Source organism: Maritalea porphyrae (genome assembly GCF_027213965.1).
GTDB lineage: Bacteria > Pseudomonadota > Alphaproteobacteria > Rhizobiales > Devosiaceae > Maritalea > Maritalea porphyrae_A.
On sequence record NZ_JAPWGX010000002.1, the window covers coordinates 343,642 to 574,327 of the forward strand.

A 230,686-nucleotide genomic window follows, 5' to 3' on the forward strand; every position below is an offset into this window, starting at 1 on the left:
TTCTTGATCTTGGGTGCCGGGTATTTTTATTCCCTTGTGACTTCCGCCAGCGTTAAAACTGAAGAGCAGCGCTACGCACAAGTGGATCGATCAGCGAACCAGCTCAAAGCCATGGTGCTGGAAATGCAATCCGTGGAAAAGAACTTTCTTTTGAACCCCACGTTGGAAATGATTGACCAAATTGTTGTTCAAGAAGCTTTGGTTGGCGAAAAGCTTGCCGAATTGCGTTCCCTTGTTGATGACCCGCAGTTCGTGACCTTGGCCGACACCATCGAAGGCCAACTCGAGGAACGTCAGACCCTGTTCAAGGCGATAGGCGATACAAGTGTAGCGTTGGGATTATCGGCGGAAGAAGGCATCCGCGGAAGCCTTCGCTCTGCAGTGAAAGCGGCAGAGGCCGAGCTTCAACGCGCGAACTTGGAAGTACTGACCATTAAAGTACTTATGATGCGTCGGCACGAAAAGGACTTTATTATCCGCGGCGACGCCAAATATGTTGGTGAACTGGATGCGCGGGTAAGCGAATTCCAAATGCAAATAAACTGGACACCGCTTGACGAAGACAAGAAAAAAGAAATCTCAGGCCTGATTTCCGATTATCAGACTGAATTTAAGATCTTCGCTGAAAAGTCCGGCGAATTGAACGGCATCGTTGCGAACCTGCAAACGCTTTATGGCTTGATGCTACCAAATATCGATATGATGCTGAGCGAAGCGGACTTGGGCGTAACAACTGCGATTGACAACTTAAATGCAGTGGAGCGCAATTCGACCATCATCTTCTCATCAGTTATTGGCTTTGCACTATTGTTCATGATTGCTGCGGGCACCATTATCGGCCGCTCAATTTCAGGTCCACTAAACAAATTGGCAAATGTTGCCGAAGAGTTGGGCCAAGACAAACTTGATGTCGACATTGAAGCGGATGACGCCCATACGGAAATCGGCACCCTCACCCGTGCCCTGATGATCTTTAAAGAAAATGCCATAAAGGTCGCAGAACTGGGCGTGGAAGAAGCCGCCCGCCAACAACAAATTGCGAAACGCGCCAAAATGATGGAAGATTTGCAGGCATCCTTTGGCGAAGTTGTGGGTGCTGCGGCAGCTGGTGACTTCTCAAAGCGCGTCAATGAAGACATCGCCGACGAAGAAATGGTTAAACTTTCTCGCAGCGTAAACCATTTGATTACGACGGTGGACAGCGGCCTTAAGCAAACCGGCGAAGTCTTAGCCGCCTTGGCCAACACCGATTTGACCAAGCGTGTTGAAGGGCAATTTGAAGGCGCATTTGCACAATTGAAAAACGACACCAACCGCGTTGCCGATCGATTGAACGAGGTTGTTGGTCAACTCAGAGGCACCTCCCGCGCACTAAAGAGCGCCACAAGCGAGATTTTGGCTGGTGCAAATGACTTGTCTGAACGCACCACGCGCCAGGCGGCTACCATTGAACAGACATCGGCGGCCATGGAGTCATTGGCTGAAACGGTTCTTGAAAACGCAAAAGAAGCTGATCACGCCAGCGAAAACGCAACACGCGTAAAAACGACCGCTGAGGAAGGCGGTGAAGTGATGCGTAAAGCAACAACGGCCATGGAGCGCATTACCGAAAGCTCAGGCAAGATTTCAAATATTATCGGCATGATTGACGATATCGCCTTCCAAACCAATTTGTTGGCCCTAAACGCCTCTGTGGAGGCCGCACGTGCAGGGGAAGCGGGTAAAGGCTTTGCGGTTGTGGCGGTAGAAGTGCGCCGTCTTGCCCAGTCTGCTGCCCAAGCTTCATCTGAAGTGAAGGTGCTGATTGAACAGTCGGGTAACGAAGTTGACGGTGGAACAAAGCTGGTGGCGCAAGCTGCTGCGAGCCTTGAGCAAATGCTTGAAGCAGCCAATTCAAACAATGAGGCCATGGTTGCTATCGCTCAAAAGAGCAAGTCGCAGTCCAACTCGATCGAAGAGATCAATATGGCCGTGCGTGAAATGGATGAAACAACCCAGCATAACGCTGCATTGGTGGAAGAGACTAATGCCGCAATTGAACAAACCGAAGCTCAAGCCAACGAGCTGGACCGCATTGTTGATGTGTTTGTGACCGAAAATGGCGGCACGCCGCGCCTGCCTGTTGGCGCAAACAATCAGGTGCCCGATGAATTGCCCGTACAAACCGGCATTAAGGCGCTGCAAGAAAAAGCGATGAATGTGGCCAAGAGCTTCATTTCCAACGGCAATGCAGCGGTTAAAGCGGATGAAGACTGGCAAGAATTCTAAGTCGCTTAAAACCTCACCTACCTTAAAAGGACGCCTCTGATCATTCAGGGGCGTTTTTTCTTGGGCGAAGCGAATGCAGCGATCTTAATTCTTTTCATTCAACTACATTTCACAAGGTCTTGCCTTTGCGGCCCAGTTGAGCCCTGCAAAGCGCGCCAAATGGCGTTCTATTATAGACGGATGTGATGAAAGAAAATTGGTGGAGCCAGACGGGATCGAACCGACGACCTCTTCACTGCCAGCGAAGCGCTCTCCCAGCTGAGCTATGGCCCCACAAAAGGTGATCAATCAGGTCAAATCACCTTGGGTTTATGGAAGCGCAAACTAGTCACAACATTTGATCGTTGCAAGAGGGAAATTGCGCCCCCATGAATTTTTATATGTCTTCGTTTTTCTTCACAGGAACGTCGAAGCCAATCTCGTCATCATCGTCATCAGTTTCAAGGAATGTATTGTCGTCTTCTGAGGCGATTGGGTCCTCGTCATCGTCCAGATCAACATCCGGCAGATTTTCGATTACATCTTCGTCATCATCATCATCATCGTCGTCATCGTCTTCCACATCGTCCAGGGAAATGACTTCGGCGCCAACAACAACCGCTGCTGCATCTGTGTCTACAACTTCGGTTTTGACTTCTTCTACAACTTTTTCTTTTTCGACGGGCACTTCAGCGACCACCAACTTGAATTCTGCGCCACAGCTTGGGCACAAAACCGGTTCTCTGTTCAAATCGTAAAATTTAGTCGCACAGCTTTGACACTGGCGCTTGGTTCCGCGGTCTGCTTTGGCCACAATTCTTACCTCTTTGAAAACTTCTTTTGTTGGCAGGTTGGGTACGTAACCCTGTGGGTTCTGTCAAATGCAAAATTGCAAAAAAACGTCAATCAAGTCGATCCAACCATTGTCGCGCCGATATTTTGCGTGTTAGATGCCGCCGCGCAACATCAAAAACTCAAAGAAAAACTTTTACATGTCTGATCATTCTTCTAGCCCCACCCCATTGGCAGCAATGCGGTCGAGCGGGCTTAAGGGTTCTATTGCCATGCCTGGCGATAAGTCCATCTCTCACCGCGCCCTGATGTTTGGCGCAATGGCGCTGGGAGAAACCGTTGTTTCCGGCCTTTTGGAAGGCGAAGACGTTCTGGCCACGGGCCGAGCGATGACCCAACTTGGGGCAAAAATTGAAAAACGGGGCGAACATTGGCACATCAATGGCGTCGGTGTTGGCGGGTTCTTGGAACCAGACGCGCCGCTTGACTTTGGCAATGCTGGCACTGGTGTGCGCTTGGCCATGGGCCTTGTGGGCACTTATGATTTTGTTTCACGCTATACGGGAGACGCATCGCTTTGCTCGCGCCCGATGGGTCGTGTACTGAACCCGCTTAAATCTATCGGTGTTGAAGTGCTTGAGCATAATGATGGCAAGTTGCCGATTGCCTTGCGCGGCCCATCAATGCCCGTGCCGATCACTTATCATACCCCTGTTGCTTCAGCACAGGTGAAAAGCTGCATCATGCTGGCTGGACTGATTATTCCGGGCATCACCACCGTGATCGAAGATGTGTTTACCCGCGACCATACGGAAAAAATGCTGACGGGCTTTGGTGCCAATGTTCAGGTAAAAACAGCCGCCAATGGCCAGCGCACCATCGAAGTTGAAGGTTTACCTGATCTACGCGGTCAAGAGGTGCAAGTGCCCGGCGATCCAAGCTCTGCCGCCTTCCCAATGGTTGCGGCGCTTATTGTGCCCGGCTCTGACGTAACGATTGAAAATGTTTTGATGAACCCAACCCGCACTGGGCTTTTGATCACCTTGCAAGAAATGGGTGCTGACATTGAGGTTTTGAATGAACGTGTATCTGGTGGCGAAGACATTGCTGATATTCGGGTGAAATACTCAGATCTCAAAGGTGTAACGGTGCCCGCAGAACGTGCAGCATCGATGATCGATGAATATCCGGTTTTGGCGGTGGCGGCTGCCTTTGCCGAGGGTGCAACCCATATGCCAGGTATTGATGAATTGCGGGTGAAGGAAAGCGACCGACTTTCAGCGGTGGCAGATGGGCTGAAAGCCAACGGCGTTGAGTGTATTGAAGGCGAAGACTTTTTGACCGTTGAAGGCGGTTCTGGCAAAGTGGCCGGCGGGGGACGGGTGAAGACCCATTTGGACCACCGTATTGCCATGTGCTTTTTGGTGATGGGCATGGCATCGCAAAAAGACGTGAGCATTGACGACAGCAATATGATTGCGACGAGCTTCCCCACTTTTACGCCTGAAATGACCCGTTTGGGCGCTGAGTTTGGTCGTCCGAACAACTAAGGATCGTTGCGAGATGTTGATAGCCGTTGATGGACCCGCTGCTTCAGGAAAAGGCACAATTGCCAAACGTTTGGCGGCCCATTTCGGCTTGGCTCATCTTGATACTGGGCTGCTTTATCGCGCTGTGGGCCTAAAGACGATGGGCAAAGAAACCCATGCTGAATTTGAGTCCATGGCGATTGATGCGGCGATGGGGTTGGATACTTCAACTCTTGATGAAGAAGTGCTTTCCACCGCCGAAGTGGGCATTGCCGCCTCTAGAGTTGCGCAAATTCCTGAAGTGCGCAAAGCGCTCAACCGGCTGCAACGCAAGTTCATGGAACAGCCTTCAGGAGCGATTCTCGATGGGCGCGATATTGGATCGAGAATTTGCCCGCAGGCGGACGTAAAATTGTTTATTACCGCCAATCCGGAAACCCGGGCCCGGCGGCGCACAGAACAGCTTTTGACTCGTGGGCTGGATGTGACATATGTTGAAATTCTTAAACAGATTGAGAAACGCGATAAAGATGACCGGGAAAACCCGGCAGGCGCGTTTTATCAGGCGGCCGATGCCCACTTGCTAGATACGTCAAAATTGAGTATAGAAGCGGCGTTCCAAGCAGCTCTTGGCATTGTTGAGCGCGCTACTGGGTGAAAGATGAGCATCATTTGGTGCTAAATCCAATCTTTGATCCTTTGAGCGCCAGTGACGGTCAAGGATGAGGCATACTGGCTCAACTGTTTGAGATAAATCGATGTATCACGTTGAATGCGGACCCTTTACGTGCCGGATTTGTTGGTTTCAACAATCGGGGTTAAGCGCATTTGGCATTGATACTTTTTTGAAACGCTAAACATATTCGGCACACCGATCGGAGTACGCATGACAGACACTGCTGTCACGATGGAAGATTTTGAAGCTCTCTTGTTTGAAAGCTTTGAGGTTAATGAACCTGCAGAAGGCAATGTTGTAAAAGGCAAGATTGTTGCGATTGAAAAAGATCTCGCAGTAATCGATGTGGGTCTTAAAACCGAAGGCCGCGTGCCTTTGAAAGAATTTGGCGCAGCGGGCCGCGATGGCACGCTTAAAGTCGGTTCTGAAGTAGAAGTTTATGTTGATCGCGTTGAAAACGCGATGGGCGAAGCCGTTCTTTCACGCGAGAAAGCTCGCCGTGAAGAAAGCTGGGTTCGTCTTGAAGAACTCTTCAATGCAAACACACGTGTTGATGGCATCATCTTTAACCAAGTTAAAGGTGGTTTCACTGTTGACCTTGATGGCGCAACAGCGTTCTTGCCACGTTCTCAGGTAGATATTCGCCCAATCCGCGATATCGCACCTTTGATGAACATCTCACAGCCATTCCAAATCCTGAAAATGGACAAGCGTCGCGGAAACATCGTTGTTTCTCGTCGTGCTGTATTGGAAGAGAGCCGTGCAGAGCAACGTTCTGAAATCGTTGGTAAGCTTGAAGAAGGCCAAGTTGTTGATGGTGTTGTTAAAAACATCACTGACTACGGTGCATTCGTTGACCTTGGTGGCATTGACGGCTTGTTGCACGTCACTGACATCGCATGGCGTCGTGTGAACCATCCTTCAGAAGTTCTTACAATTGGTGAGACCATCAAGGTTCAAATCATCCGCGTGAATATGGAAACACACCGTATTTCACTTGGCATGAAACAACTTGAAGCTGATCCTTGGGAAACAATTGGTCAGAAGTATCCTCTTGATAGCCGCTTCACTGGTCGCATCACAAACATCACTGATTACGGTGCGTTTGTTGAACTTGAGCCAGGTATTGAAGGCTTGATCCACGTTTCAGAAATGAGCTGGACCAAGAAGAACGTACACCCAGGCAAAATCGTTTCAACATCTCAAGAAGTTGAAGTTAAGGTTCTTGAAGTTGATCCAGAGAAACGTCGTATTTCTCTTGGTCTTAAGCAGTGCCTTGATAATCCTTGGGAAGCATTTGCAGCTCGGTTCCCACAAGGCACTGAAGTTGAAGGCGAAGTTAAGAACAAAACTGAATTTGGTTTGTTCATTGGCCTTGAAGATGATGTTGACGGCATGGTTCACTTGTCTGACCTTGATTGGAACCGCCAGGGCGAAGAAGCTTTGGAAGATTACAATCGCGGCGACATGGTGAAAGCAGTTGTTTTGGATGTTGATATCGACAAAGAACGTGTTTCTTTGGGTATTAAACAACTTTCAAACGACCCATTCACTGAAGCAACTGACGGCATGCGCAAAGGTTCAATCGTTACAACAACTGTAACGCAAGTGAACGATGGCGGCATTGAAGTTCAAATCGCTGATGGCGACCAAATCGCCTTCATCAAGCGTAATGACCTTAGCCGTGAGCGTTCTGAGCAACGTCCAGAGCGTTTTGCAGTTGGTGACAAAGTGGACGCACGTGTGATCCAGTTCGACAAGAAAACACGTCGCATCTCATTGTCTATTAAAGCTCTTGAAATCGCAGAAGAAAAAGAAGCTGTGGCCCAGTATGGTTCAACAGATTCAGGCGCTTCACTTGGCGATATTCTTGGTGCAGCTTTGCAGCAGAACACACCAAACGACTAAGCGTTTTTAGCTTAAATGTTTGAGTTGAATTCATCCCGGCGCGTCTTAGTTGATGCGCCGGGATTTTTTGTTTTTCGCCGGCAGCGACATTTGAGCGACTTGCAAAATTGCGGGCAAGGCAATAGGACTTCTCAGGTCCTTTTTTTGCCACGCTCAGCCTTTTTCTGAGTCAAACACGTTAAGCGGAGCCCAATCGGTGAGCAACACATCCCAAACTGAGCAAATCGACAATGTGATGGCGCAACGCGCTATGCGTAAATCACGGCGCAATTGGCGGTTTATCGCTTTTGTAGCGCTAGGCATTGCAGTGATTGCTATTTTGGGTAGAGCTTTGGGTGGCTTTTCTGAACCAATCAAAGCGGCGCATGTTGCTCGGGTGGTGATTGATGGCACGATTGCTTCTGATCCTGTTCGGCGCACCATTTTGAACGATTTAGCAGATGACGAAACCGTTTCAGCGGTAATTGTGCAGATCAATAGTCCTGGTGGCACAACAGCGGGTGGTGAAGAGCTCTACGAGGGGCTGTCGCGCATTCGGGCGAACAAGCCTGTTGTCTCGGTAATTAATGAACTTGGCGCCTCTGCGGCCTATATGACCGCTGTGGGTTCTGATCGCATTATTGCGCGGCGCTTGTCGATTGTGGGCTCAATCGGCGTATTGGTGATGCATTTGGATGCCTCTAAGCTTTTCCAAACTATCGGGCTTGATTACGACAAGGTTTCAACTGGCCCCCTAAAAGCCGAGCCGGACATTGACGAGCCAATGGCGGATGATGTGCGCGCTGCCTATCAGTCCTTGGTGGATGATTCTTACGATTGGTTTGTGGATATTGTGGCTGATCGTCGCCAGCTCGAGCGCCATGATGTGTTGCGCCTTGCGGATGGCCGTGTGCTCACGGGCCGCCAAGCGCTCAAAGAGCAGTTGATTGATGCGATTGGTGATGAGACAAGCGCACTTGATTGGCTCAAAGAAAACCACGATATTGATGATCAAGACGTAAGCACATATTTTCCCCTTCCTGAAAGCGAATGGCAAAAAGCTGTCGACTTGCTTGGTTCCACAGCCAAGAATTTTGTCGGTTCGAGCCTAAAAAGCGTAACAAAGCTTGACGGTCTCGTGTCAGTTTGGCAACCTACCAAATAGCTAATTCCCGTGGTGTAACAGTGAATTAGTGATTTTTGGGAGGCCCAAGTGATTAAATCGGAACTTATTCAACAACTGGCAGATGAGAATCCGCACCTGTTTCAACGGGACGTTGAGAATATTGTAAATACGATTATTGACGAAATCGGGGATGCATTGGCCGAAGGTGGCCGCGCTGAATTGCGTGGCTTTGGCGCATTTTCCGTAAAGAACCGTCCAGCCCGTGTGGGACGCAACCCACGCACCGGCGAGAAGGTGGAAGTTGAAGAGAAATTTGTGCCCCAATTTAAGGCGGGCAAAGAAATCCGAGAGCGACTGAACAAATAGTTCTGCCGCTCTTTGCGCCACATTTTGGCGCGTTATCGCTGGGAAAATAAGATGATCAAACGCGTGGTGATGTGGCTTGTGCTGGTGCCGTTTGGCCTGTTGCTGGCCATATTTGCATTGGCCAACAGACATATTGTGCAAATTGGAATTGACCCAATATCGCCGCAAACCCCGTTCTGGGGGCCAATGGAGCTGCCGCTTTTTGTGGTGATCTACGCTGCTTTGCTGCTCGGCGTTATACTTGGTGGCGTTGGCTCTTGGCTAGAGCAAGGCAAACACCGCAGAGCCGAAAGGCAATTGCGCCGCGACCTAAATAAGGCGCAAAGAGAAGCTGCACCCGAAAAGGCCGCAAAAGCAGAAGACCCCTTGGCACTGCTTGAGAACGACAACCGCTAGCCGCCGATTATATAGATGCCCCAGAGACAGGCTTTGATGCTGACTCAGCGCGACAGTAGGATTTCACATGCAACTTCAAATCAAGATCTGCGGGCTTAAATCGAAGGAATTGGTGGATGTGGCCGTTAATGCGGGCGCTGACCTGATTGGTTTTGTGCATTTTGCCAAAAGTCCGCGCCATCTGGAGTTGGAACAGATTGGCGAGTTGATCAACTATATTGGTGCGCGTGCGCAATCTGTGGTGTTAACCGTCAACCCAAGCGATCAACTGATTGAACAGATCAACCAGTTGCGCCCGCACTATATACAACTACACGGCAATGAAAGCCTTGAGCGGATCCAAGAGGTTAAGGCCAAAAGCCATGCCAAGCTGATCAAGGCATTGCCGGTGGCTGATGTTGAAGATCTAGAGCAGATTGGCCAATATCACCCGCTTGTCGATTGGGTCTTATTGGATGCAAAACCCCCAAAAGATGCGACACGACCAGGGGGAAATGGCGAGGTATTTGATTGGTCAATTCTTAAAGCCCTTGACCCAACGATCCCGTTCATGCTTTCGGGGGGACTAAATGTTGAAAATGTGGCGGATGCTGTAAAACAGATCCAGCCAGCGGCCATTGACGTTTCATCAGGTGTGGAGCGCACAAAAGGCGAAAAAGATGCGGAGAAAATCCGCCGGTTCATCTCGCAAGCAACCATTGCAAGCGTTTGAGCGCAAAAATTAGGGAAACGAAGTATGTCTGGTGAGAATAGTTTGCGCATGGGCCCTGATGAGAGGGGCCGGTTTGGTCACTTCGGCGGTCGGTTTGTTGCTGAAACCTTGATGCCACTTATCCTTGAATTGGATCAGGCCTATAAGGACGCTAAGGCCGACCCAACATTTAAGGAAGAGTTTGACTATTTGCTCAAACACTATGTGGGTCGCCCGTCGCCCATGTATTTTGCCGAGCGGATGACAGAGCATTTGGGTGGCGCGAAGATTTACTTCAAACGCGACGAGCTTAACCACACCGGTTCGCACAAAATAAACAATTGCATTGGCCAAATTTTGTTGGCCAAACGTATGGGCAAACCCCGCATTATTGCTGAAACCGGCGCGGGACAACATGGTGTTGCCACAGCGACAGTTTGTGCGCGCTTTGGTTTCCCCTGTACCATTTATATGGGCGCAAAAGACGTGGAGCGCCAAGCGCCGAACGTGTTCCGCATGAAACTTTTGGGCGCTGAGATTGTTCCTGTGACCGCAGGCAAAGGCACATTGAAAGATTCAATGAACGAAGCGCTGCGCGATTGGGTGACCAATGTTGAAGACACCTATTATTTGATTGGCACAGCCGCAGGCCCGCACCCTTACCCTGAGATGGTGCGCGATTTTCAATCGATCATTGGCCAAGAAGCCAAAGAACAAATGCAAGAAGCTGAGGGCCGGTTGCCCGATATGTTGATCGCAGCTGTTGGTGGCGGATCGAACGCAATTGGTTTGTTCCATCCATTCCTTGATGATCGCGAAGTGAAAATTGTTGGCGTTGAGGCCGGTGGCAAAGGGCTAGACACAGACGAGCATTGCGCGTCTTTGACCGCTGGATCGCCTGGCGTGTTGCACGGCAACCGCACCTATTTGCTGCAAAACTATGATGGCCAAATTGATGAAGGCGCATCAATTTCAGCCGGTCTTGATTATCCAGGCATTGGCCCTGAGCATTCTTTTCTAAAAGACAGTGGCCGGGTTGAATATGTGCCGATTGATGATGATGAAGCCTTGGCAGCATTTCAGCTTTTGACCCGCCTTGAAGGCATCATCCCAGCGCTTGAGCCAAGCCATGCCTTGGCGGAAGTGGTGAAACGCGCGCCAACAATGGATAAAGATCAAATCATCATTATGAACCTATGTGGGCGCGGCGACAAAGACGTCTTTACCGCTGCTAAACATCTGGGTGTTGACCTTAATAGCGACTAATCGCCAACAATTTTGGCGCGTGTTCGCCGCCTGAGGAACAAATCTATGACACAACGTATGGACGCCCGGTTTGCCGCTCTAAAGGCTGAAAATCGCCCAGCCTTTGTTACTTTTGTGATGGCCGGTGATCCGGACCCCATTACCGCTCAGCAAATTGTTGATGGCTTGCCAGCAGCGGGCGCTGACGTGATAGAAATTGGCATGCCATTTTCTGATCCGATGGCGGATGGTCCTGCTATTCAGGCTGCGGGTCAACGGGCACTTGAGGCTGGCCAAGACATGGTCAAAACCCTGCAGTTGGTGACCAACTTCCGGCAAAAAGACGATGCAACGCCAATCGTTTTGATGGGCTATTATAACCCGATCTATATTTATGGTGTAGATAAATTCATCCAAGATGCGATCGAAGCTGGTGTTGATGGGTTCATCATTGTTGATCTGCCGCCGGAAGAAGATGAAGAGTTTTGCCTGCCCGCAATCAAAAAGGGTTTGAACTTCATCCGGTTGGCCGCCCCAACAACTGACGACAAACGCTTGCCCATGGTGATGAGCAATACATCGGGCTTTGTTTATTATGTGTCGATGACCGGGGTAACCGGATCGGCATTGTCCAACCCAACCGACATTGCTGAGCAAGTAAATCGACTAAAAGCGCACACAGATCTGCCGATTTGCGTTGGGTTTGGCATTAAGACCGCTGACGACGCGAAGCGCATTGGCGCGGACGCAGATGGGGTTGTTGTTGGTTCAGCACTTGTTAAAGCAGTTGAAGATAGCCTTGAGAACGGCAAGGCAACCGCCAAAACGCCAAGCGCTGTGCACGATTTGGTTGCCGATATTTCAAAGGGTGTTCGCGCGGCTCGATCTTAAATTTGGCATCATAACCCCCTATATTGGTTTGAAAGAGGTGAGAACCCTCACAAACCTTGACCAAAAGCTGTCTCGCCAACAAAGTTGAGTTGCAGTATAATGGGGAAAAGACTATGTCTGCTGCGATCAAAATTGCGCAGCTAAAAGACTATAAGCAACACAGGAAGGCCTGATAGCTTCATGAACTGGATCAATTCAGTTGTTCGCCCAAAAATCCGCTCGTTTTTGAACAAGCGTGAGAGCCCTGAAAACCTTTGGGTAAAATGTCCGCAGAGCGGCGAGATGGTGTTCTATCGCGATTTGGAAGCCAACCAATGGGTGGTGCCAAATTCTGGTTTTCATATGAAAATCAAAGCGCGTGATCGCATGAAAGCGTTCTTGGACAAAGGTGAGTACACCGAGCATGAAGTGCCCGATGTAGCCCATGATCCGCTAAAATTCCGCGCGACCAAAAAATACGCTGACCAATTGCGCGACTATCGCGCCAAAACAGACATGAAAGATTGTGTGTTGTTGGCAAGCGGCAAGCTGATTGGCCGTGATGTGACGGTTGGTGTGCAAGATTTTGACTTTGGTGGCGGATCGCTGGGTATGGCGGCTGGTGCGACCATTGTTAAGGGTCTTGAAATGGCGGTTAAAAACAAAACCCCATTTATTCTGTTCACCGCTTCTGGCGGCGCGCGCATGCAAGAGGGTATGCTTTCTTTGATGCAAATGCCGCGCACAACCGTTGCTGTGGCGCGGCTTCGTGAAGCTGGGTTGCCTTACATTGTTGTGTTTACTGACCCAACAACCGGCGGCGTTACCGCATCTTATGCGATGCTTGGGGACGTACAAATTGCTGAACCAAACGCCTTGATCGGTTTTGCTGGTCAACGGGTGATTGAACAAACCATCCGCGAGAGCTTGCCAAAGGGCTTCCAACGTTCTGAGTATTTGCTGGAACATGGGATGATCGACATGGTTGTGCATCGCCACAATCTGCGCCCAACCATTGGTAAATTGGTGGGCATGTTTATGAAATCTCCACTCAACGATATGGAACTTGAGGCGCCTAAAAAGCAAACTGTTCGCGATGCGATTGTTGCAGCTGAAGGCGCGGGCGATGATGCTGATAACGCCCCGGCGGAAAACAGCGAAGATATCGCTCCACCCCCTGTTGCGCACGCTGAATAGACACAAACGTGACCCGCACCGAGGAAATTACGCAGCGCCTGTTGGCGCTGCATCCCAAAAAGATGGATCTTTCTTTGGAGCGGCTTAATCGTTTGCTTGCCCAATTGGATCATCCTGAAAACCAGTTGCCGCCGGTCATTCACGTGGCGGGGACCAATGGCAAAGGCTCAACCATTGCCTTTATGCGCGCCATGCTGGAAGCAGCGGGCAAGCGGGTGCATGTTTATGCCAGCCCCCACCTAACCCATTTCAATGAGCGGTTTCGCCTGGCGGGCACATTTGTTGACGACAAGCGGTTAAACGAAACGCTGGAGCGGATCGAAAAGATCAACGCTGGGCAAACCATTACTTTTTTTGAGATCACCACGGCGGTTGCCTTTGATCTGTTCTGCCAGGTTGAAGCGGACTATGTGTTGCTTGAAACAGGGCTTGGTGGGCGCCTTGATAGCACAAATGTAGTGCCCAACCCGCTTGGATGCGTGATCACCCCCATTTCCATCGACCATGTGCAGTTTTTGGGCAATACGATTGAAAAAATCGCGTTTGAAAAGGCCGGGATTTTGAAGTCTGGCGCAAAGGCAGTGTTCTCGCGCCAAACCCATGATGCAATGGATGTGCTGGAAAAGCGCGCCGCTGAATTGGGCATTACCCCTTTCATTTGCGGGCAAGAATTTGATGGATATCCAGAGCGTGACCGCTTCGTTTATCAAGACCTTGATGGCTTAGAGGATTTGCCGCCGCCGCGCCTAAAAGGCATTCATCAATTTGAGAACGCCTCAACGGCCATTGCGGCGCTCAAGCATTTTGGAACCGGCATTAGCTCTGAAGCTATAGCAAAGGGCATGGAAACGGTTACATGGCCCGCACGGATGCAGCCTTTACCCGGTCTATTGCAGGATATGCTGATTAAAGGCAGCGACCTGTGGCTTGATGGCGGGCACAATGTGGCCGGCGCACAAGTTTTGGCCCAAGCATTGGGTGACCTGAACGACAAACAGTCCAAACCGCTTACGCTTATTCTTGGTATGTTGGGCAATAAAGACGTCGAAGGCTATCTAAGCTGCTTTGAGGGCCTGGCCAAACGGGTGATCACAGTGCCGGTGCCAGCGGATGATCTGACCACCAATGCGGGCACTTCGCCTCAGGACTTGGCGGATCTGGCGATCAAGCACGGCTTTGCGGCAACGCACACCCAGTCCGTGCAAGAAGCGCTGAAACTTGTGGCGCGTGATGAGGGCCAACGGGTTGTGATTTGCGGTTCGCTCTATTTGGCCGGAGATGTCTTAGGGCAAAACAAAACGCCGCCCCAATAGTTGGCGCGGCGTCTTTCATTTTTTTAGAACCATTCGATGCTTTAAGCGGCGTAGCCTTCAAGCCATTTTACCAGCCCCACATGGGACAGCGTTGCGCCCACTTTCATGTCGACAACCTCTCCGCCTTTGAACAGCAAATAGGTGGGCATGTTGCGCACACCATATTGGCTCATGGTCGATGGGTTATCAGCGCCATTGAGCTTAACAAGCTTCACTCTACCTGTAAGGTCGCCAGCGGCTTTTTCCAAAATCGGGTCCATCGCTTTGCACGGTGCGCACCAATCTGCCCAAAAGTCGACCAGCACGGGCTGGTCGCTTTGCAAAACTTCGGCGGCAAAATTGGTGTCGTCAACGTCTTTTAGCATCAAGTTCGTTCCTATTAAGCCGCGTGTCCTTCAAGCCATTTCACAAGGCCCGCTTTTGGCTCGCCCGCGCCCACTTTCATGTCCGCAGCTTCGCCGCCTTTGAACAAGATCATGGTTGGAATGGAGCGAATGCCATATTGCGCTGCAATGTTTGGATTTTCATCAACATTGACTTTGACAATTTTCACTTTGCCAGCCAACTCAGTTGAGATCTCTTCCAAAACAGGTGCGATCGCCTTACATGGGCCACACCATTCGGCCCAAAAATCGACCAATACGGGAACTTTTGCGCTTAGAACTTCTTCTGAGAATTGTGCTTCTGATACTTGGGTGGTCATAGCCTGCCCCTTTCTTAAACTAGGTTGTTGCCCAGAACGTAAGAAGAGTCGCGCTCCGGTTCAAGCAAATCACGACGAGGTGAACGATTTTGTGGTCTATTGGAAATCTGAATCTAACAATTTTGAGATTTTTGCATTTTCAGTCCACAAAATAGCACAGTTGATGGGGCGATTTGGAAACTGATTGCGCAGGGCTGCCCGATAGCGGGTGAGCTGTGTGTGATAGTTTTTCGGGATATCGCTGGCATCATCGGGCGGATTTGCATCCGATTTAAAGTCGACAATCAACACTTCCTCATCTTGCACCAAAAGTCGATCGATCCGGCCCGTGATCCGGGATGGTTTGCCCTCAAACTCGATATCGGCTGCAACAGCAACTTCGCCACGTGAATTGGGACCAAACAGGTCAGCAAACTCTTGTTTGTTCAAGATGGCATTTGCTTCACCAACCATGTCGCCATGCAATTTGGGATGATTGGGCATAAGAGACAGCAGTGCTTGCGCCGCCATTTTGTCGCGTTCGCTAGCGTCAAAGCGCGGCATGAATTGCAATAGTGCATGCAAAGCTGTGCCTCGCAATCGCGCGGTTTCTCGATCAAGCCCAACGCCTCGACCAGCGCTTTGTGTTTCATCGTGCTTAGAGGGTTCAACAATGCGGCGTGTTAGTGGAACAGGTGCTGGGGCGTCGATCCAATCTGGTAACGGTGAGGGTGGAACTGCATCGCCCTCTGCACGCGCTAAAAAGCGGTGTTCAGCATCCGCTGGATATCGCCAAGCTATGGTTTGCTGATGCTCATCTTTGATCTCAGCACAATGGGCAGACAGGCCATCATAGACCATTTGGTACCAGCTGTTTTCTTGTCCGCGTTTAGCAACGCCAGTGACGTAAAGCTCGTCCTCGGCCCGGGTGAGCGCCACATAGAGTTTGCGGCGATATTCGGCTTGGTCTTTTTCTTTTTCGCGCTCAATTAGCTCCTGCACGTTTGCCGCTTGGCTTTTTGACGAGCCTTGCGCCCAAAGCAAAAATGCGTTTTGCGGCGCGTCATGGTCCGCTTCAAGCAAAATGGATTTGGCGTTCTGTTTGCCCGCCGGCGAAGAAGTCGCATCAATGCAAAAGACAATCGGGGCCTCTAAGCCTTTTGCGCCATGCACCGTCATCACCCGGATGGAACCGCCCGCTTCGCTTAACTCGCGTTTAATCTGGCTTTCGCTCTGGCGCATGGCGGTCACGAACCCCAGCATTGAGGGTTGATCGGTTTGTTCGTGCGCCAATGCCATATTGAGGAATTCATTGATCACATCATCAATTTCGGGGCCCAAACGGGCATGCATTTTTTTAAGCCCCTGCTCTTTGAATAGGATGTGGGCGAAAAACTCGTAAGGGCGATCAAGATCGATACGATTGCGCCACTGTCGGATCACTTCCACGGCCTCATTCGCATCAGCTTGCGTTTTTGCGTCGGCCTGCAATTGCACCCATAGGGGCCAAACAGGGTTTTGTTCCTGCATCCGGCATTTGCCGCCACGCATGCCCCGCGCAAGGGCAAATAATTGATCTTCATTCCATCCAAAAAGCGGCGAGCGCAGCAAAGTGGCTAAACCCAAATCATCTGCCGGGTTCATCATAACATCGGCCAACACCAGCAGGTCTTCCACCGCGATGTGGGTTGAAACGGTCAATTTGTCTTCGCCCAGGTTGGGCAGACCTTTTTGCTTCAGTGCGCGGATCATGGCCTTAAACATGGCACCGCGCGACTGCACCAAAATCAAAATGTCGCCCGGGGTCACCGCCACATCACGATTACCCAATTGACGGCCTGTGGTGACCCACTGATCAATTGTTGAAGCGATTTTGTCGGCCAAAATGTCTTCTGGCCGGGCACGCGGATCACTTGCGGCGGTTTTATAAATTTGGTCGTTTGCGGGCTCTTCTGGCTTTTCAACCGGGTGCCAAAGTTCAACCAGACCGCCGCCCATTGTGCGTGCTGCTTCGTGCACCGTTTTCTCATCATCGCCCGTTAGGCCCTCATGGGCGAACGGTCGCTCAAAAACATGGTCTACAGCGGCAAGGATGGTTTCAACAGTGCGGAAGCTGGTTTTGAGCGTAAGGCTCTCCCAGGTGCGTTGCGCGGTCATGGCTTGCAAGCCAAGTTTGCGGCCTGTTTCGCCAAATAGGCGCGGCTCTGCCCCTTGGAAGCTAAAAATCGATTGTTTTTCATCCCCTACAGCAAAGACCGAGCGAGGACGTTCAATGGCACTGTCCCCATCAAAGAAGTCTGCCAATAAGGCTTCCACAATCCGCCATTGTTCGGGGTTGGTGTCTTGGCTTTCGTCGACCAAAATGTGGGTGATGCCCGCATCCAATTTATAAGCGATCCAATGTTTAAACTCAGATTGCTCCAAAAGTTGGCGCAGATGGATTATCAGATCATCAAAATCAAGCAGTGAGCGCGCACGTTTTTGCGCATCATATTGGTGAAAGATCGCTTCGATCGTGGCCAATAGAGCAAGCGACTGGTCCAATGTTTTGGCGGCCAAATAGGTCTGGCATAAAGCTTCTAGCCGCTCGGTTTCATTTTCGAGCTGTTCGGCAAGCAATGGATTGTTTTTTGCAACGCCCGAATGCGCTTCATGGCCTTTGCCCGGGCGGGTGCCATCTGGTTTTAGGAAAGTAGCAAAAACCAGTTCTGGTGTGACCGGTTGCCCAACTGCTTTTGTCAATTTTTTATTGAAGTTCTTCGCCACACCAAGATGCGTAAGCTCGGCTGAAACAGCGCCATATTCGCTTGGCTTCAAAATAGCTTCTGCCAACACCTGCGCCGCGACACTGGCCAACGTCTGGTCTTGCGTAAGCCCCAGTAGAGTTTGCAGGTTGGCTTGACAGCGCGCTTTATTGGCAAGCACCAAACGCAATTTTGCACCAAACGACAATGCGCCAGAAATGGCATCTTCAAGTCCAGTATCGGATGCAATATTGAACAGTTTGATGACGGCTTTTCCCAACTCTTCGTCGTCAAATCGTTGTGCCAGCACTTTTTCGCGAGCAGCGCGGAGCAATTCAAATTGTTCGGCGTCGTCGATGACTTGAAAATCAAATGGCACCCCAGCTTCCAGTGGAAAGCGGTGAAGTACGCTTTCGGAAAATGCGTGAATGGTGTTGATCTTAAGCCCACCCGGGGTTTCGAGTGCTTGGGCAAAAAGTTGTCGGGCGCGGTTGAGGCGCGTTTCATCGGGCCGCTTGTGTTCAAGCTCGATGATCGCTTCACTTAGTGCTTCATCATCCATTACCGCCCATTGACCCAGCTCTTTGGTCACCCGGGCGCGCATTTCAGCGGCGGCGGCCTTTGTGTAAGTCAAACACAGCACTTGTTCGGGCGGCACGCCATCAATCAACAAACGCAATACGCGGCGGCTCAATACATAGGTTTTGCCGGACCCTGCGTTGGCTTTCACCCAAACGTTTGCGCTTGGATCAGCGGCTTTTGCTTGATTGGATTTTGTTTCGTCAGAGATTGAAAGTGGGCCCCTCATTCATCATCTCCTTGATCGATCATCCATTCTTTTTGCCGCGCAAACTGATCATAGTCCCCAGCGAACTGCTGGTTTTCTTTGGGCATTAATTTGGCCACCATCGCCGTTTCATCGCGCATCAGCATGATGTCCGCATAAGCAGAGAAATGTCGCCAATAGTCATCAATCAACCCATCTAAGCTTTGTTTTCCGGTGGCGAAATTGGTCACTTCAAATGGATTTGGGCCGTGGGATAGTTTTATATAGGTCAGCGCATCCGCATCGGCTTTTGGCACGTCTTTGAACCCCGCATGGCACAAGATCATGGCCTCCATGGGCAATTGCGGGCTCATGTAGTTTTGCATGTCCTTGGCGGCAGGGACGGAGCCGGTCTTAAAATCGATCAGCTCCGCAGCCCCATCATGTTGAAGGTCAATGCGATCGGCATAGCCGTAAATCTCAAACTGTTGATCGCCCACCGGAAGCTGGCTCACCCCAAGTTTTTCCGCATGGCGCTGTTTGATTTCAGGGTCACGCGCCACCTCATAGGTGATCACTTTGTCGGCAATGGCTGAGAAGCGCTTAAGCCAAATGTCGCGGCGGTCCGCAACATCATCAAGCCGAGCATAGATACGATTAGCGATCTGCATCAGCTTGTCATGGGCATCTGGGGCGGTGAAATCAAACCCCTGCTCTACAAAATCGCTGAGCACATCATGGATCAAATTGCCCCGTTCTGCGCTGTCTGGAGCAGCACCGAGTGGACGCCATTTCTTAAGGCCCAAAACATGCTTTGCATAGATCGCATAGGGGTCTCGGATGAGGGTTTCAATTTCGGTGATCGACAAACGCCGCGGGCGGATGTTGGCCGGTGGCGTAGGTGCAGGTCTGGCGCTAAGCTTTGGGGTTTCAACCGCATCTAGTTTTGCCAACATGTCTTTGAGATAGGCGGTTTTTTCGTAAAGCTGTTCGGAGCGTTTCTCACCCAAAAAGGCCTGCAGCCTTTGGATGAACCGCGAAGGGTCAGACGGCGAGGTTCCGCGCCGCTTGGCGTAGGTGATCAGCAGGTTTTCGCCCCCCATGCCCATCAAGAAATCATGGGCGGCGAGGCCAACTTTGCGTTCTGGTGGGTCAAGCGATAATGCCAGCTTCATGCCGCGCGATAACCAGGGTCCAGGCTCTGCGATTTCTGGCCACACACCTTCGTTTAACCCGGCGAGTATCATCATGTCTGCACTGAGCAAACGGGCTTCGATGCGGCCCCAAATCTGGACGTCTTGGCGGGTTGTTTCGGGCGGGCGCACACTGATGCTTTGCATCAACAAATTGATCGACGCGATAATATCGAGCGGGCGCGAGGTGGGTGAAAAATGGGTGCAACGTGCCAGATCGTCGGCCCATTGCAATAGTTCTGTGCCCCCCTGAAACATTCCGCTTTGTGCCGCGTCTGTGCCGCAAATGTTTTGCACAAGTGCCGGGACCGCGCGGGCCAAACTGGCCAAGTTCCACGCCACTGTGCCATCCTTTTGCGCTGGCGCAATTGCGGCCTGAAGATCGTCGAGCAGTTGTGTCAGATGAACGGCTTCTTGTGGCTTTAGTCGTTTGGTGACGCGCTTGGTTTTTTTGGACACATTGTCCGCGATCAATTGTTTGATGCCCTCAAGACCATTGATGCCGCGCGCGCCGCGTAGAACGCTGAGATCGAGAAGTTCGCGCAGTTTGGAGATTTCAGCCCGGTCGCGGCCCAAGCGCACATTGCGGTTCGCTAATAGGGCCACCAAATCCACGGGATTAAAATCAGAATGCAGCGCGGCCAACAGTTGACGCAGCCAACGCCCGGCTGGGGACTGGCCAAGGGGCATGCCAGCGCTGTCGTCGATCACAATGTCAAAGCGTTCAAGTTCAACTTTGATGCGGCGTGCCAAATCGCGGTCTGGAGAAATAATGCCCACCTGTTGACCTTTTTCCACCGCTTCACGGGCGGCAAGCGCGATGGCGCGGGCTTCTTGGTCTAGGTTTTCAACCGCCAACACCCCCACCTGTTCAAGCGCTTTGCAAAAGGCTGTTGGGTCAATGTTTTGACGATCGCTATGCCAATTTGACGTTTGTTCGGGCCGGGCCAAGGTTGCATTGAGAATAGTGGGGCGGGCGTTGATCTTGTGGCCAAGTTCTTGCACCGCTGCGGGGCCTTCGCCAATTTCGCGCAATAGTTTGGCCATACCAAATTGGGGATGTGCGTGGCATTGGTTGTTGTCTTCGATGAGATGGGCGTGCTCGTCTGGTGACATTGTGGTGTCAAAACCGGGCAGTACAATTGCCGCGTTCTCCAATTTAGCGATGCTTGAGAGAAAACGCCGGGTGGCGGGCACAGACCCGGTAGAACCAGCAGCGATCACCGGGCGCGCTCCATAGCGCAGCGCCAGCGACTCCGCGGCAAACTTGAACCGTTGGCGGCGCAACAGGGCAGCATCGATTTGGCCGATTTCTTTGAGGTGCGCGGGCCAAGCTTCAAAAGCAATGTTGAGGAACTGTAGTGTTTCTTGCCAGTTTTGCGCCAGCTCTTCGGGCACCAAATCTTTGATGCGTTCAAAGCCAATTTCTTCGGTCAAAAAGTCGTCGATCAATCCGCCAAGACTTTGCGCCATGGCCAGAATTTCGGTGGTGGATGGGGGAGAAGAGAAACCGGGCTGGCCATTTTGAACCGCGATTTGCGCCCATTTTTGGATCAATTGGCTCAAAACTGTGGTGCGATAAAGCTTTGAGGTGACGTTAAAGCTTTCAACGTCCGGGTCGGTGAAGAATGCGTTCTCCGCATCATCCCCCTCACCCAGCGTAAAAATGTTTGGCAGCAATTGGCTGCCGTCGTTCAGTTTGAGCAATTGATCAATCAGCGCTAGCCGCGCCCGTTTGGTGGGCACATAGATGGTGATATCGGACAGCCAAAATGGTCCCGTGCGCGGCCAATTGGGCAGCAAAGTGCCATCCATCAAGCCTTGAGCGAGCGTGCGCAAAAAAGGCGCATCGGGCGCGATGGTGAAAAGCTTTTGATGCTGCATGATACAAAGACCTAGCGGACAAACGGATTACGTGAACGGAATAATATCTGAACTGGATTCGAGCAAAGCGGCAAGTTTATTTAGGTCTTTTGTTTGGCCGGTTACAGTGAGATCACGCCCTTGAGCTTCGCCTACTATGTTTTTGATGGTCAATGAAAAGCGAGCTTTCTCACTAAATTCGGGCAAGCGATCCGGCCATTCAATCAACATGAGATTGTCGCCGTCAAAAAGCCCAAGTTCTTCGGCTTCACTTTCATCCGATAAGCGATAAAGGTCTGCATGTAGGCAGCTGATGTTGGCGAATTGATAAGGCTGGACGAGGGCAAACGTCGGACTTGGCACTTCCAAATCCTCATCTTGTGCGAGTTTACGGATTAAGCTGCGCGCAAAGAAAGATTTGCCAGCACCAAGGTCGCCCGAAAGCAGAATAATGTCGCCAGCTTCAACAAGTTGCGCGAAGGCATTGGCAAGTTGTTTGGTGCCTTGTTCACTGATGATTTTGAGCCGGGTTTGGTCCGCCATGTTTGGGTCCAAACTACTCCGCCGCACCTTGGCTGACCTGTTCAGCAGGCAGATTGACAATTACGCGTGTGCCCTTTGGTTCACGCTGTTCAATGCTGACCGTACCCCCATGCATATGCGCAAAGGTTTTTACGATTGATAGGCCCAAGCCCGCGCCGCGTTGACGCCCCGCCACTGCGCGTCCTTCAAACCGGTCAAAAATCGAAGAGATCATATCTTCGGGTATGCCTTCGCCTTCATCTTCAACAACAAACAAAATGCGCCCGGCGCGCTCTGTAACGTCGAGAGAGACTTTGGAACCCGGTTCTGAATAACGCACGGCGTTGGAAAGAAGATTATAAAGAACTTGCACAATGCGGGCGCCATCCGCAACGAATGTGGGTAGGTTTTTGGAAACACTAATGCTCAAGTTTACCGGCACGTCATCTTGGGCCACTTGCAAGGTCGCCACCACGCCCGCAGCTGCTTTTTCCACGAGCTCTGCCACATCAAGCACTTCAGTATTTAATTCGGCAATTCCGGCGTCGATGGTGGTTAGGTCCAAAATATTGTCGATCAACAGACCAAGTGTGGCACTTGATGCCCGGATGTAGTCGGCATAGCTTTTTTGCTTTTCATTGAGTTGACCCGCTTCTCCTGCGGTGAGCAGATCGGCAAATCCAATGATATTAGTGAGCGGCGAGCGGAACTCATAAGAAACATTTTGCACAAAGGCATCTTTGAGCTTATCGGCGGTTTCAAGCGCTTCATTGCGCTCTTTGAGCACACGCTCGTAAGCCGCGCTTTCTGTAACATCCACAAAGGTCACAAGCGTTTGACCATCGGGCAAGCGCACCACCGCATAATCGATTAGTCGGCCATCTGCCCGTGATATGCGGCCGGTTTTGTTTGACCGTTCGGGGCTAATGTCAATGATGAACGATTTCAGGTCTGCCCAAATCTCGCGCCCGTCTTTAGGCAATGATCTGTCGCACATTTCAACAATATCTGAAATGTGGGTTTGCTTGTTCAACAGATTAAGTGGGACTTTCCAAATGCCAGACAATTGAGTGTTGTGCAGCTTCAAGCGCCCGTCTGTTCCAAACACGGCCACGGCTTCGCGCAAGGAGTTCAAGGTTTCTTCTTGCACGTGAATGAGCGCGTTATACCTGCTTTCAAGAGCCAGCTTTTCGGTGACATTGTGATAAACATAAATCACACCGCGCGCGTTTGGCGCTGGCGAAGCAATTACGTTCAGCACTTGACCAGAAGGCAAATGCCACATGTCTTCGCGGGTTTTCTTTAATCCATAGCTAGAAAGATGGGTTGAGCGCCATTTTTTATAGTCTGGCTCAAGCGGCAAATGGCCCTGCGTCCGCAATCGATCCAAAATTGCTTTTTCATTTGGGTGGGTATCTAGCCAATTGGTATCAAGTTCCCAAAAGTCCGCAAAACTCTTGTTGTAATGGGTCAGTTGCGCGCTGCCATCAAATACGGCAACAGGGGTACGCAATTCGTTGATTGCGGCGGTGAGAAAACTTGCGCGAGGATCGTTTTTCTCTTCATTTGAGGCCAGCCCCTGCACCGCGTACCCTGCAGTACCATTGATCAATTTGAATTTGGTCACATCAAGCGTGCCAAATTTTTGATGTTGCTCGGTTACAGAATGTGAGCCCTCGACCTGGCCGACTTCTCGCAAGCGCAATAGGGCTGCACTGTCAAAAAGCTCCGGGATTGTTCCCGTCCGGTTTTCTTGGGGGATACCCAAGAGTTCAAAATAGGCTTGATTGACTTTGACCAATTTGCCACGCACATCGCGGACCCAAGCTGGGTGGTTCAGCTTATCAAACAGCCTTGCACAGGTTTCAATGTCCAGTTGGCTCTTGCTGGCGCTTGGCAGAACATAGGGGGTTTCTTCTTCAGCAATCCGGCGGGCGATGCGCAAGACCGGGCTTCCTGCCACCAATTTGCCGCATACACGAAATCGCTGATCGGCACTGCCATTGGCACCAAATTCAAATTCCGTTCCCTGCGCCAGTAGGTCGGCAAGTTTAAATTTGACCTCAATAGCGCTTTGCGCGGTGAGCCAGCTTTCAAAGTCAAGCACCATTTGATCGCTGATATGAGTTTCGATTACCTGACGCACAGGCCCGACAATCGAAGGGGTTGCTGCTGGGTCGCGCCAGATAACGGTTATTTCTGACATGCCGTTGAGAATGTTTTCTTTCTCATCCAGCGCAGCGCTTAGCTCCATCACTTGTATATTGGCAGAACGCGCTGCACGCTGGCTCGCTTGGCGTTGCATGATGGCCAAAAAAGTGGTGGCGGCGCCAAACAACACAGCCCCAACCGCAATTGCATAAGGCGTTGTGGCCAACAGCTGTGAATTTGTGAGTTGGTCTGCCTGGGCAAATACCGGGCTCGTCAGCATGAGCGCGATGGGCGCGCTCGTGAATCTTGCGACTCCTCTACTGATCGGGAAAGTTCCCGGCACCATATTTTTGCCCCTCTAAACAATAAATTAACGAATTCGCCGCCAAACCGAATCACCTAACCATACCCCTACGGCGAATCCGCCAACAAGAGTCAAAATGCAGCCATGAACAAAAAAGGGTGGCACGAGGCCACCCTGATCTTGAAATGTTCTGCGAATGAATCGCAGTCGCAAATTTAAAGGCAAAACCTAGTAGCGATATTGTTCTGGTTTGAACGGGCCGTCTTTTGGCACGCCAATATAGTCGGCTTGTTCTTGGCTGAGTTTTGTCAGCTTTGCGCCCAATTTTTCCAAGTGCAATTCTGCAACTTTTTCGTCCAGATGTTTCGGCAACACATGAACCGCGTTCTCATATTGCTCGGCCTTGGTCCACAATTCAATTTGCGCCAATGTTTGGTTGGCAAAAGAGGCGCTCATCACAAAGCTTGGGTGACCGGTTGCGTTGCCCAAGTTCACCAAGCGTCCTTCAGACAATAGGATGATCCGGCTGTCGTCGCTTAGGTGCACAATGTCCACTTGCGGTTTCACATTGGTCCATTTGAAGTTCTGCAATTCTGCCACTTCAATCTCATTATCGAAGTGACCAATATTGCAAACGATGGCCATGTCTTTGAGCTTGCGCATTGCGTCAAGAGTCACGATACCTTTGTTGCCCGTACAAGACACAACGATATCAGCGCGATGGGCTGCGTCGTCTAGCGTGACAACTTCAAAGCCGTCCATTGCCGCTTGCAATGCACAGATGGGATCAACCTCGGTCACCAATACGCGCGCACCAGCGCCCGCCAAAGACTGGGCAGAACCTTTACCCACATCGCCATAACCACAAACAATGGCGACTTTACCCGCCATCATTACGTCAGTACCGCGACGGATGGCATCGACCAAGCTTTCGCGGCAGCCATATTTATTGTCGAACTTTGATTTGGTGACGCTGTCGTTCACATTGATCGCTGGGAATGGCAATTCACCGCGCTCGGCCAATTGATACAAACGCATCACACCGGTTGTTGTTTCTTCTGAAACACCGCGCAGATTTTCACGCACTTTGGCGTAGAAACCGGGGTTCGCCGCAATACGTTTCTTGGCTTGCGCGGCGAAATATTCTTCTTCTTCGCTTTTTGGGTGATCAAGCACTGTTGGGTCAATTTCGGCTTTTGCACCGGTGAGCACCAACATGGTCGCATCGCCACCATCATCAAGGATCATATTGGCGGTTTCGCCATTGCCCCAATCAAGAATGCGGTCTGCAAAGTCCCAATATTCTTCAAGCGTTTCGCCTTTATGGGCGAACACTGGAATGCCTGCAGCAGCAATTGCGGCGGCGGCGTGGTCTTGAGTTGAAAAGATGTTGCATGACGCCCAGCGCACATCGGCACCCAAAGCCACCAATGTTTCAATCAAAACAGCTGTTTGAATGGTCATATGCAAAGAACCCGCGATGCGCGCGCCTTTTAAGGGCTGTGCTGCGGCGAACTCGCGGCGAATGGCCATAAGGCCGGGCATTTCAATTTCGGCCATTTCAATTTCAGTCCGACCCCATTGAGCCAGTGAAAGATCTTTTACCGCATATTCTTGTGTTAAGGCGCTCATGCTGCGTCTCCTATTGAACCCGTTTGGCGCTATTCATACGCGCTCATCCTTTACCATTCAATAAAGATATAAAGAATTACTTATATCCCGAACAGAGCGTTAACGCGAAATCCGAACACGGCGACGAAATGGCCAAGCAAATATGCCCCACACGAGCCTGAAGAGACCCAACCCAATCAGCAAGCCAATGCCCGCAAACGTGAGGCCCGATGCCGTTACAGGAACAGCGGGCTTATAGGCGTTCAATGTGTCAGAGAGCAATTTGGGATCGAGATGAGAGGTGAAAGCGGTGAGCTCTTGTACCGGCCCCGCATTAATCAGAGCTTGCTGATGGGCTTTCAGGTTTTCAAATCTGGCAATCGATTGGCCAATCGATGTGCCGCGCTCAACCAAAAACTGATCGTTGGACGCACTATAGCGGGCCAGCGCTTGTTCTCGACTGAGTCCTTGATTTGCTGCATCAATATCAAAATTTTCAATCACGACGCCAAGTTCGGCCACTGCGCCGCCAAGTCGCTGATGATATTGTTGCGCGTATTCGGGGTATTGGGAGGCAGTTATGCCGCCCGCCAAGGCCCCCACTAGCAAAAATGGTGTTCGCATTTTCGCCTCCCACCTTTGCGGCTGTAACGACAAAACCCACTGCGAGATTTGATCGTTTGGCCCAACCTAAGCCTGTTTTTCTTTGACACCGTCGGTGTCTTCGTCAAAACCCGATTCAATCAAAGCCGCGATCGCCTCTAGCGCCTCGCGTGCCTGTACGCCTTTGGCGCGGACCAAAACGGTTGAGCCTGGCCCTGCGCCCAACATCATCAACCCCATGATCGAGGATGCGCCTACCGTCACCCCATCGCGTGTCACTGAAATTTCAGCGTTGAAGCATTCGGCCGTGCGCGCAAATCGAGCAGAGGCCCGCGCATGCAGACCTCGCTGGTTTACAATTGTTAGGCGCTGTCCTAGTTCTTTTTCAGGATGACAGGAGTGCGGCATGGTAAGGTCCTAAACGCCGCCCAACACATCATTGGCCACATTTATGTATTTGCGGCCAGCATCTTGAGCTTCGTGCACTGCGTCGCGCATTTTCATGTCGGGGCGCACGCGGGCCAGTTTAACCAGCATGGGCAAGTTTACCCCTGCAATAACGTCCACTTCACGATTTTCCATTACTGAAATGGCAAGATTTGACGGTGTACCGCCAAACATGTCGGTGAGAATAACCACACCTTCGCCACTGTCCACACTGTGTACCGCGTCCAAAATATCTTGCCGGCGCATTTCCATGTCATCATCGGGCCCAATGCTTACAGCCTCGCATTGTTCTTGGGGCCCAACCACATGCTCAAGCGCGGAACGAAACTCATCCGCAAGTTTGCCATGTGTCACCAAAACCATGCCAATCATATATGACGCTCCTCAATAGGCGAGTTTTTCGCCTTTATTGTTCTTTGCTATTTTTTACGGCGATCGAAGCCACATGCAAGTCTAAAGTGAAAGACCTGCATTAGTGCGGGCCCAACTCCAACTAACTTGCGTCCGCTTTCATCACACGTTTGATCGCCTCTGTGACCAGCAACCTTTGGTGAACACTGTCAATGAGGGAGCGAACAGGCACGGGACACCGTGCAACCTTCACGCCTAAGAGTTCTGTTTCAAACTCTTCATTTTCAGGCATACGGTCCAATTCACCCACAAGATCTATCACCAGGTGAATTTTGGTTTGATCTGTTGTTGGCCGCTCAATGACCCCACACCCACGCAATTCAATTTGGCCTGCAATTTGGGGAGGCGAGCTGCACATGACATCATCACCATCCACATGCAGCAGCACGCGATCATCGGAAATCAAAAATGCTTCTTTGTTAAAGTTCTCCGCGCGATCCAACAGATCAAGCGCCAACAAAGATTTTCCCGCCCCGGACTGACCACGTAACAATATACCGTATCCATCATATGTGATGCCGGTTCCGAAGACGTTTTCTGGTTCTTTTGACATAATTGGCCTCTAAGTCGTTGTTGGGAGACGAACGATAAATTCCGCCCCTGATCGATCGGTTCTGTTTTGAGCCTGTATTGTACCGCGGTGAGCCTCAACAATTTGTTGCGAAATTGACAGGCCCAATCCAGAATGATTGCCAAAGCCATCACTGGTGGGGCGATCAGTGTAAAACCGCTTGAAGATTTGCTCTGCCTCGCCGCGAATGCCGCGCCCTTGGTCTTTCACAATAATGTTCACCACTTTGCCCGCGCGCTCTAGCGCAATTTCAACAATAGCGCCTTCGGGGGAAAAGGAAACAGCATTGTCGATGAGATTTGTGACGACCTGCGCCAAACGCCCCTCGTGTCCTGGAACAATTTGCTGATTTTCTTTTAGGTGGTCTGTGAGTTCAATTGTCACCGAGCGCTTGGCTGCGGTTTCAGATTGAATTTCAGCGATTGTTGCCACCAAACCAGAAATATTGACTTTGCCAATTTCTTCTCGCGCCAACTCAGCATCCAAACGCGAGGCTTTGGAAATATCCGTTATCAACCGATCAAGGCGCCGAACGTCATGCTGAATGATTGAAGTGAGCCTTAAACGGTCTTCATCATTTTTGACGACGGGCAAGGTTTCCACCGCGCTGCGTAAGGACGTTAGCGGGTTCTTGAGTTCGTGCGCCACGTCCGCGGCAAAACTTTCAATGGCTTCAATCCGATTGTAAAGCGCGTTGGTCATATCACGCAAAGAGCCAGACAAATGCCCAATCTCGTCTGGCCGGTCTGTATAGTCCGGAATTTCCTCACGCGCGGTCATTGAAGAGCGCACCCGCTGCGCGGCGGCGGACAGGCGGCGCATGGGACCAGCGATTGTGCCCGCCAACAATAATGACATGATGGTGGTCACCGAGGCAGCGATCAAAAAGATCTTAAATACATTCCAACGCTCTTTTTCCACCACATGGTCAATGTCGCCGGGTGCTGTTGAAAGCAAGAGCACCCCCACATTGGTTTTTAATCGCCGCACGGGCACAGCAACTGATACCAACAACCTATCGTTCACATCAACGCGCACAATGGATGCGGTAGCGCCTGACAAGGCGGTTCTCACTTCGGGGTATTTTGCCCCGTCTGCGCCCGAGTATTCTTGGTAGCGTGGGAACTCACCGGCCCTTAGCCTGCGGAAAAACCTGTTCCACCAGTCAACAAAAAACAATGATTCTGTGTCAGTTGCTGGCGAAATTTGCCGCAAAACTTCCCCGCGAGCGTAGATATTATCACTATCAAGGATCAACAATCCTGATCGATCATAAATGCGCGCGCGCGTTCCAGTTGGCGTGATGAGATTGCGCAACAAGGGGGCGACGCGCTCAGGGTTGATGGGGAACTCTAGCGACTGGTCAAAGAAGCTAAGTGTCGAATTGGGGTCTTCGCCTTGCAACTGTAAGAACTTATCGGGATCAACAGTGATCACATCCGAATCTACTGTTGCGGAGGCAGCGATGGCGCCGGCGATAATTTCGCCTTGTACACGCAGACTGACCACGCGCGCATCGATAAGCCCAGCGCGCCATTGGTTCAAATATAAAATGGCGATAACGAGCGCGGCGAGGGCGGCAAGGTTAAGCACCACAATGCGTCGCGTCAGGGAAGAGAATACTGTGTACCCAAACACACGTTGAATTGAACGCACAAAAGCTGAGATTTTGGAACGGGGTCGCCCAGACACACGTTCACCGTTGGCCGCGCCTTGCGGCTTTTGGTGCTTGTTGGTTTTGGAATGCGAAGATGCACTCTCTGGGGTCAAAACGCTTATTGCTCCTTAAAGCGATAACCAACACCATACAATGTTTCGATCATGTCAAATTCCTTGTCAACAACACGGAACTTTTTGCGCAATCGCTTGATATGGCTATCGATCGTGCGATCATCGACGTACACCTGATCATCATATGCCGCATCCATTAAGCTGTCGCGGCTCTTAACGACGCCAGGACGTTGCGCAAGGGCGAAGAGGATCAAAAACTCGGTCACTGTCAATGTGACGTTTTTTGCGTCCCAGGTGCTGGTGTGTCGCTCTTGGTCCATTGTCAAACGCCCACGCTCAAGCACGGACTTGGATGGTGTGCCATCCGTTGATTGTGCGCTACCTTCGGGCCGCGCTTGGGCGCGCCGCAAAATGGCTTTGACCCGCTCAACAAGCAGTCGCTGAGAGAAGGGCTTGGTGATAAAATCGTCTGCGCCCATTTTTAAGCCAAAAAGCTCGTCAATTTCATCATCTTTTGAGGTGAGGAAAATGACCGGGATATCGGATTTTTGACGCAGTCGACGCAACAGCTCCATACCATCCATGCGCGGCATCTTAATATCCAAGATGGCCAAGTCTGGCATATCAGAAGTTAGCCCTTCAAGACCTGAGGCCCCGTCGGTGTAGGTGCTGACGTGATAGCCTTCTGCCTGCAAGGTCATTGAAACCGAGGCGAGAATATTCTGGTCATCATCTACAAGCGCGATCTTTGGCATATTTATTCCTTTCGGCCTCACCTTATATGATTGGTACAGGGTGAAAATCAATATTGCCCGTCTCATTGCTCAAAGAATTGCGCACAAATTGTGTCCGCCAAGGAAACTAGTTGAGAAAACCAAACATTGCTTAGTGGGTTTGTGCACAAGCTCTATAAATCGATCAGGAAGGAAAAATGCTAAAATTTACCATATATTTTAGCTATTTAACCGGATTAGACAAAGGTCGTACGACCTATCGCCAGATGGAAAAACCGCATCCAAGAGCTTAGGTTCTTTTGACCGAAAGAGGGAAATTACTCCTTCTGGCGGCATTTTTCACTAAAGACAGCAGGATCAGCCCGATGAGCACCATCACACGGCGGGAAATTAATCAGACCATACAAGCGAACGCAAAGTCGCTTTCTTACAATGATAAGGCACCTGTTTTGGCGTCTCATGCAATTAAGCGCGAAGAAGTTATCTTTAGCGCTGACGGCGCATTGGTTGCTGACACAGGTCAGCATACTGGTCGTTCTGCCCAAGACAAATTTATTGTTGATGATGCGCTAACCCATGACACCGTTTGGTGGGACAATGCAAAAGCGACCTCAACTGAAAAGTTTGACCTGCTGCTTTCAGACCTGCTTGCTGCAACAAAAGACAAAGATTTGTTTGTGCAGCAGTTGTATGCTGGGGCTGACGTGTCACAACAATTGAATGTTGAAGTGTTCACCGAGAACGCTTGGCATGCATTGTTCATTCGCAACTTGTTGATCCGCCCTGCGCTTAATGCCTTGGGCAATTTCGACGCAAGTGTGACCATTGTTCATTTGCCAAGTTTTAAAGCGGATCCTGAACGGCATGGCACACGCTCAGAGACAGCAATTCTGTTGGATTTCAGCCGCAATATGGTGCTCATTTGCGGTACAGCTTATGCTGGCGAAATCAAAAAATCTGTTTTCTCATTGTTCAACTTTCATGCGCCGCAAAATGGCGTTCTGCCGATGCACTGCTCTGCAAACATTGGTAAAGATGGCGATACGGCTTTGTTCTTTGGGCTTTCAGGCACTGGTAAAACAACTTTGTCCACTGACCCAGAACGCACATTGATTGGCGATGATGAGCACGGCTGGCACAAAGATGGCGTTTTCAACCTTGAAGGCGGTTGCTATGCAAAAACCATCAAATTGTCTCGCGAAGCTGAGCCAGAGATTTTTGGCGCGACAGAACGTTTCGGCACTGTGCTTGAAAATGTTGTTCTGGACGAAGAAACGCTTAAGCCCGATTTCAACGATGGTTCTAAGACCGAGAACACCCGCGCTGCATATCCATTGACCGCTTTGGACAATGTGAGCCGCACAGGCATGGGCCCAACACCCAAATCAGTGATCTTGTTGACCGCAGATGCATTTGGCGTTTTGCCACCAATTGCGCGTTTGACCCCAGATCAGGCCATCTACCACTTCTTGTCTGGCTATACTGCAAAAGTGGCTGGCACAGAGCGCGGTGTAACAGAACCTCAGGCAACATTTTCAGCCTGCTTTGGCGCGCCGTTCATGTCATTACACCCAAGCGTTTACGGCAAAATGCTGAAAAAGCAATTGGGTGAAAGCCTTGCAGAATGCTGGTTGCTGAACACAGGTTGGACCGGTGGTCCTTATGGAGTTGGCGAGCGTATTTCAATTAAAGATACACGCACATTGTTGACCAGCGCCCTATCGGGTGAATTGGTGAACACACCGATGCGCACCGATGAGATCTTTGGTTTTGAAGTCCCAACCGTTGTGGAAGGTATTGATCCAAGCTTGCTTGAACCACGCACCACTTGGGAAGACGGCAAGGCATACGATGCACAGGCAGAAAAGCTGGTCAAATTGTTCGAAGAGAACTTCGTTAAATTTGGCTCAAGCGCAGAAGAACTGGCCAATGCTGGCCCAAGTCTGAGCAGCGCAGCTTAAGCTCGCCTCAATGTTTTAAACGATCCAGAGCCTGGGGGTACGCCCCCGGGTTCGTTGCTGTTTGGCTAGACACTGCCCGTTCAAACTGATAATTTTCAGCGATAAAACTCACCGCAGCGCACAAGATTGCGGAACAAAGACATATTTTATTGGGTGGTTTATGAGTATTTTGCAGCGTGCAGATTGGGCGTTCGGTGCCTTTTGGGCCGTGATCACCGGAACAATGTTCGGGGTGGCAAGTGTATTTGTCTTGGAAAAGAAAATCGACCTTGAGTTCATCCTTCAAAATATCGCGCTTTGGACATTTGCGGGCATTGTGATGGCAATCGTGATTGGTCTAAAGCGCCGCTAGACACTCCCATTGAAACGCTCCAAATTTTGTTGAAAATTGTGGCTTGACCCTGACGCTACGTCACGGACTATTTCTCTTTTCAGCGGAAGGAAAAGGGTTATGCAAAGCTACAGGGTCAAACAGGTTGCACAGATGGCGGGCGTTTCGGTACGCACGTTGCACCATTATGACAAAATTGGCTTGCTTGAACCCGCCTATATTGGCGCGAACAACTACCGGTATTACACGCGAGATGAATTGGTGAAGCTTCAACAAATCCTGTTCTTTAAGGACATGGGACTAAGTTTGCACCAAATCGCCAAGGCGCTGAAAAATACCAATGCAGATCGTGCGCGATTGCTGATTGAACACAAGAAACAATTACAATTGCAGGCGCGTCGCCAAAACCAACTCATAAGAACGATTGACCGCACAATCGATGAGCTATTGGGAAATGAAAAAATGAAAGTGGACGATCTATACAAAGGCTTTTCAACAAAAAAGCAACGCGAACATGAGCAATGGTTGGTTGATCACCATGGACCGCACATGACGCCAGATATCGATTTGGCGCGCAATAAACTGGAAAAAGACGCGGATGGCAAAAAGGACCAACTGATCGCCCAGCGCATGGGAGAACTTAAAGAGATTGAAGGAGAAATTATCCTTGCGTTTCAAAGTGGGATCACAAGCGAAGATGAGGCATTGAATGTGGCCATGAAGCGGCACCACCAGTGGGTGGGGCAATGGTGGGGCAAAAAACCTGACCAATCTGCCTACATTGGACTTGCACAATTGTACCAAAGCCATCCAGATTTTGTTGCGCGCTATGAGGCGTTGGCGACAGGGTTTACCCCTTATTTATCTCAGGCGATGGTGGCATTTGCCAAACGCTGTTTGGACTAAGGCTCACGTTAGCGGCTTGGTTCGATAATGATAATCATAAAGCTCGACAGTAAAGCCGAGCTTTTCATATAAGGCGCGCGCTGCGGTGTTTTCGGCAACAACTTGCAGCGCCGCTTTGGTTGCGCCCAAGCTCCGACATTTTGCAAGCAAACTCGACAAAAGCATTGCCGCACGACCTTGGCGTCTAAATTTGGGTGCTGTTTCCACGGACTCGATGATGGCCACATCTTCAACAACCACAGCATAGGCAATGGCCGCTATTTCCTGGTCTTCTTCAATGTGAGCGAATAAAATTGGGAAACCAATATTGAGCAGTGCCTGGCGAAACTTGATGCGATGATCAGGTTGAAAATGCGCCCGGTCTGATGCAAATTGCAGCCATCTATCGTCGGCATGCGTGGTCAGTTGTACATCTTGTTGCCATTCAAAGCCGAACATATTTGGGGCCAATAGGGTTTTTGTGCGGGCTTCTGGCGGCGCGAAATTTTGGCCATCCAAGAAACGCTCTAGTTCGGGCACCATATCAGGCACTCGAAAAATCGTGCTTTGGTTCTGCTGCTTATAAAATTCATCGGCGGTATTGAGCAAATGTTGGTCAATAAGCCCATATGCGGCCGTGGGGTTTACCGAATTGATGCGACGCGAGGGTGTGCCATCGGTCTGCCGCAACTCAAATCCTTGGCACTGCACTGTCTGGCCTGCCGGCCACGCAGCAGCACACGCTTCTTCCACCTGCCAACAGAGTTCAAGGTTTTGAAGTGAAGACATCAATGCGCCCTTTCAACAGATCATGTTGAAAAGTTAGCAGCCGATTAGAGCGGTGTATAGAAGATATGCGCGCCAATTTGTTTTACTGGCTGGTAGGCTGACGCCCATTTGGGCTGCACACGTTTGGCGTGATAGAAAAGCGCGGTTTCAGGCAGAATTTTTGAAGGTTTGCGCTGCTGGTATTGCTTATAGGCATAATTGGCGATCAGACCTGCCTTGACCCAACTCACCCGGACAATGCGGTTGCCGTTGCCGCCACTATCGGACTTGCCGTCACAAGCAAATGAGAACTGACATCGGTTGGCCTTATGGGCATTTTGGTAGACAACGCCACACACCGTATTTGGATATTTGCGGCTTTTCACTCGATTAAGGATGACTTGCGCAACCGCCCATTGACCGGCTTCTGGTTCGCCACGCGCTTCGTGGTAGACCGCTTTGGTAAGGCAGTCTTTTTCGGCTTGCACGTTTTTGAGTTTATCAGCGGTCGGGGTGAATTTGGTTTTTGCATAGGCCGCAAGCAATTGCGGTGTGAGGTGGGTTGTTTGCTGCTGCGCAGCAGCAGGCAGTGCAGCAAGGAGCACAAGTGCACAAGCCAACCCGAATTGCTTTAAAAAACGTACCACAAGCAAAAGTCCCAAATTCCCCAACCCGACCGGCTGGATGCACCATAGGTTTAGTTTTAGCGCGAAGCCAGCACGTTGTTAAGTCATAGTTAACCACATTTTTTTACATTTCGTTAATTGATAGGAATTCGTGGCTTTTGTGCACCAAAATACCTCATTTCTCCTAGCTGAAGTAAGTCTAGGGCTTGGCAGAAACACAAATTGGACGTACCAATTTAATACTTTACAGCCTATTGCCCGCTCTTTTCCTGCACGCTGATTCCAATCACGTTCAGCCCCCACAGTCTAAACCAAGGTTCACCATGTCGCTTGTTTCGCCAAGTCCGCCGCTTTCTGAATTGACGTCTCGCCAATGGCAGTGGATTGGCGCGGGGTTTATGATGACCTTCGCCTCAATGGGCGGACAAACGCTATTCATCGCCCAGTTCAACAGCGACATTCGGGCCTTTTTTGACCTGACAGATGGCCAGTTTGCGGGTTTGTACACGCTTGCGACGATCTTTAGTGCAATATTGATCGCCGCTGTTGGGCAGGTAACTGACAAGCTGGGGCCACGATTTTTGGCCATTGTGTGCACGATCGGTTTGGCGCTGATGGCGCTGGCCATGTCGATGGTCAACCATTGGATTGTTTTGTGCCTGATCTTGTTTGGCTTGCGGTTTTTCGGCCAAGGGATGCTGCCCCATATCGCCCAAACCGCAATGGCAAGATGGTTCAATCGTTTTCGTGGCCGCGCGCTTGCTTTTTCACAAATGGGCTATACGGCGGGGGAAGCGCTTTTGCCTTTCATCATCACCCTTGCTATTGCCAGCATGAGTTGGCGCGACATTTGGGCAATTGGTGCTGGGTTTTTAATGTTGGTGATGCTGCCGCTGATTGTGTTTTTGTTGCGTGATCCACCCGATGGAAAACGCGCAAAGGCGCGGGGTGACATAAACCCAGATGCCGATCAAAATGACATGCTGTCGGGCACCGAATGGCGGCGGCGTAAGGTTTTGCGCGACCCTTTGTTTTATGCGCTGGCTTTTGGGGCAATGACCCTGCCCGCACTCGCCACCATCTATTTTTTCCATCAGGCGCATCTGGTCGGCATTAAGGGTTGGTCGGTGGCCACTTATACCGCCTGGTTCCCCATTATGTCGGTCACTGGTGTTTCGGTTTCCATTCTTACGGGCTTTTTGGTGGATCGTTTTGGCGCATTTCGGCTGTTGCCTTTTATGTATATCCCCATCGGCATTGCCTGTTTGATTATGGCGAACCTGAGTGAAGTCTGGTCAATTCCCTTGTTCTTGATGGTCTTGGCAATGGGCGGGGGCATGGCGCCGTCTGTTTTTGGTGCGTTATGGGCAGAAATGTATGGCACTGCCCATATTGGAGCGGTTCGTTCATTGGCCATCGCCGTGATGGTATTTGCTTCTGCTGCGGGTCCGGGCATTGCGGGTGGGCTAATTGATTTGGGTATTAATCTGGTTAGCCAAAGCTGGTTCAATGCGGTTTATTGCTTGGCCATCACGTGCCTCTATTTGTTGCTCCAGCCCAGAATGCGTGCTCGCAAAGAACAATTGACGGCGCGATAGGACAAGACATGAATGAAAACTATCAACTTATAAATTAAAGTATTACTTTCATAAAATATATTTTTGATTGATATTGAACTCACACGATGTTGTGCCATATAAGGCGTTCAACATTCGTGGAGAGAAACATGAAATCAATAATTGGCGCAGGCCTTATTTTGGCTGCGATGATGCAGCCAGCCCTTGCACAAACCAAATTGGAAACCTTTAAAGCCGAAGCACAAGCGGCCTTTGAAGACCAAAACATCGCTGGCGCCGCGCTGGCATTGGTTGGCCCTGAGGGCGCTATTGGGCAAATGTGCTTTGGATTGGCCGACAAAGACAAAGGTGACCGCATTAATGGGGAAACCGCGTTCACTTTGGGCTCAACGTCCAAGATGTTTATTGGCGTTGCTTTGGCGCAAGCGGTCGAAAAGGGGCAAATCAGATTAGATCAACCGATCGCTCATTTTCTTGATTTTGAAATCGGTTCAAAAAATGCTCACCGGATAACATTTAAGGATTTGGCGCGACATCGCAGTGGCATTATTGATCGACCCGATCATTATTTTTCAACAGCAACTTATCACCAAGGCGCTGACCACCCAACTTCGTTGGGCCAATATCTAAAAGACTATTTGGCACAAGACGGCAAGCACTTTGATCAGCGTGCAAATTTTGCGGCATATGGGGAATACAACTATTCCAACATTGGCTCAGCCCTTGCCGCTTACGCGTTGGAAAAAGCAACGGGCACGCCATTTGACGCACAAGTCCGATCCCAAATTCTTACGCCATTGGGTATGGATCATACCTTTTGGCACCTCAGTGACTATCCAGCTGGGGGGCTCGCTCGGCCCTATTATGATGTGCCTTTGGACGGTTTTGCGCCCAACGCATTCTACAGCCTAGCCTCATGGCCAGATGGAGGATTGCGCTCATCGATTACCGATCTTTCCAAATTCATGGCCATGTTGATGAAGGAGGGCGAGTTGAATGGGGACCGCATTATCACCAAAGAAGGATTTCAGCCGCTTTACGCGGACTTGTTGGCGGGTGACCAAAAAGGCTATGGACTATTCTTCGAAAAATTCCGCCTCAAAGGCCCCTTACCTGAACGTACAACATTTTGGGGACACACAGGTGGGGACCCCGGTGCGGTGAGTTTTGCAGTTTTCAACAAGGACATGCAGCGGGGCGTGATCTTGTTGATGAACGCAGAACCGGATGACGAGGCGATAAATCAGTTCTTCGCTTTTACCTTCAACCTATTTTCGCTTGAGCAAGACTTAAGGTCGATCCCCTCCACGTGTGAGTAGTAATTGCACCCATTGATCGGCCAAGCTAGGTTTTACACTGGAGGTGTTGCATGGCTTGGTCGATCAAAATTCTCTCACATGAAAACTTAGGTTTGCTCGAGCATGTGGCTGAAGATGTATTCGACTATGAAATTTGCAGCGAATATGCTGCCGCCTACCTAAAACAGCCCAACCACCAATTGATTGTTGCTCTGAGTGACGATCAGGTGGTCGGCCAAATCCGCGCTATGGTGCATTTTCAGCCTGATGAGGCGCCGACGCTTTATATCGATAATTTAGGCGTTGCCATTAATTACCAGCGCCTTGGCATAGCAACGGCTTTGTTCGAGCAGATTGTGCAATGGGGAAAGTCACTAGGGTGCACAACCTATTGGGTGGCAACCGAATGCGACAATGATGAAGGCAATCATTTTTACAAAGCGCTCGGGTTAGCGCCAGAAAAAATGTAATACTATGAGGGGAAGACCTGAGCCAACTGCTATTTTTTGAAGAGCTTGCGCAGGCCAAATATGGCCAGAAAAACGATGCCACCAGCCGCAAAAATGAAGGTTAGGGGCAAGAACAAACCTTCTTGTAGCACACCATTTTCATCGATACCGCCATAAAAGGTGCTTTCTGCAAAGATACATATTGCGGCAAGACCAAAGAGTATGAAGCTGGTGAGTAAAAGCGGATGTCGCATTGGGTTTCCAATTGGGGTGAGGCGTAGAGTTGAATTACTCGATAGCGGGCCAATTAGACAAAACGACGTCGTTATTTAGGCAAGTTTGAGGCAACTATGAAACAGCCTTGGCAATTTCGCGCATGTGCCGCATGTCTGTGCCACAACAACCGCCGAAAATGTGCATATGCGGATAGGTGTTTTTGATCAGCCCGAGATATGTGCCAAGTTCTTGAGGATCTCCCTCATCCAATTCAGTCGCATTGTCCAATTCAGCATGCGAACAGCGTGATGCATTGACCACCACGCCGGCCAACCGCTCAATCCAAGGCTCATCATTTAGGTTGGGCAAAAAATGCTCAGGGTGTGCACAATTTATCAGGAAATACTCAGCGTATTGATCCGTCGCTGCATCTACTGCATCCAGGGCTTCACCCAAAGGCATGCCGGTGGGCAATAGGCCGTCGGTTTCCACTGTGAATGAAATCGCGACAGGCAATTTGCTATGCTCTGCGGCACGAACGATGCCGATGGCTTCTTCTGGATAGGAAATGGTGAAGGCGCTCACAATGTCCGGCTTTGCTTTGGCCAAATGCGCCATTTGTACGCTGTGATAAAGCTGCGCTTCTTCATCGTCCATATGGTGGTCTGGCTTATATCCGTCCCCACGCGGCCCGACCTGTGCGCTCAACACAATTGGCACGTCGCCCACATTATCGCTCAACTCGCGGATGAATTGAATGGCATCAATATTGATCTGCTCAAGCTGGTTCGGCCCATAGCCAAGTTTTGCTGCCCGATCCCGATTGGCGACCCAGGTGGCGCTTTCAAACATCACTCCGCAGCCCATTTCTCGCGCCAATGTCACCAGCGCCACATAGGATTTTTTAAGCAGTGAGCGACCCTCTTCTGTTTCAAGCAACGGAAAAGTGGCAAAGCCGGGCAGCTCGATCCCTTGATTGAAAATCAGATCGGTTTCAATGCCTGTGTAGCAAAGGAAGGGTCGGTTGAGTTTTTCAGGGATGGACCTCAATGCGCATCATTCCAATTGTCAGCCGAACGGGCATCGACTTGCAAAGGAACCGACATGGAAATGGCGGGCATTGGGGCGTTGATCATCACTTGCGAAATGACCGGGATCGCCGCGTCTGCTTCACCTTCGGGCACTTCAAAGATCAATTCATCATGCACTTGCAGCAGCATTTCGGCGGGCACTTTTTTGGCGTCCAGCACCCCTTCCATGTGGATCATGGCGCGACGGATAATATCCGCTGCTGTGCCTTGGATGGGGGCGTTGATGGCGGCGCGTTCATAAAAGGCGCGGTGGCCGGCGTTCTTGGTGTTGATCTCTGGAAAAAAAGCTTTGCGGCCAAAAACGGTTTCAACATAGCCCTTGTCGTGCACGAACTTTTTGACATCTTCCATATAGTCTTTGATGCCGGGAAACCGTTCGAAATAGGTTTTGATATAGTCGCCAGCTTCGGTGCGCGAAATGCCCAATTGGTTGGCTAAACCGAAAGCTGAAATGCCATAAATGATACCGAAGTTAATGGCTTTTGCACGACGGCGCACCGAAGAATCCATCCCCTCAATTGGCACACCAAACATTTCCGATGCGGTCATGGCGTGAATATCTAGCCCGTCAGCAAAGGCTTTTTTAAGTGCTGGAATATCCGCAATATGCGCCAAAACCCGCAGTTCGATTTGGCTGTAGTCTGCAGAGATGAGTTTTTTGCCCGGCTCTGCCACAAAGGCTGTGCGGATTTTGCGTCCGTCTTCGGTGCGCACCGGAATATTTTGCAAGTTCGGATCTGACGAAGACAAGCGCCCCGTCGCAACAGCCGCTTGCGCGTATGAGGTATGTACCCGCCCCGTGCTTGGATTGACGAATGTGGGTAGCGCATCGGTGTAAGTGGATTTGAGTTTTGAAAGACCGCGCCATTCCAAAATGCTTTTGGCGAGCTCGTTGCCTTCTGCAGCCATATCTTCAAGCACACCAGCGCCGGTTTGCCATGCGCCAGTTTTGGTTTTTTTGCCACCAGGCAGACCCATTTTATCAAACAGGATTTCACCCAATTGTTTGGGCGATCCCACATTGAACCGTTCGCCAGCAAGTTCGTGGATTTGTGCTTCCAACCCTGCCGCCCGCTGCGCAAAATCGCCCGAGAGGCGCGCAAGAATTTGCCGATCCACATGGATACCGCGGGCTTCCATACGCGCAAGAACAGGGACCAGAGGACGCTCTGTCGTTTCATAAAGCGTAACCGCTTTTTGCGCCACCAATCGGGCTTTCAATACTTTCCACAACCGCAGCGTAATGTCAGCATCTTCAGCCGCATATTTGGCTGCTTCTTCGATTGGAATTTGGTCGAATGTCTTTTGTTTTTTGCCTGTACCCACCAAATCGGTGAATTTGATCGGCTTATGGTCAAGCCATTTTTCGCTTAGGGCATCCATGCCATTATTGCGCGCGCCATCGGCGGAATAAGACATGAGCATTGTATCATCGATCGGGGTCATATTGATGCCATAGCGCATCAAAAGGCCCATATCGTATTTCATGTTTTGCCCGATTTTTAAGATCGATTGATCTTCAAAAACTGGCTTGAGCTTTTCGATTACCGCTTTGGTTGGCAACTGATCTGGCGCCATGCCGCCACCCAATAAATCATCTTCACCTGACTTGTGGATGAGCGGGATATAACAACCATTGCCCACTTCTGTGGAAAGGCAAATGCCCACCAAATCGGCTTGCTGATTGTCCAGACCCGTGGTTTCCGTATCCACGGCGACATGGCCCTTGTCGATGATCCGTTCAACCCATTTGTCCAACGCATCCATTGTGCGCACGATCTCATATTTATCGTGTTCAACGGGCAGGCCCAAAAGCTCATGCGCCACCTTGTCGGCCAGAGCAAGTGGCGTGTTATCCCCTTCGACTGATAAGGGTGCAGCGATCGTTTGGGTTGTTGGATCTGGTGCGAGCGACGCATCAGCGTCAATCGCATCTGCGTCCGCATCAATGGCGGCGGCGACCCGTTTGGTGATCGTTGAAAATTCCATCGCTTTTAAAAACGGAATGATAAGGCTGGCATCAAGTGGCTGGCGGGCGAACTCTTCCATTTCAACTTCAACAGGCACGTCAGTTTTCAGCGTTACCAAGTCGCGTGAAACCCTTGCTTGATCAGCAAACTCGATCAAGTTTTCGCGGCGCTTGTTTTGTTTAATTTCGCTTGCACGTTCTAGCAAATTGTCTAGGTCACCATATTCGCCGATCAGTTGAGCGGCGGTTTTGATGCCGATGCCGGGCACGCCGGGCACATTGTCTACGCTGTCGCCGGCAAGCGATTGTACATCGATCACCTTATCTGGGCCTACGCCAAACTTCTCAAAGACTTCCTCAGCGCCAATCCACTTGTTTTTCATGGTGTCAAGCATCGAAATCTTGTCTGAAACCAATTGCATCAAATCTTTGTCTGACGAGACAATGGTCACATTCATGCCCTTGGCTTCAGCCTGGCGCGCATAAGTGGCAATCAAATCGTCCGCTTCAAAGCCTTCTTGTTCCACCGAGGAAATCGAAAATGCGCGAGTGGCATGTCTGGTTAGGGGAAATTGGGGGACCAAATCTTCAGGTGCAGGCGGGCGATGGGCTTTATACTCTGGGTAAAAATCATTGCGGAATGTTTTACCAGAATGATCAAATATCACCGCCATATGGGTTGGAGACTCCAATTCCTCCGCTTCAAAATCCAGCGTCAACTTATAGAGCATGTTGCAAAAACCGGACACGGCACCGACTGGCAACCCATCCGACTTACGCGTAAGCGGTGGCAAACCGTGATATGCGCGAAAAATATAGGTCGAGCCATCCACCAGCAACAAATGCATGTTTTTCCCCTTGGAACACACGTGAATCAAAAACGAATTGAATGTTCAATCTAATCGGATCAACAAGTTGGGTCTATGGGTGATTATTATTGTATCGCTTCGCCAGCGTTTGCGAAATTTGCGGCGACCTGCACAATAGTTAAAACGGGCAAAGTACCATCAATGGTTATAACGTCAGTTTCCAATGCTGTGGGTGCTTGCAAGGTTTGCAACTGGCTCTCCAACAGACTGACTGGCATAAAATGCCCGGGCCTGTTCGATATCCGATGTTCTAGAATGTCGCGACCAACTTGCAAAAAGACGAACTGACAATTCTCAACATGCTTGCGAATAGCGTCGCGATAGGCTTGTTTTAGTGCAGAACAAGCAACAACAACACTACCGGCTTGGGCATTTGTCTCCGCGCAAACAATGTCCAACCAACTTTTACGCATTTCATCAGTTAGTGGCACACCGTTGGCCATCGATGCTTTGTTCTGACTCGAATGAAAATCGTCTGCATCAAGAAAACGTGCGCCCAACGCCGTTGCAAGGGCGTCAGAAATGGTGGATTTTCCCGTCCCACTCACGCCAATTACAAATATTACTTTCTTAAAGCTGTCCATTTCTCGCCCCCAAATAGATTAATAGCCTACTCGGCATTGCTTCTGACCCGAGCCTATTGCTGACACCGCCATCGATTGAAAGTGAAGCTAGTCTAACAGGCATGCCGGTGCGAGTTGTTCGAACAACAATTCGTTCCCAGGAGAGAAACATTTTTGCGCAAAAAGCCATTGTGATGCGCGAACTCTTCAGATAAGTTCGCGCCAGTTTCGCCAAGCACAACAATGTGCAACGCAGAAGCACCCGTAGCTCAGCTGGATAGAGCGCTGCCCTCCGAAGGCAGAGGTCATGAGTTCGAATCTCGTCGGGTGCACCAATAAATCCTTTGTTTACAGCTAGTTATAAACACTCTTCGTAGTTTTGCATGTGAGTTTTCGTAAATATACGTATTTACAAAAGGTTCACATTTAGCGTTCTCAATTTGTCAATTACTCACTATGTTAAGGGAATGGGTATTGATGATAGCACTGACGCAAACAAGCAATGGGACGTTTTGGGGAATGGAAGACTGATTCTTCAACTTCGTCCCGATGTTAAGAAGAAGATTTATCAAGTTAGAATTAGGGTGCCAAATGCATCAGGTTACAAGCATTTGTCTACCAAAACTGAAGACAAGGGCGAGGCGGAGAGATTTGCAAGGGCGAAATACGAAGAGCTCTACATGCATATTCTGGCAGGAGGATCAATTAAATCTAGATCGTTCTTGCAAGTTTTTAACGAATGGGAAAAGCACACCCAAACTGCTGGACCGAACAGACAGGGCGGGAGTTGGAATGAAACTCTTGAGCGAGTTCGAAAATATGCGCTGCCCTACTTTGGAAACAAAAAAATACAGGCAATCACCAGCGCAGATTTTATCGAATTCTGGGACTGGCGCAAAGCTAATTACGCCAAAATAAAACCTTCGAATGCTACTTTGCGACGAGAGAACACTTGCATCCTTCCTTTATTCAAATTTGCTTTGAATAGAGGCTATGTGAAGGCAATCCCTCCAACTAATCCTCCAAAAGCAGCTCAAAAACGCCGCCCAACGTTCAATTTAGTTGAGTGGAAGAAAATTACTGCTGCGATGATGAAATGGGGGAAAGCACCAAAATCACCAAGAATAGTGAGATATCGGTTCGTAGCGCATCAGTTCTTTTTGTTGATGGCGAATTCTGGCTTAAGGGTTGGCGAGGCTAGGGATCTGAAATGGCAACACATCCGCTCAACTGGCGACGGTGTCGACAAACGAATTGTTGCAGAAGTTGCAGGAAAAACAGGATTTAGAGAAGTTGTATTTCAACCAGGGTCCGAAGTGTTTTTCCGCAGACTATATGATTTAGAGACTGAAGAAACCGATGCCGCTCCTAACATAGATAGGTACATATTTAGTCACAGCGACGGCAAACAAATTGAAAGTTTTAGAAAATCTTTCCAATCATTGTTGACGTTTGCTGATGTACCTATCGAAAAACAAGGGAACAACAGAACCATTTATTCACTGCGGCATTTTTATGCAACTCAACGGCTCACCAATGGACTAAATCCGTTTCTGCTCGCAAAGCAAATGGGCACATCTGTTGAGATGTTGGAAAAGCATTATGGACAAATTGTGAATTCGGAACTTGCAAGCCAAATCTCTAAGGGAAACCAAACAACTTCCTTAACTGCGACTTCGACCAAATATCCATTTGACTAGTGCATATTGCACCATCACCGACCAGAACCTTCAAAGGTACCTAGACCAAAACAACTTGATCTTTAAGATTATGGAACAAGCCTTTCAGTGCAATTTCATTCTGCTATGTTTCTACCGTAGCAAACTGGGCCCCATCACACAGTGGCGTATCATATCGGACAAATTCTAATATCCTCCTGAAAGAACTGACTACTTTCGTTGTGGGGTAGGAACTTCGTAATGTAATTTGTTACTCTATTCATTTCAGTTTTCGTAGCAGTTTCGATCTTTTCGAAATTGAATTTATAAACGTTGTTATGCCCGTTCTTTGAAAACTCGATAACCGGCTTTTTACATAGATCTTCTAAGGTCAACTGCTGACTTTCTGGGATAGCCCATATGGCATGAATGTGCGGATTGCGATACTCTCTTGAGATCCAACCATATTTGGATCCTTCAACATCAATGCAGGCGATGGCTAGTGATAGACCACTTCTGTGTGAAGCTCTGTGATAATTTCGACCAAGAGTCTTGTGAGAGAACTTATTGTAAAGCAACTGAAAGTGGCGAAAAAGACCACTTGAGTGCTCACCATCTTCAACAAAAGGTGTTTTTCTGAAGGAACATTCAATTGTGACAAGGCATAAAACCTTCTTATTAGAAGTGTCTTCTTCAAGGTGTTTCGTTAGGATATCTTGAATCCATTTTGAATAATTATTTATTGATCTCATAATTTAATCTTTTGCATTACTAAAAATTCCTCACAAATATCATGAGAAATTTTTTATTTTCAAACACACCAAATACATACCGAGGTTATCCGTCAAATATAGAATTTAATATACTATATCTATACAAAATTTACTTACTTCTACGAAATTATTTGAAATAAAATCTCCGAAATACAGTATTGGTGCGAACATAACTTCGTTTAAATTGTTCCACTTGAATTTGGTGATGACTGAGCACTCGCCCTGAGAATTCTGTAGATACTGGAAACTGATATTCGCAGCTTTTTAGAGATTTCCCCAACCTTCATTCCTTGATGGGAAAGCAGCCTGACTTCCTCTGACTTCACTCTGGCAGTCGGCGCTCTTCCTTTATACTTACCTTGTTGTTTGGCAATCTGAATTCCTTCCCGCTGACGCTCTAACATCATTTCCCTTTCAAACTGAGCCACACCACCGAGCAATGTGAGAATGAGAGTTCCAGTTGGAGTTGATGTATCAATACCAAGATCCAATACCCGAAAAGAAACACCTTTTCGCTGAAGATTTTCAATGGTCGCCCAAAGATGGCTAATAGAACGAGCCAAACGATCGAGCTTAGTAACAACGATCATGTCGCCATCCCGACAAAACTCGAGCATCTCATTTAACTTTACTCGATCGCCAATCGAAGAAACTTGTTCTGAGAACACTTTTTCGCAGCCGTTTGTTGTCAACAATCGTTGCTGAGTTTCAAGACTTGATTTTTGCTCCAAAGTGGATGTTCTAGAATATCCAATTATCATTACGACCTCACAACTCTAAGACTTAGTGACAATGTCGCAATCGGAATCCAAAACGAACCCTGTGACGCAGTTTTTCTTGTTAAAACAATGTGTCATAAGGCCATGGCTCTATGAACTATGCTAGCATCTACACCTACGTATTCGATGAAGCCTTGGCTGACCGATTTATCTCTCGCAGAATTTTGGACTTGTCCAGCGATCCCATTAACGGCTTCATTATCTGTTCTGCAGAATCTAACAACGCCAACCTATCCAGTTTGTCCGAGTGGCTCCAATGCACCCGACTCATCAAATGGGTGACCAAGTTTGTACGCAAGAATGTACTTAGGGGAAGTTCTTTGGCAGCGGCATTCAAAATATCACTACCCTTTTTAGTTTCGATATCTGCCAACCAAATGCCATGCAGAACCCCGTCAAACTTGTCGCTAAAACGAGAATTTTCAACGCTCTTTGCCAGCACTCGGTGACGAGCATGTTCACAAAGGTATCCGGACAGCTTCATAAATGGAGTTGCAAGACTTGAATACTCCATCGCATCGACTAGCAAAGCAACAAATTTTCGGGTTTCTTCGTCATCCTCACCCAATTGTTTTGCGATTTCGGAAATGCTTTCGGGGTTGAGCATTGGCCCTTTGATTTGTTCAAAATCGATTGATAAATTCAAGACAGTCCAATGATGTACAATCAATGAACCGAGCCTTACCAACATGTCAGCGAGATTTCTCTTAGTATCCGCTGTTAAGTGCTCGGCACCACAACCAAGAAGAACAACTGCTTGTGTCCAGTAAGCGATGGCTTCTTCAAATTGAATTGATTGGCCAACCAACGAACTGGACTCATTTTCATCTAGTTTTTTTCTTGTATCAGCGTTGGTCTCAATTCTAACTCGTTCGGCCACATCTAAGATTTGCTGTTTTGATTTGGAATTTTTTGTGTCAGAACGGACGTTCTCTACGGCCCTCCTAATTCTTTTCTGGAGTCCATCCAGTTTACCCTGTTGCCTAGTGATTGCTGGACGCACTCGATCCGAAACTAGGATGTGTTCTTCATCTCCATGCTGTAGTTCTTCGATTGAACTCTCGAGCAATAAATTGAGTTCTCTCACAATTTCATCAGACGCACCAATTTCACAATAGATGTCAAACGTTGCCCCATCAAATTCCTCGTTAGAAAATTGAAAGTACCTACTCGCCAACGCCGAAGATTCCGCCAAAGCTTTTGCCAACAGATAACTCTCGATAAAGGGCAAGCTAAAAGCGATATTCTCATTTTGATCAAAATGCAGTATGCCATTGTCAATGAAGGCGTTTATGAAATCGAGTGGCCGAATATCATAATCAAATTCTTTAGCGATGCTTTCGGTTAACCCAATAAGCTCTTTGGTATTAAAGTTCTTCTTTTCGATATTCATTTCTTTTGCAAGAATCTGTAAAAATCGAGCCCTAGTAGTTCTACTTAATGTGACGTCTGCTCGATCCCCGGCGACGAGGAAAGTCAAAAAACCGTCTACGCCCAATTGAATCAGTTCGGACCGCCGATTGGCCTGCAATAGTGCTGTCAAAGTTTCAATTGGAATACCCGCAAAATATGTAGGGTGCGCTCGAAGATTAAATCTATCAAAAGTCCTCTCCAATCTTAAAGCTACAACTTCCGCTGCTGCTGTTTCCATCTCAAAGTTCTTCTCAAGGAAATGGACCAACTCGGAGAATGATATATTTCCCAGGTTAAAGCTGGCAGATCCAGTCTGTTGAATGAATTCTGATATCTCAAGCATTTTTCCTTGAGATTTGCTGATGAATACGAATTTTGCATCAGGAAACTTAGATATTTCATTGTTTAGAAAATCCATTCTTGACTTCGAATGAACTGGTAGTTTGTCGACTACAAAAACAAGCTGCATTTCCTCCGAAGAATGAATCTGCATCAAGTCCAAATCGGTCAAAGCCTCAAATCCTGATTTCGGCGGTGATACTTTTCCAGCATCGATCACACAAGGTATAATCTCCCGCTCATCTAAAACTTTTGCCAACAAATTTGCTGCAATAACATGCGGTAAACTGTCATCGGGATAGGTATGATTAAGCTTAATGAAGAGCGAGTCATTGCCACCCAGAGCGTCAAGAACCTCTGTTGGCGAATCCTCCCGACTTCCAGCTAGCACATCGTTTTCAGTTGAGTTGATAATTCGAGGAATCGGTAGTTGATAGCCTTTCGGTTGAAGCTTGTACTCTGGACAAAGTTCTCGCAACTTTTCGTCGATCAACCTAGCTGCGTCTCCAACATGTTGGGTCGGCGTTCTTGGTGTCGCCAACTTTTCAAGTTTGTGTCTGTTTTCTACTGGAGTTTTCAACCGTTGTATGAAGCCGAGAAATTCTGAATTTGAAAGCTGGCACTTTAAAAACGAAACCGCATTTGCCGCTGCAAGTGTGCGCACCATTCCGCCGGTATCATTTTCGAGCTTGTTCTTCTCTCCATCAGCATGATCAGATATTCCCCTGATCGTCAGAGCCGGTATTTGGTGCTTGGATGCGCTTGCGAATACCCCTCCACTTTCTGTTTCGACCACCAATGTTTTTCTATCCACCTCTAGAAGTTTCTCGTTGTATTCCTTGTTCTTACTCACCGAGGCGCATGCAATTGTTCCAGAAATTGCTTTTGGAATACCAACTTTCTTGAGCCTTCCACCATGACTAGGCAATTCTTCGGGTAAGTGTTGTTCAGCCTCAACCCCTCTAGTCAATTGCCAGTTCTCATATAGCGGTTTGAGGTTCTTCTTAATCCTGACAAAATCTAAAGCTGCAGTAATTTCAATGTGAGTCGCATAGTGATTTGGCGAGAAGCTCAGTTCCAACCCACCCTCTTTGTTGCTATCAGCCTTTGAATTCTCCAGAACATCGAACACTTTGCTGCTGTAACAAACATCCGCAAGTTCTAGATCTGAAGAGAGCGAACCGCCAATTCCTAAACAGATCAGCATCCCGACATTATATGACTCAGTAAAAAATTCGGCCGAATTCAGCGCCGCTGCCTTCCCCATTTCTTGCTGTTTTGTTACAAGAATGGTAACGTCCGTTGCACCAGAATCCACTTCAAAGACGACCCGGTCGAGTGTAGATAAATCTTCTTTTTCCTCAAATATGTTCAGGAACTGCTGCAGTTCTTCCTCAAGTGGGATGACAACGGCAATATCGAAGTAGCGCTTATCTGTGCTCATAATATACTTTAACTTTTCCAACCTGAAACAATTTGTCTATAGTTAATATCACTTCAAACATGTGTGTTAAAGAGACAGATTCTAGTAACTTACAATTGAAAATCTCGACTTCAATTAACAGTGCAGAATCAACGTCAAAGTGACAACCACTGCGGCATGCATTCTACGTTCGTTCCCTAACTAATCTTTAGTCAAGTATGCATGCACAAAAAGACATCGACCTACACATTAAGTACACATTCATTTTGAACGTCACCTAAGCAATTGAAATATAAGGTATAAAATGTTCGACTTTTGCCCTCTGAAGGCAGAGGTCATGAGTTCGAATCTCGTCGGGTGCACCAATATTATCAAAATGTAATCAGCACCTTGCGTATCTAGGTCATCGCGCCGAGATTTGTCAGGATCGCGTTGGATTTGCGGCGTCTCTTTAAATTCGTATTTCCGACATCGGGACGCCTGAGCATGTCATCATGTCATTTGCCGTTGTTTGCCGACTATGGTTTGGCGATTAGATCCATTATCGAAATTGAAAGCCGCGTTAGTCTTCACAGGGCGCAGGGCAGCCTGCTTTGGGGCACAAGCGGACGCCATTCCATCCAGCGCCCCAAGAAAGACTATGTGGCTCATTGTGCAACAAAAGAATTCGCGGCCGTGTTGAGCGTTAGGCGACCTCGAAATCATTTGAATTGAAGTTCAATACTTCATCATTTGCGTCGAATATAACCTGCTGAAGCATGGCGGCTTTTGGGTAGACCTGTGCGTTATAGAAGGCGACGGTTTTTAGTTTTGTCCGCACAAATTTGTTGTCCTTATCGATCATCAATTGATCTGATGCTGCAATTGCTGCGTCGGCCATTGCCCATGCGCCAAGCGCAATACCGAAGAGCTCGAGAACGTTGGCGGCTGCGGCTTGTGGTGAATGGTCGTTACGTTGCACCAGCCATCTGGTTACATCTTCCACTGCTTGGGCCGCACTTTGTGCAACATGTTCGACCTGTGACCAATCAACATGAGCATCGGTGCGTTGGGAAGCTTTTTGCGCCGTTTCGCGCATATCATGGACCAATTCCATAGCAGCAGCCCCTTGATCCCGTTTAATTTTTCGGCCAACCAGATCCAGTGCCTGAATGCCCGTTGTGCCTTCATAGATTGTGGTGATCCGAGCGTCGCGGAAGTGCTGGGCGGCACCAGTTTCTTCAATGAAACCCATCCCCCCATGAATTTGCACGCCCAAGGATGCGATATCCACGCAGAGCTCGGTTGACCAGCCTTTAACCACTGGGATCAACAAATCCAATCGACGTTGAAAAAAGGCACGCTGCTCCGCATCCATAGCTTTATGTGCCATATCTTCAGCGGCGGCCGCACGATAGGCGAGCACTCGCGCCGCTTCGGTCCGCGATTTCATCAAGCCCAACATGCGCCGAATATCCGGATGGCCCATAATGCTTGGAGCGGTCCCTTGTGGCGTTTGCCCTTGTTTGCGCTCCATTGCGTAGTCAATGGCGTGCTGCGTTGCGTGCTCGGCGATCCCCACCCCTTGCAGACCAACGCCTAGACGTGCCGCATTCATCATGGTGAACATATATTTGAGCCCCTCATGTGGCTCACCAACCAGATAACCAATCGCGCCGTTTGCTGTGCCATATGCCATTGTGCACGTCGGGCTGGCATGAATGCCAAGTTTGTGCTCAATCGAAATGCACTCCACATCATTGCGATCTCCAAGTGTCCCGTTCTCATTGACCATGAATTTTGGCACAATGAACAGGGATATCCCCTTCACCCCAGCTGGCGCGTTTGGCAAGCGGGCTAGGACCAAGTGAATGATGTTCTCACTCATATCGTGCTCACCATAGGTGATGAATATCTTTTGACCCGAAATCAAATAGTGGTCGCCTTGCGGTACTGCCTTGGAGGTTATTGCCGCGAGATCAGAACCTGCTTGAGGCTCAGTGAGATTCATGGTGCCGGTCCACTCGCCGGTTACCAATTTGGGCAAATAGACTTCTTGCAACTGCGGCGAAGCAAATCCGGCGATCGATTCAATTGCGCCTTGGGTTAAGAGTGGGGCTAGCATAAATGAGGTATTGGCCGAAGTGAACATTTCTTGAATGCTGGCATTAACCACCGACGGCAGGCCCATGCCGCCATGCTCTGCACCGGTTTTTGGGCTGTTCCAACCCATTTCCACCAACTGTTGATAGGCCTCACGCCAGCCTTCTGGTGTGGCAACTTCGCCTTTGGCAAATGTTGAGCCCTGTTGATCGCCCTTCTTATTAAGTGGAGCCAATACTTCTTGCGAGAATTTCGCCGCTTCACCCAAAATCGCTTCCACCATGTCAGGCTGCGCGTCTTCATAGCCGGGCATTTGCGAAATCTGATCGAGATCACAAAGGTTGTTCAACACAAACAACATGTCCTCAACTGGAGCTTTAAACGGCATTCTTGGTTCTCCTTGGAATATTTATTGGCAGCGAGATAGCTTCACGCGCTTTAGGCATGCTCTTGATATAGCGCGTCTATTTCAACAGCGTAAGCCTCATTGATCTTTGCACGCCGCACTTTGAGTGTTGCCGTGACTTCGCCATCATCATGATCAAGTTCCTTGGTCAAAAGCTTGACCTTTTTAATCTGTTCGACCCGCGCCAGTCGCTGGTTGAGGCGCTCAATTTCCTGGTCAATTAGTTTCACGACCGCCGGGTTTTCCGCCAGAGAACGAAAGGTCGTATATGTGATCCCCGCTTTTTCCGCCCAAACACGCATCGTTTCAAAGTCAATTTGCACAAGCGCAGTTGGATAGGGTCGCCGGTCCGCAAACACAATGCATTCTTTGATGAAATGGGACGCTTTCATAGTGTTTTCAATCAACGAAGGCGTTAGGTTTTTGCCCGCCGAGGTGATCATCACATCTTTCTTGCGGTCAACAATTGAAAAAGAGCCATCTGGATGGTGTGCGGCGATATCACCGGTGTGCAACCAGCCATCAACTAGGGTTGATGCAGTGGCCTCTGGATTGCGATAATAGCCCTTGAATACAATATCGCCTTTTACCAGCAACTCGCCGTCATTGGCGATTTTGGCCACGACGCCATCAGGAAAGAAACCGACCCGACCTTCGCACTCTCCCCAGTCAGGCTGCATACATGCTGCACCCGTGGTTTCGGTCATGCCCCATATTTCACAAATATTGACCCCAATCCCGCGAAAGAAGGTCAACAAATCAAGTGATATTGGAGCGGCGGCTGTGATCGCTATTTTGACATGTCCAAGTCCCAAGAAACTGCGCAAGTGTCTATAGATCAACACGTCCCAAAATTGGTTACGCGCTCTTTGCCAAAACGACCATTTTGACCGTGGTGTTTGTGCGCGCTTTTCAGCTGAATTGAGGGCCATTTCTGTGACCCAAGTTTGGATTGGGTGGGCTGTTTTGACCTGCACCATCAACCCAGCATGCATTTTCTCCCAAATGCGCGGCACACCAAAAAACAGATCCGGTGCTGCATCACGCAAATCTAAGGTGATCGTGCGTAAACTCTCGCCAAAATTCATGATGTGATTGGCCGCCAAAGCGTTGACCACTGTCATGTCCTGCTCAGCGATATGGCAAAGTGGCAAATAACTTAGAATATTCGAGCCTTGCAACACATGACCGCCAAAGAAGTCGTCGATCAGTTTACCAGCCGCAAAATAATTGCCATGTGAAATCTGTGCAGGCTTTGGCGCCCCCGTACTACCGGACGTGAATACCATGAGGGCGGTATCCTTAGCCTTTGTGGCCCCAATTCTCTCTTCAATCTCGGCAGCGTGAATTGGAAAAAGTTCTCGGCCCTTTTTGGCAAGATCTGCATAGCTTTGAAGCTCAAGAAAGCTTTCGCCCTGCAAGCCCTTTGGATCAAAGACAACTAGCTTTTTCAAAATTGGCAGTTGCCCGTCCAGCGCAACAATTTTGTCAAACTGCTCTTGGTCTTCAATAAACAAGAATTCTGTATCGGACGCACCGACCAAATGCTCAATCTCAACCGAAGGGCTGGTTGGATACATGCCCACCACTGTTGCGCCAGCGGCCTGAATGGCAAATTGGGACATCACCCATTCGCAACGGTTTTCAGACAAAATGCCAACTTTGGATCCTTGCTTAACACCCAGTTCGACAAGTGCGGCAGCCAATTCCTTTGTCAGCCGATCCACGTCGGCCCAACTATATTCGTTCCAAATTCCAAAACGCTTTTGGCGGATCGCTACGCGATCAGGATTCGCCCGCGCGAGATTGTGCACCACTGTGTTTGCGGTTTTAAAAACTCCATCGCTATAATTCTGAATGCTGTTGGAACGCGCCATAAAATTGCTTTTCTAACTCAGCCACCGTTTGCGGCGCTTATAGTGTTTCACATCTCGAAAGCTTTCCCTTTCGTCGCCTTCCTCGGCAACACCCAGATAGAAGCTGCGCACATCAGGATCACTTCGCAGTTTGTCAGAGGAACCTTCCATCACAATTTGTCCGCTTTCCATAATGTAAGAGTAGTCCGCAATAGAAAATGCCAGGTGGGCATTTTGCTCCACCAACAAGATTGTGATCCCATCTTCGGTGTTAAGTCGTCGAATTGTATCGAATATCTCGGTAATGATTTTAGGGGCTAAACCTAACGAAGGCTCATCCATCAAAATCATTTCGGGCTGCGCAACCATAGCCCGACCAAAGGCGAGCATTTGTTGCTCCCCACCAGAAAGATACCCTGCTACTTGCTTGCGGCGTTCTTTTAGGCGAGGAAAAAACGCGTAGACTTTGTCGTAATCTGGCCGCAAGGCCCGCCCTTTTAGGGCATAGGATGCGGCCATTAAATTGTCTTCAACGGTCAACTCAGAAAATATCCGCCGACCTTCTCGAATGTGAAATAGGCCCTTGTGTACCAGTGCATCAGCGGAAAGACGTGCGATGTTTTGACCTTTAAACATCACCCGACCTTCGCGGACGTGGCCGTTTTCAAGTTGCACAAGGTTAGATGCGGTCTTCAAAGTTGTGGTTTTGCCAGCACCATTTGAGCCCAAGAGTGCAATAATCTTGCCCTTTTGAACTTCCAATGAAAGGCCACGCAGGGCCTGCACCGTGTGGTGGTAAACCACATCTATGTTTTCAACACTCAACATATTTGGCACCGGTCATATTCGCAAAAGACATTGAACGGGCTGAGGGCACATATGAGCGCACAGCCCGCAGGGTTTGCACGCTATACTTCCAGCCAATCAGACGTCGGCGTGAACAACTTGCTTTCAGCTGAATATTGATAGACCCTGCCAATGCCGATCTTGTTGTTTTTGATCGTTGCATTTGGCCCAAAGAAGCCGCCCGTATCATGGTCCTTGATTTCTGACAGCATTGCCGCCGCATTGTCTGCGGTCAGCTCTTTGCCCGCTTCAGCGGTTTTGGCCAAGGTCATTGCCAACAAATCAAGCGACAACATGGCCTGCAAACCCCATGTTGGCATGTAGTTTTCCAACGGCGTGCCGGCAAAGTGCTCTTTTGAGAAAGCCGCCATTTGTTGATAACGCGGTGCCTCTTCTGAATCGTAGAAATAGCGATATGGCATGACGCCTTGATAGCCATCAAGGAACGGCCCTGCCTCAGCCGTCACCCGATCTGCTATAAGCTTTTCCATGCCCCAGAAGGTGCCCATAAATTTGGTCGGCAATCCAAACTGACGCGCACCGCCAATCAATTGCGGCCAAACACCGGTCACATAGCCCTGCAAAATGCAATATTCAGCGTCTGCCTGGGCTAGCTTGGTCACATGGGTCGCCACATCCGCACCTTGCGCCTTGGTTGCTTCAACCAGCTTCACTTCAATGCCCAACTCGGCCGCACGCTTTTTACCAAACTCAATCGGGTCCAAACCGAACTCTGTGTTTGAATGGATAAATGCAACCGATTTGCCACCTTCAGCCGCAATATTTTGGAGCAAGATATCAAACTGGTCTTCGTATGTTGGACCGGCCATAAATTGGTAGGGGTTGGTTTCAGGATTGGCCAATTCAGAAGCAAACGATGTTGACGACATCAGCCGCGCTTGAGCGCCTTTAAGCTCTGGCGCCACAAGCTTCATGAATCCGGTAGAGTCACCAAAATAGCCAATGACCGCATCACCTTCAGAGGCCAGCAGCCGCTGGTAGTTAGCTAACGCATTTTGCGCAACATAACCTGAATCTTCCACAGCAACACGAATTGGCACACCGCCAATACCACCAGCTTGGTTTGTGAAGGCTTCAAACATTTTCAAAGAGGGCGCAATGAGTTGCCCCGCCGTTGCAAAGGGCCCAGTCATGGGCAGTGAAGCACCGATAATATATTGGGATGGTTGCGCACGAACGATCGCTGGCATAGCCAAACTTGCCGCACCCGCTGCTGCCGCGGACTTTAAAAATCTGCGTCGCGTAATATTGCTCTTACCTAAAGTCATAATATCTCCTCCTCCATATTGTTAGCCCCGCGCGAACGGCCATCTGTTCAGCGCGCGAAAAAAACGGTCCATGATCTGTGAGATGCCCAAGGGTTCAAACAAGACAAACCCGATGATCAATGCACCAAATACAATCTCTTGAATGGGCGCGCGCAATTGCGCTGCTTCGATGGAGTTGCCCATCATAGCCCCCATGCCGATTTTTAATAATTCTGGCACCAGCACGATGATGATTGTGCCATAAACGGGCCCCATTGTTCGCCCCATACCACCAACGATCAGCGCCGCCACCAGTTGTAGAGAGAGCGCCAATTCAAATTGCTCTGGCAAGATTTTGGCATAAAAATAGGCCGCCATCGCGCCGGCTAAGCCGCAAAAAGCCGCAGATATAGCAAAACTGGTTAGTTTGTACTTGAGCAGTGAAACACCCAATATTTCTGCCGAATAGTCCTTTTCCCGAATGGCAACGAATGCCCGCCCAATTCGGGTCCGGAAGAGATTTTGCACCATCAATATGGTTGCAAAACTGAATATCGCAATCAACACGTAAACCTCGCGCTGACTATCAAGCACCCACCCAAAGAAATTTGGGTCGGGAGTTGTCAGCCCAAGTCGGCCGCCGGTCCATTGTGAAAAAGTATCAATTTCAATGAGAAAGATGATGATGAAATTTGCGCTTAATGTTGCAACGGCGAGGTAAATCCCTTTCACCCGCAACGAGGGCAATCCAACCAATATGCCAATGAGCGCCGCGACGGCCATTGCACCGGGCAACGCAACCCATGGGTGCACAATATCTGGCACCCCCCAGTGGCCCAACACATTGTGAATTATCGACACACTATAGGCACCAATAGCAACAAACCCTGCATGGCCAAGGGACAATAGTCCGGTATAGCCAATCACCACATTGACCCCCACCACCGCGATCAGCATGATCCCCACAAGAGAGGCCATCAATATTGTGTAGTCATCTGCAAAAAAAGGAAGCGCTATCGCCAAAGCGATCATTGTGTAAACAAACGCCTTTTTGTATCCGTTATTGAGGATCTTCTCATCCTCCAGATAAGAAACCTTGCGGTTGCCGATGATCATATTCGTTCAACCTCCGGCTGCCCCATCAACCCATGTGGACGAATTAGAATGACAATAAGCACGGCAACATATGGAGCGATCTCAACCCAGGTGCCGCCCATTTGCCATTGCACCAAGGCCTCTAAGACCCCCACCAGCATCGCCGCAATAAACACGCCGACAAAACTATCTAACCCGCCCATCAACACAATTGCCAACACGGAAAAGCCGAATAGACCAAGCGAGGGGGATACGCCATCGCGTGCCGATAAAACCGCGCCAGCCACAGCACCAGTTGCCGCCGCAATCAACCAAGCTTGCGCAAAAACGCGCGGCACATTGATGCCCATTGAATAGGCTGTGGATTGGTCTTCTGATACGGCGCGAATGGCAACCCCTGCGGATGAGTGGCGCAGCCAATAAACGATAAACCCAAATATCAACGCGGCGATGATCATAGACATAAAGTTGGCACCGAAAATGAAAATAGGGGTTCCAAAAAAGTCCAATCGAAACGCAGGGTTTGGCGTCAGATGGGGCACAGATGCCGCATCGCCTGTCCACAAGAGGCTTTTGAACCCTGACAATACAGAGATCAAACCGACGGTGACCATGATCATTGAAAAATTGGACTGTCCAAGAAGCGGGCGCATCAAATAACGCTCAATGAAGAGTGCGAGGAGACCCGAACCAATTATAGCGCCAGCAAGGCCAAAAACGATCCGTGGGATGTTGGGGATCCAATCGTAAAGCGCCGCTGTTGGTGAAAACATCTTGGCGCCAACTCTTGCTTGAGCGACCCATTCTGGCGTCCAACTTGATAACCAAGAAGGTGCCCAAGTCATATCTGGAATCAACACCGCGAATGTATAGTATAGATAGGCGCCAATCATGATCATGTAACCATGAGCAAAGTTCACAACGCGGGTCGATTTGTAAACGGCAACAATGCCAATTGCGATCAAGGCATAGAGCGCGCCTGCCATCAAACCATTGATCACAAATTGAGCAAACTGCATCGCCTTACCCCGCCTGCCCCAAATATGCATCAATCACGTTTTGATTGTGCGCAATGTCTTTTGGCGATCCGTCGGCGATTTGTCGGCCAAAATTTAACACCACAACTTTTGCGCATATATCCATAACCAGATGCATGTCGTGCTCGACAAGCAATATGGTGGTTCCAAACCGCGCCTGCGCGTCCAAAATGAAGCGCGCCATGTCAGCGGTTTCTTCGCGATTCATGCCCGCAACGGGTTCATCCAACATCAAAAGCTTTGGCCGCATGGCAAGCGCCCGCGCCAATTCAACACGTTTCTGCAAGCCATAAGATAATGCCGTAATAGGTGCTTTGCGAATGTGGTCAATTTCAAGAAAGTCTATGACTTCCTCTTCAATTTCTTTGCGGGCTTGAAGCTCTTCTTTTTGTGCGCTGCCAAAATACATAAGACTGGACCAAACGTTGGCGCGCAAATGGGTGTGGCAACCAAGTTTAATGTTGTCCAAAACCGTCATGCCACGAAACAATGCGATGTTTTGAAATGTGCGAGACATGCCCGCATGGGCTCGGGCGTCGGGCTTGAGGTGCGACACGTCTTTTTCTTGAAACAAGATGCGGCCATGGTTGGGCTTGTAGAAGCCAGATATCACATTGAATAAAGAAGTCTTGCCGGCTCCGTTTGGTCCAATTATGCCAGTAATTTCCCCCGCAGCCGCGTCAAAAGACACCCCTTGCAGGGCCTTTAGGCCGCCAAAAGACAAATGCACATCAGCTACTGACAGCACGCAATCCTCCTTCAGTTCACCTCACGCGGTTTTCCCGTCATTTTAGGTTAACAAAGAGTTTATGGGTAATCTGACTTTGAAGTCAAACAATAAATCTCAAAGTCAAAAACCCATATACCGCAAGGAAAAATCTGTTATTGTACACGCAAGACAATCTTTGCTATTGCCTCTCGCGAACACACGCGAATTCTCTTTTGCCCTTGCATCGACAAGGCGGAGGCGCCGCAAAATGAGCTGGAAGCTAAATGAGCCCGATGAGCGCGATCCAAAATCAAACCATATCTCCGTTTAAGCGCGAGGATGTTCGCTCCCAAAAGCTGGAGTTTATGTGCCGAGCAGCCAGCGATTTGTTCAATAAGAATGGCTATGAGGCCACATCACTAGATGAAGTGGCAGCCGTTCTTTCGATCTCAAAGCCATCCATCTATTATTATTTCAAGAACAAATCTGAATTGCTTTTGGCTTGCTATGAACGCACGCTCGATATTTGTGAAGAATTGCTGGAGATGGCAAAAGCGGAGAACGGTAGCGGATTAGATCAGCTAAGCTTTTTTATTGAAAACCTAATTGTACTGCATTGTTCTAATGGCTCAATTGCCGTGGTAAGCGATGTGGACGCCCTGCCCAACGAAGCAAAAGCGGGCATTCGTGCAAGGTCTCGCGCCTTAACTGAAGGCTTGGAAGGCTTGGCCATATTGGGTGCCAAAGATGGCTCCATTCGCCCGGACCTGGCGCCAATTATCACGCGATTTATCATGGGTGGTGTAAACTGGATACCCAAATGGCATAGCGATGAGGGCAATCTTTCTCCTCAAGAGGTCGCCAAGGCATATCTCTCTTTCCTGACCAACGGCATTGGCGCGTCTTGAAACGCTTGCAGATAGACGAAGAGTTGGGTGTGAAGCTTTAGCCACACCTTCCTTTTTAACCCAAAAAGCAAAAACGCAAAAAAATCCCCGCCACAAATTGAGTTGTGACGGGGACGTAATTTTTGCTTGGTCTCAGTTTGGCTTTTAAGACCAGTGCTGGGTATTACTTCGTGACCAAACGATAGAATACGAAGTCAGATGTGGCACCATTTACGTAACCTTCAACATTGGCGCGCATTGCCACTTCATATGTTGCTTGGAACATAATCACGATTGGTGACTTGGCCTGCACTTCTTTTTGCAGCTCAATATACATCTGATTACGCTTTTCAAGATCGGGTTCAGCGAGCGCGGCTTTTGTGCCTTTGTTCAACTCATCTGGAACCGCCCAGCCATTACGCCATGTTGTGGTTGCTTGATAGTTCTCATCGGAATTGTCCGAGTTATACGCAAAAGCATATGCGTTCGAATGTGGGTCCATGAAATCTGGGCCCCAATAAAGCAACATAGCTTGGTGCGTCCGCTCGCGGTACTTCGTGATGACTTGGCTACCTGTACCTGGCAAGACTTCCAAGTTGATGCCCGCTTGGGCAAAGCTTGCTTGCAGTGCTTGCGCCATATCAACAAATGGAGCAGCGTTGATCACATCAAGTTCTACCGTAATTGGCGTCGCAATATTTGCGTCAGCCAAGATCGCTTTAGCTTTTTCAACGTCATAGTTGTAAGGCGTTTCATCAAGTGAGCCAGGGAAACCCTTTGGCCAAAACGCTTGGTGAACTTCCATTTGACCCTTCAAGAAGGTGTCAGCCATGCCGTTGTAATTGACTAAGTAGCGTGCAGCTTCCCAAATTGCTGGGTTCGTCAGGCTGTCAATTTTTTGGTTAAATGACAAGAAGTGAACCGCAGCTTGAGGGAAGGTGACAACTTTTTCACTTTCGCCCATACCCGCAATCTGATCAGGGGTAAGGTTTTTCGCCATATCAACATCACCGGATTGCAACAACAAGAGTTGAGTTGCGGATTCTGCCACGTGACGAATGATAACAGACTTAACCTTTGGTGCGCCTTTGAAATAGTCAGGATTTGCATCAAGAGTTAGAATTTCTGCCGGACGATAAGTGCGCAATTTAAATGCACCGGAACCAGCAGAATTGCCGTTTAACCATGCGTTGCCCATGTCGCCATCAACTTGGTTGGCCATTACGGTCAATTCATCAACAACGGATGCTGGCCGGGCCGCCAAAACGTTCAACACAAAAGCAGATGAGAAATCGCCTTCATATTTAACAATGACGTTGTTGCCATCAACTTTGACCATGTCAGCAACATTTTCTTTGGTCCAACCCAGTTGGGTCAGAATGAATGCCGGGGTTAGGTTCAGATCAACGACACGTTTGAATGAAAACGCTACGTCTTGGGGACGCACAGGATTTCCAGAGTGAAATGTCACCCCTTCACGCATGGTGAAAGTGATGGTTTTATTGGCGTCATCAACGCTCCAGCTTGAGGCCAAAGCTGGCGCTAAAACTGTTGTGTCTTCGGCATCATATTGCACCAAACGATCGTAAACGTTGGTGACAAATTCGCCTGACGAAAACTCATAGGCCTGTGCCGGATCAATTGCGACGATGTCGTCGATGTTTTGGGCAACAACCAGCATATTGTCTGGTGTTGCTGCAAAGACGCCTGGCGCCCCTGCGGTAATTGTGAGCGCTACGGAAAGTAGCGCGGCATTAAATAGCTTCATTTCCCTTATCCCTTTTCAAAGCTTGCTATCGAGTTGTCATTTCCTTTGGCAGTTGCCAAAGCCGCCCGACAAGGCGGTGTTAGATTACTTTTTGAACATGTCCGATGTGCCTACCCAAAACAGGCGCACGACGGTCTCACTTTCGTTCCACCAGCGGTGTTGGACATTGGATCTAAAATGCAGGCTATCGCCCGCGTTCAGACGCATTTTCTCTTCACCAACCACCTGCATGAGTGTTCCCTCAAGCACGTAGACGATCTCTTCTCCGGTATGGCTTACAGTTTCACTTCGGTAACCTGGCGGAATATTTAGGACGAAGGAAGACAGCTCGCCGCCGCGAAAATCCGCGCCAATGCGTTCATATGAAATTGAGGAGCTGCCCACGAAAAACGTAGGGCGTTCTTGATCGCGGGTAACCGCATCCATCGCTGTTGGTGTGGCGATAAAATAGTCGAGATTTACATCAAGGGCCTGCGCGATACGCTGCAAAGTGCCCAGAGATGGCGTGGCGTGGCCGCGCTCAACCTGACTGAGATAACCAATCGAAATACCAGCAGCGACCGCCAGCGATTCAAGGGTACGATCCGCTTGTTTGCGCTTTGCACGAATGCTGTCTCCCAATTGGGAAACATCCAAATCTTTGCGTTCACTCGTCAAGGGCATAACAATAATTTTTCTTTCATCATAATTTTTTTGATTTAAGCAAATATTTTTGTATATTCCAAGCGAAATCTTTGCTCTAGTAGAGCCAGCCGTGCAGAAAAAGAGATCTGGCGCGTTGGATTGAAGGCTTTGGATGCAACCAAAGTGCGTGAACTAAATGGGGTGGGCCGTGAACAAAAATGACGACACTGCGATTGCAGCTTCACAAACAGAGGCGTTGAGCAGGTATTTTGCGCGGGCTGTGCAAGTTGGAACGGCATTTGCAAAATTTGTCGCAACCATCGCCGTTACCTTTTTGGGGCTAGCAGCCCTTACGTTCTTTATTGGACGGGTTGTGCCAATCGACCCTGTGTTGGCCATGGTTGGCGACCGGGCATCCAATGAAGTCTATGAAGCGGCCAAAATTGAGATGGGTCTAGATCGCCCCATTCCTTTGCAATTTGTCAGCTACATCTGGGACGTCCTTAACGGCAACTTTGGCCTTTCAATATCCACACGCCAACCTGTTATAGAAGACCTTATTCGCGTCTTTCCGGCCACGCTGGAAATGGCAACTTTAGGTATAATCATCGGCATCGTGATTGGCGTGCCAATGGGGGTTACCGCAGCTGCGCACCGAGGCAGTTGGTTAGATCAAGTCATCAGAACTGTTGGGCTACTAGGGTATTCCATTCCCGCTTTTTGGCTTGGCCTAGTCGGACTTGCAATATTCTATGCCCGGTTAAGATGGACAGGAGGGCCGGGGCGAATAGATGTGTTTTTTGACGGCATGATCCCACCTGTCACCGGCATGTTGTTGATTGACACTTTGATCGCCGGAGAAATTGATGTTTTTTGGAATGCCGTAAGCCATCTCGTGCTGCCCGCGACAATTCTTGGGTTTTTCAGCCTCGCATATATCGCCCGGATGACACGCTCATTTATGCTTGATCAACTCAGTCAAGAATATGTGACGACAGCGCGCGTTAAAGGGGTTCCTGAGTTTTTTGTGATCTGGCGACACGCTTTCAAGCCCATTCGAATTCAACTGATCACTGTCATCAGCTTATCCTACGCCGGCCTGCTGGAGGGCTCAGTGATGATTGAGACCATTTTCTCATGGCCGGGAATTGGCAACTACCTCACAACAGCATTGTTGAACGCAGATATGAACGCAGTTCTTGGCTCCACTTTGGTGATCGGGGCGGTATTCATTTTCATCAACAAATTCTCAGACGTTATGTACCGCATCTTAGACCCAAGGGCACGCTCATGATTATTTCAAAACAGTGGTTGCTTGACGATGCACCAAAATCTCGAACGCAGGCGCAACTGGGCCGATTGTATGTTGTGTGCCTGCAACTTGCGCATAATCCGTTGGCCGTGATTGGTGCAATCATAATTGGGGGGCTGATCATTACAGCCTTATTTGCACCCTGGATCGCCACGCATTCACCGATCGCTCAAGATCTCTCCAATCGCCTATTGCCACCAAGCAGCACCCACTGGATGGGAACCGATGAGTTGGGTCGGGACATTTGGTCTCGTGTGGTTTTTGGCAGCCAGATCACCCTGACAATTGTCATGCTCGTGGCCGTGATTGCGGCACCTCTTGGCCTTGTGGTTGGCGCGATCGCTGGCTATTTCGGTGGCTGGGCGGACAGGGTTTTAATGAGCATAACGGACATCTTCCTCTCAATGCCAAAGCTCATTCTTGCGTTAGCGTTTGTTGCCGCATTGGGGCCTGGTATTGAAAATGCCATTATCGCCATTGCGATCACCTCATGGCCTGCCTATGCGCGTATCGCTCGGGCTGAAACGCTGACCATTCGAAACGCCGAATTTGTGCAAGCGGTAAAACTTCAAGGCGCCTCTTCAACCCGCATTATTGCGCGCCATATTTTGCCCCTTTGTACCTCATCAATGATCGTGCGCGTTACGCTTGATATGGCGGGCATCATTCTAACAGCGGCAGGGCTTGGCTTTATTGGCTTGGGGGCGCAACCGCCGTTGCCAGAATGGGGCGCAATGATTTCACGTGGTCGGGTGTTCATCTTGGATCAGTGGTGGGTTGCAACAATGCCCGGCTTCGCCATCATTCTTGTCAGCCTTGGGTTTTGTTTCTTGGGTGACGGTTTACGCGATGTTCTTGATCCCAAACATGGGAGCGAATAGATGAGCAATTTGCTTGATATAGATAATCTTACAGTCACTTTCCCCACGAACAATGGCCCTATTGACGTTGTCAAAGGCATTTCGCTTTCCCTAGGGCGGGAACGCTTGGGCATTGTTGGGGAAAGTGGCTCCGGCAAATCCATGACTGGCCGCGCAATTTTGAAGCTCATTCGTTCGCCCGGACGGGTTAAGGCAGACAGGTTAAGCTTTGATGGCATTGACCTTTTGACCCGACGCGAGCGGGACATGCGCGCCATACGCGGCGCAAGAATATCTATGGTGATGCAAGATCCCAAGTTTTCACTCAATCCTGTGATGAGTGTTGGAGACCAAATTGCAGAAGCGATCAAAACGCATCAAAGGCTTTCACCAAGCCAGGTGCGGGCAAAAACCCTAGCTATGCTGAAAAGTGTTCGCATTGAAGACCCTGAACGCGTTTTGGGGCTTTACCCACATGAGGTTTCCGGCGGGATGGGTCAACGCATCATGATTGCGATGATGTTGGTGCCCGAACCTGATTTGCTGATCGCGGATGAGCCAACTTCCGCACTAGATGTTTCGGTACAAGCGCAAGTGCTCGACATTATTGATAATTTGGTGACCAGCAAAGGCATGGGCCTAATTTTAATCAGCCATGATCTCAATCTGGTCGCTAGCTATTGTGACCGCATTCTTGTCATGCGCGCGGGGGAAATCGTTGAAGAATGTGCGGCAAACAAGTTGCATGCAGCACAACACCCCTACACGAAAGGCTTGCTCGCTTCGATGCCAAGAATTGACGAAGATCGCGAGTGGTTGCCGGTGTTTGAACGTACATCAGGGAGCCAAACATGAGCGGCATTCACATCAAAAACCTCAATGTTTCTTACGGGAACACGACAGTCACACACGATGTTTCGCTTGATGTCAGTGTGGGAGAAAGCCTTGCTTTGGTGGGGGAAAGCGGCTCGGGGAAATCCACCGTCCTAAAAGCTATTGCTGGGTTGGCCACCAATTGGACCGGCGACATTGAAGTTGATGGGATCGCTCGAGGGCGCTCAATTGACCCCGAGATTGCAACAAAATGTCAGATGGTTTTCCAAGACCCTTATGGTTCACTGCACCCAAGAAAAACCATTGATGCAACCCTTTCGGAACCGCTGCAGATCCACGGCATAAAGGATCAAAGCGCCCGGGTAATCGAACAGCTGGAAAATGTGCAACTGGATGAGAGATACCGGTTTAGGTTCCCTCACCAACTTTCTGGCGGTCAACGTCAACGGGTTGCCATTGCGCGAGCGCTAATGCTTGGACCAAGGTTTTTGTTGCTGGATGAGCCAACCTCAGCGCTCGATGTTTCAGTTCAAGCGGAAATTCTCAATCTGCTTAAGCGGATCAGAAAAGAGCAGAATTTGACCTATTTGGTGGTGACCCACAATTTGGCTGTTGTCTCGTTTTTGTGTGATCGACTGGCGGTTATGCGTAGCGGAAAAATTGTTGAGACCGCAGATGTTTCACAACTTAAGTCAAACCAATTGGCACACGCCTACTCAAAGGAATTGCTGCAAGCTTCTCGCCTTCACTCAGGTTCAAACGAAAAGACACCGCATAATGACCACGCACAATAACAACAACGCAATTGCATCATTCTACGATGAAATCACCAATTCAGCGACCGGCTGCAACGGATGGGCTGCATTTCAGAAACTGGTTGACCAAACCGTTGGGGCAAAACTGCTCACATTTATGGATGTTGACATGGAAAATGGAGTGGCGCGGCGCAGCTATAGTTCTGACGAGCAAAGCTATCCTGTAACTGGGGAGAAACCGATTACGCGCGATGATTGGTTTGACGTTGTGCACATACAAAACCGCGCTTTCGTTGCAAATACAATCGATGGTTTGGCCGATGTATTCCCAGACCATGGACTAATTGCCTCGCTTGGATGTGGCTCCGTAGTCAACTTGCCCGTTCGAGTTGCTGGCGAGTTGGTTGGTACAGTCAATCTTTTGCACGCAGAGCAACATTATGATGAGCAGAAGGTGCGCTATATCACTTCCCACTTTCACCAACCCGCCCAACTTGCCTACTTGCTGGCTCGCAGCTTTGGATAAAGGCAACAATAGGTGATCAGGCCGATCATTTTTGCAAGCCACTTAGGGCTGGTTACACTTTTCACAACGAAATTTATTCCAAGCGGATAATAATAGTTTTACTTCTATCGAAAAAACTTTACCATCCAATCTAACCGGACAAATCCGGGTACCAAAACAGCAAGGGCAAATAAAATTTGCTCATCGAAATGAAGGGGGACAACTGGGATGTTGGCATATTTAGCCAAACGCGTCGGCATGATGATCATCACGATGTTTTTGATCATTACGCTAACGTTTTTCCTTATGCATGCTATTCCCGGCGGCCCTTTCACTTCAGAAAAAATGCTCGCCCCAGAAATAGAAGCAGCCTTGAACGCAAAATTTGGCCTAGATGACCCGATCTGGGTGCAATATATAAACTACCTCAAAGGCATTCTGACGTTCGACCTTGGCCCTTCATTCAAGTACCCGGGCGTGCGGGTGAACGATCTCATTTTGGACGGCCTGCCGGTAACGGCACAAACAGGGTTTTTGGCCCTTTTGTGTGTTGCAGCACTTGGCATTCCGCTTGGTGTTTTAGCCGCGCTCAACCAAAACAAGTGGCAAGACACCGCCGTAATGATGTTTGCAACCATTGGTGTTGCCATCCCCTCCTATGTGGTGGCAACGGTCGCGCTTTATTTCTTTGCTCTCAAACTAAATCTAGTGCCCACATTTGGGTTAGACGATTGGCGCGGTTACATTTTGCCGGTGGTTGCGCTTTCTGGTTTTTGGCTATCCTTTATTGCGCGCTTGTCGCGTTCCAGCCTTTTGGAAGTGCTTGGCCAGGATTATATGGTCACGGCGAAAGCAAAAGGACTTCACCCTTTTACGGTGTTGTTCAAACACGGCTTGCGCAACGCGCTCATCCCCATTGTGACTGTGCTTGGCCCTGTTGTGGCGAACTTGTTGACCGGTTCTTTTGTGATTGAGCAGATTTTTGCCTTGCCCGGAATTGGCCGCCACTTTGTGCTGTCGATTTCGAACAGGGATTACACAACCATAATGGGCATCACCATATTTTATGCCGCATTCCTGATGGTCATGATTTTGATCGTTGATATGCTCTATATGCTGCTTGATCCGCGCATCAAACTTGCGGAGAAATCCAAATGAGCGACGCAAAAACCTCAATTCCCAGTAAAAATTGGGCGCCTGCCAGATTGGGAAAAGGCGAGGCGGAATATATCGCTGCACCTAGCCTTACCTATTGGCAAGACGTGCGCCAACGGCTTTGGCAAAACAAGCCAGCGATGCTGGGCCTTACCTTCATCTTATTTTTGATTGGGGCTGCATTTTTAGGGCCGCTGATCACACCGCACACCTATTACGATCAGGACTTAAAACTATCAAATATTGCGCCGATTTTGGAAGTTTATGAGGTGGATGACGGACAAGGTGCTCCAACCTACTTTTTCATGAACAGTGGCAATTTCAAGCTTTATGAGACAAATGAACACGGTGCTCTGAAGTCAATTTTGCGCGCAAAAAAGAAAGACCTGATAAAAAAACGTCATATCTACGAATTTGGTGATCAACAGGTCTTTGTCGATTTTAGTCAGCTGCCCGCGCGCCTGCTTGATGCTGAGGAAAACCAGCTCGCGGTTTATGGCACCAAGTGGAATCAAACCTATTGGTTTGGCACGGATAGTTTGGGGCGCGACGTGTTGGTACGTCAGTTATATGGGGCGCGCATTTCCTTGACCGTTGCGTTTATCGCCACATTGGTCAACTTTTTTATCGGCATATTCTATGGCGGCATCTCGGGATATTTCGGCGGCAATGTCGATAATGTCATGATGCGGATTGTTGAAGTCATCGCCACCATTCCGCTCACGCTTTATGTGATCTTGATGATGGTGGTGCTGCAATCAGGCTTCATCTCAATCATAGTTGCCATTGGCACGGTATTTTGGGTGGATATGGCCCGCATTGTCCGCGGGCAAATGCTGACGCTGAAAAACCAAGATTATGTAGATGCGGCAAGAACCATGGGCGCGGGGACTTGGCGCATTCTAACACGCCATCTATTGCCCAATACGATCGGTCCAATTTTGGTGACCCTAACCCTTTTGATCCCAAGCGCCATCTTTATTGAAAGCTTTATGAGCTTTATCGGACTTGGGGTGAGCGTACCAATGGCGAGCTGGGGCACTCTAACCAGCGAAGCGGTAGAGACTTTGCGCGCTTACCCTTACCAGCTGTTTTTCCCCGCTGCTGCGATCAGCCTCACCATGTTTGCCTTCAATTTTTTAGGTGATGGGTTACGCGATGCACTTGATCCAAGGTTGCGCACATGAGCAATCATCCCTTGCTTGAAGTTAAAGATCTCACCACAAGTTTTTTCACGTCTCGCGGCGAAGTACAGGCTGTGCGCGGGGTGAGTTTTGACGTATCACCCGGCGAAATTGTGGGCATTGTGGGCGAAAGTGGATCGGGAAAATCGATCACTTGCATGTCAATATTGCGGCTCCTTAAAAGCAATGGGCGAGTTGTTGCTGGGCAAGCCCATTTTGAAGGCCAAGATCTGCTAAAACTGGCTGAGCATGACATGCGCAAATTGCGTGGCGATGACATCGCCATGATATTCCAAGATCCAATGACCAGTTTAAACCCAACACTTACGGTGGGCGAGCAGATCATTGAAACCATTATTGCCCATCGCGGTTCCTCCCGCAAAGCGGCGCGGCAAAGGGCAATCGAGCTCTTTGAGCTGGTGAAAATCCCAGAGGCCGCGTCGCGCCTTAATTCATATCCACACGAGTTTTCCGGTGGCATGCGCCAACGGGTGATGATTGCAATCGCCTTATGTTGTGATCCAAAGTTGCTGATTGCCGACGAGCCAACAACGGCGCTGGACGTTACGATCCAGCGGCAGATCTTATTGTTGCTCAAAGAAATTCAAGCGCGCCTTGGCATGGCGATCATTCTCATCACCCATGATTTGGGGGTTATCGCTGAAGTTGCCGATCGAATTTTGGTTATGTATGGCGGCATGGTGATGGAAACAGGCTCGGTCGACACGGTTTTCGCGCGCCCCAACCATCCCTATACTCAAGGGCTTTTGACGTCCGTGCCAAAACTGCGCACTGCTCACAAAGAGCGACTTCGGCCAATTCCAGGATCACCTCCGGACATGCTGCGTCCCCCGGTGGGGTGCCCATTTGCGCCGCGCTGTCTGCGCGCAATGCAGATTTGTGTCGGCGAAGTTCCCCCAATTTTTGAAATGGGTGATCAACAAACCCACAAGGCCAAGTGCTGGCTGCACCACCCTGACGCCCCAACAAATGATGAGGGAGCAGCATGAGCAAGACACCTTTGGTTGAACTCTTAGACCTCAAAAAGCATTTCAAAGTCAGCAGCGGCCTTTTTGGCCGCAACGCAAAATATCTGCGGGCTGTTGACGGCGTCGATCTAACGATAAATCGTGGAGAAACACTTGGTTTGGTGGGCGAAAGCGGATGTGGGAAAAGCACCCTCGCCCGCACCCTTATTCGGCTCTATGAGCCGACGTCTGGGCAAATGAAGTTTGACGGCGAAGACATCGCAGCTCTTGATCAAAAGAGTTTGATGCCGTTTCGCAAGCGCATGCAGATGATTTTTCAAGATCCTTACGCATCACTAAACGGTCGCATGACGGTGCATGACCTGATTGCAGAACCACTGGAAATTGCAAATATTGGCGACACGCAAAGCCGCACTGCGCGGGTGCATGAACTGCTTGAAATCGTTGGCCTGAACAAGGACCATGCGATGCGCTTCGCGCACGAGTTTTCTGGCGGGCAGCGGCAGCGCATTGGGATTGCGCGCGCGATCGCCCTGAACCCAGAATTGGTCATTTGTGACGAACCGATCTCTGCGCTTGATGTTTCCATTCAAGCTCAAGTGGTCAATATGCTTGAAGACCTGCAGCGGGACCTTGGGCTGACCTATTTGTTCATTACCCACGATCTGTCCATGGTGCGCCACATATCTGACCGGATTGGCGTAATGTATTTGGGTAAGATCGTTGAGTTGGCGGACAATGATGAACTTTATGAGAACCCGAAACACCCCTACACACGAGCGTTGCTGAGCTCAATCCCGATTGCCGACCCGGTTGAGGCGCGCAAGCGCAAAATCGAGGAAATGCAAGGGGAAATCCCGAGCCCGATTGATATGCCTTCTGGTTGTCGCTTTAGAACGCGCTGCCCTTTGGCCACCGAATTGTGCGCAACGAACGAACCCAAATTGAAAGAATTGACAGATGGTCATTTGGCCGCCTGTCACTATGCAGAGCCGTGACCTAATCCCTAGTTGGGTCACAAAAAGAGGTGAAAACCTCACATAAAAGACGTCAGGCTATGGACCTGACTTAATTGGAGGAACCGATATGAAAAAGCGTCTAATATCGCTTTTTGCCGCGGCAAGCATGTTGCTTGGCGGCGCGGCCTACGCCGAAAATTCACTCACTTATGTTGTGAACAATGAATCTGATTCATTTGACCCAGGCACAACCAATGAGACCTTCGCAGCGCCAATTATTGGCAACACATTCGAAGGTTTGGTTAAACACGCACCAGATGGTGCGGTTGTGCCTGCGCTTGCTGAAAGCTGGACGATTTCTGATGATGGTCTAACGTACACGTTCAATTTGCGCAAAGACGCAAAATGGTCGGACGGTCAGTCTGTCACAGCCAGTGATTTTGTTTATGCTTGGAAGCGTGTTCTAACGCCTGCAAGTGGTGCGAAAAACACCGCCCTGCTCTATCATATTGCGGGTGCGAAAGAGTTCTTTGAAGGTTCAGGCGTTGATCCGCAGATTTCTGCGCCAGACGATCACACGTTCACCTTCACTTTGGGACAGCGCGTGCCGTACATGATGCAATTGTTGCCTTATGCGACATATTTCCCAGTGCGTCAGGATATTGTGGAAGCGGACCCTGAAGGCTGGACACGCAATGCTGTAACTTATATTGGCACCGGTCCATTCCGTGTGACCGAGTTCAACATTGGTGAAAGCGTCGTCTTTGAGAAGAATCCGAACTATTATGGCGCCAACGAAGTCAGCTTGGACAAACTCACCTTCCGCCTGATCGCCCAGCAATCAACCGCGCTAGCGGCAATGGAATCTGGCGATGTGGATGGCATTGAATCGGTGCCTGCGTCTGAAATTCCTCGTTTGTCCGTTGAAAGTGATGCGTTTTTGGTGATCCCATCCTTGGGCACCACCTATGCATTCTTTAACCCAGCTGCAAAACCATTGGATGATGTGCGAGTGCGCAAAGCCCTTTCAATGGCAATCGATCGCGAAGAAATCGTTGAGTTTGTGTTGCAATCTGCAGACGTTCCAGCGGTTGCGCTTGTGCCTTACGGCATGAATGTGGCGGGCGAAGACTTCCGCGACGCGGCGGGCGACTATGGCTTGGGTGAAGCTGCAAAAATTGAAGAAGCAAAGGCGTTGTTGGCTGAAGCTGGTTACCCGAACGGTGAAGGCTTCCCGGATACGGTGTTTGCAACTTACGCATCGCCGCCAATCCAGAAATTGCTAGAAGCCATTCAGCAAATGTGGAAGAAAAACCTCAACATCGATGTTGAAATCGCCGTGAGTGAATGGAAAGTCTACTACCCTGAAGTGCAAAAAGTTGAATATCAAATCGCACAAATGGGTTGGGGCGCTGACTATCCGCACCCAATGACTTTCCTTGATAACTTTGTTTCAGATAGCCCAAACAATTTGGCCAAATGGGCAAATGCTGATTATGATGCTGCTATTGCTGCTTCAAAATCAGCTAATGACCCCGCTGTTTCCCTCGCTGAAATGGCAAAAGCCGAAGGCATCATGATGAATGATCACGTGATCCTGCCAATGTACCATCGCAACAGCTATATGATGATGGGCAGCCACGTAAAGGGGTTCTGGCGCTCAGTACTTGGCGTACCCTATTTCCGCGATGTATCGATTGCAAAATAGATAGCCGAATAAGCGTTGGGGCACCTTTATCGGTGCCCCTTCGCACAACTCTTGCAAAGGTGCCATTGTTCTTGCGATTTGAAGACTTCAATCTTATGCGAAATTTGCACTTTGGAATAAGTACCTTGTATTGTGGCGCGAAATGGCCCATATAAGCAGAGCGCGTTTAAAGCCGTCATTGGCTATCTGATCTTCCGGTTATCCGGTTTGTTTGGCTTCCCCTGATTTCGAAAACGTTTCAACCCATGTGCATGTCGCCCATGGGGATCTCGCTTGTGCGCTAGAAGCGCCAAGCAACTATATTAAAGGTATCAGCCATGACAAACGGCACCGTAAAATTCTTCAACTCTACAAAAGGCTTCGGCTTTATTTCACCTGACGATGGTGGCAAAGATGCATTCGTGCATATTTCTGCTGTTGAGCAAGCTGGTCTTTCAGGCCTAGCTGATGGTCAAAAAGTCTCTTACGAGCTAGAGAGCGGCCGTGACGGCAAGCAATCTGCAACTAATCTTGAGTTGGTTGACTAAATTGCGATTTGGGCTGCGCATTCGCGCGGCCCTTTTTTTTTCGCAAAGGAACCACGAATGATCAGTATTTTAAGAACTAAAGCAGAAGAACGTTTTGCTGCGCTAGAGCGCACAAAGAAAGTCGCATTGAGCGAAAAACAAGAAGAAGAAAAGAAGCTGAGCGAAAACACAGCTCGCTTGAAAGCTCTTCGTCTTGCTAAAGAAGAAGCAGATCGCGCGATTGCAAAAAAAGGCAAAGCTGGGAAGTAAGCAGCCCTTTTTCGCATCTCCAACTCTAGATTTGTTTTATAAAACTACGCTTTTTGCGCGATCCGGTTTGTCCCGCTTTCGCGGCCCGCCAGCGACGCATGTCCTTTGAAAACAAAGCCCCACAGCCCATAGATTGCGGTTGTCTGACTGTCTTTAGCGAGCCGGTGGCAAAGCGAAATCGCAAAGATGACATTTGCGCAGAAAGCCAATTGCAGCCATTTCATTTTCCAAGACTATTGCTGTTCAGCGTGAATAATTACACGCTTTATCCTTATGTAGAGCCAATTAACTCATTGATGTAGTGCAAATGCACTATGATTGCGCATGCACTTCTATACTATGATCTCACGCAATTCTTGCAAAAGAGGACACTCAAAACGCTAACCAACGCAAATATTTGGCGCTATGGAAACACCACAGATTACTATCGGACTTTATGACGATTTAATTACACAAACTTATATGATTGGCACGGGCGAAGCACCTTTGGATGACGTTTTGGGCGTATTCCATGATGCATTTCCCTTTATGATGACCGCCTTCCACGGATACGACATAAGGGATAGGTTTAATCTGCTGTTTGCTTTTCGAGGCGTAAGTGAGAGCAACCTAAATGCATATTTGGAACATTATGCCGACGTAAATCCCTATAGGAAATATATTGCGGATACTGCCAGCATTATGCGTATGGGCGTTGGTCAAGACGTCATGACCGACGACGAGCTATCCAAAACTGAATTTTATAACGACTATCTAAAACCAAATGGCGATGTTGGCCAGACCTTTGGGCTTCCATTGTTCATGGAGAAAACCCGTTTCTTGCATTGGAGCAACAATTACAATGCGCGCTATGCACGTGATGCAGCTGTGGCGCAGAATGTGGTTGCATGCCTAGCGCCACATATTCGCCGAAGCATGGAGATGCTGCGTCAGTTGGAAGGCTGTTTGATTGAGAAATCCGGCCTCAAACACGCCTTGCACAGATTTTCAACACCAACTCTCATCTGCAACTCGGCGTTAGAGGTGTCGTTTATCAATGATGCTGGAGAAGATTTGCTGCGGGCGGGGCGGGTCGTGGACGTGAAAAAAGGCAAGCTCCACTTTTTGTCATTTCTCGACCATAAAAATCTGAAGCAGAAAATTCGACAGATGTCCAATCCAGAGACATCGGGGATCGCTGATCAACTGCATTTGTTTACCCGGTTATTGTTGCCGCTACACAAACCAATGCTCGCGTTTGTGGCACCCTTACCTTCAGATGCACCACAACGCACACTTCTTGGCACCCCGATTGAGCGGCAGGTGCTGGTGCTGCTGATTGATCCCAATCACATGAACATTCCAAAAGAAGAATTGGTACAGGCTGCCTTGCACATAACGCCGGCTGAAGCGCGATTGGCATGTGCAATTGCTGCGGGCGATTCACTTCGCCACTATGCGGAGGTTAACGCCTTATCCTACAATACTGCTCGCAACCAGCTCCAATCTATCTTTCACAAGACGGGCTGCCAAAAGCAAAGTGAGATGATCCAAATTATTACAAATATTTTTTCACGGCTAAACTTACAACGAGACGACTAAGAGATAACGCCGAGTGCGATAGAAACTCTAAGCACTAATTGATGAGGCGGCATCTGCCAACAACTGCAAATTGTTCGCCACAATGATGCTGTCGGGTTCGATTTTTTCTGCTTTTTTGAAGTTCGTGTAGGCCGCGCTCAAATTACCACGCAACATTTGGGAGTAGCCCAAATTGTTGTAATATTGGGCTGTGGCACCGGTAAGCTTGTACATGGCTTTGTAGACGCGATCTGACAGGTCAAAGCGTCCAAGCATATCGTAAGATGCACCTAGCCCAACATACCCCTCAGGGTCTTTAGGGGACAGCTCTACGACGCGCTTATAGAAAGCCGCTGAATAACCGAAATTGTTGTTGCGAAAATGAGATCGTGCTTCGGTCAGGGCACCGGCGGCTGTATAGCTGCCTTTATCTGAGATGTCTGCGACTTCCAATCGTTTGCCGCCAAAGGCGCTTGAGCTTGCAAAGTTTGCGGTTGTGCATCCGGACATCGACAATGCGGCCAAGACCATCAGAACCAGTCCAAAATACATTTTTCCTATCGAATGAACACTCATTTGCTAAGCCCCGAAATTGTGGTTACTCGGTCGCCATTGCAACGGCGATCAAGCTGGAACGAGCTTAGCAAACTGCTGAGTATGCTTTGTAAATGGGAGGGTAAATGTTGATTCTAGACTTAATGAGAGCTTAAGCAGCGCCATCAGTTTTGTTCTTAACTACTCTTCTTCGTCTGGAACTACTTTGCCGTTTTTGCCTAAGCCGCCGACTAAATTTGCAGCTGATGAAGATGGATTTGTGGTGGATTGCTCAAGATTGGCGCGCACAGCATTTCCCGCATTATGTGCCACACGATCGGTGCGCTGGGCATAGTCGTATGAACAGCCAGCCAAAACAGAAAATGCACCAAAGGCAAGCGCCAAGACAGCCACATTTGCGATGTGTAAAAGCCTAATCATTGTCCGCTCTCCTCGCCCAAATCAATATCATAGCCGTAGGCGCCAACAACCCCTGCTCCGGCCCGAAATCCTTTGATCATTTTGGGTGTTACTTCTAGTTTGCCCAAGGCAAAAAACTCAAAATCATTTGCGGGCAAACTCGCATCCAGTGGCGATGCAAGAATTTGCCCCGGCACGGTGGGTTGTACAAGTCTTGGTGTTACAATAACCACCAGTTCCGTATCGTGCTTTTTGTACCCTGAGGATTTAAACAATGAGCCGATAACCGGCACGTCGCTTATCCAAGGCAGCTGATCTTGACTTAGGTTGGTGTTGTTTTGCAGCAGGCCTGCCACAGAGAAACTTTGCCCATCACGCAATTCCACCGTTGCATCAAGCGTGCGGGTGTTAAATATGGGATCGCCTGCGGTTGTGAAACTCCCAATGTTGCTGACTTCTGGCGTTAAGTGGATTTGAATTCTTCCCCCATCCAAAACCACCGGCGTAAAGACCAATCTGACCCCAAAATCTCGATATTCAAGCGTCGTAGAACCATCTGATGCGCGCACACGAATGGGCACTTGCCCCCCAGCCAAAAAGCTCGCTTTGATCCCAGATAGGGTTGTTAGATTTGGCTCCGCTAGCGTGCGCACCAATCGTTTTGTTTCAAGGGCATTGATTGTTGCATTTAGGCTGGTTCCGGTAGCGCCAGACAATACGGTCGCGACAAATGATGAAAATGACTTTGCGCCCGAAGATGGACTATCGGCGCTACTGCTTCCGATCGTTGCGGTTACACCACCAACCGAGCCACCCCATTGAACGCCAAGTTGGCGGCCCGCGTCCCGCTGCGCTTCAAGAATGCGCACTTCAAGATTGACTTGTCTGCCCCCGCTAATGGTCATGGTGTTTATCACCGCTGGGCTACCGTATTGATCAACGATTTCAAGGACTTTTTGCATCGAGTATTCATCCACGACGGAGCCTGAAAGCCGAATGCGACCATTGATCGTGTGAATTTTGACATCCGAATTGGGAATTGCAGCTCTGATGGAGCGGGACATATCGCCAACGTCAGCGCTGATCTCAACGGCCAGAAGTCCAACAGGCGTGCCATCTTCTGAAAACAAATTGACCGTTGTGGTACCGAATGACTTTGCGACCAAATAGAGCGATTTATCCGTGATTGGTTGAGCTTCAGCAATCAAGGGGTTGGCACTAACAATTTTTGTAACAGGTTCAGACACAACCACGGTTATCGCTTGGGAAACCGGCAGATTGATCCGCAAGACCGAGGTTGTGCTTAGATCATAGTTGACCGTTTGGGCCACTGACGAGGTCGCAACAGAACAAAAAATCGCCGTTAAAACTGCACAAAGAACCTTCAAGTGGCATTGCGCCAAGTATCGTGACATTTTCATACAAGTACCCGTACGATTTTGACTGTTGTTTCTTGCGATCAAATTTCGCTTCTCTACCGCATTTTCTATGTTTATTGCGCGATGCTATCACCGCAACATCAATAACGGCTTAACGGCCAAAGTCGCCAGTGACGATGCTTAAAGGCGGTCAATGTAGGGCGCTCGCACTGGCCGGTGGGTTCCAGAATGGGCTGGTTAGTCGAATGGTTTGATTGACACCGCTGCGGGCAAGGTCTCGACTTTGTGAAAAATCCACCATTGAGCGCAACACCAAAGCAAAGGTGCCAATGTTCGTTGCCCCAACGATAATTTCGGCCTCAGCGGGATCAAGTTCCAAGGTTGCTATGACCTGATCTTCCACCATTTCGGCATAGATCTCGTCTCTATCAACTTGGTCGCCGGTGGCCCCTAATTCGCCGACACGCGCGTTGAGGGCAAGCACCCTGATATTGCGTAATATTGTCTCTGAGACCTGACCTTGAGGCGCATCGCGTGTCAAGACAACGTCCACGCGGTCATTGGGCACGATGAAGCCGCCAGATGCCGCTTGCCCGGACACTGTGACAGATACACCACGCATACCTTTACTTATGAGGGCGGACAAATATCCACCAGTATCACGCGCTAGTTTTTGTTCACGAATGGGCTCCCCGGCAAAGAATTCGAACCGCGTTATTGTGCCCACCAGTCCATCGATAGCGCCTGGAACGTCCTCAAAGGTTATATAGTCATCACGCATAAGTTTTGTCGGCCACTCTTGCCACTCAACGTGATCCTTTGTGAAACGCTGCCCCATCTCAACAGTTTGTTTTGCCACCAGAATGCGGGGCAAGACCTCAACTATGGGTTCGCGAACAATTTCAATGGGAGTGGCAATCGCAACTTCTTCCTTGCCTTGCATGGACAAAAAAGCGGCAAGTCCACCCGCAAAAAGTGCCACCATAAGCAGGATCAAGCGTGCGGGTTTGAAACTGGAACGGTTTTGGCCTTTAAACCCCATGCCGCGCAAGATTTTGTTTTCCACTTCTGGTGCCAATTGCCAGTTCAATTCAGAACGCAATTTATCCATATTGCGCCGATCACCTTGTCGACGCTCAGGACCCTTATAATTTGGATCATTTCCTTGCCGACGGTCCCCCTTCCGGCGTTCCTGACCATCTGGTGCATCGGGTTGGCGTTCTTCAACATCGGGGACAGCCACAGGTTTTGGCGATGGCTCAGTTTCAACATCCGGCACGGCTTCCAATGATGGTTCTGCCACAAAATCTTCATCCATTTTGATCGGTGGGGTTAGAATACGTCTGTGCAAAACGCCCTCGCTGGTGTTAATGGTGGTGCCAATTGCGCGGCACGATTTCTCATCGAAGCAGTTTACGATAGAGAGTTCACTGGTTGGTATGAAAATTAGATAAAAACACGTACATCGCGACCACCACATTTTAACCACTGTGGCAAACATATTGAGCGGTGCTGGCAGGGGCTAACGCGTTGTTTTCCCCCAATTGGCAAAACAAAAACTGCTGCAAAGAGCCGCGTGTTTTACTTCGCACGCCCAGCCGCAATTTTGGCGACATACAGTTAACTAAGTTCAGGTAAACTCGGCCAACCCAATTTGAATTTGATGGACTTTGCTTCCAAATGACTTCGCGGATTGAAATTGAAGAACTGCTCCAGGATGCATTCCAGTACTATCTGGACGGCAATCCACAAATGGCGCTTCAATGCGACATGGACGCTCTTCGAATGGCGCAAGGTTTGGGCGACCCGCATCTAATCGCGCGTGCCAGCATTGAAGTTTCTCGTTCCTACCGTTGGTTGCACAAGCCGAAACAGGCCGTGGAGCATATTCACAATGCTCTCGCTCTTTTCAATCAGTTCAATGATCCCGCGCTTTTTGCCTATGCGTGCTTTATCCACGCTCGCGTGCTCATGCAGGTTGGCCTTTCCGATGATGCCTACAATGAATCCATGAAAGCGTGGGAGTGGGCTGAACAAAATGGCGACATCGAGCTGCAGGTGCGGGTTTTGGACGTCCAAGCCATTGTTTTTGTTATCGCTTCCAATCTTGAAAAAGCGGAGATCTTGCTCGACCGCGCTCAAGCTATCCAGGACGAACACAACTTCGCTTCCATGCGCGCAGTTTTGCCGCTGCATCGTGGTTTTTTTCATTCCCGCTCTGCGGACTTTGCGCTTGAGCAGAATGATGAGCAGGGTCACAAGGACCATTATCAAGTTGCATTAATGTGGACGGAACAAGCCGCTAAAGCGGCAAAGGAAAACGGGCAAACCTGGTACCAATTTGTGACGCTATGCAATGGGGCGGAATGCGCGGCCGTACATGGCGATTTTGATACAGCAGAGCAAATGCTAACTGAGGTTAGCAAGCTCCCACAAGGGTTGATGGACGTAGGAGCTGTGCACTATCTTTATACACGCAGCGAAGTTGCGAACAGGTCCGGTAACCACCAACTTGCCATATCTTATGGCCAAAAGGCTTTGGAGGCGGCGAAAGCAAATCCTGATGCGGATAATGTGATGAATGCGCATCGGCGCGTTGCCGAAGCATATGAAGCAGCGGGAGATTTTGAAGCCGCATTCGGTGCCTTCAAACTCTATCACAGTCACTTCAAAAAATCATTGGCGCGACGTGCTTATTGGCAAGATCGAATGGCGGAATACAAAAGCAATGTACGGGATATGCGCGATCAATTGAATCGCGCGAATGTGCATGCGGAGCAGATGACAAAAGAGGCCCACCAAGACGCACTAACCGGCCTGGCAAATAGACGCGCTTTTGATCAAGCCATGTTGCAGCTAGACGCAGATCGCAACACAGCCTACGCCTTGGCGATATTGGACCTTGATCACTTCAAGCAGATCAATGACGAATACTCTCATTTGGTGGGCGACGATGTGTTGCGCATAGTTGCAAATATCTTGCAAGAACATTGTCGTTCTACTGATTTGGTGGCGCGAATTGGTGGCGAGGAGTTTGCAATTTTGTTGCCTCTTGCCTCACTTGAAAACGCAATGATTATCTGTGAGCGCATTCGAAAACACATTGCTTCAAATGATTGGCAAGCACTTGAGGCAGACCTAAGTGTCACTGTTAGCGCGGGCATCGCAATGTCCCATGAAGGACGCAATACGCTGGATGTATTTGCTGTTGCGGATGCCCGCCTTTATCACGCCAAATCCAATGGCCGTGACAGGGTGGAAGCATATGCACTGCCCGCAAAGGGAAGTGATGTGAGTTGGGCCTAAGGCCCACCTAACAATGGTTGCGATGTTTTGACCTAATTGTCTCGGGTCAGTCTGCGCATAAGACTTGATGTATCCCATCGGTTGCCGCCCATTGATTGAATTTCTTTGTAGAACTGATCAACAAGTGCGGTGAGGGGCAGTGAGGCCCCATTTTGATCCGCTTCAGCCAAACACATGCCCAAATCTTTGCGCATCCAATCAACAGCAAAGCCAAATTCAAACTCGTCCTTGAGCATGGTCGCACCCCGGTTTTCCATCTGCCATGAGCCGGCTGCACCTTTAGAAATAACATCAAGTACAGCTTCACCATCTAGCCCTGCCTTTTGGGCAAAATTCATGCCTTCGGCGAGCCCTTGAACAACGCCAGCGATACAGATTTGATTGACCATTTTGGTTAGCTGACCAGCACCAGCTTCCCCCAGCAATTTGCATGAGCGGGCAAAAGCATCAATCACGGGGGCAACTTTGTCGAACGTGATCTGGTCGCCACCACACATCACGGTGAGCACTCCGTTTTGCGCGCCTGCCTCACCGCCAGAAACGGGTGCATCAATGAAGCCGATTTCACGCGTTTTTGCGTTGGCATAAAGCTCTCGGGCAACTGAAGCGCTGGCTGTGGTGTGATCAACGAAAATTGTGCCCGCATCCATTGAGCCAAACGCGCCGTTTTCGCCAATAGTAACGCTGCGCAAATCGTCGTCATTGCCAACGCAGGCAAAAACGATATCACACCCTTTTGCGGCTTGTGCCGGTGTGCTCGCCATTTCGCCGCCATGTTCTTTAACCCACGTTTCAGCCCGATGGGTGGTGCGGTTATATACCGTCACGCTATGTCCTGCTTTTTGCAAGTGACCCGCCATATGGCTGCCCATGACACCCAACCCAATCCATGCAATTTTGCTCATGATCCGTCTCCTTAGCCTAGGCTGGTTTTGCGCAACTGGTTCGCGATTTGAATTCGTTTTGTGCGGGGATCATTTCAAATTGGTTCTTTCAGAGCAAGTCTTGAAAAGGGGAAAGAGGGGGGCGAAACAAACATACTGTTCCGCCCGCCCTTGCAACACAGTTAGTTCAAACAGTTTTCGATGTCGTTGGCGGTTTGCACCAAACAAGCGCCAGGTTGCTCGATTGGTTTTGGGGTGACAATCAATTCAATGAATTGGTCAAACTTGGGGAACTTGCTGGCGATATGAATATTGACCTTTTCAGCGTCCAATGTTTTCAACTCTTGTGCAAGTGAAAGCAAGCGATCTGCTGAATAACCATCCAGCACACTTTCTGCGATCACATAGGTTACAACTGAAGCATGTGAGAGATTTACCTTCAGCCCATCGCTGAACATGGTTCGCAATGCGCCCGCTTCTTCTTCGGTGACACCTGTTTGCAAAAAGTCAGTATAAGTTGTCTTAACGAGATCACGAACGTCTTGCAGTTTTTCCGTTTCCACTTCGCCGCTTAGGGCGATAAAGCGATTTTTGCGCGTATACGCAGACAAGCCGGCACTAAATCCATATGTCGCCCGCAATTGCTGGCGCACGGCTTGGAACAAACGGCTTTGTTCGCCACCACCTAGAATGTGTGTTGCAACGATATCCTCATATTCACCGCCTTCGCTTGTCGGGGAAAGGGGGGCCAAATATGCAAGCGTCGTTTTTTCAATCGCGTCGTTTTGCACAATGATGGTTTTGGGCAAATAGGTTGCCTCAACTTCATAAGGGGCGACGGGTTCGCCCGCAGGCATGCCCGCAAACAATTCATCGACCCGCAGTTTTGCATCGTCACCTGAAATTTGACCCGCAACCGTAATCATGGCCGAAGAAGTGACGAATGTGCGCTTGTGCCAAGCAACAACGTCGTCTCGGGTGACGGTTTCCACAGGCTGATCACCCCCGTTTGAGTTGAACCGATAAGTTGCACTATTGCCAAACACCAGGCGACGCACCCCATCCCATCCTTGGTAGGCCGATTGGGTTTTTTCTTTAGCCACACGATCTGTGATGCCATCTTTGATCCGTTGCAGCCACCGCTCGTCAAAACGTGGGGCTACCAGAACCTTATTCGCAATGGCCACCGCTTCTTGAACTTGGTCATGGCGCACGGAGAGCCGCCCACGAACATGATCTGCAATGGCGTTGACTGAACCATCGGAAACAAGATCGCTGAACTGGGATTGAAGCTCTGCGGGGTCTAGGTCGGCTGCGCCACCTGCCAACATTAGCTGGGCACCAACCGCAGGGGCCAAGGCGTTGCGCTGCTCGTCCATTAGCCAGTCTGTTGGCCAAATAACATCAATGTTCACACGTTCTTCATTTGGCATTGGTGCAAAATAAAACTCAATCCCATTGGCGGTGGTCAGCGTTTCAACGCTGGTGGGCTGAGCGTTGGCGCCTTGGGTGCAGACCAACATAAGGGCAGCGGCAAACAGGTTGCGCAGGTTCATAACATTCTCCAACAATTTAAGATTTTGGGACCACAAAGCGGATTTCGGCATGGCCATCTCCAACCAGCTTCAACAGATGAGTGTTGATCTGTTCACGGGTCACTTTGCCAAGGTTTTCTAAAAACTCGTCGTATGATTGAGGTTCTTCTTCAAGCGACAAATAGTAAGGTACATCCGAATAAACGGCGTCAGAACGTTTGATGCTCGCGCCAAATTCATCTTGCGCCCGCTTTAGCAATTTATCAAACGTCTCTTGCGGAATGCCTTTCGTGGCAATCTCTTCAAGGTTCTCTTCAAAAGCTTGCAGCAAGTGCTCCAGATCTACTCCCCTGTCTGGCGAAGCGTAAAAGCTAATGGAGAAATATCCATCGTTTGGTTGATTGAGATCGATATCAAAATCGCGGGCAATGAAATCGTCATATCGCAAGGCTTTGGCCATGCCGCCTTCGCGCGTTGACTCCAAGATATCTTCCAAAATCATCAGCTCCAGTCCGAGCTGGGACGTGGCTTTGGGCAAGCCATTGGCCACGAATTTTTGAAAGACCAGTTCTTCTTCAGTCTGATCTTCAAGCGGCATTGTTTTGATGTTGCGCGCACTAGTGATGTTGAGTGGTGCAAGTTCATCACCTGCTTGTTGCGCCTGGTCAGAAGGGAATTCAGCTGCCACCAATTCACGCACCGCTGCAACTGGCAAATTGCCCATGATGACAAGTGTTGCATGCGCAGGTCTGTGGCTTAAGCCATGTAGTTTTATCGCATCGTCGATCGAAAACTGCTTGATGTCTTCTGGCAAACCCAACACATCGCGACCGTAAACGGTACCGCCAAAAAAGGCTGAGTTCATGTCGATATAAACAGGATATTGCGTGTTCTCGCGCACCCGATAATCGTACTCGCGCATGATGATGTCGCGTTCTTGCGCCATGAATTTGCGTTCGATCTCAAAAGGCATAAACACACGGTGCAGCTTTTGCAGCATATCGACGAACTCGGATTGTTCGCCATTCAACCAATAGGTGGTTTGTGTCAGTGTGGTGCTGGCGTTGGAGTGGCGCGATGGATCACCATGCTCCAGTCCCAGCGCATTCAGCCATGCCAAATGCTCGACGTAGTGGGCGAGCCCTTCGGCGTAAGGATTGTGCGCTTCACCCTGATTAAATATCAGCTGCGCCACCATACGATCGCGATCAGCATTATAGACATAATAGGCCCCTTTAAGGCCGTTTCCAGTGAGTTTTATGGGGGATTGTGCCTGGGCGGCAAAGGCAATCAGTCCCATTACGACCACTAGAAAAACTCTCAACATTTTTAATCTCGCAAAACATCACATGAAATATTGGAGCGAAATGAACATTAAAAATGCGATCAACGCAAGCCTTTCATGGCCTAAATTATTGATCAAAAAGACAAATATGGAGTAGTCACTAAAGAAACTACCTAGTTGATATCGCGCCAAACTGGTGATGCTGATCTCAATGGCCTAGCTGGCATGCTCCAATATTGCGGAATAGCCTCAATTCTAATCGCCGGTTCAAGTCGAAGCGCATCGCCTATGTTCGTCTGTTCAATTTCGGCGCAGAAATCGCTTGGTGTGGCTGGTGCAACCTGCCCACGCATTTCCAACTTCGCGGTTTGCGAGAGCAACCACCCGACACGGGCAAGCGAGGTGCGTACTGAAACGGCACGGTTTTGCTCAGTAGCCGATTTGATTGCCATAATTGCAGCCGCGGCGACCAAATAGCCTGTGGCATGATCTAAAGCTTGAACCGGCAATGGGAGTGGTTTTTGCGCATCGGCTGCCTTCATGCCAAAGGCTGCAATGCCAGCACTCATTTGCACAAGACTGTCAAAACCCCGTCGGTTTGCCCATGGTCCCGTCCAACCATAGGCATTGTGCGCCACGTCAATCAGCGCGGGATTGACTGTGCGCAACCTATCAATTGAAAGGTCCAATTTCGATAAGGCATCGCCGCGCAAGCCGTGGATAAGCACGTCTGCTTCTGCCACCAACGCCAAAAATATCTGTTTGTCAGACTTGTCCTGCAAATTTAGATGCGCGCAACGTTTGCCGATGGTCAGTTCCTCAAAAAGGGCTGGCTCATGCCAATGTTCAGGATCGATCCGCAACACATTCGCACCAAAACCGGCAAGTGCACGGGTGGCAACTGGCCCGGCGATCACCCTTGTTATGTCCAACACCTTCAAGCCATTTAGCGGCCTTTGTGGGTCGCCAATCGAAAAACGCCCCCGCGCTTTTTCAGGCCCGATCGACCAATCTAGTAGAGGTTCTTGGCGCACGGCATGGCCCTGCGGATGCACTGCCCAATCCTCCAATGATCGCATTTGCGCTGCACAACCGCCCGCTGTCACAATCGCGGTTTCCAGCGCTTGCCCTTCACACGTGCTTACAGCGTTGGCGACCATGTCCCGGTTTTCAGGCACTTGTAAAACCTTTAGTGCAGCGGCTTTATGGTGGGGTGCGTTGGTGTGCAGTCGGATCCAGCCATTCGCACATCGGTAGTCGCCAGCAATTTGGTCCCAACCTGTTGGTCTTGATCCGTCTATCAAGTGAAGGCTGCGGTCGAACCAAAGAGAGGCAAGACGTTGATCGATCTCTAATGTGGGAGTCATTGCCGGATATTGGCATGACAAAAGAGACCTCAACGCCTCGCCTAACGCCAAAAAGGACGATGCCGCGAGGCCGGAAACATCAAAAAAACTGGGATAATGTTGTTGATTGACAATCTGTTTTGCAGCTGTTTCTGGGTCGATATCAAGGTGCAGGCTCTTCAACATCTCTGGCAAAAATGACATGCGCGGTTTCCCTTTCGTTGACATCCACAAAATCAAGGCTTTACGATCTGGTCAATCTTGATCAAGATAATCAATATGAAAAACTACAAAGATATCTTGCAATATTCAATGGACGCCGGGGCGGTGTGCGCCCAACTGGGAATCTCTGCAGATACGCTATATGCCTATGTTAGTCGTGGACTTATCCGTAAAATTGCCCACCCGCAGGATGGTCGGCGGAACCTATATCATAGCGGCGATTTTGACCGGCTAATTAGCAGAAAGAAAAGTGGTCGGTCGCGGGCCGCTGTTGCCGCATCCACCATTAGTTGGGGCGAGCCTGTTCTCAAATCTTCAATTACCGAAATCCGGGATCAAAAATTGTTCTACCGCGGGCAAAATGCTGTGGCATTGTCACAGTCGCATGGGTTCATTGGCGTCTTTGAAATTCTGATGGGCGAGAAGTTTCGCGGCGCCGAACCTAACATCAACTTAAGTGCGCTCTTGGGGCCAAAAAGTTGCTCGCCAATCCATCGCTTGATGATGATGTTGACGCTTGAAGCGAGCACCATTGGCTCAAGTGGCGGCACTCAAACCGCCCGGCGCCTGCTGCGACAAGCGGGTTTGGTGATCGCGGGCTGTGCCGACGATCAGCCGAAGTTATCGTTAGAAACACTATTGGCAAACTCATTGTCCGCACACCCAACTGCGCCAGATATTATTCGTCGGGCTTTGATCCTTTGTGCGGACCATGAGTTGAATGCTTCGGCTTATGCGGCGCGGGTTGCCGCTTCTGCCAAAGCAAACCTGCCTGCCGCATTATTGGCGGGCGTTGCAACCCTTTCGGGCGACGCGCATGGTGGGATGACAAATCTGGCCAAAGCGTGGAAATCTGAGGCACACATGGCTCTTACAAGTGGCCGTGCGCTGCCAACCCCTGGCAATGGCAAACCACCGCCCGGCTTCGGCCACCCGTTTTATCCCAACGGAGACCCACGCGCGCTTGAATTGGTTAAGGCATGCGACTTCCCACAAAACTGGGTGCAGATTATTGACGTTGTGCACAAGCAAACCGGCTTTTCACCAACCTTGGATTTTGGTCTGGCGTTGGTGGAAGAGCATCTTGACTTGCCCGAAGGTAGTGGGCTGGGCATCTTTGCATTGGGGCGGATGGCCGGATGGATGGCGCATATTTTTGAACAACGTAAAAAGGGCAAACTCATTCGACCCCGCGCAATTTTTTCCGGGCAGCGAAACGAAGGTTAGTTCCCGGGCTTTGATTTGACGGGGCCTTTGATTTTGGTAAGCGCCTCATCGGGCACTTCAGAGCCATCGTAAAGCCCTAAAAATATCCCTTTGCCCAACCCTTTGCCGCGCATATTTTCAATTTGTTGATCCGAGATTGATGTGCGTTGTGATTGGCGACGGGCCCATTTACCCAAGCGGTCATACATCATTTCAATCACATGCTGATGGTCTTGGCTTTCGCCCAAATCGTGCAACTCGTTAGGGTCGTTTTGTAGATCAAACAACATTGGCCTTAGCCCGCCTTCGGCATGCACAAATTTCCAGTGTTTGTCCGCCACCATCATCAAGCGGCAGTCGCTTGGTTTCAGGCCCAATTTGACGGCTGCATTTGAGGTTGAGTAGTCATATTCGCTGACCGCGAATTCGCGCCAACCATCTTGTGGTTTGCCGTGTAGGAATGATGTTAATGAACGGCCTTCAAGAATATGGTTTGGTATATCTGCGCCCAAGGTTTGCATAAAAGTGGGCACTAAATCGATAGCTTCCACTAGTTCATCGCAAACGCTTCCGCGGGATGTATCTGCTGCCGAACTTGGGTCAAAAATGATCATTGGCACTTTGACGGAACACTCGTGGAACAGGTCCTTTTCGCCCAACCAATGGTCACCCAAATAGTCCCCATGATCTGAAGTGATCACGATCATGGTTTCATCCATTTGGCCCGTGTCTTCTAAGTAGGCAAACAAGCGGCCCATTTGATCGTCACACTGCTTGATGAGGCCCATATAGGCCGGAATTACCTTTTGACGCACGTCTTCGCGTGAGAAGGATTGGCCGATTTGATTATCCATATAGGCTTGATAAACCGGGTGCGGATTTTGCTTTTCAACATCGCTTTTGTTGGCGGGCATGACGTGTCGCCCATCATACATAGCGTGGTACGGCTCTGGCACAATATAGGGCCAATGCGGCTTAATATAGGACACATGGCACAGCCAGCGCTTAGCGCTATTTTTGCGCCCTTCGATGAATTTGATCGTCTCGCTTGTCAGCCAAGGTGTCTCTGAATCCGGCTCGTCAATGTTGGCGGGCAAATCTGCATTGTGCATCAGCCAGCCAGACGCGATATCACCGTCTGCATCGGCGGCGGCATTTGCGAAGTCGTGCCATGGGTTTTCGCCCGCATAACCTTTTGATTTTAAATACTCATTATAGGGCGAGCGCTTGTTGTCGTAAAATCCTTCATTCCCTTGGGCCCATAATCCATCGTCGCGCACCACCACATCAAATCCACATTCTGACTGGCGTGCACCGATGATACTATCCGGGGTGATGCCGAGCCGCTCGAGCCCTTGCACATCGGCCTGCATGTGGGTTTTGCCGATCAAAAAGCAATCCACCCCCGCCGCCCGCAAATGATCACCCATGGTGAATTCACCCACCCGAAGGGGAAAATTGTTGCGCTGCGCACCGTGCGAATGCACATAGCGACCTGTGTAATAGCTCATGCGCGAAGAGCCACAAATCGGCGACTGCACATAAGCGCGGGTAAACCGCACGCCATTTGCAGCGAGCCGGTCCATATGTGGCGTTTTAAGGTGCGGGTGGCCTTGGCAACTCAGATAGTCAAACCGCAATTGGTCAAACATAATAAAGAGGATGTTTTTTGCTTTTTTGGTCATAATTCTCTCTTTATGCCTGCGAATTTGTTGACTGATTTCGACCCCGGATCCCGAGCCACCAAATTGAAATGGCAGAGAGCACCAGCAGTGCAAGAGCAAGTGGGTAATGGGTTAGGCCCATTAAGTTGCCATCTAGTAGCACAAGTGTTTGGGATAAGGAGATTTCAAATCTCGGCCCCAAAAAGAAGGCGATGATGAAGATGACGGTGGAGAATCCAAACATGTTCATCAAGAAGCCAAACCCCGCAAAAATCAACATGATCGCGACACCAAACAGACCGCCCGTCGAAAGGGATACACCAACGATGCATAGCAAGATAGCGGCGGAGAATATAACAGATTCAGGCGCGGTCACCACTCGGCTCCACAAGCGAAGGCCAAATTGGCCAAGGATTAGGTTGGCGACATTTGCCATCACCATGGCCCCAAAAAGTCCGTAAACAAGACGCCCCTGTTGTTCGAACAATAAAGGCCCGGGCTGAATGCCGTGAATTACAAAGGCGCTGATGATGAGTGCGGCGCCAACACTGCCGGGTATCCCTAGCGTAAGCAGCGGGATGAGGTTTGCACCCATCACTGCCGAGTTTGCGCTTTCAGCAGCCGCTATCCCGTGCAAATTGCCTTTGCCAAAGCTTTCTGGGTCTTTGGATGATTGCTTGGTCGCGGCGTAAGACATGAAAGCTGCAGCCGTTGAACCAATGCCGGGCAATGCCCCCAACACCGTGCCAATCGCTGCCCCGCGCAACATGGTAATTCGGCAGCTCCAATATTCAGCCCAACTGATGCGCCTATCTTCTTTTGATTGGCTCGCGTCATAATCAATCGCTGGTCGCACCGTGCCGGTATTGGAGGCCAATCGGCGCAATACTTCAGAAATGGCGAGCATGCCAATCGCAACAGAGGCTAGCGGCAGTCCATCATAAAGTTCAAACCAGCCAAAATAAAATCGGGGGGTTGAATGCTCCGGGTCAAGGCCGACCGTTGCGCACAGAAGGCCCAGTGCTGCTGCAATGATGCCTTTGGGTACAGATTTTCCGATCAGCCCGGCGATCACTGAAAAGGCAAAAATCATCAAGGCGAAAATTTCAACAGGACCCATTTTGAGCGCGAAAATTGCGAGCGGTGCGGCCACCGTGATCAATACGATATCGCTGATCGTATCGCCTGTGACGGAGGCATAGAGCGCCATTTTGGTGGCTTTTTGGGGCTTGCCTTGTTTGGCCAATGGATAACCATCAAGCGCCGTTGCTGCAGCATCTGGAGTGCCCGGCGTATTGATTAGAACGGCAGGAATGGCACCGCCAACAAGCCCGCCTTTGTTGATGCCGACCAAAAAGGCGATTGCGGGCAATGGGTCTATGATGAAGGTAAAGGGTATTGCGATGGCCATGGCCATTACCGGCCCGATACCGGGGATTGCACCAACTAATTGCCCCAACGCGACCCCAGCAAGCACAAACAAAAGGTTATGCAAGGTAAAGGCATCAGCGAAGCCGGCTAGAATGATATTTAAATCAACCATTTGAGCGCTCTCTCATCAGGGCAAAGGCCGTGACAGCAAAATTTCGATGAACAACCAAATGGCAGCTGGAACAAGCACTGCCCCAGTGAACAACCAGAACCAACGGCGCTCTCCGAGCAACAGCATAATCGCCAATGCTAATAGAGGTGCGACCAAGAGGTAGCCAAAATGGGCAATGGCAAACAGACCCAAAACGATGAGCACGAAATAAGTAACGGCTTTGCCAAAAAGCAAAAAATTTATCCCTGCTGGTTCGCTTGGCACGCCTGCGAGCGCGCTGCCCGCAAAGATCAGAATCCACGCCAAAATGTCCGGCAATGTCTTTGGTCGCATCCAGCCATAATCAACCGTCTCTGTTGCAAATGGGGTAAGCCAAAACAGCAAAACAAGCCCAAAAAAGATGCTGCAAAACCCGGCTACGCGATCAGATGTTATGCTCATCATGTCTGCCTTTTGAAGATGGAGCGCGCCGTGACGCGCTCCAATTGTGCCTATTTGAACAATACACCAACGCTGCCCAGACCATCGTTGAGCATTTTGGTTGTGCCATCGGGGCCAAGGTTTTGAACCGTTGTCAGCATGGCGTTTTCAACAATATCACGCACCTTATCCGCGTTCACCGCATTGGCGATGGCATTTGAGAGCGCGGTTTTTGCTTCTTTTGAAATGCCGCCAGGGGCTGCAAAGTAGAAATAGGGGTCAACATAGAGATCAAACCCCTGCTCCCGCAAAGTCAGGATATCTTTTGCGTAGGAGTGACGCCCATCGTTGGCGCTGGCCAACATCTTAATGTCACCTTTTTCTAAATATTGGATGTGGGTGCCCGCGTTGAACGACGCCATAACCTGCCCGCCCAAAATGAACTGCACCATTTCAGCAGAGCTTTTTGTCGAAATCAGCTTAAAGCCGGCGCCGGTTTGCGCATTGATGGCTTTTAAAATCAATTCTTGGGGTTTGGCGTCAAATGCCACGGGCACACCGCCATTGGCTTTTGAATATTCAACCAAAGAACTCATGTCGTTAAAGGGTGCATCTGCCTTGGCGATGATGGCCAATTGTGCCCGCGTCACCGTACCCAAATACTCAAAGCTGTCTAATTTGAACGGCAGTTGGTCACCACGTAGGATAAGATTGATCAGGATGGGCATGTTAACACCCAACGCGATCACTGTTCCGTCCGCTTTTTCATTCATCAACCCGGTAAACATGGCGACACCGCCACCGCCCGGCTTGTTCTGGGGCACGACGTTCCAACCGGTTTGCTCTTCCATCACCGATGCAACGACCCGGCCCAGCGTGTCAGTTTCGCCCCCTGCTCCAAAGCCGATTTGCAATTCGATCGGTCCTGAAGGGGTCCAATCGCTAGCGAAACCTGGCGCGACGGCCAAAGCTAGTCCAGCAATTGCACCCAAAATTGTCTTTCTCAACATATCAATTTCCTCCCATAAAACGCTACGATTTCGCGCAACGCACATCAAAATGAAGCGGGGAAATCGAATTCCGATTAACCCGCCTTTTGGGGCAATTCTTGGTTTGCCAGCAAAGACGCCTTAGCGATACGTTCTGCCATGTCCAGAAATTGTTCCCGCTCTTGAGGGGAGAGTGCGGCATCAATTGACGCGTGATAGTTCGCAACCATTGGCTGCACCCGATCAAAATATTCTTTGCCCGTTTCACTTAATGCAAAAATACGCGCGCGACGATCGAATGGTGCTTGATGCGATGTAATCAGGCCACGGCTTTCCAACTTACGCATGGCACGGCTAATTTGGCCTTGTTCCATGCCTGCAAAATCCACCAGATCTTTTTGGGTCGGGTTTTCGCTTTGTGAAATACACAAGCAGATGCGCCACTCAACAAGGCCAAGTTTGCCATTATCAGAAAGCAATGTGCTGATTTGTGATTTTAAGACACGCGCCAAACGCTGGGTCGCAACAGATAATAGGCTCGAGTGAACCGGTATCTTATCGCTGGCCAACAAGGAGTCTTTTTCAGACTGCCAAATGGTGCTGTTCTCGCTCATAGTCTCATCCCTCAGCTTCTATTTACATGACTTATCATTTAATGACAAGTCATGTAATCGCGATTTCAAAGGGACTTGTACCACTCATGGCGAGGGGCATCAATTTTTTGAAGTGCCAAAAAGGGGCCGCGCGCCCTCAGGTTGACGCGTAGCTGCCTCGTTTATTCGGCGGGTACAGGATTTGCTGTTTTGTTTGATGTGCCGAAGTGCCGGGCGTTCAGTGAGAACACCAAAACGATCATTGCCGCCTGCAAAATCAATGCAGGTGTTGTCAGAGACCAATAGGCTACGCCAAACTTGGCAATCAGGCCCGATGCGACAAGGCCTTTGTTAACGAAAAAGTGGATCATGACCGACAGAGCAACGCCCGGACAAATCAGCGCGTAAGATCCAGCTGACCGTTGGCCGTTGGACGACAAAAAGGTTTTCACATAGTTTTGTTTGCTCAAAACCAGCCAACCCAGGGCCGCGAACAATATTTGAACGGATAGGATTTGAGCAAGCAAAACCAATGTTTCAGCTTTTGCTGCATGCACATCAAAATGGACATGTAGTCCATGATTCATGCGCAGAATGGCGATACCTAGAACAGTCATGATGGGGACAACAACCATCAACGTGGGTGCCGCTTCGGGCGCTGTACCGTTCTGCAACATAGCATAAAAACCAAGAACCAGCGCCACAACTGAAACGATAAGCGCGGCCACCACGAAGAAGGTTGCCAGCACTATGGAAATGCCAACGATAATTGGATTTGCTGAAAGGGCGGCAGGCGCGGCAAGCCCAACAGCAACCATTGACAATGCAAAAGCTGGAAGTAGTTGCGCAAAAGAGTTGTTGGCCTTCAAGTCAAAGCCGCCTTTGACCAGTACACGGCCAAAAAACTTCGCCAATAATGAAAGAGCGTAGAGGCCGATCAACGAGAAAACGGCCAGTGCTGCTGGGAACAAATACTCAACAATCAACCAGAGTTTTGGCACAAATACGAGACCAATGATAAAGGCGACGTTGACCGACATTGCAAGAGTGAGCGGCACCGCTTTCAACTGCGTTTCACCGTTTGAGGCCAACAGCTTCGTATATGCCTCGGTCTTGCGGAACTGAGTGAGTTGCCCCAAGTTCCAGAACAAAAGACGATAGTGAAGGAATCCAAACACAGCGATTCCCATCATCCCAACCACAATAGCAATCTGCGTAGGTATGCTGCCCGATGTAAAGGCGCGTTGAATATCCTCAAAGATCGGGACAGGTTGACCGGGGTGCGGGATCCAGAACATTAAGTACATGAAAAATGTCACAACAAGACCACCAGCACCAACAGCGGCAAGAAAGTAGAGCGGCGAATAGCGCCCGTTCATCGTATTTGGCATATTTTGCATCCTCATTTAAATTAGAACATTAGAATATTCTTATGTATATGATTTGCAAGCAGCCAAACCTGCACAATGAATGTGCAAATTGTCGCAGAGGTACCGACAACGCTGTTTGCAAACTTGATGCTGACGCGGCTCAGCTAGCCCCAGCTGTAGTTGAAGCTGACGCTTATCCGCTCTTCTTCAGACATATTCATGGGCACCTCGTGGCGCAGCCAGCTTTCCCATAGCAAAATGTCACTCACATCTGGAGCAACGTAGATAAAGCTTCGCATTTCTTTACGGGCCTCAGGCTTGCGGGTAGGGGCAGCCATCATCATGGCGGAGCGAGGGTCTTCAAATTTGATCGCGCTCGCGCCTTTTGGCATGGCGATATAGGTTGTGCCACTGATCACGCTGTGAGGGTGAATGTGGGACGTGTGAATGCCACCTTCCGGCAGGATATTGATCCAAAGGCTGTCCAGTTGAAGTGCTTTTTCGCCCAAATCAAACTCTAAGTCTTTTGCAAATTCGGCGACGTGCTTGTTTAGAACTTCAACAAGATCTTTAAAAATCGGGAACCGCCACGGCAGATCGTCAAGCGAGGCGTAACTGGTGTAACCCGGATAACTATTATCCTCGCACCACTTCTGCCCCGCCTCATCGTCCTCGGCGATCGATAGACAGGTGGCTTCGAGTTCTTGCGCATTAACAGACGCGCCATGTTCGCTCAGCGCTGCATGATAAAGGCGGGTAACAAAAAGAGAATCAATTTTTGACATAGGTTCTTTTTAGCCCAGAGTGAGAGACAGGGCGAGAGGGGAAGCAAATTCTGGCTACTTGTCTATGCAGTCTTAGAGGGCACTAGGCAGGTCCAGATTTGGGTGGCGACAATTTCATCATTGTGGGTGGTTTTTGTGTCTAGGCGTATGCCGACATAACCACGTTCACCCTTGGTGGACGCTTTAAGCGACACCACCTCTGCGTCCACGTAAACTGCTTCGCCGGGGTAGACGGGCTTGGCAAATTTTAGCTCATCAATCCGCATACCAATCAAAGGATTATTGCCAAACGGTTTTTCCAACGCCATCAACCTCATGGTCGCAGATAGAGTCTGCCAACCCGACGCGATAATGGTGCCAAATGGGCCACTTTTGGATGCATCTTCATCGACATGGATGAACTGAGGATCATATTCGGACGCGAACTCATGCACCTTTTCAGCTGTTAATTCAAACGTGCCGGTTCTGATTTTTTCACCCAATTGAATGTCTTCAAAAAAACGTGCTTCGCTCATGTTTTCCTCGTTTATTTGTTGGTTGATTTGATGCGGGAGACAACGTCTTCGCTGATAAAATCAACAATGGTTCGAATGCGTGTCAAATGCGCAAAATCTTCGGGCACCGTTAGCCAGAGCTCACGTTCCAGCTCGATGGAATCGTCTAACACAGGCACCAATGTGTCGTAATTCTTGGCAATATAGTCTGGCAAAATGCACACGCCGGCCCCTGCCAATGCCATCTGTAATTGCACGTGCAAGCTTGTGGAGGTGAGGTGTGCTTTAAGGCTTGGATCAACGCTTGGAATATAGTCGAGCTCTTTGTCAAAGATCATATCTGGCACGTAACCGATACCACGGAGTTTAGCCAAATCCTTCTTTTGCTTGATCGGCTGGTTGCGCGCCACATAGTTGCGCTCGCCGTAAATATGCAATGGATAGTTCGCTAGTTTTTTGATTTTCACCCGCCCGGTTTGAGGTCGGGTGCCCGTAAGCACCAAATCCGCTTCGCGCTTGGACATAGAAAAAGAGCGCGGGATCGCTTGCAGTTGCACTTCAAGCCCTGGGTGCAAGCGACAAAGCTCAGCCGCACTTTCTGCTAAAAGAAACGAGGCAATGCCCACGTGGGTTGCAATGCGCACAGCGCCGGTGAGGCTGGTGGAAGCGCCTGCAACCTCGTCAAACACCCGCATGGCGTCGCTTTCAAGCTGCTCAGCAAGTGGCAACATTTTGTAGCCTTGATCCGCAAGGCTATAGCCTTGGGGCGAACGATGAAACAGCGGGACGCCCAAACTATCTTCCAATGCGGTGATCCGGCGCCCAACGGTGGCGTGGTCCACCCCCAGATAGGACCCCGCGCGCGACAGCGTGCCGTGACGGGCTACAGCGAGGAAAAATCGAAAATCGTCCCAGTTGTTTCTCATAAGACAATTATTGCCAGATATGCTAAACTTACACCAGTGCATAATTGCACAATGGTTTTGCTAGATTGGTTATTGATATTGCGTTTGCGCACAATATGATGCGCACCAAAGCTTTATTCTACGCGTGACTTAAGTTGCGCCTAGCGGCATCCAGGGAGGCGACCGCAATGAACGAGATTACCCACTTTATCAACGGCGAACATGTCAAAGGCACTTCGGGCCGCTTTGCTGAAGTTTACAACCCTGCAACGGGCAAAGTGCAAGCCAAAGTGCCGCTGGCCAGCAGAGCCGAACTTGACGCAGCCATTGCCAACGCTAAAGAAGCACAAATTGGCTGGGCGAAAGTTAACCCGCAAAAGCGCGGCCGGGTGATGATGAAGTTTGTTGAACTGCTTCATCGCGATATGGACAAATTGGCTGAAGCTTTGTCCCGCGAACACGGTAAAACACTTCCTGATGCAAAGGGCGATGTGATCCGCGGTTTGGAAGTGGCCGAATTTGCAATTGGCGCACCCCATTTCCTTAAAGGGGAATATAGCGCTGCGGCATCAACGGGCATTGATATCTATTCTATGCGTCAGCCGCTTGGCGTTGTTGCGGGCATTACCCCATTTAACTTCCCGGCGATGATCCCCATGTGGAAATTTTGCCCCGCGATTGCTGCGGGCAACACCTTTATCCTTAAGCCTTCAGAGCGCGATCCAAGTGTGCCGAACATGCTTGCAGAATTGATGCTCGAAGCGGGCGCACCAAAAGGCGTTTTGAATGTGGTGCATGGCGACAAAGAAGCTGTGGACGGCATTTTGGACCATGAAGACATCCATGCGATTGGCTTTGTCGGCTCTACCCCAATTGCTGAATATATCTATTCGCGCGGGACAGCGAACGGCAAACGGGTTCAGTGCTTTGGCGGCGCAAAAAACCATATGATCATTATGCCAGACGCGGATATGAACCAAGTGGTTGATGCGCTGGTTGGCGCAGGCTACGGCGCTGCTGGCGAACGCTGCATGGCCATTTCTGTGGCGGTGCCTGTTGGCAAAGAAACCGGTGACAAATTGGTTGCAGCACTCAAGGCACGTGTAGAGGCTTTGCGCGTTGGTCCTTACACTGATGGTGATGATGCAGATTTTGGTCCTTTGGTGACCAAAGAAGCGCAAGCTAAGGTAAAAGGCTTGGTTGATCAGGGCGTGCAAGAAGGCGCAGAGTTGGTTGTTGATGGCCGCGACTTTGTGGCCAAAGGTCATGAAGAGGGGTTCTTTGTTGGCCCTTGCCTGTTCGACAATGTGACCGAAGAAATGGAAATCTACAAACAAGAGATCTTTGGACCGGTCCTATGTGTTGCCAGAGTTGATGACTATGAAGCTGGTTTGAAACTGGCGATGGATCACGAGTATGGCAATGGCGTTGCGATATTCACTCGTGACGGCGACACGGCCCGTGATTTCACCTTCCGCATCAATGTGGGCATGGTTGGCGTGAATGTGCCCATTCCTGTGCCTTTGGCTTATTACACATTTGGCGGCTGGAAACGGTCTGGCTTTGGCGATTTGAACCAACATGGACCAGATGCATTCCGGTTCTATACCAAAACCAAAACAGTCACGTCACGTTGGCCTTCTGGCACCAAAGAAGGTGCGAGCTTCACCATTCCAACAATGGAGTAATCCAACATGGATTTTGCGCTAAGCGAAGAACAGTCAGCCATTTTTGAAATGGCGCGCGAGTTTTCAATGGAGAACATTGCGCCAAATGCGGTAGAATGGGATCAAGCCAAGCACTTCCCGCTTGATGTGATCAAAAAAACCGCTGAATTGGGCATGGCGGGCATTTATACACGCGACGATATCGGCGGGTCAGATTTGACCCGTCTTGATGCGGCCTTGATATTTGAAGCCTTGTCGCATGGCTGTCCTGCAACGGCGTCGTTCCTTTCTATCCACAATATGTGCTCTTGGATGATCGACACGTTTGGCTCTGAGGACATGCGCCAAAAATGGGGACCCAAGCTGACCAGCATGGAAACTGTGGCCAGCTATTGCTTGACGGAACCAGGCTCTGGCTCTGACGCTGCATCGTTAAAAACGACAGCAAAGCGCGACGGTGACACCTATGTTTTGAAGGGTACAAAGAGTTTCATTTCTGGTGGGGGCGTATCAGATCTTTACATCGTGATGGCACGAACTGGCGAACCTGGCCCTAAAGGCATTTCTGCCTTCCTTATGGAAAAGGGCACGCCCGGCCTTTCCTACGGCGCGAACGAAAAGAAAATGGGCTGGAACGTTCAACCAACCACTGAAGTGGTGATGGACGATGTAGTGATCCCTGCTGCGAACTTGTTGGGCAAGGAAGGCGACGGCTTTAAATATGCTATGAAAGGCCTTGATGGTGGTCGTTTGAACATTGCCGCCAGTGCATTGGGCGCAGCGCAAGCCGCACTTGATAAGACACTAAGCTACATGTCCGAACGTCAAGCCTTCGGCAAGTCCATCAACCAGTTTCAAGCTTTGCAGTTCCGCCTAGCGGACATGGAAATTGAGCTACAAGCCGCGCGGGTGTTTTTGTACAAAGCTGCCTGGACATATGACCAAGGTACGCCTGACGCCACCAAATATTGTGCGATGGCAAAACGCTTTGTCACCGACACAGCATTTGATGTGGCCAACCAAGCGCTGCAACTGCACGGCGGCTACGGTTATTTGGCCGACTATGGTATTGAGAAAATTGTGCGCGATTTGCGGGTGCACCAAATCCTTGAAGGCACCAATGAAATCATGCGCCTGATTGTTTCCCGCCAACTATTGAGTGAGTAATTGATGGACGATTTGATTGTTCAAATTCAGGGCAATGTTGGGGTAATCACCCTTAATCGCCCCAAAGCATTGAACGCATTGAGCCAAACCATGCTTGATGGCATTGCTGATGCGCTTGCAAATTGGGCCGACAACGATAGCGTGCGTTGTGTGCTAATTGAGGGCGAGGGTGAACGCGCGTTTTGTGCGGGTGGCGATATTCAAGCCATTTATGAAAATGGCCCAAAGGACCCCGATGGATCGCTCGAATTTTGGCGCGACGAATATAAATTGAACGCCATGATTGCGAACTATAAGAAACCATACATTGCATTGATGCATGGCTTTACAATGGGCGGCGGGGTTGGTGTTTCTGCACACGGCTCGCATCGAATCGTGACCGACGGCTCCGTCATTTCAATGCCAGAAGTGGGCATTGGGTTTTTGCCCGATGTTGGTGGCACTTGGCTGTTGCACAATGCCCCCAAAGGGGTTGGCGCTTACTACGGGATTTCGGGCGCGCGCATGGGGCCCGATGATGCGATCTTTTTGGGTTTTGCGGATGCCTATGTGCCGAACGGTAAATTTGCCACCATCAAAACCCGGTTGATTGCGGGCGAAGAGATTGATGCGATTTTAGCGGACGTGAGCGAAACGCCAAATGAAGGCGATGCGCGTTGGCACCAAAATGACATTGCCCGCTGGTTCGACGCCGATGGTTTTGATCAGGTAATGACCAACATTGAGGCGGATGGCAGCGAGTTCGCGCAAGGCGCTTTAAAGCTATTAAAACGGCAATGCCCTTTGAGCGTAAAATCAACCTTTCATGCCCTGCGCGAAGTCAAGAAGTACACCTGTGTTGAGCAAAGCTTGCAGCTTGAGTTTCGATTTTGCGCGTGGAGCCTTCGTGGCAAAAACTTCTACGAAGGCATCCGCGCCGCGGTGATCGATAAGGACCGCAACCCAAAATGGGAACCGGCGACACTTGCCGAAGTTACCGACAAGATGGTGCAAGATATGTTCGCCCCCTTGGGCGACAAAGAATTGGTCTTTTAAGACCGAATAATTAGGGAGTGGGAACATGAACGTTGCATTTATTGGCCTTGGCAACATGGGCGGCCCAATGGCCATCAATTTGGTCAAAGAAGGCCACACTGTTTTAGGTTTTGACTTAATGGCAGAGAATGCCGCAAAGGCCAAAGAAGGTGGCGTCAACTTGTCGACAAGTGCTGAAGAAGCTGTGTCGAACGCTGATGCGGTTGTGACCATGCTGCCAAATGGAAAAATCGTTCTTTCCGTGTTCGACCAGCTCTTAAACCACGCGCCAAAGGGCGCTGTGTTTGTTGATTGCTCCACCATTGATGTGGCAAGCGCGCGAGAAGCCCACAAAAAGGCTCAGGACGCTGGTATGCTGAGTTTGGACGCACCTGTTTCTGGCGGTGTCGGTGGCGCAGCTGGCGGCACCTTAACCTTTATGGTTGGCGGCAGCGACGCAGCTTTTGACAAGGCCAAGCCCCTTTTTGACATTATGGGCCAAAAGGCCGTGCACTGCGGGGCAGATGGTGCGGGGCAAGCGGCGAAAATCTGCAACAATATGCTATTGGGCATTTCGATGATCGGTGCGTCTGAAGCCTTTAATCTGGCCGATGCGCTTGGTCTCGATAAATCCGCATTATTTGATGTTATTTCCACATCAAGTGGCTCTTGCTGGTCGGTCAACACCTACTGTCCAGTACCTGGAGTTGGGCCGCAAAGCCCTGCAGATAATGGATATTTACCTGGTTTTGACGCGACGCTGATGCTCAAAGATCTAAAACTATCTCAAGACGCTGCCGAACAATCAGGGGCAACCACCCCCCTTGGCGAACACGCCACAAAGTTGTATGACGCATTCGTAGAAAAGAACGGCGTGGGGCATGACTTTTCTGGAATTATAAATGAATTGAAGGGGCAAAAGCGCTCCTAGAGACAATTTCGCCCTAGATAAAAGGCTGTTCAATATGACACAAACCATTTTGGTCGAAAAGCTCGACCGCGTTGTGCACATCACCCTCAATCGACCCGAAGCGTTAAACGCTTTAAACCTTGCTGTGATGGACGAGGTAACCGCTACCCTTAAACAATATGACGCTGACCCCGAAGTTGGCTGCTTTGTGATCTCGGGCGCGCCTAAAGCATTTGCTGCGGGTGCTGACATCAAAGAAATGCAAACTCAGACTTATACCGATATGGCAAAAGCCAATTGGTTTGCGGGCTGGGACAAGTTAGTTCGCACACGCACACCAATTTTAGCGGCAGTTAATGGCTATGCATTGGGCGGTGGCTGTGAATTGGCGATGATGTGTGACGTTGTTTACGCTGGCGATCGGGCGAAATTTGGGCAACCGGAAATCAAGCTTGGCGTGATCCCGGGCATGGGTGGATCGCAACGTTTGACCAAACTAGTGGGCAAATCCAAGGCTATGGACATGGTTCTAACAGGCCGGATGATGGACGCTGAAGAGGCCGAACGCTCTGGCTTAGCTGCTCGGGTATTCCCAGCGGACGAATTGGTGGAACAAGTTCTAAATATTGCAGCAGAAATCGCTGGGTTTGGCAAGTTGGCCACTCAAACTGCAAAAGAAGCGGTAAACCAAGCCGAAGAGATGGGCATTAGCCAAGGCGTATTGTTTGAGCGCCGCACCTTCCACGCGTTGTTTGCAACCGCAGATCAAAAAGAGGGCATGGCGGCTTTTGCCGACAAGCGTGCCCCGGACTTTAAAGGCGAATAGGACTTTTATTCATGCAAATTAATTCTGATTTGACAGCAGTCATTACCGGCGGCGCTTCAGGTTTGGGCGAAGGCGTTGCGCGGCATTTGGCTGCAAAGGGCGTAAAAGTTGGCCTGTTTGACCTGAACGAAGAGCGCGGCGAATCCATCGCCAACGAACTTGGCGGCACATTCGCTAAGGTTGATGTGTCTGATGCGGCAAGTGTTGCAGCAGGCTTTGAAAGAGTTCGTGCTGCAAACGGTCAAGAACGTGTTGTGGTGAACTGTGCGGGCATTGCGCCGGGGGCAAAAACCATTGACCGTGAGGGCAATCCTCACGACCCGGGCCTGTTTGCCAAAACCATTGGTGTAAACTTGATCGGCACATTCCACTGCGCATCCATGGGTGCTGCGGGCATGGCCAAACTTGAAACAGTGGGCGGTGACCTTGAGCGTGGCGTTATCATCAATACTGCATCTGTTGCTGCCTATGAAGGTCAAGTGGGGCAAATTGCATATTCGGCATCAAAAGGCGGTGTCGTTGGTATGATGTTGCCGATGGCACGTGACTTGAGCCGCGACGGAATTCGGGTGGTGACCATTGCGCCGGGCATTTTCATGACCCCAATGATGGCTGGCTTTAGCGAAGAAGTACAAGAATCGCTGGCCGCGAACACACCTTTCCCCAAACGCCTTGGCACACCAGCTGATTATGCATCGCTTGCCGAAGAGATCATTCGCAACTCAATGATCAATGGCGAAACAATCCGCATTGACGGCGCTGTGCGCTTGCAACCGCGATAGGAGAGACAAATGAGCAATGACCCAATTGTAATTGTTGGCGCAGCCCGCACCCCAATGGGTGGTTTTCAGGGTGAACTTGGCGCAGTTGCGGCCCCAGCCCTTGGTGCAACAGCCATCAAGGCAGCGCTTGCTGGTGCTGGCATTGACGGCGCGGATGTTTCTGAAGTTTTGATGGGCAATGTATTGTCCGCTGGCGTGGGCCAAGCCCCTGCCCGTCAAGCAACGCTTGGCGCGGGTTTGCCGCTCGGCACGCCATCAACCACTATTTCCAAAGTGTGCGGGTCTGGCATGAAGTCTGTCATGATGGCGCATGATCAGCTTAAAGCAGGCAATGGCGACATATTGGTTGCTGGCGGCATGGAGAGCATGACCAATGCGCCCTACATTTTACCAAAAATGCGCGGTGGGGCCCGCATGGGCCACGCAGAAGTTATTGACCATATGTTCTTTGATGGGCTGCAAAATGCCTATGATGGTCATGAACTAATGGGCAACTTTGCTGAGAACTGCGCAGGCAAATATGAGTTTAGCCGCGAAGCTCAGGACGAGTTCGCGATCGGCTCTTTGACCAAAGCGCTTGCAGCGCAAAAGTCCGGTGCTTTTGAAGCTGAAATCGCGCCCGTGACCATCACATCACGCAAAGGCGAAGTGGTTGTTTCTGAAGATGAGCAACCCAAAAATGCACGTCCGGAAAAAATCCCAACATTGCGCCCAGCCTTTGCAAAAGACGGCACAGTAACGGCAGCCAATGCGTCCTCGATTTCTGATGGTGCGGCGGCATTGGTGTTGATGCACGAAAGTGACGCTAAGGCAAAAGGCCTAAAAATCCGCGCACGGATTGTTGGCCACCAAAGCCATGCGCATGAGCCAGGTTGGTTCACCACTGCACCGGTTCCTGCGATGCAAAAACTGGTTGATAAAATCGGTTGGAGCGTTGGTGACGTTGACCTTTGGGAAATCAATGAGGCCTTTGCCGTTGTGACGATGGCTGCGCAAAAAGACCTGAACATTGATGCGGATAAGATCAATATTCATGGCGGCGCTTGTGCCCTTGGGCACCCGATTGGTGCATCTGGTGCGCGAATTTTGGTGACCTTATTGCATGCGCTTGAGCACACCTCTAAAACTCGTGGGGTTGCCTCGCTTTGTATTGGTGGCGGTGAAGCCACAGCTGTTGCGATTGAGATCGTTTAAACTTCCCTTTCAGGAGTTGGTAGAAAATGAAAATCCTCGTTCCCGTAAAACGGGTAGTTGATTACAACGTAAAGATCCGGGCGAAAGCCGACGGTTCAGGCGTTGACTTGAACAATGTCAAAATGAGCATGAACCCGTTTGATGAAATCGCGGTTGAAGAAGCACTTAAGCTCAAAGAAGCGGGCAAGGCTGAAGAAGTGATCGTGGTTTCGATCGGCCCAGACAAAGCGCAGGAAACCTTGCGTACTGGTTTGGCCATGGGTGCGGATCGTGCAATCCTTGTGCAAGCTGAAGGTACTATTGAGCCGCTAGATGTGGCGAAAATTCTTAAAGGTGTCGTTGAAGCTGAAGGCCCTGATCTTGTGATTTTGGGCAAACAAGCGATTGACGATGATGCGAACCAAACAGGCCAAATGCTCGCCGCATTGCTTGGCTGGGGACAAGGCACTTTCGCCTTTAAAGTTGAAATGGCAGATGGCACTGTTGATGTGACCCGTGAAGTTGATGGCGGTTTGCAGACTGTTAAACTCAACCTACCCGCGATCATCACCACCGATTTGCGTTTGAACCAACCACGCTATGCCTCTTTGCCCAACATTATGAAAGCCAAGAAAAAGCCGTTGGATGTGAAAACACCGGGTGACTTTGGCGTTGAAGTGAAGAACCGTTTGACTGTTTTAGAAACAACAGAACCTGCAGCACGCAAGGCAGGCATTAAAGTCACGTCCGTTGCTGAATTGGTCGACAAACTGAAAAACGAAGCGGGAGCGATCTAATGGCTACACTTCTTCTTGCAGAACATGACAATGAAAAATTGAACGATGCCACATTGCGCGCAGCAAATGCTGCAATACAATTGGGCGCAGAAGTGCATGTGCTCGTGGCCGGTCAAGGCTGCGCGGCAGCTGGTGAAGCGGCGGCAAAAATCGCGGGCATTGCCAAAGTGATCGTTGCTGACGACGCTGCCTTTGCCAACCAATTGGCCGAGCCTATTGCGGACTTGATCGTTTCAATGGCTGATGGTTATGACGCATTTGTGGCTCCTGCCACATCAAACGGCAAGAACACTATGCCTCGTGTCGCAGCGTTGCTTGACGTCATGCAGCTTTCTGATGTGACCGAAGTGATTTCAGCCGACACATTTGTGCGCCCAATTTATGCAGGTAATGCGTTCCAAAAAGTGCAAACGTCTGACGTCAAAAAAGTGCTGACTGTGCGCACCACAACATTTGAAGCGGTTGCGCTTGATGGGTCAGCTAGCGTTGAAGCGCATGGCGCATCCGTTGGCAATTCTGTTTCCAGCTTTGTTGGTGCTGAAATTGCGGGCGGTGACCGGGTTGACTTGGCGTCTGCCAAAATCGTTATTTCTGGTGGCCGTGCTTTGGGATCAAAAGACAAGTTCAACGAGCTGCTTGAGCCTTTGGCCGATAAACTCGGCGCAGCACTTGGTGCTTCACGCGCTGCAGTTGATGCGGGCTTTGCGCCGAACGATTGGCAAGTGGGCCAAACTGGCAAAGTGGTCGCGCCAGACCTTTACATCGCCATTGGTATTTCAGGTGCCATCCAGCACTTGGCGGGTATGAAAGATAGCACAATCATTGTCGCCATCAATACCGATGAAGATGCTCCCATCTTCTCGATTGCTGATTATGGTTTGGTTGCAGATTTGTTTGAAGCTGTGCCAGAACTTACAGCTTCTATTTAAGAACAAAAGGGTCGCGATATGTCAGAAATGCCAAAGCTCAAAGATGCGCTTTTGGAGGTTGCTGACAAGGTTGCGACCCTTACTTTTAACCGGGATGATGTGCGCAACGCACTCACCGGCACGAACCTAATCGACGATATTATTGATACGCTTGATTGGGTCGAGCACTCAAGTGAAGCCCATGTGTTGGTGATCACCGGGGCCGGTAAAGGCTTTTCATCTGGCGGCAACGTGAAGGACATGCACGAGCGATCCGGTATGTTTTCCGGCAATGTGGAAGACATCGCAGCGGCCTATAAAGCCACGATCCAGCGCATTCCCTTAAAATTCTCGCAGATCAGTTTCCCTGTGATTGCTGCGATAAATGGCGCCGCGGTTGGCGCGGGTTTTGATTTGACCGGCATGTGCGACATACGCATTGCCTCGAAACGCGCAAAATTTGGCGAAAATTTCGTCAATATTGGGCTCATTCCTGGCGATGGCGGCGCTTACTTTTTGCAGCGCGTTGTCGGATACCAACGAGCAGCAGAACTGACCTTTACGGGCCGTTTGTTTGGGGCAGAGGAAGCCAAAGAAATTGGCTATGTTTTGGATGTGGTGGAGCCCGAGCAACTGTTGACCCACGCGCATGAGCTGGCCAAAGAAATCGCCTCCAAACCACCCTATCAAGTACAACAGTCCAAATTGCTAATGCGCAAAGCGCAAGTGATGAACCTACCCGACTTTTTAGACCACACCGCCATTGTGCAAGGCACCTGTCATCACACCGATGATCATAAGCAGGCAGTAGCCGAGTTCGTGAAACGGCGTTAAGCTTGTCCCAAAAATTGCTTTGGGGGATTCCATGACTTATTCAATTGTTGCACGCGATCAAGAAACGGGCGCGGTCGGTATTATTGTGGCCAGCCGTTTTTTCGCGGCCGGGGCGATGGTGCCCTATGTGGGCCCAGACTATGCCATTGCCTCGCAAAGTTGGGTGAATCCAATTTGGGGCACCGATGGTGTGAACCAATTGGCAGCTGATCAAAGCGCCTTGGACGTTCTTGATGGAATGGTTCAAAAGGACGAGGGCCGTGCCACACGACAAGCCCATATGATTGACCGCAAGGGCAATGTTGCTGCCTTTACGGGCGAAGAGTGCACCGATTGGGCGGGGCATGAACTCGGCGATGGCTTCTCAGTTGCGGGGAATATGTTGGCTGGTGCAGACGTTGTTCGCGAAACCGCACAAGCTTATCGCGACTTCATAGACAAGCCGTTCGCTGAGCGTTTGCTCTTGGCGATGGAAGCTGGTGAGCGTGCTGGCGGTGACAAGCGCGGCAAACAGTCGGCCGGCATGGTGATCCATCGCGGCGAAGCATATCCTTGGCTCGATATTCGCGCAGACGACCACGCGGACCCGCTCGCTGAACTAGGTCGGCTCTATACCGTGGCGCAAGAAACCTATTTGATTGTTGCAGACTTTTTGCCCACCAAAGATAAGTTCAGCGGCCACCAAAACGAAGATGAACTTGGTGCCAAAATGGAAGCTGCAAACAAGGAACGCGAAGAGAGCGGCTACAAAAGTCCATCCCTAGCGTCAGGCACTATTATATAGGTGAAGAACTACTCCACCCAGTTTGCTTTGCGCTTATCAAAAAAGGCTGAAATACCTTCATGCGCTTCAGGGTCTTCCCAACAATCGGCGAGCTGATTGACAGTGAAATCGATCACCTCTTCGTCAATTCTTGGACCCAGCGCGCGGGCCAATTGCTTGGCGCGCGCGACTGCGCCGGGAGCAGTTTGCAGATAAGGCAAGACTTCTGTTTCAACCACTGCATCCAACTCATCAGCCGAACAAGACTTAGCGACAAGATTAAGCGCCATCGCTTCTTTCGTGTCGAAAAGACGTGCTGACATGAAAACACGGCGCGCTTTGTCTTCACCCATACGCGCCAACACATAGGGGCTGATGGTTGCGGGGATCAGGCCAAGTTTTGTTTCGGTGAGGCCGAATTTTGCGCCTTCAACGGACACAACCACGTCGCAAACAGACATCATACCAATGCCACCGCCAAAGGCGTTGCCTTGCACTTTGCCGATCAGCGGCTTTTTGAGCGTATTGAGCGCAAACAGCATATTGGCTAAGCGCTTGGCTTCGGCGATGCGCACTTCTCGCGTCGCATCAAATTGCTCGCGCATCCAGGCCAAATCACCACCCGCGCAAAAACTCTTGCCATTTGCGGCCAAGATAACTGCGCGGATGTTCTGATCTTGATTGATCATTTGCGCCGCCGTTTTGATCTCATCACACATGTCTGCATTGAGCGCATTATGCTTGTCTGCGCGATCAAGCGTGAGTGTTGTAACTCCGCGATTGTCGGTTGTGAGCTGGATATACTGAAACGTCATTTTATTGCCCTTTCAGGGACAGCGCAAAACTGCTTGCTTTTGAGAGCTTGCCTGCATCAATGCCCGTTGTGAACCCTTTTGCGACCAGCATTTCAACCACCGCTTCGGTGGCCACATTGCCTTTTGCACCCGGCGCATAGGGGCAGCCGCCCAACCCGCCAACAGCTGCATCAAAAGTGCGTATGCCATAGCCCAAACAAACTTCGATATTGTCGATGGCGCGGCCCTTGGTGTCATGAAAGTGCCCGGCCAATTTGTTAGCCGGCACCAAGGCGAGAACAGCTTCGAGCATTAGGGACGTGGTTTCAGGTGCGGCTGCGCCAATTGTGTCGCCAAGACTAATTTCATAACAGCCCAAATCGAGCAATTGCGTTGCAACCCTTACCACAGCTTCTGGCGCTGTTGGCCCATCGTAAGGGCAATCGGTGACGCAGGACACATAGCCGCGCACGGGCATGCCATCGGCTTTTGCCGCTTCTAGAACTGGTTTGAACCGTTCAATGCTTTCAGCAATGGAGCAATTGATGTTTTTTTGGCTAAAGCCCTCTGAGGCTGACGCAAAAATGGCGACTTCATTTGTCTTGGCTGCCCGCGCGCCTTCATATCCGCGCAAGTTGGGCGTGAGGGCCGCATATGAAATATTCTCGCGCCGAACTATGCCTGCAAGAACCTCGGCCGCGTCAGCCATTTGGGGCACCCATTTGGGGGAGACAAAGCTCGTGACTTCGATTTTTTTGAACCCGCAATCTGAGAGCATATCCACCAGTTTAATCTTGTCACTTGTGGAGATATGCTTCTTTTCGTTTTGCAACCCATCACGCGGGCCCATCTCAAAGATGGTGACAAAATCACTCATCTTCTGGCTCCAATTGGATCAGCAAGCCGCCGTCTTCAACTTGATCACCAAGGCTGACGAGTACCGCTTCGATTACCCCATCGCGTGGGGCCAGCAGTGCGTGTTCCATTTTCATGGCTTCAACTACAATCAGTTTATCGCCCTGTGAAACCTGATCGCCAACGTTTGCGTTCAACGCCACAACAGAACCGGGCATGGGCGACAATATAGCGTCGCCTGAAAGCGCGCCCTCACCGGCCAATTCCAGTTTCACACGATCAAACGTGAACGTATCAGTTCCGGTGAAAATTGAGATGAAATCTTGGTTGGCAAAGAAACCCAGTTGGTGACGCTGACCATTAACCGCAAGCGAAATGCTGCTAGCGCTTGCGCCCAGCAACTCAACATCTAAATCGCTATCATCATCTGAAATGTTGAAGTGTTTGCCATTGCCAAGTACCACGTCATAACTCAAGCGCTCACCCTCGTGATCAAGCTCAATGCTGTCCGTTTCGCCTGACCAAGTGCGCCACCCGGCAAGCTGATCCCATGGATCTGCCGAAACAGGCGTGCGGGCGAGGCCCAGCCCGATCAGGGCAGCCGCCGAGATTGCCGCCTCTGTTGGTCGTGGTGCGACAATTAACGCATCAAGGTCACGTTCGATCAGGCCTGTATCCACCTCACCATTGCTAAACACTTCGTGCGCACATAGCGCAGCCAAAAATGCTCGGTTGGTCACCGACCCGGCAATTTCAGATTTGCCCAAAGCCGAAGCCAAACCGTTCAACGCCTCTTTGCGATTTTCGCCGTGCACTGTGATTTTGGCAATCATCGGATCATAAAACGGCGAGATCACATCACCCGTCACCACGCCTGAATCTATGCGGGCGCTGCTTGCTGGCAGGTTCAAATGCGCCAATGTGCCAGTCGCGGGCAAAAAGCACTTCGGCACATCTTCGGCATATAGTCGTGCTTCAAATGCCCATCCACTGATTGACAATTCATCCTGAGTTTTAGGCAGGGTTTCCCCACTGGCGACCCGCAATTGCCACGCGACCAAATCTTGGCCGGTGATCATTTCGGTGACCGGATGTTCCACTTGCAAACGCGTATTCATTTCCATGAAATAGAAGCCGTTGGGGTTTAAACCATTGGCCGCATCAACAATGAACTCAATGGTGCCTGCGCCCGAATAATTGATGGCCTTGGCAGCGGTCACCGCAGCATCGCCCATGGCTTTGCGCATCTCTTGTGTCATGCCCGGGGCTGGGGCTTCTTCGATCACCTTTTGGTGGCGGCGTTGCAATGAGCAATCGCGCTCAAACAGGTGCACAGCGTTGCCGTGATCATCGCCAAACACTTGAATTTCGATATGGCGCGGGGTGGTAATGTATTTTTCAATCAAAACACGTCCGTCGCCAAAGCTCGATTGACCTTCGCGTGATGCGCTTTCGAGGGATGATTTAAATTCCGCTGGATCATCCACCCGGCGCATGCCTTTGCCGCCGCCGCCTGCGCGGGCCTTGATTAAAACCGGATAGCCGATTTTATCTGCCTCAATGGCCAAAAAGTCAGGGTCTTGTTCGTTCCCATGATAGCCGGGTACCACCGGTACATTGGCTTTTTCCATCAAAGCTTTTGCTGCATCTTTTAGGCCCATAGCACGGATAGCATCGGCTGAAGGGCCAATGAACCGTACACCAACTTCATCCAGCGCATCCACAAAGTCAGGGTTCTCTGAAAGAAAGCCATACCCCGGATGCACCGCTTCAGCGCCAGAAAGCTTGATCGCCTCAAGGATTTTATCGACCCGCAAATAGCTTTCAGCCACAGGCGCTGGGCCAAGCCGATAGGCTTCATCCGCCATCTTCACATGCTGCGCATTTGCGTCTGCATCAGAATAAACCGCCACACATTTGACGCCCATAGATTGGGCTGTGCGCATAATCCGGCAAGCGATTTCGCCACGGTTGGCAATGAGGATTTTTTTAAACATCTCGTATTCCCCTACATTCTAAACACGCCGAATTGCGTATCTGCAATCGGGGCGTTCAAGCTTGCGGAAAGTGATAGGGCCAGTTGGTCACGCGTGCGGGCCGGGTGAATGATGCCATCGTCCCACAGGCGGGCAGAGGCATAAAGCGGGTGTGATTGAGTTTCGAACTGGTCGATTATGGGTTGCTTGAACGCGGCTTCTTCATCTTGTGACCAATCCTCGCCTTTGCGCTCATAACCATCGCGTTTGACGGTGGCGAGCACGCCCGCGGCCTGTTCGCCACCCATCACAGAAATGCGTGAGTTTGGCCATGTCCACAAAAAGCGTGGTTGATAAGCGCGGCCGCACATGCCGTAGTTTCCTGCGCCGAATGATCCGCCCACAAGCACCGTGACTTTTGGCACCGAGGTGGTGGCCACAGCGGTTACGAGCTTGGCGCCATGTTTGGCGATGCCTTCGTTTTCGTAACGGCGGCCCACCATAAATCCGGTGATATTTTGCAGAAATACCAGTGGGATTTTGCGCTGCGAGCACAGCTCCACAAAGTGGGCGCCCTTGACGGCGCTTTCGGAAAACAGCACGCCATTATTGGCGATAATGCCCACAGGCATGCCGTGGATATGGGCAAAGCCACAGACCAAAGTTATGCCGTAACGCGATTTGAATTCGTCAAAACGCGAACCATCGACCGTACGGGCAATGACCTCACGGATATCATATGGCGTTTTCAGATCACCGGGCACAACGCCAATAATTTCATTGGGGTCATAAAGCGGCGCTTCTGATGATTGCATCAACAATTGGCTTGGCTTCACCCGGTTGAGTTTTGACACCGCTTGGCGGGCCAATTCGAGTGCATGCTGATCGTTTTCAGCCAGATGATCCGCGACACCTGAAAGCCGCGTATGCACATCCCCGCCGCCCAAGTCTTCAGCCGTCACAACTTCGCCTGTGGCCGCTTTTACCAGCGGTGGTCCAGCCAAAAAGATCGTGCCTTGTTCTTTTACGATGATAGTTTCATCCGACATGGCGGGCACATAAGCGCCCCCAGCGGTACAAGACCCCATCACCACGGCAATTTGGGGGATGCCGCGCGCCGACATATTGGCTTGGTTGTAAAAAATGCGACCAAAGTGATCACGGTCGGCAAACACCTCGTCTTGGTTGGGCAAGTTTGCCCCGCCGCTATCCACCAGATAGACACACGGCAAATTGTTTTCGAGCGCTACTTCTTGCGCGCGCAAATGTTTTTTCACCGTCATGGGATAATAGGTACCGCCCTTAACGGTGGCATCATTACACACCACCATCACCTCTTGGCCCGCGACGCGGCCAATTCCGGTGATCAGGCCAGCGCCGGGTGCTGCGCCATCATAAAGACCGTGCGCTGCAGTTGCACCGAGCTCCATAAAGGGAGAACCGGGATCCAAAAGTTTGGTGACCCGATCACGCGGCAACAATTTGCCCCGCGACAGGTGGCGTTCTCGCGAACGCTCGCCACCACCAAACCGCGCAAGGTCAGTTGCGGCAGCGATGTCGGCCATTTGACTTTCCAGCGCCTTTTTATTGGCGATAAATTGCTCTGACTTGATCGAAATTTGCGACTTGATAACCGACATGGCGGCGCTCCCCTAAGTGACGATTATTTGGTTTCGCTGAACATTTCGCGGCCAATCAACATCCGGCGAATTTCGCTGGTGCCCGCACCGATCTCATAAAGCTTTGCATCACGCAACAAACGACCCGTTGGGTATTCATTGATGTAGCCATTACCGCCGAGCAATTGAATGCCGTCAAGCGCAACTTGCGTTGCTTTTTCGGCTGAGTACAAGATGCAGCCCGCGGCGTCTTTGCGGGTGGTTTCACCACGGTCACACGCTTGGGCCACTGCATAAACATATGCACGAGAGGCGTTCATGGTGGAATAGATGTCCGCCAATTTACCTTGCACCAATTGAAACTCGCCAATCGCTTGGCCGAACTGTTTGCGCTCATGCACGTAAGGCACAACCACATCCAACACCGCATGCATGATGCCGACCGGACCAGCTGCAAGCACGACACGCTCATAGTCCAAACCAGACATCAGAACGCGCACGCCTTTGCCCACTTCACCAAGCACATTTTCTTCTGGCACAAAGCACTTATCAAACACCAATTCGCAAGTGTTCGAACCACGCATGCCGAGCTTGTCGAGTTTTTGCGCGGTCGAGAAGCCGTCAAAGTCCTTCTGCACAATAAAGGCAGTCATACCTTTTGAGCCCGCATCTGGGTCTGTTTTGGCGTAGACAACCAACGTATCTGCATCCGGCCCATTGGTGATCCACATTTTGTTGCCCGTGAGCAAATAGCCACCTTGTGCGGCTTCAGCTTTAAGTTGCATCGAAACAACATCGGAACCCGCACCCGGCTCAGACATGGCCAATGCGCCCACATGTTCACCTGAAATCAATTTAGGGAGATATTTGGCGCGTTGCTCTTCAGTTCCATTGCGAAAGATTTGGTTCACACACAAGTTGGAATGCGCGCCATAGGACAGACCAACAGAGGCTGATGCGCGGCTGAGTTCTTCAACCACAATACAATGGGCCAAATAGCCCATATTTGCGCCACCATATTCTTCAGAAACCGTGACTCCCAATAACCCCAAATCTCCAAACTCTTTCCATAACTCGTTTGGGAACTGGTTGGTTTCATCAATTTGGGCGGCTATCGGCGCAATACGATCTTGGGCAAAACGGTGTACCATGTCGCGCAACGCTTCTAAGTCTTCGCCGAGGGCAAAATTCATTCCAGTGGTGAACATCAAACTTCCTCCGATGGTTGCGCGCCGACGCTTTGGCACACAAGTTGTGTGTATATTTCTTCAATTTTAGATTGGCTGAGGCGCCCTTTGGCGCGATACCAAGTGGTCACGCCTGTTAATTGGGCAAGGATCGCCATGGCGGTCACGTGTACGTCTGCAATGTTGAATAGGTGATCAATGGATCCGCGCTTCAAAATAGCCTTGAGCGCGGCTTCATATTGGCGGCGCAGCTCTTCTACCTTGGCAAAATTCTCAGCCTCGAGATTGCGCAGCTCCATATAGGAAATGAACACATGGTCCGGCCGTTCGACGTGGTAGCGGATGTGAAACAGCACAAAGGCTTTAAGGGCATCAAGGGGCGAAAGCAGTGAAGGGTTTTGTGCATCCCATGCGCTGAGCAGCGCTTCCATATGCTCAATCATCAAACGGGCCAGCAGGTCTTGCTTGTTGGGGCTGTAATTATATAGCGCGCCTGCTTGCACGCCGACTTCTCGGGCGATTTCGCGCATAGACACAGCGGCATAACCTTTTTGCGCAAATAGTTTTAGCGCAACCTCGTCGATGCGACGTGCGGTTTCTTCGCCATTTGAACCTGTTGTTCGCGCCATATTTGTGCCCTTGGCCTCCCCGCCAATCGAGTCCCTGCTGCGACTCGAATTAAATGAACGTTTGTTTATTTATCACAATAGCCATACTTACACAATGGGTTTGGATGAACAGCCAAGCTGACAAAAATAGCCCGCGCCGACATTTGAGTCAGCGCGGGCTTGAATGCTTAATGGATAAGTAGATTATTCAGTGGTTGTTTCAATATCCACATACTCAAGGATCTTTGTTGGATCGGTTTGCAAAGCCATGATTTGTGGCATGCCAACACCCGTTTCGGTTTTTGAAGTTACCGCAATGCCAACATATGAAGCATCGCCCGCGATGAAGTTTGAAACAGCCGCGCCCAAGTCAACGGCCTGATCAACCCCGCCAAGTAATCCAACGATCATGCCATTTGCCATGGCAGACACTTGGGTCTGGAAGGCTTCAACCGGCGCGCCTTGTTCTGCCGCGGCTTGTGCCAATGCAATATCAAGGAAACCTTGGTTGTCCAATTGGATGTCCAGCTCTTTTACCCCAAGGCCCATGGCCGCGATCATTGCGGTTTGTGGGTCAGTTGCAAAAAGCTCAGCCGTTGCGCCAACAAAATAACCTGACACATCAACCGTGCCCAGTTTTTCACCGGTGAACATCAACCGTGCAAGGTTGATCGCCTGAGCAGCTTCGTCCCAGCTCAACGTCATTTCATACCCAACATTGAGGCGTTCAATACCCAATGCACGTAGCTGCTTCAAGCCATCGTCTGATGGGTTTTCAGGCACGTCCGCTTGTAGGCCAGTTGTGGACAATGAGATGTTGGACGGTATGCCGTTTACATAATCGGCAAGGCTTACGTCAATTTCGGCAACTTCTACTTTTATCCGGCCACCATTGTCTTCATCTGGTACGTCCGCAAAGAAGTTCGAAATTGAAAGACCACCAAAGGAAGGGATGAAGGAACGGAAATTGGCCTCAAACCAATCTTTATTGAGGGCCGAAACATCCTCAATCTGCTTATAGGCTTCAACCGTTGGATTGAAGTCAATCTCTTTGAAGGTGAAGTTACCCAGCTTGAACTCACCATTTTCTTTGCCTGACACTTTGACGGCAATGTCGTTTACTTCGAACGACGGGTAAATGCCGTTGCCCATTGCACCGACCATAACTTTACCCAAACTGAAGTCAAAACTTGTACCGTCTTGCGTTCCCGCACAGCTCATGCCATCAAAAACGGCGGGCGAAGTTTTGTACGCAAAAAGCAAATCCGCATAGAAATCTGCCATTTTAACGATTTGCTCAGGCGAAGGATCGTTGTTGGCTTCAAGTTCCGCAGCCAAAGTCATCAACTCAGGATAGGAAACCTCCATAGCACGGGCGCTATCGGGACCTGCCTGGTATTTGCCAATATCGCAGTGAACAGGACCGGCGTCCAATGTGCCGCCAGAAACGATATAGTCCTGATAAAGCGTGGTCATTTCATAGTTTTTTGGCGAGACGAGGCCGTAGGCATTGAGCACGGCGCCAAGGTTAAACTGGGTAATGGTTGACTGACCCAACGCAAGCTTGAATTGCTCATCCATGTCAGCGCCCGCATTTGGCGACATGTTGCCGGTGACTGCTTCCATAGAGGCAGTCTGCGCGATACCATTTTTAACATTGGTCAGCGCGATGTTTTTGAACACAAACTCATTGTCTGAGACTTTGCCGTCCACTTCGATTGTGTAGATCAGCTTAATTTCTGGAATGAATATGCTTTTGGCGTTCAATCCTGCCAAGGCGTTGGCGTTTTCCACCAATTTGCCCGAAATAACGTCGCGAATAGTTTGCGCATCAACGTTTGAATCAACCGCATCAATATTGCCCACTTCGAGCGAATATTTCATTGATGACGATGTGATTGTTGCGCTTTGCGTTGATGGCGCTGAGGTGCTGTCTTGCGCATATGCCGCGCTGGCGCTGAACGCAAGCGACGCACAACCTGCTAGCAGGAGCGTTTTGAGGCCCTTTTTGGCCCCGCCTAAATTGTTTTTTTGCATGATGTCGGCTTTCCAAAATTCCCAAATTGATGACCGATAGGTAGACCCAAGACCTTTAATGAACGCTTGACGGTTCCTCCACCTAACAGCGAAATGTGACGTTGCGTTGGCACCGCCCTAATCTCACAATCAATTGAGTATGTGCCTTAGCCTCGCACCGAGTCAAATTGCGTTTATCAAACGTCATCGCTCAGTCGGTGGCAAAAGCGCGCACCTCAAATTGCTGTAATAGTGTGTTATGTAGGCAGCACACCTAGCAATACAAGAGGCATAGTTCATTTTTTTCAAAATGAATTGTCTAACCAATCGGAGCACGTAATTGGATTATGGCCATTCAACTCTGGAAACGACGTGAAAGACTAAACGCCAATCGCGCGCCGATCCTCGATGACCTTACCATCATTTGGCAAACTGTTCAGCGGCACAATGCGGACATCAGCCCGCAAACGACATTCGGCACGAACGCTTTGGGCGATCTGATCAAGCACCGCGTCATCATTGTGTGGCAGCTCACAAATGAACGTCATTTGATCTTTTCCTTCCGTTTCGCTGACTTCAAGCCGCGCGCGGCCCATTTCCGGATAGGATTTAACAATCTTGGCGATTTGGCGTGGATGGACAAACATGCCGCGCACCTTTGTGGTTTGGTCCGCGCGGCCCATCCAGCCTTTCAGCCGTGCATTGGTGCGCCCACATGATGATTGGCCTGTTTGGATGGCCGACAAGTCACCCGTTGCAAAACGGATCAGTGGATAGTTGGGATCAAAAGTGGTGACCACCACTTCACCTACCTCACCGGGCAGAACGGGATCTGATGTGCCGGGTCGAACAATTTCAACAATGCAGTTTTCGGCGATAACCATGCCATTTTCAGGTGCGTCCGTTTCGTAAGCGATCAGGCCAAGCTCGGCTGTGCCATAACATTGCTTGATGTTTACCCCCTGTGCTGCGTACCAATCACGCATAACAGGAAATAACGGCCCACCGGATACCAGGGCGTTTTGCACGCTGGTGATATCATTGCCCAAGCTCTTGGCTTTTTCCAATATGATCTGCAAAAAGTCTGGGGTGCCGACATAACCTGAAATCGCGAAATGGTTGAAGGCTTCCACCAAAGTTTCGGTGTTTCCCACACCCGCTGGAAACGTAATGCAACCGAGTTGCGCTGCGGCTTCATCAAACATAAAGCCCGCAGGCGTTAGGTGATAACTAAAGCAGTTTGCAATGACGTCGCCGCGCCGCATCCCGGCGGCAAAAAGCGCAGCAGACATGCGCCAAGGGTCAGTGCCACCGGGTTGCGGCTCCACGATGGGTCCGGGAGAATAAAAGACCCGTCGTACATCGCTATTGGCGGGCGCAATGCCGCCAAAAAGAGGTTTTTTGTCTTGCAGTTCCACCAAATCGCTTTTGGACAAAGTGGGCAAGTTTGCTAAAGCTTCACGGTCATTGATCGCTTCAATATCCGTTTGTGCGAGCTTTTGTGCCCAATAGGGACTGTTGGTCACAGCGTTCTTCAACTGTCCGCGCAGGGCGATGAAGAGCGATTCCTCGCGCTCCATCGGTGCGCGCGCCTCCAAGGGCGAAAAGTAAGTGTGTCCGTTTGATGCGCTTTCACTCATAGCTGTTACCCGCCTACAACCAGCGCTTGCGGCGCTTATAGCTTTTAATGTCTTTGAACGAACGTCGTTCACCGCCGCCGCCTAAGTAAAATTCTTTAACATCTTCGTTGGCCATCAATTCTTCGGCGGTTCCGTCAAGCACGATCTTGCCGTTTTCCATGATGTACCCATCATCTGCCACATGCAGCGCCATATTGGCGTTTTGCTCTACCAGCAGGATGGATATGCCCAGCTCCTTATTGAGCCGCTTGATGATACGGAACACCTCTTTCACCAAAAGGGGCGATAGACCCATGGAGGGCTCATCCATGAGAATGAGCTTGGGTTTTGCCATCAAGGCGCGACCAATGGCGAGCATTTGCTGCTCTCCGCCGGATAGATATCCAGCAAGCCCTGTGCGCTCTTTAAGGCGAGGGAAATATTTGAAGACTTGTTCGATTTCTTCGTTAATTTTGGCGTTGGGCCGCGAGTAGGCGCCCAAGCGCAAGTTTTCGATCACGGTCATGTCCTGCAAAATGCCGCGTCCTTCCATCACCAAGAAGATGCCCTTGCGCACCAGCGCTTCTGGCCCAATCTCGGTCACATCGTCATCCTCATAAGTGATGGTGCCGCGTGTGACTTCACCGTCTTCGGTGGCCAGCAAGTTTGTGATTGCCTTTAAGGTGGTCGACTTGCCTGCCCCGTTGGTGCCGAGCAGGGCAGTAATTTTGCCCCGCGCGACTTTTAGGTTGAGGCCGCGCAAAACGAGAATGACTTCGTTAAATACGACCTCAATATTGTTGACGGAAAGGATGGTCTCATTTGCCAGGCCATTCCCGGTTGCAGCAATTTGTGGTTTCATGTTGCTCATCCTTTTCCGTCTTCAGCTTCGCTTACAGACCCAACCAGTCGTCACGACGTGGCAGAGTTGTTTCTGAGATGCGTTTAATTTGGACGTCGCCGCCATTGTAGGAACCTTGGTTCACAGCAACAGTCATTAGACCGCGGTGGTCTTTATCTGTCCAAGTTGATGGCAAGCAAACGCCTTCTAGGCCTTCAGGTACCCAGTCTTTTTTGGCATACATGCCGGCTTTGATATTTTCACCGGTGATACCACCATTGGCTTTCGCCCATTTCATGGCGTCCATCATGTAGTAAGCTGAACAAATGCCACGAATGTAGTGGTGAGTTGGCTTGTTTTCACCATTGCCTTGGCCAGCTGCAGCGATCGCTTCAACCAATTTCATGCCCGGCACATCTTGACCAAAGAATGGTGTAGATGATGGGAAGATCAAGTTCTCGGCCTGCGCGGCCAAAATGGTGAGGTAATCGCCAGCCCACACATTGCCCATATAGTTGGCTTCAACACCAACCGTGCCACAAGACTTGAGCAAGGAAACCACAGATCCACCAAGGTTGCCCATGTAAACATATTGAGCACCGGTATCTTTGATGGTTAAGCACTGGGCTTTAAAATCACCTGGCTTCATTGGCACAACAATTGGGTCAGCAACTGTTAGGCCCAATTCAGCGGCATAAGCCGCACAAGCTTCTTTTGGCGCATTTGGATAAGGGTGGTTGTCTCCAGCGTGCAAGAAAATGGGGTTTTCGATGCCTTTTTCTTTTGCGTCCGTAGCCGCCCACTGAGCCAAAGCCCGGCACGTGTCAGAATATGATGGACCATAGAAGAAATTATATGGTGCTGGCTTTTTGGTGGCTGGGTTTGAACCTTGCGGATCCGTTAGATGCGCCGAATAAGACGCAGAATAAACTGGGATCTTATCTTTTGCGACAAATGAGATCAGCGCCTCAGTATCTGCAGTTCCCCATCCTTGCATCGCCACCATGCCGCGTGATGACCAGGCTTTATAGGCAGCCAAAGCTTCAGGCACTTTATATGCATAATCGACCTGCGTCAGTTCGATCGTTGTGCCATCAATACCGCCATGCGCATTCACATAGTTGATCGCATCCGAAACGCCCGGACCATAGTGTTTGCCCACAAAAGCGGTTGGGCCGGTATAGTCAACCAAATGACCTACAAAAACGCTGTCCTGCGCCATTGCAGCAGAACCAGCGAACATGGTCGTCGCAAGAGCTGCCATTGATAATAATTTCAGTTTCACGTTGTTTCTCCTCTTTAAAATTCGGCATATTGTTTGCAGCACCTCTTTTTGCCGAGACCGGGTGCTTTGTTGCATTTGCTTATCTTGAGAACGGAAAGAGCTTCCAGCTGGCGCGGATTTGCTGCCACCTGTGTACAAGTCCCTCAGGTTCAAAGATTAGGAATAGGATGATCGCTGCGCCAATTGACATTTGCTTGACGTAGGCCTTGCCGCTTTCCATTGCAGGAAATGCCACTGCCATTACAGAGGTGATACTTTCCATGAGTTGGGGCAGCAACAAAATGAAAGCAGCACCAAGGATAGAGCCATAAACCGACCCCAAACCACCAATGATGATCATGGCAAGGAATTGGATCGACAACAGAATGGTAAAGCCTTCGACGGACACATATTCAAGATAATGGCCAAACAATGCCCCCGCCAAACCGGCAAAGAAAGATGAGATGCCGAACGACAAGATTCGATATTTGGTAAGATTGACGCCCATCACTTCTGCGGACAGATAGTGATCACGCACAGCAACCAGCGCGCGGCCATCGCGGGAGCGCAAAAGGTTTGTGACGCCGATGACACTTAAGACGAGCCAAAATAGAACCAAGTAGAAATAGCTCAGGTCTGTGTCCAGCACATAGCCAAATATGTCAGGCCGATCTGCAAGCGCGCCATAGACGCCGCCGGAAAACCAATCTGCACGGGCAAAGAAATCTTCAAGGATGAACTGGGAGGCCAATGTGGCAATCGCCAAATAGAGCCCTTTGATCCGAGCAGCTGGCACACCAAATATCATACCAACTGCAGTGGTCAACAAAGCGGCAGCGGGCATCGATATTAGCGTTGGCACGTTAAAACTTGTGGCCAACCATGCGCTAGCAAATGCGCCAAAGCCAAAGAATGCGCCGTGCCCTAGTGAGATTTGCCCAGTGGTGCCCACCAAGATGTTCAACCCGATCGCTGCGATCGCATAAATGCCAATGACGATGAGTTGGCTAACCCAATAATTGCCCAAGAATGGGGCGGCGATCATTACGGCGACGAGAATGCCAAGCGCCGCATATTTTTCGAAGTGCGTTTTGAACATGCGATTGTCATCGACATATGACGTTCTAAAATCGCCTGCTGGTCGTGGATTTGGTACGTGTCCCACCGCTATATCCTTTCAATGTCTTTGGTGCCAAACAAGCCGTAAGGTTTGATCATCAAAATAATGATGAGCACGTAGAACGGAGCGATGGTGTAAAGGTTGCCGATTTTGAGCCATTGGCCGTCAGCATATTCTGCGAGGTTTTCAAGCACCCCAATGATGATGCCGCCAACAACCGCGCCAACAATTGAATCAAGTCCACCCAAGATGACGGCTGGAAACACTTTGATGCCCACGAACGCTAGGGAGTTGGAAACCGAGTTCACAATTCCGATCACGATGCCCGCAACACCGGACACCATGGCTGAAATGGCCCAAGCCATTGCAAAAGTCTGTTTGACTGAAATGCCCAAGCTTTGTGCGATCTGCTGATCAAATGCCGTGGCCCGCATGGCCAAGCCGTGCCGCGTGAACCGGAAGAACCAGAAAAACACAGCCATAATGACGACGGATAAGACCAGTGACAGCAGATAGGCAACTTCAACATTAAGCCCCATGATCGAGACCACGTCTGAGGAGCCAAAAACATCTGGGAAGCGTTTTGCGTCGTTGCCAAACACCCAATTCATCAATGACTGCATGAAGATCGACAGGCCAATGGTGACCATAATCACTGATATAATCGGTTCGCCGATCAAAGGCCTTAAGATCACGGTTTGCACTACGATGCCAAAGATCGCCATAAAGATCAGCGTGAATATGAAGGCGAGGAAAAACGGCAACTGCATTTGAGTGACCAAAGCCAAACAAACCCATGCGCCTAGCACCAAGAACTCCCCTTGGGCGAAATTGACCACTTGCGTTGATTTATAGATCAACACAAAGCACATGGCGACAACGCCATAGAGCATGCCTACGATCAAGCCGTTGACGAGGAGTTGGAAAAACAGATCCCACTTCATTATGCTATGCTCCCTTCCAGTGCGCTTTCATCATCGAGCCGCTGCACTTTGAGTGATGTTTTGATGCGTTGTTTGGTGCCGTCCTGGAAAGAGATCACCGTGTCGATATCCACATGGGTGTCGTCCGAGTAGAGCTTTCCAATAATGTCAGCATATTTGTCGGCGATCACGCTGCGGCGCACCTTTTTGGTCCGCGTTAGTTCGCCGTCATCTGCATCAAGTTCTTTGTAAAGTAGTACGAATTTCTTGATCCGCTGCGCCTCTGGCAGATGCTCGTTCACTGCTTCAACTTCTTTGCGCAAAAGTTCATAGATTTCGGGTCGAGACGCCAAATCAGTGTAGGTGGTGAATGCGATCCGGCGCTGTTCTGCCCATTTTGATACAATGGGATAGCGGATGCAGATCATGGCAGAAATATAGGGCTGATCTTTGCCCAAAATCACAGCCTCAGCCACAAAGGTAGAGAATTTAAGCTTGTTCTCAATAAACTGAGGTGAGAATTTTATGCCCCTGCTGGTTTCGGACAAATCTTTGATCCGGTCGACCACCACCAAGTGGTCGTTGGCATTTAAATAGCCCGCATCACCAGTGAGGAAATTGCCTTCACTATCGAACGCTTCTTCGGTGTCTTTAGTGTTTTGATAATAGCCAGTCATCAAATTGGGGTGCGAGACGATGATTTCGCCCATACCTTCTTCATCTGCATTGCGGATTTTGATGGTACAATCATTCATCGGGAACCCAACCGTATCATGGTCAATATCGTCCCATTTATGGATGGTATAGGCACCAAGACCCTCGGTTTGACCGTAAAGTTGCTTGAGTGGCACACCCATGGCTTGGAAGAATTTAAACGTATCAGGCCCCATCGCCGCTCCGCCCGTGGCTGCAGACTTGAGGCGGGAGAAACCAAGACGGTCACGCAACGCACGGAACAAGATGATTTCGGCCGCTTGGGAACGTTCGCCGCGCTCTAATGCCTGAATGCCGGCTTTTACGCCCCAATCAAAAATGGCCTGCTTCCACGCAGAGCTTTCCATCATGCGGGAGCGGATATCCGCTGCCACCATTTCCCAAACGCGCGGCGATAGCAGCACAAAGTGTGGCCCAATTTCGCGCAAATCCGACATAGCGGTTTCTTCAGCTTCAGGGAAATTGACGATCATGCGGGCAACAAGGTTCCACGCCACCGAATACATTTGCTCCATCACCCAGGATAGGGGAAGCACGGCCAAATATTCGTCACCTGCTTCCATTGGGTCTGCGCGCAAATAATTCACAGCATGACCCAGAAAGGCAGAGTGCTTCCACATGGCGAGTTTTGGGTTTGATGTTGTGCCTGACGTCGTGCACAAAACCGCCACATCGTCTGTTTGGGTCGCTCCAACCAACTCATCATGACGGTTTGGGTTTTTGGCGGCGATATCTGCGCCAATTTTTTCAAGATCGGCCAAATAGATCAGGCGCGGGTCATCATATTTCTTCATGCCGCGCTTGTCGTGATAAATGATCTTTTCAATCGAGGGAACGCGATCGCCCAGCTCTAAGAATTTATCGACCTGCTCTTCGTCTTCCGCCACTACGATTTTTGGTTTGGCGTAATTGACCAAATATGCGATCTCTTCTTCTAAGGCTTCTCGATATATGCCCATGCTCATTGCTTTAACGGTATGGGCTGCAATTTCACCCCATACCCACTCTGGCCGATTGTCACCAATGATGGCGACAACATCGCCCGCACCTACGCCAAAATGGTCAAAAGCGAGAGCCATGTTTTTGACGTGGTCGTTAAATTTTTCCCAAGTGATCTCGTTCCAAATACCAAAGTCTTTTTCGCGCTGTGCAATGTTTTTTGGGAACGCTTTGGCGTTGGCCAATAGGAGTTTTGGCAGAGTGTCATTGCTCTGCACGGCCGCTGCATGGCGGGCGCCTGCGTCCCAATCGATTTTTGAACCTGAAATTTCGCGATGGACGGTCATTAAACAGCCTCCTCTTCGTCGAGGTCAAAATCATCAACGCCGAGATAGGCCACTTTTACCTGTTCGTCTTCGATCACGTCTTCTGGCAAGCCTTCTGCAATTTTCTGCCCGAAATCGAGCACTGCAACGCGATGCGAAATATCGACCACCACTCCCATATCGTGCTCAATCATCACAACGGTAATGCCATATTGCTCGTTGAGTTCGATGATGTAGCGGGCCATGTCCTCTTTTTCTTCAAGGTTCATGCCCGCCATTGGCTCATCGAGCAGGATCATTTTTGGTTTGATCGCAATTGCTCGGGCCAGTTCCACCCGTTTGCGCAAACCATAAGACAACGATCCAGCAGGTTCGTTGCGCACGTGCTGGATTTCAAGAAAATCAATGATGTCTTCAATATCGGCGCGCGCGGCTTCTTCTTCTTTTTGTGCACCACCAACCCAATAGAACATGCCCGTGAGGAAGTTGTTTTTCAAAAGATGGTGCTGGCCGACCAAAATATTGTCGATGACCGACATATGACCGAACAGCGCCAAGTTTTGAAAGGTGCGACCAATTCCAATTGCTGCGCGATCATTGATCGAGCGCTTCAACAGGTCTTGGCCATCATAGGTTATGGAGCCTTCTTGGGGGCGATAACGACCCGAAATGCAGTTCAGCATCGAGGTCTTACCCGCGCCGTTGGGCCCGATTAGCGAGAAGATCTCATTCTCATTCACGTGAAATGATATGTCCGTCAACGCTTTAACGCCGCCAAAGCGCAGCGACACATTTTCAACGTCCAACATCTTGGTTGGTGTAGTCAATTTTCTTCCTCCCCGGCGCATCTGAATTTTTAGTTCTTGACCGATATGCGAAATTGAGTTTCGTCTATGGGCAACCGATGCGCAACGTCCTTGGCACTCTTATAGGCAGTTCTTCTTGCAAGAGTTTGCCCAAATTGTACGCAATTGTGACAAGCGCAACAGAGGGAGAGGAATGTGTCGGAGCGCCCTGAACTCAACGACGCCCAAGCTGTTGAATTGCTTATTCAAATCGAAGCTGGGCTTGATAACATCGACCAGGGCATCACTGTGTTTGACAAGAACTTGCAACTGGTTTTTGCCAACAAGAGATTGGGGGAATTGTTGGACGTGCCCCAACAATTGCTCACGCGCGGCACCACCTTTGAAGATGTTATTCGCTACAATTCAGAACATGGCGAATATGGGCCCGGCGATGTTGAAGAGCAGGTGCAAGAGCGGATTCGGGTGGCGCGCGAGTTTCGTGCCCACACTGTTGAACGGGTGCGACCAAATGGCCGGGTAATAAGGGTAAGCGGCGCGCCGTTGGCCAAGGGCGGTTTTGCAACAATTTACACGGACATCACCCAACAACGCCACTACGAGATTGAACTGCAGCGCCGGATAGACGAGCAAACGCGCGACCTTCGTCGGTCCGAAGAGCGGCTACGCCTAATCGCCAACGAGGTACCTGCGGGCATTGCCTATCTTGATCAGGATGAGGTGTTTCAGTTCGTCAACCGGCGGTTTGCGCAAAGCTATGGGTTAAACGTAGATGAGGTTTTGGGGCGCAGTACCCATGAGATTTTGGCGCGAGAAATTCATGAGGTTTCGGCCCCCTATTTTGCCCGCGCAAAGCTTGGTGAGGCCACCGAGTTTGATTTGGATTTCAATCATATCGATGGGCGTGAGTTAGACATTCGCACCTTTTTGCGACCAGACCTTAGGATCGATAAAACCGTTCGTGGTTTTTATGTGCTTTCCATTAATTTCACTCAGCAGCGCGCCGCCGCGCAGGCGCTTAGCCAAGCACAAAAAATGGAGGCTATTGGGCGGTTATCGAGTGGCATTTCTCATGATTTCAATAATCTTTTGACCATCATTTTGGGCAATTTGCGGCCGCTTGCCGAACGGGTTGAAGATGCGGAATTGATCAAAGAGATGATCAACCCTTCCCTGCGGGCGGCGAAACGTGGTGCCGAATTGACCCGCCAATTGTTGACCGTTGCCCGCCGGCAACCGTTGGATGCGCGTATCGTCAATGTGCACGAGGTTTTTGATGGGCTTCGCGAACTCATTAAACCCTCACTCCCTTCCAGCATTGAATTGAATATGGTGGTGGAAGGCGAGCGATTATTTGCCAAGGTCGACCCCGGGCAGATGGAAAACGCGCTGTTGAACTTGGCGCTCAATGCAAAGGCGGCCATTGACGACGCCCACAAACAAGAACAGGGGCATATTGGCCTGATGCTGCGCGCTGTAACGCTTGGCAACATCCAAGCGGAGCGCTTCGGTTTAATTCCGGGCGACTACATTGAAATCAGTTGTGAGGACAATGGGGCGGGCATGCCAACAGCGGTGCAAAAGAAAATCTTCGATCCGTTTTTTTCAACCCGGGGCGAAGCGGGTGGCACCGGGCTTGGGCTATCGATGGCACAAAGTTTTGTTGAGGTTTCAAGTGGGTACATTGGCGTACAAAGTGAAGCCGACAAAGGAACAGTTTTTACCATTTTAATCCCACAGGTTCGCGAGGCTCCGCAGGAAAACGAACCACTGGCACCGGAGTTTTCGACGCAATTTGAAGGTCAGATGGCCCTATTGGTCGAGGACCAAGATGAAGTGCGTGCGGTCCTGCGACGAGAACTTGTTGAACTTGGGTTTTCAGTAATGGAAGCGGAAAACGGCGACGAGGCCATTGAGCTACTGCAGACCATTGACGGTTTTGACTTGGTGCTGTCTGACATTTCCATGCCCGGGCAAACCAACGGCGTAAAACTGGCGCAAATTGTGGCAAAGCGGTTGCCGCTCACCTCGATTGTGTTGATGACGGGGCAGGCGCACTTCGACCAAGACCAAAGCATTAAACACCCTGTGTTGCGCAAACCATTTGAGCAACATAAGCTGATTGAAGCGATCCAACATGCACAAATTGCGCGGAGCAATTATGCCAATATGGATGCGACAGAGTGAGTAACACAATCCAATGAGTGGCAAAATCATCTATATTTTGGAGGATGACGCGGACGTTCGAGCGCTCTATGCGCGCGAGTTGAAAGCGCATGGTTTTGCGATCACTTCATTTGGCACCATAGCCGAATTCGACAAGGCATTGGCACAGAGCGAACCTGATCTTTGCATCATCGATTTGTCTTTGCCGGACGGCGATGCACTGACTTTGTTGCGTGACACGCTGGGGGAAATGGACATTCCCACCATTGTGGTGAGCGGTCGCGGCGCGTTAGGCGACCGCGTGTTGGGGCTTGATTTTGGCGCCGACGACTATTTGGTCAAACCGATTAACACCATTGAGTTGGCGGCCCGGGCTCGCAGTCTATTACGGCGGGTTGAAAAGATGGCAGCGGCGGCCCCAAGTGAGCGGTTGGAAAAAGTGGTGTTTGCCGATTGGCATGCTGATTTTTCAACGCTTGAATTGGTCAGCCCTGTGGGTGACAAAGAACAAATGAGTGCCGCAGACGCACGGCTGCTCAAAATCTTTGTCTCTTCACCTGGCAAGGTCTTGTCGCGCGATCGATTGATGGATCTTTATGCAGAAGACAGCGATGCTTTTGACCGCTCCATCGATGCACAAGTCTCACGGTTGCGCAAAAAATTGCAGGACACGGCAAAAAATCCAAAATTGATCCGTACCGTTTATGGTGCCGGCTATGTATTTACCCCAAAGGTCGAAGTTACCTCTTAGCGTGGGTCTGGCAGGCGATTACGCTTGACGATGCGACGCAAAGCAAAACGTGAGCGGATCATGCGGATGCCGGGCACCCGGGTTAGTTTTTCTTGCAAAAATTTCTCATAAGAGGCGAGATCTGCAGCCACCACACGCATCAAAAAATCTTGACTACCGGTCATTATGAAGCATTCCATCACCTCTTCGAATGACACCACCTCTTTTTCAAATCGTTGAAGCGCTTCCGCGCCTTGATTTTCCAATTCAACCGACACAAAGATAGATATGGGCAATCCCATTTTGTCTTGATCAACGGTGGCCGTATACCCGGTGATGACCCCCTCTTCTTCCAGACGCACAATGCGGCGGGCGCAGGGCGTCGGGGACAGACCAATGCGTTCGGCAAGATCAATCGTTCGAATGCGGCCTTCTTGCTGCAAAATAGCGACTATCTTTCTATCAAGTGCATCGAGCTTCATTTTTTGCCTAATATGTATTATGATTTTGGTGATTATACTCAAAAATTGACTGTCGCACAGCATACTTTAGTGAAAAACCGCGCTGGAAATGTTCAAAATAGTAAAGATGGCCCGGGGGGAGCTAGGGTTCAAAAGATAGGTCAGCTTAACTGACGTTTAATTCTCCCGGATTGATGTACACTTTGATGGCGGCGTGCCCAACCTTTGCGGCAGGTTTGGAGGATTTATGGCAGACAAAATTGAGGGCGGGTCAAAAGGCCCCCTGAGTATTCACATTCCGGAGCCTCCGGGGCGCCCGGGTGACAAGCCTGACTTTTCGCACATCAAAATTCCCAAAGCGGGTGAAACGCGCTGTCCGGACCTTGATACCAAGGCAGAGGACATGCGCGACATGGCCTATAAGATTGTGCGTATTCTAGATCGTAACGGCAAAGCTGTTGGCCCATGGGCTGACTTTTTGGGTGATGATTTAAACAACGACACCTTATTGCGCGGCCTCAAAGACATGATGGTTACGCGGGTGTTTGATCAGCGCATGCAGGTTGCCCAGCGCCAAGGCAAAACATCCTTTTATGTACAATGTACGGGCGAGGAAGCGATCGCCACAGGTTTCCAGCGCATGTTACGCCCCGGCGACATGAACTTTCCCACCTATCGACAGCAGGGATTGTTGATCGCGGCGGAATGCCCGTTGATCGACATGATGAACCAAATCTATTCGAACGAAAAAGACCCCCTGGATGGGCACCAATTGCCCGCGCTTTACTCGTTCAAAGACCATGGATTTTTCACCATTTCAGGCAATTTGGGCACCCAATATGTGCAAGCGGTTGGCTGGGCCATGGCATCTGCAATTTCGGGCGACGACAAAATTGCATCGGCGTGGATCGGCGACGGCTCCACTGCTGAAACAGACTTTCATTCCGGCATGCTGTTCGCATCGGTTTATAAACCCCCAGTTGTTTTGAACATCGTGAATAACCAATGGGCCATCTCCTCCTCCAATGCGATTGCGGGTAGTCAAAACACCACATTCGCAGCTCGCGCCCTTGGTTATGGGTTCCCATCGATTCGTGTCGATGGGAACGATTATTTGGCTGTGCTTTCGGCTTCAAAATGGGCGCAAGAACGCGCCCGACGCAACCTTGGCCCCACGTTGATCGAGTGGGTGACCTATCGCGTTGCTGCGCACTCAACTTCTGATGATCCAAGCGCTTATCGACCACAAACCGAAAGCGATGCTTGGCCGCTGGGCGATCCAATCGAACGCCTAAAACGGCACTTGATCTTGCATTCCGATTGGAGTGAGGAGCGTCACACTCAAGCGCAGGCTGAAATTGAAAGCGAGATCATCCGCATTCAAAAAGAGGCCGAAAGCTACGGCACGCTCAACAAAGGCCATGGGCCGGATGCTGAGAAGATGTTTGAGGGTGTCTACAAAGAAATGCCAGAACATCTGGTTCGTCAACGCATTGAATTTGAGAAGTAGGGTTAGATCATGGCACGCATGACAATGATTGAAGCCATCCGCGATGCGATGGACGTGAAAATGGGCCAAGACGAGAAAGTCGTGGTTTTTGGCGAAGACGTGGGCTATTTCGGCGGTGTTTTTCGCTGCACCCATGGTTTGCAAAAAAAATACGGTAAGGACCGTTGCTTTGACGCGCCGATCAACGAAAGCGCCATTGTGGGCGCTGGCATTGGCATGGCGACCTATGGCATGCGCCCCTGCATTGAAATCCAGTTTGCAGATTATGTGCTGCCCGCATACGACCAAATCGTATCTGAGGCCGCACGCATGCGGCACCGCTCAAACGGCGAGTTCACTTGCCCCATGGTTATCCGCATGCCTACGGGTGGCGGTATATTTGGCGGACAAACCCACTCGCAAAGTCCAGAGGCGATCTTCACCCATGTCAGTGGATTGAAAACGGTTATCCCATCCAATCCATATGATGCCAAGGGATTGCTGATAGCTGCGATTGAAGACGACGATCCGGTGATCTTTTTAGAGCCAAAACGGCTTTACAATGGTCCTTTTGATGGCCACCACGAATTGGCCGTTACCCCTTGGTCAAAACATGAAATGGGCGAAGTACCTGAGGGGCACTACACAGTGCCCATTGGCAAAGCCAATGTGGTGGAAAAGGGTTCCGACGTCACAATTCTAGCCTATGGCACTATGGTTTATGTGGCACAAGCCGCAGCCCGTGAGCAAGGCATTGACGCCGAAATCATCGATTTGCGCTCTCTTTTGCCGCTGGATTTGGACACCATTGTTAAATCTGTCGAAAAAACCGGCCGCTGCGTTGTGGTGCATGAGGCAACACTGACTTCAGGCTTTGGCGCTGAGTTGGCCGCTCTTGTGCAACAACACTGTTTTTATTCCCTAGAAGCGCCGGTAAAGCGCGTAGCTGGTTGGGACACACCCTACCCACACGCACAAGAATGGGATTATTTCCCCGGGCCAAAACGTGTCGGCAAAGCGCTTAAAGCTACATTGGAGGCAAAATAATGGGTGTTCATGTCATTAAGTTGCCCGATGTGGGCGAAGGTGTAGCAGAAGCTGAACTGGTAGAATGGAGTGTTGAAGTTGGCGATGTGGTCGCCGAAGACGACATTATCGGCGCGGTGATGACCGACAAGGCCACGGTGGAAATTCCCTCGCCTGTGCAAGGTACCATTTCTTGGCTTGGCGCTGAGATTGGGGATACGGTTATTGTTGGGGCGGACCTGATTAAGATTGAGGTGCTTGGCGAAGGCAATCAACAAGCAGAACCCGCACAAATTGAACCTGCGCCAGACGCAGCACAACCAGCATTGCCTGAAGTGCCAGCGGCCACCAACCCGATTGTCCCCCCTACAAATACAGCACCGCAAGGTCAGCAATTGGCAGTGTCAGAGGGCGGCAAAGTCTTGGCTTCCCCTGCAGTGCGAAAACGCGGGGTGTTCCTTAATCTTGACCTCTCTAAGTTCAAGGGAACAGGACCGGACGGCATCATCACCCACGAAGATCTTGATCGGCACTTGCTGAGCCAGCAGTCCAGTGGTGTCGCCATGACGTCATATGAAAAATCGGTGGATGCTGAGACAACTCAAGTCAAGGTTATCGGCCTGCGACGTAAAATCGCTGAACAAATGAGCCGGGCGAAATCGCGCATTCCCCACATTACATATGTGGAGGAAATCGATGTGACTGAACTTGAGGGGTTGCGGCAAAATCTCAACGCGTCCCGCGAAGAAGGGCAGCCAAAATTGTCTTTGCTGCCGTTTTTGATGCGGGCGATGGTTCTGGCGATCAAGGACCAACCGGGCATTAATGCCCATTATGATGACGAAAATGGCATCATTCACCAACATAAGAGCATCAATATTGGCATTGCGGCGCAAACCGACAATGGTTTGATGGTTCCTGTTGTGCGCAATGTGCAAAATCTTGGGCTTTGGAACAGCGCAGACGAAATACTACGATTGGCCGACGCTGCGCGCAACAACACCGCTAAGCGTGAAGAACTATCTGGCTCAACAATCACCATTACTTCGCTTGGCAAAATGGGTGGCATCGTCACCACGCCTGTCATCAACCATCCAGAGGTCGCCATTATTGGGGTCAATAAAATGGAGACAAAACCTTTTTGGGACGGGGAAAAATTTGTGCCCCGCCAGATGATGAACCTGTCCTCAAGCTTTGACCATCGTGTTGTTGATGGCTGGGATGCTGCGGTTTTTATTCAGCGCATTAAATCACTCTTAGAAAAACCACTGTTGATCTTCTCTTAGTCGAGAAAAACGTGAAGTAAACTTGCATAAATACTGGGGCCATTTGGCCCCTTTATTTTGTCGTAAACACTTTATTACCCATATTCAGGCCATTCTCTGCCAAGGTGGAGATATTTGATGACTATTGGTCTTGCGCAAGCGCGCGATGAAATCGAAAATGTTGGCAGTGTGAACCTGGGTGAACTTGGACAACGCGCATCTAAGTTAGGCGTTGAAATTGCTGACGTAAATGGCATTGTGGCCGATCTGAGTGAGATCGGACAAGCGCAGGCAAAATACATTCAATCAGCGGTCAGCGCGTCCCAACAAATGGATCGTGCGAATCAAAGATTGTCTGCCTCGATGGGCGAAACAAAGCAGTCTGCTGATCGCGCGCGGGATGTCTTGAGCTATAGCGCTGAAAAAGTAGCAGCCACAGTTGAGGGCAGCGCAAAAAAAATGCGGGTCCTCAGCGAAAACGCCATTGAATTTCGGGATACGCTGAGTTCGGTCGATGTGACCGCCAAAAAAGTCCAATCCGCCTCCGTCTCAATTTCCCAGATCGCACGGGAAACCCAATTACTCTCACTCAACGCAAGCGTTGAGGCAGCCAGAGCTGGGGAAAGCGGCAAGGGTTTTGCGATTATTGCCACAGCGGTAAAAACCTTGGCCGATGAAATCCAGGGCTTTGCTAATCAGAATGCGCGGAACCTTGAAAAGCTGATGGAGATCTTGCACGGATTGCAGGGCCGCAGCGCAGAAAATGTTGAATTGGCAACCGCTGCTATAAAAGAAGCAGGCGAGGCTGCGCGCACCGGCGAGCAGTTGAACGAGTTGGTTAGTTCAGTAAGCGTCATGGTCAAAGACATTCAAGGTATGACCGAGCCAGTTGCTGAGAACCTACAAGCGGCAAAATCCATAAGCGAAGAACTTAGAAGCTTGGATGGCACTCTGCAAAAAAGCAATGAACGACTAAGCGTTGCCGGTCGCCGCTCAAACACCATTTTGGGAATTGGCGAAGACTTGATGGAGTTCATCGTCAATAGTGGCGTTGAGACCGAAGACAGCAAGTTTATTGACGCCGCCCAGCAAGTTGCAGCAAAAATTTCTAGCATATTTGAAAATGCAATAGAGCGACGCGAAGTCAGCCAGTCGGATCTGTTTGATCAGAACTACCGCCCAATAGCTGGCACTGATCCACAGCAATTAACCACCCGATATCTTGATTTGACAGATGCGCGCTTGCTCGGGTTGCAAGACAGCGTTCTTAAGCTCGACCCAAGGGTGGCGTTTTGTGCGGCGGTTGATACAAATGGGTACTTACCCACCCACAATTCAATCTATTCAAAACCCCAAAGTAACGATCCGGTGTGGAACGCTGCAAACTGTCGCAACCGTCGCATCTTCGATGATCGAACTGGGCTTTCTGCGGGGCAAAGCACAAAGCCTTTCCTATTGCAAACCTATCGACGCGATATGGGCGGAGGCAAATTCGCGCTCATGAAGGACGTTTCAGCTCCAATTTACGTCGGTGGACGCCACTGGGGCGGCTTGCGCATCGGGTACAAAGTCTAGCACATCAATTTTTTTGACTTTTTGATAAAAAAATTGATTTCTGGGTCAAACTCCGCTTGCCTCTTTAAATCATTGTCGACATACTTTACTCGAAATATTCACACGAATATGACGGGGGCGAGGCATTGGATCAGGGGGAGGTCCTTCTAAAACTAGAAGGCATTTCAAAATATTACGGATCGTTCAAAGCAAACGATCAGATTTCGCTGGAGATTTTGCCCGGCGAAATTCATGCGCTCTTGGGTGAAAATGGAGCGGGCAAATCTACGCTTGTCAAAATGCTCTATGGCAGCTTGCAACCTGATGAAGGTCGGATCATCTGGGAGGGCCAAGAGGTACATGTTCCTAATCCAGCGGCAGCACGCGACTTGGGTGTTGGCATGGTGTTTCAGCACTTCTCACTCTTTGACGCGCTTACCGTGGCGGAGAATGTCGCGCTTGCCCTGCCACCGGGCAAATCTCTAAAACAAGTGGCCAAAGAACTCGAAGAGATCTCAACCTCCTACGGGCTTCCCCTTAAAGCCAACGCCCGCATTCACGATCTTTCAGTTGGTGAACGGCAACGCGTTGAAATTGTGCGGTGTTTACTGCAGCACCCAAAACTCATCATTATGGATGAACCCACATCGGTTTTGACCCCGCAAGAAGCTGAGGACTTATTTAAAGTGCTGCGCCGTCTTTCGGACGAGGGCAAAGCCATTCTTTACATTTCGCACAAGTTGGCTGAAGTGCAGGCGCTGTGCCAAGAAGCAACAATTTTGCGTCACGGCAAGGTGGTGGGAGAATGCGTGCCAGGGGATGAAACCCCGATCAGTTTGGCCAAAATGATGGTTGGCTCAGATATTCATGAGATTTCGCCCCGCGATGTTGCGGTGGCCCATGGCGATGTGATGCTACAGGTCAAATCCTTATCGCTCTCGGGATTAAGCGGGTTCGACACTGCCCTAAAAGACATTAGTTTCATGTTACATGCTGGTGAAATATCTGGTATTGCCGGGATTGCAGGCAATGGTCAAAATGAACTTTTTGACGCGGTTTCTGGCGAACGGGTAAGCGAAGAAGAATGCATACTGATTAAGGGCGAGCCTGTTGGAAATATGGGCATTCAGAAACGGCGCAAATTGGGCGCCATGTTTATTTCGGAAGAACGTTTGGGCCATGCCGCTGTGCCTGAGTTTGCATTGAGTGAAAACGTCATCCTTACCCGGCACGGGCTGGACAAAAGCTTGAACAAAGGTCCATTTGTCTCGCGTCGAGCCGCCAAAAAAGTCAAAGACGACATTGTTGCAAAGTTTGACGTGCGCAAAGGGTCTTCAGATCCCACGGCACAATCCTTGTCGGGCGGCAATCTGCAAAAATTTGTGCTCGGTCGAGAAGTAATGGGTGATGCTGAAATTATTGTGGTCAACCAACCCACCTGGGGTGTTGATGCGGGGTCCGCAGCGCATATTCGTCAGTGGCTGGTTGACTTAGCCGCAAAGGGCGCGGCGGTTCTGGTGATTTCGCAGGACTTGGATGAATTGTTTGAGGTGGCGGATGCAATTGCTACGCTAAACGAGGGTCGGCTATCGCCATTTGTGCCGACGCGCTCGACTGACCGACATAAGATCGGCTTACAAATGACAAGTGGAACCCTTGAGCAGGCCTAAAACAGGTCGATTAAGGATCACTTTGGGGGGAAGGTAGAGTAAATTGAGGTTGGAACTAACAAAGCGCAGCACGCCATCTAGTTTGATGACTTACCTGTCGCCGATCATCGGGCTAGCGTTGGCATTAATTGCGGGTGCGATCATGTTTTCCTTCTTGGGAAAACCACCGCTTGGCGCGCTTTATGCCTATTTTATTGAACCTGTCAGCGAAATGTGGAGTGTGCATGAGCTGCTGATTAAAGCCGCGCCCCTTATTCTGATGGGCGCAGGACTTTGCGTTTGCTATCAGTCAAATAACTGGAACATTGGGGCTGAGGGACAAATGATCATGGGGGGCATGGCCGGATCGATTTTGCCCGTCCTGTTCCCCCAGATAGCAGGACCATTTGTGTTACCTGCTATGTTGATCATGGGTGTTATCGGCGGCATGGCCTATGCTGGCATCCCTGCCCTTTTGAAAACCAAGTTCAAAACAAATGAAATCCTAACAAGCCTTATGCTGGTCTATATCGCGCAATTGATTTTGGATTGGACAGTGCGCGGGCCTTGGCGCAACCCACATGGGTTGAACTTTCCTGAAACCCGCCAGTTCGACGCCTTTGCGCGTCTCCCCGAAATGATCCCGGCGGATGGACGGGCGAATTTTGGGTTTGTCATTGCCGTCGTGGTTGCCTTGTTGATTTGGGTTTTAATGGCAAAAACCATGAAGGGTTTCCAGGTCAAGGTCATTGGTGCAAGCCCACGGGCCGCAAAGTTTGCGGGCTTTGACGCCAAGAACATGGTGTTTTTCGCTTTTCTTTTGGCGGGGGCCACGGCCGGATTGGCCGGCATTGTTGAAGTTGCGGGGGCATCTGGGCAATTGCGCACCACCATTTCCCCAGGATATGGCTTTACCGCCATCATTGTAGCCTTTTTGGGCCGGCTAAACCCCATCGGGGCCATTGTTGCTGGACTGGTTTTAGCGCTCACATTTCTTGGTGGCGAAGCCGCACAAATCTCTTTGGGCGTATCTGACAAAGTGGCACGAGTGTTCCAAGGGTTGATCCTTTTCTTTGTGTTGGCCTGTGACACCTTAATCCTTTATCGCATCCGTTTTGTTGCTTCAAAGATCATTCCAAAAGGAGCCGCATAATGGGTATGACCGAAGCCATTTTGCTGACCATTGCGACAGCGGCGACACCATTGCTTATCGCCGCGCTCGGCGAGTTGGTTGTTGAGCGCTCGGGGGTTTTGAACCTTGGGGTAGAAGGTATGATGATCATGGGCGCGGTGGGTGGTTTTGCCGCCGCTAGCCTTACGGGCAACCCGTGGATTGGCATATTGATCGCCATTTTGTTTGGGGCGATCACTTCGCTGGCGTTTGCATTTTTAACTCTTTCCTTGGCCGCAAACCAAGTTGCAACGGGATTAGCACTGACTATTCTGGGACTTGGATTGTCCGGCCTCATCGGAGAGCCTTTCGTTGGGCAAGCGGGAATTAAGCTTTCAAACATCTCCATTCCAGTGCTCACAGATTTGCCACTGGTCGGTCCTTTGCTGTTTGGGCAAGATCCGATTTTTTACATGTCGATTGCCTTGGTGATCGGGGTTGCTTGGTTCTTGTTCAGAACCCGCTTTGGACTTACTCTACGCTCCATTGGCGACAACCACATTTCTGCCCATGCGCTTGGAATTCCGGTTCTGCGTTATCGTTATTTTGCCGTGATGTTTGGGGGCGCATGCGCCGGCCTTGCGGGCGGTCACTTGTCGCTGGTCTATACCCCGCAGTGGGTTGAAAACATGAGTGCGGGTCGTGGCTGGATTGCATTGGCTCTGGTGGTTTTTGCATCATGGCGACCTGCACGGGTTTTGGCCGGTGCCTATTTGTTTGGCGCGGTTTCCATCGGGCAATTGCACGCCCAAGCGCTTGGCGTTGGCGTGCCTTCGCAATTGCTCACTGCTTTGCCTTATATCGCAACCATTGTTGTGCTGGTCTTAATCTCACAAAATGTGCGCACAACCTTGATCAACACACCCGCCATGTTGGGACGGGCGTTTGTACCTGAACGATAGAATCACATAGAAACAAACAGAATTTAACAGGAGGAAGTCATGAGAAAACTACTGATCGGGATTGCAGGGATTGCTGCAATGACCCTTGGTATGGCCTCCGCTGCAGTTGCTGCCGACAAAACAAAGGTTTGCTTTGTTTATGTAGGATCAAAAACTGACGGTGGCTGGACACAGGCACACGACATTGGCCGCATGGAATTGCAAGCGCATTTCGGCGACAAGGTTGAAACAGCCTTTATTGAAAACGTTGCAGAAGGCCCACAAGCCACAGCGGTTATTGAACGTTTTGCACGTGCAAAATGTGATCTGATCTTTACAACAAGCTTTGGGTTTATGGATCCAACGTTGGAAGTTGCTGCTAAATTCCCTGACGTGAAATTTGAACACGCAACGGGCTACAAAAGCGCTGACAACGTAACGAGCTACAACTCACGCTTTTATGAAGGCCGTTATATCCAAGGTCAAATTGCAGCCAAAGTTTCCGAAAAAGGTGTTGCAGGCTATATCGCGTCATTCCCAATTCCAGAAGTTGTGCAAGGCATCAATGCCTTTACATTGGGAGCTCAAAGCGTAAACCCTGATTTCAAACTGAAAGTTGTTTGGGTCAACACATGGTTTGATGCGGGTAAAGAAGCTGATGCGGCAAAAGCATTGATCGACCAAGGCGTCGACATTCTAACCCAGCACACGGATTCAACCGGTCCTATGCAAGTGGCTGCAGAGCACGGCGTGAAAGCCTTTGGTCAGGCTTCCGACATGATTGCTGCAGGTCCAGAGACACAGCTAACTGCCATCATTGACACTTGGGGTGCTTACTACATCAAGCGCACACAAGCTGTGATGGACGGCACTTGGGCAACCCAATCAACTTGGGATGGCTTGGTTGATGGCATCTTGCAAATGGCGCCTTACACCAACATGCCTGACGATGTGAAATCAATGGCAGCGGCAACTGAAGCTGCGATCATTTCGGGTGAATTGCACCCCTTCACTGGCCCAGTTACGAAGCAAGATGGTTCAGCTTGGTTGACCGACGGCGAAGTTGCTGAAGATGGCGTATTGCTTGGTTTGAACTTCTATGTTGCAGGCGTAGATGATCAATTGCCACAATAGGTACTGACGCATATTGAGTTTAAGGGCGGTCATTTGATCGCCCTTTTTCTTTGAGCATTTGGTAAAACAGTGGCATTGAAATCCGAACAGCATTATATTTTTGCCCATGAGCAAAAGCCAAATTGATAAAGCAACACTTGCCCGCATGATCAAAGCGGGTGCGAACCAAGAACCGGCTGATCTGGTGATCAAAAACGTTCAGCTTCTGGACGTAATGACAGGCGAGATCAACACATCGGACGTGGCGATTGTCGCTGACCGGATTGTGGGCACCCATTCAACCTATTTAGGCCATCACGAAATCGATGGTGCGGGTCGTTTTTGCGTGCCCGGGTTCATCGATACCCATTTGCATATCGAAAGCTCACTGGTTACCCCACTTGAATTTGACCGGTGCGTTTTGCCCTATGGAGTGACTACCGCAATATGTGATCCGCATGAGATTGCGAACGTTTTGGGGCGTGAGGGCTTAGAGTATTTTTTGGCCTCATCTGAACGTTCTGTGATGGACATTAAGATCAACCTTTCGTCTTGTGTGCCCGCAACGGCTTTTGAAACGTCTGGCGCAGAACTATTGATCGATGATCTGCTGCCTTATCGCGACCACCCAAATGTTATTGGGTTGGCAGAATTTATGAACTTTCCCGGTGTTTTGGCCGCTGCGCCCGAGGTGATCGACAAGCTACATGCGTTCCAAGACGGACACATTGATGGGCACGCGCCGTTGCTTTCTGGTGATGCGTTAAACGGTTATTTGGCCGCAGCGATCCGCACTGACCATGAGGCCACCAGCGCCGCCGAAGCCCGCGAGAAACTTAGAAAAGGCATGGCGATTTTGATCCGCGAGGGGTCGGTTTCTAAAGACCTCAACGCGCTCGCTGAAGTCTTGGATGAAAACACATCTAGCTTCATGGCGCTTTGCACCGACGATCGCAATCCGCTTGATATTCATGAAGAGGGGCATTTGGATAGTCTTATCCGGCGATTGATCACCAAAGGCTGCCCCACCCATCACGTTTACCGCGCGGCCAGTACCTCCGCTGCGCGGATATTCGGATTAAGAGATCGCGGCATGGTTGCACCGGGCTGGAAAGCGGACTTTGCGCTGTTGGATAATTTGGAAGAATGCCGCGTTTCGGACGTGATCATGTCCGGCGAATTGGTTACCGATGAACGGTTTGCCAAACGCGAAATGGTTACCCCGGTTGGGCTGCTTTCTATGAAAGCAGAGCGTCAGACAGCTGAAAGTTTTAAGGTGCCTGTGAAACCTGGGCGTAATTTGACGCCGATGATGGGCGTAAAACCGGGCTTGATCCTCACCTTCCGCGAAGAGGGCACTTTGCCTGTTGAGGGCGGTTTTTTGCAGCCTGACATCGCCCAAGATGCGGTGCAGGTTTCAGTGGTCGAACGGCACGGCAAGAACGGTAATATTGGACATGGATTTGTTAAAGGCTTTGGCCTCAAACGCGGCGCCATTGGTTCCTCCGTTGGTCACGATAGTCACAACATCACGGTGATCGGTGCAACCCATGAAGATATGGCAGTGGCGACCAATCGCATCATTGAAATGCGCGGAGGTTTTGTGGTCGCAGATCAGGGCAAGGTGGTGGCCGAATTGGCACTGCCGATTGCGGGCTTGATGAGCGAACTTGCCTTTGAAGACGTGGCGCATGAACTTGAGAAACTGCGCGAAGCTGCACACGATTTGGGTTGCGTCTTGCCCGAACCGTTCTTGCAGGTGGCATTCCTCGCCCTGCCCGTTATCCCACATCTAAAGATGACAGATCGTGGACTTTTCGACGTGGATAAGTTTGATTTCGTGGATTGAGTTTTTACGCGCTGCTGTCGCGAAGTTTCGGCTCATCCTGCTTTGCGCTCACGCCGCGCGGGCACTTTTTGCGCTCACACCGCGCGGGCACTTTTTGCGCTCACACCGCGCGGGTACTTTTTGCGCTCACGCCGCGCGGGCTAGTTCCCCTGCACCTCGCGAGCATTTTTCATGCCGCCGTCACGCCTCTGGCGCTACCCCGGCACCCCCGCCAAATGGTGCTATGCGCAAGCGTCACCATCTTGATTGGTCCCGGCTCGTAGGCCGGGACGGTGCACTGAAGAAAACTCGACTACCCGGACCGCCCCGCACTTGATGCGGGGTCAATAACCCCGGTTAGTTCAGGCCGGCTTTCAAGGCCTCACCGGCCACATAGGTCTGAACAATCGCGCGGTCGTCGCCAATGGTTTGCAAGAGGAACAGTTCTTCTTCCAAGGTCGTCACGGTCTCCATACGCACTTGCATGGCTGGCGTGGCATTGGCGTTGAGCACCACGATATCAGCGTCAGTGCCTTCATCCAGTGTGCCGATTTTTTCTTGAAGTGACAGCGCCCGCGCATTTCCCAACGTGATTTGATAGAACGACGTCAGCGGGTTCATGCGCTGGCCCTGTAGGTTGAGGATTTTATAGCCTTCATCCAGCGTTCTGAGCATCGAATAATTGGTGCCGCCACCCACGTCCGTTGCGATGGCGATCCGGCCCTTACCTTGTGGCCCGGCAACCCGGTCCCAATTGAACAGGCCTGAGCCGATAAACAGGTTTGACGTAGGGCAGAAAACCGCCACCGAGCCGGTTTCAATCATCGCGTCGCGTTCGCGGTCTTCAAGGTGAATGCAGTGGCCAAAAAGTGATTTCTCGCCTGCCAAGCCATAGTGCTGATAGATACCGAAATAGTCGCCCATTTCCGGGTAAAGCGAATTGGTGAATTCAATCTCGGCTTTGTTTTCACTTAAGTGCGTTTGAACGTGCAAATCTGGGTGCTTTTTGGCCAAGGCCCCGGCCATTTCCAATTGCTCAGGCGAAGAGGTAATGGCAAAGCGCGGGGTGATCGCATAATGGTTACGGCCCTTGCCGTGCCATTTTTCAATCAGTGCATTGGTGTCGTCATAGCTTGATTGGGGCGTGTCCCTTAGGGCCTCAGGCGCTTCGCGGTCCATCATCACTTTGCCGCCAAGCATCAGCATATTGCGCTTTTGCGCCTCTTCAAAATAGGCGTCGACGGATTGAGTGTGCACAGAGCAATAGGCAACTGCCGTAGTAGTGCCGTGGCGGATCACTTCGTCGTAGAAATGCCCAGCGATTTTCTTGGCGTGCGCCAAATCGCCAAAGCGTTGCTCTTCTACAAAGGTATAGGTGTTCAGCCACTCCAATAAGGACCCAGCGTAGGAACCGAGCACCTGCATTTGCGGGAAGTGAATATGGGTGTCGATGAACCCGGCCATAATGATGTGCGGGCGGTGATCAATGGTTTGGACATCTGCAGGTGCGCTCTTGGCGATATCGGCAAATTCGCCTCGCGCCATTATCTTCCCGCCGTCAATCAACAGTGCCCCATCTTCAAGATAGGTGTAGCAATCCTGGTCGTCGCGTGCTTTTGGCGCGTCGTTGAAACTCAAGACGCGGCCTCGCAAAATCTTCAAAGTCATGTCTTATCCTTTTGAGGCGCTTTCAAACCAGGCGACCAGCACTTGGCGTTCTTCTTCGCTCATTTGTGTCACATTGCCCGGTGGCATGGCGTGGGTGCGCCCAGCTTGAATGTAAATCTCATGGGCATAGGTGGCAATCGCCACGTCATTATCCAAAATGACGTTTTTGGGCGCTTGGGAAACCCCTTCCCACGCAGGTTCTGCGGTATGGCACATGGAACAGCGCCCAATCACCGTGTCGCGCGCTTCTTCAAAGTGCGCATCGGCCATCATGATCTGAGCTTGTGAACTGGCCACCGTATCTTCAGTGATCCCGCCAATTTTGGGGTTGGTTGAAAGCCACATGATGGCAATAAACAAGAGCGCTGCCACGAACCATGTCCAATAAAGGCTTTCGCCTTTCATGTGTTTGGTGTTGAAGAAGTGGCGGATCAGCACACCGATTAAAAAGATCAATGCCGCAATGACCCAATTGAATTGCGTGGCAAACGCCAGCGGGTAGTGGGTCGACAACATCAAGAACAGAACTGGCAGGGTGAGATAATTGTTATGCACCGACCGTTGTTTGGATTGTTTGCCCAAAGCCGGATCTGGCGATTTGCCGGCCTTAAGGTCGTCTACGATAATCTTTTGGTTTGGGATGATGATAAAGAACACATTGGCCGACATAATGGTGGCGGTAAACGCCCCCAAGTGGAGCAATGCGGCGCGCCCAGTGAACAATTGTGTGTAACCCCACGCCATTGCGACCAGAACGACAAACAAAAACAACATCAAGCCGACGTCCGATTTGCCCATGGGCGACTTGCACAATTGGTCGTAAATCAGCCAACCTACGGTGAGGGATGCAACTGAAATCAAAATCGCAACGGGCGAAGAAACATCCAACACATTGCGGTCGATCAGATAGAGGTCTGCGCCCACATAATAGACGATGGCAAGCATGGCAAAGCCAGAAAGCCAAGTGGTATAGGCTTCCCATTTAAACCAAATCAAATGCTCGGGCATATTGGGTGGCGCCACCATATATTTTTGGATGTGGTAGAAGCCGCCGCCATGCACTTGCCATTCTTCGCCCTGCACGCCTTTAGGCAGGCTTTCATGTTTGCGCAGGCCCAAATCGAGCGCAATAAAGTAAAAGCTTGAACCAATCCAAGCAATGCCGGTGATCACATGCAACCACCTGATGCCAAAGCTTAGCCATTCAAAAAAAATTGCACTATCTGGCATGTTCTTCCCCCCGAACAAGTGTATTTTTGGCCAGCTGCCCTGCCTGATCCAAAGTGGCGATAATTTCAGCCGCGACAAGCGCCGCGATAATTTCTGGTCGTTTGTCTTGAACTCTTAATCCACCTATCGGGCAAACAAGGTTTTTGGCGTCAACGCCACCATCATAGGTCTGTTTGAGCCAATTGGAAAAAACGCCCCGTTTCGTTTTAGAGCCGATCATGCCGACATAAGAGAATTTGCCAAGCGCGAGCGCTTCCCCGGCAATTAAAAAATCAAGCGCATGATCATGGGTGAGTACCACAACGGCACTGCCCGGCTTTGCTGTGCGCAACTCAGCCTCGGGCAAAGGCGACAAGCGATTTTCGACCCCTGATATATTGGGCAATTCATGTGCACGCTGATCGATCAAAACTGGATTGAGCGGCAACAGCGCCAAAGTTTGTGCCAGTGCTTTGCCCATGTGCCCGGCCCCAAAAATCAAAACATCTGATTTTGCATTTTGTTCAGCAAAATGGCGGATTAGAATATCTTTCGGGTTGGCAATCATTGACAAGGCAATTTCTACCTGCCCACCGCAGCATTGACCAATTTCTGGCCCAAGTGGCACAGTGCACGTCAATTGATGATGACCAAGGCGCAGCATTTTGCGCGCTTCGTCGATCATCATAAATTCCAATTGGCCGCCACCTATGGTGCCGATCATTTCATGCGCATTGACCAACATCCACGCCCCAACGTCACGCGGCGAGGAGCCTTTGACCTTCGTGATTTGAACGTCAATGGCTGGGCCCGCCTTCAAGAATGCCTGGAGCTGATGTTTAACCAAGCCCATGCCCTATTCCCCTTTGAGCCTTTGCACCGCCATCAAAATCCGTTCTGGCGTGGCGGGGGAATCAAGTTTTGGGCAGGTCTTATAATCAGCGACAGAAGCCACCGCCATCGACAAGGCTTCAAGCACAGAGATCGCCAGCATGAAAGGCGGCTCGCCCACCGCTTTTGAACGACGGATGGTGCGTTTTTTGTTTTCAGACCAATTCACCAAATTTACATTGAACTGACGCGGTCTGTCTGAGGCGACTGGGATTTTATATGTCGAAGGGGCGTGGGTTTTCAGCTGCCCGTCTTTTGACCACCACAATTCTTCGGTGGTGAGCCAGCCCATGCCTTGCACAAATGCGCCTTCAACCTGCCCCTTGTCGATCGCTTCATTGATCGAGCGGCCCACATCGTGCAGCACATCAACGCGCTCAACAAAATACTCGCCGGTGAGCGTATCGATCACCACTTCTGATACAGCGGCCCCGTATGCGAAGTAATAAAAGGGTGTGCCTTTGCCCGCGTCGCGGTCCCAATGGATATCAGGGGTTTTATAGAAACCCGTTGCCGAAAGCTGCACGCGATTCATATAGGCGGTTTTAACGAAATCTGCGAAGCTGAACGCTTGTTCGCCAACAATGACTTGGTTGTTATCAAAGCGTACCTTTTCAGGGGCGACGTCATATTCTTTAACAGCAAAATCAATCAACCGTTGCTTGATTTTTTGCGCAGCGTCCGCTGCGGCCATGCCGTTCAAATCTGTGCCCGAAGAAGCGGCCGTTGCCGAGGTGTTGGGCACTTTGTCGGTGCGGGTGGCGGTGACTTTGATGGTGGAAATATCCACCTGAAATTCATCCGCGACCACTTGGGCGACCTTGGTGTAAAGCCCTTGCCCCATTTCGGTGCCGCCGTGGTTGAGCTGGATCGTGCCATCACTGTACACATGCACCAGCGCGCCCGCTTGGTTGTACCAAGTGGCGGTGAAGGAAATGCCAAACTTCACTGGCGTCAGCGAAATACCGCGCTTTAAAACGCGGCTGGTCTTGTTGAACTCAAGCGCTGCGTCTCGTCGCTCTTTATAGTCCGCGCTTGCTTCGAGTTCATCAACGATGCGCTCAATTATGCTGTCGTCGACCACCTGGTGATAAGGGGTTAGATTTTTCCCCTCCCCGCCATAAAAGTTGGTGCGTCGAATTTCCAATGGGTCTTTGCCCAGCGCATAGGCGATCTCTTCAATCATGCGCTCGCCACCCAACATGCCCTGTGGTCCACCAAATCCTCGAAACGCCGTATTGGAAACAGTGTTGGTTTTTAAAGGTTGTGAACGCAGTTCAACGTTGGGAATGAAATAGCAATTGTCCGCATGGAAAAGCGCGCGGTCTGTCACCGGGCCGGATAGGTCGGCGGAAAAGCCACAGCGCGCCGCGAACTCAGCGTCGATAGCGTGGATTTTGCCTGCTTCATCAAACCCCACATCATAGCTCGCGACAAAATCATGGCGTTTGCCCGTAGCCACCATATCGTCGTCGCGGTCGGGACGGATCTTAACCGCGGCTCCATGCTTCTTGGCGGCGATGGCCGCCACTGCTGCGAATAAGCTGCCTTGGGTTTCTTTGCCCCCAAAGCCGCCGCCCATGCGGCGCACTTGCACATTGACGGCGTTTGCTGAAACGCCTAATGCGTGCCCCACCATGTGCTGGATTTCGGTTGGGTGTTGGGTGGAGGAAAAAACGGTGACTTCATCATCTTCGCCCGGGATCGCCATGGCGATATGTCCCTCAAGATAAAAGTGATCTTGGCCGCCGATTTCCATTTCGCCTTTGATGCGCATTGGCGCATTTTCAAGCGCAGATACAGCATCACCACGTTTGAGCTTTAGGGGCTTGGTGACAAGTTCAGCGCCGTTTGCCTTAGCTGATTTCACATCCAGCAAGGGTGCTTCGCTGATATATTCAACTTTTGCCAATTGGGCGGCACGACGGGCTTGATCGCGGGTTTTTGCGACAACAGCAAACAAGGGCTGACCATAAAAGTGAACTTCACCGCGCGCAAAAATCGGCTCGTCGTGCAACCCTGTTGGGCTGACATCGTTTTCGCCGGGGATGTCGTCTTTTGTGAGCACATCCACAACGCCGGGCGCTTTGCGCACAGCATCCAAATCCATTGATTTGATTTTGCCATTGGCGCAAGTTGAAAGTCCCAGATAGGCGTGTAGCGTGCCAGCGGGTTCGATCACATCGTCCAAATATTCGGCCCGACCTGAAACATGCTTATGGGCAGATTCATGCTCGATGGATTGATGTGTGCCGCCTTTGATTTGTTTGTTCATGACAGCGCCTCCAAGGTTGCGGCCTGGTGCAGATCATCAAGGCTGATCGCATTTTCATCAGCATGTTCAAGATAGAACCGTTCAAGCAAATTTTGCGCGGCGGCCATGCGATAAGTGGCCGAAGCACGCCAATCGGAAAGGGGTTCGAAATCTTGTTCAAACAATTGCTTTGCGTCGGCAATCGAGCGCTCGGACCATGGCGCACCTTTTAAAGCGGCTTCAACATGTGACGCCCGTTTGGGCGTGCCGGCCATGCCGCCAAAGGCGATGCGGATATCACTTATGCGCCCATCGTCGATTTTGGCGCTGAATGCTCCACACAGCGCAGAAATATCTTCGTCGCGACGCTTTGAGATTTTGTAGCAGGCAAACAATTGATCTTCGTCTGGCAATGGGATGTGGATTTGCTCAACAATCTCGCCCGCAGCGCGGTCTTGTTTGCCATAGGTGATGAAGTATTTTTCCAGCTCCAATGTGCGTCGTTCATCGCCCTTGCGTAAGGTAATGGTCGCCCCCAAGGCAATAAGAGGCGGCGGGGTGTCGCCGATGGGTGAGCCATTGGCGATGTTGCCACCCACGGTGCCCATATTGCGCACCTGTTCGCCGCCAATTCGGCGCCAGAATTGAGAGAGCTGTGGCAAATGCTCGTCGATGGCTGCCAACATGTCTGTGTAACTTGCACCCCCATCAACGGTGATCGCGGTATCGCTCACCTCAATTTTGCGGAAATCCTTGAGTCGCGACGTAAAGATCACAGGGGAAATGTCGCGCATGAATTTTGTGACCCAAAGGCCCACATCAGTTGCCCCTGCAACAATTGTCGCTTCTGGATTTTGCGCATAAATGCTTGCGAATTGATCCAGGGTTGCTGGCGCGAAAAGCTTTTCCGCTTCGCTTTCAATTGCCAACATTTGATCATTTTGTAATGCGCTCAGGTTTTGCACCATTTGATCTTGCTCTGCGATTAAATAGTCCTCGTGCAGCTTGCCGTGTTCGCCAATATCCAGCGCTGCTTTGATGATCGGCTCGTAGCCTGTGCACCGGCACAAGTTGCCTTGCAGGTAGCGTTCAATCGTTGCCACATCCGGCTCAAGTTCGCTCATCCACATGGCATAGAGCGACATCACGAATCCGGGCGTGCAGAACCCGCATTGGGAGCCATGATGGGTAACCATTGCTTGCTGGATCGGGTGCAGCGCGCCATTTTTGCCTTTTAGATGCTCGATGGTGACCACATGACAACCATCAAGCGAACCAACAAATCGGATGCAGGCATTTACGCTTTCATATTTCAGCTGATCGCCCTCAAGGCGTCCCACCAGCACGGTGCACGCGCCGCAATCGCCCTCCGCGCAGCCTTCTTTGGTGCCGCGCAGGACCTGGGTGAGCCGCAAATAGTCCAACAAGGTTTGGGTGACGGGCAGACGATCAAATTCAATGAGTTGGTCGTTAAGCCAGAATTTTAGCGTGTGGCGCGTGGTCACTTTTTAGCTCCCGCGATAGGTTGAAAAGCCATAGGGCGAGACGAGCAGAGGCACATGATAATGGGCGGTTTCATCCGCCACCACAAATTGAATAGGCACCACATCAAGGAATTGACCATTTTCAAGGATCACATTTTGCGCGGTGAAATAGTCCGACACATGAAAGCGCAATTCGTACCGACCTTTGCGCAGATTTGATGCATTGCGCATAGGTGCATCGCAGCGACCATCATTATTGGTGATAGCGGTCACGAGCGGCGTGGTTTTGTCCGCATCAAGATCAAATAACTCAATTTTTAGGCCTGCTACAGGGCAACCGCGAGCGGTGTCCAAAACATGCGTTGTAAGCTTACCGGTGGTGTTTAGATTGGTCATTTATCCCCCCTGTCGATCCCCTTTGTCCTTTAAAACACACGTAAAAGTCAAGATTTTTTAACAAATGGTCAAAATTTTGAAAGTGTAATAGGATGCGCTTCAACGGACCATGCGATTGACCAAATCAGCCGCACGGCCCATCTTAACAAAAAACATGTGATTTGGCCCACAAAAGGCCAAACCAACGACTGATGGATGATCAAGTGACAAAATCCGTTCGATATGACCGCGATATATTGGGGTATGGCGCAAAGCCACCAAAGGCAAATTGGCCCAATAATGCCAAGATCGCTGTGCAATTTGTTGTGAATTATGAAGAAGGTGGCGAGAACTGCGTGCTGCATGGCGACGCTGCATCTGAAGCCTTTTTGTCCGAAATTGTTGGCGCGCAACAATGGGCTGGGCAACGCCACTGGAACATGGAAAGCATTTACGAGTATGGGTCCCGCGCCGGGTTTTGGCGGCTGCATGATTTGTTCACAACATTAAATGTGCCCGTCACTGTTTATGGGGTCGCGACAGCGCTGGCCCGTTCACCCGAACAGGTGGCCGCCATGCAAGACGCCAATTGGGAAATTGCTTCGCATGGCCTTAAGTGGATTGAATATAAAGACTTCACCCGTGAAGACGAAGCCACCCATATGCGTGAGGCCATTCAACTGCATTATGAAGTCACCGGTGACTACCCAAAGGGCTGGTACACGGGGCGCTGCTCTGCCAACACCGTTGATTTGGCATGCGAGATCGGTGATTTCGCCTATGTTTCAGACAGCTATGCGGACGATTTGCCCTATTGGTACGACAGTGGTGACAAGGCGCAACTGATCATCCCCTATACGCTTGATACAAATGATATGCGGTTTGCCGCCATCCAGGGGTTCAATTCTGGTGATCAGTTCTATTGCTATTTAAAAGACAGCTTTGATAGTCTTTACGCTGAAGGGGCGGCTGGTGCGCCGAAAATGCTCAATGTTGGTTTGCATTGCCGGTTGGTGGGGCGACCCGGACGGATTGCGGCGTTAAAACGCTTTATCGAATATGTGCAAAGCCACGATGATGTTTGGATCGCCAAACGCATAGAAATTGCTGAACATTGGGCCAAAAATCATCCTTTTGTAAAACGACAAAACCGCCCTTCAACACTGACCAAACCAAATTTTGTTGCCCAATTTGGTGGCGTGTTTGAACATTCCCCTTGGATTGCTGAACGCGCTTACGAACGCGAAATGGGCGCAGCCCATGACACAGCGATTGGTGTACATTCTTTGTTGGCTGCAGAATTTCGCAAAGCTAACGAAGACGAACGCTTGGGCGTTTTGCGCGCGCACCCAGATTTGGCCGGCAAGTTGGCCGCAGCAAAACGACTTACCGCTGAATCAACGTCTGAACAGGCATCGGCGGGCCTTGATGCACTCACAGACGCTGAGCGGGAACGGTTCACAACGCTGAACAGTGAATATGTGGCCAAGCATGGTTTTCCGTTCATTATTGCGGTGAAAGGTCTCACAAAAGATCAAATTCTTGCGCAGTTTGAAAAGCGCATTCACAATGACAGCGAAACAGAGTTCTCAACCGCTTGCAAACAGGTGGAGCGAATTGCCCTTTTGCGCCTCAAGGATATGGTGAAGTAGATATGCCAAATTCAAAATACTACGCACCGACGGGCGGATTGCCGCCCCAAAGCCAATTGATGACCGGGCGTGCCATATTTACCGACGCCTATGCAGTTATCCCAAAAGGCGTGATGAGCGACATTGTCACCTCCTATTTGCCCCACTGGGAAGACACTAGAGCGTGGATTATCGCGCGTCCTTTGTCAGGTTTTGCTGAAACATTTGCCCAATATATTGTTGAAATTGCACCGGGCGGTGGCTCCAACAGGCCGGAACCGGACCCAAAATCTGAGGCGGTTTTGTTCGTTGTTGAAGGCGAGTTGGATCTTGAATTGGATGGGCAAACCCATCGCATGGCCGAGGGTGGCTATGCTTATATTCCCCCATCTGCCGATTGGTCCGCACATAATGCCACCGCGCATCCGGTGAAATTTCACTGGATCCGCAAGCAGTATGAAGCGGTTGAAGGGATCAACCACCCCACAGCTTTTGTGACCAACGAAAAGCTGACTCCAGCCAACCCAATGCCCGACACAAATGGAGCATGGGCGACCACTCGTTTTGTCCAGCCTGATGACTTGCGCCACGATATGCATGTGAACATCGTTACGTTCGAGCCGGGTGGCGTAATCCCTTTTGAAGAAACCCATGTGATGGAACACGGGCTCTACGTCTTGGAAGGCAAGGCAGTCTATAAACTCAATTCGGATTGGGTGGAGGTGGAGGCTGGCGACTTTATGTGGTTACGCGCTTTTTGCCCGCAAGCTTGTTATGCGGGTGGTCCGGGCAAGTTCCGCTATTTGCTCTATAAAGACGTGAACCGCCATCCCAAACTCAGCCTCAAAGGATAGAGCAATGGACAGCATCGAAATTGTGCCGCTAACCGAAGAGCAGTTCGCTCCGTTTGGTGAAGTGATCGATCTGAGTAAGGCTGAACACTTTGGGATCAACAATGGCATGTGTACGCGGTTTAATGATCTCGCGACGGTGGAATTAGGGGGCAAGGACGCGCGCACTTTGGTCAATGTGTTTCGCGGCAAGCCCTATGATCTACCTTTGCACTTAAAAATGGTCGAACGCCATCCGCTTGGCTCGCAAGCCTTTATCCCCATGACCAAACGCCCGTTTTTGGTGATTGTGGCCCACGACACAGACGGCGTGCCGGGTACGCCCTTGGCGTTCCTTACCAAACCCGGGCAAGGCATAAATATTGGCCAAAACGTGTGGCACGGGGTGCTGACCACACTCGGTGAAATAAGCGATTTTGTGGTGGTCGACCGGGGTGGGCGCGGCGACAATTTGGAAGAATATTTCTTTGAAGAAGGATTTATCGTAGATTTTGGCGACTAGCGCCGATCCAATTTGCGTCCCAACACCAGCGAGCTTTGCGTGCGGCGCACGCCGGGAATGAGGGCGATTTCGTCGATTACCTCGTCGATGTCTTCAAGTTGCGGGGCTTCTACGGATACCAGCAAATCGAACTCTCCGCTAATCGCAAGGCTCAGTTTAACTTCGGGAAAGCTGGCCAGCTTTTCATTGATTTGCTTATTCTGTTGCTGCAGCACTTCGATCAGCACAAAGGCTTCGACCATCTGTTGGCCGGGATCTTGCGCCAATTTTACCGTGTAGCCTGTTATATAACCCATGCGCTCAAGCCGTGTGATGCGTTCATGCACAGTGGTGCGGGCAATACCCAGTTTCTTGGCAATATCAGAGGTTTTTGCCCGCGCATTGGCCTGCAACAGGGCAACCAACTCGCGGTCTAAATCATCTCGTAGAGGTCGATTGGTCACGGCATGCTCTCGCTTCGGTATTTCGGCAATTATCCGACATTATGACGATTTGGTCCATCCCAATTGTTCTCATTGATTCAGTGTAAACTTGAGTTAACGAACGATTTAGAATCGTCATTTCAACGGATCTCTGTGATATTTATCGTCATAATGACGATATTCAGCGTTTCGTATCGCTATATTCTGACAGTCATTTCCAGCACAATAGTCCCAGTTTAGTTTTCCAACCTGAGGGATAAATATGAATTGGGAAGTTTTGGTTGTTGGCGGTGGTAAAATTGGTCGCATGGTGGCGGTGATTTTGCAAAATGCGCCAGAGTTCAACGTCACAATCGCCGATGCAGACGAAAAGATGCTCGCACAAGTGGCCGAACTTGGTATTGCTACGAAGAAGGTTGACGTTTCCAACGAAGTTGAGCTTTTGGGCGCGCTTGATGGCAAAAACGCTGTATTGAGCGCCGCGCCCTATTTCTTAACACCAGCCATTGCAACCGCTGCGAAGAAAGCCGGAGCCAACTATTTCGATCTTACTGAAGATGTGAAATCGACGAAGTTTGTGATGGATTTGGCCAAAGACGCCAAGTCAGCCTTTATGCCTCAGTGTGGTTTGGCCCCGGGCTTTGTCGGCATTGCCGGTTATCACTTGGCCAAGCAATTTGATTCAATCGAAGATTTGTCCATGCGTGTGGGTGCGTTGCCACGCTACCCAACAAACGCCCTTAAATACAATTTGACCTGGTCCACCGAAGGTTTGGTCAACGAATATTGCAACCCATGCGAAGCATTGGTTGATGGTCAGCTTAAGGAAGTTGCGCCGCTTGAGAATTTGGAAAACTTTGCGCTTGATGGTGTCGACTATGAAGCCTTTAACACGTCAGGTGGTTTGGGCACTTTGTGCGACACGCTTGCGGGCCGCGCACAAAATGTTTCTTATCGGTCTATCCGCTACCCAGGTCACCGCGATATTTTGCATATTTTGCTCAACGACCTCAAACTGAACAAGCGCCAAGACCTCATGTGCGAAATCTTTGAAAATGGATTGCCCCGCACACGCCAAGACCAAGTGACGGTATTCTGTACAGCAACGGGCATGATTGATGGGCAATTCGAAGAGCGCTCATTCGTCAATGTGTCCACCGCCATGGATGTTGCAGGCCGCAATTGGAGTGCCATTCAAATCACCACAGCGGCCGGCGTAACTGCAGCGATGGATCTGATGCGTCAGGGCCGTTTGCCACAAGAAGGTTTTGTGCGCCAAGAACAAATTGATTTGGATGAGTTTTTGGCCAACCGATTTGGCGCCCTTTATTTGGGCAAGCCGTTCGAAGCACAGGGCGCAACACCTAAAGCGGCATAAGGTATAGACCGCCAAGACTGAGCATTGTGTAACAAGAAATTGCACATTATGCGAAATGATGGGTCAATTTTGAGCAATTCTTTGACTATTCAAGAGATTGCTGACCCTTCATAATCAAATCTTGCAATGTCGGACTTTGTGCTGACATTGCTTTGATCACAAGAGGGGTGATCCGTTTTTGGTTGGAGGACCAAGGACGCGCGCTATAAGTCTTTAAAAGAAGATCATGCGCATCAACGGGAGGAACATGGCGGATTTTTCACACCCAATTGGGCAATGGCCCAAGGCAAGGCTTGCGCCAATTGTTGCGCGCTGCGCTTTTGTGTGCCAATTGCACGCCACAAAATCAAAAGCAGATAGAGATTCGGCCAATTTTGCGCAATTGAGGTCAGTTAAGCCTTTGCAGTTGTTTAAAAATGTGCCTAATCTTTGATCAAAGAGTTCAAGAAAGTCACCATGGTAGAAAACCAAACTCCGGTCATTGAAATCCGAGATCTGCACAAGAGCTACGGCGACCTAGAGGTCCTCAAAGGCATCGATATTGCGGCCAACAAGGGCGACGTGGTTAGTCTTATCGGTTCGTCGGGTTCTGGAAAATCAACCCTGTTGCGCTGCGCCAACCTGCTTGAAGATAGTCAGCAGGGCGAAATATTGTTTGATGGCACCCCCATCAAATGGAAGGGCCAAGGCCTGAGCCGTCAACCAGCTGACAAAGAGCAAGTGATTGCGGTGCGCACAAACCTTTCAATGGTCTTCCAACAGTTTAATCTGTGGTCGCATATGACGATTTTGCAAAATGTGATGGAAGCGCCTTTGACTGTTTTGGGTCAAGACCCCAAAGAAGTTGAAGAACGCGCCCGCATGTTGCTGGACAAAGTGGGCATTGGCGACAAATGTGACGTGTTCCCCGCCATGCTTTCCGGTGGGCAACAACAGCGCGCAGCCATTGCCCGCGCGTTGGCAATGGAACCTGAAGCCCTATTGTTTGATGAACCCACATCCGCGCTTGACCCAGAACTGGAGCAAGAAGTGGTGAAGGTGATCAAGGATTTGGCGAAGGAAGGGCGCACCATGCTTTTGGTGACCCACGATATGAAATTGGCAGCCGATGTTTCTGACAATGTGGTGTTTTTGCACCAGGGTAAATTGGAAGAACAGGGGCCGCCAGCCGAGCTGTTTGGCAACCCCAAATCAACACGGCTAAAGCAATTCCTTAGTGCTGGATCTCACGAATAGGCCGGTGCTAAGGCAATCACAAAACCAAAAAACTTATCCAAGGGAGACTAAAATGAAAAAAATCATTATGTCAGTTGCCATTTTGGCAATGAGCTCAAGCTTCGCGCTTGCAGACACTATTCGCATGGGTACTGAAGGCGCCTACCCTCCATATAACTTTATCAATGATGCTGGTGAAGTTGACGGTTTTGAGCGTGAGTTGGGCGATGAGCTTTGCAAACGCGCAGAACTCACTTGTGAGTGGGTGACCAACGAGTGGGATTCAATTATCCCGAACTTGGTTTCAGGCAACTATGACACTATCATCGCGGGCATGTCGATTACCGACGAGCGTGATGAGGTGATCGACTTCACCCAAAACTACACCCCTCCATCACCATCAATCTATGTTGCAGCATCTGCTGACGTTGATGTAACCACCGGCATTATTGCTGCGCAAACTTCAACCATTCAATCAGGTCATGTTGCTTCTTCTGGCGCAACACTTGTTGAATTTGCAACACCTGACGAAACATTGGCTGCTGTGAAAAATGGCGAAGCTGATGCGGTTTTGGCCGACGTTGATTTCTTGCGCCCTGTGGCTGAAGAATCAAACGGCGAATTGGTTATTGTTGGTGAGCCTGTGTTCCTTGGCGGCGGTGTTGGCCTTGGTGTGCGCGAAAGTGACAATGAACTTCGTGACAAATTTGATGCGGCTATCCAGTCAATGAAAGACGATGGCACATTGAACACGATGATCACAAAATGGTTCGGTGCAGACGCTTACACGTTCTAATCTGATCTAACCTATTTGACGGGGCGCTTGCGCCCCGTCATCTAACATTCAAGAAATGAGCTAATGTTCTCCTTTTGCGCCGAGCCTGACATTCTCGAAGGTCTCCAGTGGGTAACTTGCTACCTCACCACCGGAAAGCACTTCGCATTTTACGCGTCATTTGGCACCGTTATGTTGCTGCTTGCGGTAACTGCGCCCGTGGCGCTTCTGTTTGGTTTTGGTGGCGCAACCGCTGCACGCTCAACCATTGCGCCCTTGCGCTGGTTTGGCAAAGGCTACACAGCCATTGTGCGCGGCATTCCTGATATCGCGTTTTTCATGTTTTTTGTGATCGCGCTTGATCAGGCTTTTGAATTTGTTCGCCACAAAGTTTTGTGCCCCGAATGGACGGACCCGATCCGCCAAGGCAATGATTTTGTGGTCTGTTCCGCAGCCAAATTACCACTGTCTTCTTCCCCCCAATGGATGCATGAGACATATGGGTTTATGCTGGCGGTTTTAACCTTCGCTATCGTTTTTGGCGCGTTCGCGGCCAATGTTTTATATGGCGGCATGGGCGCGGTTCCGCGCGGCCAACTAGAAACCGCCGAAGCTTACGGCATGAGCCGCCGCCAAACATTTTGGCGCATCTTGGTGCCACAAATGTGGATTTATGCGCTTCCCGGCCTGTCCAACCTTTGGATGATTTTGATCAAAGCCACACCGCTCCTGTTCTTGCTTGGGGTAGAAGATATTGTTTATTGGGCGCGTGAATTGGGCGGTTCGAAAACTCAAGTTTTCTCCTATCCGCATCCGGATTGGCGGCTTTATTATTTCCTTGGCCTATTGGTGTTCTATTTATCCCTGACCAAAGTTAGCGAGATCGTTCTGAGCAACCTCACCGATAAGCTATCCAAAGGCCAAGCCACTATGGGTGGCGAATCCCAAAGAAAGGCGGTTGCGTCATGAATGCCTGCCTTCAAACCATTGCAGATTATGGCCTGCGCTCAGTGGGCATTGGCCAACGCCTATTGCCCAAATCTGATTTCACCCTATGCGAGCAGTTCACCCTGATCGGCTCTGGCATGATTTGGAATATTTATTTCGGCCTTATTGCTTTGACCACTGGCTTCTTTTTGGCCACGGCGATTGCAGTTGCGAAAAATTCGAACAATTATTGGGTGCGCAAACCCGCCGAATGGTTCATCTTTTTGTTCCGTGGCTCGCCCTTGTTCATTCAGTTTTTCTTGGCCTATGAAATTTTCGTTCAATTGCCTAAATGGGGCATCGACATAAATTTAGGCTTCACCGAAATTACAGCTGAAACCCGCTGGTTGACCAAGGCCTGGCTTGGGGCGGTGATCGTGTTGTTCCTAAATACCGCCGCCTATTCAGGCGAGATATTTTACGGCGCGTTGCGCTCTGTCCCCAAGGGCGACATTGAAGCAGCGGACGCTTACGGGTTAAGCGGTTGGCCCCGGTTCAAAAGGATCATTTGGCCCACCATGTTGCGCTTGGCTTGGCCTGCTTACACCAACGAAGCAATCTTTTTGTTCCACGCCACAACCTTGGTGTTTTTCTCTGGCTTCCCCGCCTGGCAACAGCGCGGCGACGCGCTTTATTACGCTAGCTATTTCGCGGACAAGACCTTTAACCCGTTTGTTCCTTACCCGATTTTGGGCATGTATTTCATCATGCTGACGCTTTGCGTGATCGGGGTTTACGGGCTGATCAACAAACGCTTGAACCGCCACGTGCCTGCGAACCAACGCCAACGAATTAAGTTTAAGCCGCAGATTATTCGCTAGGTCACCCCACCCTTAATCCTTCCCCATCAAGGGGAGGGACTAAGGGTGGGGGGGGGATAGCTTTCATCACTAAGGCTTTTCAACAGTTCTCAAACACCAATATCTCCGCCATGGATTGCCATGCGAAGGGACAATAATGCGACGCGCGAGACAGTGAATGGCTCTGTTAAAGCGCTTAGAGAAATATGTGTAGAGACAATCCTTGTCTCGCGCCAACCAAATGCTGCATGGCGATCAACTGCCCCGGGGTGCTAAACCCTTCTATCCCCTTGCTCCGCGTTCCATCAAAACTGTTTTGATCTCTTGCGATCATTTGATGAGTGCCAGTTGGCACAGGTGAGAAACAATACCCACCAAACATCTTACAAGCTGCCTTCGGTGTCAGGCTGGACATTTGATAACCAAGCGAAACACGGCGACCCGTGCTTCATTTGACCCGGCTTTCCTTATGAGGGTTTTGGTACAGATTGGTGAAAGCGATCAGCGCTGTGCTTTTTGTGTTTTTGACCCCGGATCAAGTCTGGGGTGGTGCGATTGGGTTGGACAAATACGCCTTCCGTCTCGCACCGTCCCGCACTTGATGCGGGACCTACTCACTTTCAACACACCGCAGGATCATCACCAACAACCAAACAAACTCCACACGACCCCAACAACGCGTCCGCTGTCCGCAGGGTCTTCAAGAAAGCTGCGATCATTATAGGGCGCGGGGAAATGCCGGGGATAAGATTTTTTTGGTGGCTGATGGTTCGAATACCACCCACCTCGTCATACTCGGGCTTGACCCGAGTATCCATATCCCGCGCCTGTTCGGGTTCCGCCGTTCCAAATCATTGCGCAACGCTCAACAACAAAGTCATCATGGACCCTCGGGTCGAGCCCGAGGGTGACGAAGAGAGGGGCGATGCATTGTGCCCCTCATCCTGAGCATGTCGAAGGATCGAGCTACCGTGCACTTCATTCGTGGTTCGCCCTTCGACAAACTCAGGGTGAGGTTAGCTGTGAGGTAGTTGGATGTCGCTCGGAGTTTGACGCGTGTTGCCCGCACTGCAAGACCCCGCATCAAGTGGGGCAGCCAGAGGGTGCGTGTTCCCCACCTCTAGGGCATTTCCGGACAACTGTGCGGCGCTCGCGCCGCGTAGGCTGAGCCAGGATCGGGCGAGACCCGTGGAAGGCTGCTGCGCCATACTCAGACGTCATCCCTGCGTAGGCAGGGATCCAGGCCGGAGCAAACCAAACGCAGCATTTTTTGAGGATATTCTCGCCTGGGCCCCGGACTAAATCCGGGGTGACGGTGGGATGTGGGGGCCAAAGCTTCAACTCGACCAATCGTTCCGCGCCCCTACCTCATCCTGAGCTTGTCGAAGGATGGAGCTACCGTGCACTTCATTCGTGGTTCGACAGGCTCACCACGAGGGTGGGGATGTTGTTCCGAGGCAGACGGATAGTGCAACCACCCGTTGATCCCGCATTAAGTGCGGGGATGCCGGTATGGATATGCCCAGCTAATTGGGGCATTCCCGGACACTGTGCGGCGTTTGCGCCGCGCAGGCTGATCCGGGATCGGGAGAAACCAAGGTACCAAAGCTTGCTCGCCACTCAGCCGACATCAGTTTTGCACAGGAATGTGCGATTGAGAGAGGGTTACTTCAACTCCCCACAAGCCTTCTGAATCCGCGAAATCGCTTCTTCCAACTCACTCTTAGCTGCCGCATAAGAAATGCGGAAGTAGGGCGATAAGCCGAAGGCTGAACCGGGGACGATTGCCACGTGAGCAGTTTCCAAAATATAGCGGCAGAAGTCGCTGTCGGAATTGATTTTGGTGCCGTCGGGGGCAACCTTGCCGATGAGGCCTTCGCAGGATGAGAAGGTATAAAACGCGCCTTCTGGGGTGCGGCAGTGAACGCCTTCAATGGCGTTAAGGCCAGCAACAACCAAGTCGCGGCGTTCTTGGAAAGAGGCGGCGCGGGTAGCAAGAAATGTTTCGTCACCATCCAGCGCTTCAATGGCAGCGGCTTGGGAAATTGAGGAGGGGCACGAGGTGGCCTGGCTTTGAATAACCGCCATGGCGCGGATCAACTCTTCTGGCCCAGCACCGAAGCCCAAGCGCCAGCCAGTCATGGCATGGGATTTTGACACGCCATTGATGATCAGCGCACGGTCCTTAAGGCGTGGTTCCACTTGTACGGGGGTCACGAACTGGAAATGATCATAAATGATGTGCTCGTAAATATCGTCGCTCATCAACCACACATGGGGGTGCTTGAGCAGCACATCGGTGATGGCTTGCAGTTCTTCAGCCTTATAGGCGGCGCCTGTGGGATTGCTTGGTGAGTTGAGCAACAACCACCGGGTTTTATCGGTAATTGCAGCTTCAAGCTGGTCGGGTTGCAGCTTGAACCCTGCGTCCCCCGGGCATTGCACCAAAACGGGCACACCGCCGCAAATGCGCACGATGTCGGCGTAGGTGGTCCAAAATGGGGTCGGTATCACCACCTCGTCGCCATCATTCAGCGTGGCCATGAAGGCGTTATAAAGAACCTGTTTTGCGCCAGCAGACACGGAGATGTTTTTTGGCTCATATTTGAGCCCATTGCCGCGTGCCAATTTGCGGCACACGGCAAGCTTTAACTCAGGCGTGCCATCGAGCGGGGTATATTTTGTCATCCCCGCATCAATGGCTTTGTGGGCGGCATCTTTGACATGGTCTGGCGTGTCAAAATCTGGCTCGCCAGCGCCCAGAATAATCACCGGGTTGCCTTCAGCTTTCAACTCGCGGGCGCGGGTTGAAATTTTGATGATCTCTGACACCGAAATGTCAGAGATACGGTTTGCACGTCGAAAACTAGACGGTGATTGAATTGGGGCGTTCATGTCAGATGCTCTTTAAATGCGGTTGCCTATTAGATATCGAAAGAAACGCCCTGAGCCAATGGCAATTCGGTGCCATAGTTCACTGTGTTTGTGGCGCGGCGCATGTAGCCTTTCCATGCGTCTGAGCCACTTTCACGACCGCCGCCAGTTTCTTTTTCGCCACCAAACGCGCCGCCAATTTCCGCACCTGATGTGCCGATATTAACGTTTGCGATGCCGCAATCTGAACCAGAAGCGGACAAGAAGTTTTCTGCTTCACGTACGTTCAGGGTGAAGACCATTGAAGAAAGACCCGCGCCAACCGCATTTTGCATTTCAATCGCGTCGTCAAAGTCTGTGTATTTCACGACATAAAGGATTGGGGCAAATGTTTCTTCAAACATTGGGCCAGACTGAGTTTGCATTTCAACAACAGCTGGGCGGTAGTAATAAGCACCCTCATTGCCTTCAACATCGACCCGTTCGCCACCAACAATTTTGCCGCCAGCAGCTTTCGCAGCCGCCAAGGCTTTCTCCATGTTGGACGCAGCGTCTTTGTCGATCAGTGGGCCAACCAGCGCATCAGAAGTCAATGGATTGCCGATTGAAACGCCCTCATAGGCTTTTTTGAGTTGCGGCACGAGTGTGTCGTAAATGCTTTCATGCACGAACAAACGACGTGTTGATGTGCAGCGTTGCCCTGCAGTACCCATGGCACCAAAAGCAATGGCACGCACCGCCATATCAAGGTCAGCAGATGGGCAAACGATACCGGCGTTGTTGCCGCCAAGTTCAAGAATTGAACGGGCGAAACGTTTGGCCAAACGCGGACCAACTTCGCGGCCCATGCGGGTTGAACCGGTGGCAGAAACCAGCGCCACTTTTTCATGATCAACCATCACTTCGCCGCCAACACGATCCGCCACAAACATGGTGGCCAAGCCTTCAGGCGCATCGCCAAATTTGGCTAAAGCTTTGTCCATGATCGCTTGGCAAGCCATAGCGGTCAAAGGAGTTTTTTCAGATGGCTTCCAAATGGTTGCATTGCCACATGCCAAAGCAAGAGCGGCGTTCCATGCCCAAACAGCCACGGGGAAGTTGAACGCTGAGATGATGCCCACAACGCCCAAGGGGTGCCATGTTTCCATCATGCGGTGATCAGCGCGCTCGGTTGCAATGGTCAAACCATATAATTGGCGGGAAAGACCAACTGCGAAATCGCAAATGTCGATCATTTCTTGCACTTCGCCCAAGCCTTCAGAAGGGATTTTACCCGCTTCAATAGAGACCAAACGGCCAAGCTCGTCCTTATGCAAGCGCAGTTCTTCGCCAAGCAAACGCACCAATTCACCGCGACGGGGGGCTGGCACTTTGCGCCAAACTTTAAACGCGTCATGGGCTTTATCGATTTGCGCTGAGATTTGATCGGCGCTGGCCAATTTCACATTGGCAATGACTTCGCCGGTTGTTGGCGTGTTGACGGCCAAATCGCCGCCTTCAAGGGCCGCAACATCGACTCCGAGTTTTTGCAACAGGTCTTTGGTTTGATCTTTGACGCTCATCATTGGCTCCAAAATTTTGTGACGAGGCAATCCGCCGGTCTGAGGTGGACTGCTATCTGTGTTGAAATGACTGGCTTTGCGCCCGATGTCACATTGGACGAATGGGGTTGGCTTGGCCTTTTAAATTCGTATTTCTCATGATAAAGCAATGAAATGCCCTAAAGAAGCAATGATTTTTCATTACTTGATGAGGAAAAATTATGCATACCAGTCGTCGCAACTTCCCCTCGATCAATACGCTGAGCGCGTTTGAGTGTGCCGCGCGGCACCTTAATTTCACCCGTGCCGCCGAGGAAATGAACCTCACCCAAAGCGCTATTTCGCGCCAAATCCGCGATTTGGAATTACAACTTGGGGTGACCTTGTTTGAACGTATTCGCAAGCGGGTCGTATTGACCGAAGCGGGCGCACGGTTTTTGGTGGATGCAAAATATCTGATTGAGCAGACCGAAGGGTTGGTTTATCGCACCATGGCATCGGCCAAGGCGGACGCAACGCTTTCGGTGGCCACACTGCCCACCTTTGGCTCCCATTGGCTTGCACCCAGATTGCCCGAATTTTTGGAGAACAATCCCAAACTGGCGGTAAATCTTGAAAGCCGCTGGACCCCATTTTCTTTGCAAGAGCAGTTTTTTGATGTGGCGGTACATTTTGGGCGACCGATATGGGCGGGGGCATCGTGCCAACCTTTGTGCGCTGAATATATGCTGCCCGTGGCGTCAAAAACACTGATCGAGGCGCATGGCATAAAGAAAGCTGAGCATTTGGCCAAAGCGCCATTGCTGCACTTACAATCCCGACCAACGGCTTGGCGAGATTGGTTTGAACAGCAAAAAATTGACAATGACGAGCCGTTTCGTGGCCACCGCTTCGACCAATTCTCAATGATAATTGAAGCCTGTTTGGCGGGTTTGGGCGTTGGCTTGCTGCCCCAATATCTAATTGAGCGCCAAATTGAATTGGGCCGCTTGGTGGTGATCGACCCAAGGCCGTTGCAAACGGACGATGCCTATTTTCTGGCCATTCCAGACGATAAGGCGGAAAAGCCGGGTGTGGTGGAATTCACCAATTGGATCCGCTCGCAGATCAGCCACCCCATTATTGAAACGGCTGAATAGTCAGCCGTTTCATCGGTAAAGGTCTAGTCGAATTTGATTTCGTTATCGCCAAGATAAACGTTGGTTGCCTGGCAAATGTCGATCGAAATGGGCTCGTCCATCACCTCAGAGCCGTCACTACCAAGCCAGCCAACTTGAAACAATTGGTCGCACGCGCCGGTTTCGGCAAAAAACTCAGCGCTTGCAGATTGACCAGGCGCCATTTGATCGGCCAGCCAATTGGCGCTCCAACCATTCCCGTCGTTGGTGTAAAAACCCACAACCACATTACCCGCGGTATCGTTATAAATGCTGAATGTGCCCCCTGTTCCAGACTGGGCGAAAGCCGCAGTACCGAACAAGCTTGCAGCAAAAACCCCAGCAACAGCCAGGCTCTGATTTACGATTTTCATAAGATGTTCTCCCTCAACACTAAAGAAAATACGTAATTTTGAAGTATTTGGCAAGCAAACCGTTTCGCTCTAACCTTCTGATCGATTGGTCAATATTTCTGGATTTACACGTTTTTCAATCATGCTTCGCTTTTTTCGTTAGCGGAGAACCACGCCACCAGCTCGGCACTGTTTTTCACCCCTATGGCTTTCATGGTGCGCGCCCTATGGGCTTCAACGGTGCGTTTTGAAAGACCGATCTCTTTTGCGATTTGGGCGTTGGTTTTACCTTGGGCCACCAGTGTGATGATTTGCTTTTGCCGGTCTGTCAGTTGCTCACTATTGGGCCTTAAAGGGCGGTGCAACGGCTCAAAACAATATAGGGCGCGGGCAAATGGATCCCCCGGGGACATGGAGCGGCCTCGCACTTGGCACCAGAATTCTGACTTATCGGCGCGACGCATGATGCGTTCATCATAATAGGTGACACCGCCCGCAAAATTGGACTTCCACATTTCGCCGGTCCGCACAAAATCCATGAATTTTGGATAGAGCAGATGAAAGCTCGTATTGTGTAGCTCCTTAGGCGTAAAGCCAAATATGGTGGCGAATTCTATGTTGCATTCTTTGATGATGCGATGCTGGGCAAAAACCAATGGCACTGGCATTTCAGCCAATTCAAAGCGGTTCAATATTGCGCCGGACTGTGTATTTTCATGAGCATTCATTGCGTATAAATACGACTAAACAAATGCAATGTGCAAGCCTTAACCTTTACCCCAGTTAGAATTCTGATTGCGGGGGAGAGGCAAAATGTGGATGCAGGACGTGGTTTTATTGAGCGCCAAGCGCACGCCAATTGGCACGTTGGCGGGCAGTTTGTCTGGCTTTACCGCGGCCCAATTGGGCACAATCGCGATCAAGGCGGCGGTTGCCGCCTCGGGTATTGACGGCGAGAAGATCGACGACGTGATAATGGGGCAGGTCTTAACCGGCGGCGCTGGGATGAACCCTGCCCGACAAGCGTCGCGCAATGCAGGCATACCAGATCAAGTTCCTGCTGCTACGATCAATCAAGTGTGCGGCTCTGGTCTTCGTGCCATTATGTTAGGGGCACAACAAATTCAAACCGGAATTGCGGATTTCGTTGTTGCTGGGGGTCAAAGCATGACCAATGCACCCCATGTGGCCAACATCCGACAGGGCAAGAAAGCGGGCAATCTCGACTTCGTCGACAGCATGATGTTTGACGCGCTAACGGACGCGTTCTTCAACTACCCTATGGGCCACACAGCAGAAAATGTGGCAAAAAAGTATAGTCTTAGCCGGCAAGAGCAGGACGAATTCGCCTGTTTATCACAACATAAGGCCGCAGCGGCGCAGGCCGCTGGTTTTTTTGCCAAAGAGATTGTGCCTATTGAACTTAAGACCCGCAAATCAACGACCATGTTTGAGGCTGACGAAGCGGTGCGCGGGGACAGCCAGATTGAAGTGCTGGGCAAGCTAAGGCCGATTTTTGATGCTGAAGGGTCGGTGACCGCCGCCAACTCGTCAGGCATTAATGATGGGGCTGCAGCAGTGGTTTTGGCCAATGCAGATATTGCGGCGCGTGAAGGATTAAACCCAATTGCCCGGATCTGCGCGTTTGCCCACACCGGGCTTGATCCCGCCTATATGGGGCTTGGCCCCATTTCTGCCACCCGGTTGGTGGCACAGCGGGCGGGTTGGTCATTGGATCAGGTGGATTTGTTTGAGTTTAACGAAGCTTTTGCCGCCCAAAGTTTAGCGGTGGTGAAAGAGCTGGCTGTTGACCCCAAAAAGGTCAATATTCATGGTGGAGCGATTGCTTTGGGCCACCCCGTGGGCATGTCGGGAACGCGGGTTCTGGGCACATTGGCCCATGCGCTTGAACAGCGCGGTGGCGGACGCGGCATCGCCAGCCTTTGTATTGGTGGTGGAATGGGCATTGCGATGGCCATTCAAGTTGGCGAGTAAAATTTAGTCCCGCAAAAGCGGGCTGAGGGAGAAGGACATGAATAAAGTATATGACACACCCGAAGAGGCTTTAGAGGGTGTTCTTAAAGATGATATGTTGATCGCGTCGGGGGGCTTTGGGCTTTGCGGCATTCCTGAATTGCTACTCAACGCCATCAGAACGGCGGGCAACAAGGGGCTAACATTTGCGTCAAACAACGCTGGTGTTGATGATTTTGGCATTGGCATTTTGCTGCACACCAAACAGGTCAAAAAGATGATCTCGTCCTATGTTGGCGAAAACGCTGAGTTTATGCGCCAGTATCTTTCTGGCGAGTTAGAGCTTGAGTTTAACCCGCAAGGCACATTGGCTGAACGCATGCGGGCGGGTGGCGCTGGCATTCCTGGTTTTTACACAAAAACAGGCGTGGGCACCATTATTGCCGAGGGCAAAGACCACAAGGATTTCAACGGCGAAACCTACATTATGGAAGAGGGTATTTTCGCTGATCTTTCAATTGTGAAGGCATGGAAAGCTGACGAGACCGGCAATGCGATTTTTCGCAAAACTGCGCGCAACTTTAACCCACCCGCGGCCATGTGCGGCAAAGTGTGTGTGATGGAAGTTGAAGAGATTGTGCCTGTTGGAACTTTGGACCCAGACCATATCCATCTGCCGGGTATTTATGTGCACCGCATCGTAAAAGGCACCCACGAAAAACGAATTGAACAACGCACAGTGAGGGAGGCATAAGATGGGCTGGACTAGAGATCAAATGGCTGCCCGCGCGGCACAAGAGTTGCAAGACGGTACATATGTGAACCTTGGCATTGGCATTCCAACCATGGTGGCCAACTATATTCCTGATGGGATCAATGTCACCCTTCAATCGGAGAATGGGATGCTGGGAATGGGGCCATTCCCTACCGAGGACAAAATTGATGCCGACCTGATCAACGCGGGCAAGCAGACAATCACCGAGTTACCGCAAACCGCCTATTTTGACAGCGCTACGTCGTTCGCCATGATTAGGGGCGGCAAAATTGCCATGGCGATTTTGGGTGCAATGGAAGTTGCGGAAAACGGCGACCTAGCAAATTGGATGATTCCGGGCAAGTTGGTGAAAGGCATGGGCGGTGCGATGGACCTTGTGGCCGGTGTTGGCCGCGTTGTGGTTGTTATGGATCACACCAACAAGCATGGGGATTCAAAAATCCTCAAAGAATGCACGCTGCCGCTCACAGGAAAAGCAGTAGTTGATCGGATCATCACTGATCTGGGTGTTTTTGATGTGCAACCAGACGGATTAGAAATTGTTGAAATGGCACCTGATGTTTCTCGGGAAGACATCCTGAACGCCACCCAGGCAAAGATCATCAATTAGAGGTGAAATGCGCCCCACCTTTTATCCCTCCCCATCAAGGGGAGGGAAATTCCTTTTACCAAAAGCATCTATGTGGTGGCTAAACGATCACCAAATCGCGTGGGCGATCTGATAGAACTTCAGGACCGTCAGCGCGCAAAATCACGATCTCTTCCAGCCGGACGCCGAACTTGCCCGGCAGATAAATCCCCGGCTCGATTGAAAAGACCATGCCTTCATCCAGCACCACATCGGATGATGCGGAAATATAGGGCGGTTCGTGAATTTCGATGCCCAGGCCGTGACCCGCACGATGGGTAAAGAACTCCCCATACCCTGCTTCAGCGATTACAGATCTTGCGGCATCATCGACTTGTTTGGCGATCACGCCAGGTTTTGCAGCTTTCAGGGCCGCTTGCACCGCCGCTTCAACAATTGCGTGCACCTTTTTATATTCTTCGCTGGGTTCGCCGATTGATACCATGCGCGTGATATCGCTGGGGTAGCCTTGTTTAAAGCCCCCAATATCCACCACAATTGTATCGCCCTGTTTGAGCACCCGATCGCTGGTGTGGTGATGGGGGAACGCGCCATTTTCGCTGGCACCCACAATGTCAAATGCTGGTTTTGCGCCCTCAGCGATGAAATGATTTTTAACCGCTTCGGCCACATCGTTTTCGGTTACACCCGGCTTGATTGCATTGGCAGCGGCTTGCTGGGCATCATCGGCAATCAAAGCGTTCATTTTGAGCAGCAGATATTCGTCGTGCTCCTTGCGCATCCGCAACGGTCCAACAGAGCGCTCGGTGAAACAATGCTTTGCCCCGGGCAAAGCTGTTAGTAGATTAAGGGCAAAATCTGCGCGCATGGTCTCATCAAGAGATACCAAATTCACTTTTTCGGGCGCAACTTTTTGCAGCGCTGCGGTCAATGCATCGGCATAACCGTCCGCATCGGCCCAGGTGAAAAACTCAATATCTGTGTGTTCACGCACCGCATCAGCATTTAGGGCGGGCATTATAAATGCATGGTGGTTTGGGCCGATAAGCAGCAAGCACATACGCTCGTCTGGATAAGGATGATAGTCGAGCAGCCATTGGATGTGGGCACCCGGACCCAACGCGACCAAATCGACGCCTTCATTTGCCATTTGCGCTCTTAAGCGCGCTAATTTATCGGCAACTTTATCGACCATTATCATTCCCTCATGTCCGGCACCAAAGTGGGCCATCAAAATAATTATGATAAGATCAATATAGTTTTAGCTGATTTGTCAATATAAACTGGGCTGGCCGGCAGACCGGCCAACCCAAATCAAGCCTATTGCGCGACGCAATCAAGACCCGGTGCATTGTTTCCGCGCAACACCAATTGTTGGTCATTGATAATCGCACTTGTTCCCCCGAAGATGTTTTGGCTGCGCCCTGCAACGCTTGCGCGGTGCACAGCATAACGTTCATCGATAATGGCGAAGCCATGGTTGGGGGCAATGAGCACTTGGGCGCGGCTTCCGTCGTCGCACTGATAGCTTTTAACAAAGGCGCTTGGGTCAGCTCTGTCCATTTTATCTTTGATGGAAAAAGTGACATCTTTATTTGGCGAAGCATAGGTTGCAATACAGCGCCCACCGGGGCGGCGCACTTCCCAAGATTGACCTTCACGCGCATCAACCGTTAGCCGCGCACCCGGCGGCACATCGCGCACGCGCACGCGCTGCCCATTTGGCTGGATTTGAAACAAGTCGTAGCTGTTTGATCCATTGTTGACGAAGGAGGATTTGACCTGACGTTGCCCAAGCGGGGTGGGCAGATCCGTTTGCGTACACAAGAAGTCAGGGCTATTTTGATAGGCCTGCAAAACCGCTTGTGCTGCGGAACTGGTGCGGCCAATTTCGACCTTAATTTTGCCATCGCTTTGGGCGGACAGATTATTGAAGATATCCGCGATCGAATTAAACACTTGCTCTTCCGCACTCGGCCGGTCTGGGGTGAGATTATCGATCGGCTCAGCAACCGGCGCTGCTTCATAGGGGCGACAAGCCGCAACAAATTCGCGCACAGGCTTGGCACTGCCTTTAAGCGAATAGGTGCTCATCCGGTCCCCATCCATGGCGATATGAACCACATTGCCCGCCGCCAAACTGGCCCAAAATGGATCGTCTATATCCATGCCAGCAACAGGCACTGCGCCCCATTCGATGCCCTGAACAGTGCGGGTGCGCGCCGTCAGTTTACCTTGATTGCCAATGGTATCCCAAAAGATCTCAACATTGCGATTATCAGCCATGTTGGGTGGGGCTGAGGCAAACATCACTTCCGCAAAGCCAGATTCTCTTTCGCAACGTGCGGCCAAGCCGATACGGTCTGTGTTCGCATCGCCGAACTGTAATTGCTGGCCACCATTTTGAATGGTGGTGCGTGACCACTTAAGGCTGACATCACCTGTTACGTCGCCAATGACCGATGGGCCATTGAAACGCTGGTTACAGGCGCGAATAAAATTGCGAACAGGGTCGGCACTGCCTTTAAGAGAAAGGCGAAGGCGATGATCATCGTTGGCAATAATTGTGAAGGCACTGCCCGAAATCAGCCCGTTCCACAGACCATGTTGGGTGGTGAGATTAAAGAATGGCGCCGTTAGATTTGGCCCATACGGCGCGCGACCGCCAAATGCATTTTGTTTGCCTTGATATCGCCCCGCCCACATTTGCAAAACCGAGCGTGACGATAGGCCCGCGCGGGCGGGAAACCCTGTTAGGTACAAATCGGCGTTTCGGCTGCCGGGCTGACAAACAGCCACAAACCCTGCAGCGCGGTTGTTTGACGCAAAACGCAGTTGCGCATTGTCGTTCGCATCACGGGGCGCGGTGAAGCGCCATGTGAAGGGAGACGCCAAACTGGTGTCGGTGAGATATTGCGGTGTTGGGGTGAGGGTGACGTCAAAGTTTTGCGCACAAATGTCCAATTTATCTGAAGCCTTGGCCCCAGACGCAAATTCAACGCCAACTGTGGCTTCGCACTTAAACGCTGGGGCACCAACCGCAAGCCGCGTGCGCACGCCGCCAGCGATCCAGCGCAAAATCGGCACTTTGCGGCCATCAACGCTTACACTCGAAATCCGGTCGTCTGTCTGACTTGAGCGAACGGTAAAGACCTCAAAATATTCACGTTTTGGCGCAAGGTCGAGCACAACCTCATTATCGTTGGCGCACAGATCAACCTTCTCGTTGAACCTATTGCCATTGGACAATAGCGCTTCAAGTTGGGTTGTACATTTATAGCCAGAAGGGCCGCGCTTGAGGGTGAACTCTACGCGATTTGAATCCATGAAAGCGGTAAAACTTTGGGGCTGGCCATTTAGCGACATGGAGTAAATGCGCACTTTGGGGTCAGACGGCACAATGGAGATTTGTTTTTGTGATGCGCCACTGCCATCATCTTCAAAGCTAACATTGATCTGCCAAACGCTTTCACACAGGTCATATTGTTTGCGCAAAAAACGCCCGTTTTCGGCAATAATGGAGAGCGTATATTTGCAGCCAAAATTGTGGGTTTCACCGCGAATTTCAATGAAGGTATAACCATTTTGATTGGAAATTATGTTGGCCCGCTGGCCGTCCACAAAAACGGACTGAAGAACAGTATCCGCAGGCGTTGTCTTTATGGTGAGCACGCGCGTTGATAGCTGCGCAAATGCATTTGTGCTCAACAGGAAAAGAACGGAAATGGCCAAGGTGGCATTGGCTAAGAACAGTTTGGCGCGGTGCATGACACACTCCCTTGATTGATCAGCGCCCCCCGCGCTTTTCAGGTGAGTATATTCAATCGTGCCAATATGTCTAAATTATGTGATGGGGGCAAACAAAGGCGCGAGAATTCTATCCCGCGCCCTATAGCGTTTACAAAATGCCCGGCAAGTTCAGCCCTTTTTCGCGCGCGCAATCCAGCGCAATGTCATATCCAGCGTCTGCGTGGCGCATGACGCCGGTCGCTGGGTCATTCCACAGAACACGTTCAATGCGCTTGGCCGCTTCTTTTGTTCCATCAGCAACAATGACCATACCAGAGTGTTGCGAATAGCCCATGCCAACGCCACCGCCATGATGCAGCGACACCCATGTGGCGCCAGAGGCGGTATTTAAAAGCGCATTGAGCAATGGCCAATCGGACACAGCGTCTGATCCGTCTTGCATAGCCTCAGTTTCCCGGTTTGGTGATGCCACTGAACCGCTGTCCAAATGGTCGCGACCGATGACCACTGGCGCTTCGAGTTCGCCATTGGCCACCATTTCATTAAACGCCAACCCCAAACGATGCCGATCACCCAAACCAACCCAGCAAATACGCGCAGGCAGGCCTTGGAACGCGATCCGTTCGCGGGCCATATCTAACCAATTGTGCAGGTGCTTGTTGTCGGGCAGAATCTCTTTGACCTTTTGGTCGGTCTTATAAATATCTTCTGGATTACCGGAAAGCGCTGCCCAACGGAATGGGCCGACCCCACGACAGAACAGAGGACGAATATAGGCAGGGACAAAACCGGGGAAATCAAAAGCGTTTTCTAGCCCCTCGTCTTTGGCGACCTGGCGGATATTATTGCCATAATCCACCGTTGGAATGCCCGCTGCATGGAAGTCGAGCATGGCTTGCACTTGCACCTTCATCGAGGCGCGCGCGGCTTTTTCAACTTCCTTTGGCGCGTTTTCGCGCTTGTCGCGCCAATCGGCCATGGACCAACCGATGGGCAAATAGCCATTGATCGGGTCATGGGCTGAGGTCTGATCTGTCACAATATCCGGGCGCACGCCGCGCTTCACCAGTTCGGGGAATACGTCTGCCGCATTGCCGAGCAGGCCGACCGATTTGGCTTCGCCGGCTTTGGTCCAACGCTCGATAATTTCAAGCGCTTCATCAAGGCTATCGGTTTTCTCGTCGATATAGCGGGTGCGCAACCGGAAATCGATGCTTTCAGGATTGCATTCAACTGCCAAACAAGAAGCCCCGGCCATTACGGCGGCAAGCGGTTGCGCACCGCCCATACCGCCTAGACCACCGGTCAAAATCCATTTGCCTTTTAGGCTGCCGTTATAGTGCTGACGACCGGCCTCCGCAAAAGTTTCATAAGTGCCCTGCACGATGCCTTGTGAGCCGATATATATCCACGAGCCAGCGGTCATTTGGCCATACATGGCCAAGCCCTTTTTATCGAGTTCGTTGAAATGGTCCCAATTGGCCCATTTGGGCACAAGGTTTGAATTGGCGATCAAAACACGCGGTGCTTCTGAATGGGTTTTGAAAACGCCAACCGGCTTTCCGGATTGCACGAGCAAGGTTTCGTCGGTTTTAAGCGTTTTAAGTGTATCAACAATTTTGTCGAAATCGCCCCAAGTGCGCGCTGCGCGGCCAATGCCACCATAGACTACCAATTCATGGGGGTTTTCCGCCACGTCCGGGTCAAGGTTGTTCATCAACATGCGCATGGGCGCTTCGGTTGTCCAATCGCCACAGATCAAATCTTGGCCAATGGGTGAGCGCACGGTGCGGGCGTTTTTGCGTGGATTATCTGTCATTGTTTTTCTCCCCTAGGTGCGCGCATTGGCGGCGCAAAAATCAGTCATCATTGTGAGAATAGTTTTGAGCACGGGACGCAGTTTGTTCGCCTTCGTCTCGTCATAGGTCCAAGGCGCTTGCTCATTGGTAAGGTACGCGCTTTGTGCGGTTTCCATTTGAAAAGCATGCACCCCATGGTTTGGATCAGCGTAATGGCGGGTGGTCCAGCCGCCTTTAAAGCGGCCATTGAGCACTGTTTCAAAACCGGATCGAGCACAAATCTGTAAGGCTTGTTGCTCGATTTCTGGTGCGCAAGTTGTGCCTTCATTGGTGCCAAGGTTGAGATCTGGCAACGTGCCCTCGAACAAAAAGGGCAATATCGAACGGATCGAATGACAGTCGTAGAGCACCACATCGGCGTGCAGCTGTTTAAGGCGCGCGATTTCATCGGCAAGGGCTTGATGATAGGGCGCATGAAAATGCATGCGCCGTTCTTCAACTTCGCCCTTTGTTGGCTCTTCGCCCGCAAAATAGATCGGTTCGCCTTCAAAATCCGTTGTTGGGCAAAGCGTTGTGGTGTTTTGCCCCGGGTAAAGCGAAACGCCTTTTGGGTCACGATTGGCGTCGATCACATAACGCGAGAAGGTGGCGCGCACGATGGTCACATCATCGAGCAATCCATCGTATAGCTGATCAATATGCCAATCGGTGTCGGTGAGCTTGCGCCCCTGATCATTGAGCCTGTCCATCACGTCGTCGGGCACAAAAGTGCCGGTGTGGGGCATGCCTAAAATGATCGGGCCTTTGCCCCGTTTAATCTCAACCGGATGCATTAGCTTGCCAACTCCAAAGTCTGGAGCGCTTGAGCCAATAGGTCTTGCTCAAGCACATATTGGCCTGATTGCACCAATTCTGGCGACATATAGCGGTCTTCATCCAACGCTGGGATTTGCGCGCGCAGTTTGGCGATCAATTCTTCCAGTTTTGGCGCGGTTTTAAGCGGGCCGCGCAACTCGACACCCTGTACGGCGCTGAGCAATTCAATGCCCAAAATGTGGGAGAGGTTGGTGTTCATCTCGAGCAAGCGCCGCGCCGCATGGCAGGCCATAGACACATGGTCTTCTTGGTTGGCGCTGGTTGGGGTTGAATCAACCGAACAAGGATTTGCTTTTTGTTTGTTTTCTGACATCAGCGCTGCCGAGGTGACCTCTGCAATCATAAAGCCAGAATTTAGTCCCGGATTGGGGGTCAAAAACGCTGGCAAGCCGAATGAGAGGGCTGGGTCGACCAGTAAGGCGATCCGGCGCTGGGCAATCGCGCCAATTTCGGCAATCGCCAGTGCAATTTGATCCGCCGCAAAGGCCACAGGTTCGGCATGGAAATTACCGCCTGAAATAATATCGTCATTATCAACAATTAGTGGGTTATCGGTGACCGCATTTGCTTCGATATGCAAGGTTTTTGCGGTTTGGCGCAACAGGTCGATACAGGCACCCATCACTTGAGGCTGGCAGCGCAAACAATAGGGGTCTTGCACGCGCTCATCATTTTCGCGATGGCTTTCGCGAATTTCGGACCCTTCAAGCAAATCGCGCAACATGGCCGCTGCATCTATTTGGCCTTGATGGCCGCGAAGGGTTTGGATTTCTTCGCGAAACGGGGCGTAAGACCCCATGGCCGCGTCCGTGGATAGCGCCCCGGTTACCAGCGCCGTTTTGGCCAAACGCCATGCGTCGAACAGGCCCGCGAGCGCTAATGCGGTTGAGGTTTGGGTGCCATTGATCATGGCAAGGCCCTCTTTGGGCCCCAAGATTATGGGCGACAGGCCCGCAGCCATGAGCGCTTTTTTACCGCTTAGGCGTTGGCCTTTATAAAAGGCTTCGCCTTCGCCAATCATCACCGCTGTGAGATGGGCCAAAGGCGCAAGGTCGCCCGATGCGCCGACCGAGCCTTGGCCGGGGATCATGGGCACGACGCCTTTTGCCAGCATGTCTTGCAGCAATTCAACTGTTGTCCATTTGGTGCCAGACGCACCGCGGCCAAGCGATAGCAATTTGAGCGTCATGATCAGGCGCACAATGTTTTCGCTTAATGGCTCACCAACGCCAGAGGCGTGGGAGAGGATGAGATTGCGCTGCAAAGTTGATGTGTCTTTTTGGGCGATGCGGGTTTTGGCCAATTTGCCAAAGCCTGTGTTCACTCCATATACCGCATCACCGCCCGCCGCAGCGCGTTCGATCACTTGGGCGGCCCGTTCAATTTTAGGGCGTGCTGCATCGATCAATCGAGCGGGGGTGCCGTTTCGATAAATGTCTTCTAGTTGGTCAAGCGTTGCTGCAGCCGGGGTGAGATTAATCACGAATGATGCCTCCAAAAATGGAAAGTTTGAGCGGGTTGAACCCGATTCTATAGGTGAGTTCGGCAGGGCTTTTGACATCCCAAACCGCTAAGTCTGCGCGTTTTCCAACCGCTATTGATCCTGTTTGATCTGCCAACCCCAATGCTTTTGCCGCATTGATGGTGACCCCACGCAATGCTTCGTCCGGCGTCATGCGGAACAAGGTTGCAGCCATATTCATGGTGAGCAGCAGCGAGGTGAGCGGCGAGGAACCGGGGTTGCTATCCGTGGCGATGGCGATGGGCACCTGATGGGTGCGCAATTGCGCAATGGGCGGCATTTGAGTTTCGCGCAGCGTATAAAAAGCGCCGGGCAGCAAGACCGCAACCGTGCCTGTTTTTGCCATGGCTTTCACGCCTGTTTCGTCGAGATATTCAAGATGGTCCGCCGACAATGCGCCATAGGAAGCGGCCATTGCCGCCCCACTTAGGTTGCTCAATTGCTCGGCGTGCAATTTGACCGGGAGACCAAGTTTTTGTGCCGCGTCAAACACCACGCGCATTTGGTCGGGTGAAAAGGCAATGCCTTCACAAAACCCATCCACCGCATCCACCAAGCCTTCTTGGGCCAAAGCGGGCAGCATTTGATTGGCCACATGTTGGATATAGTCGTCGGCCCGGCCTTTAAACTCTGGCGGTGTGGCGTGTGCGCCCAAAAATGTGGTTTTGATGTTGATCGGGCGTAAAGTTGCGAGCTTTTTAGCGGCCAAGAGCATGTTGCGCTCTGAGGTTAGATCAAGGCCATAGCCGGATTTAATCTCGATGGTGGTTACGCCCTCGGCCAACAATGCATCGAGCCGAGGCAGGGCCATTGCAACCAACTGATCAACCGTTGCAGCGCGGGTGGCGGTAACCGTTGATAAAATGCCACCGCCAGCGCGGGCCACTTCCTCATAAGATGCGCCTTCAAGCCGCATTTCAAATTCATTCGCGCGATTGCCGCCGTAAACCAAATGTGTGTGGCAATCGATCAGCCCGGGGGTCACCAGCGCGCCCTGCAAATCATGTTGACGCCATGTGTCAAACGGCGCGGGCACGGCTGCGCTTTGGCCGATCCAAACGATCTGATCATTTTGCACTGCAATTGCGCCATCTTCAATCAGACCGCCATAGCGTTGATCGGGTGAATCCATCAGTGCGATCTGTGTGTTGATCAACAGATAGTTGGTTTTCGACATCAAAATGCGCCCTAAAATTAGTCAGCGTTTTAACAGGCAATGCTTGCCAGCCACAAAAATATGTATATGCTTATTTCTAATATGTCCATACATATTCAATCTGTCAAATGGAACTGAAATGCAGCATATTTTCGCCAAATCTGCCCTATTGCCAAATGGATGGGCAACCAATGTCCGGCTTTCAATTGAGGGCGGCAAAATCTTCGAAGTTGAAACCAACGCGATTAAACAGAAAACCGACACAGACCTTGGCGAGCAGTTGCTATTGCCCGCCATTTCAAATGTGCACAGCCATTCGTTTCAACGAGCGATGGCCGGATTGTCGGAACGGCGCGGGGCCTCAACCGATAGTTTTTGGACCTGGCGCGATGTGATGTATCGGTTTTTGGATCAGCTCAGCGTTGACGATATTCACGCGATTGCCGCCTTCACCTTTATGGAAATGGCAGAAGCTGGTTTTGCTGCGGTGGGTGAATTCCACTATGTGCACCATCAAACTGGGGGCACCCGATACAACAATGTGGCAGAGACCAGTTTGCAGATCATCGATGCCGCACAGGAAGTTGGATTGGGGCTGACCCATTTGCCCGTGCTTTATAGTTTTGGTGGGGTGAATGGCGAACCGCTTAAAGGTGGGCAACAACGGTTTGGCAGCGATTTTAATCTGTTCGCTCGAATGGTTGAAGGCGCGCAATCGGCATTGAGAACCGCGCCTGCTGATTATCATATGGGTGTTGCGCCCCATTCTTTGCGGGCGGTGAATAAGGACCTGTTGGCCCAAGTCACCCAATTACTGCCCGGCGCGCCGGTGCATATGCATATTGCAGAACAACTGGCTGAAGTGGATGACGTAAAAACCCATTGGGGCGCACGTCCCGTTGAATGGCTTTTGGAAAATGCGCCGGTTGATAAACATTGGTGCTTGATCCACTGCACGCATATGACGCCAGAGGAAACCATCGGTTTGGCCGATACGGGGGCTGTCGCCGGACTTTGCCCGATCACTGAAGCCAATTTGGGTGATGGGATTTTTGAGGCGGTGCGCTTTGTTGAACATGGCGGACAATTTGGCATAGGTTCAGACAGCGACTTGCGGATTTCTTTAGCTGAAGAGCTGCGCACGCTAGAGCACTCACAACGTTATAAAACCAACCAGCGCACCGTGTTGGCGAAGCCGCATGGTTCGAACGCGCAATTTCTGTTGCAAAGTGCCGCTGCCGGGGGTGCGCAGGCGCTTGGGCGACAATCAGGGCGCATTGAAGCGGGCCAATGGGCTGATCTGTTTAGCCTAGACCCCCAATTAATTCTGGCGGATGGGCTGAGCGAAAGCCTTGCTTTGGACTATTGGATGTTTGCAGGGCGCAATGACAATGTTCACAACCTATGGTCAGCGGGGCGGCATATTGTTAAAGATGGGCAACATATCAACCGTGCTTCGTTTGAACTGAAATTCAGGCAAACGCTGCGCAAGCTGCGAGCCCTATTGTAATTGATGACCACGCGCCCTGAACCTGTTTATCTCAAGATCAAAAACGAGCTGCTGGACCGCATTCGAAACGGTGAATTGCGGCCAGGGGATAAGGTGGAGCATGAAGAAATAATTGCTCAGCAATATGATTGTGCGCGGGCAACGGTTCACCGGGCCATCCGAGAGTTGGCCGAAGAAGGCTATGTGGAACGCAAACGCCGGGCGGGCACCCGTGTCGCTTCAGCGGGCACACGCGCCACGCGGGTAACCATTCCCCTTGTGCGCCAAGAAATCGAAGAACGCGGAGCCAGCTATCGGTTCACGGTGCTTGAGCAATCGGTAAGGGAAACGCCACAGGCCATAGCCGAAAATTTGGGGGTAGAGCGAGGCACAAAAGCGCTTTATCTACGCTGTGTGCATTTTGCCAGTGACATTCCTTTTCAATTGGAAGAACGCTGGATCAACCTTGAAATGGTACCCGAGGCAGAACACGCCAATTTTGATCAGATCAATCCGAATGAGTGGCTGGTGCAGTCTTCACCCTATTCAGAGGCGGCGCATTTCTTTTCGGCACAAAACGCAAATGCTGAACAAGCCAGCACGCTAAATGTGTTAGAAAACGATGCCCTTTTTGTCATTGAACGCCGCACACATCTTGGCGGCAAAGCAATCACCTATGCCCAATTGTTGCATCCGGGCGCAAACTACCGCATGACGGCCAAAAACTTCAGTTTTTCGACAAAAAATTAACGGTTCCTACTTACATTGAATTTGTATATTTCACAATCCGGTTAAGTTAACATATTAAGTTGTTGCTTTGCCGATCAATTGAGTAGGCGTCCGTGATCAAATTCGATTTCGCAACAAATATGGGGAACAACCCCAACTCGGTTGCCTTAATAGGCGATATTGCTGCGGACTTAGAATTTGCGACAGTTCGTCCCTATATGGGTCTGGCTGATGCTGAGCGCCTTTCAAAGACAAATCCGGTCAATTTTTTCCTGTTTGACTATGGGTCGGACTTTGAAAAAACGGTGGAACGCATTAGCGAAATTCGGGCCAGCCATCAATTGCGGGTGCGGTTTGCGCCGCTGATTTGTTTTGTTGAGACACCGTCAAAAGAGTCGATCATTGAGTGTGTTAATGCGGGCTTTGATGACATATTGACAATTCCATGGGTCGCCTCTTCGATCAAAAACCGCTTGGCCAAACAAGTGAACACCAAAAATGTTTATTTTGAAACCGACAGCTATTTCGGCCCGGACAGGCGCCGGTATAATGATGAAGCAAAAAAGCGCGGCGAAAAAGCACCCGCATCGGGTTTTGGCTTTCGGCGCTATGAATTTGTACGCAACAATTTTGCTGGCGTCCAAATCATGCAAGACAAAGTTGTTGGCAAAGCCCCTAGACGGCAAAGCGCAGCCTCAAACAAAGGCGTGCAACATCGGATGAGCATTTAGGTTTAACCCTTCATATGCGCATTAGTGCGTAATGCCCTCCAAATCCGCAATTAACCAACAAGCGGCGACACTGGCTTGAACTTTCAAACCATTGCGAGCCGAAAAATGTTTAAACTCCCTGCATTGAAAATCGCCTATCGCCTCCCCCTGGCGCTAACCGGGTCAGCCCTTGCCATTGGCATTGGTTTGGGCGTTGCAAGTTTTATCATTAGTTCCAACACCGTTGGGCAAATGACGCGCACCAAGCTAGAGACCATAGTGGAAAGCCGCGAGGTGGCGCTGAAAAACTATTTTGAGGGCGTTAGATCAGACCTGTTTGTGGAGGCGCAAAACCCGGTAGCGATCAATGGCATTAAAGATTTGAGCAAGGCGTGGGCACAAATCGAAGGCAACCCTGAGCAGGTTTTGCAAAATGCTTATGTGAACAATAATCCCTATCCGTTGGGGGAACGGCATTTATTGCAAAGCGCCAATACGGGCGAATGGTATGATGGTGTTCATGCCAAATATCACCCCTATTTCACTGCCCTGTTGGAACAAATGGGCTATTACGACATATTTCTTTTCAACAATAAGGGGCAATTGCTCTACACCGTTGCCAAAGAAAATGACTTTGCCACCAATTTTGCGCCAAATGGTGGGCGGTGGGCTGCAAGCGATTTGGGGAAAGCCTTTCAAGCCGCATCACAAATGCAGCTCGGCGAACTTAAATTTCTAGACATCTTCCCCTACCCGCCCTCAAATGATGCACCGGCGAGTTTTATATCCACTCCCGTATTCGACAAGGGCGAACGCATTGGGGTGCTGGCCTTTCAAATCCCGGTCGATCAATTCACCAAAATCATGCATGATAAAACTGGCTTGGGCGTCACGGGCGAAACATTTATTGTTGGGGGTGACCATTCGTTCCGCAACGATTCTGTGTTCACTGACCAAAACGACATCCTTACCACCAAGCTCGATTATGCCGCCATTGATGATGCGCTTGCGGGCAAATATGGCTATACAGTCACCGATACCTATCGGGGAGAGGAGTTAAACCTCTTAAGCGTGCCGTTTGAGTTTGCCGGGATCAATTGGGCGGTTGTTGCCGTGCAAGGGGTGTCTGAAGCCAACGCACCCGTCGATCAATTGCGCAACCTCTTGTTGGCCATCGGCTCAATTATCTTAGGGGTTATTATGATTGCCGGGTTTTTGTTTGCCCGCACCATCACCCGCCCGATTGCCAACCTATCCAACACAATGGCGGATTTGGCTGAAGGCAATTTGGATGTGGATGTTGAAGGTACACAGGGCCAAGACGAGTTGGGGGATATGGCCCGCGCCGTGGATGTGTTTAAAGAAAATGCCATTGCCCGGCGTCGATTAGAAGAAGAAAGCGAGCAAGAGGCCAATGCGCGTTTGGCCCGCCAATCCAAAGTGGAAACACTCATCACGCAGTTCCGTGGTTCTGTGGGCGAGGCTTTAGAGACCGTTTCGCGCAACACAGGACAAATGACACAGACCGCAAATGTGTTGACGGGCATTGCCACAGACACATCAGGGCAAGCCAATGAGGTGGCCAGCGCGTCCAAAGAAGCTTCGGCAAACGTGAAAGCGGTGGCCGCTGCCGCAGAGGAATTGGCGGCTTCAATCGAAGAGATATCGCGCCAGGTATCCAAAACCAATTCGATCGTCAACACTGCGGCTGAAGCGGCGCAAAGTACCAACACCAAGGTGACGCGACTGGCGGATGCGGCGCAACGCATTGGTGATGTGGTGGCGCTTATTCAAGATATTGCAGAGCAGACCAATTTGTTGGCACTCAATACCTCAATTGAAGCGGCGCGGGCGGGTGAAATGGGCAAAGGCTTTGCGGTCGTTGCCACAGAGGTGAAGAGCCTTGCCAATCAAACCGCCAGCGCAACCGAAGAAATTGCCAACCAAATCACTGAAATTCAAGATAGCACCAAAGAGGCTGTGCAAGCGATTGAACAGATCGCGCAAACCATGGCGGAAGTAACGAGCTATACCACCTCGATCGCCTCTGCGGTGGAAGAGCAAGGGGCAGCGACCGCTGAGATCAGCCAAAGCGTTACCCAAGCGGCAACGGGCACCGAACAGGTGGCAGGCTCGATCAATTTGGTGACCACATCTGCGGGGGAAACCAACCAAAGTGCGAACCAAGTTTTGGTGGCTTCTGAAGATATGGCACGCCAGGCCCAAACCCTACAATCAACCGTTGATACATTCTTGTCCGAAGTTGCTGCAGCTTAAACTGGTCCTCCCCGGTTTAGCTCATGCCAAATGGCCCCTATTTAGGGGCCATTTTTCGTTTGCATAGCCATGAGTTCTCCCCTAGCGTTTGTTGTCTAAACGCCCCTCCTTTGAGTAATCCCCATGATCAAACCCCAACATCGAATTTTTGCGATCTTCTTCTTGTTTGCATTTGGACTTGGATCGCTATTGTCACGACTTGCTGACATACAAGTGCAACTGGGCATTCAAGAGGGGCAGTTGGGGTTGGCGCTGATGTGCAGCTCGTTGGGCATGTTGGTTTTTTTGACCTTGGGCGCGCCGCTGGTCGAAAAAATTGGCACCAAGCGCACGTTCATTATTGGCAATATTGCGATGATTTCCCTCTATATTCTTGTGGCTGGCTCATCGGTTTACTGGGTTGTGATTGCCACCATTCTGATGGGTGGCATGGCGGTGGGCGCGATGGAAATCTCGATCAATGTGGAAGCAGATCGGCTTGAAGCCCATATTGGGCGGCGCATTATGAATCGCTGCCATGGGTTCTGGAGCTTTGGCTTTTTTGCAGCGGCCCTTCTGGGCGGTTTTATGCGCCAATTTGATGTGTCGCCCTTCATGCACATGATTGTGGTTTTCCCCATTGTTGCCCTTGGCACTATTGGCGCAGTGATTGGCCAAGAAATGGCCCCGGAAAAACCTGACGCCAGCGCAGAAAAACCAGGGATATTTACAAAACCCACCCCATTTATCTTGGCCCTTTGTGCGGTGTCCTTTGGTGCATTGATCGCTGAAGGTGCGGGCATTGATTGGTCCGTCATTTACATGCGTGACAGTTTTGAAATCGCTGAGTTTGTGGAAAGCTCAAGCCTGATCGCCTTTACGTTGGTGATGGCGCTGACCCGGTTTTTCGCCGACCCGGTGGTGGAGAAATTCGGCACGGTGCTGATGGCGCGTATCTCTATTGGCATTACAATAGTTGGCGTTTCACTGGTGGGGATTGCCCCCACGTTCTGGCTGGCCATTTTGGGGTTCATGCTGTTGGGCATGGGCTCAAGCATCATCTATCCGCTCGCAGTTTCGGCAGCCGCCCGTCGTCAAGATCGACCCGCCTCGATAAATGTGGCCTCTTTGGCGCAAACCGCCTTCTTGGTGTTTTTTATTGGCCCAGCCAGCCTTGGCTTTATCGCTGAGAGCTTTGGCATACGCATGGCATTAATGGCCCCCTTGCCCCTCTTGGTGCTAGGGTTGGCGTTTGCCGGCATCTTAGATGAAAGCCGGTTCCCCAGTGCGAAGAAATCGATTAAATTGGATTAATGAGTTCACACCTTGATCATTTGCCCCCAATTGTTGATGGGCGACAATCTGAGACCGCGTTGCGGGTGCAACGGGGCACCATGCGTTTGTTGCGTGAACGGTTTGATTTTTGTTGCTTTGCGGAAGTCTCTTTGGCCAATGGGCGGCGTGCGGACTTGTTGGGCGTCGGCCCGAAGGGTGACATTTGGATTGTTGAGATTAAATCAAGCTTGCAGGACTATCAGGTGGACAATAAATGGCCTGAATATCACCAGTTTTGTGATCGCTTTTTCTTTGCGAAACCACCCGAATTGGATGGCGATATTTTTCCCGAAGATCAAGGTTTAATCGTAGCTGATGGGCACGGTGCGGAAATATTGCGCAATGCAGACGAGGACAAATTGCCTGCCGCGCGGCGCAAAGCCATGATGCTTAGAATTGCCCGCATGGGCGCGGACCGGATCCATCAATTGATGGACCCCGGCCCCAGCGCACTTTAGTTGGCTGCAAGCTCATCTTTGAGCCTTTTGATCAACTCTAGACGCTCTTTGTCGCTCTTTTTTCTCGTCAGCAGATTGCCCAATTCAATTGAAAACTGAGTATATTCGCTTGTCCAATCGGCATTGAATTGTTCTGGATCGATACGCGGGGCATCTGTGTGGACGACGCGGGCGATACCTGTGGCACGAAGTTCAAAACGATCATCCAATTGTGGCGCACGCACTTTATCGCCGCTTAACCCTTTTTCAGCCAAGGCTTTTTGCATGGCCTTGCGTCCCTCATCTTCCCCATGGGTGAGGAAAATCGCGCCGTGCGCGGGCAAACGTTCTGCAATCCAATCCATCAATTCTGTGTGGTCACCATGGGCGGAATAATTGCCAATGGAACGAATATTTGCCCGCACCACGTGGTTTTCGCCGTGAATGCGCACTTCAGGACTTCCAGACTGAATGAAATTACCCAATGTGCCTGGTGCTTGATAGCCCACAAACAAAACCGTTGATTTGGGGTCTGAAATATTGTTGCGCAAATGGTGTTTGATGCGGCCCGCATCGCACATGCCAGAAGCAGCCATTATGATGGCGCCACCATTGATCTTGTTGATGTCTTTTGACTCTTGCACTGATTCAACAATGCGGAACCGATTGTCAGCAAATAGCTCGTCTGGGCTAAGTTCCATATCGTGAAACCCTTTAGAATGCCGCTTGAACACAGCGGTCACCTTTCGGGCCAAGGGACTATCAAGAAAGACCAATTGTGGATCAATATCACCATTTTTGATCAACAATCCGATATCGTGTAGCAATTCTTGCGATCGTTCGACCGCAAAGGCGGGGATCACCAAATTGCCCCCACGCCCCAGCGCGCGGTTGATTTCAGTTTTGAGAACGTCACGACGTTTTTCTAGAGAATAATCATCACGTTCCCGACCACCGTAGGTGCTTTCACAAAGGATATAGTCAAAGCCAGCTGGCGCATCAGGTTCGAGATAGAAGACCTTTTCATCTGGGCCAATATCGCCTGAAAACAAAATGTGAATCGGTTTGCCACTCGCATCGTCTACTTGCACCTCAATAGAAGCTGAACCTAAAATATGCCCCGCATTCCAAAACCGTGCTTTTACACCTGGACCGGGTTCAAACCATGTTTGATATTCATATCCCACTGGGCGGGTTAGCGCTTCTTGTGCGTCTTCTTTTGTGTAGAGCGGATCAATGGGCGGCTTGCCTTTACGGGCGCGCCGACGATTTTCACGCTCAGCTTCATACTCATGGATGCCGGCGCTATCGGGCAACAAATAATCCATCAACCCGGCGGTCGCCTCTATGGCGTGAATTGGACCTTCAAAGCCATATTTCACTAGTTTGGGCAACAGGCCCGCATGATCAATATGGGCATGGGTGAGCAGCACATAGTCAATGTCTGCCGGGCGAAATGGAAACGGTTTTTCGTTCAAGGCACGAACAGTCTTATTGCCTTGGAACAGACCACAATCCACCAAGAATTCCCCGCCGGGGTGGGAGATCCTATAGCAAGAACCGGTGACGGTGCCCGCCGCACCATGAAAAGACAATGTAACCGTCATGTGTCGACCTATTGTTTTTAAAAATCAAATGGGTGGCGCGAGCAGCTGAAGGAGCGCTCGCGCAAATTTAGGTTTATCGTGGCGCGCGTTTTGCCAAAATGCGCTGCAATGTGCGCCGATGCATGTTCAACCGCCGAGCTGTTTCGGACACATTGCGGTCGCATAATTCATAAACCCGTTGGATATGCTCCCAGCGCACCCGATCAGCTGACATGGGGTTTTCTGGCGGGTCGGCCTTTATTTCATCATCCGATGCCATAAGCGCTTTAAACACATCATCGGCATCAGCAGGTTTTGCCAAATAATCCACCGCGCCGAGCTTAACCGCGGTAACGGCAGTCGCAATATTGCCGTAGCCAGTGAGCACGACAGCGCGTGCATCGGGCCGTTTTTCATTTAGTGCAGACACAACTTGCAATCCATTGCCGTCTTCCAAGCGCATATCCACCACCGCAAAGGCTGGGGGGTTGGACTTCACTTGGGCAATGCCTGCGGCGACGCTGTCAGCGACGCGCACGTCAAAGCCGCGCTTTTGCATGGCGCGTTCAAGCCGGGTGAGGAACGGCTTGTCGTCATCCACCAGCAATAGTGACAGGTCTTTGCCCATCAATTCTTGCACATTTGTCATTGGCTTACCTCGCAATCAATTCAACCTATGTCACACATTGCCGCGCGACAAAAGATCATCTCATCTCCCCGGCTGGGACCTTATCTGACTTTTCTATTTCAATCACCTGTCGGCGCCAGCGTATATTGACGCAGGCATGACCGTTGGGGTTTAGGTTGGCAAACCCCACTTGCGCACCCGAGCGTTCGAGCAAGGTTTTAGCGATAAACACCCCCAAACCTAGACCGCCGGGTTCGGTTGGATCGTTATCAATGAGGTCATCTTTTGGCCGGCTGGTCAGATAGGGCTCTCCGAGCCGCACCAGCATTTCGGGGGCAAAACCCGCGCCATCATCTGTGATATTGATCAGCACTTGATCTTTTGACCACACAAGATCGATTGTGACCACTTGCTGGGCGAAATCCACCGCGTTTTCGATGAAGTTGCCTAACCCATAGTTCAGCCCTGCGTTGCGCGCGATCAATGGTTCGCTGCCCTCGCCCTTTTTGTTGATCACAATTTCGATGCCAAAAAAGCGGTGCGGCTCGACCACTTCAGCGACAAAATCTGAAAGGGTCAATTCGCTAAAAGGGTCCTCGCCTGCGTTTAGGTTACGCAGCTTTTGCAAAATGGTCCGACACCGGGCCGCCTGTTCTGAAATCAATTCAAGATCTTGCTTTACTGATTCCTTGTCACTGAGGTCTGAAAGCGCTTCTTTGCCCGCAAGGGCAATGGTTGCCAAAGGCGTGCCCAACTCGTGGGCAGCCGCTGCGGCCAAACCATCAAGGGCGGTGATGTGGGTTTCGCGGGCCAGCACCAATTCGGTTGCGCTTAACGCATCGGCCAATTGGCGCGCTTCGTGCGCCACACGGTTCGTGTAAGCTGAAATAAAACTCACCCCACACACAATGCCCACCCAAACACCAAATGTATAAAGATTGGGGAATTGGACCGGCGTTTGCGGGTCCCACGGCAAGGGAAAGTGAAAGAACCCAAGCGCTGTTGCAATGCCAACAACAAGGACGCTCAACCCAACTGTCCAGCGAAAAGGCAGGGTGGTGGCGGACACAGAAATTGGCGCCAACAGCAAAATCGCAAAGGGATTGGACAGGCCACCTGTCAAATAAAGCAGACCGCCAAGTTGCATACAATCGTAAGCCAGCATCGCCGCTGCATAGTGCGAACGCAGGCGATAATTGGCCGGATATTTGATGAGCAGAATGACATTGAGCCAAGCCGAAAGGGCAATCAGGGTAAAGCATGCCCCAAGCGGCAATTCATAATTTAGGGCAAAAGCGACCAGCAGCACACCAACGGATTGCCCCCCTACCGCCAACCAGCGCAATCGCACCAGTGTTTCGAGCCTTAGGCGATGATGGGACCCGATTTTCGTCGCAGCAAACACGCTCATTTGTACTTTTGAACTCCAAGTTTGGTCATTTGATACGCAATTGCGACAAGGATTCATATGCGAAATACGGCTAAATCCCCCCGAATGGTTCACTTTGCGTACATTTCAAGAGGTATTTTTCACTTTTTTGACGCTTGAAGCCAAAGCGTTACGCCCCAAATCTTGTGTATCGTTGATGAAGGAAGAGAAAAATGAGCACAGCAATTATTAAACCCCATTGGTCCCCAATAAACATTGCCTTGATGGTTTTGGGCTTTGTTTTCTTCTGGCCGCTTGGCCTTGCAATGCTTGCCTACATTTTGTGGGGCGAACATTACGGTGGCACCGGTGAAAAGGCGGAAAAGTGGATGAACAAGCAAAAATGCAAGATGGGCCGTAAACGTGGCCGTTATGGTCGCCACTCGGCAACTGGTAACGCGGCATTTGATGAGTACCGCGAAGCCGAAATCCGTCGCCTAGAAGAAGAGCGTATGCGCCTTGAGCAAGAACGTTCTGACTTTGAAGAATTCTTGCGCAGCTTGCACATGGCACGTGACCGCGAAGAGTTTGATCGCTTTAAATCAGCCCATAAAGCCAAGAGCTTTAGTGAAGATAATGCTGACGAGGTAAGCAAGCCGAAGAAAAAGAAAAGCGAAAGCGACGACGAGTAACAATTTGGGCATCGCATGCGCGCGGTGCCTTTCAATAAACCTCTCCCCGCCGGTTGACCCTGGCACCCCCGAAAAGCATCTGCTCTTTATTGAGCAGGTGCTTTTTTTGTTTAGGGCAAATTTGGGCTTGCCTTTGTGGCGCTGATACGCAAAATCGAGCCTTATGTTCTTTGCCAAAAAATCTGAACCCATTCCACAAAGCACTGTCATTGAAATTGATGGTCAGCCCCAAGACATTCTTGTGCGTCAGAACAATCGCGCAAACCGCTATAGGATTACACTGGATAGTCGGCAGGGGATAATTCTGACGGTGCCTAAATCGGGCAATTGGCGCGAAGCCCAGAATTTTTTGACCAAGCAGCACAATTGGTTGGCGGCGCGTCAACACCATGTGGTGGCGCCAAAGCCCATTAAACAGGGCATTATGCTACCGGTGCGTGGTGTTGACACACTGATCCAGAGCACGGGCAGTTTGCGTGGTCTTCCCCGACTTGAACCACTAGAGGGCGCGCCCATTTTGCACGTGCCCGGCGCGCCTGAACACATTGGTCGCCGCACGATCAATTGGCTCAAGGCTGAAGCAAAAACCGATTTATCCCACAGCGTCGAAATCCACACCCAGCGACTTGGCGTGCGCCATAAGGCCATCAGTATGCGTGACCAGTCGACCCGTTGGGGATCATGCTCGTCCGCGGGCAACCTCAACTTTAATTGGCGGCTGATCCTTGCCCCGCCTTTTGTGCTTGATTATGTGGCGGCGCACGAAGTTGCGCACTTAATCGAAATGAACCACAGCCAAGCCTTTTGGGATCAAGTGGCGCGCACTTTGCCCGACATGCAACGCGGCCGCTCATGGCTCAAAGTGCATGGCCGCACACTTTTTGCCTACCAATAGGCCAACATACCTATTTGCCACGTCATTTCGTTATGCCCAGATTACAGACGTCAACTGCTTAATTGCCGGCAATCAATTTAGAAATCGCCATCAGACCGGCGCCCCACTAGTTACTCGGCAGTATCCGCACTCCATCTGGAAGCAGATGAGGAGCTTTTCAATGGTGCCGACAATTTTGTTGCAATCGGCACTGTCGTTTTTGGGAAATGTGCTTTGATTTTGCGAGGTGCAAAACGCCGTAAGCTTCACATCCCTTCATGGTTGTCACTCCCAGCCCTTGACCGGCCCCACTCGCCAACCTATCTTGATGAAACCGACCGAACGTTCGGTCTGATTCGTTGATTGGCTTGATTGGTGGGAAAAAGGGAGGGCGTCTTGTGTTGGTGGCGTTTTTTAAGGGGCGAAAGGATAGGGTGATATGAATATTGATGCATTGGACAGATTGGATGGCAAACAGCGGGCGCTGTTTGCAGCATTTCAACTGTTTTTGCGGCATGGGGTCGACGGCACCAGCATCGACGAAGTGGTGAAAGTTGCGGCGATTTCGCGGGGTGGGCTGTATCACCATTTTGCCTCCAAAGATGAACTATATGACGCAGTACTTGAGTTGTATTTTTTGCGTGGCTATTCCGAATTTGACTTGGCGGTGTTTGATGGTCTTCCATTTGAAGCGCAAAAAACCACGCTGACCAGCGCCATCAGTTCCATGTTTGTGGATGTTGCCCATCGCTATGGGGTCGATAAAGCCCGTTATTTTGCCCTATATTTTGACAGCCTAAGCCGTTCGGAAAAGTTTATACGCGCCGTACAAAAGTTCTACGCAAATGTTTTGGCTGCGCTTGAAACCAGTGCGCCCAGCAAACAGGACGCCATAACCTTTATGCGGTTGGTAGAAGGTGAGATTTATTTCTCCACCATTTATGAGCGCACGCCAGATTTTACATCATTGAACCCGAGCGAGGATTAAATGCTTGATCTATACGCAACCAAGGGTACATCCGTGCCGCAGAAATTGACCATAATCACCGCTGAGTTGGCCCTAATAGGATTGGCCTATTTCATCATGTTTGGTGCGGGACAGGCCTGGTTTGTTTGGCTATTTGACATGCCAATTGAGCCGGAAATGGGCAGACGTTGGATCATTTTTTCGTTTAGCCTGATAACATTGGCACGCATGTTGTTCACGATGTTTTATTTGATGCAACGGGCAATACCGTGGTCTGAAACCATTCCCGTGCCGCTTGCTTTTGCGCTTTATTACATTGGATTTGCCATATTGGTTTTACCCAATGGGGCACCAGTTGGAGCCCTTGATTTTGTCGCCATAGGGCTTTTTATCGTTGGGGGCGCAATCAACACAGTGTCTGAATTGATGCGCCATTTTTTCAAACAGAATCCGGCCAACAAGGGAAAACTTTATACCGGTGGCTTGTTTGGTCTTTCAATGCACATCAACTTTTTTGGCGATGTGTTATGGGTGCTCGCTTATGCAATGGTTGCCGGGCACTCTGTTGGCTATTTGATCCCGGTTTTGCTTTTGGCGCTGTTTATGTTTTTTTACATTCCGCCGTTGGATGCCCATTTGGCGAAGCGGTACGGGCAGGCATTTTGCGACTATGCGGACAAAACCAAACGGCTCATCCCTTTTGTTTGGTAGCGCATTTTACCGACCAAAAATGCTGGACAAGAGATCTCCGATTGATCGGCGTTGCGGTTCACTTTGCGCTTGCTGGCCAATGGGTTCGGGCGGTGCTTGATCGAAACGCCCATCTCCGCCCGGCAGCTGGGCGACGACCCAATCGCTGTGCGCCTTTTGCATAAACTCGCGCCACACGTCCACTGGGAAAGAGCCGCCGCCAACTTTTTGCATGGGGCTGCCATCATCATTTCCCAACCATACGCCGGTGACCAGCCGTGCTGAATAGCCAACAAATACCGCGTCGCGGTTGTTTTGTGAGGTGCCCGTTTTGCCCGCCACTGGCCAATTTCCAAATGCGGCTTTGCGCCCTGTGCCCACTTCAATGGCATGGGTGAGCATATCATTCATTTTGCCCACGGCATCGGATGCCATCACTTGACCGGGGCCAGAGGGAATATGGGAATAGAGCACCTGCCCATCTGGGGTTTCAATGGAGGAGATCACATGCGCAATAATGCCCTGACCACCATTGGCAAAGGGCGCATAGGCGGCAGTCAATTCGAGCAGAGAAATTTCTGGCGTGCCCAATGCGATAGAGGGCAAAGGCTTGATATTGGATGAAATACCTAGCTTATAGGCGGTGTTGACCACATTTTGTGGTCCCAATTCAATGGCCAATTTGGCCGACACAAGGTTTGATGATTGGGCCAATGCGTCCCGCAATTCCATGCGCCCTTTAAACTTGCCGGTGGCATTTTCCGGGGCCCAGCCTTTATAGGTGAAGGGGCTGTCGTCAACCATCGTGTTGGGTGAGTAGCCATTTTCAACAGCGGTCAAATAGACAAATGGTTTAAACGCAGAACCGGGTTGGCGTTTGGCGGTGATCGCCCGGTTGTACTGGCTTTTGGTATAGTCCGTGCCTCCAACGATGGCTTGCACGGCGCCGTCCGGGCGCATGGCCACCAATGCGCCTTGGGAGAAGTCGCGTTCGTCGCCGTTTTTGCGGATAATTTCTTTGATCAAAAACTCCGCTTCTTTTTGCAGTTCCCAATCGATGGTGGTGCGCACAATCACGTCTTCATCCACGACACCCAAATATGAATCCATTAGGGTTTCGACCCAGTCGGCCACGTAGTATTCTGTGCCCGTGATGCGGGTGCGAATGCGCTTGTTTGGATCGATGGCGGCTGCATTGGCTTCTTTTTCTGAAATGAAGCCCTCTTCGGCCATGGCATTCAAAACAAGCCGCGCCCGTTCGGCCGCCCCTTCTGGGTTTTTGTTGGGCGCAAGGCGTGATGGGGCTTTGAGCACCCCGGCTAAAATGGCCGCTTCACCTAGCGAAAGATTGCGCGCGGACTTGCCAAAATAGCGCTGTGTGGCCGCTTCGATGCCATAGCTGCCCGCACCGAAATAGACCCGATTGAGATACAACTCAATTAACTCGGATTTAGAATAGTTTTGCTCAAGCCAGATGGCGAGCAAGACTTCTTGGATTTTACGGCCATAATTCTGATCAGGCGTTAGAAAAAGGTTCTTCGCCAATTGTTGGGTGATTGTTGACCCACCGCCAGTTATACGGCCTTTGGCGATGTTATTCACGAACGCGCGGGCAATGCCAATCGGGTCAAAGCCGGGATGATCATAAAACCGTCGGTCTTCAATCGCGAGAACCGCATTGGGCACATAATGGGGCAACTCGTGAATTGCCACAGCTTCGCCACCCATTTTTCCCCGGTTCGAAATAAGCCGTCCGTCAGCGGCGACAATGCGAATATTTGCGGGACGGTCTGGAATGGCCCATGTGTCGGAGGCTGGTAATTGCATGCCATAATAGGCGACAATGCCCGCAACAGCGATGAAACCCCAAACAGCGGCAACGGTGCCCCAATAGAATAATTTCTTGAACACCCACCAGAACCAAGATTGTTTCTTTTTTGCTGGTGCCCGTTTGCGCGAGGAGGCTTTGGCTTTGGTTTTTGCCTTTGTGGTTTTTGACGCCGGTTTGCGCGTGACTTTCTTGCCGCCGCCCACACGGTCTTTTTGGGTCAAGCGCATATCTGCGTTTTTGGGGCCGGGTCGCTTTGCCAAGGTTTTGCTCGCTAGAAAATTTAGAACTGACATATTCAGTTTTGCTACTGTATCTAACTTAAATGTGGCCGGTTTATGGGCCGTAAAGAAAGGCACAAGAAGCGGGCCCGTGATGTTTATCACGTGCCTTTTTTTTCATTTTTCCGATGGCACGAGGCGAAATTGGCTCAATGCGCTAAATTTTTATGTTGGTTTGGAGCCAAAAATGCCCCGTGCCATTGGCAGTTGCAAACTATGGGCGCTAACCCCGAGGTGCTAAACCCTTCTATCCCCTTGCTCCGCGTTCCATCAAAATTGTTTTGATCGCCTTGATCATTTGATGAGTGCCAGTTGGCACAGGTGAGAAACAATACCCACCAAACGTCTTAAAAGCTGCCTTCGGTGTCAGGCTGGACCATCGCACATAGTTTGCAAGGCTTGTGGTGCGACCACCATAAACCTGCCAAGTACATGCTCACCTAAGTTGGTGCCCCATTGCCCGTCGGCAATCGGATGGGGACGCATGTACATATGAACAATAGGCGCGATGGGATGCCCCGAGGATAAGTTTTTTCCTTTTGCTGGTCATCTCTTGTTATTGATGATAGGCATCATCTAAAATCTATTGGGGTTGTGATGCGCGTAACTGAAGAAATTGTGGCAAAGAATCACGAGCGAATTTTGGAAACAGCGGCGAACTTGTTTCGTTTGCAGGGCATCAAACAGACTTCTTTGTCGGACGTGATGAGCCAATCTGGGATGACGCACGGGGGGTTTTACCGACACTTTAAGTCAAAGAACCACCTGGTGGCCGCGGCCTTACAAAAGTGTATGGACAAAACCATCGCCGATCTTTCTCCTGAGCGTAATATGCCTGCGGGCCAAGAATTGCTGAATGCGTTTTTGGAGCAATATTTGTGCGACCGGCATTTGCACAACCCACACGATGGGTGCGCAGTGGTGGCTTTATCGAATGAAGTTTATCGCTCAGATGATGCTATTCGCGATGTATATACTGACGGGATTGTGCGCTGGATCGAGGTCTTGTCGAACTTGTTGGTTGGGGACAAGGTGGTGCGGCGCAGGACCGCCATGCAAATCATTTCAACCCTTGTGGGCACAATGATGGTGGCGCGGGCTGTTAACGATGACGCCCTAAGCCAAGAGTTTATGGGCGTTGCGATTGATCGGGTGGATGAAATTTTGATGCCGGAGCGGCAGGAGATCCAATGATAAATGCTTTAAGGATCAAGCTGCGATACCGAAGCGAGCATTGGGCGGTCAGATCGGCGCACATTTGCGCCGCGCTATCGCAGGTTCCACGATGAGCGTGGGGCGGACACACTCGTGTGTCGCCCGTCATGCACATCGCAATGCGAACCGTGAGATAGAATTAAGCGTCGATATTTGTGGCGCTTAGGGCGTTTTCTTGAATGAAGTCGCGGCGCGGTTCCACCAGATCACCCATGAGTTTGGTGAAGGTTTCGTCTGCCACATCGCTTTCTTTCACGTGCACTTGCAAAAGCGAACGCACGTTTGGATCAAGGGTTGTTTCCCACAGTTGCTCTGGGTTCATTTCGCCCAAGCCCTTATAACGCTGCATCGAAATGCCTTTGCGCCCAAAGCTTGTAACCGCTTCGTAAAGGGTGAAGGGGCCATAAATCTCTTCTGCATTGGTTTTACGCTCAAATTTGGCGACACCCACAAAAACATCAGCGATTTCTGCGGCCAAACGCTCAAGATTACGGGCGTCGAGCGAATTGATGAGCGCCAAATCAACATTGTGGCGTTCTTCCACCCCGCGCACGGTGCGGGCAAAGCTGTAGCCCAAAGCCTCTTCAAAAGTGCCAACCCAACCCTGTTCGGTTTCAGCCGAAATCAGGTTCAATCGCTCGGCCACGGCCTGTGCCATGGCATTCGCTTTGTCGTGATCGTCCAAAACTGCTTGGCTGAGGGCGCCCGAAATAGCACATTGCTCAACGATTTTGCGGTTGTAACGCGCATTGAGCGCATTCATGATGTGCACCATGTCGCGCGCTTTACTTGCCACATCAGCCAAATCATTGCCGCCGCGTGATACACCAGCTGCGGTGCTTAGGGTTGAATCTTCAAGCCCAACGGTGAGCAAATATTCTTCTAACGCCCGCTCGTCTTTCAGATATTGCTCGGACTGGCCGCGCTTAACTTTATATAGTGGGGGCTGGGCAATATAGATATGACCACGTTCCACAAGCTCTGGCATTTGCCGATAAAAGAAGGTGAGCAACAAAGTTCTAATGTGCGCGCCATCCACGTCCGCATCGGTCATGATGATGATTTTGTGGTAGCGCAATTTGTCGATGTTGAATTCTTCGCGGCCAATCGAGGTGCCAAGCGCCATCACCAGATTGCCAATTTCCTGGCTGCCCAGCATTTTATCAAAGCGCGCGCGTTCAACGTTTAGGATTTTACCGCGCAATGGCAGCACGGCTTGTGTACCCCGGTCGCGCCCTTGCGTTGCTGAACCACCCGCAGAATCACCCTCCACCAGGAAGAGTTCTGATAGGGCGGGGTCTTTTTCTGAACAATCTTTAAGCTTGCCAGCCAAAAACGACACATCAAGCGAGGATTTGCGTCGGGTCAATTCGCGCGCTTTGCGCGCCGCTTCGCGGGCGGCGGCGGCTTCAACCACTTTTGAGACAATTTGCTTGGCTTCGGCGGGGTGCTCTTCAAACCATTGGTTCAAGCGGTCGTTGACCACAGATTCAACCACGGGGCGCACTTCTGACGACACCAATTTATCTTTGGTTTGAGATGAGAATTTTGGGTCCGGCACTTTGACCGACAAAACACAGGTTAGCCCTTCGCGGGTGTCATCGCCGGTTGGCGAGACTTTTTCTTTTTTCAAAATGCCGCTTTTGTCCGCATATCCGATCACTTGACGGGTGAGACCACCGCGCAAGCCTGCAAGGTGAGTACCGCCATCGCGCTGCGGGATATTGTTGGTAAAACACAGCACTTTTTCGTGGTAGCTATCGTTCCACCACAGAGCCAATTCGACAACAATATCGTCTTTTTCGGCCGTGATGTAGATCGGCTCTTGGATCATGGACTGTTTGGATTTGTCCAAGTAGCGCACAAATTCTTGCAAGCCGCCATCATAGTGCAATTCGACTGAAATCTCTTCAGGATGGCGTTTATCGGACAAGATGATGCGCACGCCTGAGTTCAAAAACGCGAGCTCGCGCAAGCGGTGCTCCAGCGTTGCATAATCGAATTCGATCATGGTGAATGTTTCAGAAGACGGCATAAAGGTCACTTTGGTGCCTTTTTCGGTGCCGCAGTCGCCAACCTTTGCCAAAGGCGCATCAGGTTCACCATGGGTGAAGCTCATTTGATGCATTTCGCCGTCACGCTTGATCTCAAGTTTGAGCCAAACAGACAAAGCGTTCACCACGGAAACACCCACGCCGTGCAAACCGCCCGAAACTTTATATGAGTTCGAATCGAATTTACCACCCGCGTGCAGCTGGGTCATGATCAATTCAGCGGCGGAAACGCCTTCTTCTTCATGGATGCCGGTTGGAATGCCGCGCCCGTTGTCGGTAACGGAAACCGAGCCGTCCGCATTGATGGTGACGGTCACATAGTCGGCATGCCCAGCCAGTGCCTCATCAATTGCGTTATCGACAACTTCATAGACCATATGGTGCAAACCGGATCCGTCGTCCGTGTCGCCAATATACATGCCGGGGCGTTTGCGCACCGCATCAAGACCTTTGAGAACCTTGATGCTATCCGCACCATAATCAGTATTTCCAGGGACCGCTTTTTCGTCGCTCATTTGCACCGAATCATTTCCAGTTAAACTTAGTTATTTCTAGTCTTTTTTTGAGTGAAACCAAAGGGCTCAAGCCCAATTTCAACCATTGGGGCAAGATAAGGGACAATAAGGGGGATGTTTGCGCCTATAAGGGGGTCAAAAGCGCATCTTGCACGCTAATAAACTGCGCATCAGCCCCAAGAGAATCAAACAAAATTTGATCGGTGCCCGTCATCCAACATTGAGTGCCCAAAGCATTGAGCAATTCAAAAAGGCTGGCGCGCCGATTTGCGTCTAAATGGGCGGCGATTTCGTCCAGCAACAAGAGGGGCGATATGAAGGTCATTTGCTTGACCAAACGCGCATGGGCCATAATGAGCCCCACCAGCAGCGCCTTTTGCTCACCGGTTGAGCAAATGTTTGCGGGCATTTGTTTATCGATATTGGTCACCGCGATATCAGCCCGATGGGGCCCAACGGTCGTGCGCCCTGCCGCCCTGTCCAATTGACGGCGCTGCCGCCACAATTGGATATAGGCTTCTTCCAATTCCGTGGAGGTTTGAAAGGGGGGCATTTCTTCTTGCCCCACAAGTTCCAAATGGGCGGAAGGGAAGCCCAACGATCCCTCCAAGCGCAATAAATCATTCAAATGCGCAATGGTATCAAGCCGCGCAAAATGCATGGCGGCGGCATGGGCGGCCATTTGCGCTTCAATGGCTGAAGCCCACGACGCATCGCCATATTCATCGAGCAGTTTGTTGCGTTGGCGCATGGCTTTTTCAAACTGGGCAACCTCGGCGCCATGCCCGGGGATTAAAGCTAGGACCAATCGATCAAAAAACCGGCGTCGATCGGCAGCGGGGCCGGTGAACAGACCATCTTGGGCGGGGGTGAGCCAGAGGATGCGCAAATATTCACCCAACTGATCCACTGACCGTGCTGGGGCACCATTTATTTTGACCCGTCGCCCCGTGATTGCACCAGCATCAAGCCCGGTGCCCAAATCGACGGTGCCATATTGTGTTTCAACTGAAGCGGCAACCGCCCAGCCGCCTGTGCCATTGTGCAGCGCTAAGGTTTCAAAATTTGCGCGGCGCAATCCGCGCCCCGCGCCCAGCAAAGAGATTGCTTCAAGCAGATTGGTTTTGCCCGCGCCATTTGGCCCGGTAAGCACCACATGGCGATCATCGGGATCAAGCGCAGCGCTTGCATAGTTGCGGAAATTTGAAAGCCGCAACCGCGATAGATAATGGCTGGGGGGCTGGCGTGGTACCGCCATTAAAACCTACCCTTGGCGTTAAACGCGCATCGGCATCAAAACATAAAGCGCATCATCATCATTGTCAGACTGCACAATGGTGGGTGAGCCTGCGTCTGACAACATAAAGATCGCTGCTTCTGATTTTACCTGATCGATGATGTCGAGCAAATAGCGGGCATTGAACCCGATTTCAAAACCTTCATCTTCGAACTCAATCGGCAGCTCTTCGCGGGCCGTGCCGTGATCTGGGTTGGTGACGCTCATTTCGAGCAACCCATTACCTATGGCCAATTTTACGGCCTTGCCACCACGGTCTGAGGCAATGGTGGACACACGATCAACCGCTTGCTTGAAGCTTGCGGTGTCCACGGTGAGGCGCTTATCGTTATTTTGCGGGATCACCCGCTCATAATCGGGGAATGTGCCTTCGATAAGTTTTGACAAAAGCACCACGCCGTTTACTTCGATGCGGATTTTGGTATCTGAAAGTTCAATCGCCACATCGTCTTCATCGCCCGACAAAAGCTTTTGCACTTCAGCAACGGTTTTGCGTGGCACAATGATAGAAGGCATGCCTTGAGCGCCTTCAGGGGCGGAGACTTGTGCACGCGCCAAGCGGTGACCATCTGTTGCCACGGCGCGCATGATGACGTTGGCCCCATCATCCATCGTGTGGAAGAATATGCCATTGAGATAATAGCGGGTTTCTTCGCTTGAAATCGCAAACTGTGTGCAATCGATCAATTGGCGCAGCGCGCCCGCTTTGATGATGAATTTATGAGTGAAATCACCCGATTTGAGATCGGGGAACCCATCGGCCGAAAGACACGTGAGGTTGAATTTGGAGCGGCCTGATGTAATGGCCATCTGTTCACCAGCGCCATCCACTTCAAGGTTTACTTCTGCGCCATCAGAAAGTTTGCGCACAATTTCATAAAGCGTGTGGGCCGGCACGGTGGTGGTGCCTTGCGTGCCCACCATTGCAGGCACCGATTCGGTGACTTCAATATCCAAGTCGGTTGCGCGCAATTGCAGGCCGCCATCATTGGCGTTGAGCAAAACGTTTGAAAGAATGGGGTAGGTTGTGCGGCGCTCGACGACACGGTGCACATGCCCAAGTGATTTCAACAGGTGATTTCTCTCAAGCGTAACTTTCATTGGTGTCTACTCCCGGTAACTTTTTGCCGCTTTTGATACAGCTTATGCGTCTTCATCCCCATGTGGGGACAAGGAAAATGGCCTTTTGCGCTTCAAAAGGCAAGGAAAAAGGCGTGGTTTTTCCAGTTAATGAACTCGCAAATTGAATATCGCAAATACAGAAGACTTGCAATTCTGAAAATCCACGCCATATTGATATCATAATGATATCGAATTGGAGAATACTATGAACGAAAAATCCGCTTGGTCAATTTCTGGCTATCCCATGGTCGCCCTTTTGGCATTATGGATCATTGGTATGCTCTATTTCTTGACGATGGCCATTGGGTCGGACGGCGGCCCGGCGCTAATTTTGCCGCCACTGATTGGTGGGCCAATTGTTGGCACCATATTGGCGATTGGATTTGTGATGGTGCAGCCAAAGCAGTCTAGGGTTTTGGTGTTGTTTGGGGCCTATAATGGCACCTTGAAGCAAACTGGCCTGCGCTGGGTCAATCCATTTAACTATCCGCGCATTCCCGTTTCATTGCGGTTGCGCAATTTTGAAAGCGGCAAGAATAAAGTCAATGATGCAAACGGCAACCCAATTGAAATTGCAGCGATTGTGGTGTGGCGGGTTACCGACACCGCTGAAGCGACTTTTGAAGTCGATAATTATAGAGACTTTGTGGCGGTTCAATCCGAAGCGGCGGTACGCACTTTGGCCAGCCGTTATGCCTATGACCTAAAAGACAGCAAAAGCAGAGGCGCTGTATCTTTGCGGGCCAACCCTGCAGAAGTTTCTGAAATGCTACAACACGAAATTCAAGATCGGTTGCAGACAGCTGGTGTTGAAGTAGTCGAGGCGCGGATTAGCCACCTCGCTTATGCCCAAGAAATTGCGGCCGCTATGTTGCAACGCCAACAAGCCAGCGCCATTGTGGATGCACGTGAAACAATTGTGGAAGGCGCAGTTGGCATGGTTGAAATGGCGCTGGCACAACTCTCTGAGCGCAAAATTGTCGAACTGGATGATGAACGCAAGGCGGCGATGGTCGGCAATCTACTGGTTGTACTTTGCGGCCAACAGGATACCCACCCGGTCGTAAACGCTGGCAGCCTATATTAGGGGATCAACATGCCTTCAAAAAAAGCATTCGCCTTGCGGGTTTCGCCCCAAGTTATGGATGCAATGCAAAGATGGGCTGATGATGATCTGCGCAGTTTAAATGCGCAGATCGAATTTGTGTTACGTGAGGCTTTGGTAAAATCGGGCCGCGTGAAATTGGTACAACGGGCGATCACTGAAGTTGTCGACACAACAGACGAATAAAGCCCCTATGTCGGTTCGACATCGGGGCTTTTGTTTGATCCTTGAGGCGGAAGCTGACGGTTAATGATCAGCATGGCCCCTATTTGATCAGTCAGCGATCATCCGCTTTAGCAATTCCACTTCTTGGGCGAAGCTATTGTCTTCCGACATCAATTGCTCAACTTTGCGCACCGCATGCAAAACCGTTGTATGGTCCCGGTTGCCGAAACGACGGCCAATTTCTGGCAGCGAGCGCGAGGTCAGCATTTTGGACAAATACATGGCGATTTGGCGCGGGCGCACAACAGAGCGCGAGCGACGTGAAGACAAAAGATCGGGCTTTGACACTTTGAAGTGTTTGGCCACCATAATTTGAATTTCGTCGATCTTGATACGGCGCGTATCGCGGGTCCGCATCAAGTCGTGCAATGCTTTTTCGGCCAATTCAATGGTTACGGGTTCGCCTGTAAGCTGATTGGCCGCCACCAAGCGGTTAATGGATCCGTCAAGATCACGCCCGTGGGAAATGACTTTCTTGGCCACATAATCGAGCACCTGGGTTGGAATATGCAGGCCCGGGTATTTTGCCAGAGCCTGTTCGGCACGTTTTTCAACGATGGCGCGGCGCAGATCTTCATCAAGTGAGCGAATGGGCACCACAAGGCCACCGGATAGACGTGAGCGCAACCGATCATCAAGCATATCAAGGCCATTCGGGGGAGCATCCCCTGCCACGACAACTTGCTTTGCGCCCGTAAGCAGCGCGCTAAGCGCTTGGCCGAATTCTGTAACGGACTTGCCTTGCAAGAATTGCATATCGTCGATGAGCAAAACATCAATGCCGCGCAGCCACTCTTTAAAGCTAATGGCGGACTGACGCTGTACCGCTGAAATGAAGTGATACATGAAATGGTCGGCGGTGAGATAAACCACATTACGTGACTTATCTGCGCCACCGGCGGCCCATGCAATGGCGTTCAACAGGTGGGATTTGCCCAACCCAACTGATGAGTGAATATAAACGGGATTAAAGGTGACAGAGTTCTGTGCCACCGCTTGAGCCACTTGTTTTGCGGCCCCCAATGCCATCTCGTTGGCGCTGCCAGCAACAAATGTGTCAAAGGTCAATTTTGGATCAAGTGCTGAGCCTGACAATGCGTCGCCCTGTTTTACACGCGCTGAGTGTTTGGCCCCAGTACGGATGGTGGCAGAAACGGTGGGCATTGGCGCCTTACGCTCTGCTGGCTCTTCAGCTTTTGGCGTTTGCTTGCTTTCAACCCGACCGTTCACGCGCACTGTGATTTGCAGCGTTTGAACATTTTGGTTTTCAGCTTGAAACGATTCGATGATCCGATCTTGATAATTGGACAAGATCCACGAGCATAAAAACCTTGTCGGTACAGAAAGGTGCGCCAGGTCCCCATCCAGCTCCACCAAATCCAGCCTTGCGAACCATGAACTAAATACGTCCTCCCCGACGCTTGCCCAAAGCCGCTTTTTCACTCGTGCCCATAGTTTTGAGTTATCGCCCCCCGATAAATCCATTGCGCCCCCGCCTTGTTGGTTTTCAACCGCTGGCGTTGTGCTTTGATGTGTTGCAACATCTTCTTCTTTTTGCGCCAACATTGTGAACTGATCCATTTGTGCCTCTTGATATTTCAACCAACGCACCAGCCGCTTGTTTGGCGCGTTGGTCAGCTGATTATTCTACAATCAGACAAACCCCTAGCAGTCGCTGAAAGTATTCAACGCTACCATTTTTATGATTTACTTAGATTTTGACGCCAACTCGCGTCGTTTACTTTACTGGAAGTACGCTTGTTAGACTGGCTAGCTGTGGTGGTGTGCAGATCTCGAATGGAAGACCGGAATTATTGCAATTACGCAGGTTTTCCTCTTAGCACACATCGTCAACGGCCCCCGTTTTTCTGTTCAACTCTTGGCAATACAAGGATCGCCACCAGCTCTTGTTCAATATGGGCAGTTTAGCCTTATTAGGGGACGCGTTTCAACTGGTGAATCATTTAAAAACCCTCTTGACTCTAGGGGGTGGATTTGGGTTGGCAAGCTACGCAGAATCTCGCCATTCTTAAGGGATTGGATTTGCTTAATGAATCCAAATTCAAGTGAAAAATGCCCTTCAAAAAAAAATTTACTTTTTGTTAAGGATCCCGGCATTTTGAACCATTTTGCGCATTTTCCGACGACCTACACCATCGAGTTAAGTACCTGAAATAAATGAATTTTTTCAAACTCCAAAATCACAATGTGACAAATTTATGAATAGATTCAAAGGGTTCAATTTAGACGTTAAGTTACGCAACATGTGTCAATTAGAATGGAACAATAGATTCTTCGTCACGCTGCTTCCACGCCAATCCAAGCGAAGGAAGTGACCTCAGAATTCAGGCGTAAACGCTGTCACGCCAAACGCAAAAAGGCTGCCCTAAGGCAGCCTTTAAAATCGTCAGTCCAAGTAAAGCCAGGCCTTAAGCGCTTAGGGCTTTTACACGGTTAGAAAGACGTGAAATTTTGCGTGAAGCATGGTTCTTGTGAACGATGCCTTTTTGCGCTGCGCGCATAATTTCTGGTTGAGCAGCTTGCAAAGCCGTTTTGGCTTCGGCGCTATCGCCAGATGTGATTGCTTCTTCAACCTTACGGATGAATGTGCGCATGCGCGAACGACGGTTTTTGTTCACTTCGGTGCGGCGCTCAATTTTGCGAACAGCTTTTTTAGCTGATGGAGTATTGGCCATGTGGTCCTCTTTGTGCCTATTCACTTTCTACCCGATGGCAGAATCGCGAAATAAAAGCGGCGGCACCAAAGGCCGCCAGAAACTACGTTGGCCGGGTTATAGGTTGAAGATTGGTTTTGGTCAATAGGAAAAGCTTGCGAAATTGGCTGCAAGCCCCGGTGGAAGAGTCTTTTGGCTAGGTTTGGCAATTGGGACAGTAAAAGGTTGAGCGACCAGATTGTACAATTCGCGCGATGTTGGCTTTGCAATTTGGTGCAAGGCAGGGTTCACCCTCTCGGCCATAGGCTTGGAAACGGTGTTGGAAATATCCCAACTCCCCGTCTGCATGCTTAAAATCCTTAAGCGTTGATCCACCCGCTGCAATCGCCTCGTTGAGCACTTGCACAATCGTTGGGGCGAGTAATTCCAACGCCTTTTTGGGTTTGCCGTCCGCCCTTACCAATGTGCCTATAGGACACCTGGGGTCGATCTTTGAAAGAAAGAGCGCTTCACACACATATATATTGCCCAATCCGGCCACATTACGCTGGTCGAGCAGTGCAGATTTGATGGGGGTTTTCTTATTTAGGAATCGTTCGGCCAAATGCTGAGCGTTAAATTGATTGCCCAATGGCTCTGGCCCCATTTTGGCGAAATGGGGGCTCTCCTGTTCATCGTCAAACAGGTCCATATATCCAAACCGACGCGGGTCATTGTAAATAATGTCCACTCGCCCTCTTGTCGGGTGCACAACTTCTAGAATCACATGGTCATGTTTTTGCTGTGCCAAAGGCACGAATTTGCGGGCGGTGCCTTCAATCAATTCAGCGTTGATTTTGAAGCTGCCGCTCATGCCCAAATGGGCGAGCATATTGGTGCCAGACATGAGCGGCACGATTAGATATTTTGCACGGCGACGCAGCTGGCCGATCTGTTGACCTTCGAGCAACTCTTGAAAGCCGTCTGGAAATGGAAAGCGCAAATTTGGGCGATTAAGCACAATGCGTTTGATCGTCGCCCCATCCATAAAGGGGGCAAGGCCGTTTTTGACCGTTTCAACCTCTGGCAATTCAGGCAATTCACTCTTTCCTTATGCATATAAACTGTGGCAATGACGCGCAGGCACCCAAACCTCCTCAACCATAGAAAAGCTGAGGCGCTTAGGATAAGGTGCGCCAACATTGATGATTTGTGATGACGACAAGCAAGTGACCATAAAGATGAGTGAAGCGCAACAAACAACCCACTTCGGCGAACGCGAAGTGCCCTTGGAAGAAAAACAGGGGCTGGTGAACGACGTTTTTCATAAGGTCGCTGACCGTTATGACATTATGAATGACCTGATGAGCGGGGGCATGCACCGGGTCTGGAAAGACGCCTTTGTGGCCAATCTGGCCCCACCGCGCGCCGGCAAGCGTCCGTTTGAAGTTTTGGACATGGCCGGTGGCACGGGCGACATCGCCCAGCGGATCAAAAACGCCTCACACGGGTATGCCAAAGTCACCGTTTCCGACATTAACTCGGATATGTTGCGGGTGGGCGCGGAGCGGGCCAAGACTTGGCGCTATCAGGACGGGGTTGAATTTGTTGAAGCCAATGCCGAAGAACTGCCTTTTGAAGACAATCGTTTTGATGTTTACACCATTTCGTTTGGCATGCGGAATGTACCCCAAATCGACAAAGCCTTGCGCGAAGCCTATCGGGTGTTAAAGCGCGGCGGCCGAATTATGGTGATGGAATTTTCTGAAGTTGATGTGCCTGGCCTTGATAAGATCTATGACCTATTTTCAGAACATGTGATCCCGCCGATCGGTGGCGTGGTCACGGGGGATGCGCAGCCTTATCAATATTTGATTGAGAGCATTCGCCAATTCCCTAAACCCAAGCAATTTTGCAAAATGATTGAAGACGCTGGCTTTTCGCGGGTCACGCACACACCGCTTAGCGGCAATATTGCGGCCATTCATTCTGGCTGGAAACTGAGATAGGCGGATATAACATGGGGCTTTTTGCTTATCTGCGTCTTTTTCGGGCAGGTTATGTTTTGGCGCGTGAAGGCGCTTTTTCGCTTACCGAAGGGCAAGGTATTAAGGGGCCGGCGGCAACTGCCATTTGGTTTGCGCGGCTGATAGAACGCCCTGCGGTGCGCAAAACCGGCCGGGTTGAACGGCTTTCTGCGGCTTTGCAAAAATTGGGTCCAACCTATGTAAAGCTTGGCCAAGTGCTCGCCACCCGCGCTGACGTTGTCGGCCCGGTGGTGGCCAAAGACTTGGCCAACCTGCAAGACAAGATGCCCCCGTTTGACAAAGCGCTGGTGCCCGCGATTTTGGCCGCGGCGCTTGGTGACAAAGTCAACACACTGACCGATATTTCTGACCCAGTGGCTGCAGCCTCAATTGCACAAGTGCATAGCGCGACCCTGATCAATGATGATGGCACAAACCAAAAGGTGGCGATTAAATTATTGCGCCCCGACGTGGCGGTGCGGTTTAAAAAGGACCTTGCTTCTTTAAAAGCTGCAGCGGGTTTTGCCGAATTCGCTATTCCAAAACTCAAGCGCTTGCGGCCCAAAGACATTGTGGACACGCTGGAACGCTCTGCGATTTTGGAAATGGACTTACGCATGGAAGCGGCGGCCATTTCTGAACTTTATGAGAACACAAAAGACGACGAGGGATTTGAAATCCCCACGGTGCATTGGCCACAAACCGCGCGCGATGTGTTGGTGACCTCTTGGATGGACGGCATTCCGATCCGCGAACATGAGCAATTAGACAAAGCTGGTGTTGATCGCAAAAAAGTAGCGAAAGAGCTGATGCAGCACTTTTTGCGCCATGCGATCCGCGACGGCTATTTTCACGCAGACATGCATCCGGGCAATCTGTTTGTTGACCCAAATACCGGCAACGTGCGGGCGGTCGACTTTGGCATAATGGGCCGGATTAGCAAGCAAGAGCAGAAATTCTTGGCGGAAATCCTTTATGGGTTCATCCGGCGCGACTATCGCCATATCGCACAATTGCATTTTGACATTGGCTATGTGCCCAAACATCAATCGGTCGACGATTTTGCACAATCGCTTCGCTCAATCGGCGAGCCACTTGTGGGACGTCCGGCGAATGAGATCTCCATGGCAAGGGTGCTCAGCCAATTGCTGGACAATACGGCCCTTTTTGAAATGGAAACCCGCCCCGAATTGGTGATGCTGCAAAAGAACATGGTTTTGGTTGAAGGGGTGGCGCGCACGCTGGACCCTGAACTAAACATTTGGACCGTGGCCGAACCCATCGTCAGCAAATGGGTGAAGCGCAATGTGGGGCCCATTGGCATTGCCGAGGAAGCCAAAGACACAGCCTTTGCACTGTACGGCGCTGCGAAAAAGATACCTCTATTGGTGCAGCGCTATGAGGCCATGTTAGACCAAGCCGAAAAAGACCGCGCAAACCCGCCTTTCTTCATGACAAGTTGGTTCGCCGCTTTGGTGGTTGCTTTAATGATTGGTGTTGGCGCGGCGGCGATAAAAACGCTAGTTTAGCCTCAAGTCCATTGAAACGGAGTATGCCCAACATGTTGGCAGGCCGCAAAATACTATTGATCATTACTGGCGGCATAGCCGCTTTTAAGGCGATCGACATTATTCGCTTGATCAAGAAAGCGGGTGGTGAAGTCCAGCCGATCCTGACCGCCTCCGCGCAAGAGTTTGTGACCCCGCTGACCGCCGGAACGATTGCGGGCAACGAAGCGCTGAGCGAATTGTTTGATTTAACGCGGGAAAGCGACATTGGACATATTGAATTGGTGCGGGATGCGGATCTGATTGTGGTTGCCCCTTGCACCGCGAATTTTATGGCGAAAATGGCCAACGGATTGGCTGATGATCTGGCCTCCACCGCAATTTTGGCGCGGGACAAACATGTAATCGTTGCCCCGGCAATGAATGTTAAAATGTGGTCCGCAGGACCGACCCAGCGCAATCTCAATTTGATCGTTGAGGACGGCATGCAAATTGTTGGCCCCGATGAAGGGGAAATGGCCTGCGGCGAATTCGGCCCAGGCAGAATGGCAGAACCTGAAACGGTTTTTGCCGCGATTGAAGACTATTTCTATACGTTTGGTGAGAACTTGCCGCTAAAGGGCAAGCGCATTTTGATCACCTCTGGTGCAACACGTGAGCCGCTAGACCCGGTGCGCTATTTGACCAATGCATCTTCGGGCAAACAAGGCACGGCCATTGCTGCGGCTTTGCGCGCTGCGGGCGCCGAAATTGAATTTGTAACCGGTGCCGCAGAAGTGCCGCCGCCCAATGGGGTGAATGTGACCCAGATCACCACCGCCCAAGACATGTATGATGCGGTGCATGAAGCGCTGCCTTGCGATGTGGCGATATTTTGCGCTGCTGTTTCGGATTGGCGGCCCAAAGAGGTGGGAAGCAAAAAGATAAAGAAAACCGGCGACGGGGAAGCCCCAAGCCTTGAGATGGTTTTAAACCCAGACATCTTGAAATCTGTGGCCGCGCTTGAACCGGGCGAACGCCCGGCGCTCGTGATTGGCTTTGCCGCTGAAACTGACAATGTGACAGAACATGCCCGTGCAAAATACGAGCGTAAGGGCTGCGATTGGCTGTTGGCAAACGATGTGAGCGCAAAAACTGGTACATTTGGCGGGGACAGCAATGCCATTGTGTTTTTTGACGACCAAGGCCACCATGAATGGCCCCAAATGAGCAAAGCGGAAGTGGGGCAAAAGCTCGCAAACCGCATCGCATCATTTCTAAAACAATCGGACTAAGCCCTATGAGCGCATTAGAAGTAAAATATAAGGTTCTTCCCCATGGCGCCGGATTGAAGGCCCCCTTTCAGGCAACCGCTGGGGCGGCTGGACTTGATTTGTGCGCCGCCGTGCCAACCGATGAGCCAATGGTTATTGAAGCGGGTGATCATGGCATTGTGCCCTTGGGTTTTGCGCTTGGCTTGCCAGAAGGCTATGAAGCGCAAATTCGCCCCCGTTCCGGCCTTGCTGCAAAATTTGCGGTCACGACACTTAATGCACCGGGCACCATTGATGCTGACTACCGGGGTGAAGTGATGGTCATTCTTATCAATCACGGCAAAAAGCCCTTCACCATCAACCGCGGCGATCGCATTGCGCAGATGGTGATTGCGCCGGTGCCTAAAATCACCATGATAGAAACAGATTTGCTTGATACGACGGAACGTGGTGCGGGCGGGCATGGTTCTACGGGGGTTGCAACCTCTTAGAACATTTTGAGGGAGCTAACTTATGTTTAAGACCATTCTTACAGCAATTATGCTGGCGCTATTTGGGACCACAGCAATATTTGCCGCCGAGCGGGCTGAATTTGATTTGATCGGCTATTCGACCGACGGTAAATATTTCGCCTTTGAGGAATATGGCATCCAAGATGGATCGGGCTTTGCCTATTCCAATATCTTTGTGATCGATTTACAAAATGATGATTGGGTTGGTGGATCGCCGTTTCGGGTACAAGCCGCTGACGAAACCACACAATTGGCCGAAATTCGCAGCCAAGCCATGCGCGCCGCTATGGGGCCAATCGGCAATTTTGACATTTCCCGGCCAGCGCGCTTGATCGCGCTCAATGGAGATGGGGAACCCGAGGCCAATGAGCTGACGTTGGACTTTAGCGTGCCGGGTTATTCTGACCCCTCCTCATTTTTTGCCAGCTATGAGTTGAGTTTTGACATTTATACCGCCCCATCTGGCGAGAACTGCATGGACTATTTTGGAGATAAGGCAAAAGGGTTTCGTCTCAAGCTATTTGATGGCACCAGCACCAAAATCTTGCACGAAGACGTGCGGGTGCCCACCTCGCGCGGATGCCCGGTGACATATCGCGCCAGCGCGGTGGCAATTCCGCTTGAAGATGCACATATTTTACATGGTGTGGCCTTGGTTTCGGTTTGGACTTATGGCTTTGAAGGCTGGGATCGGCGTTATATGGCCGTGCCTTTGACAACCGGAGAATAATTGCGTGCTCACAGCCGACGAAATAAGGCGCTACCAGCGCCATATAGTTTTGAAGAATGTCGGCGGACCGGGCCAGCAAAAACTTAAAGCCGCAAAAGTGCTGATAATTGGCGCGGGCGGTTTAGGCAGCCCGGTCATCGCCTATTTGGCAGCAGCTGGGGTCGGCACAATTGGGGTGGTGGACGACGACATCGTTTCCCTTTCCAATTTGCAGCGCCAAATGGTTCATCGCACCCAAGATGAGGGTGTGACGAAGGTTGATTCTGCAAAGAGATTTGCTAACGCGTTGAATCCAAATGTGAATTTCATTGCGATCAACCAGAGATTGAATGAGAACAATGGCGCACACATCATCGCGCCTTACGATTTTGTGGTTGATGGCTCCGACAATTTTGACACGCGCGCGTTAGTGGCTGAGTTTTGCGCGGAGGCAAAAATTCCACTGGTGGCGGGTGCGGTATCTTTGTTCGATGGCAATTTGACCGTGTTCGCCCCGTTTAAAGACCACAACCCGCGCTTTAGCGATCTCTATCCGCAACGCCCAACGCCCGATCAACTGCCCTCGTGTGAAGAAGCGGGAATTTTGGGGCCGATTACGGCGGTGATTGGTGGATTGCAAGCCATGGAAGTCGTGAAACTAATTACGGGCGTTGGCGAGCCACTTGTTGGGCGCTTGTTAACCTATGATGGGCGAGACGCGCGGTTCCGCGAGATGAGATATCGACGCGCCCCATAAGGGGTGCTAGCCTTTCGCTCAAAAAGGGGAAGGCAGATGGACGAAAAAACATCAGTTGGCGTGATCGGCCTTGGCATTATGGGCCGAAGAATGCTTGAAGCCCTTTCAAGCCACGACAAGTTTTACGCAAGTCACATCTGGGACCCGAGCGCTGTTTCTGTGGCCAAAGCGACGCCCTTGGCACCTGAGGCGAGAGTTTGCGATAGCCCTGAGGCGGTGATTGAAGGCGCGAAGGCGATATATCTTGCCTGCCCGCCAGACCCGCGCCGGCTTTATGCCATGATCGCTGCGGATTGCGGCAAACCGCTTTTTTTGGAAAAGCCCTTGGGCATCAATATGGCCGCCAGCCGTTCGATGGTGCATCACTTGGAGAAGACACGGGTGCCAGCGGCGGTCAACTTCGTGCAGGCGACCGGAGAGCCTTTGGCCGCGATTAAGACCGCGCTGCAATCGGGCGAGATGGGTGATCTCGTTGGCATCGACATTGAAGTTTCTTATGCGCAATGGCCCCGACTTTGGCAAAAAGATGCCGCATGGCTCAAACTCAGATCCGAAGGGGGCATGACCCGCGAAGTGATCTCTCATTTCATGTTTTTTGCCGAGCGGCTTTTGGGCACCACTCATTTGAATTGGACAAGTCCCATTTTTCCAGATGAGACATTGTGCGAAACCAACCTTTCGGCCCGTCTTTTCAACCCCGACGGTTTGCCGCTGAATGTCTTTGCCAATGTGGGCGGCGCGCAGCCAGACAAGCAACGGGTGTTCGTAAAGGGCACAAAGAAGAGCTTTAAGGTTGAGCAGTTCAGCGAACTTTGGGTCAGTGAGGGCGATAGGTTTAGCCAGGTGGTATTTCCGTCTGACAATGCCCGCATTGATGGGTTGCATGTGCAATTAGATCATTTTGACAAATGCATACGCGGCGAACCTCATCTGCTGGCGACCATCCAAGAAGCGCTGAGTGTGCAGGAGAAGATTGAGGGGATGTTGGCGGGATAGTTTCTCGCTGCGGAAAATCAGTCAAAAATACGAATGCTCATCAACCAAGTCAGCAGAGTCGCAAATTGTCTTAACCCAACACCTCTCTGTGTTAGAGTTAACCTAACTGGCGGAGGTTGTTTCCTCAATCATTTTCTTCCGGTTCCATTCCGCTCTTGCGATAGATAGCCTTCTCGCATTATCGGTAGCAGCTGCATATTCTTCTTTCGAAGAATCTAGCTTATATCCCTGAAGCTGAATTCGTTCTACACTCCCTGCGTCATGTAGATAGCCGTTGACGACTGCACCTTCAGGCGTCGTAGAAAAATTGTAAACACAAATTCCGCGCCTATCGGAAGCGTGGTCCCTATACTCTAAGAACATCTTCTGTTCGGTGTATGATACTTTATCAGACTTGTGAGAAATCGTTTCTGTCGAGCTTTCTAACTGACGCCCGTAGGAGCAGTTCCAGTTTACGATACCATCTAATTCTACTCCGTGTTCACGAAATGACACATGGAATACAGATTCGGATACCACATCGCCCGCTTGGTTTGTTCCCTCACAAAACCACCACCCTTGGCGATCTGATATTTCAGAACCTGCTCTTAAGCTTCCATCTTTATAGTTTAGCTCCACATCTTCCTGCAAACGATATAGTGATAGAAGGCTGAAATAGCTCTCAAATAATTCGATTATGTTTGGGTCGTTTGACCTGAATAAACGACGATTTCGAAAGTTGTCTGAATGCAACCATCCAAAGACAACCTCGCGGTCATTTCCATATGAGTCAAAATCGAAGATTGTGAAATTCAGAACAGGTATATTGTGGCGGATTACGCGCGCGAAGTGGCGCGCGCTAGTTTCTTTTCCGTTCAGTAGTATTTTTATATTTTCGTATCTCTTACCGAAAAACTCATTATATGCAACAATGTCCGTCCAGACCTTCGCTTTTGATGACTTTTCGTCGGACGTTAAAAAACTGATATAACTATCTAAACTTGCCTCATCCAAGGCGTTTGGATTACCGCTCGCAGTTTTGTAACCTACAAAAGTATTTCGCACCTCAGTTGCATGCTTTACACGTTGTTCGATATGATTGTAAAACGCATTGTCGCTTGTAAAGCACTGCAAAGTGGACGAGCTTTGAATCGCAGCCATTATTTGGTCATGGCTTTCAATCACGCGATCCTGAGAAGATTTGTGAAAAAATGATGTGGTTATTTGATCTATAAACAATGCGCCAAGTAGCGAAATCATAATAACGCCAAGCTCAAGCGTTGTTTTTTCAATTTGCAAAGCCTGCGCCAGGCCATCTTTGTTAAATATAAACGCTATTAGACTGATCAGAACCAACAACAGCGAGATTGACCTCGTAGCCAGCTCTGCCTTGTGGGATCGATCTGATTGAACAATTAGACTACTCGACGGTGGACGTGGCATGATATTACCCTAAAAAAGCCAAAGTATATGGTGCATCACACCAGTAATAAAGATCAAATTTCACACCTTGGGTGGTTCGAAAACCTTTCGTGCTGTGCCATGTAACAACCAGCTTTTTCCACCTTCAAACACCGCCGTTGAAAGCGGGTTGCCGTAGCCAGCGCCTGAATCCAAATTGATCCGGTTGCCATAATGGGTGGGTGCATCGATGGTTGTGTGGCCGTGCACCACGAGCAATGGGTGGGGGGCGGTATGATCCAAGAAGCCTTCTCTTATCCATACAAGATCGTCGGGATGTTGATTTTCCAGATCAACACCTGGTCGAATGCCTGCATGAACAAACAGCACATCGCCGTGAATATGGGTGAGCGGCAGGTTGGTCAAGAAATCCAGATGTGTTTGTGGTACGGCCTTTTTTGCATCTTCGTGAATTTGAAATAGCCGGCTTTCACTGTGTACTTGCACGCCATAAGACGCCATGGTTTCAATGCCGCCGATATTTTTGTGGAACCAATCATATCCCGGTTTTAGGCGATAGTCGGTGCGGGGATAGTCTTCCAAAAACATGGTGAACATGCGGTCGTGATTGCCCAACAGGCAAGTCCAGTTTTTGCCCGACTGTACGCCATTCATCAAAAGCTCAACAACGGCTTTGGAGTTTTCACCTCGATCTACATAGTCACCCAGAAAGACAATTTTTGCGTCCTTGCCGCCATCCCGCTCGATTTTTTCAAGCGTTGTGTGCAGCATTTCGAGTTGGCCGTGAATATCGCCAATGGCATAAATTGGATCAGCCATTTTTACTCCTTTTGGAAGAGATTCAACAACAAAAAGGGGCCAAGAGGCCCCTTTAGATTTTTCAATGCCGCCTTCGGCGCTTCCCCGGCACCCCCGAGTTTGCTTGCCGCCGTCGCGCCTTCGGCGCTTCCCCGGCACCCCCGAGTTTGCTTGCCGCCGTCGCGCCTTCGGCGCTTCCCCGGCACCCCCGAAGTTTTTTTCGCCGCCGTCGCGCCTTCGGCGCTTCCCCGGCACCCCCGCCAATTGGTACCAGAAATGGGTTTCTAGTTTGGGGAACCCGAGAAACTAAGCGTCTTTGTGTTTGAACACCAAAGTTGCGTTGGTGCCACCAAAGCCAAACGAGTTGGACATGACGCAGCCAATGGATTGATTATCGCGACGTTCTTGCAAGATTGGCATGTCTGCAAACTCTGGGTCGAGTTCGAAGATATTGGCTGATTTACACAAGAAGCCTTCGTTCATCATCATGACCGAATAAATCGATTCTTGCACACCAACCGCGCCCAATGAGTGACCGGTTAAAGATTTGGTTGCTGAAAGTGGTGGGCACTTATCTTCATTGCCAAACACTTTGCGAATCGCTTCGATTTCTTTGATGTCGCCAACCGGAGTTGAGGTGGCATGTGGGTTGATATAGTCGATCGGCAGATCAACCGTTTCAAGCGCCATGCGCATGCAACGCTCGGCACCTTCACCCGAAGGCGCGACCATGTCGTAGCCATCAGAAGTTGCGCCATAGCCAACAATTTCAGCCAGAATGTTCGCGCCGCGTGCTTTGGCGTGCTCATATTCTTCCAAGACCATAACGCCTGCGCCACCAGCGATGATGAAGCCGTCGCGGTTTTTGTCGTAGGCGCGAGAGGCAAGCTCTGGGGTGTCATTGTACTTGGATGTCATCGCGCCAAGCGCATCGAACATATTGGACATTGACCATTCAAGATCTTCAGAACCGCCAGCAAAAACGATGTCTTGCTTGCCCATTTGGATTTGCTCGTAAGCATTACCAATGCAGTGCTTTGATGTCGCGCAGGCAGATGTGATCGTATAGTTCACGCCTTTGATCTTAAACGCGGTGGCCAAGGTGGCCGACGCGGTTGAAGACATGGCCTTTGGCACGGCTAGCGGGCCAATGCGTTTTGGGCTGAGGTTTTTGCGGGTCAAATCCGCTGCATTGATCAGCGTTTCAGTGGATGGACCACCTGACCCCATCACGATGCCGGTGCGCGGGTTTGAAATATTGTCTTCTTCTAGACCCGCTTGCTCAATCGCTTCTTGCATGGCGATATAGTTCCACGCCGCGCCACGCGCCATAAAGCGGGTTGTGCGTCGGTCAAGAATAGCAAATGGGTCCAAGGTCGGCTCACCGTGCACTTGGCTACGAAAGCCATATTCCACGTGCTTTTCAGCCCGTGTTATGCCCGGTTTTGCGTCGTGCAGGCTTTGCAACACTTCTTGCTTGTTATTGCCGATTGAGGAAACGATCCCCATGCCTGTGATGACAACTCTTTTCATATAACCCTCTTCATGCGCATTAAAGCAGCCAGATCGATGCTACTTGTTTTCTAGGCCGATCAAGCCCACACGCAAATTTTCCGCCTTGTAAATAATTTCGCCGTCAGCTTTGACCCAACCGGTTGCAACACCAAATGGCAAAGGTGACTTCATGTGTTTTTTGATGTCCACATGATATGTTAGCAGCTTTTTGTCGTTTGTGGCTTGGCCAACAAATTTAATTGACCCGCCCAATGCGCGGCCACGGCCCGGTGATCCGGCCCATGACAGATAAAAGCCGATCATTTGCCACAAAGCATCAAGGCCCAAGCAACCTGGCATCACAGGGTCACCGATAAAGTGACACTTATAAAACCAAAGATCCGGATTGAGGTCCAGTTCAGCGGTTACGCTGCCTTTGCCAAATTCACCTTCATCCGCATTAATGTTGGTGATGCGGTCGAACATAAGCATTGGGGGGGCTGGCAATTTTGCATCGCCTTGACCGGGCAATTCGCCCTTGCCGTGCAAGATCAATTCTTCGTAGCTAAACTGGTTGGCACGTTCTGTCATAAGCCAAACTTCCTTCATTTATTTTGGTTGCTGCGGCCAAATTTGAATTTAATCGTGGCTCGGCCCAGACATGCTTTTGGCCGTGCATAACATTTTTGTTCACATTCGCAAAGCAAATGCGCCCTAGTTTCGCCCATTTTTGTGATTCTGAGCCACTTCAGAAAAACGTGCCGGAATTCAATAAAACCACAAGCAATTGGACGTACAATTCAACAATAGTTGAACGAAACAGTTCACACGTTCACCACGTGACAAATGGTCAGTTGTTTGATGTGCTGAAATTGACTATAATTCGCAACTAGAGATCAAATAGACGCGAAAAAGAACTGATGACTGCACACATTGGCAATCAAAGATATACACATGGCTCACGCGGACCATGTTTGACCGCTGTTTTGCGGATGGCGGGTTTGCGCCCAACACGGCAACGTTTGGCTCTGGCGGATTTGCTTTATGGTGGTGGACACCGGCACGTCAGCGCGGAGGCCTTGCATGCAGAAGCAGGTTCGGACGGGGTCACCGTGTCTTTGGCCACCGTTTACAACACCTTGCGCCAATTCAAAGATGCAGGCCTATTGCGCGAAGTCACAGTTGATGCGGCCCGCACCTATTTTGATACCAACACTTCGGATCACCATCACTTCTTTATTGAGGATGAAGACCGGGTGGTCGATATCCCGACCAATGACATTGAAATCAGTGGTTTGCCTGAGGCGCCCAAAGGCATGAAGATCACCCATGTGGATGTGGTGGTACGGGTAAAAAGCGCAGGCTAAATTGCCAGCGGCTATTTCACCTTTTCATCTTTATAAACGCCCCACAAAGCGACCTGATTGATCCAGCCGGAGAAATTGTCGCTTTTGTCCGTTGATGCGTCAGGCTTATAGCGCCCGCTGATTTTGCACCAATTGTCCGCGCAATTGTCTACGCTCACCAAAACTTTTGGCTGCAAAATGGCGCGGCGGGGTGCGGTGGCATCAGCGCGGGCATAAATTGGGGTGCCCGAAACAGCTGCATCAAGCCAGGGGGTCACCAATGCTGTGCGACGGCCCGACAATAGGGTTTTATGGATCCAACCTTCAGCACCCTCCGAATCACGCACCTTGCGCCAAGCATCAAATTCTTGAACAATTTCGATGGGGAGGCCGTTCTGCACAAAAATCCAAGCCACTTCATATTTTTGCCCGGGGCCCACACGCACATTGATCTTGGACGAGCCAAGCGAAGCAAAACGGGGTAAAGGCAAACCCGATGCGCCAACCGATTGCGCCAAAACCACCGGCTGACCCGCCAACAGCGCGGTGCTAAGCGCTAAGAACAAGACAATGATATGCCGAGCAAGGGATTGGCGTGTGGTTTTGATTTTTGACATTCGGGGAGAAGCTCTTTTCAGTGGCAAAGAATTCACATAACAATTAGCCAAATACACCTTAAGGTATAGCTAAGACTGTGCAGCTAATGCTGAACCGGATTATAGCCAATATGAGGTTTGAATGACAGGATCAACTGCCAAAATTTTTGTGACCCGACGGTTGCCCGCGCTGATTGAAGAGCGCATGGCGGCTTTGTTTGATACGCACTTTATTGGCGAAGATCGCCCCCAAACCAGTGAAGAACTAATCGCACAATCTCAGGATTGCGATATTTTGGTTTCCACCATCACCGATCAACTCAATGCCGAGGTGATTGGGGCGCTGGGCAAAAATGTGCGCATGATCGCCCAATTTGGCAATGGGGTGGACAATGTGGATGTGAACGCCGCATCCGCGCGTGGCATCACCGTGACCAACACCCCCAGCGTTCTAACAGACGACACAGCAGATATGGCCATGGCGTTGATATTGGCGGTGCCTAGACGCTTGATCGAAGGCTCACAAACCTTATTGAAAGACGGCACGTGGCCGGGCTGGTCGCCCAATTGGATGTTGGGGCGTCGCCTCGCTGGTAAACGGCTCGGCATAGTAGGGCTTGGCCGCATTGGCATGGCAGTTGCCCGGCGCGCCCGCGCCTTTGGGTTGGAGATCCACTATTTTGGCCGATCCCGCAAACCTGGGGTGGTGGAAGAAGAGTTGGATGCACACTATTGGGACAATCTTGATGAAATGCTTAGCGCCGTAGACATTGTCACGCTGCACACACCTTCAACTGAAAAAACCCGCAATATCATCAATAAAGAACGGTTGGCGCTGATGAAAGACGACGCCTATTTGGTCAATCTTGCGCGGCCGAATTTGATCGACGAAAAGGCATTAATCGAAGCGGTGCAATTGGGCGAGATATCTGGTGCGGCGCTTGATGTGTTTGAACATCATAAAGTGATCAACCCCGCCCTTTTAGACCTCGCCCGGCAAGACAAAATTGTTTTGACGGCCCATATGGGGTCGGCGACCCTTGAGGGGCGTATTGAGATGGGTGAAACCGTTATTGTTAATATGCGCGCGTTCTTAGATGGCCATCAGCCGCCGCATCGGGTGTTGCCGGATCGGCTTGGTTAGGGGCTCTTTTCGCGCCGCCGTTGGTCGCTGCGCTCAGCTTCTTTTGGCGCTCACGCCGCGCAGGTTGGCCCGGCACCCCCGGCTCTTTTTTCGCGCCGCCGTTGGTCGCTGCGCTCCCGACCCCGGCACCCCCGGCTCTTTTTTCGCGCCGCCGTTGGTCGCTGCGCTCCCGACCCCGGCACCCCCGCCGGTTGTAGGTATCCATGTAAAAACCGTTGCAAGTGGGACTTGATCCGGGATCAACCAAAAGGGAAGAAAACAAAAAGCCCGGCACAGATTTCTCAGGCCGGGCTTCTTTATTCAACAAAGGTTAGAACAGATTATTCTGCGTCTTCGCCTTCTTTGATTTCTTCACCAGTTTCCTGGTTTACAACTTTCATGGACAAACGCACTTTGCCGCGGTCATCAAAGCCCATAAGTTTCACGTAAACTTTTTCGCCTTCTTTGATCACGTCAGTTGTTTTTTCAACGCGCTTATCGGCAAGTTGTGAAATGTGCACTAGGCCATCACGTGGACCGAAGAAGTTCACAAATGCGCCAAAATCAACGCATTTAACAACGGTACCTTGGTAAATTTCGCCAACTTCTGGCTCATCTGTGATCGACTTAATCCATTTAACCGCTGCGTCGATGGCTTTGCCATCGCTTGAAGCGATTTTGATGGTGCCATCGTCTTCGATGTTCACTTTAGCGCCGGTTTTTTCAACGATCTCACGGATCACTTTACCGCCGGTGCCGATCACTTCACGGATTTTGTCGGTTGGGATCTTCATGGTTTCGATGCGTGGTGCAAACTCACCAACTTCATCACGTGCGCCATCAAGAGCTTTAGACATTTCACCCAAGATGTGATGACGACCTTCTTTGGCTTGTGCCAAAGCGGTTTTCATAATGTCTTCGGTGATGCCAGCGATTTTGATGTCCATTTGCAACGATGTGATACCATCAGAAGTACCCGCCACTTTAAAGTCCATATCGCCAAGGTGATCTTCGTCACCCAAGATGTCTGAAAGCACAGCGAAACGATCGCCTTCCATGATCAAGCCCATGGCAATACCAGAGACCGGACGAGGCATTGGAACACCCGCATCCATAAGCGCCAAAGATGCACCACAAACAGACGCCATTGAAGACGAACCGTTGGATTCTGTGATCTCAGAAACAATACGAATAGTATAGGGGAATTCTTCAACACTTGGACGCACTGGGTTAATCGCGCGCCATGCCAATTTGCCGTGGCCAGTTTCGCGACGGCTTGTGCCGCCCATGCGACCCGCTTCACCTACTGAGTATGGAGGGAAGTTATAGTGCAGCATGAAGTTGTTTTTGAACGTGCCATCAAGGCTGTCAACGAACTGCTCGTCGTCGCCTGTACCTAGCGTTGCAACAACCAAGGCCTGTGTTTCACCACGGGTAAACACGGCGGAACCGTGCGTACGTGGCAAAATGCCAGCTTCAGCAACGATAGGGCGTACTGTTGAAAGGTCACGACCATCAATACGCTTGCCTGTGTCCAAAACGCTCAGGCGAACAACTTGGGCTTGAAGTGATTTAAACACCGCGCCAATTGTTTCGTCTTTATAAGCTGGGGCTTCACCTTCAGCCGGCGCATAATGTGCTTTGACTTTGGCTTTGGCCGCATCAAGTGCAACGTAACGCTCTTGCTTTTCTGTGATTTGGTAAGCGGCACGAATGTCGTCTTCAACCAATTTAAGCATGTCTGCTTCTAGCGCTGAATTGTCTTCTGCTTCGAATTCACGTGGCTCTTTAGCCGCCAATTCTGCAAGCTTGATGATGGCGTCGATCACTTTTTGTGATTGCTCGTGGCCATACATAACCGCGCCAAGCATCTGATCTTCGCTCAATTCGCTGGCTTCTGATTCAACCATCAAAACAGCGTCTTGCGTGCCAGCCATAACCAGATCCAATTTTGAATCTGTTTCTTGCTCTGGTGCAAAGTTTAGAACGTACTCGCCATCGATATAACCAACGCGTGCCGCACCAATTGGGCCCATGAATGGAATGCCCGAAATGGTAAGTGCTGCTGAAGCGGCGACCAAGCCAAGGACGTCTGGACGGTTCTCAAGGTCATACTGAAGTACGGTTACAACGATTTGTGTTTCGTGCTTATAGCCTGCTGGGAACAAGGGGCGGATTGGACGGTCGATCAAGCGACAGATCAATGTTTCCGCTTCTGTAGGACGGCCTTCACGTTTGAAGTAGCCACCCGGGATTTTGCCCGCGGCGTAGAATTTTTCTTGGTAGTTTACCGTCATCGGGAAGAAGTCGACGCCCGGTTTTGCAGATTTGGCTGAAACAACAGTTGCCAAAACAACGGTTTCGCCAAGGGTTGCTAGAACAGCACCGTCTGCCTGACGTGCCATTTTGCCTGTTTCAAGGGTCAGCGGTTGGCCGCCCCAGTTTAGTTCCACCTTATGGTGATCAAACATATTTTTTATCCTAAAATGCCTTGGCGGATGTGTCCCTCATGGCCACATTTTCGAAATCGACAAGGCGTCGTTCATTTGTGTGCTGAACGGAGAAGAGAGCTGGATGGCAAGGCGCTTTTGAAGATACGTTCATATCAAAAGCGACCGACGATCCCGCCCGCTTGGCCGTTCGGCCAGATTGTAAAAAGGCGCGGCGGCCACAGACCACCGCGCCAATTTGGTTGTGCCTAGCGGCGCAAGCCTAGACGCTCGATGAGCGACTTGTAACGTGCTTCGTCTTTATTGCGGGTATAATCCAGCAAACGACGACGCAAGCTAACCATTTTCAAAAGACCACGACGTGAGTGGTTGTCTTTCTTATGGTCTTTAAAGTGTTCGGTGAGGTTTGAAATACGCTCTGAAAGGATCGCAACCTGAACTTCTGGTGAACCTGTGTCACCTTCTTTGGTTGCATATTCTTTGATAAGCTCTTCTTTGCGCTCAGCAGTAATCGACATCGTAAATTCCCTTCTTACAAACTAAAGGAGTAAAAGCCGCCATGCGCCAAGATGTCGTCCAGCGCTGGCCCGAATTGGCCGCCCATCGGTTAGACCATAAGGGCGGTTGCGCTGGCTTATACAGCAAAATAGGACATATGAAAAGAGGTAGGTTTGTGCAGCACTTCAGCCCGCAACAATCACACGGGAGGGCTTGAATTGGCCTTTTTCAACATATCCCATCGCAACCATTGCCCCTTTGTGGGTGGCATATGCCTCATCCAAGGCGATAGGCGCGTTGCGGCCAATCAAAAGCGCTGGATTTCCCATGCGCACCAGTTGGGCTTGGCGTTCGTCCAGCACCACTTCTGGCAAATGGCTCACGGCTTCATTGAGCGGGCGCAATTGCTGATCACGCTCGGCCAATTCCAATGCTTCAATTTGTTCAATCGTTACCGCATCTTGATCCGTGAATGGGCCAACCGCCGCCCTGTGCAAACGCGACACATGGCCTTTTGAACCCAGTTGCTCGGCAATATCGCGCGCTAATGCACGAACATAGGTGCCCTTTTGGCAAGTAACGCGAAAAGTTGAAATCTGATCACTATGCGCCAGCAGTTCAAAGGCTTCAATTTCAACTTCACGGGACGGCATGTCCACTTTTTCGCCTGCGCGTGCCAAATCATAGGCACGTTCGCCATTGATCTTGATCGCAGAGAAGGCGGGCGGCACTTGGGTGATGACTCCGGTAAAGGCGGGCAAAATGGCTTCTAGTTCTGACTGACTCGGACGCACCTCAGATGTTGCGGTCACTTCGCCCTCAAGATCGTCGGTGGTGGTGGTTGAGCCCCACTTAAGGTCAAACTCATATATTTTGACCCCATCTTGCACAAATGGCACCGTTTTGGTGGCTTCGCCCAAAGCGACGGGTAAAATACCGGTTGCCAGCGGATCAAGAGTGCCAGCGTGGCCGCCCTTTTTGGCGCTATAAAGCCATTTGATTTTCCCCACCGCCTGGGTGGAGGTCACATCATAGGGCTTATTGAGAATAAGCCAGCCGGAAACGGCGCGTTTTTGGCGTTTAATTTGAGTCATTGATTTGCTTTTGATCGCTTAAATGTCTTCAGGATCGTTCTGATCATCACGGGGCTGCAGATCTTGCGCCACATGGTCTGAACGCAAGAGTTTCTCAATCCGGCCCGCTTCATCAAACGTTTCATCCGCAAAGAAACGAAACTCGGGCGCGTGTTTTAGATTGAGATTTGCAACGACCTGTCCGCGAATGAACTTTTGGTTGCGGTTGAGTGCTTCAACCACTACGTCCACTTTTTGCCCCCCTAAAGGCATAATATAGACCTTGGCAATTTTGAGATCAGGCGCCATACGCACCTCGGGCACCGTGATGAATGCACCATCCAAATCCGGGTCCAATATTTCATCGCGCGACAAAAATGCCGACAGGGCATGACGTACCACTTCGCCTACGCGCAATTGTCTTTGTGAAGGAAGTTTTCCGCCGCTCATGTTTTTTGCCTTTTAGTGGCTTGCCGCTGATTTGTTGATCGTGGCCAAAAGGGCCGCGCCCACCAAAAGCGTTGTGCCAGATATTTTGTTGATCCAATGTGCCGCGCCGCGTTTGGCCAAACTAGAGCCCGCGCGCTGAGCGATGAATGCATAAGCCACTACGGTGGAATAATCAAGTATGACAAAACTTGTCGCCATCAAGATAAACTGGGGCAACAAGGGCTGGCTGGGGTCGATGAATTGGGGGAAGAATGCGGCGAAAAATGCTATGGCCTTTGGGCTGGTGATGGCCACCACAAAGCCTTGGCGCATGTGCCACCAATTCGATTTGCGTGGCAAATGCTTGACCGCACCCGTTTGAAAGGTTGTTTTGGACCGAATGGTTTTGATGCCCAACCAGACCAAATAGAGAATGCCAATGATTTTAAGGGCCGAAAACGCGGTTGCCGATGTGGCCAAGATCAACCCAAGACCCGTTGCGGCAAGCGCCATTTGAATGACATTGGCGCACACGTCGCCAAGCGCTGTGAATAACACACGACGCCATCCGTATCCTAACGAGTGCGACACGCCCAGAAGGACCGAGGGACCCGGCGTAAGGACCAAAATGATAACAGCAAGGATGAAAGCAAAATAAAGGGTTGGGTCCATTGGATTGGCTTTACTTGATGGTGACGTTTTAAGAACTTACGCCCAAAACAAACATGGCGCCAGAAGGCGCCATGAGAAAAATTTGAAATGCGGTCTAAGATTAGAGCGTGCGCTCGATCTCTTCGACGCGATAACATTCGATAACATCGCCTGCGCGCATGTCTTCGTATTTTTCGAACGCCATGCCGCATTCTTGACCAGAATGCACGTCTTTAACTTCGTCCTTGAAGCGTTTAAGCGTTGAAAGCTTGCCTTCATGGATCACCACATCGTCACGGATCAAACGGACGCCTGCGCCACGTTCCACCATGCCGTCAGTAACCTGACAACCTGCCACACGACCAACTTTGGTAATGTTGAACACTTCCAAAATTTTCGCATTGCCCAGGAATGTTTCGCGTACCTCTGGGGCCAATAGACCAGACATGGCCGCTTTCACATCGTCCACGAGATCGTAGATAATGTTGTAATAGCGGATTTCGACGCCTTCGCGCGCCGCTGCTTCACGGGCTTGCTTGTTTGCGCGGGTGTTGAAACCAAACACAACAGCGTTTGAAGCAGCTGCCAAGGTCACATCACTCTCAGTGATACCACCTACGCCACCGATCAAGACCTGAGCCGACACTTCGTCAGTGCCCAGTTTTTCCAATGCGCCGATAATGGCTTCAACAGAACCTTGTACGTCGCCTTTGATCACCAATGGGATCTTGGCCAAGTCTTCAGTTTTGAGCTGGTTCATCATCTGCTCGAGCGATGTTACACCACCACCAGCAGATTTTTCACGTTTTGCGCGTTGACGATATTCGGTAATCTCACGCGCTCTTGCTTCATGTTCCACAACACCAATCAAGTCGCCCGCTTCTGGCACGCCAGCAAATCCAAGCACTTCAACCGGAATTGAAGGACCGGCTGTTTTCACTTGCTCGCCCTTATCGTTGATCAAGGCACGAACTTTAGCCCACTGTGAACCCGCAACCACAATATCGCCAACGGCCAATTCGCCGTTTTGAACCAAAACAGTTGCTACCGCACCGCGACCTTTGTCGAGTTTGGCTTCAATCACAATACCTTGAGCTCGGCCTTTTGGATTGGCTTTGAGTTCCAAGATTTCCGACTGCAAGACGATCGCATCAAGGATGCCTTCAAGGTTCTGCTTTTTCATCGCAGACACTTCAACGTCCAAAATATCGCCGCCCATGGTTTCAACAAACACTTCATGTTGAAGCAATTCGTTGCGCACACGGCTTGGATCAGCTTCATGCTTATCCATTTTGTTGATCGCAACGATAATCGGCACACCGGCCGCTTTAGCGTGTTTGATCGATTCAATGGTTTGCGGCATCACGCCATCGTCTGCTGCTACCACCAAAATCGCAATATCGGTGGCTTGAGCCCCCCGTGCGCGCATGGCAGTAAAAGCTTCGTGGCCTGGTGTGTCCAAGAAGGTGATATTGTGGCCATCACGCTCAACTTGGTAAGCACCAATATGCTGGGTGATACCCCCGGCTTCACCAGAAACCACATTGGCTTCGCGGATCGCATCAAGCAATGATGTTTTGCCGTGGTCAACGTGACCCATGATCGTCACAACTGGTGCCCGTGGTGCCAAATCTTCTGGATTGCGAGCGGCTTCGTCGTCAAACACGCCCGTTTCAACATCAGCTTCGGCAACACGTTTGACGGTGTGGCCCAACTCTGTCGCAATCAACTCGGCTGTATCTGCGTCAAGCACATCGTTGATGGTGACCATTTGGTCTTGGCTCATCATGAACTTGATCACGTCAACCGCACGTTCTGCCATCCGAATTGACAATTCCTGTACGGTAATTGCCTCTGGAATGGTCACTTCACGTGAGATTTTTTCTTTAGGAGTCTGCGGGCCTTTGCCACGTTGTTTGGCACGACGACGCTTCATGGCTGCCAAAGAGTGACCGCGATCGCGTTCACTATCACCACGGGTCGCCGTTGTAACGGTTAGACGTGTTTGACGGCGATCATCGGTGGTCGCTTTTTTGCTTGGTTGAGGTTTTGCAGCCCGCTTGGCGCGCTCCAACTCATCTTCGCGCACCAACGGTTTTTTGCGCGCAAGCTGATCAGGATTTTTAGAAATCGCACGTTCAGTTGGCGGCGCTGGCGGCTCTGCAGCCACTGGATCAGCTTTTGGCGCTGGTTTTGTTTTGGCTTTAGCTGGTTTTGCAGTTTTTGCTTTTGCCGCTTCAGCTTCTTCGCGCTGACGTTCAAGACGTTCAGCTTCCAAACGCGCGGCTTCTGCAGCTTCTGCCCGCTCTGCGGCCTCGCGATCTGCTTTGCGTTGCGCAGCTTCGTCAATACGGCGCTGTTCTGCTTCAACTTGAGCGCGACGTTCTTCGTCTGCGCGTGCAGCAGCTGCCCGCAAAGCACGTTCGCGCTTTTCAGATTCTGAATTGGTTAGGCCAGTATTTGCTGGTTCTTGACGACGCCCACCCTGTCCAGGGCGATTGTTGCGGTTGCCATCTTGCCGGCGCGGTTGTTGGCGCTGACCTGTTGGACGACCAGCAGTGCCACCTTCACTTGCCTTTGGACGAGGCGCAGCACCTGAAGAAGGTGCTGTGAAAGTGCGGCTGCGTTTTTCAACCACGACGGTCCGAGAAGACCGACCGCCACCTGGACGCCCGCCACCTGCAGGTCCGCCCTTTAGCGAAAGGGTCTTTTTGTCCCCATCACCTGGTGTTGCATCTGATCTTTTATCGTTGTCACTCATATATTCGCCACTCATCCATTAGTTTTCGCCACATAGCGTACAAGCCTTTTGTACCGCTCAATGGCCGAATTTGCTGCCGCGCCGCCTACCAGCGCTGCATGTATCACATTTTTACCGCCAAATGCCAAACTCAATTGTTCGCCACCTAGTAGGTCGATATGCGGCAAGGTGTCTTCGAGTTCTAAAACCCGTACCAATTGCAACATTTTGCGTCGACCATCGTCGCTTGCATCGCTCGCTGTTATCAGCGCGCGTGCCTTATCTGATTCCAAGGCACTGCGAACTTTTGCAGAACCCATTACAAAGAACCCGCCTTTGCGGGCCAATTGCAAAGCACCGATCAGCTGGTTTTCCAAGTGCTTTTGGGTCAAACCCGCCAGATCGTCTGGCAATTTGACCGGCATCTTCAGACCCCGGGCAAATGCTTTTTTGCTCTGTGCATCCGCAACAGCTTGAGCTGTTGCGGTTACCCATACGCCTCGACCGCCTGCTTTTCCAGTCACATCTGGAAAAATTTGGTCATCAGGCCCAACAACGAACCGAATGAGCTCGGTTTTTGGCAAAATTGCCTTCGTCACGCAACATTCACGTGTCGCAATTTGCTTATTTGCTGCCATTGAGCCTTTGTTGCACCTTTAAGTTCTTGCTTATTCAGCGGGTGAAGTTGGATCTTGAGAAACGGCAACCGCCTCTGCTTCATCTTCAACAGCTTCTTCAGCAATTGTTTCGTTAGCACCATCTAGTGCTTCTTCTTCGCCTTCTTCATCGGACAAATCATCAAGCGTGACCCAACCCGCTTTCAGGCGAGCACTCATGATCATTTCTTCCGCTTCTTCACGGCTCACTGGGAATTCACTAAATGTGCCTTCAAAGCGTTTGACTTCACCGTCTTTTTTCTCGGTCCAGCCCACTAGATCGTCTGCGGCGCAACCAGCGAAATCTTCGATGTTCTTAATTTCTTCTTTGCCCAAAGCGACCAACATGGCCCCTGTAATGCCTGGGATCTCATAAAGCTCATCTTCAACGCCGAGTTTTTTGCGCTCTTCATCGCGCTCACGCTCAGCTTGCTCAAGATATTCAGCCGCACGGGCTTGAATTTCAGCAGCTGTCGTTTCGTCAAACCCTTCGATTGAAGCAATTTCAATTGGCTCAACATAGGCAACTTCTTCAAGGGAAGAGAAGCCTTCGGATGCGAGCAATTGGGCAACCATCTCGTCAACATTCATCGCGTTCATGAACAGTTCTGTGCGTTCAACGAATTCTTTTTGACGACGCTCGGATTCTTCTTGCTCGGTAAGGATATCAATATCCCAACCAATCAATTGCGATGCGAGGCGGACATTTTGGCCACGACGGCCAATGGCCAAAGACAATTGCTCGTCTGGCACAACAACCTCAATGCGCTCTGCTTGCTCATCAAGCACAACTTTGACCACCTCGGCGGGCTGCAAAGCTGATACCACAAGATCAGGCAAAGTTTCGGTCCAAGGAATAATGTCGATTTTTTCGCCTTGCAACTCGTTTACAACGGCTTGCACGCGCGAACCGCGCATACCCACACAAGCACCAACTGGATCGATCGAAGAATCATTAGACACCACAGCGATTTTCGCGCGGCTACCTGGATCACGAGCGATCGAGCGGATATTGATGACGCCGTCATAAATCTCTGGCACTTCTTGCATGAACAATTTGGCCATAAATTGTGGGTGCGTACGTGACAAGAAAATCTGTGGGCCACGTTGTTCTTGGCGCACATCATGAATGTATGCCCGAACCCGATCGCCATAGCGGAATGTTTCACGTGGGATCAATTCGTCGCGACGAATAATGGCTTCGCCCCGACCAAGATCGACAATCACATTGCCATATTCAACACGTTTAACTGTACCGTTGATGACTTCACCAAGGCGATCCTTGAACTCATCATACATGCGCTCGCGCTCAGCATCACGCACTTTTTGCACGATAACTTGTTTCGCAGATTGCGCAGCAATGCGACCAAATTCAATTGGGGGCAAAGGTTCGGTAATGAAATCGCTCAGCTTAGCGTCTGCGTTGCGCAGCTTCGCTTCTTCCAGCGAAATCTGGCGGCTATATTCTTCAACCTCTTCAACAACTTCGAGCAAGCGCCACATGCGCAATTCGCCGGTTGAGGGATTAATTTCAGCCCGAATTTCAGTTTCAGCGCCATAGCGTGAGCGGGCCGCTTTTTGAATAGCGTCCTGCATCGCTTCGATGACGATCATGCGATCAATTGACTTCTCGCGCGCTACAGCATCCGCGATTTGCAATAGTTCGAGCCTATTTGCACTGACAGCCATGTCTCATTCTCCTTGATAGGGAACTTGGGACGCCTTTTAAGCGTCCCCATCATTCTCGCCAGACTCTTGGGTCTGATCAATTTCAGTTTCAATTTCTGGGTCGCTCAATGGGTTCGCCAGCTCTTGGCGCGCGCGGGCTTCATCGAGCAACTTATCTGTCATCACCAATTTGGCGTCTGCCAAATTTTCGATTTCAATGCGGTACAGGTCTTCTTGACCTTCTGGAATATCGGGCAACCGCACCAAAACTTCAGATCCCTCAACACCTTCAATGGTGCCGCGATAGCGCCGGCGGCCATTGACCATATTTTGGATCTCAATCTTTGCTTCATGGCCGACCCATTGTTCAAAATCGGAGAGGCGCACAAGCGGGCGATCAATACCAGGAGAAGAAACCTCTAGGTGATATTCGCGGCTGATCGGATCTTCTACATCAAGAATTGGTGAAATCTCTTTTGAAAACTTCTCACAATCGGTGATGTTGAAGTCACCATGGGCATCTTCGGCCATGATCTGCAACGTGCAGCCATTGTCTTGGGTTAGGCGAACACGCACAAGGCGATATCCCATATCAAGAGCTACCGGCTCAAGGATCGCTGAAACGCGTTGTTCCTGGCCAGCTTCGCGGCAATATCGTTGCTCATTTAAGTCTAGTTCGACGTGCATTGGACCCATTTGGTATTAAAAAAGAGCGGGGCCTGCTGGCACCCACTCTCATATTCGATTTGAGATTTTGCACGTTATATACTGCCAATATCCACTATTTGCAAGCGGTTTGGGCTATTTGTGGCAGCTCTTTGTCGTCAGTTGACTTCCATCAACGATATTTGGTGCAAGGTATCGTCTTATGCTGCAGCAAAACTGGGGAAGCGCCGCCATGTTAAAGACAGTCATTTTGTCTATTCTTTTGTTTTTGAGCATTTCAGCAATGGCCTTTGGTATGTTTGCTCTGTGGCTCAACTTTAGCGATGAGAGAAACCTTGAAACGGTCAATTGGCGCATCTGGAATGAGATCGACCCAGCACGTGGCGCATATGACCCTTTGATGGTGGCGCATCTGCCTGCACCTGTGCAGCGCTACTTCAATTTTATGATTGCGCCCGATGCTCAACTTAGATCCATCAATCGGATTGAAATGGTGGGCGAATTTGGATTGGGGGACGCTAATGAGCATAGCTATTATCCTTTTACCGCTACGCAGTATAACGCGGCCCCAACTGGTTTCACCTGGGCGCTAAAGACTTATGACACACCCATGTCGATGAATGGCAGCGACATGGTGTGGGATGAGCAAAGCTGGACAAAATTTTGGTTGCTGGGTGTCCTCCCCGTTGCGCGCGCTGGTGGGGATGAGGACTATTTGCGCTCTGGCGTTGGGCGTATGGTGGTTGAAATGGCAGCCTGGTCGCCTGTTTCCCTATTGCCTCAATTTGGTGTTGAATGGGAAGAGCTTGGGGATGATGAAATCCGCGCGAAAGTGAACGCTTTGGGCTTTGACCAAATTGTCGATATCAAAATTGATACGCGTGGCGCACCCATCGAGTTCTTGATCCCCAGATGGAGCAACGCGAACCCCGAGCAAACTTTTAAACTGCAGCCGTTCGGGGGCATTGCCCATGCTTATGCAACTTATGATGGGATCACGATTGTGAGTGATGTTGAAGCGGGCAACCATTTTGGGACGCCCGACTATTTCGCGTTCTTCAAAGCCAAAGTTACAGCGCTTGATTTTCAGCCTGCTCGTTGAACCTTATCTGCGGATAAAGCTGAAATAAAACGAAATGTCTCGCCCCTCTTTGCGGGCTTTTTCTTCATAGCGGGTTGATTGCCAACCGGCCCAGGGTTGATGCCAAGAACTTGCTTCCGCTTGGGGCCAGCTAAATTCATCATGGCGCAACACTTGGCCAAGGGCCCAAGTTGCATAATCTTCAATGTCTGTTGCCACGCGAAATTCTGCACCCGGCTTTAAAATACGGGCCAAGGCGCTTAGGGTCACCGAATTGATAAAGCGGCGTTTGTGGTGACGTTTTTTGGGCCAAGGGTCGGGATAGAGCAAATAGGCACCATCAAACGAGGCTTGTGGCAACGCCTTCAAAAGATGCAAAGCATCGTCTGTGAAAAGCTTGACGTTTTTGAGCTGATCATCATCAATCGCCGCCAACATTTTGCCGATGCCGCCGATAAACGGTTCGCAACCTATATAGTTTGCGTCTCTATTCTCGCGCGCTTGCCGGGCAAGGTGTTCACCGCCGCCATAGCCGATTTCAATGAAATTGCGGGGCGCAGGCTGCTCAAACACTTGAGTAAGCGGCAAGGGCCCTTCACCCAATTCAAGCTTGACCTTGGGCAGCAATTGATCGGCCAGTTTTTGCTGGGTCGGATGGAGCTTATGGGCTGAACGGCGGCCAAAAAAGGCCTTTCGTTCAGCCTCTAGGCCATATTCTTTTTTGCGCAAATGCGAGGTAGAAGCGGGCGCCATAAATTAAGTCAATTCCGACCGGATTGCTTCGCCCAAATTGGTACGCTCCCAAGAAAAACCACCATCATTTGTGGGGTTACGTCCAAAATGACCGTAGGCCGCTGTGCGTTCATAAATTGGTTTGTTCAACTGCAAAGCTTCACGGATGCCACGGGGGGACAGGTCCATCACTTTGTTGAGCACTTGACCCAATTTGTCTTCGTTTACAGAACCGGTGCCGAATGTATCGACAAAGATCGACAAGGGTTTGGACACCCCAATTGCATAAGAAAGCTGGATCACGCATTTTTTGGCCAAGCCCGCCGCGACAACATTTTTCGCCAAATAGCGCGCAGCATAGGCCGCAGAGCGGTCAACTTTTGTGGGGTCTTTACCGGAAAAAGCGCCGCCACCGTGGGGGGCTGCACCGCCATATGTGTCCACAATGATTTTGCGGCCCGTAAGTCCCGCATCTCCATCAGGTCCACCAATGACAAAGGCACCAGTTGGGTTGACGTAAAAATCGTCTTCTTCGCACATCCAGCCATCTGGCAGCGCGTTAATAACGAAGGGGCGCACTATTTCACGCACTTCTTGTTGGCTGACGCCCTCCATGTGCTGGGTTGAAACAACAACAGAGGTGGTGCCAACTGGTTTGCCATCTTCATATTTCAATGTCACTTGGCTTTTGGCGTCTGGCGCCAATTGTGGCACTTCGCCGGCGTGGCGTGCGGTGGCCATGGTGCGCAAGATTTTATGGGCATATTGAATGGGCGCTGGCATTAGTTCTGGGGTTTCATCGGTCGCAAAACCAAACATGATGCCCTGATCGCCTGCCCCTTCATCTTTACTGGCAGAGGCATCAACACCTTGAGCGATCTCTGCTGATTGCTCATGTACATAAACATCAACATCGCAGGTTTCCCAATGGAAGCCTTCTTGTTCATAGCCAATATTTTTGATGCATTCGCGGGCAATAGCTTCCATGGCCGCTTTGTCAATTGAGTCTGGGCCGCGCACTTCGCCCGCCAACACAACTTTGTTGGTTGTGGCCAATGTTTCAACAGCAACGCGTGAATAAGGATCCGCAGTTAGAAATGCATCAAGCACAGCGTCCGAAATACGATCGCAGATTTTGTCTGGATGACCCTCTGACACAGATTCAGAAGTAAAAAGATATGACGAATTTGCCACAAGCAAAGCCTTTCATTCAGGGCTTGAACTACGCGGTTCGCGCAGAAGTTTGACCCTAGAGATATTCTTTGACCTGCATAATTGCAACATGGATATAAAGAATTCGTTATATCAAATGGAATTCACCTAGCTTTTTCGCGCAAATGGGGGGCAGCCATTTGATCCGCAATATCCAGCAGCGCGTTTTTGGCCACTGAGGTGGGGATGGCATCAAAGGCACTGAGCAACCTTTGCTCTTGCGATGAGAGGGAGGAAAAAGATGACTGCGCACTTTCGCCAAATCCCTGACCTGCCGATTCGGCATAGAAATCGCCAGGCGATCCGCCAAGCAGTTCCGCAATCATGGCCAAACGCGACGCTGGAATGCGGTTGGCGCCTGTTTCGTATTTTTGGACCTGTTGATAGGTAATCCCAAGCGCTTGGGCGAGTTTTTTCATCGACATGGCACAGGCTTTGCGTCTTAAGCGCACCTGTTGGCCAACATGTTGATCTACTTGGTCCGGCTGTCGTGGGCGGGGGATGGACACGTTAATTCTCCCAATTGCGACGCCATCTATTCCTTAAAAAGGTGGAAATCAATATAGCGCCAATAATCAAATAAAATATGATGTGACGATATTGCGAAAACAATGTTTTCTCAAGCCTTTGCGGCAAATTTGCGTTCAAGACAAGCGCTTCATCCATTGGCAACGATGCGGTGATCCGCCCGAAGGCATCCACAATGGCCGTGCGCCCAGTGTTGGCGACGCGGACCAAGGGCAAACCTTCTTCTAACGCGCGCATGCGGGCATGTTCAAAATGCTGAGCGGGACCAATGGTGCCTTGAAACCATGCATCATTGGTGAGATTTAAGATCCAGTCTGCTTGATCAATGGCACTACCCATCCCACCTGAAAAAATAACTTCATAACAAATCAGGGGCAAGAACGCTGGCGTGCCCAACGGCCTTAGCGCCTGATTTGGCTTCTCTCCATGCACAAAACTGTCAGACGCGGACACCATTTCCTTGATGCCCATGAGGGACAAAAGGGGTTTGAACGGCACATACTCCCCAAAAGGGACCAAGCGGTATTTATCGTATGTGGCATTGATTTCGCCTTGATCGCTAAACGCGAGAATGGAGTTTAGGATCCCCTCTTGTGTTTGCCCAAGACCGGTCAGATCGACGTTCTTGCGGGCCGCCCCGGCGATCAATTTTGTGCCATTTGGCAATAGCCGCGCAATGCGCGCCAAGGCATCCGGCCGCTCAGACACCAAAAATGGGAAAACCGATTCGGGCCAGATAAGGTGCGTGGCGGCAATCAAACCGGGATCATTTGGGGTGCTGCGTTCGGCGGAAAGGGACAAAAGCGTTTCAAAAATCGGCTGCGCGTTTTCCGGCTTCCATTTTTCCACTTGGGCGATATTGGGCTGCACCAAGCGCAAACGCACGTCATCTCGATAAAGGGTGGGATTGGCGCCAAGCTGGTAATGTCCAAAACCAAAGAGCAAAGCCAAAAGAGCAAGTCCGCCAAGCGTTGGCGCAAACCGTGCCATTTTTGATTGATCCAGATGGGGCCAAATGGTGGCGGGGGCCATGGCCACAATCATCACCAGAAGGCTGAGACCATAAATGCCGACCACTGAGCCAAATTGCATGGTTTGATCTAAAATGCTTAGGGCATATCCGGGCAAGTTCCAGGGAAATCCTGTGAAGAGGTGACCACGCAAAAATTCTGTTAGGGACAAAATGGCCGCGAGGGCGAAGATCCGTTGGCCATAATCAGACCACATCAGATGCGCCGCGGCGGTGCCAAATCCCCAAAAGATGGCCAGAACGGCAGGCAAGCCGAAAAGCCCTAGCGGTAAGGCCCATAAAAACAGATCTGGTTCCACAAAGAACGCGCCCGCCATCCAGTGCAAAGAGAGCGTGAAATAACCAAAGCCAAAGGCCCAGCCGATGCGAAAGGCGGGGCCAAATAGCTTTTGCC

Annotated in this window: 200 protein-coding genes, 3 tRNA genes and 1 pseudogene (2 of these 204 running past the window's edge); 94 read left to right on the top strand and 110 right to left on the bottom strand. The window is 50.6% G+C overall.

Annotation, left to right across the window (positions count from 1 at the left end; translation table 11 throughout):
• On the top strand, positions 1–2,268 hold the 3' portion of the coding sequence (locus tag O4H47_RS06455) for a methyl-accepting chemotaxis protein (RefSeq protein ID WP_269393137.1). Its footprint begins 27 nt before the window's first position; only the last 2,268 of its 2,295 coding nucleotides appear in the window; the start codon falls outside the window, past its left edge; the stop codon is at positions 2,266–2,268.
• A gap of 197 nt (positions 2,269–2,465) precedes the next feature.
• Here O4H47_RS06455 and O4H47_RS06460 read toward each other — a convergent pair.
• Together O4H47_RS06460 and O4H47_RS06465 are read right to left on the bottom strand one after the other, a co-directional pair.
• A tRNA-Ala gene (locus tag O4H47_RS06460) sits at positions 2,466–2,541 on the bottom strand.
• Between the two features lie 103 nt (positions 2,542–2,644).
• On the bottom strand, positions 2,645–3,061 hold the full coding sequence (locus tag O4H47_RS06465; RefSeq protein WP_269393138.1) for a TIGR02300 family protein: 417 nt from the start codon (positions 3,059–3,061) through the stop codon (positions 2,645–2,647).
• A gap of 178 nt (positions 3,062–3,239) precedes the next feature.
• On the opposite strand from O4H47_RS06465, the gene aroA reads away from it, so the two are divergent.
• The 11 genes from aroA to O4H47_RS06520 all read left to right on the top strand — a co-directional run bounded on the left by aroA (position 3,240) and on the right by O4H47_RS06520 (position 14,335).
• Positions 3,240–4,589: a 3-phosphoshikimate 1-carboxyvinyltransferase gene (gene aroA / locus O4H47_RS06470; protein WP_269393139.1), complete on the top strand. Its 1,350-nt coding sequence runs from the start codon at positions 3,240–3,242 to the stop codon at positions 4,587–4,589.
• 13 nt (positions 4,590–4,602) lie between these two features.
• Complete coding sequence (gene cmk, locus O4H47_RS06475; RefSeq protein ID WP_269393140.1) at positions 4,603–5,226, top strand: (d)CMP kinase; 624 nt, start codon at positions 4,603–4,605, stop codon at positions 5,224–5,226.
• 228 nt (positions 5,227–5,454) lie between these two features.
• On the top strand, positions 5,455–7,152 hold the full coding sequence (rpsA, locus tag O4H47_RS06480; RefSeq protein WP_269393141.1) for a 30S ribosomal protein S1: 1,698 nt from the start codon (positions 5,455–5,457) through the stop codon (positions 7,150–7,152).
• 196 nt (positions 7,153–7,348) lie between these two features.
• Positions 7,349–8,296, top strand: coding sequence for a signal peptide peptidase SppA (gene sppA / locus O4H47_RS06485; protein WP_269393142.1), 948 nt, complete (start codon positions 7,349–7,351; stop codon positions 8,294–8,296).
• A 48-nt stretch (positions 8,297–8,344) separates the two neighbouring features.
• Positions 8,345–8,623, top strand: a complete 279-nt coding sequence (locus tag O4H47_RS06490) for an integration host factor subunit beta (RefSeq protein ID WP_269393143.1) — start codon at positions 8,345–8,347, stop codon at positions 8,621–8,623.
• A 51-nt stretch (positions 8,624–8,674) separates the two neighbouring features.
• A complete protein-coding gene (locus tag O4H47_RS06495; protein ID WP_269393144.1) occupies positions 8,675–9,019 on the top strand; it encodes a LapA family protein in 345 nt (114 codons plus the stop codon).
• A gap of 67 nt (positions 9,020–9,086) precedes the next feature.
• Complete coding sequence (locus tag O4H47_RS06500; RefSeq protein WP_269393145.1) at positions 9,087–9,731, top strand: phosphoribosylanthranilate isomerase; 645 nt, start codon at positions 9,087–9,089, stop codon at positions 9,729–9,731.
• A gap of 24 nt (positions 9,732–9,755) precedes the next feature.
• On the top strand, positions 9,756–10,976 hold the full coding sequence (trpB, locus tag O4H47_RS06505; RefSeq protein WP_269393146.1) for a tryptophan synthase subunit beta: 1,221 nt from the start codon (positions 9,756–9,758) through the stop codon (positions 10,974–10,976).
• Positions 10,977–11,021: 45 nt separating this feature from the next.
• Positions 11,022–11,846, top strand: coding sequence for a tryptophan synthase subunit alpha (gene trpA, locus O4H47_RS06510; protein WP_269393147.1), 825 nt, complete (start codon positions 11,022–11,024; stop codon positions 11,844–11,846).
• Between the two features lie 180 nt (positions 11,847–12,026).
• On the top strand, positions 12,027–13,022 hold the full coding sequence (accD, locus tag O4H47_RS06515) for an acetyl-CoA carboxylase, carboxyltransferase subunit beta (RefSeq protein ID WP_269393148.1): 996 nt from the start codon (positions 12,027–12,029) through the stop codon (positions 13,020–13,022).
• 8 nt (positions 13,023–13,030) lie between these two features.
• Complete coding sequence (locus O4H47_RS06520; protein WP_269393149.1) at positions 13,031–14,335, top strand: bifunctional folylpolyglutamate synthase/dihydrofolate synthase; 1,305 nt, start codon at positions 13,031–13,033, stop codon at positions 14,333–14,335.
• Positions 14,336–14,376: 41 nt separating this feature from the next.
• Here the strand turns inward: O4H47_RS06520 and trxA (O4H47_RS06525) are convergent, their stop codons facing one another.
• The 13 genes from trxA (O4H47_RS06525) to O4H47_RS06585 form a co-directional block, all read right to left on the bottom strand.
• Positions 14,377–14,700: a thioredoxin gene (trxA, locus tag O4H47_RS06525; protein ID WP_269393150.1), complete on the bottom strand. Its 324-nt coding sequence runs from the start codon at positions 14,698–14,700 to the stop codon at positions 14,377–14,379.
• A 14-nt stretch (positions 14,701–14,714) separates the two neighbouring features.
• Entirely contained in the window at positions 14,715–15,038 is a 324-nt protein-coding gene (trxA, locus tag O4H47_RS06530; protein WP_269393151.1) for a thioredoxin, read from the bottom strand.
• A 96-nt stretch (positions 15,039–15,134) separates the two neighbouring features.
• Complete coding sequence (gene addA, locus O4H47_RS06535; RefSeq protein ID WP_269393152.1) at positions 15,135–18,569, bottom strand: double-strand break repair helicase AddA; 3,435 nt, start codon at positions 18,567–18,569, stop codon at positions 15,135–15,137.
• On the bottom strand, positions 18,566–21,604 hold the full coding sequence (addB, locus tag O4H47_RS06540; RefSeq protein WP_269393153.1) for a double-strand break repair protein AddB: 3,039 nt from the start codon (positions 21,602–21,604) through the stop codon (positions 18,566–18,568). The genes addA and addB overlap by 4 nt, the downstream gene beginning before the upstream one ends.
• Before the next feature lie 27 nt (positions 21,605–21,631).
• Positions 21,632–22,126 carry a tRNA (adenosine(37)-N6)-threonylcarbamoyltransferase complex ATPase subunit type 1 TsaE gene (gene tsaE / locus O4H47_RS06545; RefSeq protein ID WP_269393154.1) on the bottom strand — a complete coding sequence of 165 codons (495 nt, stop codon included), beginning with the start codon at positions 22,124–22,126 and terminating at the stop codon, positions 21,632–21,634.
• Between the two features lie 13 nt (positions 22,127–22,139).
• Positions 22,140–24,536, bottom strand: a complete 2,397-nt coding sequence (locus O4H47_RS06550) for an ATP-binding protein (protein ID WP_269393155.1) — start codon at positions 24,534–24,536, stop codon at positions 22,140–22,142.
• A 252-nt stretch (positions 24,537–24,788) separates the two neighbouring features.
• The gene (ahcY, locus tag O4H47_RS06555) at positions 24,789–26,192 is read right to left on the bottom strand and encodes an adenosylhomocysteinase (protein ID WP_269393156.1); all 1,404 of its coding nucleotides are present in this window, start codon (positions 26,190–26,192) and stop codon (positions 24,789–24,791) included.
• Positions 26,193–26,291: 99 nt separating this feature from the next.
• Complete coding sequence (locus tag O4H47_RS06560) at positions 26,292–26,795, bottom strand: DUF2937 family protein (RefSeq protein ID WP_269393157.1); 504 nt, start codon at positions 26,793–26,795, stop codon at positions 26,292–26,294.
• Positions 26,796–26,861: 66 nt separating this feature from the next.
• Positions 26,862–27,182 (bottom strand): HPr family phosphocarrier protein, encoded by a 321-nt coding sequence (locus O4H47_RS06565; RefSeq protein ID WP_269393158.1) that lies wholly within the window; start codon positions 27,180–27,182, stop codon positions 26,862–26,864.
• Positions 27,183–27,191: 9 nt separating this feature from the next.
• Positions 27,192–27,593, bottom strand: a complete 402-nt coding sequence (locus tag O4H47_RS06570) for a PTS sugar transporter subunit IIA (protein WP_269393159.1) — start codon at positions 27,591–27,593, stop codon at positions 27,192–27,194.
• 121 nt (positions 27,594–27,714) lie between these two features.
• Entirely contained in the window at positions 27,715–28,185 is a 471-nt protein-coding gene (locus tag O4H47_RS06575) for an HPr kinase/phosphorylase (protein ID WP_269393160.1), read from the bottom strand.
• 9 nt (positions 28,186–28,194) lie between these two features.
• Positions 28,195–29,973 carry a stimulus-sensing domain-containing protein gene (locus O4H47_RS06580; RefSeq protein WP_269393161.1) on the bottom strand — a complete coding sequence of 593 codons (1,779 nt, stop codon included), beginning with the start codon at positions 29,971–29,973 and terminating at the stop codon, positions 28,195–28,197.
• Between the two features lie 5 nt (positions 29,974–29,978).
• Positions 29,979–30,689, bottom strand: a complete 711-nt coding sequence (locus O4H47_RS06585) for a response regulator transcription factor (protein ID WP_269393162.1) — start codon at positions 30,687–30,689, stop codon at positions 29,979–29,981.
• A gap of 344 nt (positions 30,690–31,033) precedes the next feature.
• Here O4H47_RS06585 and O4H47_RS06590 point away from each other — a divergent pair, with 344 nt between their 5' ends.
• The 3 genes from O4H47_RS06590 (at position 31,034) to O4H47_RS06600 (ending at position 33,866) form a co-directional block, all read left to right on the top strand.
• Positions 31,034–32,629 carry a phosphoenolpyruvate carboxykinase gene (locus O4H47_RS06590; RefSeq protein WP_269393163.1) on the top strand — a complete coding sequence of 532 codons (1,596 nt, stop codon included), beginning with the start codon at positions 31,034–31,036 and terminating at the stop codon, positions 32,627–32,629.
• A gap of 160 nt (positions 32,630–32,789) precedes the next feature.
• On the top strand, positions 32,790–32,981 hold the full coding sequence (locus O4H47_RS06595) for a hypothetical protein (RefSeq protein ID WP_269393164.1): 192 nt from the start codon (positions 32,790–32,792) through the stop codon (positions 32,979–32,981).
• 99 nt (positions 32,982–33,080) lie between these two features.
• Positions 33,081–33,866 (top strand): MerR family transcriptional regulator, encoded by a 786-nt coding sequence (locus O4H47_RS06600; RefSeq protein WP_269393165.1) that lies wholly within the window; start codon positions 33,081–33,083, stop codon positions 33,864–33,866.
• Positions 33,867–33,869: 3 nt separating this feature from the next.
• On the opposite strand, the gene O4H47_RS06605 is transcribed toward O4H47_RS06600, so the two are convergent.
• Positions 33,870–34,634, bottom strand: a complete 765-nt coding sequence (locus tag O4H47_RS06605; protein ID WP_269393166.1) for a GNAT family N-acetyltransferase — start codon at positions 34,632–34,634, stop codon at positions 33,870–33,872.
• A 44-nt stretch (positions 34,635–34,678) separates the two neighbouring features.
• Positions 34,679–35,260: a cell wall hydrolase gene (locus tag O4H47_RS06610; RefSeq protein WP_269393167.1), complete on the bottom strand. Its 582-nt coding sequence runs from the start codon at positions 35,258–35,260 to the stop codon at positions 34,679–34,681.
• Positions 35,261–35,562: 302 nt separating this feature from the next.
• On the opposite strand from O4H47_RS06610, the gene O4H47_RS06615 reads away from it, so the two are divergent.
• The 3 genes from O4H47_RS06615 to O4H47_RS06625 all read left to right on the top strand — a co-directional run bounded on the left by O4H47_RS06615 (position 35,563) and on the right by O4H47_RS06625 (position 38,584).
• On the top strand, positions 35,563–36,837 hold the full coding sequence (locus O4H47_RS06615) for an MFS transporter (protein ID WP_269393168.1): 1,275 nt from the start codon (positions 35,563–35,565) through the stop codon (positions 36,835–36,837).
• A gap of 128 nt (positions 36,838–36,965) precedes the next feature.
• Positions 36,966–38,135 (top strand): serine hydrolase domain-containing protein, encoded by a 1,170-nt coding sequence (locus O4H47_RS06620; protein WP_269393169.1) that lies wholly within the window; start codon positions 36,966–36,968, stop codon positions 38,133–38,135.
• A gap of 50 nt (positions 38,136–38,185) precedes the next feature.
• The gene (locus O4H47_RS06625; RefSeq protein WP_269393170.1) at positions 38,186–38,584 is read left to right on the top strand and encodes a GNAT family N-acetyltransferase; all 399 of its coding nucleotides are present in this window, start codon (positions 38,186–38,188) and stop codon (positions 38,582–38,584) included.
• A gap of 29 nt (positions 38,585–38,613) precedes the next feature.
• Here O4H47_RS06625 and O4H47_RS06630 read toward each other — a convergent pair whose 3' ends face one another.
• The 4 genes from O4H47_RS06630 to O4H47_RS06645 form a co-directional block, all read right to left on the bottom strand.
• Positions 38,614–38,817: a DUF3955 domain-containing protein gene (locus tag O4H47_RS06630; RefSeq protein WP_269393171.1), complete on the bottom strand. Its 204-nt coding sequence runs from the start codon at positions 38,815–38,817 to the stop codon at positions 38,614–38,616.
• Between the two features lie 94 nt (positions 38,818–38,911).
• The gene (locus tag O4H47_RS06635) at positions 38,912–39,829 is read right to left on the bottom strand and encodes a homocysteine S-methyltransferase family protein (protein ID WP_269393172.1); all 918 of its coding nucleotides are present in this window, start codon (positions 39,827–39,829) and stop codon (positions 38,912–38,914) included.
• Complete coding sequence (gene polA / locus O4H47_RS06640; RefSeq protein ID WP_269393173.1) at positions 39,826–42,687, bottom strand: DNA polymerase I; 2,862 nt, start codon at positions 42,685–42,687, stop codon at positions 39,826–39,828. Before polA ends, O4H47_RS06635 begins: the two co-directional genes overlap by 4 nt.
• Before the next feature lie 86 nt (positions 42,688–42,773).
• Positions 42,774–43,292: a gluconokinase gene (locus O4H47_RS06645; RefSeq protein ID WP_269393174.1), complete on the bottom strand. Its 519-nt coding sequence runs from the start codon at positions 43,290–43,292 to the stop codon at positions 42,774–42,776.
• A 237-nt stretch (positions 43,293–43,529) separates the two neighbouring features.
• On the opposite strand from O4H47_RS06645, the gene O4H47_RS06650 reads away from it, so the two are divergent.
• Together O4H47_RS06650 and O4H47_RS06655 are read left to right on the top strand one after the other, a co-directional pair.
• A tRNA-Arg gene (locus O4H47_RS06650) sits at positions 43,530–43,606 on the top strand.
• Positions 43,607–43,738: 132 nt separating this feature from the next.
• Positions 43,739–44,971: a tyrosine-type recombinase/integrase gene (locus tag O4H47_RS06655; protein WP_269393175.1), complete on the top strand. Its 1,233-nt coding sequence runs from the start codon at positions 43,739–43,741 to the stop codon at positions 44,969–44,971.
• Between the two features lie 149 nt (positions 44,972–45,120).
• On the opposite strand, the gene O4H47_RS06660 is transcribed toward O4H47_RS06655, so the two are convergent.
• The 3 genes from O4H47_RS06660 to O4H47_RS06670 form a co-directional block, all read right to left on the bottom strand.
• Positions 45,121–45,681, bottom strand: coding sequence for a hypothetical protein (locus tag O4H47_RS06660; RefSeq protein ID WP_269393176.1), 561 nt, complete (start codon positions 45,679–45,681; stop codon positions 45,121–45,123).
• Positions 45,682–45,881: 200 nt separating this feature from the next.
• Positions 45,882–46,463: a recombinase family protein gene (locus O4H47_RS06665; protein WP_269393177.1), complete on the bottom strand. Its 582-nt coding sequence runs from the start codon at positions 46,461–46,463 to the stop codon at positions 45,882–45,884.
• Positions 46,464–46,596: 133 nt separating this feature from the next.
• Complete coding sequence (locus tag O4H47_RS06670) at positions 46,597–49,677, bottom strand: hypothetical protein (RefSeq protein WP_269393178.1); 3,081 nt, start codon at positions 49,675–49,677, stop codon at positions 46,597–46,599.
• Between the two features lie 260 nt (positions 49,678–49,937).
• On the opposite strand from O4H47_RS06670, the gene O4H47_RS06675 reads away from it, so the two are divergent.
• Positions 49,938–50,021 (top strand) — tRNA-Gln (locus tag O4H47_RS06675).
• A gap of 320 nt (positions 50,022–50,341) precedes the next feature.
• On the opposite strand, the gene O4H47_RS06680 is transcribed toward O4H47_RS06675, so the two are convergent.
• The 7 genes from O4H47_RS06680 to O4H47_RS06710 all read right to left on the bottom strand — a co-directional run bounded on the left by O4H47_RS06680 (position 50,342) and on the right by O4H47_RS06710 (position 58,991).
• Positions 50,342–52,126, bottom strand: coding sequence for an acyl-CoA dehydrogenase family protein (locus O4H47_RS06680; protein WP_269393179.1), 1,785 nt, complete (start codon positions 52,124–52,126; stop codon positions 50,342–50,344).
• A gap of 50 nt (positions 52,127–52,176) precedes the next feature.
• On the bottom strand, positions 52,177–54,021 hold the full coding sequence (locus tag O4H47_RS06685; RefSeq protein ID WP_269393180.1) for an AMP-dependent synthetase/ligase: 1,845 nt from the start codon (positions 54,019–54,021) through the stop codon (positions 52,177–52,179).
• A gap of 12 nt (positions 54,022–54,033) precedes the next feature.
• Positions 54,034–54,828 carry an ABC transporter ATP-binding protein gene (locus O4H47_RS06690; protein ID WP_269393181.1) on the bottom strand — a complete coding sequence of 265 codons (795 nt, stop codon included), beginning with the start codon at positions 54,826–54,828 and terminating at the stop codon, positions 54,034–54,036.
• Between the two features lie 80 nt (positions 54,829–54,908).
• Positions 54,909–56,135 carry an ABC transporter substrate-binding protein gene (locus O4H47_RS06695; protein ID WP_269393182.1) on the bottom strand — a complete coding sequence of 409 codons (1,227 nt, stop codon included), beginning with the start codon at positions 56,133–56,135 and terminating at the stop codon, positions 54,909–54,911.
• Between the two features lie 21 nt (positions 56,136–56,156).
• A complete protein-coding gene (locus tag O4H47_RS06700; protein ID WP_269393183.1) occupies positions 56,157–57,230 on the bottom strand; it encodes a branched-chain amino acid ABC transporter permease in 1,074 nt (357 codons plus the stop codon).
• Entirely contained in the window at positions 57,227–58,228 is a 1,002-nt protein-coding gene (locus tag O4H47_RS06705) for a branched-chain amino acid ABC transporter permease (RefSeq protein ID WP_269393184.1), read from the bottom strand. The genes O4H47_RS06700 and O4H47_RS06705 overlap by 4 nt, the downstream gene beginning before the upstream one ends.
• Positions 58,229–58,232: 4 nt before the next feature.
• Positions 58,233–58,991 carry an ABC transporter ATP-binding protein gene (locus tag O4H47_RS06710; protein ID WP_269393610.1) on the bottom strand — a complete coding sequence of 253 codons (759 nt, stop codon included), beginning with the start codon at positions 58,989–58,991 and terminating at the stop codon, positions 58,233–58,235.
• Positions 58,992–59,239: 248 nt separating this feature from the next.
• On the opposite strand from O4H47_RS06710, the gene O4H47_RS06715 reads away from it, so the two are divergent.
• On the top strand, positions 59,240–59,863 hold the full coding sequence (locus O4H47_RS06715; RefSeq protein WP_269393185.1) for a TetR/AcrR family transcriptional regulator: 624 nt from the start codon (positions 59,240–59,242) through the stop codon (positions 59,861–59,863).
• Positions 59,864–60,026: 163 nt separating this feature from the next.
• On the opposite strand, the gene O4H47_RS06720 is transcribed toward O4H47_RS06715, so the two are convergent.
• Together O4H47_RS06720 and O4H47_RS06725 are read right to left on the bottom strand one after the other, a co-directional pair.
• Positions 60,027–61,610, bottom strand: coding sequence for an ABC transporter substrate-binding protein (locus O4H47_RS06720; RefSeq protein ID WP_269393186.1), 1,584 nt, complete (start codon positions 61,608–61,610; stop codon positions 60,027–60,029).
• 84 nt (positions 61,611–61,694) lie between these two features.
• Positions 61,695–62,273 carry a helix-turn-helix domain-containing protein gene (locus O4H47_RS06725; RefSeq protein WP_269393187.1) on the bottom strand — a complete coding sequence of 193 codons (579 nt, stop codon included), beginning with the start codon at positions 62,271–62,273 and terminating at the stop codon, positions 61,695–61,697.
• Between the two features lie 241 nt (positions 62,274–62,514).
• Between O4H47_RS06725 and O4H47_RS06730 the strand changes: the two genes are divergently transcribed.
• The 13 genes from O4H47_RS06730 to O4H47_RS06790 all read left to right on the top strand — a co-directional run bounded on the left by O4H47_RS06730 (position 62,515) and on the right by O4H47_RS06790 (position 74,852).
• Positions 62,515–63,528, top strand: coding sequence for an ABC transporter permease (locus tag O4H47_RS06730; RefSeq protein WP_269393611.1), 1,014 nt, complete (start codon positions 62,515–62,517; stop codon positions 63,526–63,528).
• Complete coding sequence (locus tag O4H47_RS06735; protein WP_269393188.1) at positions 63,525–64,427, top strand: ABC transporter permease; 903 nt, start codon at positions 63,525–63,527, stop codon at positions 64,425–64,427. The genes O4H47_RS06730 and O4H47_RS06735 overlap by 4 nt, the downstream gene beginning before the upstream one ends.
• Positions 64,428–65,261, top strand: coding sequence for an ABC transporter ATP-binding protein (locus tag O4H47_RS06740; RefSeq protein WP_269393189.1), 834 nt, complete (start codon positions 64,428–64,430; stop codon positions 65,259–65,261).
• A complete protein-coding gene (locus O4H47_RS06745; protein ID WP_269393190.1) occupies positions 65,258–66,034 on the top strand; it encodes an ABC transporter ATP-binding protein in 777 nt (258 codons plus the stop codon). The genes O4H47_RS06740 and O4H47_RS06745 overlap by 4 nt, the downstream gene beginning before the upstream one ends.
• Positions 66,018–66,521, top strand: coding sequence for a GAF domain-containing protein (locus O4H47_RS06750; protein WP_269393191.1), 504 nt, complete (start codon positions 66,018–66,020; stop codon positions 66,519–66,521). Before O4H47_RS06745 ends, O4H47_RS06750 begins: the two co-directional genes overlap by 17 nt.
• 207 nt (positions 66,522–66,728) lie before the next feature.
• Positions 66,729–67,658 carry an ABC transporter permease gene (locus O4H47_RS06755; RefSeq protein ID WP_269393192.1) on the top strand — a complete coding sequence of 310 codons (930 nt, stop codon included), beginning with the start codon at positions 66,729–66,731 and terminating at the stop codon, positions 67,656–67,658.
• Complete coding sequence (locus O4H47_RS06760; protein WP_269393193.1) at positions 67,655–68,842, top strand: ABC transporter permease; 1,188 nt, start codon at positions 67,655–67,657, stop codon at positions 68,840–68,842. The genes O4H47_RS06755 and O4H47_RS06760 overlap by 4 nt, the downstream gene beginning before the upstream one ends.
• The gene (locus tag O4H47_RS06765; RefSeq protein WP_269393194.1) at positions 68,839–69,849 is read left to right on the top strand and encodes an ABC transporter ATP-binding protein; all 1,011 of its coding nucleotides are present in this window, start codon (positions 68,839–68,841) and stop codon (positions 69,847–69,849) included. Before O4H47_RS06760 ends, O4H47_RS06765 begins: the two co-directional genes overlap by 4 nt.
• Entirely contained in the window at positions 69,846–70,826 is a 981-nt protein-coding gene (locus tag O4H47_RS06770; RefSeq protein ID WP_269393195.1) for an ABC transporter ATP-binding protein, read from the top strand. Before O4H47_RS06765 ends, O4H47_RS06770 begins: the two co-directional genes overlap by 4 nt.
• 88 nt (positions 70,827–70,914) lie before the next feature.
• Complete coding sequence (locus O4H47_RS06775) at positions 70,915–72,495, top strand: peptide ABC transporter substrate-binding protein (protein WP_269393196.1); 1,581 nt, start codon at positions 70,915–70,917, stop codon at positions 72,493–72,495.
• A gap of 317 nt (positions 72,496–72,812) precedes the next feature.
• On the top strand, positions 72,813–73,022 hold the full coding sequence (locus O4H47_RS06780; protein WP_269393197.1) for a cold-shock protein: 210 nt from the start codon (positions 72,813–72,815) through the stop codon (positions 73,020–73,022).
• Between the two features lie 57 nt (positions 73,023–73,079).
• Positions 73,080–73,271: a hypothetical protein gene (locus O4H47_RS06785; RefSeq protein ID WP_269393198.1), complete on the top strand. Its 192-nt coding sequence runs from the start codon at positions 73,080–73,082 to the stop codon at positions 73,269–73,271.
• Between the two features lie 405 nt (positions 73,272–73,676).
• Entirely contained in the window at positions 73,677–74,852 is a 1,176-nt protein-coding gene (locus O4H47_RS06790) for a helix-turn-helix transcriptional regulator (protein ID WP_269393199.1), read from the top strand.
• A gap of 27 nt (positions 74,853–74,879) precedes the next feature.
• Here the strand turns inward: O4H47_RS06790 and O4H47_RS06795 are convergent, their stop codons facing one another.
• The 4 genes from O4H47_RS06795 to cpaB form a co-directional block, all read right to left on the bottom strand.
• Positions 74,880–75,407 carry a tetratricopeptide repeat protein gene (locus tag O4H47_RS06795; RefSeq protein WP_269393200.1) on the bottom strand — a complete coding sequence of 176 codons (528 nt, stop codon included), beginning with the start codon at positions 75,405–75,407 and terminating at the stop codon, positions 74,880–74,882.
• A 159-nt stretch (positions 75,408–75,566) separates the two neighbouring features.
• Positions 75,567–75,806, bottom strand: a complete 240-nt coding sequence (locus O4H47_RS06800) for a hypothetical protein (RefSeq protein WP_269393201.1) — start codon at positions 75,804–75,806, stop codon at positions 75,567–75,569.
• Positions 75,803–77,206, bottom strand: a complete 1,404-nt coding sequence (locus tag O4H47_RS06805; protein WP_269393202.1) for a type II and III secretion system protein family protein — start codon at positions 77,204–77,206, stop codon at positions 75,803–75,805. Before O4H47_RS06805 ends, O4H47_RS06800 begins: the two co-directional genes overlap by 4 nt.
• Positions 77,207–77,354: 148 nt before the next feature.
• Entirely contained in the window at positions 77,355–78,515 is a 1,161-nt protein-coding gene (cpaB, locus tag O4H47_RS06810; protein ID WP_269393203.1) for a Flp pilus assembly protein CpaB, read from the bottom strand.
• Positions 78,516–78,844: 329 nt separating this feature from the next.
• Between cpaB and O4H47_RS06815 the strand changes: the two genes are divergently transcribed.
• A complete protein-coding gene (locus O4H47_RS06815) occupies positions 78,845–80,470 on the top strand; it encodes a tetratricopeptide repeat-containing diguanylate cyclase (protein ID WP_269393204.1) in 1,626 nt (541 codons plus the stop codon).
• Between the two features lie 32 nt (positions 80,471–80,502).
• Here O4H47_RS06815 and O4H47_RS06820 read toward each other — a convergent pair.
• The 4 genes and pseudogenes from O4H47_RS06820 to O4H47_RS06835 all read right to left on the bottom strand — a co-directional run.
• A pseudogene (locus tag O4H47_RS06820) lies at positions 80,503–81,384 on the bottom strand (NAD(P)-dependent oxidoreductase); the annotation flags it as partial.
• Positions 81,385–81,536: 152 nt separating this feature from the next.
• Positions 81,537–82,961, bottom strand: coding sequence for a M16 family metallopeptidase (locus O4H47_RS06825; protein WP_269393206.1), 1,425 nt, complete (start codon positions 82,959–82,961; stop codon positions 81,537–81,539).
• Positions 82,927–84,216 (bottom strand): M16 family metallopeptidase, encoded by a 1,290-nt coding sequence (locus tag O4H47_RS06830; RefSeq protein WP_269393207.1) that lies wholly within the window; start codon positions 84,214–84,216, stop codon positions 82,927–82,929. Before O4H47_RS06830 ends, O4H47_RS06825 begins: the two co-directional genes overlap by 35 nt.
• 131 nt (positions 84,217–84,347) lie before the next feature.
• Entirely contained in the window at positions 84,348–85,724 is a 1,377-nt protein-coding gene (locus tag O4H47_RS06835; RefSeq protein ID WP_269393208.1) for a CoA transferase, read from the bottom strand.
• A 75-nt stretch (positions 85,725–85,799) separates the two neighbouring features.
• On the opposite strand from O4H47_RS06835, the gene O4H47_RS06840 reads away from it, so the two are divergent.
• The gene (locus O4H47_RS06840; RefSeq protein ID WP_269393209.1) at positions 85,800–86,969 is read left to right on the top strand and encodes a citrate synthase family protein; all 1,170 of its coding nucleotides are present in this window, start codon (positions 85,800–85,802) and stop codon (positions 86,967–86,969) included.
• On the opposite strand, the gene O4H47_RS06845 is transcribed toward O4H47_RS06840, so the two are convergent.
• The 9 genes from O4H47_RS06845 to O4H47_RS06885 form a co-directional block, all read right to left on the bottom strand.
• Entirely contained in the window at positions 86,966–88,633 is a 1,668-nt protein-coding gene (locus O4H47_RS06845; protein ID WP_269393210.1) for a sulfatase-like hydrolase/transferase, read from the bottom strand. The two genes, O4H47_RS06840 and O4H47_RS06845, sit on opposite strands and share 4 nt — an antisense overlap.
• Positions 88,634–88,643: 10 nt before the next feature.
• Positions 88,644–90,155 carry a tripartite tricarboxylate transporter permease gene (locus O4H47_RS06850; RefSeq protein WP_269393211.1) on the bottom strand — a complete coding sequence of 504 codons (1,512 nt, stop codon included), beginning with the start codon at positions 90,153–90,155 and terminating at the stop codon, positions 88,644–88,646.
• A gap of 15 nt (positions 90,156–90,170) precedes the next feature.
• Positions 90,171–90,596 carry a tripartite tricarboxylate transporter TctB family protein gene (locus O4H47_RS06855; protein ID WP_269393212.1) on the bottom strand — a complete coding sequence of 142 codons (426 nt, stop codon included), beginning with the start codon at positions 90,594–90,596 and terminating at the stop codon, positions 90,171–90,173.
• A 50-nt stretch (positions 90,597–90,646) separates the two neighbouring features.
• Positions 90,647–91,585 (bottom strand): tripartite tricarboxylate transporter substrate binding protein, encoded by a 939-nt coding sequence (locus tag O4H47_RS06860; protein WP_269393213.1) that lies wholly within the window; start codon positions 91,583–91,585, stop codon positions 90,647–90,649.
• A 74-nt stretch (positions 91,586–91,659) separates the two neighbouring features.
• Positions 91,660–92,178 carry a MarR family winged helix-turn-helix transcriptional regulator gene (locus O4H47_RS06865; RefSeq protein ID WP_269393214.1) on the bottom strand — a complete coding sequence of 173 codons (519 nt, stop codon included), beginning with the start codon at positions 92,176–92,178 and terminating at the stop codon, positions 91,660–91,662.
• Positions 92,179–92,339: 161 nt separating this feature from the next.
• The gene (locus O4H47_RS06870) at positions 92,340–93,548 is read right to left on the bottom strand and encodes a TsoY family (seleno)protein (RefSeq protein WP_269393215.1); all 1,209 of its coding nucleotides are present in this window, start codon (positions 93,546–93,548) and stop codon (positions 92,340–92,342) included.
• Positions 93,549–93,691: 143 nt separating this feature from the next.
• Positions 93,692–94,312, bottom strand: coding sequence for a TIGR02466 family protein (locus O4H47_RS06875; protein ID WP_269393216.1), 621 nt, complete (start codon positions 94,310–94,312; stop codon positions 93,692–93,694).
• Positions 94,313–94,374: 62 nt separating this feature from the next.
• On the bottom strand, positions 94,375–94,827 hold the full coding sequence (locus O4H47_RS06880) for a MaoC/PaaZ C-terminal domain-containing protein (protein WP_269393217.1): 453 nt from the start codon (positions 94,825–94,827) through the stop codon (positions 94,375–94,377).
• Positions 94,828–94,838: 11 nt separating this feature from the next.
• Positions 94,839–95,732 (bottom strand): LysR family transcriptional regulator, encoded by an 894-nt coding sequence (locus tag O4H47_RS06885; RefSeq protein WP_269393218.1) that lies wholly within the window; start codon positions 95,730–95,732, stop codon positions 94,839–94,841.
• A gap of 167 nt (positions 95,733–95,899) precedes the next feature.
• Between O4H47_RS06885 and O4H47_RS06890 the strand changes: the two genes are divergently transcribed.
• The 11 genes from O4H47_RS06890 to O4H47_RS06940 are packed head-to-tail and all read left to right on the top strand — an operon-like array spanning position 95,900 to position 106,573.
• The gene (locus tag O4H47_RS06890; protein ID WP_269393219.1) at positions 95,900–97,399 is read left to right on the top strand and encodes a CoA-acylating methylmalonate-semialdehyde dehydrogenase; all 1,500 of its coding nucleotides are present in this window, start codon (positions 95,900–95,902) and stop codon (positions 97,397–97,399) included.
• A 6-nt stretch (positions 97,400–97,405) separates the two neighbouring features.
• Positions 97,406–98,545, top strand: a complete 1,140-nt coding sequence (locus O4H47_RS06895) for an acyl-CoA dehydrogenase family protein (RefSeq protein ID WP_269393220.1) — start codon at positions 97,406–97,408, stop codon at positions 98,543–98,545.
• Positions 98,546–98,548: 3 nt separating this feature from the next.
• Positions 98,549–99,580 carry an enoyl-CoA hydratase/isomerase family protein gene (locus O4H47_RS06900; RefSeq protein ID WP_269393221.1) on the top strand — a complete coding sequence of 344 codons (1,032 nt, stop codon included), beginning with the start codon at positions 98,549–98,551 and terminating at the stop codon, positions 99,578–99,580.
• A 25-nt stretch (positions 99,581–99,605) separates the two neighbouring features.
• Positions 99,606–100,490: a 3-hydroxyisobutyrate dehydrogenase gene (gene mmsB / locus O4H47_RS06905; RefSeq protein WP_269393222.1), complete on the top strand. Its 885-nt coding sequence runs from the start codon at positions 99,606–99,608 to the stop codon at positions 100,488–100,490.
• A 34-nt stretch (positions 100,491–100,524) separates the two neighbouring features.
• Positions 100,525–101,295, top strand: coding sequence for an enoyl-CoA hydratase-related protein (locus O4H47_RS06910; RefSeq protein WP_269393223.1), 771 nt, complete (start codon positions 100,525–100,527; stop codon positions 101,293–101,295).
• Positions 101,296–101,306: 11 nt separating this feature from the next.
• Positions 101,307–102,077, top strand: coding sequence for an SDR family NAD(P)-dependent oxidoreductase (locus O4H47_RS06915; protein WP_269393224.1), 771 nt, complete (start codon positions 101,307–101,309; stop codon positions 102,075–102,077).
• A 9-nt stretch (positions 102,078–102,086) separates the two neighbouring features.
• Entirely contained in the window at positions 102,087–103,271 is a 1,185-nt protein-coding gene (locus O4H47_RS06920) for an acetyl-CoA C-acyltransferase (protein WP_269393225.1), read from the top strand.
• A 26-nt stretch (positions 103,272–103,297) separates the two neighbouring features.
• Positions 103,298–104,047, top strand: coding sequence for an electron transfer flavoprotein subunit beta/FixA family protein (locus tag O4H47_RS06925; RefSeq protein WP_269393226.1), 750 nt, complete (start codon positions 103,298–103,300; stop codon positions 104,045–104,047).
• A complete protein-coding gene (locus O4H47_RS06930; RefSeq protein ID WP_269393227.1) occupies positions 104,047–104,976 on the top strand; it encodes an electron transfer flavoprotein subunit alpha/FixB family protein in 930 nt (309 codons plus the stop codon). Before O4H47_RS06925 ends, O4H47_RS06930 begins: the two co-directional genes overlap by 1 nt.
• A gap of 18 nt (positions 104,977–104,994) precedes the next feature.
• A complete protein-coding gene (locus tag O4H47_RS06935; protein ID WP_269393228.1) occupies positions 104,995–105,789 on the top strand; it encodes an enoyl-CoA hydratase-related protein in 795 nt (264 codons plus the stop codon).
• Between the two features lie 31 nt (positions 105,790–105,820).
• Positions 105,821–106,573 (top strand): DUF1028 domain-containing protein, encoded by a 753-nt coding sequence (locus tag O4H47_RS06940; protein ID WP_269393229.1) that lies wholly within the window; start codon positions 105,821–105,823, stop codon positions 106,571–106,573.
• Positions 106,574–106,581: 8 nt separating this feature from the next.
• Here O4H47_RS06940 and O4H47_RS06945 read toward each other — a convergent pair whose 3' ends face one another.
• From O4H47_RS06945 to O4H47_RS07010, 14 genes are all read right to left on the bottom strand, one after another.
• A complete protein-coding gene (locus O4H47_RS06945) occupies positions 106,582–107,367 on the bottom strand; it encodes a crotonase/enoyl-CoA hydratase family protein (RefSeq protein ID WP_269393230.1) in 786 nt (261 codons plus the stop codon).
• Between the two features lies 1 nt (position 107,368).
• Positions 107,369–108,223, bottom strand: coding sequence for a hydroxymethylglutaryl-CoA lyase (locus O4H47_RS06950; protein ID WP_269393231.1), 855 nt, complete (start codon positions 108,221–108,223; stop codon positions 107,369–107,371).
• On the bottom strand, positions 108,216–110,198 hold the full coding sequence (locus O4H47_RS06955; protein WP_269393232.1) for an acetyl/propionyl/methylcrotonyl-CoA carboxylase subunit alpha: 1,983 nt from the start codon (positions 110,196–110,198) through the stop codon (positions 108,216–108,218). Before O4H47_RS06955 ends, O4H47_RS06950 begins: the two co-directional genes overlap by 8 nt.
• 11 nt (positions 110,199–110,209) lie before the next feature.
• Positions 110,210–111,817, bottom strand: coding sequence for a carboxyl transferase domain-containing protein (locus O4H47_RS06960; protein WP_269393233.1), 1,608 nt, complete (start codon positions 111,815–111,817; stop codon positions 110,210–110,212).
• 23 nt (positions 111,818–111,840) lie between these two features.
• Positions 111,841–112,989 carry an isovaleryl-CoA dehydrogenase gene (locus tag O4H47_RS06965; RefSeq protein WP_269393612.1) on the bottom strand — a complete coding sequence of 383 codons (1,149 nt, stop codon included), beginning with the start codon at positions 112,987–112,989 and terminating at the stop codon, positions 111,841–111,843.
• 14 nt (positions 112,990–113,003) lie between these two features.
• A complete protein-coding gene (locus tag O4H47_RS06970) occupies positions 113,004–113,612 on the bottom strand; it encodes a TetR/AcrR family transcriptional regulator (protein ID WP_269393234.1) in 609 nt (202 codons plus the stop codon).
• 183 nt (positions 113,613–113,795) lie between these two features.
• Positions 113,796–115,628, bottom strand: coding sequence for a hypothetical protein (locus tag O4H47_RS06975; RefSeq protein ID WP_269393235.1), 1,833 nt, complete (start codon positions 115,626–115,628; stop codon positions 113,796–113,798).
• A gap of 359 nt (positions 115,629–115,987) precedes the next feature.
• A complete protein-coding gene (locus O4H47_RS06980; protein ID WP_269393236.1) occupies positions 115,988–117,247 on the bottom strand; it encodes a phenylacetate--CoA ligase family protein in 1,260 nt (419 codons plus the stop codon).
• A gap of 13 nt (positions 117,248–117,260) precedes the next feature.
• The gene (locus tag O4H47_RS06985) at positions 117,261–118,088 is read right to left on the bottom strand and encodes an ABC transporter ATP-binding protein (RefSeq protein ID WP_269393237.1); all 828 of its coding nucleotides are present in this window, start codon (positions 118,086–118,088) and stop codon (positions 117,261–117,263) included.
• Between the two features lie 31 nt (positions 118,089–118,119).
• The gene (locus O4H47_RS06990; RefSeq protein ID WP_269393238.1) at positions 118,120–119,352 is read right to left on the bottom strand and encodes an ABC transporter substrate-binding protein; all 1,233 of its coding nucleotides are present in this window, start codon (positions 119,350–119,352) and stop codon (positions 118,120–118,122) included.
• 79 nt (positions 119,353–119,431) lie between these two features.
• Positions 119,432–120,496: a branched-chain amino acid ABC transporter permease gene (locus tag O4H47_RS06995; protein ID WP_269393239.1), complete on the bottom strand. Its 1,065-nt coding sequence runs from the start codon at positions 120,494–120,496 to the stop codon at positions 119,432–119,434.
• Positions 120,497–120,498: 2 nt separating this feature from the next.
• Positions 120,499–121,395 carry a branched-chain amino acid ABC transporter permease gene (locus O4H47_RS07000; protein WP_269393240.1) on the bottom strand — a complete coding sequence of 299 codons (897 nt, stop codon included), beginning with the start codon at positions 121,393–121,395 and terminating at the stop codon, positions 120,499–120,501.
• Positions 121,395–123,374: an AMP-binding protein gene (locus tag O4H47_RS07005; RefSeq protein ID WP_269393241.1), complete on the bottom strand. Its 1,980-nt coding sequence runs from the start codon at positions 123,372–123,374 to the stop codon at positions 121,395–121,397. The genes O4H47_RS07000 and O4H47_RS07005 overlap by 1 nt, the downstream gene beginning before the upstream one ends.
• Complete coding sequence (locus O4H47_RS07010) at positions 123,374–124,162, bottom strand: ABC transporter ATP-binding protein (RefSeq protein ID WP_269393613.1); 789 nt, start codon at positions 124,160–124,162, stop codon at positions 123,374–123,376. The genes O4H47_RS07005 and O4H47_RS07010 overlap by 1 nt, the downstream gene beginning before the upstream one ends.
• A 192-nt stretch (positions 124,163–124,354) precedes the next feature.
• Between O4H47_RS07010 and O4H47_RS07015 the strand changes: the two genes are divergently transcribed.
• The gene (locus tag O4H47_RS07015; RefSeq protein WP_269393242.1) at positions 124,355–126,346 is read left to right on the top strand and encodes a PAS-domain containing protein; all 1,992 of its coding nucleotides are present in this window, start codon (positions 124,355–124,357) and stop codon (positions 126,344–126,346) included.
• Positions 126,347–126,359: 13 nt separating this feature from the next.
• On the top strand, positions 126,360–127,076 hold the full coding sequence (locus tag O4H47_RS07020; RefSeq protein ID WP_269393243.1) for a winged helix-turn-helix domain-containing protein: 717 nt from the start codon (positions 126,360–126,362) through the stop codon (positions 127,074–127,076).
• On the opposite strand, the gene O4H47_RS07025 is transcribed toward O4H47_RS07020, so the two are convergent.
• On the bottom strand, positions 127,073–127,537 hold the full coding sequence (locus O4H47_RS07025) for an Lrp/AsnC family transcriptional regulator (RefSeq protein ID WP_269393244.1): 465 nt from the start codon (positions 127,535–127,537) through the stop codon (positions 127,073–127,075). The two genes, O4H47_RS07020 and O4H47_RS07025, sit on opposite strands and share 4 nt — an antisense overlap.
• Before the next feature lie 226 nt (positions 127,538–127,763).
• On the opposite strand from O4H47_RS07025, the gene O4H47_RS07030 reads away from it, so the two are divergent.
• The 9 genes from O4H47_RS07030 (at position 127,764) to ade (ending at position 139,513) form a co-directional block, all read left to right on the top strand.
• Positions 127,764–129,026, top strand: a complete 1,263-nt coding sequence (locus tag O4H47_RS07030; RefSeq protein ID WP_269393245.1) for a 3-methyl-2-oxobutanoate dehydrogenase (2-methylpropanoyl-transferring) subunit alpha — start codon at positions 127,764–127,766, stop codon at positions 129,024–129,026.
• A gap of 9 nt (positions 129,027–129,035) precedes the next feature.
• Positions 129,036–130,052 carry an alpha-ketoacid dehydrogenase subunit beta gene (locus O4H47_RS07035; protein WP_269393246.1) on the top strand — a complete coding sequence of 339 codons (1,017 nt, stop codon included), beginning with the start codon at positions 129,036–129,038 and terminating at the stop codon, positions 130,050–130,052.
• Entirely contained in the window at positions 130,052–131,317 is a 1,266-nt protein-coding gene (locus tag O4H47_RS07040) for a dihydrolipoamide acetyltransferase family protein (protein WP_269393247.1), read from the top strand. The genes O4H47_RS07035 and O4H47_RS07040 overlap by 1 nt, the downstream gene beginning before the upstream one ends.
• Positions 131,318–131,434: 117 nt before the next feature.
• The gene (locus O4H47_RS07045) at positions 131,435–132,871 is read left to right on the top strand and encodes a methyl-accepting chemotaxis protein (RefSeq protein WP_269393248.1); all 1,437 of its coding nucleotides are present in this window, start codon (positions 131,435–131,437) and stop codon (positions 132,869–132,871) included.
• A gap of 125 nt (positions 132,872–132,996) precedes the next feature.
• Positions 132,997–134,520: an ABC transporter ATP-binding protein gene (locus O4H47_RS07050; RefSeq protein ID WP_269393249.1), complete on the top strand. Its 1,524-nt coding sequence runs from the start codon at positions 132,997–132,999 to the stop codon at positions 134,518–134,520.
• A 43-nt stretch (positions 134,521–134,563) separates the two neighbouring features.
• Positions 134,564–135,652, top strand: a complete 1,089-nt coding sequence (locus O4H47_RS07055) for an ABC transporter permease (protein WP_269393250.1) — start codon at positions 134,564–134,566, stop codon at positions 135,650–135,652.
• Positions 135,652–136,572, top strand: a complete 921-nt coding sequence (locus O4H47_RS07060) for an ABC transporter permease (protein ID WP_269393251.1) — start codon at positions 135,652–135,654, stop codon at positions 136,570–136,572. Before O4H47_RS07055 ends, O4H47_RS07060 begins: the two co-directional genes overlap by 1 nt.
• Positions 136,573–136,611: 39 nt before the next feature.
• A complete protein-coding gene (locus tag O4H47_RS07065) occupies positions 136,612–137,685 on the top strand; it encodes a BMP family ABC transporter substrate-binding protein (protein ID WP_269393252.1) in 1,074 nt (357 codons plus the stop codon).
• Between the two features lie 106 nt (positions 137,686–137,791).
• The gene (gene ade / locus O4H47_RS07070) at positions 137,792–139,513 is read left to right on the top strand and encodes an adenine deaminase (protein WP_269393253.1); all 1,722 of its coding nucleotides are present in this window, start codon (positions 137,792–137,794) and stop codon (positions 139,511–139,513) included.
• Between the two features lie 336 nt (positions 139,514–139,849).
• On the opposite strand, the gene guaD is transcribed toward ade, so the two are convergent.
• The 6 genes from guaD to uraH are packed head-to-tail and all read right to left on the bottom strand — an operon-like array spanning position 139,850 to position 147,394.
• A complete protein-coding gene (gene guaD / locus O4H47_RS07075; RefSeq protein ID WP_269393254.1) occupies positions 139,850–141,160 on the bottom strand; it encodes a guanine deaminase in 1,311 nt (436 codons plus the stop codon).
• A gap of 3 nt (positions 141,161–141,163) precedes the next feature.
• On the bottom strand, positions 141,164–142,390 hold the full coding sequence (locus O4H47_RS07080; protein ID WP_269393255.1) for a urate hydroxylase PuuD: 1,227 nt from the start codon (positions 142,388–142,390) through the stop codon (positions 141,164–141,166).
• A complete protein-coding gene (gene xdhC / locus O4H47_RS07085; protein WP_269393256.1) occupies positions 142,380–143,222 on the bottom strand; it encodes a xanthine dehydrogenase accessory protein XdhC in 843 nt (280 codons plus the stop codon). Before xdhC ends, O4H47_RS07080 begins: the two co-directional genes overlap by 11 nt.
• 3 nt (positions 143,223–143,225) lie before the next feature.
• A complete protein-coding gene (gene xdhB, locus O4H47_RS07090; protein ID WP_269393257.1) occupies positions 143,226–145,535 on the bottom strand; it encodes a xanthine dehydrogenase molybdopterin binding subunit in 2,310 nt (769 codons plus the stop codon).
• Positions 145,532–147,019, bottom strand: coding sequence for a xanthine dehydrogenase small subunit (gene xdhA / locus O4H47_RS07095; protein ID WP_269393258.1), 1,488 nt, complete (start codon positions 147,017–147,019; stop codon positions 145,532–145,534). Before xdhA ends, xdhB begins: the two co-directional genes overlap by 4 nt.
• Before the next feature lie 3 nt (positions 147,020–147,022).
• Complete coding sequence (gene uraH / locus O4H47_RS07100) at positions 147,023–147,394, bottom strand: hydroxyisourate hydrolase (RefSeq protein WP_269393259.1); 372 nt, start codon at positions 147,392–147,394, stop codon at positions 147,023–147,025.
• A 203-nt stretch (positions 147,395–147,597) separates the two neighbouring features.
• On the opposite strand from uraH, the gene puuE reads away from it, so the two are divergent.
• Genes puuE through O4H47_RS07115 form a run of 3 tightly spaced genes read left to right on the top strand, consistent with a single transcriptional unit; the run spans position 147,598 to position 150,357 of the window.
• Positions 147,598–149,025 (top strand): allantoinase PuuE, encoded by a 1,428-nt coding sequence (puuE, locus tag O4H47_RS07105; protein WP_269393260.1) that lies wholly within the window; start codon positions 147,598–147,600, stop codon positions 149,023–149,025.
• Between the two features lie 2 nt (positions 149,026–149,027).
• Positions 149,028–149,858 (top strand): bifunctional allantoicase/(S)-ureidoglycine aminohydrolase, encoded by an 831-nt coding sequence (locus O4H47_RS07110; RefSeq protein ID WP_269393261.1) that lies wholly within the window; start codon positions 149,028–149,030, stop codon positions 149,856–149,858.
• 4 nt (positions 149,859–149,862) lie between these two features.
• Entirely contained in the window at positions 149,863–150,357 is a 495-nt protein-coding gene (locus O4H47_RS07115; RefSeq protein ID WP_269393262.1) for an ureidoglycolate lyase, read from the top strand.
• Here O4H47_RS07115 and O4H47_RS07120 read toward each other — a convergent pair.
• Entirely contained in the window at positions 150,354–150,800 is a 447-nt protein-coding gene (locus O4H47_RS07120) for an Lrp/AsnC family transcriptional regulator (RefSeq protein WP_269393263.1), read from the bottom strand. The two genes, O4H47_RS07115 and O4H47_RS07120, sit on opposite strands and share 4 nt — an antisense overlap.
• Before the next feature lie 241 nt (positions 150,801–151,041).
• On the opposite strand from O4H47_RS07120, the gene O4H47_RS07125 reads away from it, so the two are divergent.
• From O4H47_RS07125 to O4H47_RS07145, 5 genes are all read left to right on the top strand, one after another.
• The gene (locus tag O4H47_RS07125) at positions 151,042–152,157 is read left to right on the top strand and encodes a saccharopine dehydrogenase family protein (protein ID WP_269393264.1); all 1,116 of its coding nucleotides are present in this window, start codon (positions 151,042–151,044) and stop codon (positions 152,155–152,157) included.
• Positions 152,158–152,613: 456 nt separating this feature from the next.
• On the top strand, positions 152,614–153,393 hold the full coding sequence (locus O4H47_RS07130; RefSeq protein ID WP_269393265.1) for an ABC transporter ATP-binding protein: 780 nt from the start codon (positions 152,614–152,616) through the stop codon (positions 153,391–153,393).
• A 52-nt stretch (positions 153,394–153,445) separates the two neighbouring features.
• Positions 153,446–154,168, top strand: coding sequence for a transporter substrate-binding domain-containing protein (locus O4H47_RS07135; RefSeq protein ID WP_269393266.1), 723 nt, complete (start codon positions 153,446–153,448; stop codon positions 154,166–154,168).
• Between the two features lie 63 nt (positions 154,169–154,231).
• A complete protein-coding gene (locus tag O4H47_RS07140) occupies positions 154,232–155,116 on the top strand; it encodes an ABC transporter permease (RefSeq protein ID WP_269393267.1) in 885 nt (294 codons plus the stop codon).
• A complete protein-coding gene (locus O4H47_RS07145) occupies positions 155,113–155,955 on the top strand; it encodes an ABC transporter permease (RefSeq protein WP_269393268.1) in 843 nt (280 codons plus the stop codon). The genes O4H47_RS07140 and O4H47_RS07145 overlap by 4 nt, the downstream gene beginning before the upstream one ends.
• Before the next feature lie 1,644 nt (positions 155,956–157,599).
• Here O4H47_RS07145 and O4H47_RS07150 read toward each other — a convergent pair.
• Together O4H47_RS07150 and O4H47_RS07155 are read right to left on the bottom strand one after the other, a co-directional pair.
• Positions 157,600–158,829 carry a pyridoxal phosphate-dependent aminotransferase gene (locus O4H47_RS07150; RefSeq protein WP_269393269.1) on the bottom strand — a complete coding sequence of 410 codons (1,230 nt, stop codon included), beginning with the start codon at positions 158,827–158,829 and terminating at the stop codon, positions 157,600–157,602.
• Positions 158,830–158,858: 29 nt separating this feature from the next.
• Positions 158,859–160,370, bottom strand: coding sequence for an aldehyde dehydrogenase family protein (locus O4H47_RS07155; protein WP_269393270.1), 1,512 nt, complete (start codon positions 160,368–160,370; stop codon positions 158,859–158,861).
• A gap of 200 nt (positions 160,371–160,570) precedes the next feature.
• Between O4H47_RS07155 and O4H47_RS07160 the strand changes: the two genes are divergently transcribed.
• Positions 160,571–161,488, top strand: coding sequence for a LysR family transcriptional regulator (locus O4H47_RS07160; protein ID WP_269393271.1), 918 nt, complete (start codon positions 160,571–160,573; stop codon positions 161,486–161,488).
• A 23-nt stretch (positions 161,489–161,511) separates the two neighbouring features.
• Here O4H47_RS07160 and O4H47_RS07165 read toward each other — a convergent pair whose 3' ends face one another.
• Together O4H47_RS07165 and O4H47_RS07170 are read right to left on the bottom strand one after the other, a co-directional pair.
• Positions 161,512–161,880, bottom strand: coding sequence for a hypothetical protein (locus O4H47_RS07165; RefSeq protein ID WP_269393272.1), 369 nt, complete (start codon positions 161,878–161,880; stop codon positions 161,512–161,514).
• Between the two features lie 119 nt (positions 161,881–161,999).
• Positions 162,000–162,551: a LuxR family transcriptional regulator gene (locus O4H47_RS07170; RefSeq protein WP_269393273.1), complete on the bottom strand. Its 552-nt coding sequence runs from the start codon at positions 162,549–162,551 to the stop codon at positions 162,000–162,002.
• Positions 162,552–162,678: 127 nt separating this feature from the next.
• On the opposite strand from O4H47_RS07170, the gene O4H47_RS07175 reads away from it, so the two are divergent.
• Genes O4H47_RS07175 through O4H47_RS07185 form a run of 3 tightly spaced genes read left to right on the top strand, consistent with a single transcriptional unit; the run spans position 162,679 to position 165,218 of the window.
• On the top strand, positions 162,679–163,854 hold the full coding sequence (locus tag O4H47_RS07175) for an acetyl-CoA C-acetyltransferase (protein ID WP_269393614.1): 1,176 nt from the start codon (positions 162,679–162,681) through the stop codon (positions 163,852–163,854).
• Positions 163,855–163,891: 37 nt separating this feature from the next.
• Entirely contained in the window at positions 163,892–164,587 is a 696-nt protein-coding gene (locus O4H47_RS07180; protein ID WP_269393274.1) for a CoA transferase subunit A, read from the top strand.
• A 1-nt stretch (position 164,588) separates the two neighbouring features.
• Positions 164,589–165,218 carry a 3-oxoacid CoA-transferase subunit B gene (locus tag O4H47_RS07185; protein WP_269393275.1) on the top strand — a complete coding sequence of 210 codons (630 nt, stop codon included), beginning with the start codon at positions 164,589–164,591 and terminating at the stop codon, positions 165,216–165,218.
• Positions 165,219–165,297: 79 nt separating this feature from the next.
• Here O4H47_RS07185 and O4H47_RS07190 read toward each other — a convergent pair whose 3' ends face one another.
• The 6 genes from O4H47_RS07190 to hutI form a co-directional block, all read right to left on the bottom strand.
• On the bottom strand, positions 165,298–166,392 hold the full coding sequence (locus O4H47_RS07190) for a M24 family metallopeptidase (protein WP_269393276.1): 1,095 nt from the start codon (positions 166,390–166,392) through the stop codon (positions 165,298–165,300).
• A 125-nt stretch (positions 166,393–166,517) separates the two neighbouring features.
• Positions 166,518–168,965: a hypothetical protein gene (locus O4H47_RS07195; protein WP_269393277.1), complete on the bottom strand. Its 2,448-nt coding sequence runs from the start codon at positions 168,963–168,965 to the stop codon at positions 166,518–166,520.
• Between the two features lie 130 nt (positions 168,966–169,095).
• Positions 169,096–170,766 carry a urocanate hydratase gene (gene hutU / locus O4H47_RS07200; protein ID WP_269393278.1) on the bottom strand — a complete coding sequence of 557 codons (1,671 nt, stop codon included), beginning with the start codon at positions 170,764–170,766 and terminating at the stop codon, positions 169,096–169,098.
• Positions 170,767–170,778: 12 nt separating this feature from the next.
• Positions 170,779–171,579, bottom strand: coding sequence for an N-formylglutamate deformylase (hutG, locus tag O4H47_RS07205; RefSeq protein WP_269393279.1), 801 nt, complete (start codon positions 171,577–171,579; stop codon positions 170,779–170,781).
• Positions 171,579–173,120, bottom strand: a complete 1,542-nt coding sequence (gene hutH, locus O4H47_RS07210; protein ID WP_419719605.1) for a histidine ammonia-lyase — start codon at positions 173,118–173,120, stop codon at positions 171,579–171,581. The genes hutG and hutH overlap by 1 nt, the downstream gene beginning before the upstream one ends.
• A complete protein-coding gene (gene hutI / locus O4H47_RS07215) occupies positions 173,098–174,324 on the bottom strand; it encodes an imidazolonepropionase (protein ID WP_269393281.1) in 1,227 nt (408 codons plus the stop codon). Before hutI ends, hutH begins: the two co-directional genes overlap by 23 nt.
• A gap of 115 nt (positions 174,325–174,439) precedes the next feature.
• On the opposite strand from hutI, the gene O4H47_RS07220 reads away from it, so the two are divergent.
• The 6 genes from O4H47_RS07220 (at position 174,440) to O4H47_RS07245 (ending at position 181,277) form a co-directional block, all read left to right on the top strand.
• Positions 174,440–175,810, top strand: coding sequence for a formimidoylglutamate deiminase (locus O4H47_RS07220; RefSeq protein ID WP_269393282.1), 1,371 nt, complete (start codon positions 174,440–174,442; stop codon positions 175,808–175,810).
• Positions 175,811–175,813: 3 nt separating this feature from the next.
• On the top strand, positions 175,814–176,539 hold the full coding sequence (locus tag O4H47_RS07225) for a UTRA domain-containing protein (RefSeq protein WP_269393283.1): 726 nt from the start codon (positions 175,814–175,816) through the stop codon (positions 176,537–176,539).
• Positions 176,540–176,631: 92 nt separating this feature from the next.
• On the top strand, positions 176,632–177,249 hold the full coding sequence (locus tag O4H47_RS07230) for a hypothetical protein (protein WP_269393284.1): 618 nt from the start codon (positions 176,632–176,634) through the stop codon (positions 177,247–177,249).
• A 105-nt stretch (positions 177,250–177,354) separates the two neighbouring features.
• Positions 177,355–179,505, top strand: a complete 2,151-nt coding sequence (locus tag O4H47_RS07235; protein ID WP_269393285.1) for a methyl-accepting chemotaxis protein — start codon at positions 177,355–177,357, stop codon at positions 179,503–179,505.
• Between the two features lie 123 nt (positions 179,506–179,628).
• A complete protein-coding gene (locus O4H47_RS07240) occupies positions 179,629–180,798 on the top strand; it encodes an MFS transporter (RefSeq protein WP_269393286.1) in 1,170 nt (389 codons plus the stop codon).
• On the top strand, positions 180,798–181,277 hold the full coding sequence (locus O4H47_RS07245) for an MmcB family DNA repair protein (RefSeq protein ID WP_269393287.1): 480 nt from the start codon (positions 180,798–180,800) through the stop codon (positions 181,275–181,277). Before O4H47_RS07240 ends, O4H47_RS07245 begins: the two co-directional genes overlap by 1 nt.
• Here the strand turns inward: O4H47_RS07245 and O4H47_RS07250 are convergent.
• From O4H47_RS07250 to O4H47_RS07260, 3 genes are all read right to left on the bottom strand, one after another.
• Positions 181,274–182,863, bottom strand: coding sequence for an MBL fold metallo-hydrolase (locus tag O4H47_RS07250; RefSeq protein ID WP_269393288.1), 1,590 nt, complete (start codon positions 182,861–182,863; stop codon positions 181,274–181,276). The two genes, O4H47_RS07245 and O4H47_RS07250, sit on opposite strands and share 4 nt — an antisense overlap.
• A gap of 73 nt (positions 182,864–182,936) precedes the next feature.
• Positions 182,937–183,491 (bottom strand): ActR/PrrA/RegA family redox response regulator transcription factor, encoded by a 555-nt coding sequence (locus tag O4H47_RS07255; protein ID WP_269393289.1) that lies wholly within the window; start codon positions 183,489–183,491, stop codon positions 182,937–182,939.
• Positions 183,492–183,546: 55 nt separating this feature from the next.
• Positions 183,547–184,881, bottom strand: coding sequence for an ActS/PrrB/RegB family redox-sensitive histidine kinase (locus tag O4H47_RS07260; RefSeq protein ID WP_269393290.1), 1,335 nt, complete (start codon positions 184,879–184,881; stop codon positions 183,547–183,549).
• Between the two features lie 191 nt (positions 184,882–185,072).
• Between O4H47_RS07260 and O4H47_RS07265 the strand changes: the two genes are divergently transcribed.
• The 4 genes from O4H47_RS07265 to O4H47_RS07280 all read left to right on the top strand — a co-directional run bounded on the left by O4H47_RS07265 (position 185,073) and on the right by O4H47_RS07280 (position 188,083).
• Positions 185,073–185,531 carry a DUF2852 domain-containing protein gene (locus tag O4H47_RS07265; RefSeq protein ID WP_269393291.1) on the top strand — a complete coding sequence of 153 codons (459 nt, stop codon included), beginning with the start codon at positions 185,073–185,075 and terminating at the stop codon, positions 185,529–185,531.
• A 163-nt stretch (positions 185,532–185,694) separates the two neighbouring features.
• Positions 185,695–186,426 (top strand): M48 family metallopeptidase, encoded by a 732-nt coding sequence (locus O4H47_RS07270; RefSeq protein ID WP_269393292.1) that lies wholly within the window; start codon positions 185,695–185,697, stop codon positions 186,424–186,426.
• Between the two features lie 418 nt (positions 186,427–186,844).
• Positions 186,845–187,393, top strand: coding sequence for a TetR/AcrR family transcriptional regulator (locus O4H47_RS07275; RefSeq protein ID WP_269393293.1), 549 nt, complete (start codon positions 186,845–186,847; stop codon positions 187,391–187,393).
• Positions 187,394–188,083, top strand: a complete 690-nt coding sequence (locus O4H47_RS07280) for a DUF1295 domain-containing protein (RefSeq protein ID WP_269393294.1) — start codon at positions 187,394–187,396, stop codon at positions 188,081–188,083.
• A 6-nt stretch (positions 188,084–188,089) separates the two neighbouring features.
• Here O4H47_RS07280 and O4H47_RS07285 read toward each other — a convergent pair whose 3' ends face one another.
• Complete coding sequence (locus O4H47_RS07285; RefSeq protein WP_269393295.1) at positions 188,090–190,186, bottom strand: transglycosylase domain-containing protein; 2,097 nt, start codon at positions 190,184–190,186, stop codon at positions 188,090–188,092.
• 582 nt (positions 190,187–190,768) lie between these two features.
• Between O4H47_RS07285 and O4H47_RS07290 the strand changes: the two genes are divergently transcribed.
• Positions 190,769–191,365, top strand: a complete 597-nt coding sequence (locus O4H47_RS07290; RefSeq protein ID WP_269393296.1) for a TetR/AcrR family transcriptional regulator — start codon at positions 190,769–190,771, stop codon at positions 191,363–191,365.
• Positions 191,366–191,525: 160 nt separating this feature from the next.
• Here the strand turns inward: O4H47_RS07290 and gyrB are convergent, their stop codons facing one another.
• From gyrB to dnaN, 3 genes are all read right to left on the bottom strand, one after another.
• On the bottom strand, positions 191,526–193,955 hold the full coding sequence (gene gyrB / locus O4H47_RS07295) for a DNA topoisomerase (ATP-hydrolyzing) subunit B (protein WP_269393297.1): 2,430 nt from the start codon (positions 193,953–193,955) through the stop codon (positions 191,526–191,528).
• Between the two features lie 124 nt (positions 193,956–194,079).
• Positions 194,080–195,213 carry a DNA replication/repair protein RecF gene (gene recF, locus O4H47_RS07300; RefSeq protein WP_269393298.1) on the bottom strand — a complete coding sequence of 378 codons (1,134 nt, stop codon included), beginning with the start codon at positions 195,211–195,213 and terminating at the stop codon, positions 194,080–194,082.
• 18 nt (positions 195,214–195,231) lie between these two features.
• Positions 195,232–196,353: a DNA polymerase III subunit beta gene (gene dnaN, locus O4H47_RS07305; protein WP_269393299.1), complete on the bottom strand. Its 1,122-nt coding sequence runs from the start codon at positions 196,351–196,353 to the stop codon at positions 195,232–195,234.
• 226 nt (positions 196,354–196,579) lie between these two features.
• Between dnaN and O4H47_RS07310 the strand changes: the two genes are divergently transcribed.
• Both O4H47_RS07310 and O4H47_RS07315 read left to right on the top strand, forming a co-directional pair.
• Positions 196,580–197,461 carry an SPFH domain-containing protein gene (locus O4H47_RS07310; RefSeq protein ID WP_269393300.1) on the top strand — a complete coding sequence of 294 codons (882 nt, stop codon included), beginning with the start codon at positions 196,580–196,582 and terminating at the stop codon, positions 197,459–197,461.
• 9 nt (positions 197,462–197,470) lie between these two features.
• Positions 197,471–197,665: a hypothetical protein gene (locus O4H47_RS07315; RefSeq protein ID WP_269393301.1), complete on the top strand. Its 195-nt coding sequence runs from the start codon at positions 197,471–197,473 to the stop codon at positions 197,663–197,665.
• An 87-nt stretch (positions 197,666–197,752) separates the two neighbouring features.
• Here the strand turns inward: O4H47_RS07315 and dnaA are convergent, their stop codons facing one another.
• From dnaA to mutM, 3 genes are all read right to left on the bottom strand, one after another.
• Positions 197,753–199,189: a chromosomal replication initiator protein DnaA gene (gene dnaA, locus O4H47_RS07320; RefSeq protein WP_269393615.1), complete on the bottom strand. Its 1,437-nt coding sequence runs from the start codon at positions 199,187–199,189 to the stop codon at positions 197,753–197,755.
• Between the two features lie 944 nt (positions 199,190–200,133).
• Positions 200,134–200,400 carry a 30S ribosomal protein S20 gene (gene rpsT, locus O4H47_RS07325; RefSeq protein ID WP_269393302.1) on the bottom strand — a complete coding sequence of 89 codons (267 nt, stop codon included), beginning with the start codon at positions 200,398–200,400 and terminating at the stop codon, positions 200,134–200,136.
• A 175-nt stretch (positions 200,401–200,575) separates the two neighbouring features.
• On the bottom strand, positions 200,576–201,457 hold the full coding sequence (gene mutM / locus O4H47_RS07330; RefSeq protein ID WP_269393303.1) for a bifunctional DNA-formamidopyrimidine glycosylase/DNA-(apurinic or apyrimidinic site) lyase: 882 nt from the start codon (positions 201,455–201,457) through the stop codon (positions 200,576–200,578).
• Positions 201,458–201,599: 142 nt separating this feature from the next.
• Here mutM and ubiE point away from each other — a divergent pair, with 142 nt between their 5' ends.
• Genes ubiE through O4H47_RS07365 form a run of 7 tightly spaced genes read left to right on the top strand, consistent with a single transcriptional unit; the run spans position 201,600 to position 208,120 of the window.
• Positions 201,600–202,367, top strand: coding sequence for a bifunctional demethylmenaquinone methyltransferase/2-methoxy-6-polyprenyl-1,4-benzoquinol methylase UbiE (gene ubiE, locus O4H47_RS07335; RefSeq protein WP_269393616.1), 768 nt, complete (start codon positions 201,600–201,602; stop codon positions 202,365–202,367).
• 11 nt (positions 202,368–202,378) lie between these two features.
• Entirely contained in the window at positions 202,379–203,914 is a 1,536-nt protein-coding gene (ubiB, locus tag O4H47_RS07340; protein WP_269393304.1) for a 2-polyprenylphenol 6-hydroxylase, read from the top strand.
• Between the two features lie 23 nt (positions 203,915–203,937).
• On the top strand, positions 203,938–205,167 hold the full coding sequence (gene coaBC, locus O4H47_RS07345) for a bifunctional phosphopantothenoylcysteine decarboxylase/phosphopantothenate--cysteine ligase CoaBC (RefSeq protein ID WP_269393305.1): 1,230 nt from the start codon (positions 203,938–203,940) through the stop codon (positions 205,165–205,167).
• 5 nt (positions 205,168–205,172) lie between these two features.
• Positions 205,173–205,637, top strand: a complete 465-nt coding sequence (gene dut, locus O4H47_RS07350; RefSeq protein ID WP_269393306.1) for a dUTP diphosphatase — start codon at positions 205,173–205,175, stop codon at positions 205,635–205,637.
• A gap of 22 nt (positions 205,638–205,659) precedes the next feature.
• Positions 205,660–206,388 (top strand): DUF2259 domain-containing protein, encoded by a 729-nt coding sequence (locus tag O4H47_RS07355; protein ID WP_269393307.1) that lies wholly within the window; start codon positions 205,660–205,662, stop codon positions 206,386–206,388.
• Positions 206,389–206,392: 4 nt separating this feature from the next.
• Complete coding sequence (locus O4H47_RS07360) at positions 206,393–207,124, top strand: HesA/MoeB/ThiF family protein (protein WP_269393308.1); 732 nt, start codon at positions 206,393–206,395, stop codon at positions 207,122–207,124.
• A 36-nt stretch (positions 207,125–207,160) separates the two neighbouring features.
• Positions 207,161–208,120: a Gfo/Idh/MocA family protein gene (locus tag O4H47_RS07365; protein ID WP_269393309.1), complete on the top strand. Its 960-nt coding sequence runs from the start codon at positions 207,161–207,163 to the stop codon at positions 208,118–208,120.
• Between the two features lie 102 nt (positions 208,121–208,222).
• Here the strand turns inward: O4H47_RS07365 and O4H47_RS07370 are convergent, their stop codons facing one another.
• The 4 genes from O4H47_RS07370 to fabA form a co-directional block, all read right to left on the bottom strand.
• Positions 208,223–209,542 carry a hypothetical protein gene (locus O4H47_RS07370; protein WP_269393310.1) on the bottom strand — a complete coding sequence of 440 codons (1,320 nt, stop codon included), beginning with the start codon at positions 209,540–209,542 and terminating at the stop codon, positions 208,223–208,225.
• 60 nt (positions 209,543–209,602) lie between these two features.
• Positions 209,603–210,340: a metallophosphoesterase family protein gene (locus O4H47_RS07375; protein WP_269393311.1), complete on the bottom strand. Its 738-nt coding sequence runs from the start codon at positions 210,338–210,340 to the stop codon at positions 209,603–209,605.
• A 285-nt stretch (positions 210,341–210,625) separates the two neighbouring features.
• Positions 210,626–211,852 (bottom strand): beta-ketoacyl-ACP synthase I, encoded by a 1,227-nt coding sequence (fabB, locus tag O4H47_RS07380; RefSeq protein WP_269393312.1) that lies wholly within the window; start codon positions 211,850–211,852, stop codon positions 210,626–210,628.
• Positions 211,853–211,891: 39 nt separating this feature from the next.
• Positions 211,892–212,404, bottom strand: a complete 513-nt coding sequence (gene fabA / locus O4H47_RS07385) for a bifunctional 3-hydroxydecanoyl-ACP dehydratase/trans-2-decenoyl-ACP isomerase (protein WP_269393313.1) — start codon at positions 212,402–212,404, stop codon at positions 211,892–211,894.
• A gap of 329 nt (positions 212,405–212,733) precedes the next feature.
• Between fabA and irrA the strand changes: the two genes are divergently transcribed.
• Positions 212,734–213,180: an iron response transcriptional regulator IrrA gene (irrA, locus tag O4H47_RS07390; RefSeq protein ID WP_367274460.1), complete on the top strand. Its 447-nt coding sequence runs from the start codon at positions 212,734–212,736 to the stop codon at positions 213,178–213,180.
• Between the two features lie 11 nt (positions 213,181–213,191).
• On the opposite strand, the gene O4H47_RS07395 is transcribed toward irrA, so the two are convergent.
• Positions 213,192–213,776, bottom strand: a complete 585-nt coding sequence (locus O4H47_RS07395; protein WP_269393314.1) for an SH3 domain-containing protein — start codon at positions 213,774–213,776, stop codon at positions 213,192–213,194.
• A 121-nt stretch (positions 213,777–213,897) separates the two neighbouring features.
• Between O4H47_RS07395 and O4H47_RS07400 the strand changes: the two genes are divergently transcribed.
• On the top strand, positions 213,898–214,899 hold the full coding sequence (locus O4H47_RS07400) for a 2-hydroxyacid dehydrogenase (protein WP_269393315.1): 1,002 nt from the start codon (positions 213,898–213,900) through the stop codon (positions 214,897–214,899).
• A gap of 320 nt (positions 214,900–215,219) precedes the next feature.
• Here O4H47_RS07400 and pnp read toward each other — a convergent pair whose 3' ends face one another.
• The 9 genes from pnp to rimP all read right to left on the bottom strand — a co-directional run bounded on the left by pnp (position 215,220) and on the right by rimP (position 225,730).
• Positions 215,220–217,349 (bottom strand): polyribonucleotide nucleotidyltransferase, encoded by a 2,130-nt coding sequence (gene pnp / locus O4H47_RS07405; RefSeq protein ID WP_269393316.1) that lies wholly within the window; start codon positions 217,347–217,349, stop codon positions 215,220–215,222.
• Between the two features lie 227 nt (positions 217,350–217,576).
• A complete protein-coding gene (gene rpsO, locus O4H47_RS07410; RefSeq protein WP_269393317.1) occupies positions 217,577–217,846 on the bottom strand; it encodes a 30S ribosomal protein S15 in 270 nt (89 codons plus the stop codon).
• Positions 217,847–218,011: 165 nt separating this feature from the next.
• On the bottom strand, positions 218,012–218,920 hold the full coding sequence (gene truB, locus O4H47_RS07415) for a tRNA pseudouridine(55) synthase TruB (protein ID WP_269393318.1): 909 nt from the start codon (positions 218,918–218,920) through the stop codon (positions 218,012–218,014).
• Positions 218,921–218,938: 18 nt separating this feature from the next.
• Positions 218,939–219,349, bottom strand: a complete 411-nt coding sequence (rbfA, locus tag O4H47_RS07420) for a 30S ribosome-binding factor RbfA (protein ID WP_269393319.1) — start codon at positions 219,347–219,349, stop codon at positions 218,939–218,941.
• 12 nt (positions 219,350–219,361) lie between these two features.
• Positions 219,362–220,000, bottom strand: a complete 639-nt coding sequence (locus tag O4H47_RS07425; protein WP_269393320.1) for a LysE family translocator — start codon at positions 219,998–220,000, stop codon at positions 219,362–219,364.
• 100 nt (positions 220,001–220,100) lie between these two features.
• A complete protein-coding gene (gene infB / locus O4H47_RS07430) occupies positions 220,101–222,740 on the bottom strand; it encodes a translation initiation factor IF-2 (protein WP_269393321.1) in 2,640 nt (879 codons plus the stop codon).
• Between the two features lie 11 nt (positions 222,741–222,751).
• Complete coding sequence (locus O4H47_RS07435) at positions 222,752–223,357, bottom strand: RNA-binding protein (protein WP_269393322.1); 606 nt, start codon at positions 223,355–223,357, stop codon at positions 222,752–222,754.
• Between the two features lie 30 nt (positions 223,358–223,387).
• Complete coding sequence (nusA, locus tag O4H47_RS07440; protein ID WP_269393323.1) at positions 223,388–225,064, bottom strand: transcription termination factor NusA; 1,677 nt, start codon at positions 225,062–225,064, stop codon at positions 223,388–223,390.
• A gap of 36 nt (positions 225,065–225,100) precedes the next feature.
• Positions 225,101–225,730, bottom strand: a complete 630-nt coding sequence (gene rimP / locus O4H47_RS07445; RefSeq protein WP_269393324.1) for a ribosome maturation factor RimP — start codon at positions 225,728–225,730, stop codon at positions 225,101–225,103.
• Between the two features lie 211 nt (positions 225,731–225,941).
• Between rimP and O4H47_RS07450 the strand changes: the two genes are divergently transcribed.
• Entirely contained in the window at positions 225,942–226,811 is an 870-nt protein-coding gene (locus O4H47_RS07450; protein ID WP_269393325.1) for a DUF6544 family protein, read from the top strand.
• A 3-nt stretch (positions 226,812–226,814) separates the two neighbouring features.
• Here the strand turns inward: O4H47_RS07450 and trmB are convergent, their stop codons facing one another.
• The 4 genes from trmB to lnt all read right to left on the bottom strand — a co-directional run.
• Entirely contained in the window at positions 226,815–227,543 is a 729-nt protein-coding gene (gene trmB, locus O4H47_RS07455; RefSeq protein WP_269393326.1) for a tRNA (guanine(46)-N(7))-methyltransferase TrmB, read from the bottom strand.
• 3 nt (positions 227,544–227,546) lie between these two features.
• A complete protein-coding gene (gene metK / locus O4H47_RS07460) occupies positions 227,547–228,716 on the bottom strand; it encodes a methionine adenosyltransferase (RefSeq protein WP_269393327.1) in 1,170 nt (389 codons plus the stop codon).
• Positions 228,717–228,838: 122 nt separating this feature from the next.
• On the bottom strand, positions 228,839–229,243 hold the full coding sequence (locus tag O4H47_RS07465) for a helix-turn-helix domain-containing protein (RefSeq protein ID WP_269393328.1): 405 nt from the start codon (positions 229,241–229,243) through the stop codon (positions 228,839–228,841).
• Between the two features lies 1 nt (position 229,244).
• Positions 229,245–230,686 carry the 3' portion of an apolipoprotein N-acyltransferase gene (gene lnt, locus O4H47_RS07470; protein ID WP_269393329.1) on the bottom strand. The gene runs 184 nt beyond the window's last position, so the window shows 1,442 of its 1,626 coding nt (coding positions 185–1,626); its start codon lies off the right edge, out of view; its stop codon occupies positions 229,245–229,247.

Bases quoted from the DNA above. Each gene is read 5' to 3' on its own strand.
- O4H47_RS06925 (WP_269393226.1), top strand. From the start codon at position 103,298: ATGAAAATCCTCGTTCCCGTAAAACGGGTAGTTGATTACAACGTAAAG.
- irrA (WP_367274460.1), top strand. From the start codon at position 212,734: ATGACTGCACACATTGGCAATCAAAGATATACACATGGCTCACGCGGA.
- O4H47_RS07160 (WP_269393271.1), top strand. From the start codon at position 160,571: ATGCATACCAGTCGTCGCAACTTCCCCTCGATCAATACGCTGAGCGCG.
- O4H47_RS07375 (WP_269393311.1), bottom strand. From the start codon at position 210,340: ATGGCTGATCCAATTTATGCCATTGGCGATATTCACGGCCAACTCGAA.
- O4H47_RS06930 (WP_269393227.1), top strand. From the start codon at position 104,047: ATGGCTACACTTCTTCTTGCAGAACATGACAATGAAAAATTGAACGAT.
- O4H47_RS06715 (WP_269393185.1), top strand. From the start codon at position 59,240: ATGAGCCCGATGAGCGCGATCCAAAATCAAACCATATCTCCGTTTAAG.
- O4H47_RS06935 (WP_269393228.1), top strand. From the start codon at position 104,995: ATGTCAGAAATGCCAAAGCTCAAAGATGCGCTTTTGGAGGTTGCTGAC.
- O4H47_RS06955 (WP_269393232.1), bottom strand. From the start codon at position 110,198: ATGTTTAAAAAAATCCTCATTGCCAACCGTGGCGAAATCGCTTGCCGG.
- O4H47_RS07000 (WP_269393240.1), bottom strand. From the start codon at position 121,395: ATGAAGTGGGATCTGTTTTTCCAACTCCTCGTCAACGGCTTGATCGTA.
- fabA (WP_269393313.1), bottom strand. From the start codon at position 212,404: ATGACAGAACGTGCCAACCAGTTTAGCTACGAAGAATTGATCTTGCAC.
- dnaN (WP_269393299.1), bottom strand. From the start codon at position 196,353: ATGAAAGTTACGCTTGAGAGAAATCACCTGTTGAAATCACTTGGGCAT.
- O4H47_RS06970 (WP_269393234.1), bottom strand. From the start codon at position 113,612: ATGGCGCGAACAACAGGTTCAAATGGCGAAGAAACCGCACGTCGCATC.
- O4H47_RS07110 (WP_269393261.1), top strand. From the start codon at position 149,028: ATGCCAAATTCAAAATACTACGCACCGACGGGCGGATTGCCGCCCCAA.
- O4H47_RS06655 (WP_269393175.1), top strand. From the start codon at position 43,739: ATGGGTATTGATGATAGCACTGACGCAAACAAGCAATGGGACGTTTTG.
- O4H47_RS06825 (WP_269393206.1), bottom strand. From the start codon at position 82,961: ATGCCGAAATCCGCTTTGTGGTCCCAAAATCTTAAATTGTTGGAGAAT.
- O4H47_RS06830 (WP_269393207.1), bottom strand. From the start codon at position 84,216: ATGTTGAGAGTTTTTCTAGTGGTCGTAATGGGACTGATTGCCTTTGCC.
- O4H47_RS07225 (WP_269393283.1), top strand. From the start codon at position 175,814: ATGACCACGCGCCCTGAACCTGTTTATCTCAAGATCAAAAACGAGCTG.
- O4H47_RS07185 (WP_269393275.1), top strand. From the start codon at position 164,589: ATGGGCTGGACTAGAGATCAAATGGCTGCCCGCGCGGCACAAGAGTTG.
- O4H47_RS06720 (WP_269393186.1), bottom strand. From the start codon at position 61,610: ATGAAGCTATTTAATGCCGCGCTACTTTCCGTAGCGCTCACAATTACC.
- O4H47_RS06625 (WP_269393170.1), top strand. From the start codon at position 38,186: ATGGCTTGGTCGATCAAAATTCTCTCACATGAAAACTTAGGTTTGCTC.
- trxA (WP_269393150.1), bottom strand. From the start codon at position 14,700: ATGCTAAAAGACGTTGACGACACCAATTTTGCCGCCGAAGTTTTGCAA.
- O4H47_RS06725 (WP_269393187.1), bottom strand. From the start codon at position 62,273: ATGCCCTTGACGAGTGAACGCAAAGATTTGGATGTTTCCCAATTGGGA.
- O4H47_RS06630 (WP_269393171.1), bottom strand. From the start codon at position 38,817: ATGCGACATCCGCTTTTACTCACCAGCTTCATACTCTTTGGTCTTGCC.
- tsaE (WP_269393154.1), bottom strand. From the start codon at position 22,126: ATGGCGGACCAAACCCGGCTCAAAATCATCAGTGAACAAGGCACCAAA.
- coaBC (WP_269393305.1), top strand. From the start codon at position 203,938: ATGCCCAACATGTTGGCAGGCCGCAAAATACTATTGATCATTACTGGC.
- xdhC (WP_269393256.1), bottom strand. From the start codon at position 143,222: ATGGGCTTGGTTAAACATCAGCTCCAGGCATTCTTGAAGGCGGGCCCA.
- O4H47_RS07025 (WP_269393244.1), bottom strand. From the start codon at position 127,537: ATGAAGCTCGATGCACTTGATAGAAAGATAGTCGCTATTTTGCAGCAA.
- O4H47_RS06850 (WP_269393211.1), bottom strand. From the start codon at position 90,155: ATGGTTGATTTAAATATCATTCTAGCCGGCTTCGCTGATGCCTTTACC.
- O4H47_RS06860 (WP_269393213.1), bottom strand. From the start codon at position 91,585: ATGTTGAGAAAGACAATTTTGGGTGCAATTGCTGGACTAGCTTTGGCC.
- O4H47_RS06560 (WP_269393157.1), bottom strand. From the start codon at position 26,795: ATGCGAACACCATTTTTGCTAGTGGGGGCCTTGGCGGGCGGCATAACT.
- dnaA (WP_269393615.1), bottom strand. From the start codon at position 199,189: ATGGATTTATCGGGGGGCGATAACTCAAAACTATGGGCACGAGTGAAA.
- O4H47_RS06735 (WP_269393188.1), top strand. From the start codon at position 63,525: ATGATTATTTCAAAACAGTGGTTGCTTGACGATGCACCAAAATCTCGA.
- O4H47_RS07250 (WP_269393288.1), bottom strand. From the start codon at position 182,863: ATGACGGTTACATTGTCTTTTCATGGTGCGGCGGGCACCGTCACCGGT.
- O4H47_RS06940 (WP_269393229.1), top strand. From the start codon at position 105,821: ATGACTTATTCAATTGTTGCACGCGATCAAGAAACGGGCGCGGTCGGT.
- ubiB (WP_269393304.1), top strand. From the start codon at position 202,379: ATGGGGCTTTTTGCTTATCTGCGTCTTTTTCGGGCAGGTTATGTTTTG.
- rpsA (WP_269393141.1), top strand. From the start codon at position 5,455: ATGACAGACACTGCTGTCACGATGGAAGATTTTGAAGCTCTCTTGTTT.
- O4H47_RS07135 (WP_269393266.1), top strand. From the start codon at position 153,446: ATGAAAAAAATCATTATGTCAGTTGCCATTTTGGCAATGAGCTCAAGC.
- O4H47_RS07255 (WP_269393289.1), bottom strand. From the start codon at position 183,491: ATGACAAATGTGCAAGAATTGATGGGCAAAGACCTGTCACTATTGCTG.
- nusA (WP_269393323.1), bottom strand. From the start codon at position 225,064: ATGGCTGTCAGTGCAAATAGGCTCGAACTATTGCAAATCGCGGATGCT.
- O4H47_RS06745 (WP_269393190.1), top strand. From the start codon at position 65,258: ATGAGCGGCATTCACATCAAAAACCTCAATGTTTCTTACGGGAACACG.
- O4H47_RS07400 (WP_269393315.1), top strand. From the start codon at position 213,898: ATGACAGGATCAACTGCCAAAATTTTTGTGACCCGACGGTTGCCCGCG.
- hutG (WP_269393279.1), bottom strand. From the start codon at position 171,579: ATGCATCCGGTTGAGATTAAACGGGGCAAAGGCCCGATCATTTTAGGC.
- truB (WP_269393318.1), bottom strand. From the start codon at position 218,920: ATGACTCAAATTAAACGCCAAAAACGCGCCGTTTCCGGCTGGCTTATT.
- O4H47_RS06765 (WP_269393194.1), top strand. From the start codon at position 68,839: ATGAGCAATCATCCCTTGCTTGAAGTTAAAGATCTCACCACAAGTTTT.
- O4H47_RS06565 (WP_269393158.1), bottom strand. From the start codon at position 27,182: ATGCCGCACTCCTGTCATCCTGAAAAAGAACTAGGACAGCGCCTAACA.
- O4H47_RS07005 (WP_269393241.1), bottom strand. From the start codon at position 123,374: ATGACCGTCCATCGCGAAATTTCAGGTTCAAAAATCGATTGGGACGCA.
- accD (WP_269393148.1), top strand. From the start codon at position 12,027: ATGAACTGGATCAATTCAGTTGTTCGCCCAAAAATCCGCTCGTTTTTG.
- xdhB (WP_269393257.1), bottom strand. From the start codon at position 145,535: ATGAACAAACAAATCAAAGGCGGCACACATCAATCCATCGAGCATGAA.
- O4H47_RS06805 (WP_269393202.1), bottom strand. From the start codon at position 77,206: ATGAAAATGTCACGATACTTGGCGCAATGCCACTTGAAGGTTCTTTGT.
- O4H47_RS06645 (WP_269393174.1), bottom strand. From the start codon at position 43,292: ATGGACAGCTTTAAGAAAGTAATATTTGTAATTGGCGTGAGTGGGACG.
- gyrB (WP_269393297.1), bottom strand. From the start codon at position 193,955: ATGAGCGACGAAAAAGCGGTCCCTGGAAATACTGATTATGGTGCGGAT.
- mmsB (WP_269393222.1), top strand. From the start codon at position 99,606: ATGAACGTTGCATTTATTGGCCTTGGCAACATGGGCGGCCCAATGGCC.
- ade (WP_269393253.1), top strand. From the start codon at position 137,792: ATGAGCAAAAGCCAAATTGATAAAGCAACACTTGCCCGCATGATCAAA.
- O4H47_RS06845 (WP_269393210.1), bottom strand. From the start codon at position 88,633: ATGACCAAAAAAGCAAAAAACATCCTCTTTATTATGTTTGACCAATTG.
- ubiE (WP_269393616.1), top strand. From the start codon at position 201,600: ATGAGTGAAGCGCAACAAACAACCCACTTCGGCGAACGCGAAGTGCCC.
- O4H47_RS07020 (WP_269393243.1), top strand. From the start codon at position 126,360: ATGAGTGGCAAAATCATCTATATTTTGGAGGATGACGCGGACGTTCGA.
- O4H47_RS07245 (WP_269393287.1), top strand. From the start codon at position 180,798: ATGAGTTCACACCTTGATCATTTGCCCCCAATTGTTGATGGGCGACAA.
- trpA (WP_269393147.1), top strand. From the start codon at position 11,022: ATGACACAACGTATGGACGCCCGGTTTGCCGCTCTAAAGGCTGAAAAT.
- O4H47_RS07195 (WP_269393277.1), bottom strand. From the start codon at position 168,965: ATGCACCGCGCCAAACTGTTCTTAGCCAATGCCACCTTGGCCATTTCC.
- addA (WP_269393152.1), bottom strand. From the start codon at position 18,569: ATGAGGGGCCCACTTTCAATCTCTGACGAAACAAAATCCAATCAAGCA.
- trmB (WP_269393326.1), bottom strand. From the start codon at position 227,543: ATGGCGCCCGCTTCTACCTCGCATTTGCGCAAAAAAGAATATGGCCTA.
- O4H47_RS07355 (WP_269393307.1), top strand. From the start codon at position 205,660: ATGTTTAAGACCATTCTTACAGCAATTATGCTGGCGCTATTTGGGACC.
- O4H47_RS06495 (WP_269393144.1), top strand. From the start codon at position 8,675: ATGATCAAACGCGTGGTGATGTGGCTTGTGCTGGTGCCGTTTGGCCTG.
- O4H47_RS06950 (WP_269393231.1), bottom strand. From the start codon at position 108,223: ATGAGTGATTTTGTCACCATCTTTGAGATGGGCCCGCGTGATGGGTTG.
- trpB (WP_269393146.1), top strand. From the start codon at position 9,756: ATGTCTGGTGAGAATAGTTTGCGCATGGGCCCTGATGAGAGGGGCCGG.
- O4H47_RS06600 (WP_269393165.1), top strand. From the start codon at position 33,081: ATGCAAAGCTACAGGGTCAAACAGGTTGCACAGATGGCGGGCGTTTCG.
- O4H47_RS06865 (WP_269393214.1), bottom strand. From the start codon at position 92,178: ATGAGCGAGAACAGCACCATTTGGCAGTCTGAAAAAGACTCCTTGTTG.
- O4H47_RS06840 (WP_269393209.1), top strand. From the start codon at position 85,800: ATGAAAAACTACAAAGATATCTTGCAATATTCAATGGACGCCGGGGCG.
- O4H47_RS07125 (WP_269393264.1), top strand. From the start codon at position 151,042: ATGAATTGGGAAGTTTTGGTTGTTGGCGGTGGTAAAATTGGTCGCATG.
- O4H47_RS06760 (WP_269393193.1), top strand. From the start codon at position 67,655: ATGAGCGACGCAAAAACCTCAATTCCCAGTAAAAATTGGGCGCCTGCC.
- trxA (WP_269393151.1), bottom strand. From the start codon at position 15,038: ATGACCACCCAAGTATCAGAAGCACAATTCTCAGAAGAAGTTCTAAGC.
- O4H47_RS06575 (WP_269393160.1), bottom strand. From the start codon at position 28,185: ATGTCAAAAGAACCAGAAAACGTCTTCGGAACCGGCATCACATATGAT.
- O4H47_RS06685 (WP_269393180.1), bottom strand. From the start codon at position 54,021: ATGGCGCGTTCCAACAGCATTCAGAATTATAGCGATGGAGTTTTTAAA.
- O4H47_RS07165 (WP_269393272.1), bottom strand. From the start codon at position 161,880: ATGAAAATCGTAAATCAGAGCCTGGCTGTTGCTGGGGTTTTTGCTGCA.
- O4H47_RS07035 (WP_269393246.1), top strand. From the start codon at position 129,036: ATGGCACGCATGACAATGATTGAAGCCATCCGCGATGCGATGGACGTG.
- O4H47_RS07240 (WP_269393286.1), top strand. From the start codon at position 179,629: ATGATCAAACCCCAACATCGAATTTTTGCGATCTTCTTCTTGTTTGCA.
- O4H47_RS06740 (WP_269393189.1), top strand. From the start codon at position 64,428: ATGAGCAATTTGCTTGATATAGATAATCTTACAGTCACTTTCCCCACG.
- rbfA (WP_269393319.1), bottom strand. From the start codon at position 219,349: ATGAGCGGCGGAAAACTTCCTTCACAAAGACAATTGCGCGTAGGCGAA.
- O4H47_RS06700 (WP_269393183.1), bottom strand. From the start codon at position 57,230: ATGATCATCGGCAACCGCAAGGTTTCTTATCTGGAGGATGAGAAGATC.
- O4H47_RS06595 (WP_269393164.1), top strand. From the start codon at position 32,790: ATGAGTATTTTGCAGCGTGCAGATTGGGCGTTCGGTGCCTTTTGGGCC.
- rpsT (WP_269393302.1), bottom strand. From the start codon at position 200,400: ATGGCCAATACTCCATCAGCTAAAAAAGCTGTTCGCAAAATTGAGCGC.
- O4H47_RS07150 (WP_269393269.1), bottom strand. From the start codon at position 158,829: ATGAACGCCCCAATTCAATCACCGTCTAGTTTTCGACGTGCAAACCGT.
- aroA (WP_269393139.1), top strand. From the start codon at position 3,240: ATGTCTGATCATTCTTCTAGCCCCACCCCATTGGCAGCAATGCGGTCG.
- O4H47_RS06690 (WP_269393181.1), bottom strand. From the start codon at position 54,828: ATGTTGAGTGTTGAAAACATAGATGTGGTTTACCACCACACGGTGCAG.
- O4H47_RS07435 (WP_269393322.1), bottom strand. From the start codon at position 223,357: ATGGCAGCAAATAAGCAAATTGCGACACGTGAATGTTGCGTGACGAAG.
- O4H47_RS06665 (WP_269393177.1), bottom strand. From the start codon at position 46,463: ATGATAATTGGATATTCTAGAACATCCACTTTGGAGCAAAAATCAAGT.
- O4H47_RS06620 (WP_269393169.1), top strand. From the start codon at position 36,966: ATGAAATCAATAATTGGCGCAGGCCTTATTTTGGCTGCGATGATGCAG.
- recF (WP_269393298.1), bottom strand. From the start codon at position 195,213: ATGGCGGTACCACGCCAGCCCCCCAGCCATTATCTATCGCGGTTGCGG.
- O4H47_RS07310 (WP_269393300.1), top strand. From the start codon at position 196,580: ATGAACGAAAAATCCGCTTGGTCAATTTCTGGCTATCCCATGGTCGCC.
- O4H47_RS07425 (WP_269393320.1), bottom strand. From the start codon at position 220,000: ATGGACCCAACCCTTTATTTTGCTTTCATCCTTGCTGTTATCATTTTG.
- cmk (WP_269393140.1), top strand. From the start codon at position 4,603: ATGTTGATAGCCGTTGATGGACCCGCTGCTTCAGGAAAAGGCACAATT.
- O4H47_RS07285 (WP_269393295.1), bottom strand. From the start codon at position 190,186: ATGTCAGTTCTAAATTTTCTAGCGAGCAAAACCTTGGCAAAGCGACCC.
- O4H47_RS06775 (WP_269393196.1), top strand. From the start codon at position 70,915: ATGAAAAAGCGTCTAATATCGCTTTTTGCCGCGGCAAGCATGTTGCTT.
- O4H47_RS06910 (WP_269393223.1), top strand. From the start codon at position 100,525: ATGACACAAACCATTTTGGTCGAAAAGCTCGACCGCGTTGTGCACATC.
- O4H47_RS06695 (WP_269393182.1), bottom strand. From the start codon at position 56,135: ATGACTTTAGGTAAGAGCAATATTACGCGACGCAGATTTTTAAAGTCC.
- O4H47_RS07395 (WP_269393314.1), bottom strand. From the start codon at position 213,776: ATGTCAAAAATCAAAACCACACGCCAATCCCTTGCTCGGCATATCATT.
- O4H47_RS07235 (WP_269393285.1), top strand. From the start codon at position 177,355: ATGTTTAAACTCCCTGCATTGAAAATCGCCTATCGCCTCCCCCTGGCG.
- polA (WP_269393173.1), bottom strand. From the start codon at position 42,687: ATGCATTTGTTGCTGGTGGATGGCTCGACCTATATTTTTCGCGCATAT.
- fabB (WP_269393312.1), bottom strand. From the start codon at position 211,852: ATGAAAAGAGTTGTCATCACAGGCATGGGGATCGTTTCCTCAATCGGC.
- O4H47_RS06585 (WP_269393162.1), bottom strand. From the start codon at position 30,689: ATGCCAAAGATCGCGCTTGTAGATGATGACCAGAATATTCTCGCCTCG.
- O4H47_RS06890 (WP_269393219.1), top strand. From the start codon at position 95,900: ATGAACGAGATTACCCACTTTATCAACGGCGAACATGTCAAAGGCACT.
- O4H47_RS06965 (WP_269393612.1), bottom strand. From the start codon at position 112,989: ATGAATTTTGCCCTCGGCGAAGACTTAGAAGCGTTGCGCGACATGGTA.
- dut (WP_269393306.1), top strand. From the start codon at position 205,173: ATGAGCGCATTAGAAGTAAAATATAAGGTTCTTCCCCATGGCGCCGGA.
- rimP (WP_269393324.1), bottom strand. From the start codon at position 225,730: ATGCACGTCGAACTAGACTTAAATGAGCAACGATATTGCCGCGAAGCT.
- O4H47_RS07115 (WP_269393262.1), top strand. From the start codon at position 149,863: ATGGACAGCATCGAAATTGTGCCGCTAACCGAAGAGCAGTTCGCTCCG.
- O4H47_RS07270 (WP_269393292.1), top strand. From the start codon at position 185,695: ATGTTCTTTGCCAAAAAATCTGAACCCATTCCACAAAGCACTGTCATT.
- O4H47_RS06880 (WP_269393217.1), bottom strand. From the start codon at position 94,827: ATGAGCGAAGCACGTTTTTTTGAAGACATTCAATTGGGTGAAAAAATC.
- O4H47_RS07065 (WP_269393252.1), top strand. From the start codon at position 136,612: ATGAGAAAACTACTGATCGGGATTGCAGGGATTGCTGCAATGACCCTT.
- O4H47_RS07265 (WP_269393291.1), top strand. From the start codon at position 185,073: ATGAGCACAGCAATTATTAAACCCCATTGGTCCCCAATAAACATTGCC.
- O4H47_RS07365 (WP_269393309.1), top strand. From the start codon at position 207,161: ATGGACGAAAAAACATCAGTTGGCGTGATCGGCCTTGGCATTATGGGC.
- O4H47_RS06870 (WP_269393215.1), bottom strand. From the start codon at position 93,548: ATGCCAAATACGATGAACGGGCGCTATTCGCCGCTCTACTTTCTTGCC.
- O4H47_RS07145 (WP_269393268.1), top strand. From the start codon at position 155,113: ATGAATGCCTGCCTTCAAACCATTGCAGATTATGGCCTGCGCTCAGTG.
- O4H47_RS07315 (WP_269393301.1), top strand. From the start codon at position 197,471: ATGCCTTCAAAAAAAGCATTCGCCTTGCGGGTTTCGCCCCAAGTTATG.
- O4H47_RS07030 (WP_269393245.1), top strand. From the start codon at position 127,764: ATGGCAGACAAAATTGAGGGCGGGTCAAAAGGCCCCCTGAGTATTCAC.
- pnp (WP_269393316.1), bottom strand. From the start codon at position 217,349: ATGTTTGATCACCATAAGGTGGAACTAAACTGGGGCGGCCAACCGCTG.
- O4H47_RS06920 (WP_269393225.1), top strand. From the start codon at position 102,087: ATGAGCAATGACCCAATTGTAATTGTTGGCGCAGCCCGCACCCCAATG.
- O4H47_RS06800 (WP_269393201.1), bottom strand. From the start codon at position 75,806: ATGATTAGGCTTTTACACATCGCAAATGTGGCTGTCTTGGCGCTTGCC.
- O4H47_RS06680 (WP_269393179.1), bottom strand. From the start codon at position 52,126: ATGCCGTTTAAAGCTCCAGTTGAGGACATGTTGTTTGTGTTGAACAAC.
- O4H47_RS06815 (WP_269393204.1), top strand. From the start codon at position 78,845: ATGACTTCGCGGATTGAAATTGAAGAACTGCTCCAGGATGCATTCCAG.
- O4H47_RS06945 (WP_269393230.1), bottom strand. From the start codon at position 107,367: ATGACGTTTCAGTATATCCAGCTCACAACCGACAATCGCGGAGTTACA.
- O4H47_RS07175 (WP_269393614.1), top strand. From the start codon at position 162,679: ATGCAGGACGTGGTTTTATTGAGCGCCAAGCGCACGCCAATTGGCACG.
- guaD (WP_269393254.1), bottom strand. From the start codon at position 141,160: ATGACTTTGAAGATTTTGCGAGGCCGCGTCTTGAGTTTCAACGACGCG.
- rpsO (WP_269393317.1), bottom strand. From the start codon at position 217,846: ATGTCGATTACTGCTGAGCGCAAAGAAGAGCTTATCAAAGAATATGCA.
- addB (WP_269393153.1), bottom strand. From the start codon at position 21,604: ATGCAGCATCAAAAGCTTTTCACCATCGCGCCCGATGCGCCTTTTTTG.
- O4H47_RS07140 (WP_269393267.1), top strand. From the start codon at position 154,232: ATGTTCTCCTTTTGCGCCGAGCCTGACATTCTCGAAGGTCTCCAGTGG.
- O4H47_RS07280 (WP_269393294.1), top strand. From the start codon at position 187,394: ATGCTTGATCTATACGCAACCAAGGGTACATCCGTGCCGCAGAAATTG.
- O4H47_RS07045 (WP_269393248.1), top strand. From the start codon at position 131,435: ATGACTATTGGTCTTGCGCAAGCGCGCGATGAAATCGAAAATGTTGGC.
- O4H47_RS06780 (WP_269393197.1), top strand. From the start codon at position 72,813: ATGACAAACGGCACCGTAAAATTCTTCAACTCTACAAAAGGCTTCGGC.
- O4H47_RS06785 (WP_269393198.1), top strand. From the start codon at position 73,080: ATGATCAGTATTTTAAGAACTAAAGCAGAAGAACGTTTTGCTGCGCTA.
- O4H47_RS07370 (WP_269393310.1), bottom strand. From the start codon at position 209,542: ATGCCACGTCCACCGTCGAGTAGTCTAATTGTTCAATCAGATCGATCC.
- O4H47_RS07450 (WP_269393325.1), top strand. From the start codon at position 225,942: ATGTTAAAGACAGTCATTTTGTCTATTCTTTTGTTTTTGAGCATTTCA.
- O4H47_RS06885 (WP_269393218.1), bottom strand. From the start codon at position 95,732: ATGAGAAACAACTGGGACGATTTTCGATTTTTCCTCGCTGTAGCCCGT.
- O4H47_RS07275 (WP_269393293.1), top strand. From the start codon at position 186,845: ATGAATATTGATGCATTGGACAGATTGGATGGCAAACAGCGGGCGCTG.
- O4H47_RS06605 (WP_269393166.1), bottom strand. From the start codon at position 34,634: ATGTCTTCACTTCAAAACCTTGAACTCTGTTGGCAGGTGGAAGAAGCG.
- O4H47_RS06670 (WP_269393178.1), bottom strand. From the start codon at position 49,677: ATGAGCACAGATAAGCGCTACTTCGATATTGCCGTTGTCATCCCACTT.
- O4H47_RS07040 (WP_269393247.1), top strand. From the start codon at position 130,052: ATGGGTGTTCATGTCATTAAGTTGCCCGATGTGGGCGAAGGTGTAGCA.
- O4H47_RS06770 (WP_269393195.1), top strand. From the start codon at position 69,846: ATGAGCAAGACACCTTTGGTTGAACTCTTAGACCTCAAAAAGCATTTC.
- O4H47_RS06980 (WP_269393236.1), bottom strand. From the start codon at position 117,247: ATGAGTGAAAGCGCATCAAACGGACACACTTACTTTTCGCCCTTGGAG.
- O4H47_RS06755 (WP_269393192.1), top strand. From the start codon at position 66,729: ATGTTGGCATATTTAGCCAAACGCGTCGGCATGATGATCATCACGATG.
- O4H47_RS06855 (WP_269393212.1), bottom strand. From the start codon at position 90,596: ATGAGCATAACATCTGATCGCGTAGCCGGGTTTTGCAGCATCTTTTTT.
- O4H47_RS07010 (WP_269393613.1), bottom strand. From the start codon at position 124,162: ATGTTGGACGTTGAAAATGTGTCGCTGCGCTTTGGCGGCGTTAAAGCG.
- uraH (WP_269393259.1), bottom strand. From the start codon at position 147,394: ATGACCAATCTAAACACCACCGGTAAGCTTACAACGCATGTTTTGGAC.
- O4H47_RS06875 (WP_269393216.1), bottom strand. From the start codon at position 94,312: ATGTCAAAAATTGATTCTCTTTTTGTTACCCGCCTTTATCATGCAGCG.
- O4H47_RS07260 (WP_269393290.1), bottom strand. From the start codon at position 184,881: ATGAGCGTGTTTGCTGCGACGAAAATCGGGTCCCATCATCGCCTAAGG.
- O4H47_RS06790 (WP_269393199.1), top strand. From the start codon at position 73,677: ATGGAAACACCACAGATTACTATCGGACTTTATGACGATTTAATTACA.
- ahcY (WP_269393156.1), bottom strand. From the start codon at position 26,192: ATGAGCGCCTTAACACAAGAATATGCGGTAAAAGATCTTTCACTGGCT.
- O4H47_RS06550 (WP_269393155.1), bottom strand. From the start codon at position 24,536: ATGCTGACGAGCCCGGTATTTGCCCAGGCAGACCAACTCACAAATTCA.
- O4H47_RS06660 (WP_269393176.1), bottom strand. From the start codon at position 45,681: ATGAGATCAATAAATAATTATTCAAAATGGATTCAAGATATCCTAACG.
- hutU (WP_269393278.1), bottom strand. From the start codon at position 170,766: ATGACAGATAATCCACGCAAAAACGCCCGCACCGTGCGCTCACCCATT.
- O4H47_RS07155 (WP_269393270.1), bottom strand. From the start codon at position 160,370: ATGAGCGTCAAAGATCAAACCAAAGACCTGTTGCAAAAACTCGGAGTC.
- O4H47_RS06500 (WP_269393145.1), top strand. From the start codon at position 9,087: ATGCAACTTCAAATCAAGATCTGCGGGCTTAAATCGAAGGAATTGGTG.
- O4H47_RS06795 (WP_269393200.1), bottom strand. From the start codon at position 75,407: ATGAGTGTTCATTCGATAGGAAAAATGTATTTTGGACTGGTTCTGATG.
- O4H47_RS06750 (WP_269393191.1), top strand. From the start codon at position 66,018: ATGACCACGCACAATAACAACAACGCAATTGCATCATTCTACGATGAA.
- O4H47_RS06590 (WP_269393163.1), top strand. From the start codon at position 31,034: ATGAGCACCATCACACGGCGGGAAATTAATCAGACCATACAAGCGAAC.
- O4H47_RS06705 (WP_269393184.1), bottom strand. From the start codon at position 58,228: ATGCAGTTTGCTCAATTTGTGATCAATGGTTTGATGGCAGGCGCGCTC.
- O4H47_RS07180 (WP_269393274.1), top strand. From the start codon at position 163,892: ATGAATAAAGTATATGACACACCCGAAGAGGCTTTAGAGGGTGTTCTT.
- O4H47_RS06570 (WP_269393159.1), bottom strand. From the start codon at position 27,593: ATGATTGGCATGGTTTTGGTGACACATGGCAAACTTGCGGATGAGTTT.
- O4H47_RS06975 (WP_269393235.1), bottom strand. From the start codon at position 115,628: ATGCAAAAAAACAATTTAGGCGGGGCCAAAAAGGGCCTCAAAACGCTC.
- O4H47_RS06900 (WP_269393221.1), top strand. From the start codon at position 98,549: ATGGACGATTTGATTGTTCAAATTCAGGGCAATGTTGGGGTAATCACC.
- O4H47_RS07080 (WP_269393255.1), bottom strand. From the start codon at position 142,390: ATGCCAGATAGTGCAATTTTTTTTGAATGGCTAAGCTTTGGCATCAGG.
- O4H47_RS06915 (WP_269393224.1), top strand. From the start codon at position 101,307: ATGCAAATTAATTCTGATTTGACAGCAGTCATTACCGGCGGCGCTTCA.
- O4H47_RS07220 (WP_269393282.1), top strand. From the start codon at position 174,440: ATGCAGCATATTTTCGCCAAATCTGCCCTATTGCCAAATGGATGGGCA.
- O4H47_RS07190 (WP_269393276.1), bottom strand. From the start codon at position 166,392: ATGGTCGATAAAGTTGCCGATAAATTAGCGCGCTTAAGAGCGCAAATG.
- infB (WP_269393321.1), bottom strand. From the start codon at position 222,740: ATGAGTGACAACGATAAAAGATCAGATGCAACACCAGGTGATGGGGAC.
- O4H47_RS06985 (WP_269393237.1), bottom strand. From the start codon at position 118,088: ATGAAACCACAAATTGCTGCAACCGGGAATGGCCTGGCAAATGAGACC.
- O4H47_RS06960 (WP_269393233.1), bottom strand. From the start codon at position 111,817: ATGTCGGTTATCAAGTCGCAAATTTCGATCAAGTCAGAGCAATTTATC.
- O4H47_RS07290 (WP_269393296.1), top strand. From the start codon at position 190,769: ATGCGCGTAACTGAAGAAATTGTGGCAAAGAATCACGAGCGAATTTTG.
- O4H47_RS06835 (WP_269393208.1), bottom strand. From the start codon at position 85,724: ATGTCATTTTTGCCAGAGATGTTGAAGAGCCTGCACCTTGATATCGAC.
- O4H47_RS07130 (WP_269393265.1), top strand. From the start codon at position 152,614: ATGGTAGAAAACCAAACTCCGGTCATTGAAATCCGAGATCTGCACAAG.
- O4H47_RS07060 (WP_269393251.1), top strand. From the start codon at position 135,652: ATGGGTATGACCGAAGCCATTTTGCTGACCATTGCGACAGCGGCGACA.
- O4H47_RS06615 (WP_269393168.1), top strand. From the start codon at position 35,563: ATGTCGCTTGTTTCGCCAAGTCCGCCGCTTTCTGAATTGACGTCTCGC.
- O4H47_RS06895 (WP_269393220.1), top strand. From the start codon at position 97,406: ATGGATTTTGCGCTAAGCGAAGAACAGTCAGCCATTTTTGAAATGGCG.